Genomic DNA, 228,803 nt, shown 5'->3' on the forward strand with positions numbered 1-228,803 from the left:
CTACGAGATCGCGGTGACGCTGCTGCCGCTGATCGGGCGTTGCGTCGAGCTGTCAGCGGGCGAAATGGTGGCCCGTCACGGGAACCGCCTGGACAGTCCAGATGACCGGCGGCTGATCATCGCCGACATCGCCCGGCGTTGGGAACGGCTCGGTTACGTGGACCGCGGGAGCTTCGGGCGTGACTGGCGGGCGGCGGTCGCCGCGTTCACCGTTGACTACGTCGATGCCATCGAGGCGGAAGCGCCCGGATCGAGCGAGTACGAGCAATGGGGGCATGAGGCGACGATTGCGCTCGTCTGGCACCAGCATGCGGAGCGCCTGCGAGCGGAGTAGCTCTGCGACCCCGGCGACCCCGATCTCTGAGCATGCCGCTCGGGTCGGGGTCGCTCTGTTTGGCCCGTCCGACCGTGGGATGACAGGAGCGACCGACAAATATAAGCTCTTGACAAGCTATGTTGTCGTCTTGAGGTGAGCCGGTATGCCGATCGAGTACACGCCGCCGAAGTACGTGACGATCGTCAACGCGCTCCAAGCCCGTATCGAAGACGGCACCTACGCGTCGGGCGAGATGCTGCCCAGCGAGACCGTGCTGATGAAAGAGTTCGACACGTCTCGCCCCACCGTCGTGCGGTCGCTGGAGATCCTGCGGCAAGCCGGTTGGATCGATACTCAGCAAGGCAAGGGCAGGTTTGCGCGGTCAAAGCCGGTCGAGCCGAGGTCGTTGCCCGCACACGCGGCCGCCCTCCTGGCCGACGAGGTTGGCGGCAGTGTCCGAGTGGTCGACGTTGAAGAGGTTCCGGCCCCTCCGCGCGCCGCTTCGGCATTGGACATCAGCGAGGGCGCACCGATCGTGGTGCGTCGGCGGCTGGTCAGCGTTGACGAGGTCGGCCCCGTTGAGCTGGGCACGGTCTACATGCCCGCCGATCTCGCCTCCGGCACTGATGTTGGCTTGCCCGGTCCACTCGCCGAAGGGTTGCTGCGTCACGTCGCGACGCGCAAGGGCGTGCAGTTCGACCGGGCGACGGAGCGAATCTCGGCGCGGCCGGCCACCGAGGAAGAGTGCGAGCTGCTGGAGATCGAGCCTGGGGAGTGGGTGCTGACCGCTCTGTTCTCCGTCTTCACGCGGGCTGGTCAACCTGCCTTCGCGCTGGACGTGACCGTGCCACCTGCGCGGCAGGAGTTCGAGGACTCGTTCTCGATTGCTTAGGCGGCGCGTCGACGTTGCTCAATCTTGCTGACATCGCCGGATTTCTCTTTCTAACTACTTAACAAGCTAGGTCTGCTCGCTACACTTGGGTCACCTAACAAGTTAAGCGGTCAAATGGAGGAGCTAAGTGGCGCTCAAGGGTGGTACTCGGTTCTCGGTCCGGTTCGAGGACGTGTTCCCGGCGGGGTGTGCGCTGGTGCCGGACTCGATCGTCGAGGCGCAGGACTACAACGAGGTGACGAGGGCTCGCACGCCCGCGGTGGACAAGCTGACCGGGGTGCGGGTGTGGACGGTACGAGTGTCGGACCTGGACCCGGACCTCGCCGGCCGTTCGCGTGAGGTCGCGGTGAAGATCTCCGCTCCGGTTCAGCCGGTGCCGGAGAGCAGCGCGCCGTTCGCGCCGGTGGAGTTCGAGGGAATGACGGTCACGCCGTACGTCGGTCCGACCGGCCGGCTCGCGTACTCGTACCGGGCGACGGGGTTCCGCTCGTCTCAGCCGGCCCGCAAGGCCGCGTAAGCAACGCAAGCGCGGGGCGGTCTGTATGCCGTAGGAAGCCGGACCGCCCCGCTGCCAACCAAGCCCATCTATATGCGTGGAAGGCATAGCCATTATGCCAATTTCGGCATGGCGTATTCCTCCCTGCCACGGTCAGCTACTGCTGCTCATGCCTGTTGCGCGCGATGCGCGGGGCCGTTTCACCCGCTGGTTCACCGGGATGCCGCTGCAACTGCTGGCGGTCCGTCGTGACGCGCGGGGACGGTTCGCTGCGCTGGCGCTGTCGTAGGAGGGTCGTAAGTGAGGAACAACAACGTCCCGCTGGTCAACTTCCGGCGCTTGTCCATCCCGGCGCCGTGGTGGCTGGTCATGTGGATCGTCATCCCGTACCTGCTGTTCAAGGCCACGGTCCTGCTCGTCCGGCTGACGCCGGTGCTGTGGCGCAACCGCACCTCCGTCACCCTCGCCGTCCTCGCGGTGTGGCTGTGGCACCGCCACGGATGGGAGATCCTCGCCCTGTTCGCCGGTGCCGCTGGCGCGACGGTCGGGGTGTGGTGGTGGCGGTGGCGGTCATGGTGCGAACGGTTGGTCGTGCTGCCGGTGCTGTCGTGGTGGCAGCGGCTGTTCGTGTACCAACTGCACTGGCGCGAGGCGATGACCGTCTGCCGCCTCGCCGAACGGTTCGACCACCGGTTGAACGTCCCGAAGCTGCTCCGCGTCCGCTGCACGTACGCCACCGATGAAGTGCTGCTGCGGATGCCGCGCGGGCAGAACCCGGACGACTACCACGCGGCGGCAGCGAACCTGGCGTACTCGTTCAGCGCCCGCATCTGCCGCGTCTACTCGGGCCGGCGGGACACGCCCCCGACCCGGCGCGGCCGATGGGCGGGGCTGCTGCGGCTGGTCGATCGGTTCCGGTACCGGGACCGCCCGCGGCTGGTCTGGCTGGTCTTCGTTCGGCGTGACCCGCTGCGCCGCACGGTTCCCGCGTTCGACGTGCCCGAAGCGACCGACCTGGAGGCGCTACCGCTCGGCCTTCGTGAGGACTTCGTCCGGTACGTGCTGCGCCTCCTCGCAACCCACGTCCTGATCGTCGGCGCGACCCGGGCCGGCAAAGGCTCGGTGCAGTGGTCGCTCATCCGGGCGCTCGCCCCAGCGATCCGATCAGGGCTGGTGCGGCTGTGGGGCATCGACCCGAAGGGCGGCGTGGAACTGTCCCTCGGTCGGGAGCTGTTCAGCCGGTACGAGTACGCCACCGTCCCGCCGATGGTCGCGATGTTGGAAGAACTCGTCGAGGTCATGCGCGAGCGGCAGGCCCGCATGCAGGGCAAGACCCGCGCGCACACTCCGACCCTGGACGAGCCGCTGTACGTCCTGATGGTCGACGAGATCCTTGCCCTCGTCGCCCTTCTGCAGGACACCGAGTTGCGTGCCCGCGCCAAGGCCGCCCTCGCCATGCTCCTCACGCAGGGCGCTGGCCTCGGCGTGCTCGTCATCGGCGCGACACAGGATCCACGTAAAGAGGTCGTCGAGCTGCGCGACTTCTTCCCCACCCGGATCGCGTTGCGGCTCAACGAACCCAACCACGTCGACCTCGTTCTCGGCCAAGGCTCCCGCGCTCGGGGTGCGCTGTGCGACCAGCTGTCAGCGCGGCCGTCCATGCGCGGCATCGGCTATGTCGTCCTCGACGATCGCCCAGAGCCTGAGCGGGTCCGGTTCGCCTACGTCACCGACGACGAGATCCGCGACATGGCCGCCGCCTACGCCGCGCCGGACGTCGTCAAGCCGCCTGCGGCCGTACCGGCGCAACGGCGGGAACCCAGGCACGTCTACAAGCCCGGACGGCACGCGCAAGGCCCGCTGCTCCCGGACGCGCTGACGAACCTCCTCGACGGGGAGGCGGCATGACCCGCCGGTTCTACCGCCTTCGCGCACCACACGTGACAACCGGCTCGTCCGCGGTCACGGTCCGCGTCACCGACGACGAAGACCTCTACCTGGCCATCGGTGCGGGGCGCCGGCGGATGTACCTCACCCCCGCCGAGGCGTGGGCGCTGTGGCGGTGCCTGTCCGAAGCCGTCGCCTCGACCGGCGAACCGCCCGACTGGATCCGCGTCCCGATCACTCCGAAAGCCAAGTGAGGCAACGGATGCGCCGCATGCGGCACCACGTCGAAAGCGTCGTCCTGGTCGTCATCCTGCTCGTGGTCGGTGGCATGGCCGGGGCGGCGTCGTTCACCCACGTCCACGACTGGACGATGGCGAACTCACCGGCTGGGACGGCCGACTGGTTCGGCTGGGCGAATGCCGCGATCTCCGAACTTGTCCCGATCGCCTGCGCGCTCGTCATCCGGCGTCGCCGGCGGACGGGAGAGTCGGTGCGGTACCCGTTCGCAGTCCTCACGGCGGCCGTCGCGCTGTCCCTCGCGGCGCAGCTGGCGGTCGCCAAGCCGGGCATCTCCGGGGCGCTGATCGCCGCTGTACCGGCGCTCGCGTTCATGGCCCTCGTGAAGCTTGTCCTCTCGACAAAACCAGCGCCTGCACCGGTTCTCGACGCCGCGCCATCCGTCGACCTGGTCGAGGTGCCCGAACCTGCGCCGGTCGAGGTGCTTCCCGTGTTCCAGCGCGCCAACGGCGCGATCCCGTCCGGCATCGTGAAGTGAAGGGAACCCCATCCGTGAACGCCTTCCAACGGCTCGTTGAGGCCGTCGCCGACCGGGTCCACGCCTCCACCGACGCCCACGCCGAAGCGCAGGGCCTTGCCGTGCAACGCCTCCCGTGGGGTGGCCGGCGGATCGGACACCCCATGGTGGGCGCCTACGCCGCTGCTCGCCGTGCTCGTGTCCTGCGCGGCGATGGCGACGCGATCGACCGCATGTTCGTGGACGTCCGGCACCCGGCAGGCCGCCGATGACGGTCACCACTGAGGCGCTGCCCGGCCTGGAGCCGCAGGGAGGGCCGCGCCCCGGCTCCCGTGCCGCACGCATGCTGATGCCCCTTGCTGCCGACGTCGTCAAGGACATGGCGGCTGAGTACGGGGTCTGCCTCCGTCCGGTCGGGCTCCGCCGCACCGACCTGACGACCGGCCAGACCGAAATCATCGACGTCCCCTGCGGCGCGACCCGTGAGGACAAGTGCGTCTCGTGCGCGAAGCGGGCAAGGCGGCTGCGCAAGACGCAGATCCGGGAGGGCTGGCACCGCGTCGACGAACCTGCCCCGGCTCCGAACCCGGCGACGGAGGAACACCGGTCGCTGATCAGTCTCCGGGCGCACCTGGAGTACTTCCGGGATCAGGCGGTCCGGGAGTCGAAGTGGGATGAGGTCGGCGAGGTCGACGAGGCGATCGGCGAGGTGGAAGAGGCCATCGCAGCGGAAGGCTTGCGCGGCACGGTGGCGCCGGCGCACGACAAGCCGGAGGAACCGAAGCGGCAGCGCTCTACCCGTCGTCGCCAGGATGCTCCGGCGCTGCCGCGTCAGAAGGTCCAGCCGCGCACGGTCGGCCGGGTGTACACGGCTCCGGACGGCACCGAGCACCGGCCGTCGATGTGGCTGACGATGACCCTCGACTCGTACGGTCCCGTACGGGAGGACGGCTCACCGCTCGACCCGTCCCGCTACGACTACCGCCGCGCGGCGTGGGACGCGATCACGTTCCCGCGGCTGCTCGACCGGTTCTGGCAGAACCTGCGGCGGTGCGTCGGCTGGAACGTGCAGTACGCCGGGTGCGTCGAGCCGCAACGCCGACTCGCACCGCACGCGCACTTCGCCATCCGGGGCACCATCCCGCGCACGGTCCTGCGAGAGGTCGCGGCGGCCACCTACCACCAAGTGTGGTGGCCGCGCGTGGACGCGCCCACGTACCGGCCGCTCTGGGACGCCGACGCCGAGGTCTGGCGCGATGCGGACGGCCTGCCGCTGCAGACCTGGGATGAGGCGCTCGACGCGGTCGACGACGACCCGGACGCCGAACCGGCGCACGTGATTCGGTTCGGTAAGCACGTCGACGCCCGCGGGGTCTCGGCTGACAGCAAGGACATCGACCGTACGGTCGGGTACATCACGAAGTACATCACCAAGTCCGCGGCTGACTGCCACACCGTGACGACCGACCGGCAGCGGGCGCATCTCGAACGGCTCTGGCACGAGCTGCGGGTGACGCCGTGCTCGGAACGATGCGCGAACTGGCTGCTGTACGGCATCCAGCCGAAGAACGCCCACGGGAAGCTCCGTCCCGGCAACTGCAAAGGCAAGGTCCACCAGCGCGCCACGCTCGGCATCGGCGGCCGGCGCATCCTCGTCTCCCGCGACTGGTCGGGAAAGACCCTCGCCGACCACCGCCACGACGCCCGCGCCTGGGTCAAGGCACTCCTCGGCGTTTCGGGTGGCGTCGACCAGGTCCCGGTCACCGGATCCGACGACGGAACACCGGCGCCGGTCGCCTGGGAACTGGCGAAGCCGAACGATCCGGACCTGCCACCGATGCGGCATCGCCTCCTGCGGGCGCTGGCGCAACGGATGCAGTGGCGCAGCGCCATCAACGCCGCCAGAGATCGAGCGGCGCAGTACGAGCACGTAGTCAACGACAACGGGGAGGAACGCGACGGTGAGTGACCGGCTGTTGAAGGTCGCAGAGGTGGCCGAACGGCTCGGAGTGACGGAACGGTTCGTGCGCCGGCTGATCGCCGAACGCCGGATCGAGTACGTCAAGGCCGGTACACACGTCCGGATCAAGGAAGACGCACTGACCAACTACATCGACGAGTCCACTGTGGTGCCGATCCGCATGGGCTTGCACAGCAACGGATTGGTGGCTTGATGACCGACAAGAGGCGACGTCGATTCGGCGCCGTTCGGCAACTTCCGTCCGGCCAATGGCAGGCGCGCTACTCCGGCCCGGACGGCCAGATGCATCCCGCACCGCAGACGTACCCGACCAAGGCCCTCGCGGAGCGCTTTCTCAGCACGGCCGAAGGCGACATCGCGTCGGGCCGCTGGATCTCGCCCACGGCGGCCAAGACGCCGATCTCAGCGTGGGCGGATCAGTGGTTCGCGGCGACCCAGTCACGATGGAAGGTCAAAACGCAGGAGACCTATCGCTCGGTCATTGACCGGCTCATCGTGCCGCACCTGGGGAAGGTGAAGCTCGGCGCACTCCGCCCTCTCGCGGTGACCCGGTGGGTCGGCACCCTCGCCGAGACGGTAAGCGCGTCGCAGGTCCGGCAGGCGTACCGGCTTCTGTCCCAGGTAATGGCCTCGGCCGTCGACAACGGCATGATCCCGGTGACCCCTTGCCGGGGCGGTCGCGTCGCCGGCCTGCCTCGCCTGCCGCAGGCCAAGCCGACCGTCCTGACTCCCGCTGACGTCGCCCGCCTTTCGGCAAAGTGCGACCTGCCCGATCGGGTCCTGGTCCTGCTGCTCGCGTACGCCGGCCTCCGGATCGGCGAGGCGCTGCCGCTGCGTCGCCGGTCGTTCGACCTGCCGGGCCGGCGACTCCTCATCGCCGAAGCGGTGTCCCAGGTCCGCGGCGGCTCGGTGATCGGCACACCGAAGAACCACCAGCAACGTGAACTGGTCCTGCCTGAGTTCGTGTCGGACGCGGTGGCAGAACTGCTCGGCAACCTGCCCGACGGCGAGGACGTGTTCCTGTTCGGAGGTAGGCAGAAGCACACAAGTGGGCGACAGCAGAGCTACTACGGCTTCCGCAGCCGGTTCCGGGTAGCCGCCGAAGCGGCCGGCCTCGACGGGTTGAAGCCGCACGATCTCCGAGCCACGCACGCGTCCTGGGTCTCGGACTCGCACGGCATCCTTGTCGCCGCTGCCCGGCTCGGCCACGCCGACGCCAGCGTCACTACCAGGCATTACGCCCGTCCGCTCGGCGGCAAGGATGAAGAGGTCGCAGCTCACCTGGACAAGGTGGCCCGGAAGGCTAGTGGCACGCGAATGGCACGCAAGATCAAGAAAAACGTGCCATAGGCCTCTGACCTGGTGCCCCCGGCAGGATTCGAACCTGCGACACACGGTTTAGGAAACCGTTGCTCTATCCCCTGAGCTACGAGGGCGCGGAGCACAGTGTACCGACGCCCCCGTTGACCTGCGCCGGCATATCCTGCCCCGGCGTGACCTGGATTCGTTCGGGCTGGTGGGAGCGGGGGCCGATCACACAATCGGCGTTTGCGATGGGCGGAATCCGTCCGGTATGCCCGGTTGGTTCGCCGTGACCCTGGGTGGTTCGTTTCGCCGAGCACTCGTAGAGCCGTTGCTGCGTGATGGTGGGAGGCGTGGTACCACAGCGGCCCGCTTGCGGATACTTGGTTCGCCGACGATCTTGCGGCGCTGAAGAGGGAGGCCAGTCGTGACCGAGGCTTCGAACTGGCGGGCCGTGGAGGGCAAAGGCCCGCGCCGCCGCCCGACCTGGGACGGCGTCGAGCGGGTTGCTCGGCGCCAGGGCATGCGAGAGTAACTGCTGGCCTCGGTCAGTGGCGCTCAACTGGCCGAGATCCGCAACTCGGCATGACTCAGACCCGACTGGCCGAAGCCACCGGGCAGGTCGCTGGCGGCAATGACTTCTCGCAGACCGTCGCACGGGATGAGGCGCGGCGGTACCCCGGGCATCACGGCGTGGCGGCGACTGTCACAGATGGCGCATCGCTGGTCGGGTTCGAGGGTCCACGCGATGAAGCGCGCGACGCCGTCTGGCCGTCGCGGCGGCGCTCGGGGTCGCTCGTCAGGTGCGCCCACCAGGTCCCGTTGCGGCTCGACCAGCCCGGGCAGCCGGGAGTACAGCTGGGAAAGCTCCTTCCGAACCTCGGCGGGAACGGCGGTGCGCAGCGCGCCGGGCGCAGGCAGCACGCGCAGCGAGAACTCCCGGCGATCGGTGCGGATGGTGACGTTCTGTGAGGCCAGCCGTACCCGAAGCGCTGCCGTGTCGTCTGGTCTGGATCTTGGGCGTCACCTGGGCCGTTTCGGGCGGGATACCTTGGCGTGGTGGTGGCGTAGTAGGTCGCGGTGCCAGCGTAGAGACGGTGTCGGGGAGATGATCTACGCGGCAGCCTGTCTCATAGCCATCCACGCTGAACGGCACGCACTCCGGCCTGGAACCGGCTTTCCGCATCCAGGCGCTCCATGAGGCGAGCCACCAGCCGCCGAACCGTTCGCAGCGACACCCCGAGCCGGCGGGCTGAGGCCTCGTCCGTGTGTCCGGCGGCCAGCAACCGGACGAGCTCCACCTCCGACGGCTGCAGGCCGTGCTCTGCCGCGGACACCATCTCGGTGATGGCGGTGGCGGTCGACCACACCAGCTCAAACAGGGCGTACACGGCGGCGACGACGGCGGGACTGTGCACCTCAACCCCGCCGCGCCTGGTGTCGGCCGGGTCGAGTGGCAGGATCGCGGTTTCGCGATCCTGCACGATCATGAGCATCGGCACCGTAGGTGCCGTGCGCACCTCGCCGCCGAATGCGGACAGCCACCCGGCGTGCTCCACCATCACCGGCAAATTACGCACGCTGTCCTGATACACGCACCGGACCTGGACCCCGCGCCTGAGGACTCCCTCGTTGAGGGCCCGGCTGGCCGCCATGGCCTCCGCCGTCTGGGACAACCGAGGGTTCATGGACACGCATTCGAACCGCGCAGTGTGGGCCAGCTCCTCCAGCCGAGCACGCACCGCGTTGATTCCCTCAAGCCGGGTCACCGAGTCGCGGTACCCGTTCGATTCCTGCTCGGCGACCATCGTGGCCACCGCGGAACGGGTGGCGTCGAGCTGCCGCTGCCGTTCCATGATCTCACTCTCGACCCGACTCACGAGCGTCGCCAGGCCGACGGCTGGGTGGACGGCTTGCAGCTGCCCGCCGTCCTCGCCGGACCGGAGCAGGGCGAGGTCCGCCAGCTCGTCTAGAGCCCGACGAACGCGGACCTCCGGCACACCGAGCCGGCGAGCGATCTGCGCCACGCCCCACGTGGGATTGCCCAACATCGTTCTATAGACGGCCTCGGCCGCCTCCGAGAGGCCCAGTGGTCCGAGCATGCCTTCATCCCCGTAGAAGGTCGAATGCCGACGAGTATGCAGTCTTCACTGCGGATGAGCAATGCCGGTCAAACGAGCCGCCGCGTTGTCCGGAGTGCCCAGTTATATCCGTTTTAGTGGGGTGGCACCTCAGCGCCATGCAGCTTCGTGCCAGCCGTGATCTAGTGCCTTCCGTTCCGCGGTCATGAATTGTGAGTCCATCGGCGCAACGCGTCAGTTCGGATGACCGAAGGGAACTCTCACATGCCTGACAAGGTCGATGACAATGGTCTTTCACGAATCGTTGGCCGGCCGTCCGCTGGCGGATACGAATGGGGCTAGGCCGCCCCATGCAACTCGTGCGTGTAGTGCTCTCAACCCAAGGCCCGCAGGCCGGGATCTCGCCCGCCCGGGTGGCTGAGCTGGTTACTCGTACCGCTTGCGGCGGTGACGGCTTGGAGCACGTCCGGGTGGTTCTCCGGCCGCGCCGGCTGTTCATCACGGTCTTTCTGCTCAGCCCGTGCGCCGTCGAAGGCTGGGCAACGGCGTATGCGATATGCGTGCGGATGCTGGCTAAGAACGCTGAACTGAGGGACTGGGAACTCGATCCAGACCAATTTGCACGCTGACAATCAATCAACGGGGGAAATATGACTTCTTTCGTCGATACTCGCACGATAATGGAAGGTGCGACTCTACGGCGGCGAACGCCACTCGTAGACGTGCTGATCATCGGCGAGTACCGCGTCGAGCGGTTGGTGCGCTCGCTGCGCCACCTCGGTGCACGAGACATCGCCGTGTGCACTGCCGTCGACCTCAACGGCCATCTCGACGACGGCGTGCGGCAGGTTCCCCTTGCCCGTACGTCCGCCGGCCTCGCGGCCACGCTGAACGCGATCCAGCCTGAGCTCGTTCTCGCAAACCTGGAACCGACCAACGAGCAGCTCCTGCCAGAGTTGGCTGCCTGCGGCGGGTGGTGGCGAGGCACTGGCCGCCGGATGCCCGTCCACAGCCCGGACTTCGCAACGATCGCGTGCGACAAGGTCGCCTTCCATCGCGAGGCGCAGCGACACGGCTGGCCGGTGCCGCGCGGTGAGGCCTGCCTCGACGCCGACCAGCTGCTCGGGTCGGCGGTCCGTCTCGGTCTGCCGCTGGTGGTCAAGGAGGCCCGGAGCATGCCGGGCACGGGACGTCACTACGTGACCGCCGAGGTCGAGCTGCGTGATCTGGCGGCGTCGGTCCGGTATCCGGTACTCGCGCAGGCTGCTCTCCGTGGTGAGGAGTACGGCATCGAGTTGATGACTACGACTGGCGCCACGGTGACGTGGCCGGTTGCCGCGTTCGGTCCGCTCGATCCGGCCTGCCGACCGATGCGTCGAGGCCGGGTGATGCCGGCCGGGCTCCCGGCACACGTTCAGGCCGATCTCGCCGCCTTCATCTCCGAGGTCGTCGCGTCGGCCCAGCCGCAGGGACCGTGGCAGATCGACTTCGTCGTTGACGACAGCGAGACGCTGCAGGTCCTGGAAATCAATGGTCGGCTCAGCGGGATGACCAATCTGGGTCTTGCCGCGACCGGCGTGGACCCGCATGCCGTCCATGCCCTCAGCAGCGTCGTCGACGGACACCTACCCGCAGTCCGACCACGATGGATCGCGCTTGAGTTGCCGGCGCCGAGGAACGGGCCGATCATTGCGCCTCCCGGCATCGACCTCACGGTGAACGAAGGGTCGGAGACCGAGCGTGGTGTCCGGTACGCGGGCTACCGCCGGCTCGTGCTGTGCCTGGATCGCTCGGATATGGACATCTCGACGATCCAGATGTTGACACCGCTGGTCTCCCGGGCCGCGCTGGAGTCCCTTGTGGCGCGGGGAGCTGTCGGCCTGCGTGACTGGACGCCGCTCACGATTCGGGGGCGTCGCCGGTGAAGGTGCTGATCGCCGGTCTCGGCGCACACCGCGAGTTCGGACTCATGACGCTGCGCGATGCCGGCCACTATGTCGGTGTTCTCGATACCCCGGACCGGGTCCCGGTCGATCTCTGCGACTGGTGGGCCCCGGCAGACGTCACCGACCCGGCGTCGCTGACCGCGGCCGCCCTCGCGGCACCGGCGAGCTTCGACGCCATCGTCTGCTGGCAGGAACTCGCCGTTGACGCCGCCCGGCAGGTCGCGCTCACCCTCGGCGTGCCGTCCCCACGGGTGCCACCCGGCGTCTTCCGGGACAAAGCAGCCATGCATGCCCGACTCGCCGCGGCAGGGCTGCCGTCACCGCAGTTGGGTTGCGCGGACAGCCATGAGGACGCCCTTCGGTTGGCGTCCACATTAGACTTCCCAGTCGTCGTCAAGCCGGCCGACGGCGGGGCCAGTGGCGGAGTCGCGGTGGTCGACGACCCGACCGGTCTGGACGCCGCGATCGATGTCGCCCGGGCCCATTCCCTGACCGGACGTGCGGTCGTGGACCGGTACGTGTCCGGGCCAGAGTTCAGCGTCGAGGCCGTGACGTGGGCGCCGGGGGACACCACCATCGTCGCGGTGACGGAAAAGCAGACGACCGCGCCGCCGCACTGCGTCGAAGTGAGCCACGTCGTGCCGGCGGCGCTGCGCACGGACCAGCGCGACGCGATCGTGCGCACCGTGGCACTGACCGTGGACGCGCTCGGGCTCGGCGCGGGTGTGACCCACACCGAGGTCAAGCTGGAACCGTCCGGCGGTGTGGTCATCATCGAGACCGCAGCCAGACCGGCCGGCGGGAACATCGCAAAGCTCGTCCAGTTGGCCACCGGATGGAACCTCTACCTCGCCGAACTGGCCGCTGTCACGGGCGAACGGCTCCAGCCGCAGGTGCCTACCGCCCCGGCCGCGGCGATCCGGTTCTTCGGTGCCATGGACGGTGGCCTGGTCGTACGGCCGCGGTACCCGATAGCTCGCAGTCCCGAGCACGTGCGACGGTATCTGCACGAACTCAAGTATTGGGCGCCGAGCGGTGTGCGCGTGCCGCCACTGCGGGGCAACAGTGACCGGCTGGGCTACGCGATCTTCGCCGGCCCGGACGAGGACGTGCGGCGTGCCTCGGCCGACGCGCTGGGTCTGGGGCCAGAGGTGCGCCCATGACGTCCGGTCTTCTTCGAGGGCATCGCGACTTCCGGCTCCTCTGGGTCGGCGAGACGATCTCGGGTGTGGGAGGCCGGGTGAGCGCGGTGGCCTTCCCGCTCGTTGCCCTGGTGGTGCTCGATGCCAACCCGACCCAGATGGGGTTGCTGACTGCCACGCAATACGCCCCGGTGTTGCTCGCCCCGATGGTGGCCGGCGTCGTGGTCGAGCGGTACCGGTGCCGCCCGGTGATGCTGGTGGCGCACATGGGCCGGGCCGCCGCCTTGGCCCTGGCGTATCTGCTGTGGATCGCCGGTGAGCTGACGATGACGTGGCTGTACCTGGTCGCGTTCGTCATCGGCGCACTTACCGCCGCGTTCGACGTAGCCACGCAGACGTACCTGCCCAGGCTGATCGGACGTGACCGGCTCGTGGCAGGGAACGCGGCCATGCAGGCCAGCTACTCGTCCAGCCAGGCGGTAGGTCCCGGCATCGGCGGAGCGCTGGCCTCCGCGATCGGTTCGCCCGCCACCCTGATCCTCGACCTGGTGTCCTATGTGGTCGCCGCCACCGGGCTGATCCTCATCAGGCACCGGGAGGGTCGCGAGCGGCTTGCGGGCTCGGCGATCCACCGGGTTCCAGCCGCGTTCGGATTCGTCCTACGGCACCCGGTCACCGGACTTCTGCTGCGACACTCCATTGTGTACAACCTGTTCGAACAGGCGGTTGCCGTCGCGTTCGTGGTCTTCGCCGTCCGAACGCTCACCCTGAGCCCGACCTCGTTGGGTGCGGTCATGGGCATCGGGAGCCTCGGCGCGCTCGCCGGGGCGATCCTTGGCCGTCGGGCCGGTCAGCGGTGGGGCCTGCGGGCCGTGCTGATCGCCGGCAAGGGAGGAGCCTCGGTCGGCCTGGCCGCCCTGGTGCTCTGTCACGGCAACGGAGTCGTCGCGGTCGCTACGGCCGGCGCGGCCTTCGCGATCTACGGCTTCGGCCTGACACTGGTCAACGTCCACAGCGTGAGCTTGCGTCAGGCGATCACGCCGGACCACATCCAGTCGGGGGCGTTCGCCGCGTACCGCACCATGACCTTCGTCGCCGTACCTGTCGGGGCAGCGCTGGGCGGGTTCGCCGCCCAGCACTGGGGGCCTCGTACCGCCATCGCCGTCTGTGCCGGGGCGCTTGTCGTGGCCTGGCTGTGGTTCAGCGTGGTATCGACGCACCATCTCGCCTCTCGCCTCGCCGCGCTCAAGCTCGCCTCCGACCACGCCTGTGAAGGGAAGCACAGCCATGACCGTCATTGCCGAAACCCGCGCCTGCGGGGTGTCTCTCAAGCCCCTGTCGCGCTTCGGATCGCAACGCTGGAACACGCTCGCCCGTAGCCAGTCGCTGTTCTCGCAATGGGAGTGGCTCGAGGCGTACCAGCAACAGTCGGGCCGCCCGCAGTCAGCCATCATCCTTGACGAAGCCATAGGCCCGGAAGCAGCGATCCTCTGTGCCGGGTCGACCGCCGGCGACCGGTACGACCTTTCGCGCCTGTTCGGGCCCGACCTCGGGGTCGCCGACGGCGAACCACAGCTGATCCTGGGCGGGACGTCCGGCTACCGCGGCGGTGTCCTGCTGCCCCCGACGCCGTCGCGGCGGCTGGCCGCAGCCCTGGCGATCGGAGCGGCTGTCGAGGAGGTGGCGCGCGAGCAAGCTGTCGCCGGGTGGGGCATGCTCTACCTCGACCGGGCCACCGCCGCCGAGCTCGCCGTGCACCTCGACCACGGTGTCGCCCGCCTGTTGCAGGCGCCTGGCGCCGTTGTCGACGTCGAGTGGGAATCCTTCGACGAATATGTGGCCACCCGGCCGAAATCCCGACGGACAAACATTGTTCGCGACCTTCGCCGGACCACCGAGGCCGGGGTCGCGGTCACGGTCGAGACACCGCGGCCGTCGTTGATCGCCGAGGCGGCACCCCTGCTGAGCGCCCTCCAGCGCAGGCATGGCCATCCCTCCACCCCGGACGGCGCAGGCCGATACTTGACGTCGTTCTCGTCCGGCCCGCTCGAACGCCATGCTGTCTTCTTCGTCGCCCGGTTGCGCGGGCAGGTCATCGCGTTCGCGTTCGCGATCGCCTTCGACGGTACCCTCTACGTACGGTCCGCCGGATTTGACGACGCCCTCGCCCGCCAGACGGCCGCCTACTTCACCACGTGCTACTACGAACCGATCCGGTACGCCGTAGCCAACGGCCTGCACACGATCGACCTCGGCCCGTCGGCCTACGAGGCCAAACTCCTGCGCGGTGCCCGTCTGGCGCCCAGGTGGGCCTTGGTTCAGGCAAGGCCGGGCCGGTCGTCAACGTTCGTCGACCGCGAGTGGAACGCATTGCAACGGGCATACTGGCTCGATCTCGAGCAGCACTATGGATCTGGCCGTCGGAGTCCAGATTGGAGCGACATAGCGCCCAGTTGCTGACGCTACGGTGCCACCCAGCGGGGCTCACCACGATCTGGTGTTCCCAGCTGAATTACGTGAGCGACGACAGCGTCGGCATGGAGACTCGGGTGCCGGCCAGGGTGCGGTGTGACAGCGCTGCAGGCACTTCCGATCGTGACGCAGCTGGGCAGCGAGCGCGAGATCAGCTTGCTGCGCGAGTTGTTGCCGTTTTCCAACACCCATCGGCGACTATCGCCCTGGACGCCGGGGTCGACATCAAGGTCGTGTCCGAGCAACTCGGCCACTCGACCACCACACTGACCCGGGATACATACCAGAGCGTCACCAAGCAGATGCACCAGGACGCGGCCGGCAGCCGTCCCGCCGGAATCGGGGGCAGGGCTCACAAGTCTGCGGCCGATCTGGCGACGTAACCGCTGAAGGCAAGATTCAGGCAGGTCGCTGCTGCGCGACGTGGCTGCGCCTGCGGCGGACAAGCGCCTTTCTGCCCTTGCCGGTAATTTGTGACACTCGCTGCGGCGAAAGGTCGAACACGCGCCCGGCATCGCGGACGGTCATGCGGTCCGCGATCAGGCGACCCAGTGCCCTCCTCGTCGCTTCAGTCGCGCGTCGGTCGGCCTGCTGAGCTTCCTTCCGGGCGCGGAGCGCGTCGAGGACGTCCTCGGCGTCGGGGACTTCGGGTCACACGGTCACCGTGAAAGGAGTCTGGCTCGACGTCCAGAAACAGTGCGGTGGCCTCTCGAATCATCGTCTCGGCCTCGGCGAGCCGTCGCGCCTGGCTGTGGATGCCCTTTACCTCTGGCTAGGTGATCGCTCATCAGTCGCCAGAACGCCAGCAGACTGCGGTGTAGTTGTTCATCGCCACCAGTCCTCTCCGTTGATCTCATTGTGGCGCGGGATTACGACCCTCTGGCCTCCACACCGGTGGATGCTGTGGCTACCACCCTCTCGGACGAGTCCGAAGCCGACATCCTTGTCGGCCCGCGGGCGGTCGAATCAAGGTCGCGAATTCTCTGCCGGTCGACGTCGTCGCTAGGTGGGTGGACCGTCCAAGCGTTCAGAACGACCGTCCGTGATGCGTGAGCCGCCTACGAATCACGATGGTATGAGTTGTCCGGTCTGGTATGCCGGGTGTCGGAAGGCGTTGCGGATCACTCTTCGGTGCCGGTACAGCAGTCCCGCGACCCCCGATGCCGACCAGCAGGTTGGCGCTGCCCGCTACGACGAAGACGGTCGAGACGTCCCGCCGTGACCTTCGCTGGTCCGCTCCGCCGAGCACTCGTCGAGCGTCGGTCGAACGTATATACTGACCGCCTGGGTTGGATATATGGGGGCCGCTATGACCAAGAAGCTCATCGACATCGACTTGGACGCCCTAGCGGAGGCGACGGCCCTGCTCGGGACGAAGACGCAGAAGGACACCATCAACACCGCGCTCCGCGAGGTGGCCGCCGTCCAGCGTCGCGCGAAGGCTCTGGAGGAGCTGACCGAGATCGCCGCTACCGGCGCGTTCGATCATCTGCTTGACAAGGGGAACTACCGGCCGTGAGCACAGTTCGGTTTCTCGCCGACACGAGTGCCGTGGTGCGCCTGTTGCGTAACCAGCGGGTGCAGGAGCTGTGGCAGCCGCAGTTGCGGGCCGGCGTGATCGGCATCTGCACGCTCACTGAGCTCGAGTTCCTTCGCGGAGTGCAGTCCAAGGCCGACCACGACCGGTATGCGGCGTTGCTGGGATCGGTGTTCACGTGGGTGGTGACCCCGGACGACGTGTGGCATCGAGCCGCCGAGGTCCAGCAGATGCTCGTGGACGGTTCGGCGCACCAGGGACCCAGCGCGGTCGACCTGCTGGTCGCGGCGGCCGCCGAGCTGTCCGGCCTGTCACTGCTGCACTACGACCACGACTTCGAGACGATCGCGCGGACGACTCAGCAACAGACCACCTGGCTGGCGGCTCCCGGCTCGATCGACTGACCCGGACATCGGGTCGCCGCGTGTGCAGTCACGCGGCGGGCCGGGTCCTATTGACCGTGAGTGCGCTATTCACCCGGGCAGATCGCTGGCGGTGGCTGCCGCTCGCAGGCCGTCACACGGGATGAGGCGCGGCGGCACGCCGGGTATTGTCCGCGGCCAGTGAATACTCCCCGCAGGCGGCCATTTAGCGTGTACCGTGCCAAAACTGTGTTCAGGCTGTGAGCTGGGGATTTGTCGAGTGGATCAAGCGGCCCGGTGATACTCGTTGATCACGCCGCCCAGGACGCGGCGTCGCCGGATCGGCTTGTCGATCGCGACGACCACGCCGGGGTCGTGGTCGGGTGGATGCTGATCCAGGCTCTGGTGTGGCCGGTGCCGGTCGAAGTGGTCCTCGTAGTCGTGTAACACGGTGCGAGCGTGCTGTTCGTTGTAGATCAATACCCGGTCGGTGCACTCGGCCCGGACGCTGCGCACGAAGCGTTCCGCGAACGCGTTCGCCCGGGGTGTGCGCGGCGGCGTCTTCACCACCTCGATGCCTTCGGCGGCGAACACGGCGTCGAACGCCGGTGTGAACTTGGCGTCGCGGTCACGAACCAGGAACCGGAAGGCGGTGACCCGATCACCGACATCCATCACCAGGTTGCGGGCCTGCTGGGTGGTCCAGGCAGCGGTCGGGTGCGCGGTCACGCCGAGGATGTGCACCCGCCGGGTGTGATCTCCATGACGAACAGCACATACAGCCGTCGCTGCGTGATGGTGTCGAGGTGGAAGAAGTCGGTCGCCAGCAGTCCGGACGCCTGGGCCCGCAGGAACGTCCGCCAACTCGTGTCGATCTCACGCGGGGCGGGGCCGGTCCTCGATCGGGCGAGGATGCGGCGGATGGTGCCGGCGCCGACGCGGTGGCCGAGCCCGACGAGTTCGCCTTGGATGCGTCGGTGTCCCCAGCCGGGGTTTTCCCTGGCCAGGCGCAGGATCAGGGCACGGATGTCGTCGCTGATCGGTGGTCGTCCGAGCCGGTTCGGGTAGGTCCAGTGCCGGCGGACCAGTCGGCGGTGCCAGGCCAGCAGGGTGGCCGGGGTGACGATCCGATGCTTCCACAGTTCTCGCGGTAGAGCGCGGACCAGCGCGGACAGCACCGCTCGTTCCGGCCACGACAGCCGCGGCAGACCGACCTGGCGGCGCAACACGGCTACCTCGTGGCGCAGCACCAGCAGCTCGGCGACCATCGCGGACTCGCTCCGCGTGGCCTGCGGTAACCAGCCGAAAACCCGCACCGCACTCAGGTACAACAGCCGAACAAGCACGCACGCCATTCTGCGCCTTGGCAACGAATCAGCAGCTCACATCGTGTGCGACGAGTTTTGGCACGGTACAGGTCAGCCGTCTACGGCCGCAACCATCTCGACATCGACGCTCCGGCTGCAATGTGGGTCCACGTGTACAGCTCGTGGTTCGCCGCGACCAGCCGCCGGTCAAAGTCGAGGACCTCGGCGTCGGGCAGGCCGGCGAGAACATCGCGCAGCGCTTCGGCCTGCTCATCCGTGTCCTGGGCGGAGCGCTGCAGGGTCACGTCGATCGTCTGCCAGAACTGTTCATCGTCCATTGCGTTCTCCAATCGGGTCTAGAACCGGTGCCGGCGGCATCGCCGCCGGGGCGGCATACGGAGCGTGATGACGACGCAGCGAGCCGCAGCGCACGGTCGGCCGCAGTTCCGGACGTCCTGAGGTTCACCCCGGCCGAACTCGACGCCTGGCTCGACGGCGCCCGCCGCGGCGAGTTCGACCACCTCCTCGACGCCACTGACCGTTCGGTACGCAAACGTCGTATCCGCCGGAGACTTCAGCGGGCTGGCACCGGGGCTGGACGCCACTGCTCGGAGCCGAACACCTCGTAGCGGATCCGCTCGTCGGGGACGCCGCGGCGACGCAGACCGGTGCGGACTGCCTGCATGAACGGGACCGGGCCGCACAGGTACACCTCGGCGTCGGGGCGCACCGGGATGGCGTCCACGTCGACCAGACCGGTGAATGCGTCCGGGGTCGGCTGCTCGTACCAGACGAGGTAGTCGAAGGAGTGCAGCCGTGCGGCGCTGGCGTGCATGTGGGCGCGGAGCGGGTGCCGGTCGAGGCTGCGGTCGGCGTGGACGGCGGTGACGTGCCGGGCCGGCTGAGTGCGGGCCACGTGGTCCAGGATGGCGGCCATCGGCGTGACGCCGACCCCGCCACTGACCAGCAGCAGCGGCGTGTCGCCGGGAGTCAGGGCGAGGTCGCCGTATGGCTGGCTCAATCGCAGCCGGTCGCCGGGGGCCATGTGGTCGTGCAGGAAGCTGGAGACGACCCCGTCCGGCGCCCCGCCGTTGCCGCGCACCCGCCGCACAGTGATGCGCAAGGTCTGGTCGTCGGCGGCCTGCGACAGCGAGTACTGGCGGAGCTGGCGCGTGCCGTCGTGCAGATCGGCGGCGACGGTGACGTACTGCCCGGGCAGGAACCGGGGGGCCAGGCGGCCGTCGGCCGGTGTGAGGACGAACGAGACGGTGTCGTCCGCCTCGGCGGTCTTGCTGCCGATGACGTACTCGCGCCAGGGGTTTTCGCCGTCCGTTCCGGCCTCGGCGTAGATGCGCGTCTCGCGTCCGATCAGCCGGGTGGCGAACAGCCAGTAGACCTCGTCCCAGGCGGCCGCGATCTGCGGGGTCACAGCGTCGCCGAGCACTGTGCCGACCGCTCCGAGCAGGTATCGGCCGACAATGGTGTACTGCTCGGGGCGGATGCCCAGCGCACAGTGCCGATGCGCGATCCGGTTCACCAGGTGCTCGAACGTCACGGCGTCTGGGCCCGTGCCGACCAGGTGCGCCGCGAAGGCCGCCACCGCACCGGCCAGCGCCTGCCGCTGCTGACCGGTGGCCTGCGCGCTGCGGCTGAACAGGTTGAGCAGGTCGGGGTTCTCGTCCAGCATCGTGCGGTAGAAGACGTCCGAGATGGCGTCGAGGTGGTCGGCGACGACCGGGAGGGTCGCCTCGACGACCGGGAAATTCGTGGCTGACAGCATGGTTGTTCTCCAGATGAGGGGAATGGGTCGCGCGATCAGGAGCGGCCCAGGCTCAACAGCACCTGCCGCACGGGTGGCGCGGTGAGGTCATCGATCGTGATCGGGTCGAGGGTGGCGTAGAAGGCCTCCTGCGCGCGCCGCAGCGCTCCGCGCAGCCGGCAGCCCTGGCTCAGGGGACACGCCGGGTCGCCGGTGCACTCGACGACCTCCGTCTCGCCCTCGAGCTCACGCACCAGCCCGCCGACGGACGCCGTTCGGGCCGCGGTGGCCAGGCGCACCCCGCCGCTGCGTCCACGCACGGTCTCCAGCAGCCCGAGGTGCTGGAGGCGCTGCACGACCTTTGCCAGATGGTGCCGCGGTACGGCGACCGCGTCGGCCAGTTCGTCGATGGTGAGCAGGCCCTCCCGAGTGGCACCCAGCATCAGGATGCGCAGGCTGATGTCCGTGGAGCGGTTGAGGCGCACAGGCCGACACTATCCAAAGAAGACTCTCAGATTCCTGTTTTATGGGGTACATCACGGAGCATTCGCTCATCTGCACCGCCGCGGTCGGCATGGCCGCAGGCGCCGGGCTCGCGATGACGCCTCAGGCAGCGGCGCCCGCCCCCACCCGCACAGCTGCCGGCGTGGTTCTGACGGTCTCGCTCGGCCCCACCCGAACGGCCACGATCAACGCCTCCGAGGCGGGTATCGACCAGGTGCCGTGGATGATCAATCTTGACAAGATCGCAGCCTTGCCCGCTGTCACGAAGTATCGGCTTGCCGCTGCCTGCCGAACGGGCGAGGTCATCGCGATCGAGACCGTCCTCGATCCGGACGCCGCCGCCGTGTGCGACGGCGGCGGCCGCGTACCCGCCCCGATCGGTCCCGTGCACGGAGCAGCCGAGGTCGCCCCGCTGCTCTGTGCCCTGCTGCCCGGAACCGACCTGACGATCGAGAGCATCAACGGGCGCGCCGGCCTGGCGATCCGCCGGGCCGGCACCGCCGTGGCCGTGATCGCCGTCAGCTGCGACGAGGACCGGGCCACGACCCTCTGCGTCGTCCTGAACCCCGCGAAGCTGCGGGGCTGGCACCGCCGCTGAGCCTTGTACTGGCAAGACATGGTTGCGAACGAGCAGCGGCGTCAGCGTTGAGGCATGAAGAAGGTAACCATGCAGAACACCATTGATCTGACCGGACGGCTCGCCGTCGTGACCGGAGCGAGCAGCGGCCTCGGACTCGGTCTGGCGACCCGCCTGGCCGCGGCCGGTGCCGAGGTCCTCCTGCCGGTCCGCGATGAGGCCAAAGGCGAGGCCGCGCTGAGCCGCATCCGCGCCGAGGTACCCGGTGCCGACGTGTCGCTCCGCGAGCTCGACCTGGCCTCGCTGAAGTCGGTGGGCGCGCTGGGAGACACCCTGAACGCCGAGGGGCGGCCGGTCCACATCCTGGTCAACAATGCCGGGCTGATGACGCCGGCCACGCGGCACACCACCGCCGACGGCCTGGAGCTGCAGTTCGGGACCAACCACATCGGGCACTTCGCGCTCACCGGCCGGCTGCTGCCGCTGCTGAGCGCCGGCGAGGCCCGGGTGACGACCATGACCAGCAGCGCGGCGCGGCATGCCAAGCTGAACTGGGAGGACCTGCAGAGCGAGCGGGCGTACGCGCCGGTCCGCGCGTACAACCAGTCGAAGCTCGCGAACCTGATGTTCGCGCTCGAGCTCGACCGGCGTTCGCGAGCGGCCGGGTGGGGGATCGTCAGCAACGCCGCCCACCCGGGCACGGCCCTGACCGGCCTGTACGCCGCCGGCCCCAACATGGGCCGGGAGAAGCCCTCGCCGATCGAGGCCGTCATGAAGCGCCTGGCGAGCTGGGGCGTGCTGGTCCAGGGCGTCGACCGGGGCCTGCTCCCGGCCCTGTACGCGGCCACCAGCCCCGAGGCGGGGGGCGGCCATTTCTACGGCCCGGACGGGTTCGGCCAGTTCACCGGCGGTCCGGCCCAGCTGGACCCCTACCGACCGGCACGCGACGAGGCCGCGGCCGCCAGGCTGTGGGACGTCTCGCAGCGTTTCGCCGGCGTCGAGTTCATGGCGGTGTGAGCATGGACCGCGCCCGGCTGGCCGAGTACCTGCGTACCCGTCGTGAAGCCCTGCAACCGGAGGACGTCGGCCTGCCCCGCGGGCGGCGGAGGCGCACGCACGGCCTCCGCCGCGAGGAGGTCGCGGTGCTCTCTGACATGTCGATCGACTACTACAGCCGCCTCGAGCAGCCGCGCGGTCCCCATCCCTCCGAGCAGATCCTCGGCGCGCTCGCCCGCGGGCTGCGCCTGTCCATGGAGGAGCGTGACCATCTCTTCCGGCTCGCCGGGTACGCCACCCCGCGCCGCTCCACCGACGACCACGTCAACCCTGGGATGATGCGCATCTTCGACGGTCTGCGAGATGCCGCGGCGCAGGTGCTGAGCCCGCTCGGCGAGACATTGCTGCAGACCCAGCTGTCCGTCGCCCTGATCGGCGACGAGAGCGTCCACAAGGGTCTCACGCGCAGCCTGCACTATCGCTGGTTCACCGACCCGGCAACGCGGCTTCTCCGGCCCGCGGAGGGGCCGCTCATCGTCGCGGACCTGCACGAGTCCTACATCCGCGACGGCAAGGATTCCCGGGCGGGCGCGCTGGTCGGCGCGCTGCTCAAGCAAAGCCCGGAATTCGCCGCGCTCTGGCGCGAGCATCCGGTGGCGAGCCGCTACTGCGGCCCGGTCCAGCTCGTGCACCCGGAGGTCGGGCCGATCGACCTGCACTGCCAGCGGCTGATCGATCCGGACCAGTCGCAGCAACTGGTCGTCTACACCGCGCAACCCGGCAGCGAGAGCCACGAGAAACTGGAGCTCCTGAACGTGATCGGCGGCCAGCACCTCAACGAGGCGCCGGCCGCCGATCTCGGCGACTAGCGGGTCAGCCAGTCGCGGTAGGTGGTCTCCGCGAGGACTGCGCCCTCCGGGGCGATCAGGACATCGCCGGGCACCGCGCCGAACATGCCGGCGGCCGGGTCGACGACGACCGGGCGCTTGTCACCCTTGGCGGCCAGCGCGGCGCGGCCCCACTCGTCGAGCGTGAAGACCTCGGGGCCGGCCACGTTCCGGGTGCCCTGAAGCGGCGCGCCCACGGCGACCTCGGCCACCGCCTTCGCGACGTCGGCCGACGCCATCGGCTGCACCGGCGTGCTGGGCAGCCGCACCGTGTCGCCGTCGGTGGTCCAGGAGACGATCGCGTCGACGAACTCGAAGAACTGGGTGGCGCGGACGATCGAGTACGGCACCGGACCGGCCTTCAGGATCTCCTCCTGCAGCACCTTGGCGCGGTAGTAGGCGAGATCCGGCACCTGGTCGACGCCGACGATCGACAGGATCACGGCGTGGCCGACGCCCTCACGCTGCGCGGCCGCCAGCAGATTGTCCATCGTCGTCCGGAAGAAGTCGGCCGACGCCTCGTCGAAGGTCGGCGAGTTCGTCAGATTCAGCACGACGTCGGTGCCTTTGAGCCCGGTGTCGAGGCCCTCGCCTGTCAGCAGGTCCACCCCGTTCGACGGGGACAGCGGCACCGCCTCGTGCCCCTCCGCCTGAAGGATCTTGACGATCTGCGACCCGATGAGCCCGGTACCACCCGGCACGGCGATCTTCATTTCTCTCACACGTCTGTCCCGGTCAGGAGGCCGGGCGTTCACCCGGCTACGCCAGCTATGACCGGACAGCACCGCCAGTTGTGACTCGCGCGCATGTCACACACGGAGCGCATGCCGCTAAAGGGTGAGCAGGTCGGTCAGGCCGAAGCGCGCTCCGGCGGCGGGCAGGATCGGCTCCCAGTCCGGTTCCAGGCTCAGGTAGCTCGCCGGGTCGGCGCGGAGCAGTCCGATCAGGACCTCCGCCACGATCAGTCCGCCGACCGGGCCCAGCCGGTCGCCGCCGCCGCGGTGCTCGGCCTCCTTGAGGATGTAGAACCACAGCGGGGTGCCGTGCCGCCAGGCCTGCTCCAGTTCGTCGGAGGTCAGCGGCGCCGCGCCGACGAACTGGGCGACCGCCTCGCCGCTGGGCAGCCCGGTGGTTCCGCCGCGCAGCAGGTCGCGTACGGCCAACGAGCGGTGGGCGGCGGTGTCGACCGCGCCGGTGACCCGCTCGGGCAGCCCGATGAGGCTGGCGGCGAGCCGGCCGTCGATGCGTTTGGCGCGCTGGGCGGATGGGTGGCCGGGCACGTCGAAGACCTGTGTGAGGTCCAGGCGCCGGTCGGCGGGCAGCGGGCCGAACCCGACCAGGTCGGGGAACAGCGGCACCGCGGGGCCGCCATCGACGAGCCGGTAGGTGTGCCGGATCTGGCCGTGGCCGTAGCGGAAGGCCGCGTCGGCGAACTCCAGCGGGATGTACGCCTGTCCCGGCGGCGGCGCGAACCACCGGCCGCCCTCGGCGAGCACTTGCTCGACCAGGCTCGCCCCGACGAGCCGGGGCAGGAAGTCATGGACCACGATCCACTGGTAGTGCCAGGTGAGGGTGATCCGCGCCTGGTCGAAGACGTCGGCCTCGGGCACCCCGCGCTCGCGCAGCCGCTCGACGATGCGGTTGTGCGCGTGCAGCAGCGCGACGTGCAAGGTCAGCGAGAACATATGCACGTCGTTACGGGGGTCGCCGATCAGGGCCACGCCCTGCTGGTTGCGCGGCACGTCGCCGCCGTCGGGGCCGAGCAGGAACCTCGCCGGGTCGCCGAAGTCGAACAGGTATGGCGAGCCGATCGGGCCGTCCGAGTAGATGATCTCCAGGTTGAGCTTCGGGGCGCGGGCGTTGCGCAGTTCCTCGGGGTCGACACCGCCGGTGATGGGTGAGCGGTCGGCGGTGATGTCGTGGGCGATCAGCTGGCCGAAGAACGGCCACCCGGCGGCCTCGGTGGCGTCGTTGCCGTCGGGGCTCAGCCGGTCCAGGACCGCGGCGGCGTCGCACACTCCGCCGTTGCCGCCCGCTCGCATCAGCAGCCCGGGGTCGCTGCCCAGCGGGTCCAGGCCGGGGAACATGCGCCCGTAGCGGGCCGGCCCGGTGGGCCGGTCCACGGCGCGTACCAGGCTGAGGCAATGGTCGCGGGCGGCCATGTGGCTGCCGCTTTCAGGCATCTCGGTCTCCGTCTCGCTCGGCGAGCCGTGAGCCGTCTTCCAGGGCCTCGACCGCGCCGAGAAGGCTGCGGAGGCCCGCCTTCTCGCGCTGGGCATCCGCCGGGTCGAAGATCCACTCGTCGATCGGTACTGCGAGGGCGTCCTCGGTCCGGCCGGTCTCGACCTCCGTCAACTCTGCCCTGACGTTGCGCTCGAGCTTGTGCAGGAGGGCGTCATCGCTGGTCGGGAAGCTCATCTTCTCCTCCATATGGTACGCGGGTGAACACCAGCCAAGACAGGGCAGTCCGGCGACCTGTGACTCACTGGGCGAGGTGTCACAGGACACGTACGGGAGATGCGCTGTCGCAACCCACCGGCTGTCCGGCCTCACGGGTTGAGCGGACTCCCGCTCGGCGCCCACGTACGGGTCCGTGCTCGTGTCGACGGGCTCGGGCAGCCACGGTCCTCGGCCTGCCACCAGCTACCAGCAACAAGGACAGGACATGACATGACAGCGTCGAATAAAGGGATCACCAGAGGGCAAAGGTGGTAGGCCGGTGAGAACCAGTCGACTCGAGGCGTTCAGTGATGGGGTGCTCGCCATCATCATCACGATCATGGTGCTGGAGCTGAAGGTGCCGGAGGATCACGACCTCGCCGGCCTTCTCCACACGACCGGTGTCGGGCTGCTGACCTATCTCCTCAGCTTTGTCTATGTGGGCATCTACTGGAACAACCACCATCACATGTTCCATCTGGTACGGCAGGTCAGCGGCGGGGTGCTGTGGGCGAACCTGGCGCTGCTGTTCTGCCTGTCGCTGTTGCCGTTCACGACGGCCTGGATGGACGAGTCGAGGTTCGAGCCGACCCCGGTCGTCATGTACGGCCTGAACCTCCTTGCCGCGGCCATCACATACTTCGTGCTCCAGACGGTAATCATCCGGCGGCAGGGACCGGAATCGCCGCTGGGGCAGGCCGTCGGCAGTGACCTCAAGGGCAAACTCTCCCCCGCGTTCTACCTCGCCGGGATCCTCAGCGCCCTGGCGATCGACCGGAGCGGGCGCATCGGCGTCTGGATTGCCCTCGCGTGCTTCGTCGGCACGGCAATCATGTGGATCATCCCCGACCGCCGCATCGACCGGGTGGTCCGCCAGCACGGGACCACTGACTGAGACGAGAAATCGACCTCACCGCACGTGACCAGGACCGACGTCTTCCAATGCGCCAGAATGGAGCAATCTCATGACAGAACCTGCGCCCGACTTCGCCAACCTCCCCGCGCCCGCCGAGGGCATTCTGGTGACGCTGTTCATCACCGTGCGCGAGGTAACGCGGTCCCGCGACTTCTACTCGCGCATTCTGGGCGGCACCGTCGTGCTGGATGAGAACCCGTGCATCGTCAGGCTGTCCAATTCGTGGATCATCATGAACCCCGGTGGCCCGCCCACCCCCGACAAGCCAGGCATTTCAGTGGTCGATTACCAGCCTGGCGACACCACATCGACCTTCCTGAACCTGCGGGTCGCCGACATCCACGCCTACTACGAGGAGTGGAAGGCGAAGGGCGCGGAGTTCCTGACACCGCCGATCGACCGCCAGGCTGAGATCCGCTGCTACATGCGGGACCCGGACGGATACCTCATCGAGGTCGGCCAGTCCACCGGACTGCTGCAGGGCAAGCTTGCCGCAAAGCGTCCAGAGGACCTCCCCGGCTGACTCGGCCGTGGGTGTCAGCGGCCACGGCGGCGCGGTCGGCGAGTGGAGCGGATGCTTCAGCCATGATCACGTGCGCGCACATCGGCACGAGTGAGCTCCGGCCGAGGACCGGGCTGCAAACAGTGATCTACAGAGCGTGACGGTCGTTGGCGAGCCGCTGCGCCCGACCGGCGGCATGAGCCGACGTCAAGATTGGTCTTGTCTTGCCGTCCTCATCCGGTCCGCTTGAAGTCGTCCGGCCGTTCGGCGAGCTTGCGTTCCATCGCTTCCCACAGAATTTCGCGATCGTCCACCACGATCATGCTCATGTACTGGCGCAGCAGGACCGAGTACTCGATCACGAACGCCCGCGCTGGCAGCCGCCGGATCCAGGCGCCAAGGTGCGGCTGACGGTCGTGGCGGGAGACCGTGGCGGGGGCGCCGCGGACGATGACGCCGTCGCCGCGCTGGTTGAAGACCTGCGCGACGCTGGTCTCCAGGGTTGTGTTGTCGCGCACGACCCGAACCGGCCCATCGACGGCCGCAGCCGCAGTGTGGTGCGGAACTCGGCCGAGGTGTACTGGCCCCGCGGTCGCTGTGGTGGACGAGTTGCTGGTCTTGGACGTCGCGGGTCCAGATGCCGTACTCGAGGGCGCCGAGGATGAGGTCCGTGTCGCAGCGGTCGCCGGCCTTCCACCCCAGGACTCCGAGCCTGTATCTGCTCGCGCCGTTGTCGAAGTGCTTGTCCACGGTGGACTCGCTGAAGATCTCGATGACGCCCATGAAATCGTCTGGATTGAGAGGGCTGTCGTCATCCCAGAGCCGGAGTTCGGCGCCGACCGGTACACACTTGTCGACCTCGACCCGTTGGCCCTCGCCCATCGACACGTAGGCCGCGGTCACCGGCCAGATCTTTACGTCGTGCACGCCGTTCTCGTTCAGGATGTACCGTCGTCGCGCTCGCCCTCCTCGAGGACGTCGAGGGCCCTGATGCCGTCGAGCAGCACCCCGCCGCCGCAGGCGCCACGGGCGGTCGTTTCAGCGACCGTCCTCTCCTGGGCGGCCCGCCGTCGAGCCTCCGGTTGTCGCGAGACATCCTGCCGCTGCTGCTACGGTCACGAGCTTCGACAGTCTCATCCATGTCCGCATGTCGGTTCCCTTCTCCCGTTTGGCGTTCGCGTGTAACGCCCCCGGTACCGGCTTTCATCCCAGAATCCATGGTGGCCTTTGCGGGATGGCCCGCCGATCGATCAGGTGGCCGCGACGGACCTCAGGTGCGCGCGGATGGCCTCGGTGGTGGCTTCCTCGTCGTCGGTGCGGTCGATGCCGAGGCCGGTGAGGATCGTCAGGGCGCGTTGCCAGTGCTCGCGGGCTTGCTCGTGCCGGCCCCGGGCGTGGTGGGCGTTGGCGAGTCCGTCGTGGGCGCGGGCCTCATCGACCGGCTGGCCGAGCTCGTCGGCCAGGGTGAGCGCCGTGGCGTGGTGGGCGGCGGCCTTGTCCGGGTCGCCGGTGGCGTGTCGTACGCGGCCCAGGCCCTGCACGGCCTCGAACTCGTAGTTGCGGTCGCCGGTCCGGTGGGCCAGCTCAAGCAGCTTCTGAAAGCTGCTGGTGGCCTGCTCGAGCCGGCCCTGCAGCCGCTGGACCTGGCCGAGGCCGGTCAGCGCGTTGAGTTCACCGACGCGGTGGCCGGTGGTCCGGGCCAGACCAGTCGCCCCCTGGTAATGCTCGGCGGCTTGGGCGTACCGGGCCTGCATCCGGTGGATGTGGCCGAGGCCGGTCAGGGCATTGAGCTCGCCGACACGGTGGCCGGCGGCCCGGGCGATCCGCAGGACCTCCTCGAACTGCTCGGCAGCCTGGGTATGCCGGCCCTGCATCCAGTACACCCGGCCGAGGCCGGTCAACGCGTCCAGTTCCAGCACGCGGTGGCCGGCGGCCTGGGCGATTCGCAGGACCTCTTCGAAATGGTCGGCAGCCTGCTGATACCGGCCCTGCATCCAATGCACCCGGCCGAGGCCGGTCAGCGTGTCAAGTTCGCCGACGCGGTGGCCGGTGGCCCGGGCGATCTGCAGAGCCTGCTGGAGATGATCGGCGGCTTGCGAATACCGGCCTCGAAGCCGGTCGATGTGGCCGAGCGCGGCCAGCGCCTCCATCTCGCCGGCGCGATGGCCGGTGGCCCGGGCCGTGACCAGGGCCTGATGGTGCAGGGCTTCGGCGTCGTGGTAGCGGCCCCGGGCGCGTAGCGGCCGGGGCAGGATGGACGACAGGTGCAGGACGTGCTCGGGAAGGCCGTGCTCGGCGGCATACCCGGCGGCGTGCAGCAGGTTGGTCAGTTCGCTGTCCAGCCAGCCGAGCGCAGCTTCCGGATTCTTCATGTCGGGGCTTGGGGTGCTCGCGGGCGGTACGTCGGGCATGCCTTCGGGCTCGTAAGGGTGTGCGGCGTCGACCGCGAGCGCGGCGGTGTGCCGGTAGTGGTCGAGAAGCCGATGCAGCGCGGCGCGGCCGGTGGAGCCGGTCTGCTCGCGCGATGCGGTGTGCGCGGCGTGGTCGTGGACCAGGTCGTGGAAGCGGTGCCGGCCGGGTGTGGGTTCCTGCAGCAGGTGGGCGTCGAGGAGGTGCTCGAGCAGGCGCCCCGCCTGGTCAAGGGTGGAGTCGAGGAGGGCGGCCGCGGCGTACGGGTCGGTCTCGGCGCCGGGGTGCAGGCCGAGTAGCCGGTAGGCGCGTCGCTGCTCGGGGGTCAGGTGCTGGTAGGAGAGGTCCAGGGTAGCGGTGATGCTGCGTTGCCCGGCCTCCAGTTCGCCGAGCCGGTGCTGCTGGTCCCGCAGCCGCTGTACCAGGTGGGACAGGTCCCAGGTGGGGTGGGACCGCAGCCGGGCGGCCGCGATGCGGATGGCCAGAGGCAGCCGGCCGCACAGCTCGACGAGCTCCGCCACCAGGTCGGCCGGCTGATCGCCGAGGTGGCCCCGGCCGGAGGTCTGGACGAAGAGGCTGGCCGCGTCCGGGGCCGGCAGCGTGTCCAGGGAGAGTGTATGCGTGCGGTCGAGCCCGGACAGCCGGCGCCGGCTGGTGATCAGCACCAGACAGCCCGGGTTGCCAGGCAGCAGCGGTGTCACCTGGGTCTCGGTGGCGGCGTTGTCCAGCAGGATCAGCATCTTCTGGTTGGCCAGCCGAGTGCGGTACAGCGCGGCTCGCTCGTCGAGGGCGTCGGGGACCTGGGGCCCGGGAACGCCGAGGGTGCGCAGCAGGTGCTCGAGCGCGTCGGCGGGCTCGCGGGGCGCCATGCCCGGCGTGTGGCCGTGGAGGTCGATGAACAGCTGCCCGTGCGGGTACCGGTCGGCGATGCGGTGCGCCACGTGGACGGCGAGGGCGGTCTTGCCGACCCCGGCCATCCCGTCGATCGCGCCGATTACCACGGTGGACGCGTCCCGCGCCCGCTCCAGCGCGGCCAGCTCGCGGGTGCGGCCGGTGAACATCGGCGGCGGCGCTGGCAACTGCCGCACCGGCATCGCCGCATGCGGGCCGACCGGCGGTGCGAGGGCGGGGTCGGCGGCCAGGATTCGCTGGTGGAGCCGCTGCAGCGCTGGGCCGGGCCGAACCCCGAGCTCCTCGTCCAGCAGCCGGTAGACCTGCTGGTAGGCCTTGAGGGCGTCGGCCTGCCGCCCGGCGCGGTAGAGGGCGAGCATAAGGTGCCCCCAGAGCCGCTCGCGCAGCGGGTGCCGGGCGGTGAGCTCGGCCAGCTCGGCGGCGAGCATCGCCGGCTCAAGCAGGTCGAGCCGGGCCTGGATGCTGTCCTCCAGCACCGCGATCCGCAGCTGTTCGAGCCGTTCGACCTCCGGCTGGAGCGCGGCCGGCAGTGACAGGTCTTCCAGCACCGGTCCGCGCCATCGGGCGAGGGCCTGGGTCAGCTGCTCGGCGGCGGGTGCGTGGCGCCGCTCGGTCAACGCCTGCCGACCCTGGCCGGCCAGGGTCTCGAAGACGATGGCGTCCAGCTCCTGCGGCCCGGCCCGCAGCACGTACCCGCCGGGCTCGCGGTGCAGGCGGGGGGGTTCGTCCGGCTCGTGGGCGTGCAGCAACCGTCGCAGGTCGCTGACGTAGGACTGCAGGTTGGCCCGCGCCGAGGCCGGGGCAGCCTCGGGCCACAGCAGGTCGAGCAGTGTCTCGGTGGCCACTGGCGCGTTGGCGCGCAGCACCAGCACGGCCAGCAGGAGCCGCTGCTTGCGCCGGGGCGGCGAGAGCAGCCGCCCCGCATTGTCCCTGATCTCCAGGGTGCCCAGTATCCGAAACTCCATGATCCCCGTCTCCCGCTGAGGCCCCGACCGGGAAGCCCGCTCACCGGGCGCCACCGGGCGGGCCGGTGGAACGGGTGCCCGACGCGATCTACACATCAGTGTATGGCAGACCGTGTAGGGCGCGACGGCACTGTGGTCGGCGGACGTTCTCCTGCCGCACCGGCAGGCATCACGCGAGATCCCGATGACCGACGACGCAATGCTGTGGAGGTTCTATGACCACGGACCCAGACGGACCGCTGTCCCCCGTTCCCTTGATGCAACTGACGACCGGATTCTGGGCCTTCAAAACGGTCGCGGCGGCCCATGAGCTCGACCTGTTCTCCCGTCTGTCCAGCACGGCCGGCACCACGGCCGGCGAGCTCGCCGAGACGCTCGCGATCGAGGAGCGACCGGCGGGGATGCTGCTCACCGGATGCGCCGCGCTCGGGCTGCTCAGCAAGCACGACGGCCGCTATGTCAACAGCCCGCTCGCCGAGGAGTTCCTGGTCCGCGGCAAACCCTCCTACTTCGGCGGCTGGGTGCAGATGCTCGACCAGCGGCTGTACCCCGGCTGGGCCAAGCTGACCGACGCCATCCGCACGAACCGGCCGACCACGTGGCATCCGGACCGGCAGCGTTCGCTCTTCGACGGTGAGGATCCGGAACTGCTCGCGGTGTTCTGGGAGGCGATGCACTCACTGTCGACGTTCACCGCCCGCGCGCTGGGCGAGGCCGTCGATCTGCGCGGCGCCCGCCGGCTACTCGATGTCGGCGGCGGCTCCGGGGCATACGACATCGAACTGTGCCGCCTCTATCCCGACCTGACCGCGACCGTCTACGAGCTGCCGAAGGTCGCCGACATCGCAGCCGGCAAGGTCAGCGCAGCAGGTCTTGCCGACCGGATCGCGACGGTGGTCGGCGACTTCTTCGCCGATGCCGCGCTGCCCGGCGGGCACGACACGACCCTGTTGTCCATGATCATGCACGACTGGTCGGAGGTCCGCTGCCGCGCGCTCCTGCAGAAGTGCTGGACTGCGCTGCCCAGCGGCGGCCGGGTAATCATCTCCGAGCTACTCGTCAACGACGAGCACACCGGGCCTGCGCCCGCGGCGCTGATGAGCCTCAACATGCTCATCGAGACGGAGGGCCGCAATTACACACCGAGCGAATACACGCAGTGGCTGCACGACGCCGGTTTCCAGGACGTCCGCACCGTCTGGTTCGAGGCACCGGGGGCGAATGGTGCGGTCATCGGGACAAAGCCGTAGGTGCCACTATCGACAGGAAGGTACAGATCATGCTCAGCCGAATGCTCATCACCATCACGCTGGTCGTGGCGGCCCTTGCCGTGCCCGTCAGCGCGGCAAGCGCCGCACCGCCCGGGGCCAGGGCGACCACGACGACCGAAACGCAGGCGGCCGTGGCCGTCGAGCCGACGATGTATCCGCCGGCGGACAAGGTCCTATGGTCGACGATCGGCGTTCGCGGCCAGCGGTGCGAGACGGGGACGCTCTGCGTCGACGTCTGGGACCCGACCCGGAACATGTTCAAGGTGTTCATCATGCGCACCTGCAACACCCGCGCAGTGCACGACTTCCACCAGTACGACAAGCTGACGGAGTTCATCAACCACCAGACGCCGGGCACGGTGACGCGCTTCCTCGGCCGCCCGGGCAACGTCCTGGTCAAGTCCACGGCGCCGAGCTACACCATGCCGATCATCTGGGACAAGGTGTGGTACATCGACGTCTGCTGACGCCCGTCCTACGCCCGTCCTACGCCCGGCGCCCGTGGCGGGCGCCGGTCCGGCATGTGGAGGAACCGAAGATGAAGGTGCGCGCAGTGTCGTGGCTGCTCGCCGCAGCACTTGCCGTTGTCGCAGTGGACGCTGACGCCGCGGCCGCCACCGATGCGCGGCCCGAGGACCGCAGTGTGCTGCGGCAGGCGCTCGACGAGCTGGTGGCAGACGGGGCGGCCGGGGCGTTGGCGGAACTTCGCGACGACCACGGCACTTGGGGGGGCACCAGCGGTATCGCGGAGCTCGGCACCGCCCGCCCGGTCCCGGCCGCCGGACGGTTCCGGGCCGGCAGCATCGTGAAGACGTTCATGGCCACCGTCGTGCTGCAACTCGTCGGCGAGGGCCAGCTGCGGCTGGACGACACCGTCGAGCGGTGGCTGCCCGGCCTCGTGCCGGACGGCACCCGCATCACGGTCCGTCACCTGCTCAACCACACCAGCGGCCTGTACGACTATCTCGGCGACCTTCCACTGCACGATCCGGCGGCCCTGGTGAACATCCGCTGGCGCACCTGGGAACCGCGGGAGCTGGTGCGGCTCGCGACCGCGCACCGGCCGCTGTTCGAACCCGGCGCCGGGTGGTCGTACTCCAGCACCAACTACATCGTGATCGGCCTGCTCGTCCAGCAGGTCACCGGACAGCCGTACGGCACCGAGGTCCAACGGCGGATCATCCGGCCGCTGCAGTTGCGCGGCACCGCGATGCCGGGAACGTACCCGCGAATCCGCGGCCCACACCCGCACGGCTATCTTCTGGCCGTCGTGGACGGCCATCCGAACCCGGTCGACATCACGGCGTTCAACCCGTCCGTGGCGGGGGCCAGCGGTGAGCTGATCTCGACCGCAGCTGACCTGAATCGCTTCTTCGCCGCCCTGGCCGGTGGCCGGCTGCTCCGCGAGGCCCTGTGGCGGGAGATGATCACGCCGACCCCGCCGGCCGAGCAGTACGGGCTGGGTCTGATGCGGTGGGAACTGCCCTGCGGCGTCACGGCGTACGGGCACACCGGCGACTTCGTGGGGTACTCGAGCCTGTCGGCGGTCACGGCCGGCGCTCGCCGGAGCCTCACCGTCGCGGTCACCTGGGGTACCGCGGTCCCCGACGACCTCGACGCCGTGCTGACGAAGGCATTCTGCCCGCCCGCAGCACCGGCCGGCAGCGCCTGACGGTGCGTTACTGTGACCGGCCGCGCAGATCGTCGCGGTTGCCCTCGAGGGCGGCGACAAGGTCGCAGAGCCGGCATTCGATGCGGGCCGCGGCGATCGGCTGCAGCGAGTGCGGTTGATCACCTCCGTCGATGTTCGTCGGCATGAAGCTCCAGCCTTCGATGCCGCTCCACCCGGCCTGCACAACAGCCGTCCGGCCGTCCGGGCTCTCGACGCGCAGCCAGGCCGTGCACTGGTCGGCGAAGTCGAAGGGCAGCAGCGCCGCACCGCCGGCGCCCAGCCCGTGCAGCCGGTCGATCCACTGGTCCAACAGCCGGGCCAAGTTCTCCTCCACCGTCGCACCGGCCGTCGGCGAGTCGTCGATGGCCAGGTAGTACGAGTCCGCGGTGTGGCGATAGCGGCCCAGGCGCAGCTCCAGGTCGTTGTGCACGCCGCGGTCCGTCGCCACCCGGTCGAACCGGATCAGCTCATGGACCATCATCCGATGATGCCCCACCGGCGGCGCGGCCGGGCGGCGGGCAGCCGAGGGCGGCCAGCTCGCCGCGCCCGGCCGCTTCCTGCCCCGGCAGCAGAGCCAGGGTGCAGGCCCGCTCGAACCGCGCGTCCAGGCGGTCCCACTGCGCCAGGGCCCGCCGTATGAGGGCGGGATCACCGGTCAGTCGCCCCCGGGCACGGGTCAGCATCGCCGCGGCCCAACGATGTTCCGCCGCCGTCTGCGCGGCCCGGGCGAGCGTCTCGGCGGCGTCGGGTCGGCCGGCCAGGACGGCGAGCTCGGCCCCGGCGGCCCGGGCGTACCCTCCCACCAGCGCTCCGGGAATTCGGCGCTGCACTGCTCGACCAGGGCGACGGCCCGGCTGGTGTCGCCGGTGTGCACCGCGATCCGCGCGTCCGCGAAGGCGGTGACCGCCGCGAGGTCGCCCGAGCGGCGCGGGTCGGCGTGTCCGGCGACGGCGAGCGCCCGGGAGCGCCACAGGTCGTCCTGCTTATCGCCGCGCAGGCCGTGTACCAGCGCGACGACGGCCAGCGCCGAGGACATCCAGGCCATCACCGGGCGGCCGTCGCGCAGCCAGTTGTCCCACAGGATCTGCGCCGCTGCGACGGCCTCGTCGAACCGGCCGGAGAGGGCGAGCACGCGGATTCGGCGGGGCATCGCCAGGTACGGGTGGGAACCGACCGGGTCGTGGGTTTCGGCGCGCCGCACCGCAGTGCGCGCGGCCGGCAGGTCGCCCGCCGCCAGGGCGGCCGACACGGCGACGTGATGGGCGTCGGTGATCTCGGCGGCGCCGGCCGGGTCGTGGGGGGCCAGCTCGGACACGACCTTGATACGCAGCTGTGCAATGTGGTGCGCCCGCAGCGGACGGCCCAGCTGCACGGCGGCGGTGCCGAGGGCATCGAGGCACAGCGCCACGAGCGCCGGGTCGCCGGTGCGGCGGGCGGCCCGTACCGCGATGCGCGCGGCCGTCACCGATGCCGCGGCCGTCAGTGGCTCGCCCAGCTCGTCCCACGCCTTTGCGGCGGCCAGCAGCGCCGCGGTCGCCGGGTCGGTGCCGTCGGTCGCCGCGGCTGCCCGTCGCAGCAACTGGGCGCGGGCCGGCCGGGTCACCGGCTCGGTGAAGTCGGCTGCGTACCGGACGGCGACAATAACGGCGTGTGCCAGCGCGCCAGCGCGTGCCTCGCCGGTCGCGCTGGCCCGGTCCGCCGCCTCCAGCAGCAGCCGCAGCGCTTCCGGCCCATCCGACACCACGACCGCCGCGTCGGCGGCGTGGCGCAGATCGCCCACGGCACGGGTCGCGTCGTCGGCCCGCGCGGACGCCGCCCGGTAGTGCTGGGCGGCCTCAGCGAAGGATCCGCGGGCGAACGCCAGCCGGGCCAAACCCACTGCCAGCCGGTACGCGGTGTCGTCCGGCCCCGGATTGGTCCGCGCCAAAGCCGCGCGCAGGTCGTCGGCGACCTCGTCGAACCCGGCCGCCCAGGCACCCGAGGCGTTCGGCGCGAGCGCCTGCGCGGTCACCGCCGCCCAGTCCAAATGCCGGCGGCGGACCTCGGCGGCCTCGCCCGCCTCGACGAGTTGCCGCTCGCCGAACGCGCGGACCGTGTCCAGCAGCCGCCACCGGCTCCGGCCACCGAAGGCCACCCGGTGGATCAGGAGGCTCTTGTCCGCAAGACAGCCGATGAGATCGGTCAGCTCGCCGCGCGAGCGCTCCGGCACCACCGCCTCGGCCGCGGCCAGGTCGAAGCCACCGGCGAATACGGACAACCGCCGGAACATAGCCCGCTCCGGCTCGTCGAGCAGGTCGTGACTCCACTGCAGGACATCGTGCAGCGAGCGGTGCCGCGCGTCGGTCCGCCGTCCGCCAGTGAGCAACCGCAGTCGGTCGTCGAGTGCCGCGAGCAGGCCCTCGGCACCCAGCGACGCCGACCGCGCGGCGGCCAGCTCGATCGCCAACGGCAGGCCGTCCAGACGGGCGCAGATCTCGGCCAGCAGCGCCGGGTCGGCGGCAAAGTCCGGCGAGGCCGTCCGCGCCCGATCCAGAAAAAGCCGCTGGGCGTCCCCGCCCAGCGACAGCGGCGCCACCAGCACGAGATGCTCGCCGGTCACGCCGAGCCGTTGCCGGCTCGTGGCCAGGACGGTCGTGCCCGGGCAGTGGGCGAGCACCCGCGCCACCAGCGGGCCGACGTCGTCGACCAAATGCTCGCAGGTGTCCAGCACCAGCAACGGCCGCTCGCCCCGGAGTGTGTCGATCACCGCGTCGGCCAGGGAGCGCGGCGGACGCTCCGCCACACCCAACGACCCGGCGAGCGCCGGCAGCACAAAGCCGGCCCGGACCGCGACCAAATCGACGAACGTCACGCCGCCGGGACGGTCAGCCGCGACGGCCTCCGCCACTGCGGCCGCGAGCCGCGTCTTGCCAACCCCACCCGGCCCGAGCAGGGTGACCAGGCCACCCCGACCGATCCGATCCAGTACGGTCGCCACCTCGCGGGAGCGTCCCACGAACGTGGTCCAGTTGCCCGGAATGCCGCTCGGGCGGGGCGCGGCCCCGCCGGCCGCCGCCGGCTCGGCCATCCGCGCCAGCGTCCGCCGGTCGCCGGCCCCCAGCTTGCGCAACAGCGACGACACGTGACTCTCCACGGTCCGCACGGAAACCTGCATCCGGCGGGCGATCTGCGCGTTGGACAGGTGTTCGCGCAGGGCGGCGAGCACCTCGGCCTCTCGGGGCGAAATCTCCGGCCGATCCATTCCGCCATCGTCCCGCATCGCCCGGACCACCGCTGCGGCCTGGGCGGTGGCCACCACGCATCCGTAGCGGATCCGTGGTGGCCACGGATCCGCCACCGCGTCGGCCGCGGCACCGTAGACGGGTCAGGGCCGAACCGCCAACCACCGAAGGAGCAAAGTCATGGGCAAAGTCATTTTCGTCATCAGCATGTCGCTGGACGGCTACGTGACGGCAGCGAACCAGACGCCCGACAACCCGATGGGCGACGGCGGCCTGCGCCTGCAGGAGTGGGCCTTCAGCGCCGACGAGACGAACCAGCAGTACCTGGCCGCGGCCGTCGACGGGCTGGGCGCCGTCATCGCCGGGCGCCGCACCTACGACACGTCACTACGGTGGTGGGGTGCTGACGGCCCGAGCGGACCGGCCCGGCGACCGGTGTTCGTCGTGACCCATGAGGCGCCCGAGGAACAGCCGGAACATGGGGTCTACCAGTTCGTCACCGACGGCCTCGGCAGTGCCCTGGCGCAGGCACAGACCGCCGCCGGCGACAAGGACGTGACGGTCATGGGCGGCGCCGACCTCGGCCGGCAATACCTCGACGCCGGCCTGCTCGACGAGATGGAGATCCACCTGGTCCCGGTCCTGCTCGGCGGTGGCACACGCATGTTCGCCGGCCTGCCCGGCGGACCCGTGCAGCTCGAACCTGTTGACGTCCTGCCCACCCCGGCGGCGACGCACCTGCGCTACCGCATCCTCCGATAGCGGCGCGGCGTGACCGCCATACCGCCCGGCGACCTCGCCGGGCACACCCGCGAACTCCTCACCGCAAACCGGTACATGGTCCTGGGCACCGTCGATCCGGACGGCCACCCGTGGACCTCCCCGGTCTACTTCGCCGCCGCCGGCCACCGAGAGTTCTATTGGGTGTCCGCGACCGACGCCAGGCACTCGCGCAACATCGCCGACCGCCCGCAGGTGAGCATCGTCGTGTTCGACTCCACCGTGGCGCCGTACCACGGACGTGCGCTCTACGCGGCCGGCGACGCCGCCGAACTGACCGGAGACGCCCTGGAACGCGGGCTGCGACTGTATCCCGGCCACCCCGACCGGGGCGCCACCCCGGTGACATGGCAGGACGTGACAGCGCCGTCGCCCTACCGGCTCTTCCGGGCAACCGCATCCGACATGTGGGTGCTGTGCCCGCGAGGTCCACAGCAACCATGCCCGCTGCACGGGCTCGCCCGCGATCATCGGACGAGAATCACGTGAACGTCCACGCCGCGGCCCGCCACCGTCAGCGGCGGGCCGCCACCGGACCGATCGGCGATACGGCAGATACCAACACGTCAGCGGCGGGCCTGGGCGCTGCCAGCGACGAACGTCCAATCCAGACACGTGAACAAAGCCGCGACAACCCTGTGGTTCCCATCGCGTTAGACCTCGAGCAGCCGATCACACCGGACCCGGGCGAGTTCGCCGGCTGGGGCTGGTATCCCCGCACCGAAGCCACGGCCTGGCCCGTCGAGCGCACCGACCCGCACCTGAGCCGGTTCCTGACCAAGTTCAGCCGTCACACCGCGGCCGGGCGAACGCGGTGCGCATCGCGACGGGTAGCGCGCCGGGCGGCGCCGACACCGTGGGCCGGTCCGAGATGCCGGGGTCGCGTCCACGGAGGTGGTGTACGACTCGCCATTCGTCCGGTCATGCATGAATTGACCGGTTCGAGGCACAGGTCACTCGGCGTGGATCCCTCGTCCTCAAGGACCGGTGAGACGTCGACCGGCTAGCGCCAACCACACCCGCAGGCCGCCGTGGAACGATCTTCACAGTGGGTACGAATCCGAGCGCCGTCAGATGCCGACACGGCACTGCTCACGGCCAGTCCGATGGGGCAGAGCCGCGCCCAAGATCCAGACTGATCAACGCGGTCCAGCACGCACCGACGCGGACCGGTCTGGACCCTTCCGAAACAGTCGAACACGTTTGGAACACAACAGGTCCACAATGGACGAAAAACGAGAGGCGGTTGATCTACGTTTCCGCAGGTAAACCGCCTCTTGATCTTGCGCGTCCGAAGGGACTCGAACCCCTAACCTTCTGATCCGCAGTCCGCGAGCAGCCGAGTCCAGTTCACAGCCTTGATCAGAGTCGACGCGATAGCCAGAATTACTGCACAATCGCATAGATCGTCCATCCACTGTGGATCGACTCGCGGCTTGGCAGATCGGTACGCGCCGATCACGCCAGACATCCCATGTCTTGGGTCTCGAAGCGCCCTCAAAGCAGATCATCGTGTGGTGGCATCTCGTCGGCGAACACGCCGTACGCAGTGCCGCCGGAGGTGTAGCCAGCCACGAAGAACGGCCTGCCGTCCAACATGATCCACCACTCGTCGTGAACCGGAAGGGTGGCGCGCTCGACGGTACGGCAGGGGGTCGCTGGTGGGCGCTGCGCCCACTGCTGCGCCGAGTCGGGCAACGCGAACCCGAGCGCGATCAGGTCATCGTAGGCCGTGTACTCGTTGACGCCGTACCGCTGCACCGTGACCGCCGACCCGGAGCGGATCCACACCCGCGCCGAGTCCCCGCGTTGCCGCTGGCGCATCCGGTGCCGACGCGGATGCACACCCGGATGCTACCGGCGGCCGGTGCCCGTCCTACCGCACGCCGCAGGACACCGGATCGCATCTCCTGCTCGCCCCGATAGCCACCAACCGGCCGAACGCTATCGGCGGCACGAGCGCGCGTCGTGGAAGGGCGCTCATTGGGCGGTATCATGCGACAGCCGAACCCAGGTAGGCGGAGGCGAGTGGGTGGCGATGAGCTTCATGGTCAGGCCAGCCACAAGACGTGCCAACCTAGCGCCACTACTCGGCAGACCGTCGGCCACTCGCCACGGTGCGGGCGAACCGTCGGATGTGGGCGGCGATGATGTCGCCGTGGTCCTCGAGAGCGAAGTGGCCGGTGTCAAGCAGGTTGAAGTCGACGGTGTTCAGGTCTCTCCGGAACGGGTGGGCTCCGGCTTCGGGAAAGATCACGTCCTGCTTGCCCCAGACGATCAGGGTTGGCGGCTGGTGGTCGCGGAAGTACTGCTGCCACTGCGAGTAGAGCTCAGGGTTGGTGCGGTAGTCGTAGAGCAGGTCGAGTATCGCGTCCTTGCTGCCCGGGCGGCCGAGCAGCGCCTGCTGCAGTACCCAGCTGTCTGGGCTGATCAGCGTCGGATCAGCTGTGCCGTGGGTGTAGTTCCACCTCAGCGCTTCATCGGACATGCCCGCCTGGCGGATCATCTCCCTGTTCGCGGCGGACGGGTCGCGCCACAGTGTGCGGACCGGTGCCCAGAAGCTGTCGGGCAGTCCTTCTTCGTAGGCGTTGGCGTTCTGGACGATGAGGAAGGAGATCCGCTCGGGGCGCCAATGGGCGAGACGGAACCCGACGGGGCCGCCGAAGTCCTGCATGTACAGGGCGTAACTGTCGAGGCCGAGCTTGTCGGTGAACACTGCGATGACATCGGCGAGGTGGTCGAACGTGTAGTCGAACTTGTCAGGTTGGGGCGCGTCGCTGTGCCCGAAGCCCGGGTAGTCCGGTGCCACGATGTGGAGTTCCGAGGACAGCTTCTCGATCAGGTCCCGGAACATGAACGAGGACGCGGGGAATCCGTGCAGAAGTAGGAGTGTCGGGTTGCCGGGATCACCCGCCTCGCGGTAGAAGACGGAGAGGCCAGCGATATTGATGGTGCGGTAGTGCGTCATGATTTCCTCCTGGTGGTGTGGTGATCGTCCCGGTCGGATGCCAGGTGCCGGGTGGATGCCCAGAACAGCAGCGCGGTCGTGCTCACGGCCGCGCCGAGGATGCTGACCCCGTGCCAGCCCGCGTGCGCGTAGACGGTTGTGGACGTGATCGAGCCGGCAGCGGAGCCGATGGAATAGAAGACCATGTATGCGGCAGTCAGCCGGCTCTGGGCTTCGGGCCGCGTCCGGTAGATCAGGCTCTGGTTGGCGACGTGCACCGACTGAAGCCCGAAGTCGAAGGCGAAGACGGCGATGACCAGGGCCCACAGTGACCAGGGCAGCGCAGCGGACGCGATCCATGAGCAGGCCATGACGGCCAGGCCGACGCCGGTGATGCGCTGTGCAAGGCGCAGGTCCGACAGCCGCCCCGCGCGGGCTGCTCCCAACGCACCTGCGGCTCCGGCGAGCCCGAACAGTCCGATCTGGCTCGTTGACAGTGACAGTGGCGGCGCGCTCAGTTGCAGCACCATCGGCGTGAGCAGCACTGTCATCGCCATGAAGATCAGCATCGCGAGCAGTGCCCGCACGCGCAGGATCGACATCTGTGCGAACAGTGCGAACGTGGAGCCGATTAGCCGGGGGTAGGAGAGCTTTTCGCGATCGTCGTATTGGCGCGGCAGGTTGCGGACCAGCAGCGCTGCCATGGCGAGTGCCGCGGCCGCCGAAGCCAGATATACGGACCGCCAGCCTGCGAGGTCGCCCAGCGCCCCGGCGACAGTGCGCGCCAATGAGATCCCGATGACGATGCCGCTCGTGACGATGCCGACCACACGGCCACGATCCTTGGGGGCGGCCATGCTCGCGGCGTGCGCTACGAGTAACTGGGTCACCACGGCCAGCGCGCCCATGGCCGTCATGGCGGCGAGCAGTGCCGTGGCCGTCGGGGCAAGAGCCACGGCGAGCAGGGCGAGCGCTGACAGCATCGACTGGACCCCGATGAGGCGGCGGCGATCGACCAGATCACCGAGCGGCAGCAGAAGCAGCAGGCCCATGCCGTATCCGACTTGGGTGAACGTACCGACGAGGCCGATCGTCGCCTGGCTCATGCCGAACTCGCGGGCGATCACGTCGAGCAGTGGCTGCGCGTAGTAGACGTTGGCCACGGCCAGACCGCTGGCGACCGACAGCAGCAGTGCTGTTCCGCCGCTGACGGAACGTGCGAGCGGTGGCATGTGCACCTCGCCGGATCCGTGGACAGCACTGTCGTCGTGGGCTTCTTCGACGGTTTGCGCGGCGCTGGTGTGAGGACTCACGTGAACCTCTCGCACGCACTAGTGGTTTCAAGTTGCTACCACCGCAGCGTACAAGACCGTAGTTTTATCTTGCAACCGTCTCCTCGGCGCCCTTCGGCGATGTATGTTTCATGTTGAAACCGGTGGACTCGAGCCTCGGAGCAGGTCAGCGGAGGGGCCAAAGCATGGTCAGGCGCACAAGCCACGAAGGGGCCGAATGCCCCGTTGCGCGGCCATTGGACGCGCTCGGTGATAGCTGGTCACTTTTGATCATTCGTGATGCTTTTGACGGCCTGAGCCGTTTTGGCCAGTTCCAGAAGAGCCTCGGCCTCGCCCGCAACATCCTCACGAACCGGCTGAACACCCTCGTCGATCACGGCATCCTTCACACCGTCCCGGCAAAGGACGGAAGCCCCTACCGCGAGTACCTGTTGACAGGCAAAGGCCGTGACCTGTTCCCCGTCCTCGTGGCACTGCGCCAGTGGAGCGAGCAGCACTACTTCAAGCCGAGCGAAACCCGCGCCCGGCTGGTCGACCGGCAGCACCACCGGCCCGTGGCAACGCTCGAGATCCGCTCCGACGACGGACGAATCCTCACGCCGGAAGACACGATCATCGCGATGCTCCCTGGCGACCCCGACCAGAGAGCCGAATCCGCTGCCCGAGCCGGGTGAGGGGTCGGCGACAGGTGCCTCCGGTGAGGTCGCTGGTTCGCACGGCAATTGAGCAGGATGCCCGAGATCACGGTGCGACGGTCCCGCCACCGGCCGCCCTGCGGCGCGTTCGTAGGCAGGAGCGGAGCGAGGAGTTCCCACTCCGGATCAGTGAGTTCAAATCGAGCGGTCGTAGTGGCCCGGTAACTACACCGAACTGGCCCACGACGCGCTGAAGATGGCGATCTGGCGCCGCGAATACCAGGGCGGTGAACTGCGCCGACTGGTCCACGACTCGGACAGTGGACTCGAGCAGTATCGAGCGATCCGCTACACCCAGCGGCTCGCCGAGGCGGGCGCTGTCGCCTCGGTCGGCTCGAAGGCGACTCGTTCGACAACACGATGGCCGAGGCGTTCAACTCGATGTACAAGGCTGAGCTCGTCCGGAACAAGGGGCCGTCGCGCGGGCTCGACGACCTGGAGATGGCCACCGTCGAGTACATCGACTGGCACAACAACCGACGGCTGCACGGGGAACTCGGACACGTCCCACCCGCCGGACACGAAGCCCTACACGCGATGACCCACCCCGTCACCGCAACCCTGGAAACCAGATAATTCCGTCTCCATCAAAAGCCGAGGCTTGACACAGCGTCCCTGGAACCTGTCCCGTGTCCTGTGGGGCACCGGTCGATGCGGGGTGTTGCTCAGTGCCCAGTTCAGCTGCCAGATGTGGCGATCCGAGCCGATGGCGACGGCGAGATTCATGGCGGCGTGGAGGTTGGACGTCTCCGTTGTCAGCCATGCGGCGGCGGATGCGTTGTCGGTGAAGCTGTCCGGTGTTACGCCGGCGGTGGCCGTTTGGAGATCGAGGGGCGGGTGTGCGTCTTTGAGCATCATCTGGTCTGCGGCGTTCGAGGAGTGCAGGTAGTGGTCGAGTAGCCGGACGCACGCGGTGGTGCGTTCCTGCGGCGTCTCGTGCACTTGGGCCAGTTCCCGTGCGTACTCGCGGAGGAGATTGTGCAGGGCGTACCGGTCGGCTGATGGTTCACTGAGCAGGTGTGCTGCGGTCAGTTCGACGAGTGCGCGGCGGGCGCCGCCGGTGGCGACCCCTGCCAGGCTCGCCGCGGCGGTGACCGTGATCTGGTCGCCGGGGTGCAGCGCGATCAGCCGGAACATCCGCGCGGTCGGCGGGTTCAGTACCCGGTAGGACCAGGAGAACACGGCGCGGATGTGGGTGGCCTGGTCGTCGTCGTCGAGCGCGTCCAGCCGCTTGCCGGGTTCCTGCAACTCACGGGCGAGTGTCGCCAGGTCGATGTGCGTGTTGACGGCGATCCTGGTCGCGACCACGGCCAGCGCCAGTGGCAGCCGATCGCAGGCGGCGACGATGGCCTGTGCCGCCGGTCGGGCACGGTCGAGTCGGCCGCGTTCGATCCGGCGGGCGAGCAGTGCGTGGGCCTCGGCGTCGCTGAACAGGTCGAGGTGTAGTGGGCAGGCGCCGTCGACGACGAGGCCGGCGAGCCGGATCCGGCTGGTCACCACGACCGCGCAGCTTCCCGAACCCGGTAGTAGGGGACGGACCTGTTCAGCGCTCGCGGCGTTGTCGAGCACCAGCAACATGCGACGATCGGCGAGCGTGCTGCGGTACAGGCCGCCGAGCGCCCAGGTGTCGGCCGGTATCTGCTGTGCTGGTACGCCTAACGCGTTCAGGAATCCGCGCATCACGTCCAACGGATCCAGCGGTGGGCCGTCCGGGGCGAAACCGTGCAGGTTCACGTACAGCTGACCGTCGGGGAACTCGGTGGCGACCCGGTGGGCCCAGTGCACGGCCAGTGCCGTCTTGCCCACGCCGGGTGTACCCCAGATCGCAACCACGGCGGGTTGGTGGGTGAAGCTGTCCAGGACGGCGACCTCGGCTTGGCGACCGACGAATCCGGTGACGTCGAGGGGCAGCTGCGCCGGCCGCGGACGCACACTGACCTCGACTGGCGTCACCGCCGGCCGGTCGAACTCGTCACGCAGGATCGCCTGGTGGATACGGCGCAACTGTTCACCCGGATCGGTGCCCAACGCGTCGCGCAGCCGTTGTCGTGTCTGCGCGTAACAGGTCAGGGCCTCGGCGGCGCGCCCGCATCGGGCGAGCGCCTCCATCAGCAACGCGACGACCGGCTCGACCAATGGGCTGTTGGCCGTCAGCTCGTGCAGCGCGCCGGTGACCTCGTCGGGCCGATCGAGATCGAGCATTGCGCGCGCCCACAGCAGGAGCGCGTCGACCCGCTGGTGCTCCAACGACTGCCGGACCCGGTCGGCCCACAGACCCGCGACGTCGGCCAGCGCCGGCCCACGCCACAGCCCGAGTGCCTCGGCCAGCAATTCGACGCGCTGTTCCTCGCCCTGTTGTTGACGAGCGTCGTTGACCAGCCGGCGGAACCGGTGCAGATCCACCTGGTCGGTCGGCAACTGCGCCACGTACCCGGCTGGGCGGCGCACCGGCATCAACAGTCCGGCACCGGTGCCAGCCTCGGTGAGCGCACGCCGGAGCCTGGCGACGTAGCTGCGTACGCTGCTCCCGACGGCGGCCGGGGCGTCGGCGCCCCAAACCCGGTCGACGATCATGCTGACGTCGGTCGGGCGGCCGGCATCAACGAGTAATGCGGCAAGGACAGCGCGTTGTTTGGCCGGACCCAGGTCCAGTTGCCGCCCCGCGACGAAGATCTCGACCGGACCTAGCAGGTTCGCCTGCAGCATGCCCCTCCGCCCATCGTGAGCCCACCAGCCGGCTGCCCCGGGCGGTATTCGGGCTCGACGCCGGCCCGGATGGGTCGACACCGCCAACCGATCTCCCACGGATTCCCCTCACCAGCACAGGCGCGGTGTGCGAAACCCGGTCGGCGGTGCCCCTCCGCGATCGAAGTCAGTGCCGCCGGAGGCGGACGCACGCAGGTCACCAACTTTCTGAGTGGATCTGTTTCGGGGCCGGGCAAGGCCATCCCGGCGGCTCGGCAAATATCAAGGACTGTAGATGCGATCGATCCTGCGTCGGCGGCTGTCCGCAGCCGGGCGACCGCGACCCGCACCGCCGCGATGACGATGCTCGGTGTCGGGCAGTTGGTGAGGGCACTGGCCACGCGATCGCCGAGCGACGTGTGTCGCACAGTCTGCCCGGGGCCAGATGCCCAACCGAGGGTTCGCCTCGACGTCGTGCCCGGGATGGTTGGCAGGATCCAACAGTTCTGCAACGCAATCTTCACACCGGCCCGGCCATTGTCTCCGTGTGCGTGTACCGACTTTCCACAGGAGACTTTGGTGAAGGTATCGAAAGGCCTGCTCACCGCGGTGACCGCGGTCGTGGTGGTGCTAACGGGAACCAGCGTGGCGCTAGCCGCGCCCAGCCCCGAAATCCCCGCGCCCACCCAATTGGTCGGTGGTGACCCGGGTGTCCGCGGCGCGGCCGCGCTCGTGGCCGGACGGCCGGCGTTCCTGCAGGCCAGCGCGGACGACGCGTTCGTCCAGGGCTCGGTCATCACCTCGGAAGGGACGCGGTACGTCCCGTACGAGCGCACCTACGCGGGCTTGCCGGTCATCGGCGGCGACTTCGTCATCGCCGCCGACGCCGGCGGCAAGGTCATGGCCAACTCCGTCGCGATGAAGCGCCCGATCGGAAACCTGTCCAGGACCCCCACCCTCGCCCAGGCCGACGCCGAGAAGGTGGCCGGCAAGCAACTGAAGATTCTCGACAAGGTCGAGAGCACCCGGCTGGTCGTCTACGCCCTCGGTGAGGAGCCGCGGCTGGCCTGGGAGTCCACCGTGGCGGGCACCGGGGCCGACGGTGCGAACCTGCTCACGGTTGAGGTGGACGCGCTCACCGGGGCGGTCCTGGCCACCCAGGATCATGTGTCGGAAGGTACCGGCGACAGCGCGTTCAACGGGCCGAATCCGATTCCGTTGAACACCACGCGCAGTACCAGCGCGGGTGCCTGCGCCCCGGTGACCGCGCCCTGCTTCGCCCTCCAGGACCCGACGATCACCGGCCTGAAGTGCCACGCTTACAACATCAACGACCCCATCAACAGTCCCCTCATCAAGAGCACCGTCGACAGGTTCGGCAACGGCAACTCGTCATCCGTCGAGACCGGCTGCGCCGACGCCATGTTCGCCGCACAGACCCAGGACCGGATGCTGCGGCAGTGGCTGGGCCGCAACAGTTTCGACGGCAACGGCGGCGGGTTCCGCATCGAGGTCGGGCTCACCGTCCCAAACGCGTTCCACATGGGTGGCCGGGACCCCAAAGTCCAGATCGGCCGCAACGTCAACGGCCAGTTGCTCACTTCTCTCGACATCGTCGCGCACGAGTTCGGCCACGGCATCGACGACAAGACACCGGGCGGCAAGTCCAACAACAATACGGGGGAGTTCATCGCCGACGCGTTCGCCGCCTCCACCGAATTCTTCGCCAACGAGCCGGCCCCGTTCGACACCCCCGACTTCCTGTTCGGCGAGGTGGGCAAATTCGACGGGTACGGCCCGGACCGCAGCATGTTCGACCCGGCGTCGCTGGGGGGAGGCATCAACTGCTACTCCGCATCCGTCCCCAACGCAAGCACCGAGGTACACCGTGCCGCCGGCCCGGGCAACCACTGGTTCTACCTGCTCTCCCAGGGCAGCACCGCCTTCCCAGGCCCGGCCAGCCCGACCTGCGACGGCAGCGTGATCCTCAACGGCCTCGGCATCAAGGACTCCATCCGGATCCTCTACAACGCCATGCTGATGAAGACCACCGCCAGCTCCTACCTGCGCTACCGCGTGTGGACACTGCAGGCCGCGATCAACCTGTTCCCCGGCAACTGCAACCCGTACAACGCTGTGCGTAACGCCTGGAACGCCGTCAGCGTGCCGCAACAGACCGACGAGCCCACCTGCACCGGCACTGGCGCCGTCAGCGACTTCAACGGCGACGGCAAGACCGACTTCGCGGTGTTCCGGCCCACGACCGGACAGTGGTTCATCAAAGACATCGGCACCACGGCCTTTGGGCAGAGCGGAGACGTGCCGGTACCCGGTGACTACAACGGCGACGGTCAAACCGACCTCGCGGTGTTCCGGCCATCGACCGGACAGTGGTTCGTCTTCGGCAATGCCACCGTCAACTTCGGTGCCAGCGGAGACGTGCCGGTACCCGGTGACTACAACGGCGACGGCAAGACCGACCTCGCGGTGTTCCGGCCATCGACCGGACAGTGGTTCGTCTTCGGCAATGCCACCGTCAACTTCGGTGCCAGCGGAGACGTGCCGGTACCCGGTGACTACAACGGCGACGGCAAGACCGACCTCGCGGTGTTCCGGCCATCGACCGGACAGTGGTTCGTCTTCGGCAATGCCACCGTCAACTTCGGTGCCAGCGGAGACGTGCCGGTACCCGGTGACTACAACGGCGACGGCAAGACCGACCTCGCGGTGTTCCGGCCATCGACCGGACAGTGGTTCGTCTTCGGCAATGCCACCGTCAACTTCGGTGCCAGCGGAGACGTGCCGGTACCCGGTGACTACAACGGCGACGGCAAGACCGACCTCGCGGTGTTCCGGCCATCGACGGGACAGTGGTTCATCTTTGGCGGGGCGACGGTCGGCTGGGGTGCCAGAGACGACATTCCCACCAACCGCTGGCCCCTTGGCGTCAAGCGGGCCGTCAACGACGTCAACGGCGATGGTCGGACTGAGTTCGTCGTGTACCGCCCGTCGACGGGACAGTGGTTCGTCTTCGGTGGTCCCACAGTCAGCTGGGGCGCCAGCGGGGACGTGCCGGTACCGGGCGACTACAACGGCGATGGTCAGACCGAGTACGTGGTGTTCCGGCCGTCGACCGGGCAGTGGTTCTTCATTGGCGGGGCCACAGTCAGCTGGGGTGTCAGCGGGGATATACCGGTACCGGGTGACTACAACGGCGACGGCAAGACCGACGTCGCGGTGTTCCGGCCGTCGACGGGACAGTGGTTCGTCTTTGGCGGTGCCACAGTCAGCTGGGGTGTCAGCGGGGACGTGCCGGTACCGGGTGACTACAACGGCGATGGTCAGACCGAGTACGTGGTGTTCCGGGCGTCGACCGGGCAGTGGTTCTTCTTCGGCGGGGCCACAGTCGGCTGGGGTGTCAGCGGGGACGTACCAGCACCGGGCGACTACAACGGCGACCGCAAGACCGACCTCACAGTGTTCCGGCCCTCGACCGGGCAATGGTTCGTCCTTGGCGGGGCCACGGTCAACTTGGGCGCCAGCGGAGACGTGCCGGTACCCGGTGACTACAACGGCGACGGGACGACCGAGTTCGCGGTGTACCGGTCCTCAACGGGGCAATGGTTCGTCAATGGCGGGGCGACGGTCGGCTGGGGTAGCGGCAACGACATCCCTACCAACCGCTGGCCCCTCCCCAGTCAGTAGCCACCCAGCACCATAGATCGCGACCGACAGCTACCCGACAGCAGTGGCCCGGCGAGACCCCGCCGGGCCACTGTCGCGCTTGGCAAAGTGCTCCGATCCACAAACCTCGACTTCCACTACTTCGCAGACCACGTCGTGGCTGTGACAGTCATAGGTGGGTTCTGGCCCACTTTTGGGATGCTGTTGGTGATCTTGGGTTCAGTCGTCAGTCAGCGTGGAAGAGTTCTTGCAGGAGAGTTCGTGGTCGTCGGTGTTGGTCGGGCCGGTGTTGAGCGAGCCGGACGATGTTGGTGCCGGCGGCAGTGAGGACGTGTTGGACGTGGGACCGGGCCGCAGCGGAAACGCAGCCCAGCTGACGGTTACCGCTGCGATCACCTCCGGCGACTGGGCGTCTCAGGTCGATCGGAGCGCAGATGGACGCATGCGGCGTGACTGCCGGGGTGCGCTCCTCACGGTGACCGAGAACTGGCGGTCGCCGAGTCCGCCACGGCGCCGACCCAGCATGCGTCGCAATGTTGTGAGCCGGGCGGCTAGGCCGCCGTTGGCCTCCCGGATCGCCGCGACGTCAGCGTGACACCCGGCACGAGAACATTCGGCATCCTCGACGGGTTCCGGCGGGGGCGGCTTCCCGCGCCTGCCGACCTACGCTCTCGGGAGCGTTAGAAACCCGTGGACGTGATCAGTGGAAGGGTGCACTCGTGTCGGCTGAATTTGTTGTTTGCGACGGTCCCCGTGCAGGGCAGCGGATTCCGGTTCAGGGTACGCGGCTGACGATCGGGCGTGACCCCGACACACCTCGGCTGATGTGGCTGACACGCTCATTCCCGGTGGAGTGATCGAGCACAAGCCTCTCGGCGCCAGCGTTCAAGGAAGCCAACTGCGACCAGCGCACGGTGGGCTATCAACGGCTGCGGATTATGCTCGAGATGGACAAGGGAGGCCATGGTGAAGATCGTGCTGCGCGTCCGGCTCACCGGCGGCGATCACATGGACATCACACACGAGGACCCCGACGCCGTCGACGCAGACGAGCTCGTTGAGCGCATCGTCTCCACGCTTGCGCAGGACTCGGGTGTGCTTCGCAGCAGGCATGGTGACCGGCTGGTAGTGCTCTACGGCCGAGGCGTTGCCGCCATTGAGGTGGCGCCGCGCGGCGCTGTCCTGTGACAGACATCGGCGCTACGGCCTCGACACGACCGCGGCATCCCTCCGGCGGGATGCTCTCAAGCGGGCCGCGCACCACTTTCTGAATCCGCGGCCCACCTCCTCGGCCGGGGCGCGCCGACCCCGACTGGATACCCGGCTGGGAAGACCTGACGCCCCGGGACGCCGCGACGCGCAGCGACAGCGCCGACCTGGTCCACTGGCAACGCGGCTGCGTCAACGCTCACGCCGCCCCGACGCACCAGGGTGAACACGCCCACATCGCTGGTCTCCCGCCGCAACAACTCGCTCGGGGTCATTGGCGCTGAACACGACCCAGTGGACGCCGGCCGCCAATACACAACAACGCCGGACGGCACCAGCAGGCGCGCGCTACCGCCAAAATCGCGCTAGTCAGCGGGGGAGCGCAGGCGCTGGGAGTAGCCGAGGGAGACTCCCCCGAGTTCTCACCCCGCGCCGGCCGGGTTCCGGCGTAGCGTAGATATTGCCTGCGAGACGAGCGGGAGAGCGAAACTGGTAACCCAGTTGAGCTGAGAGGCTGAACGACTGAAAGGTCGGACGGCGATCCCGTACACCTGACCCGGGTAATGCCGGGGAAGGAAATCGCCTCGCAGGTTATTTGTGTGCACTGAAACACCGGCCACGCCGCCCCGGTGATGGTGTGCTTGACGTGCTTGACGGACGCGGAGTCCTCCCGGATGGCCGCCGATCGAGGCGTACCGCGCCGAACGGGCTACTACGTCTGTTGCGCCAGACTCGCGTCGTCGAACGCTGCTGCGGTCGGTTGCGTCTGCTCAGGCATGATGTTGAACTTCTCGGCGGTGCGGAACAGCAACGTGGCTCTCTGGAATTGTTGTGGATCGCCTTCGCAGTCGATGACCACGATCTGACCGGGGCACAGCTCGTTGAACAGGATCCGCTCCGACAGCGCGTCCTCGACCTCGCGCTGGATGGTCCGGCGCAGCGGCCGGGCGCCCAGCACCGGGTCATAGCCCTTGTTCGCCAGAAACTTCTTGGCGTTGTCGGTCAGCTTCAGACCCACGTCCTTGTTCCGCAACTGGGTCTCGATCCGGGCGATCATCAAGTCGACGATGTCAAGGATCTGCTCCTGCAGGAGCTGGTCGAACACGATCGTGTCGTCGATGCGGTTGAGGAACTCCGGGCGGAAGTGCTGTTTCAGCTCGTCGTTGACTTTCTGCTTCATCCGCACGCAGTTGGACTCGTTGTCCTCGCTGGCCTGGAAGCCGAACGAGACCGCCTTCGCCACATCCCGCGTGCCGAGGTTGGTGGTCAGGATGATCACCGTGTTCTTGAAGTCGACGGTACGTCCCTGACCGTCGGTCAAGCGGCCGTCCTCAAGAATTTGCAGCAGCGTGCTGAGCACATCCGGGTGGGCCTTCTCGATCTCGTCGAAGAGGACCACGGAGAACGGCCGCCGACGGACCTTCTCGGTCAGCTGGCCACCCTCGTCGTAACCGACGTATCCGGGCGGCGCGCCGACGAGGCGGGACACCGTGTACTGGTCGTTTGAATTCCGACATGTCGAGCTGGATCAGCGCGTCCTCGGACCCGAACAGGAACTCTGCCATGGCCTTGGACAACTCCGTCTTCCCGACGCCGGAGGGGCCGGCGAAGATGAACGAACCCGAGGGCCGCTTCGGGTCCTTCAACCCGGCCCGGGTCCGGCGGATCGCCCTGGACACCGCCTTGACCGCGTCGTCCTGGCCGACGAGGCGCTTGTGCAGCTCGTCCTCCATGCGCAGCAGCCGTGCGGTCTCCTCCTCGGTCAGCTTGTAGACCGGGATGCCCGTCCAGTTCGCCAGGATCTCGGCGATCTGCTCGTCGTCGACCTCGGACACCACCTTCGGGTCGCCAGCCCTCCAGTCCTTCCCTCGCTGCGCCTCCTGACCCGGCTCGTCGGTGACATCGGCGCTGTTGACCGGTTCCGCAGCGCTGCGCATTTCGCCTCGTGGAACGGCACCGCCCCGATCGAGGCATCCTCCGGTGACCAGAAGCGCCACCGGCTCTCCCGCGCCGGCAACCGGCGTATCAACCGGGTGCTGCACATCATGGCCGTCGTCCAACTCCGACGAGACACCCTCGGCCGCGCCTACTACCGGCGCCGCCTCGCCGAGGGCAAGACGACCATGGAGGCAATGCGGGCCCTCAAACGGCACCTCTCCGACGTGGTCTACCAGCGAATGGTCCAGGACGCCAAACGCGCCCGAACCGGTGCGACGGGCCCGGGAGGACACTCGGGAGCGACTCTGCAATCCAGCGCGGACGACCCAATCCCGACAGCCGCCTCTTCGGACAAGTCACAACCCGGACCCGCCACCGCCAAGCGTAGAACAAACGCCCTCGCCGCAACCCCTTGACTAGAGGGGATCCATGAGAGTGCGTCAGATCAGTTGTGACAGCTGCAAATGGAGGGGTCAACGGCGACCCCGGTTGAAACGGGCGGTGAATCGTGCGGTGAACAGGTCGGTGCCTTTGCGCTGGTGGACTGTCTCCGCGGTGGCCGCAGCGGGGCCGTCGGCGGTCGGGAGTTGGCCGACGCCCGCGTGGGTTCCCAGTGGCAGCAGAATCCGTCGGTCGGACGTCGGGATGTGGATGGCTTCGGGCATCTCGCCAGCGAGTTGCGCTTTGATGTTGGCGGCCACGATGACGGCGTGTTCCATGGCGTAGGAGGCCATTTTCGGATCGGGGAGGTCGGCGAGGTCACCGACGGCGTACACGCGGTCGTGGCCTCGGACGTTCAGGTGTTGGGTTACCGGGATCATTCCGTGGTCGGTCAGGGGGGTGAGGTGTCCGTCCACCAGATAGCTGGAATTGATCTGGAGGCCGAACGCGCGGAACCAGATGTCGGCGACGATCTCCTCGTCGTTGTCGGTGGTAACCGCGAAACGGGCGGTCTTGCCGGCCGGGACCGGGGGCAGAGCGGTCAAGCTGGTACCGAGCCGCAGATCGATGCCGCGTTCGTTCAGCTGGCGGTGCAGGTTGTCACGCACCTCGGGGAGGAAGCCGGCAAGCAGCTCAGCGGCCCAGTCGATGATGATCACGCTCTTGTCCGGCCAGACGTCCTTGATCTCGCCGGCCAGCTCCAGGCCGACGGGGCCTGCGCCGAGGATCAGCGCGCGGGCGGCGCCGGATAGCTCCTTGTGTGTCTCGCGGAGGTCGTCCAACTGCTCGGCTATCCCCGTTGTCTCCGGGTGAGGTTTGGCCGGATACGAGTAGTCGGAACCGGTGGCCAGAACGAGATAGTCGGCTCGAACCCGCTCGCCGGACGCGAGTGTCACGCCTTGCGGGTCCACAGAGACCGCCCGATCACGAATGATCCGTCCCCGCTCGAGCAGGGTTCCGTACGGGAAGAACGCGTTGGGTGCCCAGTCCGGGCGGGTCAGTGCCCGCAGCGACGCGGCCGCGTTGACGAAGCCTTCCCTCGGGTCGATGAGGATGACGTTCGCGTCGGCGTCGAGTTCCTTGGCCACCAGCGTTCCGCCGTAGCCTCCGCCGATGATCACGACTGTTCGTTCCATGCCGGACCCTTCTAGAGTTGACGCGACAACTATACCGGCCGGAGTTGTCGCGTCAACTCCGGCGCCGGTATGATTTAGGCCATGGCCGAACCTCGCACCCTGGCACCGGAGCAGTGGGAGCTGTGGCACACCTGGATGCAGGCACAACGCTTGCTCCACCGCGAACTCGACCGGGATCTGCAGCGGGACCACGGCATCTCCAAGGCCGAGTTCAGCGTGCTGGTGACCTTGTACGAGACCCGCGGGGAAGAGATGCGGGTCGGCGAACTGGCCGAATCACTCGGCTGGGAGAAGAGCCGCGTCGCACATCAGCTGACCCGGATGGAGAACCGTGAGCTGGTGGATCGGACCGACCACGAGTCCAACGGCCGCCGTGCCGGCATCCGCCTGACCGCGAAAGGCCGCAGCGCGGCCCAGACCGCCATCGTGGGCCACGGAAGCAATATTCGTCGCTACTTCTTCGAGGCACTGACCTCCGACCAGGCTACGGCCATCCACGCGTGGAGCCGCCAGACAATCGACCACATCGAAGCCCGCGACCCGAAGCTGACGAGCGGTACATAACACAGATGGCCGACGAGAACTGTGGTCCGCACAGCGCACTCTTCTCGGCAGGACGGGAAGCCTTGGCCTCGCCGTGCTGGTCACACGCTGTGACGTGCACGGGCCGGCTGCCGTGCACCAACGGCGGCATATGCGGACACGTGCTTGAGCGCTGCCGGCGGCATGGCCGCGCGATCACGGAGCCCGGGGTCGCGCGGCGGCTGCGGTCCGGGCATGTTACGACGGCGGCGGCGGGTCTGATGACCCCCGAACATGGCAAGATCACCGCGGCATGCAGCGGGAAACGATCTTCTCGTCGAGGTCTGAAATCCGGCCGAGGTCAGAAGCCCGGACAACCCTGCTGAAGAGCGGTTCGACGACCCGCGTCGCCGTCCAAGATCCAGACCAGTCGGCACGGGCCGGCGCTCACCGGCACGGGCCGGTCTGGACCGTTCCGAAACAGCCGATCACATTTGGAACACATCAGGTCCACAGTGGACAAGCAAACAGAAGCGGTTGATCTACGTTTCCGCAGATCAACCGCCTCTTGATGTTGCGCGCCCGAAGGGACTCGAACCCCTAACCTTCTGATCCGGAGTCCAGAAGGTCGGCGTTCCTGGTCAGAGCCTTGATCGGCTTCGCGTGGCCAGCCCAATTGCACCGGAAATCTAGTGAATTGTCCGTCCACAGTGGAGCTCTTCGCAATCACCTCCGGCGACAGGGCGTCTCAGGTCGATCGGAGTGCGGACGGGGACGCGTGTGGCGTGGCCGCTGGGGTGCGCTCCGCCCAGTGGCCGAGCACCGGCGGTTGCCGAGTCCGCCACACGTCGCCGGCCCAGCATGCGTCGATCATGTGGACTCGTCACGCCACGGCACCCCAGCCACGGGTGATGCGGTTGGAGATGCCACCGCCTGCTGCCAGGGCCACCGGCTGGGCAGGTACAGCACGAGGCGTCGGACTCGGCGGGCGAGCCGGGCGGGGATGTTGATCGGGTGCCGGCGAATGGTGGCGGCTCGGGCGGTGCCGTAGTGGGTCCGATGAGACAGCCAGCGGCGCGCAGGAGGTTGTGGGCTATCGCGGCGAGGGTGAGTCAGGCGGCGTTGGCGGCGAACCGGCCAGACGGTAGGTGGGCGAGGGTCCGTCGATGAGGTCGGCGAAGACCTGTTCGATAACGGCGTGTCCGCGGTGGATGAGATCGGCGTCCACTGTGGACTCGGTGGTGTCGGTGAGGAACGCGTGATACCGCCAGAGCTCGAAGAGTCCTCCTGACCTTCGGGTGCGGGATTGCGTTCCTTGACGCGGCGCACGACGAGCCGTGCGGTGACCTTGTGGCTGGTGGACTCGAACGCGGTGCAGACGGTTTCGGCGACCTGCGCGTCGGAGATCCAGCAGCCGGTCCGCTCGTCCTGGACGCCGCCGGGGTAGCGCACCGGGGTCCACGCGGTCTCGTCGATGCGGCCGGTTCCGCCACCCCCCAACTGCTCAGGTCCTGCCAGCTGCAGTCGCCGAGCCGGCCGCGCGGGTACCGAAGTTGATCTTGTTGTAGAAGCAGAACCATCCGGACGGGCAGTCCGCACCGGCAAGGCTCGTGGCGGGGCGGGCGACGGTGACGACGAACCTGCCGCCGCCGTAGCTGATGTCGGACGGTCCGGTCTGGACGCCGCCTGGGTGCTCGGCCAGATACGCATCGACGAGATGCTGGCTGGGACCATCGCCTGGAGCGGCGACAGCGGGCGTGGGTGCGGCGGCCGGCGCTACCCCGGTCAGCGCGAGGATGGCGGCGGTGGTACGCAGGACTCGGATCGTGAGACGTGACATGGGAACCCCTATTGTTGTCGACCCGCAGCGCACGTCGACTGGCCGCGAACAGGTGGCCGACCACGCTTCCTGCGACAGAACCGGAATCCGTGACCGGTAGCGGCCGTGTTGCGGTCAGACTGCCACCCGGCGCAGGTGACGTGGCTGGCGGGCTGGCCGGGAACGCTTGACTGGTACGTGCAACCGTCTGGTGTCATGCGCCGTCGAAGGTGCCGCGGCGTGTGGCCGGACCCGTCGACACGAGGGGTGTCCATGACCAGTTCCACCGCCGAACGTGGCCGGACAGAGACCAGCGAGCGGGAAGGCGAAGAAGGTCCGCTGCATCCGTTGCTGCTCGCCGCGTTGATGGCGCGCCGCGAGGACCGCGGCGACAGCATCATCGAACACCCGCTGCTGCTCGCCGCGCTGGCCCGGCGCCGCCGCGACGACGACAGCGAAGGCGGCATCGAACACCCGCTGCTGCTCGCGATGCTCGCCCGGCGCCGCCGCGACGACGACAGCGAAGGCGGCATCGAACACCCGCTGCTGCTCGCCATGCTCACCCGGCGCCGCCGCGACGACGACGAGGGTAGTATCTTCGAACACCCGCTGCTGCTCGCCGCGCTGGCCCGCCGTGGCCGCGACGACGACAGCGAGGGCGGCATCGAGCATCCGCTGCTGCTCGCGATGCTCGCCGGCCGCCGCAAGCGGCGCGGCGAGAACCTCGTCGAACACCCGCTGCTGCTCGCGGCCATGCTGGCCCGCCGGTAGCCGGCCGGTCGCCGGTCAGCCCCGCGCGACCCGACATCCGAACGCGATCCGCTCTCCGGCCCGCATGTCCTGGAGGGCGGGTCGCGCCATCCGTGCAACAGAAGGAGCCATCTGCCGTGGCGGCTGAATCGTCAGCATCCGACGACCCAGGACAGCATCAGCAGGTCGAGGCGTTGATCGACGAGCTCATCTCGGAGATCCTCAACAGCAGCGACGCCGGGCAGTCCACGAAGTCCGCTGGACGGGGCCGTTCCTCGTCGCCGGCGGGCCTGTTCGACACCGTTCGCTCCACCATGGCCCGTACCGCCTCCGGCGCATCCATGCTGGAACGGCTACTGCTCGCCGAAGCGATCGCCGGCATCCTCGCCGACGCGATCGCACCCGCCCTCGCCGACGTCCTCGCACCCAGGATCATGAAGGCCCTGGAACCGACCGGCGAGGCGGAGGCAAGGCCCCCGGCCGCCCGGTCCCATCCGACCGAGCGGACCCGCAAAACCGACGCAAAGTGACAACGAGCAAGGGCGGCGGGCCGGTACCGTGAACTGCTACCGGCCCGCCGCACCACCAACGTCACGGAGACATGCCAGCCGCAGCCCCGAACCACGCTGGGCGGCGAGGAGGTCCGGCAGCAGGTCCAGCGCCGTCGCCGCCTTGTCCACGCGGTAACCGGGGCTCTGCACCACCGCAGCGTAGGGGCACCGAACGAGGCCTTGTTGACGAACATCCGGTCGCCGGCCCAGCCGACGTCGACCCGGAGCTCGACCCGTCGGTGAGCGCCTCCAGCCCCCGTGCCGGGTCGGTGCGGGGCAGGCAGAGATCCATCGCGAAGTGGTTGCGCGTGCCGGCGGCGACGACCACGAACGGCAGACCGTGCTCGACCGCGACCCGTGCCACCGCAGCCTGGGTACCGTTGCCGCCCGCACTCCCAGCAGGTCCGCGCCGGACTGCACGGCCTGGCGGGGCCAGCGCGGCCGTGCTGACCTCCTGCCGCCCTTCATTGAAGCCCTCGCCGACAGCGCCCCGTTCGCCTGGCCTCTGGTCAATCTGCCGTCCGGCGCAGCGCCTCAGCGGCGGCGGCGCTGACCCACCCGGCTCAACTCGGCTCCTGCTGGCACTCGTCGCTGTCCAGAGACGACGAGTTGGCGCCCTTCCACTGCGGCCACCGACAGGCCGCGATGCCCAACCGTCGATCGTGCGGAGCAGCGCGGCGAGGGCGGACCCGACCAGGACCCGTGCCACCAGCCGGACGATCCATACTCTTGAGCACCGGACATGACCCGTACGGTCTACCGTCGTGACACCACGGACCGAGCCGGGGAAGCCACCACCATGAGCGAGCCCATCGACTACGACGCACCACGCCGAGCCGCGGTCGAGATTGAGGACGACAGCCTGGAGGCCCTCACGGCGCGCAGCACGGCGGTGCAGTCACCGAGAGTCGACCCCGACGAGACGGAGCCGACCGAAAACTTCGAGTTGCCCGGCGCCGACCTGTCCCGATCAGTCCGCTCGCCGCCGAGGCAGGAAGTTCCGTGAGCAACTCGGCCAGCCGCCGAAAACGCTGGCGGGGCTCGTGCGGTTCAGGTCCACGGTCCGCCGTGTCCGCGGGGAGCAGCGCTGGAAGCCCGCCGTGTTCGGGTCCGGCTACTACGACCAGGCCCACTTCTCCCGTGACATGCGGCAGTTCACCGGAGTCACACGACGTCTTTCTTGAGGTCAACGGACACACCGGCAGTTCCAGCGACTTCGGGCATACGCGCCCCTGTCGACGTCGACGACGGTCGATGCCCGGCCACCCGCCAGCTCGGCCGCGGGCCGTCCGTGGGCCGGCGCCCGCGAGCGGCCATGTTCAGCGACGCGCAGGCAGGGGAGCGCTGGGGTACTTGTCGCCGCCTCGGATGTCGTAGCGGCCCACCGCGCGGATCACCCCGTTGACCATGTCTCTGATCAGGTCGTGTGCGTCGGCATCGTCGTCGACCTGCCAGCAGAACTCCGGCACCTCGTCCACGAACACCAGCACCGGCCGCACGTATGGAGTGAGCCGGAACACCAGGCTCCAGGTCGGGCCGTGCACCCGCATCAGCAGCCCGCCTGGACCAGAGTCCAACCGCACCTCCCCGCGCCGCGCGTTCGCCACGACCGTCGGCGTCTCCCGCAGCGCCGTCAACGCCCCCGGTGCCTCCCCCACCGACGACGGCAGCGACGTGGACATCAGCAGGGCGCTGCCGCGATAGCCCCGGCCCAGCGGGGTGGCGAGCATGTCCGCGTACACCCGGTCCGCGAGCATCCGACGCCGCGGCGCCCGCTCGGTCGATCCTTCCGGTTGCGCGTCCATGTCCGGGGTGTCGTAGCCGGGCACGGCCGGGTCACCGCGCGGCAGCGTGACCAACGTCGACGGCGCACCACGCGCCCGCGTCTGCCACTGCGCATCACGCAACGTCGCTTGCCGCAGGTTCCAGTCGTCGTCGGCCCACGCCGCCCACGCCGCACGCGTCACCGGCTTCGGCAACCGCCACCCCAGCGGGGCCACCGAATATCGAAACAGCATGCGAGACCGCACACTGCGACGCGCCGGGAAACGCCACCGACGGCGACCACCCACCCACCCAGCTTGACACCTCCGACCGTTACCACACGAGCAGCCCGTTCCGGCCGGAAGCGCCCGTGGTCGCGCCGAGACCGTCGTCTTCGGCGGGCAGGTGGCCGGTAGCCGGGTCGGTACCGCCCCGGACGTGGTGGACACGATCACCGTCGACGCCGGGATCGCGGTGGGCGCAGTCCCGGATGCGGGCGAAGCGGCACCCGACGAGATCCCACACCGCGTCGGCGGGCGCCTCGATGGTGATCTGGCGAGTCAACATGGACATGACCCCAGGTCCGGCGGGCCGAACCGCGGTCCATTCCCGGGCAGGAAATCGTCGCCGGTCGTACCGGCTGAAATACTGTCGATCATGACAGGTTGGCCGGCGGAAACGGCGAGCCCCGTTCGGCGTCCGGCTGCGGCGGTGGCGCCGGCATCGGCGGATCAGCCAGCTGGCGTTGACGGGGCAGGTTGGCTCGACACCACAGCACATCTCGTTCCTGGAAACCGGCCGGTCAGGGCCGAGCCGGCAGACAGTGCTGCGCCTCTGGTCAGATCGGGATGGGCCGCGGAAACCGGGCGCGGCGGCGAGCTCATCATGGAGGCTGGCGCACAACGCCCACGCTGCTGGCCGTAGCTACCACAGAAATCGGCGAGTAGGACCATCGGCGCATCGAGTGATGCATGACCGGTCCGGCCGCAAGGGCACGCCGCAAGGGTCGCGCCGTCCGCAATGGACCTGATTCCGGCCTGCTGGTTGACCCCCACCCGACGTTGGATGCGTGGCGTTGCCACAGCCGTTTCAGCAAGAACCGAGGAGTGCTGGGCCACGCGAGGCCATGATCGTTCGCGAGCCGCAGGTCCTCCGGCGACTGATCTCGACGATCGCTCAATGCAACAGCGCCGCAGCGGTTGCTCGGCGGCCGCCGGCCTTCGACAGCACCGCTCAGCGGGCCTTCTTCGTCGCCCGCTTGCGGGGCGGCGTCAACAGGGCCGATCGCGCGATCGCGGACGGCACCAGACGGTAGTACGCCCAGACACCGCGCTTCTCACGCTCGAGCAGCGCCCCTACCGCGCGGTGTGAACCCGCGACAACTCGGGGGCGTACTCGCCCTGCGGCGGTTCGACGGTGGCCTGTGTCGATGCCGACCGCTCCAGGAAGCGCAGCAGCTCGACCGGGAACGGCAGCACCACCGTCGAGTTCTTCTCAGCCGCCACCTCGACCACCGTCTCCAGCAGCCGCAGTTGCAGCGCGGTCGGTGTCTGCGCCATCGTGGCCGCGGCGTCAGCGAGCTTGTGCGACGCCTGCAGCTCACCGTCAGCGGTGATGATCCGGGCGCGCCGCTCACGCTCCGCCTCGGCCTGCCGGGACATCGAGCGTTTCATCGATTCCGGCAGCGAGACATCCTTGATCTCCACTCGGTCGATGTGGACGCCCCAATCGATCGCCGGGCTGTCGATCATGACCTCCAGGCCCTGGTTGAGCCGCTCGCGATTGGTCAACAGCTCGTCGAGGTCGCTCTTGCCGATGATCGAGCGCAGCGACGTCTGTGCCACCTGGAGGACCGCGAACATGTAATCCTGCACGTTGACGATGGCGCGGACCGGGTCGATGACCCGGAAGTACACCACCGCGTCGACTTTGACGGTCACGTTGTCCCGGGTGATGCCGTCCTGTGCCGGCACCGGCATGGTGACGATCTGCAGGTTCACTTTCTGCAGCCGGTCCAGCACCGGCACGATCAGGGTCAGGCCCGGCCCACGGGTCACCTCGCGCAGACGCCCGAACCGGAAGATCAGACCGCGTTCATACTGCCGAACGATCCGGGCGCTGGCCAACAACCCGGCCACCGCCGTTATCAACACGACAATAAACATCAAAACCATGGCAGCACGCGCCATCCTTGCATCTCCACCCAGCTTAACGCGGTGTGCCAGCGCAACGCACCGCGGTGATGACTGACCAACCGCGCCGAGCAACGGCGTCGCCCTGAGCCACTGCCAAACCGGACTGAATTGACCAACGACTCGTCGTTGAAGCGATCTTCCCGCTTCCATGAGCAGGGCAAGGCAGCTGGGAACAGCACACAAGGACATAGCCTCGACCAGGCGATCGAGGCTATGTGCGCTTCATGGTTAACGCTGAGCTATTCGCCCGCCTCGCCTGAAGACTCACCACCTTCCGCCGCGGCTGCTGCTTCGGTGGGAGCCTGCTTCGCCTCCTCCTCTGTCGCCACTTCCTCAGCCTGGGCCTGCTCACCCGCGGGCTCGGGCTCCTCGGTAGTCGGCGCTGCGGACACTTCCTCAGCCTGGGCCTCCGGGGCCGGTTCTTCGACCGGCTCCTCCTCGGCGGGTGCCTCGGCCTGCTCGCCTTCCTCCGCGGCTTCCGCGGCGGCCGGCTCAGCCTGCACGGACTCTGCGCCCTGCTCCTCACCGCCACCTTCTGCGCTGTCGGAACCCTCCGTTTCCGCCGGCTCGGTCGAGGGCTGCTCGCCCTGACCGCCCAACTCGCCGGCCCGGGCCGGCTCAGCCTCGGGCGCCTGCATGACGTCGCTCATCTCATGTCACCTCTCCACCTGTTCGTGGTCGATAGGAAGTCTGGGGCGACGCTCACGAGGACGTGTTGCTGCATGCGTGACGGTCAGGCGTTGCACGCTTAAGCGGAGCCACTCCTGCGGCTCGGTCACCCGAGCCGGCACGTCCGCTCGTCGCGGGCCGCGGCCCGCAGCGGCATCGCGTACCGCGTATGGCGTATGGCGTTGCAATTCTGACGTTACTCCGTGTGATCCGAATGTGTTCAGTCAGCTCCGGCTGAGGCGCAGCGGCAGCAGGCAGCCGCACGGAAGCAAACCTGAGTAATCCTGGAACCGACATGGAAGGACAGCGAATGCGTTGCCGTGCCCGCAAACGGTGGGCGTTGGCGCCCGAGGGGGCCGCGGAGTGCTTCCTCGCGAAGGTGCTGTGGAGGGTGTCAACCCCCAACGCTCCGGTGCCGCCCATGGGTGGGCCGCTCCTCAAGCAACGGTGGGCATGGCGCCCGCTGCCCGACCAAGTCCAGCGGTCAGAGTGACGCTCACCTCGTACGTCCGCGAGTCGCCGCCCGCATCGACCACGTTCTCAACCAGTCGCCCTTCATCGCTCCCCCTTGTGTAACCCGCCATGGCCTACTACTGGCTGGGAGTAGACGAGGGAGATTCCCCGAGTTCTCCCGCGCTGGCCGGGTTCGGCGTAGCACAGCACGTGCCTGCGGGACGATCGAGGCGCACCGTGCCGGAACGGGCTACTACGGTCTGCTCCGCCAGAATCGCGTCGTCGAATGCTGCTGCGGTCGGTTGGGTCTGCTCAGGCATGCATGTTGAGCTTCTCGGCGGTGCGGAACAGCAACGTGGCTTTCGCGGATTGTTGTGGGTCGCCTTCGCAGTCGATGATCACGATCTGACCGGGCCGTAGCTCGTTGAACAGAATGCGCTCCGACAACGAGTCTTCGATCTCGCGTTGGATCGTCCGGCGCAGCGGCCGGGCGCCCAGCACGGGGTCATAACCCTTGTTCGCCAGGAACTTCTTGGCGGTGTCGGTGAGCTCTAGACCCATGTCCTTGTTCCGCAGTTGGGTCTCGATCCGGGCGATCATCAGATCGACGATGCCGAGGATCTGGCCCTGCAGCAGCTGATGGAACACGATGGTGTCGTCGATGCGGTTGAGGAACTCCGGCCGGAAGTGCTGCTTCAGCTCGTCGTTGACCTTCTGCCGCATCCGCTCGTAGTTGGACTCGGTGTCCTCGCTGGCCTGGAAGCCGAGCGAGACCGCCTTCGCCGCATCCCGGGTGCCCAGGTTGGTGGTCAGGATGATCACCGTGTTCTTGAAGTCCACGACGCGGCCCTGACCGTCGGTCAGGCGGCCGTCCTCGAGGATCTGCAGGAGTGTGTTGAACACGTCCGGGTGGGCCTTCTCGATCTCGTCGAAGAGGACCACGGAGAACGGTCGACGCCGGACCTTCTCGGTCAGCTGACCACCCTCGTCATAGCCGACGTACCCAGGCGGGGCACCCACCAGCCGCGACACCGTGTGCTGGTCATGGAACTCCGACATGTCCAGCTGGATCAACGCGTCCTCGCTACCGAACAGGAACTCCGCCAGGGCCTTGGACAGTTCGGTCTTGCCCACCCCGGACGGACCCGCGAAGATAAACGACCCGGACGGCCGTTTTGGGTCCTTCAACCCGGCCCGGGTCCGGCGGACCGCCCTGGATACCGCCTTGACCGCGTCGTCCTGACCGACCAGCCGCTTGTGCAGCTCGCCCTCCATCCGCAGCAGCCGAGCGGTTTCCTCCTCGGTCAGGTTGTACACCGGAATACCGGTCCAGTTCGCCAGGATCTCGGCGATCTGCTCATCGTCGACCTCCGACACCACATCCAGGCCGCCGTTCCACTCCTTCTCCCGCTGCGCCTGCTGACCCGGCAGGTCCGGCGGTGCGGTCATCCGCCGGATCCGCATTCGCGCACCAGCCTCGTCGATCAAATCGATCGCCTTGTCCGGCAGGAACCGATCCGAAATATACCGATCCGCCAGGGTCGCCGCGGCCACCAACGCCGCATCCGTGATCGACACCCGGTGATACGCCTCGTAGCGGTCCCGCAACCCCTTCAGGATCTCGATCGTTTCCGCCAACGACGGCTCACCCACCTGGATCGGCTGGAAGCGCCGTTCGAGGGCGGCGTCCTTCTCCAGGTGCTTGCGGTGTTCGTCGAGCGTGGTCGCGCCGATGGTCTGCAGCTCGCCACGGGCCAGCATCGGCTTGAGGATGGACGCGGCGTCGATCGCGCCCTCGACGGCGCCCGCTCCGACAAGGGTGTGGATCTCGTCGATGAGCAGAATGATGTCGCCGCGGGTGCGGATCTCCTTGAGGACCTTCTTGAGGCGCTCCTCGAAATCGCCCCGGTAACGGGAGCCCGCGACCAGGGCACCGAGGTCGAGCGTGTAGAGCTGCTTGTCCGTCAACGTCTCCGGGACCTCACCCTCGACGATCCGCTGGGCGAGCCCCTCCACGACGGCGGTCTTGCCCACGCCGGGCTCGCCGATGAGGACCGGGTTGTTCTTGGTCCGGCGGGACAGCACCTGCATGACCCGCTCGATTTCCTTCTCCCGGCCGATGACCGGGTCGAGCTTGCCCTCACGGGCGGCCTGCGTCAGGTTTCGACCGAACTGGTCGAGCATCAGGCTCGTCGAGGGTGCGGCCTTGCCCGGGGCATCGGCGCGGGCGGCGGCCGGCTCCTTGCCCTGATGTCCAGCGAGCTGGATGACCTGCTGACGGACCTGGGTGAGTTCAGCGCCCAGCTTGACCAGCACATGCGCGGCGATGCCCCCATCCTCGCGGACGAGACCCAGCAGGATGTGCTCCGTGCCGATGTGATTGCGCCCGAACTGCAGCGCCTCCCGCAACGAGAACTCCAACACGCGCTTGGAGCGTGGCGTGAACGGGATCTCCCTCGCAGGCTGCTGGTTGCCATGCCCGGCGATCTCCTCCACCTGGACGCGGACGGCCGCCAACGAGATACCGAGTCGGTCCAGAACCTTGCCCGCGACGCCCCCACCCTCAAACGCGCTCTCAGCCTCGTGGATGAGGCCGAGCAGGATGTGCTCGGTGCCGATGTAGTTATGGCCGAGCATCCGGGCCTCTTCCTGCGCCAGGACGACAACCCGTCGTGCTCGATCGTCAAACCGCTCAAACATGACCATCACGTCCCAGTGGCCCGCGGGCCCACACAGAGGCGTATACACGCGCCGAACAACGGACATCCGAACAGCAGTCCAAACAACGGAAATCCGAACAAACGGGAATCCGATGCGCACCGTCGCAGCGTTATCGAGGATGGCGTACAACGCCACCCAAGGGGCAAACGGGCGCTCTACACGATGCTATCTCGGTGACGCACGCGTCTGATGAACCAGCCGGTATGCCGCCCTCAGGTGTCCGGTTCAAGGTCTGATGACGCGAGACACACACGAGACACCTGCCAGAGCCCGATTCTGCCGTGCTCCTTGCTCCGCTGCACAGAGGGTAAGGGTCCGATTGAGGTCAGACCGAGGTACCGCCTGGACGCGTATGGTCCCTCACATCCGGCCGAGTAGGCCTTGATGTGCGTACCTGAGGACGCCAGGCGCCGGCGTTGGATGTCGGTAGCGATGGTGCCCGCCCGGCGGTGGTCACGTGGGCGCCCGGCCTTTACCTTGCCGGGGATTGGGTGCGCCGGCCGTTTCCGACCGCGCTGATGGAACGGGTGGCGTCTGGTGTGTTCGCCGCCAACCAGGTCCTCGACCGCGCCGGCGCGGCGTTCGAGCCCGTCCGGTACGACTCAGCGGCCTGCCTTGCCGGGTGATGGGGATGGACGCTCCTGCGCCATCGACGCTTGCTCGGCGGCGGTGCGCTCGGGTTCAAAGCGCCGTGCTGCTGGCAGCGGTGAGGGCGGCCAGTGCGGTCGGCACCGCCGCGGCGAGTCGGGGCAGGTCGGGCATCATCTGTGGGTCGACGCGCAGTCCGATGTGGATGCTTCCCTGGTACGCGGATATGGCGATGCCGAGTGCTTGGCCGTGCGCCAGCGGCGCGATCGGGTATACCTCCTGGAGTGGGGCGCCGGCCAGGGTCCAGGGCCGGGTCGGGATGGGCACGTTGGTGACGATGGTGTCGAAGAGCAGTGGGGCGCAGTGGCGGGTCAGCGGTGCGGTGAGGTGGTGCACTGCGGCGGGCAGCCGGTCGGCGAGGATCGGGAATGCGCCCGGGCCGTGGGTGAACCCGGCGGCCTTGTGCTGGTTCATGATGGTACGGATCTTGTGGAGTCTGGCGAGCGGGTTGGGTTCCCGGATCGGCAGGTCACACAAGTAGCCGGAGAGCAGGTTGCCGCGGTGTGGTCCGTGGGTGCGGCGGCTGACCGGGATGAGTGCCCGCACGTTGCGGCTCCCGACGCGGCAGTCTTTGCCGGTGAGCCATTCGCGCAGCGCGCCGGTGATCACGGTCAGCAGGATGTCGTTGTCGGTGCCGCCGTGACGTTTCCCGACCTGGCGAACCGTGTCGAGGTCGAGCTTGAGCAGGGCAAGGCGCTGGTTGGTGGATGGCGCGGTCGTGCTGATGCCCGGTGCCAGCAGTGTGCCGATCCGGACGTGGGACACCACGGATGCGGCGATGCTCGCGGTGCCGAACGCTTCGGCGACAGCGCCGGGAATGTTCGCGGCGTAGCGGGCGAGCCCGGCGACCGTCCGATCCGGGTGGATCGCCATGCCAACGACGGCTCGCCCGATGTCCAGCAGAGACGACGGCCCGGACGCCGCCCGGTTCGGCGGGGCAGCCCAGTGCGGCGGGGCAGCCGCGGTCGGCGGCGCGTCGGTGCATTGGTCCAGCAGGCGGATGCCCAACTGCACCGCCCGCAGGCCGTCGGCCATGGCGTGGTGGACTTTGACCAGCACCGCGAAGCGCCCGCGGGTGAGGCCGGTGATGAGGTGTAGTTGCCACAGTGGGCGGCGCTGGTTCAGTGGTACGGCCATTATGGTGCCGGCCAGGTCGGCCAACGCGCCTTCGCTGTGCTCATCGAGGGTGTGCTGGTGCAGGTGGTGTGCGAGATCGAACGACTCGTCCTGGACCCATCGCATCGCGCCGGGTGGCAGCCAGGTCATGCGGACCCGCTGGCGGAGCGACAGCACCCGCTCGACGCGGTCGCCGAGCAGCGCGGACAGCCTATCCGGCGCGATGTCGCGTTGCGGCCCGAAGATCGCCAGCGCCCCCAGATGCAGCGGTGCTTGCCGGGACTCCAGGCAGAGGAAGGCCGCGTCGAGCGCGCTGAGTTGTTCCTGCTCCATCAAATGCCCTGCCGCATGGCGCCTCGTCGTCCCTGCGTGGTGATCGCGCTCCAGCCACGGAACCGCCGTCTCACACTCGCGCTGACCCGTCGGGGTGCGTAGCGCCTGCCTGCGGGTCACGCGGCGGGCAGACTCTCCCGACCTCGCACCGATAAACCCGTATCGCGAAGAACTACCCGTTCAGGCACGAAGCTCCACTGTAGACAGCGCCACGGCCGACGCTGACTGATCGGCAGCCCTGCGCTGAAAGGCCGCGGTGCAACGACAGTAGCCGCGGCGTCGATGACGTCGTGCTCGCGCCCGCCCCACAGAGTGACAGCTTCCGGAATCAAGCGGGCGCGCCTGCGACGGCACGTCGCCTGTGCCCTCATCCGCGGGCCACCAGCAGCCGCCCGCAGCCTCGAAGGCCGACACTCCGTGCCATGTTGTCGGTAGTCCTGCCCTCCCCGATCGCAGGACTGAGCGCCGCGGGGCAGAGTGACCCGAATGCGGTATCCAATCATCCGTCCTTTCGCCGCCGCTCCGCAGCCGATTCGGATGCGGAGGTTCGGGCCCATGCATAGGCTCGTGGTGGCGGTGACGGGACCATCGGATCGGCCGGGGCCGGCCGCCCGATTTTCACGGGGGTACGTGTCACGTCGATCAGCACACTGACGGCGCCGCGATGCAGTCGCCGATGCAGTTCGGGCAGCAGCCGGGCCAGCAGCCCTCCGGGCAGCACACCTCACCGCCCTGGCCGCCCTCGTCCACCACGACGACTTCCGCCAGGTGTACCCGCAGCGGGGCCAGGCGGCAGTCGGCTGCCAACAGGCGTGGCCCGGGATACGTAGCCCTGTCGCGTGCTATGGAGGAAGAGACCACCAAGGGGGGACACATGAACCGGCTCAGCCTCGGAGTTCTCGGCACGTCGCGCAAGGAGCACGAGTACCGGCTACCCATCCATCCCCTGCACCTGGATCGGGTCGGCGCCGACCTACGGTCCCGGATCTTCCTGGAGCACGGTTACGGGCAACGCTTCGGCGTGCCCGACGAGCAGCTCGCGCCGCTGGTGGGCGGGATCGGCTCGCGGGACCAGCTGATCGCCGCGCGCGACGTGATCCTGCTGCCCAAACCGACGCACGAGGACATCGCCGAGCTGCGGCACGGGCAGGTGCTCTGGGGCTGGCCGCACTGCGTCCAGGACGAGGCGGTCACCCAGCTGGGCATCGACCGCCGACTGACCATGATCGCTTGGGAGGCGATGAACCACTGGACGGCGGAGGGCGCGTTCAGTGTTCATGTCTTCCACAAGAACAATGAGCTCGCCGGCTACTGCTCGGTGCTGCATGCGCTGCGGCTGCTGGGGAGCACAGGGGACTACGGCCGCCGACTGCGGGCCGCGGTGATCAGTTTCGGGGCGACGGCCAGGGGCGCGGTGATCGCGCTGAACGGGCTCGGAGTCTCCGACGTCACCGTCCTGACCCATCGCGAGGCGACCGCGGTGGCCTCACCTATTCCCTCGGTTCGGATGGGCCATTTTGAGCGAACCGAGCCCGGCTCGCCGCGGACCCTGGCGATGAAACGTGTCAGGCCGCTGCCGTTGGCGGAGTTCCTCGCCGAGTACGACATCGTCGTCAACTGCGTGCTGCAGGACACCGACGCGCCGTTGATGTTCGTCACGACCGACGAACTGGGCCTTTTCGCCCCAGGCACCTTGTTCGTCGACGTGTCGTGCGACGAGGGTATGGGCTTTGAATGGGCGCGGCCGACGTCCTTCGCGGACCCGATGTTCACGGTCGGGCACGGGATCCACTACTACGCGGTCGACCACAGCCCGTCCTACCTGTGGAACTCCGCGACCTGGGAGATCAGCGAGGCGTTGATCCCGTACCTGCGTACGGTGATGGACGGGTCGGACGCCTGGGACCAGGATGAGACGATCCGCCGGGCGATCGAGATCCGCGACGGTGTGATCCGGAACTCCAAGATCCTCTCGTTCCAGGGGCGCTCCGCCGACTACCCGCACGCTCATATTTGAGCGGCATCGCACACATCGAATGTCACCATGTCGCGCAGCCGCGCCCGGATGGAAATCCTGGCCTACCAGCATGCCGCGTGAGCTGCGCGGACGAGGTTTTCGGCAAGGGCAGGACTCTGTTGCCTAATTCTGTCTATGCAGCGAGGGTGAGATCGAGCCTGCTCAAGTGGGTTGTTCGGGTGCGTTGTGTGGGTGTGCCGGTCCACCATGCGTGGAGGCGGATGAGGTTGACCGCGGTCGCGGCGAAGGCGTGTTCAAGATCGACTTTGCCGAGGCCAACGTATTGGGCTTGGTGGATGCCGGTGGCTGCGGTGGCCTGGTGGATGGTGCCTTCGATCCCGGCGCGGGCGCGGTAGGTCTGTTTCCAGGCGTCGGTTTGCTGCTCGGCGCGGGCGTCGCGGAGGGCTTCGTGCAGGTGGCGGGGTCGTAGCGTCAACTGTCGTCGACGCTGCTGTGAACGGGTGCACTCGGTGCGGGCCGGGCAGGTGATGCAGGCGCTGAGGGGGAAGCTCACCACGATGACGTCCTGGCCGTCTTGGCGGGTGGGGTTCCAGGTGGCCGAGTGGTGGCCTTGTGGGCAGCTCGCACGCTGTTGGTCGAAGTCGATGGTGAACGCGGTTCGGGCGTAGGGGCTGTTGGTGCGGGCGTGGCGGGAGGAGTCGCTGCGCATCGGGGCGATCAGGCGGACCTGGTGCTGGGTGCGGCAGGCCAGCAGGTTCGCGGTGGACGGGTAGCCGGCGTCCATGAGGTGCTCGGCCGGTAGCAGGTCCCGGTCGGCGAGCATGTCGTGGATCGGCATCGTCATCGCCGAGTCGGCCACGGCGGCGTGGGTGGTGACCACATTGGTGATCAGGTTCGGTGGCTGGGTGGGATCGGTGCTGCCATCGTCAGCTGGGGTGTGGTCGCAGGTCTCACTGAAGTGGACCTTGTACCCCTCCCAGCTGCGGCCGCGTTTCTCGCTGTAGCGGGCATCGGTGTCGTACGGGGAGATGATCCTGGTTCTGCCTGGCGGGAGCCCGTGGGTGTCGGCGTCCCGCCAGATCACCCCCCACCCGGACTCGCCAACGGTGTACTGCTGGATCCACACCTGGCGCAGCACATCGACGGCGGGAACCTCATGCAGCCATTCAGGGGCCCGCCGGTCGGCGACCGCTTTGAGGAGCCGACGCTGGCGACGTCATGCGGCTCGCCGCGAACGCCGGTGTAGTGGACATCCTGGTCAACAACGCCGGGATCTACGCGTTCACCAGTACCCCGGACACCGGCGCGGACAGCTTCGACCGGCACATCGCCGTGAACACCCGCGCCCCGTACCTGCTGGTCGGTGCCCGCACCCCGGCACGTCCACATCAGGAGCCGCTGATCGCGGCCGTAGTACGACCTGGTCGAGGGGAATCCGCTGGCGGTGCAGGAAGAACTGCCCGCGCAGCGGGTGCCCGTCGGCGTTGGCCCGCGCGGAGCCGTGCCGGATCGCGGCGTCGAACGCGACCGCGTCCGCCCACTCCGCCGGGCTGTCCGCCTTCAACGCGGTCCAGAACCCGTCGTCGTGGAACGGACACCCCAGTTCCCTGTCAAGCCTGTTCGTGTTGGTGCAGGCTCCCGTCACTTCAGCGTCACACTCCGCCATATGCGCGATGCGGTGGCCGGATCTCTGGCGAGCGCTGGTCGCGGACGGTGGACTTGGACAGCAGCCCCGTCCCACCGGGCAGCATCCGGCCTCAAGGCCAAGGGCTACTGGCGCGCATGCCGGTCAATTACGCGAGAACGATGAAACACACGGTGGTCAGCAGCCTGACGAGGCTGCGACGGCTGTAGTAGGCGAACGGGTCGCGCCAAGGCCGACCGTCGAAGGTGGCGGCGATCGGCGTGTCCTTGCGGTGTCTGCCGCATCGGCGGCGTTGATGCGGCGGCGTTGATGCGGCGGCGTTCCTCGTGGGCGTTGAGGACTGACCCGCATCGAGGTCGCTATCGGCCGCTGGATCAATGGGCGGTGCGGCGCAGGGTTGCCGCCTCGCCTTCGAGTACCTCGGTCACGCGCGCGACGAAGTCGTCGATGGCTTCGAGCTGGCTGTCGTCGTAACGGTCCATGATCTGTTCGACGCGCTCGGCGAAGCCGGTGAAGGTGCGGAGCAACTCGCGCTGCACCGCACTGTTTTCCACCACGCGTATGACGGTGCGGCGCCGGTCGGCGGTATCGGGCTCCCGCTTGACCAGCCCAGCGCGCTCCAACCGGCCGACCACCTGAGCGATCGCCGCCGAGGACATGCCGGTCATCTCCGCCAGCCGGCCGGGATGGGTCGGTCCGATGCGCATGAGAATTTCGGCGCACTTGAAGTCGGTGACGTTGAGCCCGAGGCGTTCGGCGATGGCCGAATGGAAGAGCACGACCGCTGTACTGAACCGGCTGCCCAACTGGCGGCCCAACTGCTGCCGAGGCGAGGCCGCGGGGCGGGTCCGGCCGCCCTTCGCCGGGCGCGTTGTCCTGTCCGTCACGTGCGCTGTCCTCCGTCTCGTGGCACACCACAAATTCTCGGTCATCGGCCCAACGCCCGCGAGGACCACTGGACGGCACTCCAGTATTCATGATAGAAGTTGCCTAAGAATTTTAGCTAAAAATCTACCGTAATGCTACTGAGGAGACCTTGATGTCCAGCAACCACCTGCGCGTCCTCGTCGCGGGCGGCGGAATCGGCGGCCTGTGCCTGGCTCAGGCCCTGCACCGGGCCGGAGTCGACGTGACCGTGTTCGAACGCGCCGAGTCGCCGGACGCGTTCCGCGAGGGGTACCGCATCCACATCGACCCCGACGGCAGCCGGGCCCTGCACTCGTGCCTGCCCGAGGCTCGGTTCGCGCTGTTCGAGGCGGCCTGCGGCCGCGCGCCGCGCTCGTTCGCGTTCCTCACCGAGCAGCTCGATGAACTGATGCTCGTAGACGTGTCCAAGGTCGACCCTGCCGATCCGGTCGGTCGGCACCGGTCGATCAACCGGTTCACGCTGCGCCAGATCCTGCTCGACGGGCTCGACGGCCACGTCGAGTTCGGCAAGGAGCTTCATCGGTACGAGTGCGCCGCCGACGGGACGGTCACCGCCTTCTTCGCCGACGGCACCCGTGAGACCGGCGACGTCCTGGTCGGTGCGGAGGGCAGCGGCTCCCGCGTCCGCGCCCAACTTCTGCCGCAGGCCGACCGCCTCGACACCGGGGTGGTCAGCATCGGCGGGCGCCTCGCACTCGACGCGAGCGTCCGCGCCGCGCTGCCCCGTCAGCTCACGGACGGAGTCGCCATGGTGCTCGCCTCCGGCGGCGCCAACATGTTCCTCGCGCCGCACGAACACACCGACGACGGGGCCGCCCTCCCCCCGCACCTGCTGCCCCCGTCCCGAGCCGACTACCTGGTCTGGGCGGTCACGGCCCGGCGCCGAACGTTCCGGACCGATGCGGCACCGGAGGTAATGACACCGGAGGCGGCGCACGCGCTCACCACGTCGATCGTCGCCACCTGGCACGACCGGCTGCGACGACTGGTCTACGACACCAACCCGGCGACCATCACCGCGATGACCGTGCGTACCGCGGCACGGGTGGGTCCGTGGCCGGCGGGCAACGTCACCGTGCTCGGTGACGCCATCCACAGCATGCCGCCCTCCCGCGGAGTCGGCGCCAACACCGCGCTGCGCGACGCCGACCTACTGGGCCGCAACCTCGTCGCGGCCGCCGCCGACGGCGACGTGACAGCCGCGATCGCCGACTACGAACGCCGGATGCGCGGGTACGGCTTCGCCGCCGTGAAGGCATCAGAGCGCGCCCTGCGACAGTCGGTGATCACGAACCCGATCGCGTTCACCGCGACCAAGACAATGCTCCGGATGATCAACACCGCGTTGAAGCTGAAAAGCGGATCCCGGCCTGAGAGGAGACTTCCGTGAGGATCACTGTGTTCGGTTCCACCGGCCGCACCGGCCGGCACGTGCTCGCCGAAGGGCTGCGCCGCGGCCATGCGATCACCGCGTTCACCCGCCGGCCGCAAACACTGCTTGACCAGTCGAGCCTGGCCGCCGTCGTGACCGGTGACGGACGCGACCCGGACGCGGTACGGCGGGCGGTCACCGGCGCTGACGCCGTCCTCGCCATCGTGTCCGCCGAACGCCGTAAGGGTCCCCACCACACCGCCGCCGTTCTCGAAGTGATCATCGACGCCATGACCGACCTCGGCATCCGTCGCCTGGTCGCCACCAGCGCCTACCCCATCGTGGCCCGAACGCCCCAACTGCCCATGGCGCTGCTGCGCCGGCTGCTGGCCAGCGCCTACGCCGACCTCACTCGCATGGAACACCTCCTGACCAGCAGCGAGTTGGACTGGACCGTCGTGCGGCTCAACCGACTCACCGACGCGCCCGCCCGGGGCCGGACCCGCCTCAGCCGCGGCGAACTCGACAGACCCGCCGGCCTGACCCGCGCCGACGCCGCCGCCACGCTGCTGGACGTCATCGCCGACGACACGACCGCCAGGGCCGCTCTCAACGCCGCCGGTCCCCGACCGGGCGGCTCGTAGCGCTCCGCTCGACGTCACCGCAGGGTGATCCGAGCTCGGCAATACGTCACGTTGGGTAATCAATGGCAGTCGCGCGGCCACCGCCTCACCTGTCGGTACCGTGCGCGGACGAAGTCAGCGGTCATTGGCGGATGGTAGGGCCACCAGATGGCCGGTTCTGCCGGTGCCGGTGCGTAGTTGATGGTTCTCGAGTTCGAGGACGTTGATGATTCGGGCGAGCGCGTCGTTCTCTCCTTGAAGCTTGTTGGTCTCGGCAATGAGTTCCTTGATTCGGTCGAGTGCCTTGGCGAGGTCGTCGCGGAGCTTGCGTTCGTTGTCGGGGACGTGGCCGTGTGCGCGGACGCGGGGCGTAGAACTCGTCTTTGAGGTCGGTGTGCCGGTGAGTGAGCAGGTGCCGTTTGACGCCGGCCTCGTCGGCGAGCGCGACGATGGTGAGTGATCCGTTGGAGCGAAGGGGTGTTCCGGCTAGGAGCCGGTCGATCGCCGCTTTGATGGCGTCGCGGTCGGCGGTGCAGGGTCGAGCGTTCATGAGTTCTCCTGATCGACAGTGATGCGCGAAGTGCGGTGGTCAGCGGCGAGTTGAGCCAGGTGATCGGCCTTCTGTCGCAGCCGGTCGGCGAGCGGCTCGGGCAGCAACGGCGAGTAGGCTTGGGCGCGGAGCTCGGCTGCTGCGTTCTCGATCTGGCCGGCGTGCTCGTCGGTGCGGGCGATGTTGGCGCAGTTGCTGCGGCAGCGGTCGAGGCTTGGTGTGCTCTGGGCGCCGCGGCTGGGATGGCAGAGCGCCTTGGCGCGGTCGTAGTTGCAGAACAGGAACGCTTTGCTGTTGTGGAAGACATTGAGCGCGGGGTCAGCCAGCAGGCTGCGGGCCTGTCGCGTGGTGGTGACCAGTCCGCCGAACCGGCGGTGCTGCGTGCCGGCGGCGTTGACTAGGCGACGCGCGGCTGGTCCGGAGACGCCGTCGCCGTTATCGAGGGCTTCGTGGACGTCGGTCAGGTCCTGGGCGACCGCCCGGGCGGTCTCGAAGTCGAGGAGTTCGTGGATGCCGTTGCGGGATCGTGCTGCGTAGCCTTCGCTGATCAGGGTGCGGAGGTGGCCGTATTGCACTGCCAAGGCGACCAGCCCGCCAGGTCGCCGGGCAATGTGCCAGGCGAGCGTGCGCCGGAACCGGCCGAGGCTGATGGCGCCATGAGCGTCCGCCGGGATGGCCTCGGCTTCGCGGCCGCATGACCGGGCGTGCTGGTTGACCCACTCGATGAACGCCTTGACCCGGTTGTGGACCGTGACCGGCGAGAGCGAGCGCCCGGTGCGGACCTCGCTGGAGCGCCGGTCTTCGGCCATCGTGTCGAACAACAACCGGCTTCCTCGCCTGAGCCTTTCCATCACCCGGACGGCGGTGACCACGGGAGGAACTGCGACCCACGGGACTCGAACGGCGCCGACGGATTGATGGACACCGTTCTCGTCGAGGGCGTGCTTGAACTGCCGCCCGTGGATCAACCCGTGGGCGGGTGCGTCCTTGCCCGGGGCGGTGTCTTCGAGGGCCGTTACGTAGATCAGTTGTCGTCCCGAGTTGGTCACGGGTGGCTGCGGACAGCAGCCGGCTTCCAATGCCAGGACTACTGGTGGGAGGGTGTTATTCCGTCCATGCACTATTCCGCGGCGAAGTAGACGTCGACTCCGGTGTCCGCGGTCAGGGTGCTCGGAAGCTCGTCCATCCGTGCGAAAGCCTGCTGGAGCGGGGGAATGACCGTCTTGGTATGGCGGCTCGTCAGCGCCACCATGGTCAGGAACCGGGACTTGCGGTCAACCAGCGTGGCGACCTGGCTGTTCTTCGCTCCGATGATCAGGTCGCCCTCGAGGTGTCCAAACACTGAGCGCTGATCTGCTGCGTCCGGGCGGTCATCGATCGACCGCGCGCCGATAATCTGGGAACGCTACTGGCCCTTGACCGTGTTCCGCTTGTTCTTGCGGATAGGCCGGCCTGTCCGCAGCTTCTGGCAGAGCTCTCGAGGGATCACCTTCCACCGGCTGGTGTAGATCGCGCGGTAGATGCTCTCGTGACTGACCCGCATCAACGGGTCGTCGGCATGCCGGAGTCGCAGGCGTCCGACGATCTGCTCAGGGGACCACTCCCGCTCCAACAGGTCAATAACAACCTGGCGCAGGAGCGGATTGTGTTGCAGCGCCGAAGGTTTCGGACGACGCGCCGCATCGTGGGCTCGTTGCCCGGCAGCCACCGCCCGGTAGGCAACCCGGCCCCCGTTGCGGGCCACCTCACGGCTGACCGTCGATGCCGGCCGTCCGATCGACATGGCGATCGAGCGCAGCGACGCGCCGGCCTCAAGGCCACGAGAGATCGTCTCCCGATCGACCGCTGTCAGGTGACCGACCCGAGCCACAGGTACCGCAGGCGCGATACCACCGTGGTGCTTCAGCACCGTGAACGCAGACCCAGGGGGCTTGCCCAAAGCCCGGGAGATCACACTGATCGGCTCACCGGCCCGCCACCGTCGCCACAGATCCTGCTTGACCACATCCGACATTCCCGGCCGACCCATCCGAGCCAACGGTCCTCCATCTACCAGCACTGCTGCGTTGACCCCCTGAACTTAAGGCTGCGGACTTCAGGATCTGGTTCGCCCGCCGCAGCTCACGATTCTCTCGTTCCAGGGCGGCGATGCGTTCCGCGTCGCCGCTGGTGATGCCCGGCCGCTCGCCGGCGTCGGTCTCGGCCTTCTTCACCCACGTGCGCAACGCCTCCGGATGGATCCCGAGCTGATCGGCGATCCGCCGGATCGCACCCACCGCGCCGACGGGGTCCCGGCGGGCCTCGACCGCCAACCGGGTCGCACGCTCACGCAGGTCATCGGGGTACTTCTTCGGTGCGGGCATCGCTGTCGTTCCTCCCAGGTTTCGATGTCTCCATCAAACCCGGTACGGGACACATTTGACCTCAAGTGAGGTTGAGGCTGCAGAGTCTTCTCCAACGGTCTTGGCGGTTTCGGCCACCGGTCAGGCGTGGCCTGGAGCCGTGGTGGAAGTGGAGATGGTCATGAGCAAGGCGGCAGGGTTCTTCGAGCCGGGTGGTCCAGAGGTGCTGCGGTTGATCGACGTAGCGGAGCCGCAGGCCGGGCCGGGGCAGGTGCGGATTCAGGTGAAGGCAGCCGGGGTGCAGCCGTTTGACATCGCGGTGGTAGAGGGTGTCATTCATCGGGGGACGGACCCGGCGGTTCCACAGATCCCGGGCAACGAGTTCGCTGGTGTGGTCGATCAGGTTGGTGCCGGAGTGGTCGGGTTCGTGCCCGGTGACGAGGTCCTCGGCTTCGGCACGCTGAACAGCTACGCCGAGCATCTGGTAGTCGGGCCTGACCAGATCACCGCCAAACCGGCGAGTATGTCGTGGGAGGTGGCCGGTGGGTTCAGCGCGGCTGCTCAGACCGCCGATATCGGCCTGAAGGAGGTCGAGGTCGGTGCGGGTGACACGGTCCTGATCCATGGTGCGGCCGGTGCGGTGGGCGGCATCGCTGTGCAGCTGTGCCGGCTGTGGGGTGCCACGGTGATCGGTGCAGCCCGGGAAACCCAACACGACTACCTGCGCTCGCTCGGCGCGATCCCGATCGCCTACGGCGATGGGTTTGTTGACCGGGTGCGGGCACTGGCCCCGCAGGGTGTGGACGTCTGCCTGGACGGGGTTGGCGGCGCGGCGCTGGATGCTGCGTTGGAGCTGGTGAAGGACAGGAGTCGCATCCTGACGCTCGTTGATCACGCCAGGGCTTCGGAACTTGGGATTCGCACTACTCCGTTTACCCGTTCCGCGGCGCGGCTGGCCGTGCTCGCGGACCTGTACGCCCAGGGTGCATTGACCATGCACGTCCTCGCGACCTTCCCGCTGGCCCGCGCCGCGGACGCGCACCGCGCATACCGGGCCGGGAACATCCGCGGCAAGATCATCATAACCATTGATTGACCGGTGACCCATTTCCTACGCCCAGGAACGGCGAGATCACGATGATGACAGTGGACAACTGGACGAGTATCGCCCGCACACACGCTCAGCGGCACCTGGTGCGGATGCCGTGACACGTCTCAAGGTGGGAGTCGTCCTACCCTCACTGGCCGCCCAGCGGCGGGACGGCATCGATCTGCGGATCGCGGCCCGACATGCCGAGGATGTCGGCTTGAACAGCGTCTGGCACGGTGATCACCTCGCTACGGGGCAGCCTTCGCTGGACCTGGCAGTCGCCTTGGCCACGGTCGCGGCCGTGACGGAGCGGGTTTCGATCGGCGCCGGCGTGTTCGTTCCCGCGATGCGGCCACTCGCCTGGGCGGCCAAGCAGATCGCGAGCATGCAACACGTCTCCGGTGGACGGCTCATCCTCGGCGTGGGCTCCGGGGGCGGTCCGCAGCAGTGGGCCGCCGCCGAGGTCCCCTATGCCGAGCGCGGCAAACGCACCGATCTTGCCCTGGACCTGTTGCCCGCACTGCTAGCCGGCGTGCCGGTTCTGATCGGCGACCAGAACGTTGTGCTGACCCCGGCTGTGTCCCGACCCCCATTCTGGGTCGGCAACGCTTCGCCGGTCGCGATCCGGCGCGCCGCGCGGGTCGGCGACGGCTGGTTCCCCTCCCTCATCCCGGCTAGCGCGGTCACCGCCGGCGCGGCACGGCTTGCCCAGTTGACCGACAGGCCCTGTGAGATTGCGGTCGGTACGACGGGTGCCCTCGGTGATGGAGTGCTTTCCCAGGACGAGATCGCGGCGAGGGTAGGCGCGAGCCATGCCCGCCAACTACACGGGGTTCCCATTACCGGCGGTCCTGACGAAGCAGCCCGTCGAATGGCTGAGTTCCAGGACGCCGGGGCGACCCATCTCGTCATGGGCTTCGCCGACGGCGATTGGCGCGGCCAATGCGACCTCCTGGCCGAGGCCATGGGGCTGCTGCGAGTCTAGTGTCGAGAGCACCTACTTCAGGGCAAGGCGGAACCGTGGCCCGATCAGTCGGTGTCCACCTCAAACTCGGCAGGTCCGGACGCGATGTCGGCGACGTTTGCTCCGCTATGTCCTGCAGACACTCGACGGCCAGGCGTTTGGCCGATGCGATGCGGAGGACCACGTCGGGAGGAGACCGTGCGGCTCCGCGGCCGTTAGGCGACCGTTCGCACCGGTCATGTCCCACCGTTCGCGCTCGCTTGGTCCGCGGTTCGTGCGGCGAGGTAGTCGGCCCAGTCGCGTCGCGCGTAGATCACCCAGCGGACGGCGGTGGTGACGTGCATGCCGAGCAGGTCGGCCATGACGGCGGCGGGCAGGTCCGCGGCGAGAGCAGCGAGGGCTCCGTTGCGGGCCGCGCGGACTGTGATGCCGTGGCGGCCGAGTTTCTGGGTCATGGCGTGGGTCGAGATCGGCCGGCCTGGAATCAGCGCACCAGCGACAACCGAGGCTTGATCGTCGACTCCCACTTCAAGAACCGGGTCTGCTGCTGACGGGTCCAGCCCTCCAACATCGCCTCGAACACCGCCGGCGCAGGATCCAAATACACGACCCCGTCGACCAAGACCAGGTGCGCGGCACCCGGCAAATCCGCCGCTTGACCCACCCCAACCTCAGTTACATCAGATGCAACATTGTTGAGCCTAGTTCCCGGCGGCGCAAGCCCTGCTGGCAGACCCCTATACCGACCGCAATCCACTCGCATACCATGCCCGTGACCTGCGTGACCTCGTCGTTGCCCATCCGGCCGAATGTTGCATCAGATGCAACTCCGCGCGTTTTCACCGGGACGCATTCCGGTGAGGTACGCGATGACGATGAAGCAGGCGGTGGAGAGCATCCTGATCAGGTTGCGCCGCTCGTGGTAGAGGAACGGCTCGTGCCAGGGCTGCCCCTCGAGCTGGCCGGTGACCGGGGTGTCCAGCGGGGCTGACGCATGGTGATCTCGAAGGTATTCACGCCAGATCGGCCGCTGCAGGGTCGCCGCGACCGTGCGCGTCGGTGTGCCGGTCTTCGCGGCGAGGTAGATGATCGCCGCTCGGGCTGGCTGTCCTCCGGCGAAGATCACCGGGATCGGGTCGCCGGCCTGCTTGGTCGCGTGCAGGGAGCGCAGCAGCTGGTCGCTGCCCGTGGCCTCGGGGGCGGAGTCCGCCGTGGCAGCGGCCGCGATGATCTGTGCGCGTTCTTGGTGCGCGTTGAGGATGTCGTCGGCGAACTGCTCGACGAACCGCAGGGACCACACCAGCAGCAGTCCCATCGTCTGCGGCGTGATGGGCTCGGTGAGGTTCTCGCCTCGGGACGACGCGGCGGGTAGGTAGTCGTCGTGGCCGTCGCGCAGCCAGGGCGGCTCGGTGAGCCTGTTCGCGGCCGGCAGGTAGGCGGTGCCGTAGAAGTGCAGCCGGGTCAGCGTGATCAGGTGGCTGCAGGCGGTGTTGCGGGCCATGCCGCGCTGTTTGTCGAGGTGGTCGGCGAACGCGGTCAGGTCGTCTGCGGTCACGGCCGCGAGGGTGGGGATGCCGCGTGCGACGAGCCAGTGCGCGAATACGGCCCACTGCTGGATGGTTTTAAAGGTCCGATCGGCGCTGAGCCGGGCTCGCATCGGCGCCCCGCCGTGGGACAGGGCGACCGTGCGGGGAAGCGGCAGTGTGATGAGCGCCCAGGCCGCGTGCCGGAACGCCTCGCGGTAGGCATCAGGGAAACCGTTGCTCTTTCCCCTGAGCTACGAGGGCGCGATGAGCAGTGTACCGACGCGGGTGTTGACCTGCGTCGGCATATCCCGGCCTACGGTGACCCAGGCGTGTTCGGGCTGGTGAGACCGGCCACCGATCACCCAATCGGCGTTTGCGACCAGCGCGGTCCGCCCCGTGTGCCGGGTTCGCCCGCCGTGACCTTCGCTGGTCCGCTCCGCCGATCACTCGTCGAGCCGTGGCGCTGGCGGTGCCGACGGGCTAATCTGTTAGCTAACCTGGAGGTGTTGGTATGTCGGCGGAGGCCGTGCACTTCAACATGCATGACGCGAAGACGAACCTGTCAAGGATCATCGAGCGTGTGGAGCGTGGGGAGGAGATCATCATCGACCGGGCGGGCACGCCCGTGGCAAAGGTCGTGCCCTTGGTGCGTCGGGTCAACCGCACCGCCATCGGCTCGCTCGCAGGGCACCTGGACCTCAGCGGTGACTGGGACTCGCCCGAGACCAACGCGGAGATCGCGGCTGACTTCGGGATCGGCGGATGAGCCTGCTGCTGGACACCCATGTCGCATTGTGGGCAATCACGGGTGACCCCACGTTGGGCCAGGACTTCCTGGATCGCCTGCGCCACGATCCGGACATCTACTTGTCTCCGGTCAGCCTGTGGGAGATCACCATCAAGCAGTCCACCGGAAAGCTGGCCGGGCCGCCCGACCTGGCGGAGCGGGTCCGTGACATGGGATTCCGTGAACTGCCTGTCACGCACGTGCATGGCATTGCCGCCGGCCGTCTCCCACCGCATCACCGCGACCCGTTCGACCGCATGCTAGTGGCTCAGGCAGCCACCGAAGGGCTGACGTTGGCCTCCCGGGACGCGTCCGTGGCGCTGTACGACGTGGAGATCCTCAAGGTCTGACCTGCTCGCGGCGCCGGTGCCCGTTAGCGAGCGGCGGACACACTCGTGTCAGCGCTGCGGCTGGCGTTCGAACGTAGGAGGAGGGAGGACTCATGACCGAATTTCACAACTGGGACGACATCCGCGCCGAGATCGACGGTGACAGCGATGCACTGAATGCCGAGCGGGCGCGGACGGAGGCGTGGGTCAGCGCCTTCCACCTCGCCGAGGAACGCAAGCGACTCGGACTCACGCAGCGGCAGGTCGCGGACCTCATGGCCGTCACGCCCGGTCGGGTCAGCCAGATCGAGAACGGCGACCTGGACGTCAACGAAGTCGCCACTCTGAGCCGATACGCGCAGGCGCTGGGTGCCCGGCTCCGCATCATCTTCGACCAAGGCGACGATCTGCGGCAGATCGCTTAACAGGGTGGAGGGTGCGGCAGTAGCAGCTCGGCGTGACGCGGGCAGATAGTTGATGCCGGTTCACCTGCGGACGAGTCCGCGCCTGGTTGCTGCCGCGCCTGAGCGCTCATCGAGCCACACTGTGCCGGAAGGCGTTTCTTGGAGTGGTGTGGGTGCGGTACAGCGGGCTGCATGGCGTGGCGGCCAGCCGGGCCTCCAGGTCGTCGAGTTCCCGTCCTCTGCCGCGTTCGGCGAGGAACGTGAACTCGGTCATGATCCCGACGACGCTGCGGTTGGCGGTCGGGGCGATCCGGCGGGTGCTCATCTGCTCGACCTCGGCAGCGATCATCTCGTCGTCGGCACCGTACGCGGCCATGGTCGCGGCGATGCGGTCGACGGCACGGGACAGTGCGGTGGCGGCGGGTGCGAGCGGCAGCAGGACCGGCAGCAGGGTCGCCTCGTTGACCAGCAGCAACACGTCCGGTCGCCATGCGAACCGAGTTGCGTACCACTCGCCGAGTGCGGTGGTCGACTGCTCACCCGCGCGCAGGTCCGGCGTGCCGATCCGGTCACGGAGCTTCTTGGTCGCACGCAGGATCATCACGGCAAAATCATGGCAGTGGCGTAGCTGTTTCCCTGATTGAGCACCTGTCGCGTCGCTGCCCCGCACCCGTCGACCGGGACGGCACTCAACTCACTGTGTTCACATGTAGGCCGGCGCGTTCCAGGCGGTCCAGCAGGCTCTGCTTGCGGATGTGCTCCTGACACAGCTGGTGGATCCGCCCGCGGAACGTCTTGCGTTGGCCGTCGCGCTCGCCGAGTGCCTTCAGGTCGGCCAGCAGCGCGACAGCGGCATCGTATTCCTTGGGTTTCTTGGTCGCGATCAGCTCTGCCACCCGCTGCCACGCCTGTTCCGGGTCGGCGGCCAGTTCGTCAAGGCGCTGCTCGCGGGCCGCTGCGGCCGCCGTCTCCCGGCGTGCCTGTTCGGCCGCCTTGCGTTCCTGTGTCTGCCGCTCCCGTGCTGCCCAGCGACGCTCCGCGCCGGCCAGCAACTCGCCCACGGTGCGGCCGCCGCCTGCGGTTTCGATGGGCGCGCCGCCGCCGTACCGGCGCAGCAGCTCGGCACGAAGGTGCACGCCGTCACCTCGGAGCAGCCGCACGATGGCCTCGTCCTTGTCGGCCGCCGGCAGGTGCTTCACCCATTTGGTCAACGCCGCCGCGGAGGGCGCCTTCGTGGTCAGCGGCGTGCTGGCCTCGGCCGCCGTTTCGAGGAGGTCCTCGTCCAAGCGGAGGAAGCCGGCGAGGCTACGCAGCGGCCCCGACAGCGTGGCCAGGCCGGGCGGTACCGCCGGCTCCAGCGAATCCTCGTCCAGCTCCTGGTTCTGCACGCACAGCAGCCACGCCAGGTAGAGCGGCCGGGTGTCTCCGGCGGCCAGTTCCGCCCGGACAGGGACGATCGATGCGAGGGCGGCCTCGTCCTCCCACCACTCCTCGTCGCCGTCCCCGTCCTCGCTGTGCAGGTCGAGGATCACATGCTCACCCGTGCTCAGCGACGATGCGGCGTGACCCACGCAGTACGTCGCCGCGAGTGCCGGGTCCAGCAGCGATGCCGGCAGCCGCAGCGCGATCCGGCGGGTGCCCCAGTTCGCCAGGTACAGGTGGGCGTCGAAGTATCGCTTCATCCAGTCGCGAGGATCGGCCTTCAGGTCGCCCCACTGATAGTCGTTGACGAAGCTCGACGCGCTGATCCGGCCACGGGTCGACACCGCCCGCAGCTCGCGCTGCTCAGCGGCGGTCAGCGGCCGGTCGATCGCCACGAACTCGTAGTACTGGTACTCGCTCACGGGTCAGCCGCCCCAGTGCCGGTAGGCGTCGATCCACTCCGAACCGTCCGGCGGCGGATCGGGCAACGGGAGGTCCAGGATCGCGATCGCCTGCCGCTCCCGACCCCGGTGGCAGATCGCCACGATCCGCTGGCCCCTCAGGTCCACCTTCCGGACCGTGACCTCGACGCCGAGGACCTGTGTCGCGAACGGCAGCGCGAGGTTGTCCTCGATCATGGTGTACAGGCCGGTCAGCTGCTCGTCCTCGTTGTAGCAGTCGACGGTCGCGTCTTCGACCAAGGCATCGAGTTGTGCCCGGCTCAGTGAACTCACCGCGGCAGGATAGCGGGTGCTATCAATGGTGTGACGCTCGGCGGCGGGCGCGACGACCGAGCCACGACCGCGTGCGACGATCCTGTCATGGGCACCGACGTGACGGTGGAGAGTGACCTTGCTCGGCTGCGTCGTGAACTGGAGCGCTTGAGGGTGGAGAACGTCCGCCTGTCGCGTCTGCTGGACCTGCGAGGTCAGGACACCGCTCCGCCGCCGGAGCAGCCGGCCGCAGCCATCACACCGCCCGGCCTGGTCCACATGGCGTCTCCGGTGGCGGACAAACTGGCCCTGTACGCCGACCGGTTCCGGGCCCGGACGGACGTGTACGCGGTGCGTTGGGAGAACAACCGGACCGGCACGAGCGGGTGGATGCCCGCGGTCGCCGGCGGCTGGCGCAAAGGAGCCGACCGGAGAGCTGCCACGTATCTCCCGCTCACCGCCGAGGTCGTCTCGGCGCACCTGGTGGGTGACGTCTTCATCGGGCTGTACCCGCTGCTCAGCGACAACTCATGTCACTTTCTCGTAGCGGACTTCGACGGCCCGGCCGCGATGCTCGACGCGCTCGCCTACACCAAGGCGGCACGCGCCAGCGGGGTACCGGCGGCGCTCGAGATTTCCCAGTCCGGGCGTGGCGCACACGTGTGGGTGTTTCCATCGAAACGATCTCCGCCGCCGTGGCCCGCTGCGTCGGCACCGCGCTGATCCACGAGGCAACGGGGCTGCGCGGCACGATGGACCTGCGCTCCTACGACCGGCTGTTCCCGAACCAGGACGTGCTGCCCGAGGGTGGCTTCGGCAACCTGATCGCCGCGCCGTTGCAGGGCCGCCGCCGCAGGGACGGGCTGACGGCGTTCCTCGACCTGGCGACGCTGGAGCCGCACGAGGACCAGTGGGCGTACTTGTCGACCCTGGACCGGCTCAGCCCGGGCCACGCGGCCAGGGTCGCCCGGCGCGCGAAACAGGCGGTCGTTGGCGCCGACGTCGGCATGCTGAGCAGATCCGATGCCACGAAGGTGCATCCGCCGCTGCCCGCCGTGGTGCACGCTGAGCTCGGCGCCGGGCTGAGCATGGGCGCGGCCCAGCTGACGCCTGCGGCGTTGTCGACGTTCAAGCATGCGGCCTCCATGGCCAACCCGAAATTCTACGAACTGCAGCGCCTGCGGAAATCCACCTGGGACACGCCGCGGTTCGTCCGGGGGTACGACCTCACCGTCGACGACCTCCTGGTCCTGCCACGCGGACTGCGCCACACCGTCGAAGCGATCGTCGAGCGCGCCGGATCACGCCTCGCCATCACGGACGTGCGAAATCCTGGCCGCGAGATCGACGTCGCCTGCACAGCACAACTCGACACCAGACAGAGCGCGGCGGTCGGCGCGTTGCTCGCGCATGACGACGGCGTCCTCGTCGCGCCGCCGGGGTCGGGCAAGACAGTCATGGCCTGCGCGGTGATCGCCGAGCGGGGCACGGCGACCCTCGTGCTCGTCGACCGGAAGGCACTGGCCGAGCAAGTGGCGAGCCCGGATCGAGCAGTTCCTGGGCATCAAGCCGGGGCAGGTCGGTGGCGGCCGGCGCAAGCTCAGCGGGGTGGTGGACATCGCCATGCTGCCCTCCCTGGCCAGGCGCGACGACGTCGCCGAACTCACCAACGGCTACGGGCACGTCATCGTCGACGAGTGCCACCATCTCGCGGCCGCCTCGTACGACCACTCGGTCAAACGCATGGCCGCGCAGTTCTGGCTCGGCCTCACCGCCACCCCGGCGCGGCGTGACGGACTCGGTGAACTCGTCCTCTGGCAACTCGGACCCGTCCGGCACACCATCACGCATGAGCCGCCCGGCAACGATCAGGGCACACTGCTGGACGCCTGGGAGGCTGATGCGGGACCACGGCGGCTGCTGTACCTGCACGAGACCGCCTTCGAGCTCCGCTCCGGTGGCGCCGAGCCGTCCGCTGCGATCGCCGAAGCGCACCGCGCCATCGCCGTCGACCAGGCACGCAACGCACAACTCGTCGCCGATGTGACCGCCGCCCTGCAGCGCGGGCGCAACTGCCTGGTGCTCACCAGGCGAGTCGCACATGTGGAAGCGCTGAACTCCGCGCTCGCTTCGCGGGGCCGCCAGGCGCTCGTGCTGCAGGGCGGCATGTCGACCAGCGACCGGCGCGCCACCGTGAGGCGGCTCGCCGACGTCAAGGCGGGAGACGGCGTACTGGTCATCGGCACAACGCCGTTCATCGGTGAAGGCTTCGACGCACCGGCCCTCGACACGCTGTTCCTGGCCGCGCCGGTCTCCTACGACGGGCTGCTCGTCCAATGCGCCGGCCGGGTGATCCGTGCCGCGCCCGGCAAGGACGTCGCCGAGGTCCACGACTACCACGACCGCGCCACGCCGGTCCTCGCCGCCTCGCTGCAACGCCGCATGCCCGGGTACCGCGCGCTCGGGTTCACCAGCGCATAAGAATGTTGATAAACGACAGCGAGAGCGTGTTGATGTCGTTCTATCGACGATTGGGACGCAGTGTCTAAGCCCTGATCCACCGATGAGATTGATGTGGCGGGGACGTCTCGGACGCGACAATGCCCCCGCGAGCTGGAAAGATAGAGGTTCTTGAGGCATCTATCGTTCAGTTCGAGAGGGCACCGTCCGGGTGAGAATATCGCACGGCGCGGCACGGCTGCGCGCATCGTTTGATGATCCGAATCTGGTGTCGTGTGCCGGGCTGGCGCCGGTCAACCCCGCCAAGCGACCCCGAGCGCACCGGCAAACCGGCCGGCCACCGCTGCACGCCCTGACCAACACCCAAGATCACGGAACCAGCCCCACCGAACACCGAAACCTCATCGGTGGATCAGGGCTAAGAGGTCCTAACAAAGTCGTACGACGTGCCGGTAGGTAATGATGCAGGTGGCGAGGCTGAGGAAGGCTTCGTGGATGTCATCGCGGCGTTCCAGCGGGTGCGGAGCCGTTCATGCCGTGGTCCCAGGCGATGGTTCGTTCGATCACCCACCGGTAGACGCGAGTCCAGAGCCGTGTGGTGTACCGCGCCGCGCGATGCGCGGACGGATGCCTTGCGGCGGACGACCCTGCGGTACGTGTCGTGGTCGTAGGCGCGGTCGGCGAAGATTTCCTTGGGTCGCTGCCGTGGCCGGCCGCGTCGGCCCCGCACGGGTGGGATCTTGTCGATCAGTGGCAGGAGGTCGGTGAGTCGTTGCGGTTGCCGCCGGTCAACGAGACGGCGAGAGGGATGCCGGCGCCCTCGGTCAGGACGTGGTGCCGCTAGCACGTCATCCCGGACCCGAACCCCAGTTCCTGAGCAGGAACTCCCATTGGATGCCCGTGTGCAGCACGAACAGGATCCCGGACAGCACCTGCCGGTCAGAGATCCGTTTGCGTCCTGGACGCCGGGGATCGCGGGGCACGGGCTTGGGCAGCAACGGCTCAATACGCTCCTGAGCTACGAGGGCGCGATGATCAGTGCGCCGACGCCCGTGTTGACCTGCGTCAGTACATGCCCGCCCGGTGTGCCCCAGGCGCGTTCGGGCCAGGACTGACCGCCGATCATACGGCTGGAGTTGTGACCGGCCCACACTCCGTTCGGCGCACCGGGGTTTGTCCGTCGTGGTGAGGGCGGCTCCTCCGCCGAACACTGGTCGAGCCCGGGCCATGGGGCTGCCGCACGTGCGGGCTGCCGCATGCAGCCTCTGACTACACCGACGTCGTGGTGCGGGGTGGGTCGGCGGTCAGCACGGACAGGGCGTGCTCCACGACGGTGATCAGGGCCTGTTTCACGGAGTCGCGGGAACGGGCGTCGATGAGGACCAGGGGCACGTGATCGGCGATGGCGAGGGCCTCGCGGAGTTCGTCGACGTCGTACTGCGGGGCGCCGTCGAAGCAGTTGACCGCGGTCAGGTACGGCAGGTCGCGGTGCTCGAAGAAGTCGATGGGGACGAAGCTGTCCTGGATGCGGCGGGTGTCGACGATGACCACCGCGCCCAGTGCGCCGCGCATCAGCTCGTCCCACATGAACCAGAAGCGGGTCTGGCCGGGGGTGCCGAACAGGTACAGGATCAGGTCGCGGGCGATCGTGATGCGGCCGAAGTCCATGGCGACCGTGGTGGTGCTCTTCGCCGGGACGGCGCTGGTGTCGTCGACGTGGGTGCCGGCGGCGGTCATGACGGCCTCGGTGGTCAGGGGCGTGATCTCGGAGATCGAGCCGACGAGGGTGGTCTTGCCGGCGCCGAAGCCGCCGGCGATGACGATCTTCGCGGCGGTGACCCGGCTCGCGTTCGGGTGGAGCCGGTCAGAGGCTGCGGAGTCCAACGAGAACCCTTTCCAATATGTTGATCCGCTCCTCCGTGTCGCTCGCGTCGAGCGGCTCGTAGAGGGTCAGGATCCCTTCGGTGATCATGTCGGCGACGAGGACGCGGGCGATGCCGAGTGGCACTCGCATGTGCACGGCGATCTCGGCGAGGGACTGGGCGCGGCCGTTGCAGAGGGTGGCGATGAGGTGCCGGTCGCGTCCGGCGTAGCGGCTCTCCTCGACGCCCCGCTGCATGGTCAGCATCACCGCCTCGATGGCGATCTCCCGGGTGGGCTCGGTCCGGCCTCGGGTCATCGCGTACGGGCGGACGAGATTCCCGCGCGGGTCCTCCTCGCCGTACGGATTCATTGCCGCCTCCGCCCTCAGCCGTCCTCCCGCCTGCCTTCCTTACCGGGCCGCCGCTTCGCGGGGAGGTGTCGACAGTGACTTGCCGACGCGTTCGACGAGCAGGGCCATCTCGTAGCCGACGTGGCCGACGTCGCACTGCCGGGCCGCGAGTACCACGAGCGAGGAGCCGTCGCTGATCGACATGAGGATGAGGTAGCCGGCCTCCATGTGCACGATGGTCTGCTGCACGGTGCCGCCGTCGAAGTGCCGTGCCGTGCCGTAGGTGAGGCTGACCAGCCCGGCCGTGATCGAGGCGAGCTGCTCGGCCCGCTCCGGCGGGAGGTCGCCCGTGGCGGCCAGCAGCAGCCCGTCGGACGACACCACGATGACGTGGGCGATCCCGTTGAGTTGCTGGGCGAAGCTGTCGAGCAGCCAGCCCATGCTTTCCAACGCGCCGGATCGGGTCATCAGCGATTCTCCTCGGTTGCCGGTGCCGCCTGGTTCGGATTCGACCCGCCCGCCTGCCGTCCACGTTGGACACCCCGCTGGTACGAGGAGAGCAGACCGCGCAGTTCCTCAGCGCTGGGCCGGTTGAGCTTGGTCGGCCGGGTGGGCACGCCGCCCGGCACGAGCTGGGCCTGCGGTGCGCGTTTGGGCAGGCCGGACCGGGTACTGCCGGCGAGCGGCGGATGCTGCGCCGCGGACGCGGCCCGCCAGCCGTCGTCGGCCACGCTGCGCCAGTCAGCGCGCACCGGAGCCCCGGCCTGCGACGCGGAAGGAACCGCGGAAGGAGCCCCCGCATGGGCCGAGGAAGGCACCACGGAAGGAGCCCCCGCATGGGGCGAGGAAGGCACCACGGAAGGCGGCGGCGACGAAGGCACCCCGGAAGGCGGCGCCACAGGTCTGGCAGGAGCCGGCGGCCCCTGCATCACGCTGTGGCCGCGCTCATGGAACCACGCCGTTTCGATCTCGCGGAATATCGGCAGCTCCGTGGTGTCCTCGCCGGCCATGACCGCGTTCCAGACCGGCTGCGGGGGCGGGCTCACCAGGTCGGCCCACCGGCTCGGCGCCGGCTCGGTCGCCGGCATGGGCAACGGCCACGCGGGTGGCTGACCCCGCCCGGGCTCCACCATCGTCGCGGTACCGCCAGGCGCCGCGCCGAAGGCGACCGGCTGGGTCTGGGTCGGCAGCGCGGCGGTCCGCCGCCGGACCGGTATCGCGGGCGCCCGCCTGTCCCGCGGCAGGACAAGGACGCCGTGCGGCAGCACGATCTCCGCGACGGTACCGCCGCCGGCGTTGTTGCGCAGCTGCACGATGATCCGGTGCCGGAAGGCGAGCCGGCCGACGACGGCGATGCCCATCAGCCGGAAGGCGCCGATGTCGACCGGTGGTGGCTGGGCGAGCCGGCCGTTGTAGGCGGCCAGCGACTCCGGGTCGATGCCGAGCCCGCGGTCCTCGATCTGCAGGATCGCGCGGTCGCCGAGGCGCCGGCCGGTGAGCAGGACCGGCGCGTTCGGCGGCGAGAACCGGGTCGCGTTGTCCAGCAGCTCGGCGAGCAGCCGGACGGTGTCGTTGACGGCGGGGGCCGCCACGAAGATGTCGTCGTCGACCGCGGGGAACTCGATCCGCTCGTACAGCTCGATCTCGGACTGGGCGGCGCGCATCACGTCGATGAGCGGCGCGTTCTGGCGGCGCGGCGGTGTGGTGTCGGCGCCGGCGAGCACCAGCACGTTCTCGTCGTTGCGCCGCATCCGGGTGGCGAGGTGGTCCAGCTGGAAGAGATCGGCCAGCCGTTTGGGATCCTCCTCGCCGCGCTCGATCCGGTCGAGCTGGCCGATCATCCGGTCGACCAGGGTCTGACTGCGGCGCGCCAGGTTGAGGAACATGGCCGAGACGCTGTTGCGCAGCACGGCCTGCTCGGCCGCGACCCGGACCGCTTCGCGGTGCACGATGTTGAAGGCCCGCGCCACCTCGCCGATCTCGTCCTTGCTGTGGAACCCGATCGGGTCGCGGACCTGATCGGCGAGTTCCTGGGGTGAGCGCTCCTGCAGCGTCTGGACGTCGCGGAACTGGCTGACCGCGGCGGGCAGGTCGTGCTCGGCCACGGCGAGCGCACTCTGCCGCAGCCGCCGCAGGGACACGACCATGGAGCGGGCGGTCACCAGGGCCAGGCCGAGCACGACCGCCAGGACGAGCACCACGATGGCCGACTCGACGATCACCTGGCGGCGCACGGCGGAGCTGATCCCGGCGGCGTCGGCGATGAGCCCGTCGTCGAGCCGCTCCTCGGTCCAGCGCATGAGGTCGTTGACCGCGCCGAAGACGGACACCGCGTCATCGGCGGTGACCGGGGACGGCTGGCCGACCGAGCGCTGCAGCGTGCTCGTCATGTCGTCGGCCATCTGGGTCGCGTCGCCGGCGATCGTGGCCTCCACGATCCGGCGCTGCTCCACGTTGGCCGAGAGCGAGAAGGCGACGAACGCCTCCTGCTGGCCGGTGAGCGTGGCCAGCAGCGCTGAGAACTGATGGGCGTCGAGCGGGCCGGCCTTCAGCGCGGCGTAGACGATCGCCTCCTGCTCCGCCAGGCGCGCCTTCGCCTTGGAGAACGCCGCCGCCGCCCGCAGCCCGTCGGCGAGGTCCGGGTCGGTGCTCACCTGCCCGAGTGCCTCCCGGTAGGAGACGAGGTCCTCGACGATCACGCCGTACCGCAGCAGGACCTCGGCGACCGATACCCCCTGCCGGCTGCTGACCTCAGCGCGGATCGTCGCGACGGCCTCGAGCTGGTCGTCGATGCGCTGCAGCCGGTCCCGGATCGCGGTGGGCACGTCGCCGAGCGAGTCGCGGCGCTTCGCGTAGGCGGCGATGGCCTGGTCGGTCCGCAGGATCTGCCGGTTGAACGCCTCCAGCGCCGGGGTGGGGGAGGACAGCAGCACCGCAGCGGCCATCCGTTCCAGATGGATCTGCTGGGAGAGGGCCGACACGCCGGCCGACAGCCGGGTGAGGGCACCCACCCGGACGGCGTCGCTCGCGCGGTCGGCGGCGCTGTCCAGCCGGAACGCGGCCAGCGTCACGATCGCCACGATGGGAATCAGCAGGATGAGCCCGAGTTTGGCGCGGATCCTGGTGTTGGCCAGTCGGGGCCGACCGATGCGCAACCTACTACCTGCAGGCTTCTTCGATGCGGGCATGCAAGGTCTCCGCGTGCTCGTGGTCGCCTAGGACGGTCCGGCGGATCGACGGTCGCGCGGGATTGTGACCCGGCGGCCCCCGGGGCGCAGGACAGCGCATTCCACCATGTCCGACATTCCTGAGGAAACCCCGTGCGCCGCCGGACGGTCCGGCGTTTCCGGCCGGTTCCAAGATCTCCCGTCCTACATTTCCTGGTCGTCGGCGTTCGCAACCAGGGCGTTCGCGGAAGTCAGTAAGTACTCTCATGGTCATCAATTGAGTATGATCACAAACTCTTTCAGTAATGGTGTCGGAACGCGTATTTCGAGCCTCTTGACCGTCCTGGTACGAGTTGGCAAGGTGTTGGCGGTCATCGCCGTCCAGATGGACAGGGAATCGAGCGAGGAGAATCGACTTGCGACGCTGGCGATCGTTTGCGGCGATGCTTGCGGTGATCCTGGTGCCCGCAGCTGGATGTACTGGCGTCAATTCGAGTGACAAAACCGATGTGGTTGTCGCGGCCAGCCTGGAACTTTCCGGCAGCGCGGCCGACCTCGGCACGGCGTACAAGCGCGCCCTGGACCTGCGGGTGGCCCAGATCAACTCCGGCGGTCTGCTGGGCCGGCGCCGGATCGCCTTGCGGGTGCGCGACAACCGCAGCGACCCGGCGATCGCGCTGACTCAGATCACGGAGTTCGCCGGCGACCCCGCCGTCACCGCGATCATCACCGGTGCCTGCGCCGAGTGTGTGACCGGGGCCGCGAAGGTGATCAACGACGGGCACCTGCCGACGATCGCGCTGTCGCCGGTGGCCGAGGTGAGCGCCCCGCTGGCCGATCGCAGGTACATCTTCCGGCTGGCGCCCAACGTGGACGACGACGCCGGCGTCCTGGCCGGTGAGTTGGCCCGGGCCGGGCGGCGCAAGGTCGCCTTCGTCTCCAGCGACGACGCGTACGGCCGGGGTGGCGCGGAGGCGCTGGCGCGCGAGGTCGCCAAGATCGGTGCCAAGGTGGTCGCCCACGGGCAGTACGCCCCCACCGACGCCGACCTCGGCCGGGCGGCCCGGGCGGCGGTCGCCGGCAACCCGGACGCGATCGTGGTCTGGGGCTATCCACCGCAGGCCGCGACGGCCATCGGGGCCGTCCGTGACGCCGGCTACCGCGGCCAGGTGTACCTGGACGCCGGCGCCGCGGGGGAGCTCTTTCTCGGCGGGACGTCCGCGACCACCGACGGCACGGCGCTCGTCTTCACCCAGACGCTCGCCATCGACGACGTCATCGCGACCACCCCCGCGAAGGCGGCCCGCCGGCAATGGTTCCAGGACTACATGTCCCGCTACGGCACGTACCACGGGCACGCGTCATTCGCCGCGGACGCCCTGCAGCTCATTGTGAATGCGGTCGTCAAATCCGGATCGGTCGACGGGGAGACGCTGCGCGCGGTGCTGGAAACCTCGCAGATCGACGGTCTCAGCGGTCAGATCAGATTGACACCTGGCAATCACTCCGGCTTCATGCCGCAGTCGCTGACGATGCTCGAGGCGCGCGGCGGCCGCTGGCGTCTGCTCGGTTAGCACATTCGTTCGGAACTTTCGAAACATCTTGCCTTGAAATGTGTCGGGCGTGCCTGGACCGCGAAGGGTCCGCCCCGGAAAAGAAGTGGGGAATCCGCGATGAGGCGTTACCGTGCATTGCTGGTATCGGTGCTGGCCACGGCATTGATCGGCGCGGCGGGGGGCTGCACGACTCCGAAGTCCGAACCCGCCGCCTCGGAGAAGCAGCTCGACAAGGTCACCTACCTGACGGCGTTCGGCGCGGTCGGCCGTGACGCCTTCGCCTGGGTGGCACAGGAGAAGGGCTACTTCAAGGAGTCCGGGCTCGACGTCACCATCCAGCTCGGCGCGGCCACGGGCGAGAACCTGAAAGGTCTCGCCGCCGGACAGGCGCAGTTCGCCAACCTGGACCTGATCGGGGCCTGGATCCTCGCCGGCAAGGGCGACTACAAGGACTTCCGGACCATCGCCGCGATCCACCAGCAGTCGCTGGTCTCGATCGTGACACTGGAAGGGTCGGGCATCACCTCGCCCAAGGACCTCGAGGGCAAGAAGGTCGGCGCCGCGACCGGCTCGGTCAACCAGCTGCTGTTCCCGGCCTACGCCAAGCTGGCCGGCATCGACGCGACCAAGGTCCAGTGGGTCAACGCCCAGCCCCCGCAGCTGCCCGCGCTGCTGGCCGGCGGTCAGGTCCAGGCGTTGAGCACGTTCCTCATCGGCTCCAAGGGCATCGAAAAGGCGGCCGGCGGCAAGAAGGCCGTGATCCTGCCCTACAGCAAGTACCTCGGAGACCTGTACGGCAACGGCATCATCACCACCGCGAAGATCGCCAAGGAGAACCCGGACCTTGCCCGGCGGTTCCGCGACGCGTCGCTCAAGGCCGTCAAGTACTCCATCGAGCACCCGGACGAGGCCGCGCAGATCCTGAAGAAGGCGCAGCCCGCCGCCGACATCACCGCCGCCGTCGGCGAGATCACGCTGATGACGCCGTACGTCAGCTCCGGCGCCGCGATCGGTGCCATGGACCAGGAGCGCGTCGCCCGCGCCATCGCCACCCTGCAGGCCGGCGGCCTCATCCCGGCCGGCCTGACCCCGGACGCCGTCGTCGACTTCGGCATCACCCCGAAGGCCTGACCCCGAAGGCCTGACCCCGAAGGCCTGACCCCGAAGGCCTGACCCCGAAGGCCTGACGCCGAAGGCCTGACGCCGAAGGCCTGACGCCGAAGGCCTGACGCCGAAGGCCCGACGCCGAAGGCCCGACACCGAAGAAGGCGTGACGCCGAAAGCCGGGAGGAGCCGCACCATGACCACATCCATCGACCCCAGCAGGTCGCGGTACTCATTCGACAACGACGACCCCGAGTCCGTGGGGCGGCACAACCACCTGTCCGCCATGCTCGACGACTTCACCTTCAGCCGGCTCGGCACGCTCGGCGACCTGACCGGCCGGCGCTGCCTGGAGGTCGGCGCCGGCGGCGGCAGCGTCGCCCGCTGGCTCGCCGCCCGGACCGGCCAGAACGCCCAGGCCGGCCAGAACGCCCAGGCCGGCCAGAACGCCCAGGCCGGCCAGAAGGGCCGGGTGCTGGCCACCGACCTCAACATCCGGCACATCCCGGCCGATGACGGGTACGCCGTGCTCCAGCACGACCTGGTCACCGAGCCCGTGCCGGAAGGCCCCTGGGACCTCATCCACGCGCGGCTGGTGCTGCTGCACATCCCCCAGCGCGCGGAGATCCTCGCGCGACTGGCGGCGGCCCTCGCCCCGGGCGGGGCGCTCGTGCTGGAGGAGTGGGCGACGGAGTTCGGCAACCTGTGCCTCTCGGCGCCGGACCGCGAAACCGCCGGGCTCATCGACCACTACCAGGACGTCCTGGTCAACCAGGTGCTGCCCGCCCGGGGCAACGATCCGACCTGGGCCGCACGGGTGCACGCCACGATGTTGGCCGAAGGGCTGGTCGACGTCGACACGGCCATCCACGCGGAGTCCTGGCCCGGGGGTACCCCGGGCGCGTTGCTCATCGCCGTCAACGTGGCCCAGCTCCGCAAGGAGTTCATCGCCGCCGGCTTCACCGCCGAGCGGATCGAGCGGCTCAACGCGGCGGTGCAGGACCCGCGCCTGGTCGTCCGGGGGCACTTCACCTACTCGACCATCGGCCGCCGTGCCTGAGAAAGCCGTGCCTGAGAAAGCCGTGCCGGAGAAGGCCGTGTTCGAGGAACGAGCGTCGTCGCCGTGGTACGTGGTGGCCCTGCCGGCCGCCGGTGCCACGGCGGCGATCGGCCTCTGGTGGGGTGCGACCGTGGTCTTCGGCATCCGGTCGTTCTTCCTGCCGGCACCGCCGGACATCGTCGCGTCGTTCCGCGCGCAGCCCGCCTACCTGCTCCGGGAGACCTGGGCCACGCTGTCGGAGACGCTGTTCGGCTTCGTGATCGGGGTGGTCGCCGGCCTGGCCATCGCCATGCTGCTCACCGCGTCGAGGGCGGTCGAACGGGCCACGCTGCCGCTGCTCGTCGCGCTCAACTCGATCCCGAAGGTCGCGATCGCGCCGCTGCTGATCGTGTGGCTGGGCTACGGGCCGAAGCCGAAGATCGTGCTGGTGGTGCTGATCTGCTTCTTCCCGATCGTCGTGTCGACGGTCGCCGGGCTGACCTCCACCCCGGCCGACCTCGGCGAGCTGGCCCGCTCCCTGTCCGCCTCCTGGTGGCAGGGCTACTGGAAGGTCCGGCTGCCGTGGGCGCTGCCGCAGGTCTTCGTCGGGCTGAAACTGGGCATCTCGCTGGCCGTCATCGGCGCCGTGGTCGCCGAGATCAGCAGCCCGAACGAGGGGCTCGGCGCCGTCATCGTGCTGTCGGGCAGCTCGCTGGACACCCCGCTCGCGTTCGCCGCCATCGTGCTGCTGGCGTTGCTGAGCATCGTGCTCTTCTACCTCATCGTCGCCCTGGAGCGGCTGCTGCTGCCGTGGGCGCGGGCGATCTCCGCGTAACCCTCCAGGAGGGGCCATGATCGAGCTTGCCGGGGTGTCCCGGACCTTCCGCACCCGCTCCGGCGACGTCGAGGCGCTGCACGGCATCGACCTGACGGTCGCCGAGGGTGAGTTCCTCGCCGTCATCGGCCGCTCCGGCTGCGGCAAGTCCACCCTGCTGCGGCTGGTGGCCGGGCTGCTGCCGCCGACGCGCGGCAAGGTGCTCATCGGCGGCGCCCCCGTCACCCGCCCCCGCCGCGACGTCGCCCTGATGTTTCAGCGGCCGGCCCTGCTGCCGTGGCGGTCCGTGCTCGCCAACGTGCTCCTGCCGGTGGAGATGCACGGCGGCCCGCGCGCGCTGCACCGGGAGCGGGCCCGCCAGCTGCTCGACGCGGTCGGCCTGGCCGGCTTCCACAAGCGGCTGCCCCACGAACTGTCCGGCGGCATGCAGCAACGCGTCGCGCTGTGCCGCGCCCTCATCCAGCGGCCGAAGGTCCTGCTCATGGACGAGCCGTTCTCCGCCCTCGACGCGCTGACCCGCGAGGAGCTGGCGGGGCAGCTCCAACAGGTGCACATGGACCTGCGGCCCACGACCGTCTTCGTCACCCATTCCATTCAGGAAGCGGTACTGCTGGCCGACCGCGTCGCCGTCCTCAGCGAGCGCCCGGGACGCGTCCGGCGCGTCCTCACCGTCGACATCCCCCGCCCCCGCTCGTTCGGCCGCAACGCACACCTCGCGGACGTGGCGACGTGCGTGGCCGAGCTGACCGATCTCCTGCACGCCACCGACGCGCCCGCACCCATCCACATCACCTGACCCTGGTCAGCGGCGGTTCGGCGCCGCCTCCTGCTGCTCCTGCACCAGCGAGTCCACGGCCTTCTGGGTCGACCGGAGCGCCTCCATGGTGGTGTTGATCTCCTGGATGCTCTTCACCGCCTCGCCGGTCTGAATCCGGATCTGCTTGATCTGGACCTCGATCTGTTCGGTCGCCTGCCCGGTCTCGGTCGACAGCTCCTTGACCTCGCCCGCGACGACGGCGAAGCCCTTGCCCGCGTCGCCGGCCCGGGCCGCCTCGATCGTGGCGTTGAGCGCCAGCAGGTTGGTCTGGGCCGCGATCGTGGTGATCAGGTTGCCCACGTTGCCGATCTCGACGCTGCTGGCGTCGAGCTTGCTGATCGTCGCCGCGGCCTGGTCCGCCCTGGTGGCGGCCGCCGTCACGGCGTCGCCGAGGTCGCGGCTGACCTGGCCGAGCTTCGCCGCGGAGGCGGTCAGCTGCTCCAGCTGGTACTCCGCGGTGGCCATCAGCGTCTTCTCGTTGTCGATGTCGAAGAGGGCGCCCGCGACCCGGAGCGGCACGCCGGTGCGGTCCCGTTTCGTCGCCCCGGTGGCACGGAACCACCGGTAGGTGCCGTCCTTCAGCGCGAGCCGGTACTCGATGTCGTACGGGATCCGCCCGGTCCGGTCGTTGAGGTGGTTCATGAACGCGGTGACCACCCGGTCGACGTCGTCGGCGTGCAGCCGCGAGGCCCAGCTGGACAGGATGTTCGGAAAGTCGCGCTCGTCGGTGAAGCCCAGCATGTGCCGGAACTCCTGCGACCAGTTGAACGTGTTGTTCGGGTTCACCGGGTCGTCCGCGACCACGTCCATGTCCCACAGGCCGATCCCGGCCGCGTCGGTCATCAGCTCGAACCGCTCGACCGCGGCCGACTGCTTGCCGCGCAGCAACTCGATCTCGGCCCTGAGCGCGTCACGCTCCGCGGTCACCGACGCCAGTTGCGAGTGCTCCGCCCCTGAGGCAACGCTGCCGACCGGGTGTTTCGGTTCCCGCCACCAAGCCATGCGCCAACTCCCGTCCCGCTCCTGTCCTGCTCTCCTGCTTATCGGCCTCTCACCGCCGAGCTGAGCTTTCTGCTGCACCGGGTGTACGGACCGCGGCGATCGTGAACAGGTCGCGTTCGGGGCCGGTCAGCTGCATGCCCGCCGGCCAGATCGCCCGCAGCTCACGGCGCAGGTCCACGCCCGTGACCGGAATCATGGCCAGGGTGCCGGCGGCGAGGTCGGCGGTCACCGCGAGGGAACTGAGCACCGCGGGGGTGTCGCCGTACGCCACCGCGTGCTTGATCGCGGTCGTCGAGGACAGCTCCAGCAGCGCGACGGTGGACGAGCCCAGCGCCTGCTCCAGCGCGCGGCGGGTGCCGGAGCCGGCCTCGCGGGTGACCAGCGGCGTCGCGGCGAGCTCGGCAGCCGTGACACCCCGGCGGCGGCGGGTCCAGGGGTGCCCCGGGGCGACGACGACGGTGAGGCTGTCGGTGGCGACGGTCGCGGCGTGCAGCCCCGACGGCAGGTCAGGGCCCTCGATGAAGCCGAGCGCGGTCTCGCCGGCCAGGACGCGGGCGGCGACGTCGGCGGAGTTGGCGGCCTGCAGCACGACGCTGAGGTCCGGGTGCGCGGCGCGCAGCGCGACGAGCCACGCGGGGAGCAGATACTCCGCGACCGTCTGGCTGGCGGCGACCGCGAGGCGGCGGGTGTGGGTGTCGCGGAGCGCCGCCACGCCGAGGGCCAGCGCGGATGCGGCGTCGACGGCGGCACGGGCCCAGTCCGCCACGAGCGCACCGGTCGGCGTGAGGGTCGAGCCGCGCGTGGTGCGGTGCAGCAGCGTGAGCCCGAGCCGGCGCTCCAGCTGGCGGAGGCGGGCGCTGGCGGCCGGCTGGGAGACACGGTGCTCCGCGGCCGCGCGCCCGACGCTGCCGAGGCGGGCCACGGACAGCAGCAGGTCGAAGCTGGTGAGGTCGGCGACCTGCGGCGGCAGCGGCATAACCGCAGCCTATGGCTGCATCACGTGCGGACCGCTACCGGGACACCCCGCGACGATCAACGCTGAACGGCGTGAAAGCCAATCGGTTCGCCGCGGTCATGGGCACGGGCATCGTCGCGAACGCCGGCGTGACGCTGCCCGTACACCTGGAATGGCAGCGACAGGCGGCCGCTGTCGTCTGGGCGGCGGCGGCAGCGCTCATGCTGCTCCTGGCGATGCGCCCGAAGCGGTCGGACACGCGAAACGGTGCCCTGCCGATGGCGATCATGACGGTGGGCGCCGGGGCGCTGCTGGCCGGCGGCGGGTGGATCGGCGACACCACGGCGGTCGCGCTGGACGCCGTCCTGTGGAGCGTCGGCACGGCGATCGGCCTCACCACGGCCGGCGTGGCGCTGTACCGGCGGAACAACGACGGACCGCCGAACCCGGCGTGGCTGCTGCCGGTGGTGCCCCCGCTGGTGTCGGCGTCCACCGGCGCGCTGCTGCTCCCGCACGTGCCCGACGCCGTCCGGCCGGGCCTGCTCGGTGCCTGCCTGGCGCTGTTCGCCGCGGGAGTGCCCGTCGCGGCGTTCATGCTGGCCAGGGTGTGCCGTGCGCCGCGGACCGCCCCTGCGGTGTGGATCGTCCTCGGGCCGCTCGGCCAGTCCGCGACCGCGGCGCTGCTGCTGGGCGAGGCCACCGGCCACGCGACCGCGGCGCTGCTGTTCGCGCTGCCGGTCCTCGGCGCCGCCCTGGCGTGGGCCTGCGGCGCTGCCATGGTCACAGCCGCCGCGGTACGACGAAGCCTCCCGTTCTCGATCGCCTGGTGGAGTTTCACGTTCCCGCTCGGGACCGTCGTCACCGGGGTCTCGGGCGTCGCGGCGCAGACGGGCTCGCCGGCGGCCGGATGGCTGGCCGCCGCGCTCTACGTCCTGCTGGTCGCGGCATGGGTCACCGTGGTTGCCCGCAGCGTGCCGCGTCCTCCCCCGCGCGGGGGACCCGGATTTAGCTCGCTGTCGGGATGGCCCGCGGCGGGGACGGGCCTAGGTTCACAACCATGACGATTCAGGCCCGCGACCTCCGCAAACGCTACGGCCCGGTGGTGGCCGTCGACGGGCTGAGCTTCGTCGCGCGGGCCGGCGAGGTCACCGGGTTCGTCGGGCCCAACGGGGCTGGCAAGTCGACCACGATGCGCATGCTGCTCGGCCTGGACGCGACCGACGGCGGCGAGGCCCTGATCGCAGGCCGCCGATATCAGACGCTGCGCGAGCCCGCGCGGGCGGTCGGCGCCCTGCTCGACGCCGAGGCGGTCCACCCCGGCCGCAGCGGCTATCACCACCTGCTGTGGATGGCGCAGTACAACGGCATCGGCCGGCGACGGGTCCGCGAGGTGCTCGACCTCGTCGGCCTCGCAGCGGTCGGCGGGCAGCGGGTCGGCGGCTACTCGATGGGGATGCGGCAGCGGCTCGGGATCGCGGGCGCCCTCCTCGGCGACCCGCCCGTGCTGATCCTCGACGAGCCGGTCAACGGCCTGGACCCCGAGGGCATCCGCTGGATCCGCGGGTTCCTGCGGTCCCTGGCCGGGGAGGGCCGCACCGTGCTGGTCTCCAGCCACCTCATGAGCGAGCTCGAGGACACCGCCGACCATCTCCTGGTCGTCGGCCGCGGGCGGCTCCTCGCCGACGCACCCGTCGAGCAGCTCCTCACCGACGCGTCCGGCGGGCAGGTGACCGTGCGGACCACGGCCCGCGCCGAAGCGGTCGAGGCCCTGGCGAATGCCGGCGCCACGGTCGCCGTCGGGCGGCCGGGGACGCTCACGGTCGGCGGGCTGGAGGCGGAGCGGATCGCCGCCGTGCTCACCGCGGCCGGGCTGCCGTTCTCCGAGATCGGCCGGCACCGGGCCACGCTCGAGGAGGTCTATCTGGACCTCACCCGGTTCGACGGGCTGGAGTCCGAATGAGCATCCTCCGCGCGGTGCGGGCCGAGTGGACGAAGTTCCGCTCGGTCCGGGGCACCACCGCCGCCCTGCTCGCGATGGTCCTGCTGACCCTCGGGTTCGGCACCCTCGGCGCGTGGCAGGCGACCAGCGACGCCAACGAGCACCCGCTGACCTACGACCAGTTCCACTTCGTGCACCGCCCGCTCGACGGCGACGGCACGCTCACCGCGCGGGTGGTCTCCCAGTCCGCCACGGCACCCTGGGCGAAGGCCGGCATCATGCTCAAGGCCTCCACCACCCCCGGCGCGCCCTATGCGGCGGCCATGGTCACGCCGGCGCACGGCGTCAGGGTCTCGGCCGACTTCATGACCGAGCTCGCCGGCACCCCCACCGGCGGCCCGCGCTGGCTGCGGCTGACCCGCACCGGCCCGGCGGTCACCGCCGCCGACTCCGCCGACGGCGTCACCTGGCACACGATCGTCACCGTCACCGTGCCCGGCCTGGCGGACAGGGTCGAGGCCGGGCTGTTCGTCGCCTCCCCACCGACGGATGTCACCTTCCGGTCGGGTTCCGTCAGCCGCTACCTCCGGCTGGGCGAGGCAACGTTCGATCAGATCAGCCTGGCACCCGCCACCGGCGCGGCGCCCGCCGACGCCTGGCAGGACACCGACGTCAGCCCGCCGCCCTCGGCGCACCGCCGGGGCGATCCGGAGCCCGGCCCGACCGGCATCGTCGACACCGAGCCGCTCCCCGGCGGCAGCACCAGCACCGCCGGCGGCACGGTCACGGTCCGCGGCAGCGGCGACATCGGCTACGCCAACCGCGGCGGCATCGTGTTCGGCGGCGACAGCGGCGAGCTCGTCACCGCCGGCCTCCTCGGCGCCCGGTTCGGCCTGATCGGCGCCGTCATCCTCGGCGTGCTGTTCATGACCGCCGAGTTCAGGACCGGCACGGTGCGCACCACGTTCACCGTCGCACCCCGCCGCGGCCACGTCCTCGCCGCGAAGTCCATCGTCCTGACCACGGCCACGTTCACCACGGCGCTGCTCCCGTGCGTGGCCGGGATGTTCATCGCCCCGCCACTGCAACGGCGTGCGGGATACGGCCCACCGGCCTACACGCCGCCGTCGTTCGACTCCCCGCACGCGATCCGCGCGGTCGTCGGCTCTGCCGCGTTCCTCGCCCTGATCGCCCTGCTGAGCATGGCCGTCGGCACGCTGCTGCGCCGCACGTCCGCGGTCATGGTGCTGCTCGCCGCCTTCGTCGTCGCGCCGACCGTCCTCGCCGGCCTGTCGGACACCATCGACGAGTGGCTCGGCCGCTTCACCCCCATCGCGGGCCTCGCCATCCAGCAGACGACCTACCTACCGGGCCGCACGTTCATCGGCCCGTGGGCAGGCCTGGGCGTCCTGTGCGCCTACACGGCCGTCCTCCTCGCCACCGCCCACTGGCGCCTCCGAAGCCGTGACGCATGAGCCACCCCGTGCCAGCCGCCCTGCTGGCCGAGTGGACCAAGCTCCGCTCCGTGCGATCCGACCTGGCGACCCTGGTCGCGATCGCCCTCCTGATGATCACCGGCACGCTCCTGGTCGTCGCCGGCATCGACCTGCCCACCTGCCCGAACACCTGCCGCAACCACCCCACGCCCACCGCCCTCCCCACCACCGCAGCGCCTGACGGCACCCTCGCGCTGGTTGGCGTGCACTTCGCGCAGCTTGCGGTCATCGTGCTGGCGGTGGCCGTCATGGCGGGGGAGTTTCAGCCGCGGTTGCTGCGGTTGACGTTCGCGATGCGGCCCGGGCGGTTGGGCGTGTTCGGGGCGAAGGCCGCCGTCGTCGCCGGCGCGGTGGCCGTCAGTGCCGCGGTCGGGGTGCCGCTGGCGGTGTTCGCGGGGCGGATGCTGCTGGAGCACCGCACCGGAGTCCCCGCGACCGGACCGTCGGTGCGGGCGATCGCCGGCACGGTGGCATACCTGGCCCTCATCGGCCTGCTCAGCCTCGGCGTCGCCGCCGCGGCCCGGAGCGGACCGGTGGCGTCGGGCGTGGTGGTCGCCGCGCTGTACGGCCCCTACCTGCTGACACTCCTCGTGCCCCTCCCCGCCGGCACGCTGCACGCCATCCAGGACGCGTCGCCGATGACAGCAGGTCTCGCCGTCCAGGCCGCGGCCGCAGGCTCGGGCACCGCACCGATCGGGCCGTGGGCGGGCCTGGCCGTGCTGGGCGCGTACACCTGCGGATGCCTCCTGCTCGGCGCCGCGCTGCTGCACCGCCGAGACGCCTGAGCGGGGAGCCCGCGGGAAAAAGAAGTGCTGGTGCGGTCAACAGGTGGGGTGCCGAACGGCCTCTGTGTGGTGACATGGTCCTACAGAGGGGACGAGGCGTGGTGACCCTGCAACCGTCCGAGGTCCGCGTCGTGGGGTTCGAGGCGTTCGTCGCGGCCCGCGGGGCGGCGCTGGTGCGCTTCGGGATCCTGCTCACCGGTGACGACCACAGGGCCGAGGATCTCGTGCAGGAGGCGCTGGCGAAGGCGTACCTGCGGTGGTCGCGGATTCGGCGGGCGGACGACCCCGAGGTGTACGTGCGCAGGCTCATCCTCAACGGCTCGCGGTCGTGGTGGCGGCGCAGGGCCAACCGGGAGGTGCCCGTCGAGCGGGCGCCCGACGCCACCGCGCCCGGGGACCTCGGCCGGGAGGCCGCGGACCGGGACGAGCTGTGGCGGCTGGTTGCGGCGCTGCCGTTGAAGCAGCGGGCCGTCGTCGTTCTGCGGTACTACGAGGACCTTGACGACGCGGCGATCGCGCAGGTTCTGGAGTGCTCGCAGACGACCGTCCGTACCCACGCCATGCGCGCCCTGCACCGGCTGCGTGGCCACCTCGACACGGAGGGCCGGGCATGACCGACATCGAGCGCAGGCTCACGCGGAGCCTCACGGCGCGGGCCGACCGGCAGGTCGAGACCGGGGAACTCGCCCGGGCCGCGGTGAGCAGGGCGGGGCGGATGCGGGCCCGGCGCCGGGCGGTGGGGACCGCCGCGTTGACAGCGCTGCTGGTGGCCGGGTTCTTCGGGGTACGGGTGCTGCTGCCGGAGCCGAAGGACACCACGCTGCCCGTGGCGCTGGGCGTCGCGCCCGCGGCGAGCCGGGGCGAGGGGATCGGCACGGACCCGGCGTTGCTGCACTTCGACGTGGATCTGCGGGCGTTCGGCGAGTTGGCCGGCGGTAAGCAGCCGGCGTTCACGGACTGGCTGTCGGCCGAGGGACACGAGTCGGTGAGCGTCTACGGGTCCGACAACAGCCTGCTCGCCGCGGTGTACCTGGCGCCGAGCGCGTCCGACCTGAAGCGGGCCCTGCGCCCGCTGACCTCCGCCGCCGTCGACACCAGTGTCCGGGGGCGGCCGGCCAAGGCCGACACGTTCGACATCGGGGTCGCCGGGTTGCAGTACACGGATCTGCGGTGGGAGCCGCGGGCCGGCGTCTTCGCCGCGGTATGGGCGCCCGATCCGGTGACCGCGGCGAAGGTGTTCGACGCGGTGCGGCTCGACCGGGCCCAGCGGTGCGTGACGCCGATGCGGCTGCTGGCGCTGCCGGGCGGGGGGCGCTGGACCGAGTGCCAGACGGCGGTGCGGGCCGGGCAGGTGCAGGGAGGGCACGTGTGGCGCTGGTCCGGCCTGACCGTCCAGCAGGTCGACGGCGTACGGGTGCGCCTGTGGGCCGCGGCCGAGCATGACGTCGCGGAGTTCAAGCCGGACAGGGTCGTCGCCGGGCGCCCGGCGCAGTGGGTCACCGAAGGCATGCGCGGGATATGGGTTCCCGGGTTCGGGCCGGTGAGCCTCTTCGTGGGGGAGCGGGACGCGTTCCACGCGGACCTGCTCAGCGAGCAGCAGGCGGTCTGGTACGTCGAGCACCTCCAGGTCTACGACGACCTCACCAACCCGGCGGCCTGGCCGACCTCCGCCGTCCGCTGAAGCCGTCCGCTGGAGCCGTCCGTCAGAGCAGCGCTGCCAACGGTGCGGCGGCGGCGATCAGGCAGTGGGCGGCGATGGTGACCCGCACGCTGCCGAGCCGCACCGTCACCGCGGCCAGCATCAGTTGCACGACGAACATGAACACGGCCGGCTGCGGATGCCAGGCGAACTGGACGGTGGACAACGCGGCCGACGTGAGGACCGCGAGACCGCCGCCGACCGGCAGCCGGGGCAGCAGGTACGCACGGAAGTACACCTCCTGCGCCACCGGACGGAGCAGGCCGTCGACGACCAGGGTCGCGGCGAGGACGCCGGTGCCGGCGCCGGCGGGCACGAGGTCCGGGTCGAGCAGGATGGCGACGCCGAGCGCGATGGCGGCCAGGCTCGGCAGCAGCATCAGGTACAGCCGCGGCGGCAGCCGGCGTTGGAAGGACAGCACGGACGGCAGCGCGACCAGCGACCAGCGGCCGGTGACCCGGTGCGCGGCGTGCAGCAGCAACCCCAGCTGGATCGGGGTGAGCACGAACGCGAACGCGAGCGTCAACGCGAACTGCGGCGGCAGGTCCAGGGCGCGCACCGGCGCTCTGAGGGCGAACGCCGCCGCGAACGTCGCGGCGACCGGCAGGAGGTGCAGGGCGAGGGTCGCGGGCCAGTCGAACCGCTGGGCCGGGTGCCGCGCGACGCGGGTCCCGGCGCTCCGAGTCATCGTCACGGTCATGGATGTGACGGTATGGAAGCCGGGCGGGCGGTCCCAGCCCGCTGTCTACCGTGTCGGGGGTAGTGCCAGCCCTACCAAGAAATATCTTGGGAGGCGTGTCGGATCGGGCCCGGCCCGTTCGAGGTACCGGTGAAGGCACCTGCTGACAGGAGATGGACATGCGCTACCTCGTGCTGCTGAAGGGGACGACCCCCGGCACCCCGCCCCCGCCCGAGCTGATGGCCGCGATCATGCAGCTCGGCGAGGACGCCACCGCCGCCGGTGCGCTGCTCGACACCGCCGGGCTCGCCCCGAGCGCCGACAGCGCCAGGGTGACCGTGACCGGGGGTGCGCTGGACGTGCTCGACGGGCCGTTCGCCGAGACCAAGGAGATGATCAGCTACGCGCTCTACCAGGTGCGGACCAAGGCCGAGGCCACGGAGTGGACGACCCGGTTCATGAAGCTGCACCGCGACCTGTGGCCCGGCTGGGAGGGCGAGGCCGAGGTGCACCGCGTGTTCGGCCCCGAGGACTTCAGTCCGGCAGGGTGACCCCGGCCGGGACGGGCGCCAGGAACTCCGCGGACGGCGGGGCCGACACCGTGACCCGCTCCCCGTCCAGGTCGAACGACAGCCGCCACGCGTGCAGATGCGTCCGCCCCGTGGCGGCCTTGTCGAACAGCGGATCGTTCAGGATCGGGTGCCCGATCCAGGCCAGGTGCACCCTGATCTGGTGGCGCCGGCCCGTCAGCGGGTCGGCGACCACCAGGGCGTGGCGCTCGTCCTGCCACGGCACCCGCAGCCGCGTCACCGACGGATACGTCGTGACCTGGTCGAACACGGCCTCGGCCGGCACCGACCAGGTCCCGGCGACCGGGTCCGCGGCGATGCTCTCCCGGGCGGCGGCGATCCTGACCCGGTTCTTGCGCCCGACGCTCAGCGGCAGGTCGATCGTCCCGGACGAAGGCAGCCCGCCAGGGGTCACCACCGCCAGGTACGCCTTCGACACGGTCCGCTTGTTGAACTGCCGGGTGAGCGCGCCGTGCGCGGCGAGGTCCTTCGCGAACAGGATCACGCCGGAGGTGACCTTGTCGATGCGGTGCACCGGGTACAGGGTCTCGCCGGCGTCGGCGGCCATCCGCACCAGGTCCGTCTCGTGCCGCTCGCCCATGACGGACACCCCGACCGGCTTGTCCAGGACCAGCACCGCGTCGTCCTCGAAGAGCGCGTGCTTCCGGTAGTCCGCCCACATCGCCCTAACATACGGTGGTGGAGGAGTACCGCCGCGAGCTGGAGGTCCACTGCTACCGGATGCTCGGCTCGCTGCACGAGGCCGAGGACCTGGTGCAGGAGACGTATCTCAAGGCCTGGCGCGCCCGCGACGGCTTCGACCACCGCTCGTCGGTGCGGACGTGGCTCTACCGGATCGCCACCAACGCGTGCCTCGACGCGCTCAAGGCCCGCCCCCGCCGCGCCCTCCCGGTCGATCTTGCGCCGGGGGAGGCCGAGCACTGGCTGGAGCCGATCCCTGACAGCGTCCTGGACGCCGCCGACCCCGAGGCGGCGCTGGTCGCGAAGGAGGGCGTGGAGCTGGCGTTCCTCGCCGCCCTGCAGCACCTGCCGCCCCGCCAGCGGGCCGTGCTCATCCTCCGCGACGTGCTGGAGTGGCCGGCCGCGCAGACCGCGACCCTGCTGGACATGACCGTCCCCGCCGTCAACAGCGCCCTGCAGCGGGCCAAGGCGCGCATGCCCGCACCGGCGAAACCGGCCACGGCCGCCGAGCACGAAATCGCCCGGCGCTATGCCGACGCGTTCCAGCGGGCCGACATCCCCGCGATGATCAGCCTCCTGGCCGAGGACGCCAGGGCCTCCATGCCGCCATGGCGCATCTGGTACCAGGGGAAGGAGGCCATCGAACAGTCCCTTCGGGACGGCCGCCCCGGCCTCGGCGAGATCCGGGTCCGTTGCACCGGCGCGAACCGGATGCCCGCCGTGGTCGCTCACGTCCGTCCCCCGGGCGCATCGGACTGGCAGCCGTTCGCGGTGTCGGTGCTGCACGTCGTCGCCGGCAGGATCACGGACATGGTCGCGTTCCACGACCCCGCCGTCGTCGCCCTTTTCGAGCGGATCGCACCATCGGGTGTCGCGAAACGGCGCAACGGGCACCGTTGAGGTGTGCAATGGGCCTACGTCGTGATCTTCGTGCTGCTGGTGCTGGACTGCCTGCTGCCGGTCCTGCCCGCGGAGACCAGCGTCATCGCCGGCGGTGCCCTGGCCGCCGGTGGGCAGCTGCGGCTGCCGGTGGTGCTGGTCGCGACGGTGACCGCGGTCGCGGCCGGTGACCTGCTCACCCATGAGGCCGCCCGGCGGGGAGGGCGCAGGCTGTTCGGCCGGTGGACCCGCCAGGGGCGGCCGCGGCGGGTGCTGGCGAGGACCACCTCGGCGCTGCACCGGTGGGGCGGCGCGATCGTGGCGACGGGCCGGTTCGTGCCGATGGGCCGCACCGCGGTCGCCGTGGCCAGCGGGTACGCGAGGTTCCCGCGCCGGCGGTTCCTGCCCGCGCTGCTGCTCGGCGCGGTGCTGTGGAGCTGCTACATGGTGGCGCTCGGCTACGTCGGGGGGCGCGTCTTCGACCAGCCGTTCGCGGCCGCCGGGGTGGGCAGTGTGGTGTCCATCGCAGTGACGGCGGTGTTTGCGGGATGGCAAATACGGGCACCCCGGAGAGTGCAAGACGGGACCAAACGGAAGGATCAGCGATGAGCTTCACGGACAAGGTCGAGCACAAGGCTGAAGAGCTCAAGGGTGCCGCCAAGGAGAAGTTCGGCGACGCCACCGACAACGAGCGGTTGCAGGCCGAAGGCGCTGCCGAGCGTGCCGCCGCCAAGGCGAAGCAGGCCGGCGACCATGTCAAGGACGCCGGCGCTGACGTGAAGGACGCGTTCACGAGCTGACCGCACCTGACACCATCGGGCCCGCCCCCAGCACCACCGGGGACGGGCCCGAAGTCTGTCAGGACGACGCGGACAGTCCCGTGCAGATCAGCATGACCAGCCCGACGGCGAGGTCGTTGGCGGTCGGGGCGCTCCAGCCGTACTGCAGGACCAGCGGCGCGACCAGCAGCCAGCCGGCGAGACCGGCGGTGACCCAGGCCAGGGCCGGGGTGGGGCGCAGCAGCCGGACCATGGTGACGATCGCGACGGCGATGCCGACGACCGTGTCGCCCCAGAAGACGTCGTAGCGGGCGGCGCCGATGTAGCCGATCGGCACCGCGGACACCACCAGCCAGACCGCGGCCAGGAACACCACGGCGAGGAACGGCGCCGGTGAGGCCGCGCGGCGTTCGGTGCGCTCCTCGGAGTCGGCGGTGACCCGGGCATGCGCCGGGGTCGTGAAGTCCTGGTCGGAGATGAAGCTGGTCATCGCCCGAACCTTGCGCGGATCGGGATGAGCCGTGCTCACCTCGCCGGAGTGCTCTCATTCCACGAGCGGTCCAGCGCCGTCACGCAGTAGGTGCCGGCGGCGTCCGGCACGGTCAGTGCGCCGTCGCCGCCGCGGCGCACCGCCAGCAGCGTGGCCTTGTCGCCCTGGACGCGGTACACGGCGGAGCTGGTGCCCTTGCCCTTCCAGGTGAGCTTCGTGCCGGAGACGCTCACCTGCGGCGGGGCGGGGATGTCGGCGGGCAGCTGCTGCATGATCGGCGGCAGCGCGGGCGTGCCGTAGAAGCTCGCCGCGTACTTCGTCACCGAACCCAGCGCGTCGCTGCGCATGCTCTTCGCGCTGAAGTGGACACTGCCGGTGACCTGCGGATACTTGCGGTTCAGGGCGAGCTGACGGTCCAGCTCGCCGGCGTCGGACCAGGCGCCGGACTGCCCGACGCGGTAGTCGGCCTGCCCGATCCACAGCTGCACGTCGGTGCCCTTGACGACGCCGGCCCACCAGGGCAGCAGCTTGGCGTAGTCGGCGACGTCGAAGCCGATGTTCCAGTACAGCTGCGGCACGATGTAGTCCAGCCACTCCCGCTGGACCCACAGGCGGGTGTCGGCGTAGATCTCGTCGTAGGACTGCAGGCCGCGGGTCGGGGAGCCGGCCGGGTCGGTCCGGTCGTTGCGCCAGATGCCGAACGGGCTGATGCCGAACTTCACCCACGGCTTCAGTTTGCGGATCTTGTCGTGCATCTCCTGGACGAGCTTGTTGACATTGTCGCGGCGCCAGTCGGCGCGGCTCATCCCGCCGCCGTACTGGGCGTACGCGGGGCCGTCCGGGTAGTCCTGCTTGTTGACCGGGTACTGGTAGAAGAAGTCGTCGAAGTGCACGCCGTCGATGTCGTAGTTCTTGACGGCCTCCAGCATCGAGTCCTCGACGAACTCGCGGGCCGCCGGGATGCCCGGGTTGAAGTGCAGGCGGCTGCCGCCGGTGCCGGCCGCCGGGTAGACGACCGCCCACTCGGGGTGCTTGCGCAGCGGGTGGTCCGGGGCGAGCGCGTTGATGTCGGGGCCGGCGCCGTTCGGCGCGGGCTGGCTGCCCCGGTACGGGTTGAACCAGGCGTGGAACTCCAGGCCACGGGCGTGGGTCTCGTCGATCATCCAGCGCATGAGGTCGAAGCCGGGCGCCTTGCCCCGGACCCCGGTGATCCACTCCGACCATGGCGCGTAGTTCGACGGCCACAGGGCGTCGCCGCTGGGTCGCACGTGGACGAAGACCGCGTTGAGGTTGCGCTTCCCGGCGAGGTCCAGCCAGCCCAGGTACTCCGACTTGATCTGCTCGTCGGGCAGGCCGGGGCGGCTCGGCCAGTCGATGTTCTCGACCGTGGTGATCCAGATCCCGCGCAGCTCCCGGGGCGCGCTGAGCGGCTTGCCGTCGCAGCGCAGGTCACCGCGGGGGCGGGACCGGTCGGCGCGCTCCTCGCCGCGCCCCGACGGCGCGGAGGTGGAGGAGTCGGAGCTCACCCAGACCGCGCGGACGGCGCCGACCCCGGCGACCACGGCCAGGACGATGCCGATCACGATCGGCAGCACCGGGGGGCGGCGGGGCAGGCTGTGACGCACGTCGACCAGTTTGCCCGGACCCGAAGGCCCCATTGCAAGCGATTCAGGAACTTCTGGACGAAGAGGGGAGGGACTGGTCCTCCAGTTCCTGCAGGAGCCGGGCGGTCGCCTGCTCGACGGCGGCGTCGACGAGGCGCCGCTCCGCCACGACGGTGTCCAGGCCGTCGCCGGCGACCTCCGTGGCCGCCTCGGCGACGCGGAGCTCCTGCTCGTGGCGTTTCGTCGCGGTCAGCTCCTGGCGGCGGGCGGCCCGGGCCTCGGTGCGCTCGTACGCGTTGCCGTGCGAGACCAGCTTCAGCCACACGGCCGCGCAGTCCAGGCACACCAGCAGCGCGGCGACGCCGAGGTAGAAGAAGCCGAAGCCCCAGAAGTCGCTCTTGACCAGGTGCCACATGGCCGTGGTGCGGGCGCCGAACCCGGCGCCGGCCTCGACCGAGCGGCGGTTGTCGGTGCGCTGCTCGGCGATCTGCGCGTTCAGGGCCGCCATCTGCCCGGCCCGGTCCGCCCGGGCGCTCTCCTGCGTCCGCTGCAGCGCGGTGGCCTCGTCGTCGAGGCGGGTGGCCTCCGCGCTCAGCGCCCGCGACTGCTGCACGAGGGTGTCGCAGAACCCGCCCGGCGGGCAGCCGGCCCGGCGGGTCACGCCGTCGGCGCGCGAGTCCGCGAGGGCCCGGTCGTACACCTCGGCCGCCTCCTTCCGCTTGGCGGCGGCGAGTTTGTGCAGGTCGGCGACGGCGGCATCATCGGCGGCATCCTGCCGGCGCAGCGCGTCGACCTGCTCGGTGAAGGTGGCGATCGCGCCGGACTGCTCCAGCTGGATGAGCTGCTGGTTGTGCACCGTGCCGAGGTACGCGTCGATCTCCCCCTTGTACCGGGCGAGCATCAGCGGCTCGGTGATCACGACCGCGAACAGCAGGGCGAGCAGCAGCCGGCCCGCGTACAGCCCGACGGTGTGCCGGCGCAGCAGCAGCCGCGGGTCGGGGGAGTCGAGGCTGTCGTAGCTGACCGCGACCCGGCCGACGACGGCCCGGTCGTAGGCGATCACGGCGGCCGCGACGGGCGGCCCGACCAGCCACTGCCACCAGGGGTGGGCGTAGTTGGTGCTCGCGTCGATGAACGTCGCGGCGCCGACGATCGCGTAGATGCCGTACAGCAGGATGAAGACCCCGATCGAGCGGTACAGCGCCCGGTCGGTGTGCGTCCGCACGCTCGCGGGGTTCACGTTGGCGACCCTGAGGAGGAAGGTGCGGCCGGCCATGCCCTGACGGTACGCGAGCATAAGTCACATTTGTGGCTTTTCTCTTGCAAGCGTCACCCTGCTGGCCCTCAGCGCCTGCTCCGAGTCTGCCGCAGCCGGTCACCGACATGGCCGAGATCACGAACCTGGCAATCCGACGACTTGACCGACTCGGCGGCATCCTCTCGAGTGACCTTCTGGGATGTCAGAAGTGCGCCATGCTCGTCAAGCCATCGCTGGCTGTGGCAGTACTTTGACATCGTCATTCCACGAGTTTCCACGTATTTGCAGGGCTATTGGACTTCAGTCTGGCCCGTGGTTACAGAGTTGGAACGGTCAAGAAATGTCAGAGTAATGACTCACGGTCAGCCTGCTCTCACCTGCACAAGTCGGCTGCACCTGGCCGGCGACACGGGGTGGGGCCGCTCGGGACGCCGGCGGTTCGCCCTGGACATGCGTATCCGCACGATCCGCCGTGCCGCGACCTAGGCGTCACGCCCTCATTCACCAGGAACGGAGTGGTCACATATGTCCACCACCAGCAAGCGGCTGCGCGCGCTTGTGGCCGCGGGCGCCATCGGGACGACCGTGGCCCTCGTGCTCGCCGGCTGTGGCGCCAAAGCCGGCGACGAGGAGAAGCCCGGCGGGGCGGCTTCGGCGGCCAGCTGCATCGACACCTCCGGCGACACCATCAAGCTCGGCTTCCTCAACTCCCTCACCGGCGGCATGGCGATCTCCGAGAAGACCGTCTCCAACGTGCTGCACATGGCCGCCGACGAGATCAACGCCGGCGGCGGCATTCTCAAGAAGAAGATCAAGTACGTCCAGGAGGACGGCGCCACCGACTGGCCCACGTTCGCGGAGAAGACCGAGAAGCTGCTCACCCAGGACTGCGTCGCCGCGATCTTCGGCGGCTGGACGTCGTCCTCCCGCAAGGCCGTCAAGCCGGTCGTCGAGAAGAACAACGGCCTGTTCTTCTACCCGGTGCAGTACGAGGGCCTTGAGGCGTCGCCGAACATCTACTACACCGGTGCGACCACGAACCAGCAGATCATTCCCGCGATGGACTTCCTCGCCTCCAAGGGCGTTAAGAACCTGTTCCTCGCCGGCAGCGACTACGTCTTCCCGCGCACCGCGAACGCGATCATCAAGCTCTACGCGGCCAAGCTCGGCATCAAGATCGTCGGTGAGGAGTACGTGCCCCTCGACAAGGACGACTGGACCACCCAGGTGGCAAAGATCAAGGCGGCCAAGCCCGACTTCATCTTCAACACCATCAACGGCTCGTCCAACGTCGGCTTCATCAAGGCCTACTACGACGCCGGCCTCACCGCGGAGACGACGCCGATCATCTCGGTGTCGATCGCCGAGGAGGAGGCGCCGGCCATGGGCCACGCGGTAACCGGCCACTTCGCGTCGTGGAACTACTTCCAGTCGCTCAAGACCGACACCAACCAGAAGTTCATCGACAGCTGGAAGGCATACCCCAACAGCAGCGGCGTCACCTCCGACCCGATGGAGGCCGCCTACATCTCGCTGTACCTGTACAAGGCCCTCGTCGAGGCGGCCGGCTCGTTCGACGTCAACGCGGTGAACGCCGCAGCGAAGAAGGGCGGCATCACGTTCGCCGCGCCGGAGGGCACCGTCACGCTCGACGGCGAGAACCACCACATCTCGAAGCCGGGTCACATCGGCAAGATCAACGCCAGCAACCAGTTCGACATCGTCTGGTCCTCCGACGCGTTCATCAAGCCCGACCCGTTCCTCAAGGGCTACGACTGGTTCCCGGCAACCGTCCGCGACCAGCTCGTGAAGTCCGCCGGCTGATCGTTCCACCCGGACGCGGGGTTGCGTCAGGCAACCCCGCGTACCCCGGTTCCCCGCACATCACTCCAGCACAGAGAGCGAGAGCACGTGGACGCATTGATCCCACCGCTGCTGAACGGCAGCGCACAGGGTGCGCTGCTCCTGCTCGCCGCGCTCGGCCTCTCGCTCACGTTCGGTCAGATGGGCGTGATCAACATGGCCCACGGCGAGTTCCTCATGATCGGCGCCTTCACCGCCTACCTCGTCCAGCAGGTCATCGACTCCAGCAACCTGTCGATCCCGGTCGCGCTGCCGGTCGCGTTCGTTGTCGCCGGACTGTTCGGCCTCCTGCTGGAGGTCAGCATCATCCAATGGATGTACCGCAGGCCGCTGGACACCCTGCTCGTCACGGTCGGGGTCAGCCTGATCCTGCAACAGGCGGCGCTGCAGATCTTCCCGTCCCAGGGCGTCCCGGTGGAGAAGCCAGGCTGGCTCGATGGGCAGTTGACCGTCCTTGGTTACGACTGGCCGCTGCGGCAGGTGTTCACCATCCTGCTCGCGGCCGTCTGCGTCGCCGCGCTGGCGGCCTGGCTCAAGTACACCTCGTTCGGCCGCCGCATCCGGGCGACCGTGCACAACCGGGACCTCGCCGAGACCGCGGGGATCTCCACCCGCACCGTCGACCGCCTGACCTTCTTCGTGGGGTCGGGGCTGGCCGGGGTCGCCGGAGTGGCCGCGTCGCTCATCGGCGGCACGAACTCCACAATGGGTACGCAGTACATCATCCCGGCCTTCCTCGTCGTCGCCGCCGGTGGCATCGGCCAGCTCAAGGGCACCATCGTCGCCGCGTGGGCGGTGGGCGTCGTCCTCTCGTGCTTCGCCTACTGGACGACCGGCAGCCTCGCGCAGGTGCTTGCCTTCATCCTCGTGATCGTCTTCCTGCAGGTGCGCCCGCAGGGCATGTTCACGGTGCGAACCAGGAGTCTGGTATGACCAAACTGAAGCCCTGGCTTTCCCTCTCCGGCATCGGGGTGTTCGCCGTCCTGCTCCTCGCGGTCGCCCCCCTCGTGCTCACCGATCACTGGCTCAGCAACCTCGGCAAGTACTGCTGCTGGGCGATAGCCGCCGTCGGCATCGGCCTGGCGTGGGGCCGTGGCGGGATGCTCGTGATGGGGCAGGGGGTGTTCTTCGCCCTCGGTGCCTACTCGATGGCCATGCACCTCACGCTGGAGAGCGCCGGTGACGGGGTGCCGGGGTTCATGGTGCTCTATGACCCGCTCGCGCCGCTCCCGGCGTTCTGGGAGCCGTTCCGCAGCACGGCGTTCACCCTGCTGGCGATTGTGCTGCTCCCGGTGGTCGCGGCCGGCATCCTCGGCTACGCGCTGTTCAAGCGCCGCGTGAAGGGCGCGTACTTCGCGATCCTGACGCAGGCGCTCGCCGTCGCGCTCGCGACCCTGATCAGCTCCACGATCCGCGAGACCGGCGGCGACACCGGACTCAGCGACTTCAAGTATTTCTTCGGTTTCGTGCTGAATGACCCGGCGAACAGGAACATGGTGTACCTCATCACGGCCGGGCTGCTCGTCGTGTGCCTGCTCGTGGTGTGGCAGCTCTACCGCAGCCGCTTCGGTGAGCTCCTCGTCGCCACCCGGGACGCCGAGGAGCGCGTGCGCTTCCTCGGCTACGACCCGGCCAACGTCAAGCTCGTCGCCTTCGTCGGCGCAGCGCTGATGGCCAGCATCGGCGGAGCGATGTTCGTGCCCATCGTCGGCATCATCACCCCGGCCGAGATCGGTGCCGCCGCCTCGATCCTCATGATCGCGGGCGTCGCCTTCGGCGGCCGCGCCTCGCTCTTCGGCCCCGCGCTCGGCGCGATGGCGGTCGGCTGGGGGCAGTCGAGCCTCGGCTCCACCTGGCCCGACGGCTGGACCTACATCATCGGCCTGCTGTTCATCGTCGTCATCCTCTTCCTGCCGAAAGGACTGTCATCGTTGCCGGCCAGGTTCACGGCGGCGCGACGGGGCCCGGACGAACAGCCCGCAGCGCCGACCGCCACCCTGCAGCTCGAGGAGGCGAAGTCGTGACCGACTCGCTCGTCGTCACCGACCTCCACGTCGAGTTCTCGGGCTTCGTCGCGGTCGGCGGCGTCTCCTTCGACGCGCACCCCGGCGAGGTCCGGTTCCTCATCGGCCCGAACGGTGCCGGCAAGACGACCTGCATCGACGCCATCACCGGGCTCTCCGCAGCCACCGGGTCGGCGAGGCTCGGCGAACAGGAGCTGCTCGGCAAGGCGGTACACAAGATTGTCCGGCTCGGGGTCGGCCGTACATTCCAGACCGCGAGCGTCTTCGACGAGCTCTCGGTGCTGCAGAATCTCGATATCGCCGCCGGACGTCACCGCCACTGGGCCTCGCTGCTGCGGACCCGGCGTGGCGTCGACCCGTCGATCGTGCATGCGCTTGAGGAGACAGGACTCGCCGGCGAGCTCGCCACGCCGGCCGGCATCCTGTCGCACGGCCAGAAGCAGTGGCTGGAGATCGCGATGCTGCTCGTGCAGGACGCGAGGGTGCTGCTGCTCGACGAACCCGTCGCCGGTATGAGCCACGACGAGCGCACCGCGACCGGCGAGCTCCTGCAGCGCGTCGCGGCGAAGCGCATCGTGCTGGTGGTCGAGCACGACATGGACTTCATGCGCCGCTTTGCCACCCGCGTGACGGTGCTGCACCAGGGCAAGGTGCTCTCGACCGGCTCGGTGGCCGAGGTGCAGGCCGACCCCAAGGTGCAGGAGGTGTACCTCGGCACCGCGGGCGCCGCGACCACGGCCGCCATGGCGGTCGTGCCCGAGGCTGCAGCCGACGCGCTCGCAAGCTCGCAGCAGGAGGAGGACTCACATGCTTGAGCTCACCGACATCGAGGCCGGCTACGGGCGCACGCGGGTGCTGCACGGGGTGACGGTGCCGGCCGGAAAGATCGTGGCCGTGCTCGGCCACAACGGCGCCGGCAAGACGACGCTGTTGCGTGTCGCGATCGGGCTCATCAAGCCGACCAAGGGCCGCGTGTTCTTCGACGGCGAAGACATCGCGTCGTTGGCCCCCAACAAGCGCGTCGCCCGCGGCATGGCATACGTGCCGCAGGGGCAGCAGGCGTTCGGCCAGCTCACCACACTCGAGAATCTGCAGCTCGTCGCCGACGGGCGCCGGGGCGGCAAGGCCCTCATCGACGCGCAACTGGCTCGCTTCCCCGCGCTGGAGCAGTTCGCAGCCCGCAAGGCCGGCCTGCTCTCGGGCGGGCAGCGCCAGCAGCTCGCGATCGCCCGCGCCTTGATCACCGAGCCGAAGCTGCTCATCCTCGACGAGCCGACCGAGGGCATCCAGCCCACGATCGTCGCCGAGATCGAGCACACCATCGTGCAGCTGGCCAGTGAGGGCATCAACGTGCTGCTCGTCGAGCAGCACATCGGCTTCGCCCTCGAGGCCGCTGAGCGTTACGTCGTGCTCGCCTCGGGCTTCGTCACACAGACCGATGAGGGGGGATCGGCAGCCATCTCCACCGTGCGGGCCGCCATGGCGATCTGAGCCGACATTGCCGTTTTCCTGGCCTGCAACGCCGTCGTAACAACGGACACGGATCATGCCCCACGCGTAGCGCGTGAGGGGATGCCATTGTGAGCAGAACAGGCAACGCGCGTGCGGCCGCGGAGGACAGCCTCGAGGACTATGCCTTCCGATATGTGCCGCGCACCTTCCGGCGCTGGAGCGCGGCCTCCGTCGGCGCGACCGCCCTCGGGTCCATCGCGTTCCTCGCCGACTTCTCGATCGGCGCGAGCGTCGGCATCGACCACGGCACCGCCAACGCCGTGCTCGGCATCCTGTTCGCGTCGGTCATCATCATCATCGTGGGTGTGCCCGTCGCCTACTACGCCGCCCGCTACAACCTCGACCTCGACCTCATCGCCCGCGGCTCGGGATTCGGCTACTACGGCTCGATCATCACCACAGTGGTCTTCGCGGGTTTCACCTGCATCTTCTTCGCCCTGGAGGGCGCCATCATGGCGCAGGGGCTGCAGGTGGCGACGGGGACGCCGCCGTGGCTCGGCTATCTCATCTCGACGGTGGTCGTGATCCCGATCGTCATCTACGGCATGCGTGCACTGGAGCGCCTGCACTTCTGGACCACGCCCATGTGGCTCGCCCTCGCCCTGCTGCCGCTGCTGTGGATCCTCGTCTCCGACCCCGAGTCGGTGCGCGCCTTCACCTCGTTCAGCGGCAACTCCGACGGCACGATCAGTTTCGGCGCCGTCGTCTCGAGCGCGGCCGTGTGCTTCGCCCTCACCCCGCAGCTGGCGGAGCAGATCGACTACATCCGCGCCATGCCGCCGCGCACGCCGGCGAACGCCCGCTCGTGGTGGACGTCGTTCGCGTTGTCCGGCCCCGGCTGGGTCATCTTCAGCGGTATCAAGCAGGTGATCGGGGTGTTCCTCGCCGTCTACGTCCTCGTGAAGGTGGATCCCACTCTCGGGCACAGCGCGACCGAACCGGTCAAGCAGTTCGTCGGCATGTACCAGACCCTGTTCCCCGACTGGCTCGCCGTCGTCCTCGCCCTCGTGCTCATCGTGGTCGCGCAGGTGAAGATCAACGTGACGAACGCGTACTCGGGCTCGCTCGCCTGGTCGAACGTCTTCACCCGGGTGGCGAAGCACTACCCGGGTCGCACGATCTTCGTGCTGCTCAACCTTGTGATCGCATACGCGCTCATGATGATGGACGTCTTCACCCTCATCTCCTTCGTGCTGAGCCTCTACGCGAACGTCGTCATGGCGTGGCTCGTGACGATCGCCACCGATATCGCGATCAACAAGTGGGTGCTGCGCATCTCGCCGCGCTTCCCAGAATTCCGCCGCGGCATGCTGCACGACTGGAACCCGGTGGGGCTCGTGTCGGTGGGACTCGCCTCGGTGCTTTCGCTGCTCGCGTTCGCCGGGCTGCTCGGCACCGCCGTCAAGCCGTTCTCGGTGCTCATCGCGATCGGCGTCGCGTTCGTCGCCACGCCGGTCATGGCCCTCGCCACGCGGGGGCGCTACTACCTCCGCCGCCGCTCCGACGGCATCGACTCCCCCCGGTTCGACGAGCACGGCAACCCCTCGGGTGAGCGGTTCCGCTGCCATGTCACCGGATATATGTTCGAGCGGCCGGATATGCTGGCCTCGGCACAGCGAGGGTCGCACGGCCAGTTGCAGTACGTCTCTTCGCTGGCGCTCACGCTCGACAGTTCCGATCGCTACGTGCTTCCGCCGGAAGTCACCGGCCCCCCGCACCGGGCGACCGATCGAGGCAGGGGAACGTGATGGAGGAGCCGGTCGACACCGCGACCGCGATTCTGGCGAGCGCTGCGGCCCTGCTGCGTGAGCACACGTTCGACGACATCTCCTATCGTGCCCTCGCCGACGAGGTCGGCATCTCGGAGCGCACGGTCTACCGCCAGTACCCCACGCGTGCGCACCTGCTCGCCGCACTTTCGAACTGGATCGAGCAGACCCATTTCCCGCTGCCGCCGTTCGTGACCGTGGCCGATTTCCGCGCCGCCGTGCACGACCGCTTCCGCGCTTTCGACGCGTCGCCCGCGTACGCATACGTCGGCGCACGGGCGTCCGCGATCTCGCTGACGCTCGACGGCGAGCCTGCCTACATCACGCGTGCGATCGAGGCGATGCTCGACGTGTCGGCTTCGACGCTCAACCGACGGGATCGGCGGCGGGTCGCGGCATCCCTGCGGTACTTCTCGTCGGCGATGTTCTGGGCGCGACTGCGCACGGGCTTCGACATGGATGCCGGCGAGATCTGCGACGCGTTCGATCGCGCCGTGGGCGCCGTGCTCGCGAGGGTGCTCGACGCGACGTGGGCGAAGCCGTGACCGGGGCCGTGACCGGATCCAGGGCCGTCCCGGCGCTGAGCGGCACGCAAGTGGCGATCCTCGCCGCCTATGTCGAGCTGATCGAGGAAATCGGCAGCGACGACGTGTCGTTCCGGCTCGTCGCGCGCCGCGCCGGCATCGCCGAGCGCACGGTGTTCCGCAACTTTCCCACGCGGGTCGATCTGCTGCTGGCGACCGCGACGTGGATCGAGGCGACGGTGTTCGTCCGCGAGGAGTCGCACTCGATCTTCGACATCCCCCTCGCGATCCGCGACGCGATGCAGCGGTACGACGAACGGCCCGAGCTCGCGCACGTCGTCGCCGAGACGGCAATGCGCGGCGTGAGCGGCGCGGCGCCGTCGCTCGGCCGGCCGCACCTCGAGCGGCTGCTGGATGCCGAGGTGCCATCCCTCGACGCGGCGCAGCGCAGGGCGGTCATCGCGGCGCTGTCCCACCTCGACTCCGCCGCGACCTGGGTGACGTTTCGCCGCGAGTTCGGCATGGACCGGCGTGACATCGCCGACGCCGCCGCGTGGGCGGCGGAGGCGGTGCTCGACAGCATCCGCGACCGCGTCGCCCCGTAGGGCCGCGTCGTGGAAGATGCACGATCGTCACGTCAGCCCGCCGACGCCGGTCCACATCCCGGCAGCAGCCATGTGCAGCGTGTCGCTGGGCGCCTGACGACCGGCCGCTGCACCGTCGTCGTAGCCGCCTCGGTGAACCTGCCGTGTACATCGAGTTCGTCGTGGTCAGCAGCCACGGCAAGTTCGGCAAGGAGCTGCTCCACAGACAACGGGCAAGCCGTGCGGGAGGCCCTCCAATGGTTGTGGATCATCCACCGCCTAACGACGCCAAACGACGCCTCACCTGCAGGACCCCGCCCTCCGCCAGCTGCTGACCGTCTAGATCGGCCGAGGCAGCGCTGCGCTGCCTCGGCCTCAAGCCGCACGTCGCCCGGGCCGTTCAGCACCGCCACGTCACGGCGCGGGTCTGGACGCCGTTGAACCGCATGACGGCGGTGACGGTCCTGCCGCCGCCGTGGGTGATGCGCGTCGACTCGGCCTGCGCCGGTGACGGCAGCGGCTCAGCGGTGCCGGCGTGCCAGATCGCCGGGCGGCCGGGGTCCCTGCCGCCGTCGATCTCGCCGGCGAGCCGGCCCTCGCCCAACGCCACCCACGGCATGAACGTGCCGAGATCCTCTGTGCTGCCGGTGCGGATGTTGTACCGGCCACCGCCTCCCGCCTGCATGAAACCGAACGCCCAGTCGCCGGAGATGCCGGTCAGGTTCGAGAATTCCGCCAGCCGCACGAACGTCCCGTCCGGCCGCCGGACCGTGGGCGTGCCGTTCGCCGAGCCGGCCACGCTGCCGTCGTCGGTGATCCAGCCCGGCTCGAAGTACTCGCCGCGGCCCGAGAGCATCTGCACCGTGCCGGGTGGCGACGCCGGCCACAGCACGGCCCCCATCGGCGGACCGAGGGCAGTAATCCCGCCCACATCCGTGGTCGACCCGTCGTACGCCAGGCCCACGATGTCGCCCCGGGCGTTGATCGCGCGCGGCTCGACCCAGCTCGCCTGCTCCGGCAGCCGCAGGTGCTCGGTGCCGCCGTCGCGGTGCACCCACCCGATCCGCTCGCGGCTGAGCGGCTCGCGGCTGGACGAGCCGATCACGACCCCCGACGGGTTCACCTCGTTCGGCAGCGGGTCGACGCCGGGCAGCCCGGTCATCTCCCGCGGCGCGGCACCGTCGGCCGACAGCAGCGGCGGCCTGCCCGAGCTGTGGACCGGCCACGTGACAGTGAACCGCCCGGTCGGGTCGATGGCGTCGATCTGGAACTCCACCGGTTCGACCGCGCAGACCCACGGCGGCATCGACACCGACGGCGACGGCGACGGCGCGACCGGCCGCGGCGCAGGGCGTCGGTCCGCTGCCAGCGCCACCCCCGCGGCGACGACCAGCACCGCGGCGGCGACCGCCGTGACCTGCAGCACGCGGTTGCGACGCTCCCGCGCCCGGCCGGTCCGCACCGCGGCGTCCAGATCCACGGTCGACCGGGGAAGTTCCTCGAAGTCGGCCATCTTCAGCAGATCATTCATGTCGCGCTCCCCGTGGAGACGTCGGTGCTGAGGTGGCGGCGCAGGGCCGCCAGGCCGTCGGAGGTCTGGCTCTTGACCGTGCCCTCCGCGATGCCCAGCGTCGCCGCCACCTCGGCGACGGGAAGGTCACACAGGAACCGCAGGACCAGTACCGCCCGCTGACGGGCCGGCAACCTGCGCAACGCGGCCCGCACGACCACCGCCTCCTCGACGGCCGGCCCCGTGACCGGCCGTTCCGGAAGCGTCGCCGTGAGCCGCACCCGCGACCACGGTTTGCGTTCCTCCCGCAGGAACGTGCGGAGCAGCATCTTGCGCACGTACGCGTCGACATGCTCAACGCCCCCGACGTGCTTCCACCGGGTGTACAGGTCCGCCGCCATGCTCTGCACGATGTCGTCCCCGCGATGGAAGTCGCCGGTCAGCAACGCCGCCAACCGGCGCAACTGCGGCATCCGTGCCCGCAGGTACTCCACGTACTCGCGTTCCAGGTCCTCACGCACGTGACCTCCTCAGTATCTGCAAGGCGTCCGGGGGCGCGTCAGGTTGGGACGGAGGAGTAAAAAGCTGCTTCCCGTGGTATGCCAGAGGCACGGCTCCGGCGGAGGTGGGACATCCATGGGCAAGGACGTCGAAACGACCGAGTTCAGCCGTGAGGACCGTATGCGCTACCGCGACAAGGTGCGGCAGTGCCTCGACGCCTTCGCCAGGATGCTGGCCGACGCGCACTTCGAGGACGGCGACGGCATGAGCGGCCTGGAGATCGAGCTCAACCTCGTCGACGAGCAGCACGACCCGGCGCTGCGCAACCAGCGCGTCCTCGACGCGCTCGCCGACCCCGCGTTCGTCACGGAGCTCGGCCAGTTCAACATCGAGATCAACGTGCCGCCGAGGCGGCTCGCCGGCGACGGGCTCGCAGGGTTCGAGGAGCAGGTCCGGGCCAGCCTCAACGCCGCCGAGGAGCACGCGGCCGGCGTCGACACCCGGCTGGCGATGATCGGCATCCTGCCGACGCTGCGCCGCGACCAGCTCACCCCCGACGTGTTGTCGGCGAATCCGCGGTACGCGCTGCTCAACGAACAGATCTTCGCGGCCCGCGGCGAGGACCTCCTGATCGCGATCGACGGGGTCGAACGGCTGCACGTGCGGTGCGACTCGATCGCGCCCGAGGCGGCGTGCACCAGCGTCCAGTTCCACCTGCAGGTCAGCCCGCAGCAGTTCGCCGCGCACTGGAACGCCGCCCAGGCGATCGCCGGCGTCCAGGTGGCGCTCGGCGCCAACGCCCCGTTCCTGTTCGGCCGCGAACTGTGGCGCGAGACCCGCATCCCGCTGTTCGAGCAGGCCACCGACACCCGCGCCGAGGAGCTGAAGTCGCAGGGCGTGCGCCCCCGGGTCTGGTTCGGGGAGCGGTGGATCACCTCGATCTTCGACCTGTTCGAGGAGAACGTCCGGTACTTCCCGTCGCTGCTGCCGATCTGCGAGGACGAGGACCCGATCGCCCTCCTCGACGGCGGGGGCGTGCCGAAGCTCGGCGAGCTCCGGCTGCACAACGGCACCGTGTACCGCTGGAACCGCCCGATCTACGACGTCGTCGACGGCAAGCCACACGTCCGGGTCGAGAACCGGGTCCTGCCCGCCGGGCCGACCGTCGTGGACAGCATGGCCAACGCCGCCTTCTACTTCGGGCTCGTGCGCCGCCTCGCCGAGCAGGACCGGCCGGTCTGGACGCAGATGTCCTTCGGCGCCGCCGAGGAGAACTTCCACACCGCCGCCCGGCACGGCATCGACGCCTCCGTCTTCTGGCCCGGCCTCGGCGCCATCCCCGTGACGGAGCTGGTGCTGCGCCGCCTGCTCCCCCTCGCGCACGAGGGCCTCGACGGGTGGGGCGTCGACCCCGCACACCGCGACCGCCTGCTCCGCGTCATCGAGCAGCGCTGCCTCACCGCCCGCAACGGCGCCACCTGGCAGGTCGAGACCGTCCACCGCATCGCCGGCGCGGGCGAGATCGACCGCGACGACACCATGCGCAAACTGGTTTCGGAGTACCTTCCGAGAATGCATTCGAACGTGCCCGTCCACGAGTGGTGACCGGCGGCGAGATCCGCGTCGACCACGACGGCGCGGTGGCGACACTGCTCATCGACAACCCCGGCAAACGCAACGCGCTGACCGCCGCCATGTGGCGCGCCGTGCCCCACCTCCTGTCCGACCTGGCCGCCGACCCTGCCGTCAAGGTCGTGGTCGTCGCCGGGGCGGGCGGCACGTTCTGTGCCGGCGCCGACCTGGGCGACGCGACGGCCATCGCGGCCGACGGCGAGGACAGCGTCGCCGTGCACGCCGAGCAGGCCCTGGCCGCGTTCCCCAAGCCGACCATCGCCCGCATCGACGGGTTCTGCGTCGGCGGCGGCTGCCAGCTCGCGGTCGCCTGCGACCTGCGGTTCGCCGCCTCCGACAGCCGCTTCGGCATCACCCCGGCGAAGCTCGGCATCGTGTATCCGCGCTCGACGACCCGCCGCCTGGTCGCACTGGTCGGCCCCGCCCGGGCGAAACTGCTGCTCTTCACCGGCGACCTGATCGACGCGCCTTCCGCCGAACGGATCGGCCTCGTCGACACCGTCGTCGACCCTGACACGCTGGCGGCGTCGGTGCGTGCCACCGCCGCCACGATCGCCGGCCGGTCACAGGTCAGCGTGCGCGCGGCGAAGGCCATCGTCGACGGCTGGGACGGCCCGGTCCGCCAGGATCTCACCGAGGTGGCGGAGGGGATCGCCGCGTTCAAGGCCCGCCGCGCTCCGGCCTGGCCGTCCGGCTGACTCGACGCTCCGCACCGCTCGCCTCGGCGTTCGCACCTGGTGTGTGGCACCCCTCAGCCCACTCCCCATGATCACGGAATTTCACTGTGCTCAGGGCGCCACCGAAGAGCGACCGGCAATTGGTCAAGATCGCCATGCGTGACACATCTCTGGGTGCATGGGGTGCATACCCAGGCCGTGCGCTGCGACGGCGCACGCGGTCCGTCTGCTGATGCCCGATGGGCCCCTTGAGTCGGTGCCGCGTCCCTCGGGGTGGATCTTGCGGTTGATCGAAGTCGTCCCGTGGTCGTCCGGGCGACCGGCGTGCGGCGTTGATCACGGCGCGGCGGCGAGGTGGCGGGGTGGCGGCCCGCGCGCGGGAGTTTTCCTGGCGGGACCGTGGTTCGGCGTCCGACGGACGATCTTGCGGGCGTGATCAAAGGACGGCAGTGGCCGCGCCGGTGACCACGGGCGTCCTTCGATCAAGTGGGTGGGCTGAAGATCGCCGCCTGGAGCGTGGTACTCCCCGGTCCAGTCATCGATGGCCACGACTTCCTTGCGATGCGGAGACGCCATCCGGCCGGGACCACCGAACCCTGCACAGATCGAAGTCGCCCTGTGGCCGCGCGGACGACTGCCACGCAGCGTTGATCACGGCGCGGCGGCGAGGTGGTGGGGTGGCGGCCCGCGCACGGGAGTTTCCTGGCGGCGGCCGTGGTTCGGCGCCCAGCGGACGATCTTGCGAGCGTGATCGAAGTTGCGCGGGGGTCGCTCGGACGACCGTGGGGCGACTTCGATCACGACGACAAGATCAAGCCGGGTGTACACGCGGGTAAGGGCGGGTGGTCGCATGCCCGGTCCGGCCCGGACTCCCGCGCGGCGACGGGCGTGCGCCGCGGCAGCGCTCGGCCAGGCCCGCGTCCGGCGATGACGCTGCGAGCACTGCTCTGTGATCACGGAGTTTCACGGGGTGGCTGGCAGGATGACCCGGCGGGGGCGGGTGGCAGTCGCGGCGAGCAGCGTGCCGACCACGCCGATCAGGCAGTAGCCGGACAGGATCAGCGCCGAGCGGCCCACGCCGACGCCGTCGAAGTAGACGATGCCGCGGATCGCCTCGGTGCCCAGGCCCGGTGGCAGCCAGGGTCCGACGGCCCGCCAGAACGGTGGGAGCAGCGGGGCCGGGTACGCGCCGCCGGCGCTCGGGTTGCCCAGGACGACGAACAGCAGCACGGCGAGGCCCGTACCCACGAAGCCGAACGCGGCCTGCAACGCCATCGTGAAGGCGCCCGAGGCGAGGACCAGCAGCGCGCCGAACCAGGTCAGCTGGACGAGATGGCCGTCGATGGCGCCGTAGATCGCGCCGCTGACGAGGGCGCCGCCGAGGCCGGAGAGGACCGCGTAGACCAGCAGCGACAGCAGGCGGATCACGGCGCGGTGCGGGTTGGCGGGGCGGGAGCCCTTGCTGGTGCTCAGGGCGATGGCGACGAGGTACCCGCCGACGACCCAGCCGAGCGCGAGGTAGAAGCCGGACAGGCCGCGGGCGTCGCCGAGCAGTGCCGGCTTGGCGTCCTCGACGGTGAGCGCGCGGTCCTGGGCGTCCTCGAGCGGTGTGACGATCTGTTCGAGGACCTGGCCGACGCCGGCGCCCGCGCCGCTGGCGATGATCAGCCGGTCGGTGGCGTCGGTCGTGGAGACGACGAACGCGCCGTAGACCTCCCGGCGGTCGATCATCCGGCGGGCCGAGGCCTCGTCGGGCACGGCCCGTGCGTCCAGCGGTGAGCCGGGCAGCGCGTCGAGCTGCCGTACCAGCTCGCCGACCTGCTGCGCGGGCGCGGCGACGGCGATCGGGATCCGGTGCGGGGTCGGCTCGTGGAAGGCGCCGATGTAGCTGGCGATGAACGCCAGTTGCACGGCCAGGACCGCGAGGACCAGCGCACCGGCGCGCGGGGTGACCCCGTCGCGCACTTCATGAAGAAAACCCGCTTTCACCGCATTTGACGGTATCAGGCATTTCGGAACACCCATGCCCGCATCAGCACGAAGCGCAGCACGGTCGCGGTCAGGTTGGCGATCACGAGGACCGTCAGCTCCAGCAGGTGGGGGTGTACCGGCGCGGCGGCGTCCAGCAGCACCAGCGAGCCGGACGTCAGCGCCAGCCCCAGCGCGAACAGCAGCAGGCCCTGCGCCTGGTGCCGGCCGGCGTTCGCGGCGCCCCGCACGGCGAACGTCAGCCGCCGGTTGAGCGCGGTGTTGCCGACCGCCGTGACGAGCAGGGCCGCGAAGTTCGCCGCCTGCGCGCCGGTCGCCGGCCGCAGCAGCGCGAACAGCAGCAGGTACGCCACCGTCGACAGCACCCCGACCGCGGCGAAGCGCAGCAGCTGCGACGGCATCGCCGCCGGTACGCCGGCCGCCACGAGCGGCTCCCGCCCGAACTTCGAGCGCAGCGACTGCAGCGGCAGCGACCCGTTGAGCAGTCCACGGCCGAGCCGGGCGATGCCGCGAAGGTCCGCGAAGGCCGTGGAGACGATGTCGACGCGGCTGTCCGGGTCGTCGACCCAGTCGACCGGCACCTCATGGATGCGCAGCCCGGCCCGCTGGGCGAGCACCAGCAGCTCCGTGTCGAAGAACCAGCCGGTGTCCTCAACCAGCGGCAGCAGTTGCTCCGCGACGTCCTTGCGGATCGCCTTGAAGCCGCACTGCGCGTCGGAGAAGCCGACCTGCAGCGTCCCGCGCAGCAGGAGGTTGTACGACCGGGAGATGAACTGCCGCTTCGCGCCCCGCACCACCCGGGAGCTGCGGGCGAGCCTGGTGCCGATCGACACGTCGGAGTGCCCGGACAGCAGCGGCGCCACGAGGGGCAGCAGCGCGTTGAGGTCGGTGCTGAGGTCCACGTCCATGTACGCGAGCACCGGCGCGTCGGAGCCGTCCCATGCGGCCCGCAGCGCCCGCCCGCGCCCCTTCTCCGTCAGGTGCAGCACCTCGACCCCGGGCAGCTCCCCCGCCAGGCCGGTGGCGACCGCGAGGGTCCCGTCGGTGCTGGCGTTGTCGGCGACGGTGATCCGAAAGGGATACGGGAACGTCGCGGTGAGGTGGGCGTGCAGCCGGCGCACGCACGGGCCGAGGTCGCGCTCCTCGTTGTGGACGGGGACGACGACGTCGAGGACCGCCGTGGCGGCGGTCGGGTCGGCGGTGGCTGCTGCGCGGGGGAGCGTCGTTGCGGTCATGTCACCAAGGTCGGTTCCGCAGCTTCCGGCACCTTGTGGCGATCCTGTGCCCCACCTGTGAAAAGGGGCCGCCTCGCAATGAGGCGGCCCCCGATCCGGAGTGCGGGCGGCTACGACAGGTCGTACACCGTGACGCCACCGACCGTCTGCGCGGTGTAGCTGGCCGCCACCCACGCGGCGATCTCGGCGCTGACGCTGCTGCCGCCGTTGCTGCGACCGCCGACACCGGCACCGCCGATGAAGTAGTGGACCTTCCCGTCCGCGACGTATTGCTGGAACTGCTCGAGACTCGGCGCCGGGTCGCTGCCGTTGAAGCCGCCGATGGCCATCACGGGCAGTTCGGTGGCCAGTTGGTACCCCGATGCGCTGTTGGACCCGACGGCCGCGCCGACCCAGGTGTACTGCGCCGCGTTCTCCCGCAGCAGCGCGACGAGCTCCGCGCTCGGGGTCGTGGCGTTGAGCAGACCGCCCATGCCACCGCCGCCACCCATCCCGCCACGCTGCCCGCCGGCCGCGCCGGTCCCAGTGCCGGCTCCGGGAAACGCGCCGCCGCCAGGAGCCGTGCCGGCTCCGGGAAACGCGCCGCCAGGAGCCATACCGCCGCCGTTGCGGAAGCCGCCCATGCCGCCGCGACCGCCGCCGAAGCCGGAGCCGGAGCCCGCCACCGCCGGCCCAGCCGTGACGATCGAGCCGCTGTGCGGCGTGGCGACGGTGTTCATCGAGTACGCGACGGGCCCGGCGAGCAGCGCGAACAGCGCGGCGGCCGCGGCGGCGAGCCCGACCCGCCGCTCGGCCACCCGGCCGAACTGCTGGCTGACCAGCAGTCCCGCCGCACCGGCCGCGCCGGCGAGCAGGACCGCGACGCGCAGCCACGGGTGGAAGTCGGTGGCGCGGGCCAGCAGGACGTACGACCAGATCGCGCTGACCGCGACCGTCGCCGCCAGGGTCAGCAGCGCGAACAGGTTGTCGCGCCGCCGCCACAGGGTCGCCGAGCCCATCGCGACCAGCGCGCCGATCGCGGGTGCCAGGGCCACCGTGTAGTAGTCGTGGAAGATGCCCTGCATCGCGCTGAACACGACGGTGGTCACCACCAGCCAGCCGCCCCACAGGACGTAGGCGGCCTTGCGCGTCGACCAGACCAGGCCCGCGACCAGGAAGATCAGCGCCGCCGGCAGCAGCCACGACGCCTGCCCGCCGGTCTGCCCGTCGAACAGCCGCGACCAGCCGGTCGCACCCCACCCGCCGGCGTTGCCGCCCCCGCCGCCGCCTCCGCCGACGCTGCCGGTCTCGTTGCCGGTGATGCGGCCGAGGCCGTTGTAGCCGAGCGTGAGCTCCAGGATCGAGTTGGTCTGCGAACCGCCGACGTACGGCCGCCACGACGCCGGCGTCAGCTCGACGACCGCGACCCACCAGCCGGCCGAGGCGACCAGCGCCGCCCCGGCGATCAGCAGCTGCACGACCCGCCGGCCCCATCCGGTCGGCGCGAACAGCAGGTACGCCAGTGCGAACGCCGGCACCACCAGCAGCGCCTGCAGCATCTTGGTGAGGAACCCGAAGCCGACGCTGCTCCCGGCGAACACCAGCCACCAGGTGCTGCCCTGCTCCAAGGCCCGCACCATGCCGTAGACGCCGGCGACGAGCAGCAGCATGAGCAGCGCGTCAGGGTTGTTGAACCGGAACATCAGCGTGGCGATCGGCGTCGTCGCGAGCACCGCACCGGCGAGCAGCCCGGCCACCGCCCCGTGCCAGCGGCGGACCGTCAGGTACAGCAGACCGACCGTCGCCACCCCGATCAGCGCCTGCGGGGCGAGGACGCTCCACGAGCTGAGCCCGAAGATCCGCACCGACAACCCGGTCACCCACAACGCCGCCGGCGTCTTGTCCACGGTGATGAAGTTGGACGCGTCGGACGACCCGAAGAACCACGCCTTCCAGCTCTCGGAGCCCGCCTGCGCCGCCGCCGCGTAGAACGCGTTGCCCCACCCCGAGGCGCTGAGATTCCACACGTACGCCACGAGCGTGCCGACGAGCAGCACCCCCAACGCCGGCCGGACCCAGACCGGGTCACGGGGCGGCATGTCCGCGGGTGCGTGGGGGCTGGCAGCGGGGCGGGTCAGCGTCGTCGTCATGCTGCCGAGACTGCGGCCCGCCCCTGCCAGTACCTTGGGCCCCGCCTGTGGGCCACCTGTGAGTCCACCTCCGGCACGGCTGGCGCCGCAGGGAGCCGTCTAGCGCGCCGCGGGGAGCGGGATCTCGTGCCAGGCGGCGGTGGGGCCGGGGGTGGTGGCGAAGTCGTAGCGGGTGGTGCCGTGGCCCAGGGCGACCAGGCTGGCGGAGCCGGAGCCGTACTCCAGGCCGTCGACCGAGTGGTGCACGAGCAGCGGGCGCGGGGCGGCGCCGCTGAAGGTGCCGCCCGCCAGCAGGGGGACCCAGTCGCCCCAGGCGGCGGCGGTGGGCTGGCCGGGGGCCGGGTCGGGGGTTGCGGCGTCGCGCAGCGGGGCGAAGGTGTTGACGTCGACGCCCTGGTTGACGATGACGTGGTCGCCGGGGGGCAGGGTCTGTTCGGTGAGGTCGGTGCCGTTCCAGGACAGGACGGAGACTTCGGCCGGCGTTGCGCGTACCAGGTGGAAGGCGTCGAATCCGGAGAAGTCGGCGGGCAGGGGTGCCAGCGGGAGGGTGCCCCGGGTCGGGCGGTCGCCGAGGGGTGGCAGCGGGGGGAAGCCGTTGAGCAGCGCGGTCACGGCGGGGGTGGCCGGGTCGACGGCGAGCCAGGTGCCGCCGCCGGTGCTGTCCCGGCCTCCCCAGCGGCCCGGCCAGTGCTCGGCGGGCGGCTCCCAGGGGCGGGCCAGGTACTCGTCGCGGACCGCGGCCAGCAGGACGGGCCAGGTGGCGGCGGGGTCGAAGCGGAGGAGCACGGTGCACATGCGGGAAAAGGTTATGCCTGTCCGAGTTGCGGCACCCGTGCGGCCAGCCAGTCGGCGAACTCGTCGGCGGGCAGAGGCTTGGAGATGAAGTAGCCCTGGACCAGGTTGCAGCCCTCCAGGCGCAGGTGGTCGAGGGTCTGTTCGTCCTCGACGCCCTCGGCGACGACCTCGAGGTCCAGGGCGTGTCCGAGTTGTACGGCGGAGCGCACGACCGCGCGGTCGCGGTGGTCGACGGCGATCCGCTGGACGAACGACTTGTCGATCTTCATTTCGTGGATGGGCAGTTCGCGGAGGCGGCCGAGGGAGGAATAGCCGGTGCCGAAGTCGTCGATGGCGAGCTTGACCCCGAGGGCGTGGAGGCGGTCGAGGGTGACGAGGCTGCCGGCCGGGTCGTCCATGATGCTGCTCTCGGTGATCTCCAGGGTCAGGGCGCTTGCCGGTACACCGGCCTGACCGAGGAGGCGGGCGACGATGTCGGGCAGGTCGGCCTCCTGCAGGCTGTTGGGCGACAGGTTGACCGCGACGTGCATGTCGTGGCCCATGCGGCGCCAGGACGCGCAGCGGCGCAGGGCGACCTCCAGCACGTGCAGGGTCAGCGGCCGGATCAGCCCGGAGGTCTCGGCGAGGGGGATGAACTCGTCCGGCGGGACGAAGCCGTGCGCGGGATGGTGCCAGCGGGCGAGGGCCTCGGCGCCGCGGACGATGCCGGTGGCGGTCTCGAGCTTGGGCTGGAAGACCACGACGAGGTCGTGGCGCTGGATGGCCTCGCGCAGGTCGGCGACCATGGCGAGCCGGCGGGGGCTGTTGCGGTCGTCGTCGGGCTGGTAGACCCGCACGCCGGTGCGGGTGGTCTTGGCCACGTACATGGCGACGTCGGCGCGCTGGATGAGGGTCTTCGCGTCGTGGCCGTGCTCGGGTGCGAGGGCGATGCCGATGCTGACCCGGGCGTTGAGGCGCAGGTGGCCGATGGCGATCGGCTGCTCCATGGCGGCGGCGAGGTCGTCGCCGACGGCCACGGCGACCTCGCGGGTGCGGATGCCGGGCAGGAGCACGGCGAACTCGTCGCCGCCGAAGCGGGCGACGGTGCCGCGGTCGCCGAGGCGGCCCTGGAGCCGGTCGCCGACCTGCCGCAGGAGCGTGTCGCCGATGTCGTGGCCGAGGGCGTCGTTGACGTCCTTGAACCGGTCGAGGTCCATGAGCAGCACCGCGGCCGGCATGCCCTGCGCCCGCAACTCGTCGGTGAGGGCCTGGAAGCGCTGCCGGTTGGGCAGGCCGGTGAGCGGGTCGTACAGCGCCAGGTGTTCCTTCTGCGCCACCTCCTGCCGCAGCTCGTCCAGCAGCCGGGCCTTGGTGAGGGAGAGGCTGGCGTGGTTGGCCAGGGCCTGGAACAGCCGGACGTGCTGCTCGCCGAACGTCGGGATGTCGGGGAGGCTGTCGGCGACGAACAGCACGCCGGTGGCGCCGTCGCTGAGCGGCACGGGGACCGCGATGCCGTCGATGATGGATCCCACGACGCGGCTGCCCTTGGCGACCAGGACGGGGGTACCGCCGCGCGCGGGCTGCCACCAGGCGGTCTCGGGCAAGGTGTCCAGGACGGTGGTGTCGACCTGGTGCCGGCCGTGCATGCGGATCCGGACCTGGGTGCCGTCCGCGCCGGGCATGATCAGCTCGGCGCGTTCGGCGCGCAGCTGGTCGCGGGCCTGTTCGAGCACGATGCGGGCGACGCCGCCGGTGTCCAGGACGCCGTCGAGGGCACGGGTGAAGGCGTAGAGCTCCTCGACCTGCTCGTGGCCCTGGCTCTGGCTGACGTAGGAGCGGTACGCCTTGTACGTGACCGCCGAGACGATCGCGAGCAGGGCGATGGCCCGCGGGTCGCGGTCGATGGCGAGGGTGCTGATCAGGCCGATGCTGGTGGTGATCGCGACGAGCGGCATGCCCTGCAGCGCGCTGGGCAGGCGTTTCCACTCGCTCGGGTCGTCGTGCAGCGCGATGACGGCGGTGACGAGGACCGCGGCGATGATGTCGGAGACGAGCATGACGAGCAGGACGTAGAGCCACTCGACCGGGCCGGCGTCGTCGGGGCTGGTGCCCGCCAGGGTCCGCAGCATGACGGACGAGGCGGTGGTCTGCACGCCGAGCAGGGCGACGTTGAAGCCGAGCTTGACGCCGCGCTGGCCGCGCAGGACGACGAGGCCGAGGCCGCCGCCGAGGAGCCGCACGACCAGCAGGAGGGTCGGGTCGACGGAGAGCAGGCCGAGGACCATCGGGATCTCGCTGAGGCTCATCGCGTGCCCGCCGCGGCGGACCCGGATGTGCACGGCGAAGCCCTCGGTCACGGCGAACGCGACGCCGAGCAGGATCAGCGGCAGCGCGTCGGGGCTGGCGGGCAGGCCACCGTGCTGGATGCGCAGCCCGTGCGCCGCGACGGTGGCGACGCACAGCCAGAGGCTGAGCGCTGCCACCCGGGCGTCCGGGCGATTCCACGCACGTGCTTTCTTCATGACCGTCCCGGAATCGCCTTCTGAGTGCGGTTACTGCCAGATGGAGGCGGACCAGTAGCTTCCACTCCAAGTTCGGCCGCTCCAGGTGCTACCTGACCAAGTTCGACCACTCCATGTGCGGCCGTCCCAGACGGCACTGCTCCACGTGCGTCCGCTCCAGGTGCGTCCTGCCCAGCTGCTGCCGCTCCAGCCGACCGCGACCCAGCTGCGGCCGGTGGTGGTGGTGCCGCTCAGCGCCGTGCCGGTCCAGGTGGCGCCGTTCCAGGTGCCGCCGGTCCACGCGGTGCCGGTAGCGGCCGCCTTGGCCCAGGTGGTGCCGGTCCAGGGGCGGCCCATGATGTCCTTCTCGCCGGTCAGTTCGGCGCCGGTGACGGGGTCCGAGACGTGCGCGGAGCCGCGGGAGGACTCCAGCAGGCCGGTGCCGGTCGACGCCGCCCAGGTCTGGGTGGTCGTGGGGGTCGGCGCCTCGATCGCCTTCTTGATGTTGAGCTGGCCGGAGCCGCGGCCCAGGACGTCGCCGGCGGTCATCGCGTCGGTGGTGCTGACGAGCAGCTTCTTGACCTGATCCGGAGTGAGGCCGGGACGCTGCTGCAGCAGCAGCGCCGCGGCGCCGGAGGTGATGGCGGCGGCCTGCGAGCTGCCGCTGCCGCGGAAGTACCGGCCGGTCGCGTCGCCGGGCACGAGCCCGGTCGGGTAGTTGACGTCGACGTAGGAGCCCGGGTCGCGGAGGCCGACGATCGAGCGTCCGGGTGCGGTCAGGTCGGCTGACCGGGTGGTGTTGCCGCGGGTACTGAAGTCGGCCAGGACGTCGTCCGAGCGCGAATCGGTGCCCTTGGAGTCGGCGGCGCCGACCGCGATGACGTACGGGTTGACCGCCGGCATCGACAGTGCGGTGCGGGTCTTGCCGTCGTTGCCGGCGGAGACCACGACCGTGATGCCCTTCTTCCAGGCCGCCTCGACCGCGTGGGAGAGCGGGTCGAGCTTCTCGTCCTGGTACGTGTCGGTGCCGAACGACAGGTTCAGCACCTTGATGTTGAGCCCGGCGTCGTTGCGGTGCGTGACGACCCAGTCGATGCCGGCGATGACCTGGGAGACGTCGGTGGCGCCGTCGGCGGTGGCGACCTTGACGCTGATCAGCGTCGAGGCGGGGGCCATGCCGGTGAAGTTGGTCGGCGAGTTGACGGTGAACAGGTTCGTGCCGGGGTCACGCCCGGCGATCAGGCCCGCCATGTGGGTGCCGTGGCCGAACGTGTCGACGTACCGCAGGTTCGCCGACTGCGACTCGAACGACAGGTCCGGGCCGTTGATGATCCGGCTCGGGTCGTTGAGCCCGGTGACCTGCGAGACGCCCGAGTCGATCAGGGCGATGCCGACGCCGGTCCCGCCGATCGGCCTGCCGCCGGCGTCGGTCTTCTTCCACACGTCCAGTGCGCCGGTCGCGCGCACGACGCTGAACATGGAGTTGGCGTCGCCGTCGGCGCGCCATCGTTCGGCCTGGAGTGCCACCTCACCGTCGAGGGTCACGGAGCGCACGCCGGGTGCGGTCCTCAGGGCGGACAGTTGCGTGTCCGGTACCTCAGCCGTGAAGCTCTCCACGATCGCCAGCGGCCGGCCGACCTTCCCGCCGGCGCGGCCGACCGCGCGGGCGGCCGCGCCGGCGTCGTCATAGGCGACGATGACGCGGGTCAGATGGTCGGTGGCCGACGCTGTCGGTGGTGCCGCGGCTGCCGGCACGCTCGGGACGGCCACGCCGGCGATCGAAATGATCGCTGCCGCGGCGGCACCCACTGCGCTCCGGTGTCTGCTTGGCATTCGGTCCCCTTCCATGGGTCGACGACTCGCCGTGATCCATGGTTGGGCAGCGCGTTGCGCAGCGTTGTCACCAGATTGGCCACTCTTCGCTGGTCAGCGCCTACGCAACGTGGTGTCCGTCACGCTGTGAGGTCGAACAGCATGCAGCTGGAGGTGGCGTGCGCGACCATCCCGCCGCGGGCGTCGGTGATCACCGCCTGCGCCAGTGCCGTGCGCCGGCCCTTGGACAGCACCGTGCCCTCGCAGGTCAGCGTGCCGGACGCGAGCGACGCCGGGCGCAGGAACTTGGTGGTGAGGTCGAGCGAGGTGTACCCGACGCCGGCCGGCAGCGTGGAGTGCACCGCGCAGGCGGCGGCGGTGTCCAGCAGCGTGGCGAGGACCCCGCCGTGCACGCTGCCGAGGGGGTTGTAGTGGAACTCCTGCGGCTCCAGGGTCACCACGACCCGGCCCAGCTCCGCCTCGATCCGCCCGGCGCCTATGAGGTGCGTGATCGGCGGGGCGGGCAGCTCGCCCCGCGCCATCGCCTGGAGCAGCTCGAGGCCACTGCGGCGGCCCAGCTCGGCCGCGTTGAGCATCGGGTCGGACCAGGTGAACGTGCGGCTGCGTACCCCATCCTGAGTCTGCGTCATGGATGCAGCCTGACCGTCCCCAGCTGGATCTGTCAATCAGACTCAGGTGCGGGTTAGCCTTTCAGGATGAGACCTGCGGCACTGGATTGGTCGGTTGACAACTGCACCATCGGCGCGGCGATGGCGATCCTCGGCGAGAAGTGGACCGTCGTCGTGCTGCGCGAGGTCTTCAACGGCATCCGCCGCTTCGACGACATGCGCGAGCGCACCGGCATCCCCCGCCAGGTGCTCACCAACCGGCTCGGCATGCTCGTCGACAACGGCGTCCTGCATCGCGTGCCCTACCGGGAGCCCGGCTCGCGGGCCCGCGACGAGTACCGGATCACCGAGAAGGGCTTCGACCTGTACCCGCTGCTGGTCGCCGTCCGCGAGTGGGGCGACCGCTACCTGGCCGGCCCGGAGGGTCCGCCGCTGGACACGATCCACCGCGACTGCGGCGCGCCCGTGCACGCGGTGCTGATCTGCGAGTCCGGCCACGACGAGATCGCACCGCGCGACGTCGTGCCGGTGCCCGGCCGCGGCGCCCGCCGCCGGCAGCAGCCGGAGGTCAGGACCGGCTGACCGCCGCGAGGGAGGACTCCCAGAGGCGGGCGGCACGGGCGGCCGACGTGGCGCGGGGCGTCGCGGCGAAGGGCTGCCGCAGGAAGTAGTAGCCGCCGGGGGCCACCTCCCGCGCCGGGGCGTCGGCGAGCCACAGCAGCGTGTCCGTGGCGCGCCGCGGCGAGGCGAACAGCACCGGGATCAGCTTGCCGAGCATGAACAGCGGGCTGGTGCCGGCGAACCGGCTGCGGACCAGGCCCGGGAAGAACGCCGTGGGCAGGATGCCCAGTGGGGTCCAGCGGCGGGCCGCCTCCAGGGTGAACAGGATGTTGGCCTGCTTCGACGACCCGTACGCGAGCCAGCGGCTGCGATGCCACAGCGACTCGCGCAGCGGTCGGTCCACGTCCAGGACCCCCCATGCCTCGGCGAGCGAGGCGGTCGTGATCAGGCGGGCCGGGTGCCCCGGGCGCGCGGCGGCCTTGAGGTGCTCCAGCAGCAGCTGCGCCAGCTCGAACCCGGCCAGGTGGTTGACCTGCACGCAGGCCGCGCCGCGGAACAGCCCTCCGGCGTTGTTGACGAGCACGTCGATGCGGTCGCAGGCGGCGGCGACCTGAGCGGCGGCCGCGCGGACCTGGGCCGGGTCGGCGAAGTCGGCCCGGATCGCGAGAGGATCGGCGGCGCCGGCGGCGCGGACCGCCTCCAGCGCGGCGGCCAGGCGGCCCTCATGGCGGCCGAGAAGGATCACCCGGTCGCCGGCGGCGGCGAAACGCCCGGCCGCGGCGAGACCGATCCCGGCGCTGCCGCCGGTGACGACGACCGTCCTCGTCACGGTTTGGCGCGCAGGTGCACGGCGGCGGTGTGCACCAGCCATGCGGAGACGGCGGCGAGGGCGGCGCGCTCCATCAGGCCGGTGAACAGGCCGCGGCCGAGGAGCAGGATGCCGATCGCCGACAGGATCAGCGGCGGGAAGGCCAGGAGCACGCCGAGACGCCCCGCCCGGCGCAGGGTCGTGGCATCGGGCTGGGTGGCGTACACCAGGATCGCCAGCGCGCACAGCAGCAGCGCGCCGATCGCCCCGGTGGCGTGGACCAGGTCCCGCGGCTGCGGCGACTCGTACGGCGGCAGTGGGCAGCCGGGGGAGCAGGTGACGGCGCCGGCCAGGGCGGCCAGGGGAGCGGCGAGCGCGAGCGCGGCGGCGGCCAGCCCGGCCGGCACCGCGAGGGCGAGCCTGCCGGGCACGAGCAGCCGTGCCGCGCCGGTGTGCCGGGCCGGCACGGCGAGCAGCGCGAGGGACGCCGCCAGGAGCACCATGCTGACCCGGTACAGCGTCGGGTGCGGTGCTCCGGCGACGCCTGACTCGCTCACGTAGCGCCACGGCGCCGAGCCGGCCACGGACACGGCCAGCCCGATCGCGCCGGTCGTCGCGGTCGCGGTGGCGGCACCGGCGCACCAGCGGCGGGGGGAGGGCACCCACCCAGCCTACGGCTCAGTGGTGCACCGGGTGGTCGTGGTGCTGGTGGACGACCGCGTGGCCGCGGCCGCGCGCGATCAGGAACCGGTTGACCGGGACGGTCACCACGAACGCCACCGCGAGGGAGAACGCCAGCGTGGCCCAGAACAGGACGCTGGCCAGGCCGGCCTCCATGGCGCCGGGGACGGCGAGGATGACGGCGTTGTCGACGAGCTCCATCGTGGCGATCGAGGCGGTGTCGGCGGCCAGCGTGACCGGGATCGCGGCGCCGAGCGCCAGCCCGGCGGCCAGGACGGAGCGCAGCGTGAACGCGTAGCCGAACACGAACGCGAGGGCGACCGACAGCACGACGGTGGCCAGGTTGCCCCAGCCGAACGCGGTGCCGAGCACCATGCCCAGGACCTCGCCGATCGCGCAGCCGGTGAGGCAGTGCAGCGTCGCGGTGATCGCCTGCCGCGTCAGGGACGGTGTTTCCATAGCAGGACCATATACCCCCTGGGGGTATTGAGCAAACGACAGACGTGTTTCGATGATGTGTCGATCTGCGAAAACGGTGAGTCTCGATGGCTCCGGGGTCTTCTCCCCATCCGGTCGACGTCCTACCGTCTGCATATGGATCTGGAGCTGCGGCACCTGCGAGTCGTGTGCGCGATCGCGGATGCCGGCAGTGTCACCAAGGCCGCCTCGGTGCTGGGGCTCGCCCAGCCGGCGTTGACCGCCCAGTTGCAGCGCATCGAGCGCGCACTCGGCGGGCTGCTGTTCGAGCGGGACCGGCGCGGGGCCCGCGCGACGCCGCTGGGTGAGCTGGTGCTCGCCCGGGCGAGAGTGCTGCTGCCGGCGGTGAAAGGCCTGCAGGACGAGGCGACCCGGCTGGCCAGCACGAAGGACCCCGCCGGGCGGTACCGGATCGGCGCGGTCAACGGCCCGATCCTCGGCGGCCTGGTCCACCGCATCAGCAGCAACCACCCGGGCGCCCAGGTGAGCACGCACGCGTCGTGGTCGGCGTCCGAGCTGGGTGACCAGGTCCTCGCAGGCAAGCTCGACTTCGTCCTCGTGGGCGCCTGCGGCGACGCGCCGCCGGCCACGGACAACGGCCTGGCCTGGCGGGTCGTGGCCGCCGACCCGGTGTTCCTGCTGCTGCCGGAGGGCCATCCCCTCGCCGATCGCGACGAGGTCGACCTGTCCGAGCTCGCCGACGCCCAGTGGGTCGCGGCGCCGGGTGACGGCTGCTTCTCCTCCTGCCACGCGGCCGCCTGCGCCAGGGCCGGGTTCACGCCGAAGGTGCTCTTCGAGACGGAGGTCCGCGGCGCGATCGACCTGATCGAGTCCGGCGACGCGGTCGGGCTGTGCCAGGCAACGCTGCGCCCGATGGCGGGACTGGCCGCGGTGCCGATCGTGGGCGCGCCGCTGCACTGGCGGCAGATGCTCGGCTGGCTGCCCGACGGGCCGGCCGCCGACGTCGCGGGGCAGGTGTGGGCGTATGCGATCGAGGCGTACGCCGACGCGGTGCGCAAGAACGACCGCTACACGGCATGGCTGGGGCGGCACCCCGACAGAAGGGGGCTGGCCCTGTAGGGCCAGCCCCCTTGTGCGAAACAGTCGCGCTTATCCGGTGAACGTGGCCGTGATCTGCGTGAACTGCCAGTTGTTCTGGGCGATGCCGCTGCAGTTGGACACGACGCCGCCGCCGGGGCAGGGGCGGTCCCGGTTGACGGACCAGAAGGCGAGGCGGGCGAGGTGGTGTGACTGTGCCCAGTCGCGGATCTGTTGCCAGTAGGCGACGGAGGTGAGTTCCTGCTGGTCGGACAGGCCGTTCATGCCGGAGATGCCCATGTGCCGGTAGGCGGTGTCGTCGTTCCAGCCGAATGCGGTCTTGAGCATGGTCTTGAGGCCTTCGGAGGCGCTGACGGTGCTGTTGTACATGTTGGCGCCGCCGCCGAAGTCGAACGGCATGATGGTGAAGACGTCGATGTTGGCGCCGGTGGATGCGGCGCGGTTGATGAGCTGCTGGGCGTAGTAGCCGGGGCCGGTCGTTGCGGTGCCGAACGTGATGATGGTCTTGAGGGTCGGGTTGTTCTGCTTGACGATCTTCAGGGCGTCGACGATGCGGTTGCGGACGGTGTCGTTTTCGAACTCGTCGGTGTTTTCGATGTCGATGTCGATGGCCTTGAGGTTGTACGTGTTGATGACTGTCTGGTAGGCGTTGGCGAGGGCCTGGGGTGTGGAGCAGTTGGGGCCGAGTTTGTTGCCGCTCCAGCCGCCGAAGGAGGGGATGACGTCGCCGCCGCCGGCGCGGACCTGGTTGATGACGGTCTGGTCGACGCCGCCGGTCAGGGGGCGGGTGCCGTCCCAGGCGGGGGTGCAGCCGCCGCCGGACAGGACGAACGCGAGGGTGAACCAGCGGATCCCGGTCGCGGACTGGATGGTCTGCGGGTTGGGCGGGTCGCCCCACTGGTAGAGGTACGGCGCTGCGGCGAACCCGCTCGGGGTGGTGGTGCCGCCGGTGGTGGTGGCGGTGATGCTGTTGGACGCGGCGGACTCGCCGACGTTGTTGTAGGCCTTGACGGTGTAGGTGTGGGTGGAGCCGGCGGTGAGCCCGGACACGGTGGCGGTGGTGCCGGTGACGGTGGCCCGTACGGTGCTGCCCTCGTAGACGCGGTAGCCGGTGACGGTGCCCGTCGAGGCGTTCCAGGCCAGGGCGAAGCTGGTGTTGGTGGTCGCGGTGACCCGGAAGTTGCCCGGGACCCCCGGCGTGCCCGCCGGCGTGGTCGGGGTGGTGCCGCCACCGCAGGAGGCGCCGTTGAGCGTGCAGTTGGAGGGGATGCCGCTGCCGGCGGCGATGAACCCGAAGCTGGCCGTGCCACCGGGGGCGATCGTGCCGTTCCAGGTGCTGGCGAAGCTCACGTGCCCGGAGTTGCCTGTGCGGGCCGCGTCCCACGACGAGCTGATCGAGGTGCCGCTGGGCAGGTCGAACGCGACCGTCCAGCCGTTGATCGTGCTGGTCGTGCCGTTGGTGATCGTGTACTTGGCCTCGTAGCCGGAACCCCAGGTGGAGGTTTGGACGAAGGCCGCGGTGGCGGGCGCGGCCAGAGCCGGCGTCGCAGCGACGATGACGGTGGCCGCGGCTGTTGCCAGGGCAGCCACGATCACCCCGATTCGCAGTCTCATTGCAGACCTGCCTCGGACTCGAGCGAGATGGGGGATGTAGGGCGCCCTAGCGCTGGACATTACGCGAAGGTTTGTTAACAGTAAAGATGCTGATCGATTCACGGCTTTCGGCGGAGTTGTTGATCAGTGCGGAGTGTCGTACCTGGCCGTTACGCTCGGGCCGTGAATGGACAGACGCGGGCGCAGCTCGTGCAGGAAGCCTCGCGACGGTGGCGGTCGCAGCTCATCGACCTGGGTGGGCGCAACACGCTGCTGTATTACAAGGACCTGCGCTCGGGCACGCTCGACCTGTCCGCGGCCGACCCTGTCGCCGTGGCGGCGCTGCTGGGCGGGCGCACCATGTCACTCACCCAGCTGTTCACCCGGTCTGCGGCCGGGAAGCGTGCGGCGGCGGTCGAGGAGCCGGTGCCGGCACCTGACGACACCGTCGTTGACCTGGGTTCTGAGCCGGCCGGCCAGCCACCGGACGTTGCCGGGCCGGATCCGACTGCTTCACGCCTGGTCGACTCTGGGCGGCCTGCCATCGGCCGGGCGAGTGTGCCTTCCGCGCCGCCGAAGCCCGCTGATCCCCTCGCCGATGCCGACCCGCCAGCCACTGACCCGCCAGCCACTGACCCGCCGGCCACTGACCCGCCGGCCGCTGACCCGTCGGCCGACTCGTTGGACGCCGACTCCGCCGCCGAGGACGTGGCCGCGGTGGCTGACGAGGGGCCGGTGCTCACGCACGCCGCCGCCGTCAAGCGCGCCCGCACGATCAGGAACAAGGCCCGCGAGCTGGCCGAGGAGCGTGGCATCGAGACCTGCTTCGTGGCGATCGGCAGCGCGACCTGGACCCCGCCCGCCGGCAGCGGCGTGCCCGCCGCACCGGTCCTGCTGCGCTCCGCCCAGCTGCGCGCCCGCGGCGCCGCCGAGGACGACTTCGAGCTCAGCGTCCACGGCGACACCGAGGTCAACCCGACCCTGCTGCAGCTGCTCGAGGAGGAGTTCGGCGTCCAGGTCGACGCCGACGAGCTCGAGGAGCTGATCAGCTACACCGCCGGCTTCGACCCGCAGCCGCTCTACGAGCGCCTGGTCAAGGAGGCCTCCGGCCGGGTCCGCGGCTTCACGATCGGCGCGCGGTGCGTGCTCGGCACGTTCTCCTATGCCAAGCTGCCGATGGTCAACGACCTGCGGGTCGCCGCCACCGCCCTGGAAGGCCACGAGATCATCGCCGCGATCGCCGGCGACGGCGAGGCCCAGCGGCGGCTGCACGCGACCGGCGCGGTCCAGCCCGACGATCCCGACCTGATCGCGCCCGGCGACGAGTTCCTGGTGCTGGACGCCGACTCCTCGCAGAACTATGCGATCAACGCCGTCCTGTCGGGCCAGCACAGTGTGATCAAGGGGCCGCCCGGCACCGGCAAGAGCCAGACCATCGCCAACCTCATCGCCTCGCTGGTCGCCCGCGGCAAGCGGGTCCTGTTCGTGGCGGAGAAGCGGGCCGCGATCACCGCCGTCACCGACCGGCTCGCCCGGCGCGGGCTCGGCAGCCTGGTCATGGACGTCCACGACGGCACCACGTCGCGCCGCAGGGTCGCCGCCGACCTCAAGGCCGCGTTCGACTCCGCCGCCAGGATCGCCCAGCCCGACCTCAGCGTCCTGCACGAGACACTGACCACGAAGCGGGCCCAGCTCAACGGGCACGACGAGGCGCTGCACCAGGTGCGTGAGCCGTGGGGCGTCAGTGCGTATCAGTCGCAGAACGCCCTCGTCGCGCTGTCCGGCGTGGTGCGGCCGATGACGTCGGTGCGGCTGCGCGGGCAGACCCTCGCCGCCCTCGACGCCGGCACCGCCCGCCGGGTCCGTGAGCAGGTGCGTGACTTCGCCGCGCTCGGCGGGTTCACCCTGACCGGGCAGCAGGCAGGATGGGTCGGCGCCGCCGTGCACACCCCGGCCGACGCCGAGGCCGCGTTCGACCTGGCCGAGCGGCTCGCCGAGCGGACCCTGCCGGCGGCCCGCCCTGGGCTGCGCCACGTCCAGGAGCAGACCGGTCTGCGCCCGCCCGCCGACCTGGCCGGCTGGCGGCAGCTGTTCGCGTTCCTCGACGGCGTCGCCACGACCCTCACCCAGTTCCGTGAGGACGTGTTCCGGGTCGACCTCGCCACCCACATCGCGTCCGCCGCCGACGCCGCATGGCGCCGCGAGCACGCCGGGCAGCCCGGCACCGACGCCGGCTGGCTCACCCGCCGCCGCATGCGCAAGCAGGCCGCCCAGCTGTGGCGCGGCCCGGGCCGCCCCAGCCGGCAGCAGCTGTTCACCGGGCTGACGACCGCGCTCGCCCAGCGGGCCCAGTGGACCAGGGCCACCGCCGACGGCGGCCCGCCGCGCCTGCCGGCCGAGCTCGCGCGGGCCAGGGCGGCGTTCGAGCAGCTCGACGTCCAGGCCGCGCAGCTGCAGCGTTACGTGCCGCACGTCAACCTCGCCGGGATGGACCTCGACCGGCTGGCCACGGTCCTGTCGGGGCTCGCCGCCGACGAGCGCACGCTGCGCAGGATCCCGCGGCTCAACGAGCTCGGCGCCGCGTTCACCGGCCTCGGCCTCGACCAGCTCGTCGCCGACCTCGCCGGCCGCCGGCCCGACGCCGACCTGGCCGCGGCCGTCTTCGACGCCTGCTGGCACGCCTCGATCCTGCAGCACCTCAACTTCACCGACCCCCGCGTCGGCGCGTTCGACGGCCCGCTGCACACCCGCACCGTCGAGGAGTTCCGCGCCTCCGACCGCGCGCACATCGACGCGACCGCCAGCCGCGTCCTGCGGGCCGTCGCCGAGCACATCACCCGCACCCGGGATCAGTACCCCGACGAGAGCCGCCTCGTCGAGCACCAGGCCAACCTCAAGCGCCGGCACCTGCCGATCCGCCAGCTCTTCGCGACCGCCCCGCACATGCTGACCGCGCTGCGGCCCTGCTGGGCGATGAGCCCGCTGATCGTGTCGCAGCTGCTGCCCGCCGAGGCGGACCTGTTCGACGTCGTCGTCTTCGACGAGGCCAGCCAGGTCACCCCCGCCGACGCGGTCCCGGCGCTGCTGCGGGCCAGGCAGGTCGTCGTCGCCGGCGACGAGCACCAGCTACCGCCGACGTCGTTCTTCACCGCCGCGGAGGACGGCGGCGCCGACCCGCTCGGCGTCAGGGCCGACGGCTCGATCGACCTGTCGCTCACCTCCGGCTACGAGTCGGTCCTGGACGTGCTGACGGCGCTGCTCCCGGCGTACCTGCTGCGCTGGCACTACCGCAGCCAGGACGACCGGCTCATCGGCTTCTCCAACGCCCACATCTACGAGCGCGCGCTCGTGACGTTCCCCGGCACGGCCGGCGCCGGCTCCGTGCAGCACGTGCATGTCGCTTTCGATGCTGCGAACACCGACACGGACAGCGTGACCGCCGAGGTCGACCGGGTCGTCGAGCTGGCGCTGCAGCACGCCCAGCTGCGCCCGAGCGAGTCCCTGGGCGTCATCACCATGGGCATCGTGCACGCCGACCGCATCGACCTTGCCCTGCGCAAGGCCCTGTCCGCCCGCCCCGAGTTGCACGCGTTCTTCTCCGAGTCCGCCGCCGAGCCGTTCTTCGTCAAGAACCTCGAACGCGTCCAGGGCGACGAGCGCGACGCCATCATCCTGTCCATCGGCTACGGCAAGAACGCCGCAGGTCAGCTGCCCTACCGCTTCGGCCCGCTCCTGCTGCCCGGCGGCGAGCGACGGCTCAACGTGGCCGTCACCCGGGCCCGCCGCCGGATGACCCTCGTCAGCTCGTTCACCGCAGCCGACATGGACCCCGCCCGCAGCACCTCCGAGGGCGTGCGCCTGCTGCGCGCCTACCTCGAATACACCGAGTCCGGCGGCACCTCACTGCGCGGCGCCGCCGCCGAGCACGTCCAGCCCGACGCCTTCGAGGCCGACGTCCTCGCCCGCCTCATCGCCGCCGGCATCCCGGTCACGGCCCGCTTCGGCGTCGCGGGCGCCTTCATCGACTTCGCCTGCGCCCACCCGTCCAACCCCGACGAGCTCGTCCTCGCCATCGAGACCGACGGCGCCACCTACCACTCCGCCAGCACCGCCCGCGACCGCGACCGCCTGCGGCAGGAGCAGCTCGAACGGCTCGGCTGGCGCTACCACCGCATCTGGTCCACCGACTGGTTCGCCGACCCGGCCGCCGAGACCGCCCGCACCCGCGCCGCATACGACGAGGCGGTCGCCGCCTCCGACGCCCGCCGCACCGACGAGCCGACGGTCGTGCTGCACCTGCCGCCACCGTCCCCGCAGGCCGCCTCCTCCGACCGCACCCTGCCCAGGCCCGACTTCACCCCTGGCCGCCCGATCGGCGAATACCCTGCCGAGGTCCTGGTCGCCCTGGTCCGCTGGATCGAGTCCGACACGCTGCTGCGGACCGAGGAGCAGGTCCTGGAGGAGGCCCGTCGGGAGCTCGGCTTCAAGCGCGGCGGCACCCGGATCAACGCCGCACTGGCCGGCGCCCTCCGCTCATCCCGCGCCTCCGCTGCCGCCGCTCCCGCCGCTTCGTCCGCGTCCGTGGACCCTGACCGGACGATGCTCCTGGATCTGCCTGCGGACGACGAGACCCGCCTTTTGCCGCAACGCCCCGAGACCGATTGAGGCCGGCCGCCCTTTCGTTGCGGTTCGCGTGCGGGTCTGGCATGCCCGTAATAGAAAATCCATCACGGCTGCGGCCTTTGTGGTTCCGTGCAGCCTGGCGGCGGCGCGACGGGTAGCGCGGTCACCGTCGGTGCCGTGCCCGGGGTGATGCCGAGCCAGGTCCGAACTCACATGATCCAGCGCCGTCGAGCGCGTCATTCGGTCCTACAACACCGTCGCTGGTTTCAAGAAAAGAACAAATCACCTATATGTGGCGCTGGCTTCGCTCGCGCCAAGATCTACCCGGTTCTCCGCATGATCGAAGGACCGGGTTGGCCGTCCGGACGACCACGGCCGTCCTTCGATCATGTGCCGAGGTGGGAGATCGCGGCCTGTCGCGCGGTACTCCCCAGTCCAGTCATCGACCCTGACCACGGCCGGCCGCCGGGCCGCCGGGGGCCCTCACCCCGACGGCGCCGTCAAGTTCCCGGCCTCTGACCTGGCCCGGAATGCATCTGAGGACACCCGCGCCCGCACTGCCCGATACACCAGGCCGGGTCGCCCCGGACCGGACAACGCGTGGTTCGAATGGTTCAGGATTACCTGCCGCCCACACACCCGCCCATTGATCCTGACTCGGGCGCTGCTGGGCCTGGGGTGCCACCGGAGTTCGGTGATCGCGGGGACGGGCGCGCGTGATCGGAGGACGGATCCGGCCGGCTGCAGCTGGAACCGTCCTCCGGACGGACGCGGGTGTTACACGGGGGCCGTGAAGGTGTACGAGCCCGCCGGCAGCAGGAACGTTCCCGAGCCTGACGGCACGGCTTGCCCCGGTGCCAGGATCGAGCCGGGTTGTGAGGTCGGGACGCGGACCGTGGCCGAGGCGCCGGCCGGGACCGTGACGCGCAGGGTCAGGGCGCCGGCGGAGATCGACCAGTCGCTGACCGCGAGGCCGTACGGGGTCTCGTACGACGACTTGGCAGAGGTCAGGCCGCCGCCGGGTTGTGGGGCGATGAGCAGTGACGCGTAGCCGGGGGAGGCCGGGCCCAGGCCGCCGACCTGGCGGTACAGGAAGTCGCCGACGGAGCCGAGACCGTAGTGGTTGAAGGAGTTCATGCCGGGGTCCTGGAAGGAGCCGTCGGTGCGGATGCCGTCCCAGCGCTCCCAGATCGTTGTGGCGCCGCGGCTGTTCATGTAGCCCCAGCCGGGGTAGCCGGGCTGGAGCAGGATCTGGTAGGCCGTGTCCGCGTGGCCCGTGTTGGCGAGGACCGGCAGGAGGTTCTCGACGCCGAGGAAGCCGACGGACAGGTGCCCGCTGGTGGCGGCGACCTTGGCGACGAGCTTGTCGGCCAGTTGCGCGTTCCGGGACGCCGGGACCAGGCCGAAGGCCAGGGCCAGGACGTAGCCGGTCTGGGTGTTGCCGGACACGGTGCCGTCGGCGGCCACGAAGCGGGACGTGAACGCGGCGCCGACCTGGTCGGCGAGGGCGCCGTAGGAGGCGGCCTGCGCGGTGCGGCCCGTCGCGGCGGCCATGCGCGACACCAGGCGGGCGGACCAGGCGAAGAACGCCGTGGATATGACGTCCTGCGCGGTGTTGTCGTTGACGTTGAGCCAGTCGCCGTAGGTGGGCTGGTTGCGGATGAGGTCGCTGCCCGAGGTGGCGCGCAGGTAGTCGACCCAGCGGGCCATGGCGTCGAAGTGCTCGTCGACGACGCGGATGTCGCTGTGGCGCTGCCAGAGGGTGTAGGGGACGATGACGCCCGCGTCGCCCCAGCCGGCGGTGCCGGCGCCGCAGCAGACGGCGGGTGCGACGTCGGTGAAGGCGCCGTCGCTGCGTTGGGCGTCGACGAGGTCGTCGGCGAACTTGTCGAGGAAGCCCTGGACGTCGACGTTGAAGGTGGAGGTGCCGGCGAAGATCGCGATGTCGCCGGTCCAGCCGAGCCGCTCGTCGCGTTGCGGGCAGTCGGTGGGGATCGACAGCATGTTGGAGCGCTCGCCCCACAGGATGTTGTGCTGGAGCTGGTTGACCAGGGCGTTCGAGGTGGTGAGGGTGCCGAGCTGGGCGCCGGAGGTCCACGCGGCGCGGCCGGTGACGGTGTCCGCGGTGGGGGTGAACCCGGCCGGGAGGCCGGTCAGCTCGACGTAGCGGTAGCCGTGGACGGTGAAGCGTGGTTCATAGACCTCTGCGCCGCCGGTACCGGCGAGCGTGAAGCGATCGGTGGCCTGCGCGGCGCGCAGGTTGGTGGTGTAGAGCTGGCCGCCGGTCAGGACCTCGGCGTGGCGGATCTGGACGGTGGTGCCTGCGGGGCCGGTGACCGAGATGCGGTTCCAGCCGGTGAAGTTCTGGCCCATGTCGAAGATCCAGACGCCGGGTGAGGGCTGGGTGACGGCGACGGGGCGGAACTGCTGCTGCACGGACACGCCGTTGTCGACCTGGGAGACCAGGTTGGGCTTGGTGCCCGGCCGCAAGGCCACCGGCGCCCAGGAGGAGTCGTCGAAGCCGGAACCGTCCCAGTTCGCAATGGCGAGACGGGCGTCGTAGGTCTCGCCGTGGTACAGGTCGTCGGCGCGGATCGGGCCGCTGGTCACCTTCCACGTGTTGTCGGTGCGCACGGTCGACGTGGTGCCGTCGGTGTAGACGAGCACCAGCTGCGCGGAGTACCACGGCTGCGTGCCGTACTTCTGGCTGCCGGCGAACCCGAGGCTGCCGGAGTACCAGCCGTTGCCCAGCCAGGCACCCAGCGCGTTGGCGCCCTGGCGGATCTGGCCGGTGACGTCGTACACCTTGTACTGGACGCGCTTGTTGTAGTCGGTCCAGCCGGGCGCGAGGACATCGGTGCCGACGCGGGCGCCGTTGAGCCGGGTCTCGTGCAGGCCGAGCGCGGTGGTCAGCAGGCGCGCGGACGCGACCGGCTTGCTCACCGTGAAGCCCTTGCGCACCAGCGGCGCGGCCTTCGCGATGACGACGTTCGCGCCCCAGGGGCCGGTGCCGTAGGTGGCCACCGCGCGCGCCGCGGGCCAGGCGCTGTCGTTGAACCCGCCCTGGTTCCAACCCGCGGGGGCGGTGGTGGAGGACTTCCACGACGTGTCGGTCACCAGGGAGGCGCCGGTCAGCTTGGCGATCATGCCGGCGGGTGACTGGGTGGTGTTCTCCGAGGAGATGGCGATGGTGTTGGTACCGGCGACGAGCCGGCTCCTGATGTCGATCGCGCTGGCCTGCTGCCACGACTGGTACACCCGTGGCGAGGTGCTGACCTGGGTGCCGTTGACCCACACGTCGGCGGTGTCGTCGCCGGTGACGACCAGGGTCGCGGCGGCCGGCACCGAGGCGAGGGTGAACGTGCGGCGGAAGTACCGGGTCGCCGCGGGCACCCCGGCGGCGGGGTCGCCCTCCGGGTACCAGATCCACGTCGCGCCGGACAGGTCGGCGGTGACGGCGGCCTGCCCGATGAAGTCGCCGGTCCACTCGGTCGCGGGGGCGCGCAGCCCGGTCTCGAAGGACCAGGTGGGGCTCCACGCGCTGACCCGGCCCTGGGTGTCCCAGACGCGGACCCTCCAGGTGTAGCGCTGCATCGACTGCAGCGCCGGGCCGGTGTAGACGACGTCGACCTGCTGGCCGGATGCGACCCGGCCGCTGTTCCAGACGCCGTCGACGGACAGCTCGTAGGCGGCCTGCCGCTGCTGCAGGGCGGTCGAGGCGAGCTTCCAGCCGAAGCGGGGCTGGGCCGCGTCGACGCCCAGCGGGCCGGCGCGGTGCTCGACGGTGCCGCTCGCCACGCTCAGCGGCGACGGCGCGTTCGGGTCGGGCAGAACCACGTCGGAGTTCCACGGGCCGACGCCGTAGGCGCCGAGGTCACCCGCGGCGGGCCAGCCGCCGTCGGCGAAGCCGGGCTGCTCCCAGCCGGACGGCACCGTCTGGAACGCCTTCCAGCTGCCGTCGGTGACGAGGTCCGTGGTGCCGCCGGCCGTGACGACGTGCACCTTGCCGATCATGCCGGCCGGGCCGGTGGTGGTGTTGCGTGCCGCGATGGCGAGGGTGTTGGTACCGCTGACGAGCGCCGACTGCAGGTCGACGTAGACCGCGGTGTGCCAGGAGTCCACGACCCGCGGGGACGCGGCGACGGGCTTGCCGTTGAGCCACACGTCGACGGTGTCGTCGCCGGTGACGACCAGCTGCGCCTCGGTGACCGCGCCGGCGGCGACGGTGAAGGTCTTCCGGAAGTAGCGGTACGCGGCGGGTGCGCTGCTGGCCGGGTTGCCCTCCGGGTACCAGACCCAGTGCGCGCCGGCGAGGCTGACGGGCGTCGCGGCGGCGGCCGGTGCCGACGGCGCGGCGAGGAGTGCGGCAAGCAGAACGAGCGCGGTGGCGCCCGCGCGGCGTCTCTTCAGGCGCATGGCGGTGCTCCTGTCGGTATGGTGAAACGTTTCATTAAAACGTTTCATATAGTGGTGATGCACTGACTGTACGTAGACCCTGGTCAATAAGCAACGCCCTGCCTCGCGACGAACCGCAAGATGAAGGGAGTGTGGAGGTGGGATGCCGGGAAAGCTGCTCGTCATCGGTGGTGCGGAGAGCCACGACGCCGGTGATGACGCCATTCTTGAACGGTTCGTGCTGCTCGCCGGTGGTCCCGAGGCGCACCTCGTGGTGATCGCGACCGCGAGCGAGAGCCCCGAGCAGCGCGAGAAGGAATACGCCGAGGTTTTCCATCGCCTCGGCGCGCAGCGTGTCACCCCGCTGCGCCTGGACGACCGCGAGGACAGCAACAGCCCCCGCGCCGTCGCCACCATCGAACGCGCCACCGGCGTCTTCTTCACCGGCGGCGACCAGCTGCGCATCACCACCGTCGTCGGCGGCTCCAAGGTCGACACCGCGCTGCACGCCCGGCTCGCCGACGGCATGATCCTCGCCGGCACCAGCGCCGGCGCCGCGATGATGTCGAGCACGATGATCCTGGGCGGCAGCATCGCGTCGGTGTCCACCGGCAGCGTCCGCACCGGCCCCGGCATGGAGTTCCTGCCCGGCGTGCTCATCGACATGCACTTCGCCCAGCGCGGGCGGCTCAACCGGCTGCTCAGCGCCATCGCGATGTTCCCGCACGAGCTCGGTCTCGGCATCGACGAGAACACCGCCATCCTCGTCGAGGGTGACGTGTTCGAGGTCCTCGGCTCGGGCTCCGTCACCGTCATCGACGCCGGCCAGGCCCGCACGATCAGCGCCACCCTGTCCGACGACGGCGGGCCGATCGCCCTGTGCGGCGCCCAGCTGCACGTGCTGCCGGCGGGCTGGCGGTTCAACCTCACCGAGCGGGCGGCCATCAAGAGATCGGAACAAGATCATGCGCATTGAGAGCAGCCGCCGGTTGCGCGGACCCAACCGGTACGTCGCGCGCCCCGTCCAGGTCACCCGGGTACTGCTCGACGGGCTGACCGGGCGCGAGAGCAGCGACTACCCCGGCTTCACCGACCGGCTCCTGGCCGCGTTCCCCGGCCTGGCCGAGCACCACTGCGCCTTCGGCGAGCCCGGCGGCTTCGTCAAGCGGCTCGTCGGCGGCACCTACTTCGGCCACACCGCCGAGCACGTCGCGATCGAGCTGTCCCAGCGCATCGGCCGCCAGGTCAACTTCGGCCGCACCGAGGGCACCGGCGTGCCCGGCGAATACGACGTCGTCACCGAGTGCCCGCTCGACGAGCCACCCGGCTCCCGCCTCGCCGAGGCGCTGCTGTCCCTCGCCATCGCGGGTGTACTGGCGGCGCTGCGCGGCGAACCCGTGCAGATCGACGACGAACTGGCGCAGCTGCACCGCACGTACGAGCGGGAGAAGAGCGGGCCGAGCACCACCGCCATCGCCGACGCCGCCCGGGACCGCGGCATCCCGGTCGAGCGGGTCGGCGAGCTGAGCCTGCTGCGGCTCGGCTACGGCCGGCACCGCCGGCTGGTGTGGGCCGCGCTCACCGACCAGACCTCCGCCATCGGCGTCGACATCGCCTCCGACAAGGAGCTCACCCGGCGGCTGCTCGACGAGGCCGGCGTCCCCGTCCCCCGCGGCGGCGCCGCGGCATCCCTCGCCGAGGCCCTGGACCTCTTCGCCGAGCTCGGCCCGCCCGTCGTCGTCAAACCCCGGCAGGGCCGCCAGGGGATGCATGTGTTCCTCGGCGTCGACACGCCCGACGCGCTGCGTGCCGCATACGAGGCGGCCACCGCCGGCGGTGACGACGCTGTCGTCGAACGCGAGCTGACCGGCCGTGACTACCGCGTGCTGACCGTCGGCGGCCAGGTCGTCGCCGCCGCCGAGCGGGTCGCCGCGCACGTCGTCGGCGACGGCGCCACCGACGTGGCCGGCCTGATCGCCCGCGCCAACGAGGACCCGCGCCGCGGCGTCGGCCACGCCAGGGCACTGACCCGGCTCACGGTCGACGACGTCGCGCGCACCCTGCTGCTGCGCCAGGGCCTCGACGTCGACGCGGTCCCCGCCGACGGGCAGGTCGTGCGGCTGCGTGAGAACGCCAACCTCTCCACCGGCGGCACCAGCGTCGACGTCACCGACCTCGTCCACTCCTCCGTCGCCGACCTGTGCCGCCGGGTCGCCGCGATCGTCGGCCTCGACATCGCCGGGCTCGACCTGCGCCTGCCGTCGATCGCCGCGCCGCTGCCACCGACCGGGGTCGCGACCGGCGGCGGCGTCATCGAGGTCAACGCCGCACCCGGGCTGCGCATGCACCTCGACCCCAGCGACGGCACCGCCCGCGACGTCGGCGCCGCGGTCGTGGAGGCGCTGTACCCGGCCGGCTCACCGTCGCGGATCCCGATCGTCGCGATCACCGGCACGAACGGCAAGACCACCGTCGCCCGCCTCACCGCGCACCTGCTCGACGGCGCCGGCCTGCGCGTCGGCGTCACCACCACCGACGGCATCGCGATCGGCGGCCGGCTGGTCCAGCGCGCCGACGCCACCGGCCCGCGCTCCGCCCGCGTCGTGCTCAGCGACCCCACCGTCGACGCCGCGGTGCTCGAGACCGCTCGCGGCGGCCTGCTGCGCCAGGGCCTCGGCTACGACTGGAGCGACGTCGGCGTCATCACCAACCTGACCGGCGACCATCTCGGCCAGGACGGCATCGAGAGCGTCGAGGACCTCGTCGCCCTCAAGTGCCTCGTCGGCGAACGCGTCCGCGAGGGCGGCGCCGTCGTGCTCAACGCCGACGACGCGCGCAGCCGCGGCCTCGCCGCCTACCCGGACGGCCGGTTCGCCAAGCGCGAGATCATCTGGTGCAGCCTCGACGCGCGCAACCCGCTCATCCGGCGGCACTGGGACACCGGCGGCCGGGCGTACCTGCTCGCCGACGGCTGGCTCGTCGAGCTCGCCGACCGCCGCTGGATCCCGCTGCTCGCCGTGCACGAGCTCGGCGGCGGCTTCGGCGGCGCCGCCCGCCATCTGGTCGCCAACGCCCTCGCCGCGACCGCCGCCGCCCGGGTCCTCGGCGTCGCCACCGCCCGCGTCGCGGAACGCCTCCGCAGCTTCACCGACGACCCCGCCGACAACCCTGGCCGGGGCATGCTGCTGCGGCTCGGCGGGACCGACGTCCTCGTCGACTACGCGCACAACCCCGCCGCCATCCGCGCCGTCGGCGACCTCGTCGAACGCATCTGGGGCACCTCCCGTGCCGTCGCCGCCGTCACCCTGCCCGGCGACCGCCGCGACGACCTGCTGCGCGAGTCGGCCCGGGAGATCGGCGTCCGCTTCGACCGGGTCGTCCTCTACGAGGACAGCGACCGCAGGGGCCGCTCACCCGGCGAGGTCCCGGCCCTGCTGCACGACGAGCTGATCGCCACCTCGCCGTCGGCGCAGTGCACCGTCGTGCGCACCGTCGACGAGGCCGTCCCCGCCGCCCTGGCCATGGCCCGCCCCGGCGACGTGGTGCTGCTGCTGTACGAGAAGATCGAACCCGTCCTCTCGCTGCTGCACACCCTTGGCGCCGAGGCCGTCCCCGATCCACACGTGTCGTTCCCGCTCATCGGGGCATCTGTATGAGGTGGAGCGTTACCGGCTGATCGAGCAACTGGGTGCCGGCGGCATGTCCGTCGTGTGGCGCGCCCACGACGAGGTGCTGGGCCGGCCCGTCGCCGTCAAGCAGCTCACGGACGCCGCCGACCCGGCGTCCCACCGCCGCATCCAGGCCGAGGCCCGCGCCGCCGCCGTGCTCAGCCACCCCAACATCGCCGCCGTGTACGACTTCGGCCACACCGCCGGCGGCACGCCGTACGTGGTCATGGAACTCATCGACGGCGAGTCCCTCGAAGCGCTGCTGCACCGTACCGGCGGACCGCTGCAGGTCACGGCGGCGCTGCGGACCGCGGCCCAGCTCGCCTCCGCCCTCGCCGCCGTGCACGCCCGCGGCCTCGTCCACCACGACGTCAAACCCGCCAACGTCGTGCTCACCGACGCCGGGGCGAAGCTCGTCGACTTCGGCGTGTCCGCGGTCGCCGGCGACGACACCGGCCAGTTGCTCGGCACGCCCGCGTACCTGGCGCCGGAACGCCTCCGCGGCATCCCGCCGTCGCCCGCCACCGACGTGTATGCCCTCGGCGTCGTCCTGCACCGGATGCTCACCGGCGCGCTGCCCTGGCCGGTCACCACCACCGAGGAGATGCTGCACGCGCACCGCAAGCTGGCACCGGCGCCGCTGCCCGCCTCGCTGGCCCTGCCCGACGGCGTGGCCGACGCGCTGCTGCGCTGCCTCGCGAAGGCGCCCGGCAACCGGCCCGCGGCCGCGGACCTGGCCACGCTGTTCGCCGCGCCGCCGGCCACCCGGCGGATCACCGTGCGGCTGCGGTCGTCGGCCGACCTGCTGCGCGCCCTGCGGAGCGGGGTCACTCCGGGCGGGTCGGCCAAGCGGCGGGGAGCCGTCGCCGCCGCGGCCGTGCTGCTGCTCGGACTGGGCGCCGCCGGCGCCGCCGCGCAGGGCCCCGACCCGGTCGCGGCCTGGACCCCGGCATCCTCGACGCCGTCGCCGGACGGCTCCGCCACCCGCAGCCGGCCGAACCGCCGGCCGCCGACGACCCGGCCACGCAGGCCGTCACCGCACCGGCCACGGACCCCGCCGCCGGCGCCGCCACCGACGGGAAGGCCGGAGGCCCGAAAAAGGGCAAGGGTAAAGGCAAGAGCAAGAAAAGTGGTGGCTGAACCTTTTCATTGCTTATGGCGTGCAACCTTCCCGACTGGTACACAAGTCTGATCTCGGTGATGCCCTATGGTGTCCGGGTCGAGGGATAGGGAGGGGCCCCGTGCGCTTCGAAGTCAGCCGGGTCATGGACACCATCGAGCAACGGCTGACCACCGACGTCACGCTCGCCCAGGCCGTCGTCGACCTCGCCGACGTCGCCCGGTTCGTGGCCCTCGACGGTGGCCGCCCGATCAACCTCCTGCGCCTCGGCATGGTCGTGGACGCGCTCAGCCGGTACCTCATCGACGCCGGCGCGATGCTCTACCCGGTGGTCGGCCGTGAGGCGCTGTCCGAGGCCGCGCTCACGTCGAAGGAGCGCATGGTGCTCGGCCGGTGGGCCGACGACGGCCTCATCGAGGTCACGCCCGTCGTCGCGGACCGGCCCGTCGAGATCGCCGACTTCACCGGCCTGCCGCTGATCGTGGTGCGGGACCAGCCGCAGTTCGCCGCCCGCTTCCCGTGGCTGGTCGACAGCCCCGAGCGGGTCCTGCGACTCACGCCCCGCGCGGGCGGCGCCGTCCTCACCCCGGGCGGCGAGCCGACCCCGCCCAAGGACGGCAAGGAACGCCTGGTCGTGAAGGGCACCGCGACCCTGCCGATCATCCCGCTCGAACCGGCCGACGACGCCGTACCCGAGTCGCCGGCGGCCGCCGCTGGGTCCGCCGCTGGGTCCGCGGACGCAGCCTCGGGCGCCGCCGCAGCCGCGACCGCCGCCGCAGCCGCTCCTGATTCGGGCGCTGCCAGTTCGGATGCCGCCAGTTCGGATGCCGCCAGTTCGGATGCCGCCGGTTCGGGCGCTGCAGGTGCCGCTGCCGGCTCGGGCGCCGTCGCCGGTTCCGGGGCCTCCTCGGACTCCGCGGACATTTCCGATACTTCGGATCCGTCGGGAAGCGCCGCCGCCGTGCCCTCGAAGCCGTCCCCGCGGCCGTCCGGCGCGGCGCCGAAGCCCGCCGCCGCGGCCCAGCAGGGCGGGCGGCCCGACGGGCTGCAGACGTTCACCGCCCGCGGCTCGCAGCGGGCCGGTCGCACCCGCGTGATGCGCCGCCGGTTCACCCGCGCCGACCCCAGCGGCGTCGGCTCCGCCCTGATGGCCCGCGAGTGGCGCTGCAACGAGCCCGACTGCCCCGCCTTCGGCCGCTTCCGCCGCATCGGCCAGCCCGTCCCGCGCATGCGCGCCGGCGTCCCCGCCTGCCCCCGCCACGGCGAGGCCGTCAAGGACATCGGCCCGCGTCCGGCCGCGTTCGCCGTGTCCGTGGTCGTCGAGGACCTCGCCCGGCGCCGGTTCGTGGTCGGCGCCGACCATCCCGTGATCGTCGGCCGCGAGCCCGCCGACCCCGAGGACATCGCCGTCGGCCAGTGGCTGCACGAGGCCGCGGCCGCCTGGATCGCCAAGGAGCACCTCAAGCTGGAGGTCCGCGACGGCCGCCCCGTCGTCACCGACACCAGCGAGAACGGCACCCTCATCTGGAAACGTCCGGCCCCCGAGATCAAGGAGGAGACCGAACGGATCTACCGCAAGTCCTACCAGCTGACCGGATGGGACTCCGTCGAGCTGTACACCGGCGTCGAGCTGATCGTCGGCGACCACCGGCTGCAGACCATCGTCGGTTCCGAGCCCGCCTCGGTGCTGCTCGACGCCCCGACCGTCGCGCTGCGACTGGTCGATTAGTCACCTGGCGTATCGACAGATCCGTTGAGAGGATCTCGCGATGGTGCCGGGTCCGTATATTGGCGCTGTGGACGCGCGAGGTTACCGGCTTGGCATCGACTTCGGCACCTCGAACACCGCGGCGATGCTGGCGTGGCCTGACGGCCACGTCCGGCCACTGCTCTTCGATGGTTCGCCGACGCTCCCCTCGGCGGTCTACGCCGACCCGCAGACGGGTCTGCTCGTCGGGCGCGACGCGGTGCACGCCGCCAGGGTCAGCCCGGAGCGGTTCGAGCCCAACCCCAAGCGCCGCATCGACGAGTCCTCCGTGCTGCTCGGTGACCACGAGGTGGCGACCGTCGACCTGTTCGCGGCCGTGCTGGCCCGGGTCAACGGCGAGGCGCAACGGGTCGCCGGCGGGCAGATCGGGCAGGTCACCATCACCTGCCCGGCGGCCTGGGCGCACACCCGGCGCGGGGTGCTCCTCGCCGCCGCCGAACGCGCCGGCCTCGGGACCGTGACGCTCGTGCCCGAGCCTGTCGCCGCGGCCGAGGTGTTCCGGACACTGGACGGCACCGACGTCCGCCCCGGTTCGGCCTTCGTGGTGTACGACCTGGGCGCCGGCACCTTCGACGCATCCGTCGTGCGGCACGGACCGGGCACGTTCGAGGTCCTCGCCGCGGAGGGGCTCAGCACCAGCGGCGGCCTCGACATCGACGCCGCGATCGTCGGCTACCTCGGCGCGAGCCAGTCCACCCGCGACCCCGCCTCCTGGAACCGGCTCGTCCACCCGACCACCAGCGCCGAACGCCGTGCCAACCGGCTGCTCTGGGACGACGTCCGGGCCGCCAAGGAGATGCTGTCCCGCACGTCGTCGACGATGATCCACATCCCGATGTACGACGAGGACGTCCCCCTCGGCCGCGACCAGTTCGAGCAGCTGGCCCGCCCGATCCTGGCCGCGACGGTCACCGCGACCAGGGCGGCCATCGCCGCGGCCCGGCTGACCCCGGCCGACGTCGCCGGGGTGTTCCTCGTCGGCGGCGGCAGCCGGATCCCGCTCGTCGCGACGCTGCTGCATCAGGCCCTCGGCAAGGCCCCGACCGCGGTCGAGCAGCCCGAGATGGTCGTGGCGCAGGGCAGCCTCGGCGTGCCCGCCCAGGCCGGCCCCGCCGGCCAGGCGCCGCCGGCCTCCGGGTTCCCGGTCTCGGCCCCGCCGGTCTCCAGCGCACCCGTGTCCAGCTCGCCCGTGTCCGGTCCGGGCTTCCCGGCGTCGGCTCCTCCGGCGTCGGCGCCGACCTCGGTCTCCGGGTCGGTCTCCATGCCGGTCTCGGGAGTGCCGATGTCGGCGGCCCCCGTGTCACCGGGGTTCTCCGCGTCGCCGGTCTCGTCGCAGCCGTCGTCGCAGTTCGCCCAGGACGCCGGCTACACTCCGCCGTCGGGCTACGCCGCCCCGCCCGGGCCGGCGCAGCCGTCACCCGCGCACCCGTCGCCGGCGCACCCGTCGACGGCGCAGCAGTCGCCGGCCCAGCCGTTCCCGGCCGCGCAGCAGTCGCCGGGCTACCCGCCGCCTGCGGCACACCAGTCGCCCACGCCGTCGTTCGCGCCCGCGCCGTCGTCGCCCGCGCAGCCGCCGACACAGCCGCCCGCGCCGGGCCGTGCGTCCGTGCCGCCCACCGGGTACGGCGCCGCGTCCCAGGCAGCGCCCCCGCCGCCGCCCCGACCGGCCGCCCAGCCGGCGCCGGCCGCCGGGGGAGGGCAGCGCCGCACCGGGGTCCTCGCCGCGGTCGCCGTGGTGGTGCTCCTGGTGGTCGGCCTGGGCATCTACGGCCTGACCAAGCTCGGCGGCGACGACGGCGGCAAGGACAACACCTCGAGCCAGACCGAGGGGCCGGACGGCGGTGGCGGCGAGACCGGCGAGACCACCGAGCCGCCCGCCCAGGTCGACGCCGAGCGCGACGACAGCAACTGGAGCACCACCGCCAAGGAGTACGAGGGCTACGAGGGCAAGCTGATCAGGTACACGTGCCCGAAGAACGGCAAACCGGGCGACGTCTGGGGCAACGGGCCCTACACGACGGATTCCTCGGTCTGCACGGCCGCCGTGCACGCGGGCTACCTCCAGCTGGACGAAGGCGGCACGACCATCATCCAGATCCGCAAGGGCTCCGAGTCCTACGAGGGCAGCACCCAGTTCAACATCACGACCAAGAGCTGGGACGCCTACGACTGGGAGTTCACGATCGCGGGTTAGCGCAGGGCCCTGATCGCCGTCAGGGTCGTGTGCACGTTGAACTGCACGCCGTCGTCGCTCTCCCAGCCGCCGTCGCTGCGCTGCGTCTCGTTGAGGCGCTTGCGGGCGGCGCTGAGCAGCCAGTCCTCCGGCGACATGCCGACCCGCCGCAGCGCCGCATACAGCGACGCGGTGTCCGCGGCGGTCATCTGCGGCACCCGGTCGGCGAGCGCGACCTGGATCTGCGCCGACTCGTAGAACCAGCCCAGGTGATACAGCACGGCGCAGCCGAGCCAGCCCGCGACCAGGAACGACGGCCAGCTGCCGTCGGGGCGCAGCGACGCCCGGAACGCCTCCGCGGCGCGGGCGACCCTGGTGGCGTGCTGGTCGTCGCCGTTGTTGGGGCCGCCGACGACCAGCCAGTAGGCGGCGTTGGTGGTCAGGTACAGCTTCGCCTCGTCGTCGCCGGGTTGCGCCCATGGCGGGGCGATCCCCGCCAGGGAGGCGTCCTCTTCCCACATGCCGTCGGGCCGCTGGCTGCCGCCGAGCCACGCGAGGGCCCGGCGGGCCGCGGGCCGGTCGATCGCACCGAGGTCGTCGAGCTCGCCGAGCCGGAAACAGGTCGCGTCGACGGAGGCGATGTCGGCGCCCCACAGCGCCGGCCAGCCGCCGTCGGGCGACTGGCCGATCTCGGCCTTCTCCAGCACATCTGCCGGTGGGAACTGGCCGGTGCGCAGCCAGGCGAGGCGGGCGCGATCAACGGCGTCGCCGTGTGCGACGACGTAGCCGATCGCGGCATCAAGGTCGACCATGGGCCGTACGCTACCGCCCGCCCGCTCCCTGCGTGTGGGTGACTAGTACACCGGCAGTGACGGATCGACGGTCTTCACCCACGACACGACACCACCCTGCACGTGGACGGCGTCCTTGAAGCCGGCCGCCTTGACGGCCGCCAATGCCTCGGCGGAGCGGACGCCGCTCTTGCAGTACAGGACGATCTGGCGGTCCTGCGGCAGGTCGGCGAGGGCGTTGCCGTTGAGGATCTCGCCCTTCGGCACCAGCCGCGCTCCGGGCACCCGCACGATCTCCCACTCGGCGGGCTCACGCACGTCGATCAGCTCGATCGGCTTGCCCGAGTCCTGCCAGTCCTTGAGCTCGGTCGCGGTGATCGTCGAGCCGAGCGCCGCGGCCTGGGCCTCGTCGGAGACGGCGCCGCAGAAGTCGTCGTAGTCGATCAGCGCGGTCACCGTCGGGTTCTCGCCGCAGATGGCGCAGTTCGGGTCCTTGCGGAGCCTGATCTTGCGGTAGCTCATCTCCAGCGCGTCGTAGACCATGAGGCTGCCCAGCAGCGAGTCGCCGACGCCGGTCAGCAGCTTGATCGCCTCGGTCACCTGGATGGCGCCGATCGAGGCGCACAGCACGCCGAGGACGCCGCCCTCAGCGCAGGAGGGGACCATCCCGGGCGGCGGCGGCTCCGGGTAGAGGCAGCGGTAGCAGGGGCCGTGCTCGGCCCAGAAGACGGACGCCTGACCGTCGAAGCGGTAGATCGAGCCCCAGATGTACGGCTTGCCGAGCAGCACCGCCGCGTCGTTGACCATGTATCGCGTGGCGAAGTTGTCGGTGCCGTCGACGATCAGGTCATACTGCGCGAAGATCTCCATCACGTTGTCGTTGTCGAGGGCCTCGTTGTGCACCACGACGTTGACATACGGGTTGATCTCGCGGACCGAGTCGCGCGCCGACTCCGCCTTCGGCCGGCCGATGTCGGACTGGCCGTGGATGATCTGGCGCTGCAGGTTGGACTCGTCGACGGTGTCGAACTCGACGATGCCGAGCGTGCCGACACCGGCCGCGGCCAGATACATCAGCGCCGGCGAGCCGAGGCCACCCGCACCCACACACAGCACGCGCGCGTTCTTCAGGCGCTTCTGCCCGGCGGTGGCCACATCCGGGATGATCAGGTGCCGGGAGTAGCGGCGGACCTCATCGATTGTGAGGTCGGCGGCGGGCTCGACCAGTGGAGGCAACGACATGGTTCTCATTCTGCCGCGCCGGCACGGCAAACCCACGTGACCTACGGCACTTTGGCTCCGGAGTACCGCTGACCGTCCACGAACGGCCACGCGTTGGCGACGCAGCCCTTCAGCCCGTAGGTCTGCTGCTGCATGACCGGGGCGGGCTTTCCGGGGCCGGGGCAGGCCTCGTGGCCGTTGCCGAGCTCGTGGCCGACCTCGTGGTTGATGACGTAGCTCTGGTAGTCCGCGACCGGCGCGCCGTAGTCGGGTACCCCGGTCAGCCAGCGCGCCAGGTTGATGACGACCTTGCCGGTGATCCGGCACGAGCTGTAGCCCGCGGTGTGCAGGCCCGCCGACGCGCAGATCTGCTCCGACGTGACCGGCGTGGCGAGGAAGATGGTGAAGTCGGCGGTGCCCTGCCCGGCGACCCGCTGCAGGCGCACCTGGCCGGTCGCGGTCCAGCCGCGCGGGTCGGCGAACACCTGCTCGACCGCCGTGGCGAACGCGTCGGCCTGCTGGCCGCTGCCGTTCTCCACCGCGATCCGGTACTTCTTGACCGCACCGGCCCCACCGGCGACGGGCCCGGCGCTGCTGGCGTAGGCGAACGTGCCGGCGGCGCTTGCCGGCCCCGCCTCGGGCGGCTGGCTCGCGGGCATGCTCGGCGGGTCGAGCATCGGCGCCGGCCCACGGGTCGCGGCGACCGTCACCGGCGTGTCGTCGGGGTCGCCGGTGAAGAACAGCTGCCGGCCCAGCCCGGCGGCGGCGATCACGAAGGCGGTGAGCATCACGCCCGCGACGATGTACCGCCGCCGGCGGATCTGCTCACGCCGGCGGCGCTGCTCGGCCCGGACCACCTCACGGGCCTGCCGCGGGTCACTCGGCAGCGGCACCGGCAGCCGCCGGCGGTCGCTGCTCAGCCGGCTCGCCATCGATTGGTCAGCTTGCCATGCGCACCTGCGGCGCGCGCTGGCGCACCCCGTCCCGCACCTGAGTTGCAACCTGCTGGGTGGCCTGTTGGGCGGGTGCGCCCTGCAGCTCGTCGAGGAGGCCGAGCACGGCGCGGGCCACGGTGCGTGGCACCTCCATCTGCGCCACGTGACCGACGCCCTCGAGCATCATCAGCCTGCTGTCCGGCACCAGCCGGGCGACCTGCGGCGCGGTGCGGATGTCCACCAGCTTGTCCTGCCGCCCGGCGATCACCAGCGTCGGCGCCTGGATCCTGGCGGCCATCCGCCACATCGAGCCCTCACCCGGCAGGTACGCCCGCAGGAAGCTGCTCACCAGCCCGCGGAGGCTGCCCACGTACGCCTCGGCGTACCACGGCACCAAGTGCCGGCGGCGCGCCTCCTCGATCGCCTCCAGGCGTCGCTGCTCCGGGTAGCGGGTCGGGTCGGCGTAGCAGGACTCGATCACCATCGCGGCGAGGGCCTCGGGATCCATCGACGACATCCGCCGCGCCGCCAGCTTCGCCGCGTTGGGCAGCAGCAGCAGCGGCACGATCGGCCCCTGCAGCGAGCGGCGCGGGTCGAGGAACGGCATCGCCGGCGAGATCAGCGTCAGGCTGCGCACCAGGTCCGGGCGCAGCGCCGCGGTGACGACCACGGCCGCGCCGCCCATCGAGTTGCCGAACAGGTGGACCGGGCCGCGGTCGCTGTGCTCGATCCACCGGATGATGTGCGCGGCCATCGCGGTCAGCGAATAGCTGCGGGCCGGATCGCTGTGCCCGAATCCGGGCAGGTCGATCGCCTGGCCGTCCAGGCGCCCGGCGAGCACGCCGGCCAGGTCGGTCCAGTTGGTCGACGAACCGCCGAGGCCGTGCACGTAGCACGCCGGCTCCGCGCCGGGTGCCGTGGCCGGCGTGTCCCGCACATAGGACCTCAGCCCATCGAGCTCCACCTCTCGCCCCGGCCACCGCTCCGGCAGCCGCTCAGGTGACGGGACGGTGAACTCCGGGACAAGGGAAGCTCGCTTCATGCTTACCAGTGTGCCTCAACGGCACTACGGCAGCAGGGCCTCCAGGCGCCGGTTGACGGCCGCGAGGGTGGCGCGGACCACAGCCTGACGTGGATCGCCGGAGTTCACCGACGAGCCCGTCAGCTGCTCGACCCACCCGTCGTACAGCAGCAACAGGACCACCACGGCGACCTCGCACCCGCCGAGCTGCACCACCGCGGCGTGCTCGATGTAGCACCGGGCCCGCGCGGTCGCGTCCACGTCGACCAGCAGCTGGTCCACGGCGGAGGCCGCGGCGGCGGCGGAGAGCCGCAGGATGTACCCGTCGACCGCCGGCCCGCTGGCCACACCGACCGCGGGGTGCCCGTCGGCGATCAGCCGCACCTCCACGACCGCGTCGACGCCCTGCGTGCTGACCTCGACCTGGTCGATGATGACGCGCGGCGACACGATGGAGCTGGACTGCGGCACCAGGGCCGGCGGCGCGTCCCGGTTGACCGGGATCGGCGGCTGCGGGCCGAGGACCGGGCTGGACGACGGCGCCGACGGGTGCCCGGCCAGCTGGCCCGTCACCGTGCCGGTCAGCCGGCCGCCCGGCGGCTTCGGACCCGTCGCGGGCTCGGGCTCGGTGCCCGGCTCGGTGGCGGGCTCGACCGGCGGTGCGATCGAGGGCACCTGCGTCAGGGCCTCCTGCCCGGGCCGGGCGACCAGGCCCGGCGGGCTCGGCGGCGGCCGGAGCTCGTCGAGGTCGGGGCGGGGCGCCTCGGCCGGGCGGCGCACGCCGCTGACCGGGCGCCGCCTGCGGGCCTCACGACCGTAGCCGGGCAGCGCGCTGTGCGGCGCGTTGCCCCTGACCGGCGCGCCCGCCAGGCGCTGGGCCGGCGGGGTCGGGTCGGACAGGTCCGGCGGGTTGGGCTCGGCGGCCAGGCCCATCCGCTCGTTGAGCAGCCGCGCCACCGCCCGGCTGACCCGGCCCGGGTCGGCCTCGTCGAGCAGCTCGAGCCGCAGCGTGTGCAGGCCGTCGGCGTTCTTGCGCAGGGTCGCCTCACGGACACCGGCGACGCCCTGCACCGCGCGCAGCACGGCCGGGATGTCGAACCCGTCGGGGCGGTCGTCGAGGCTGGGCTCGTCGTCCTCGTCCTCGCGCTCCTCGCGCAGGAACGTGGCGATCCTGGCCAGCTCCGCCCCACCGGCCGGCGTGGCCTCGGCGACGAGCGGCTCGACCTCCACCTCCGGCACCTGTGGCACGTCGGGATGCGACGGTACGCGCTGCGGCAGCTCGGGACCGTTGTAGTCGGCCTCGCCGGCCGCCGTGAGGTCGCCGGGATGCTGCGGGTAGGCGGGCGCGGCGTAGGCCGGCTCGGCGTAGCCGGGGCCGCCGTAGGCGGACCCGGCCGGCACGTCCTGCGCATATGGCGGCTCCGACGCGAACGTCGGCATCGTCGGCTCGGCCGCCGACAGCGGCGTGGCGTTGCCGAGCAGCTCCGGGGGCAGCGGGCCGACGAGCGGGTCGTCCTCTGGCATCCGCTGGGCGGGCACGGCCGGGGCGGCCTGCGCCTGCGCCGGGTCGTGCTGCGGCGCGGCCCAGTCGAACTCGGGACCGGCCGGCTGCTGCTCGTAGGGCTGGTAGCCGTTCTCGGGCTGGGCGTACGCCGCGTAGCCGTCCGGGCGGTAGCCGGTCTGGCCCTGGTACGCGTCCTGCTGCTGATACCCCTGCTGCGGATACTCCGGCTGCGGCTGCTGCTGCGCGTACTGCTGCTGGGGGTATTCCTGCGACGGGTACTGCTGCTGCGGATACTCCTGCGACGGGTACTGCTGCGCCTGGTAGCCCTGCGGCGGGTACTGCTCCTGGGCGCCGTACTGCTCCTGGGGTTGGTACTGCTCCTGCGGTTGGTACTGCTCCTGGGGTGCGTACTGCTCCGGGGCCGCGTACTGCTCCTGCGGTGCGTACTGCTCCTGGTTGCCGTCGGCGGGCGCGTCGGGGCGGGCCGCGCCGTTGGCGGTGTGCGCCTGCTCCTGATACGCGCCGTTGCGCGGCCGGGTGTCATAGCCCCAGGCCGGATCCGGATAGGCACCGTAGGGCGGCTGGCCGCTGTCGCCGTGCACCCGGACGCGGGGGTCGACGGGCGCGGGCTGGCCGGTGAGACGGTCCAGTGCGGAGGGCGGCGGGCCGTAGCCGCCGGATGTGGGCTGGACGGCCTCGTCGCGCGCCTGCGCGGACGGTGACGCGGCGGCGCCGTAGACCGTGCCGCCGGAGGGCGTCGCCGGCTGGGCGCCGGTGAGGCCGCCCGGGTGCGCGCCGTTGACCTGGCCGCCGTCCTGCTGCGCCTGGAGCCCGCCGACGGGGATGCTCCCGGTCGCGGGGAAGGACTGGCTGGTCTCGGGCTGGCTGACGGAGCTCGGCCAGCCCTGGCCGTCGGGCCCGTAGTGCCCGTAGTGCAGCGACGTGGTCTGCTGCGCCGGCGGCGGGACGGAGACCGGGGGACTCATCGGGGCGAGCATGTCGGAATAGGCGCTGCGGACCTCGGCGCGACCGCGCGGGCCGGCGGTGCCGTTGACCGATGCGCGACCGGCAACCGCGCCGGTGGCAGGCTCGCGCCACGCGGAGACGATCGCCTCGAGCGCGTCATCGCTCGGCGTCGAACCGTCGTGGGTGCCGTCCGGTGTCCTCTGCGGATCCGTGTGTCCTCCTCCGCGATATGGGCCTGCCCCGTGCGGGCTTCCGGCTTGCCCCGTTTCGTCCACCGCGCGCTCCTCCGTCGCCCCTAGGTGAGGCTACCGTGTGGGCGGAAAGGGGGTAAGTTGCAATCCCGACCCAAATCCGGATGGTGAACATGACCTCGGCGATGAGCGGCACCCAGTCGGCCGGACGGCCGGTGCGGCTGCCCCGGTCGGCGCGCCGCAAGCAGCTGCTCGCCGCGGCGCAGCAGGTTTTCGTGGCACAGGGTTATCACGCCGCCGCGATGGACGACATCGCCGAGCGGGCCGGCGTCTCCAAGCCTGTGCTCTACCAGCACTTTCCGGGCAAACTGGAGCTCTATCTGGCGCTGCTGGACACGCATTGTGACGCGATGGTGTCCCGGATGCGTGCCGCGATGGAGGCGACGACGGACAACAAGGAGCGGGTCCGCGGCGCGATCCAGGCGTATTTCGACTTCATCGACCACGAGAGCGAAGCGTTCCGCCTGGTGTTCGAGTCGGACCTGCGCAACGACCCCGCGGTCCGCGAGCGGGTGGACCGGGTCGAGAGCGGCTGCATCGCCGCGATCACCGACACGATCATGTCCGACACCGACCTGAGCCTGGAGCGCGCGGAGCTGCTCGCCTCCGGTCTGGTCGGCGCGGCGGAGGTCGCGGCCCGCTTCTGGGTCGCCGGTGGCCGCAAGGTCGCGAAGCCCGAAGCGGAGGCGCTGCTGACCGCGCTGTCGTGGCGCGGCATCGCAAGCTTCCCCCTGCACGGGGAACACGCCTGATCGCGTTAGTCTTCAACCACACTGGGTGTGCGCGCCGAGGCACGGACGCGCCGCAGCCCGATCAAGGAGGAAGACGTGGAGGTCAAGATCGGCGTGCAGTATGCGCCTCGGGAGCTGGTGCTGGAGAGCAACCAGTCATCCGCCGAGGTTGAAGCTGCGGTCACCGACGCGATCGACGGTGGCGACAAGGGTGTGCTGTCTCTCGTCGACGAGAAGGGCCGCCGGGTGATCGTCCCGGTCGGCAAGATCGCCTACGTGGAGATCGCCGAGTCGTCGCCGCGTCCGGTTGGATTCTCTTCCGCGCGTTGACGAAAAGCGTTGACGATAACGCTCAGGCCCTGCCCCGGACCGGGTCAGGGCCTGAGTCAGTTGTTCAGCCCGACGACGCCCATGCGGGCGGTGTGCGCCGAGGTCAGCCGCTTGAGCATCGCCTGGAAGTCGGTGCCGCCGACGGCGAGCAGCTCGGCGAGCGACGGCCGCTCGGCCGCGACCCGCAGCGCCTGCGAGATGCCCTCGCCGACCAGCCGGCGCGACCACATCGACAGCCGGTTGGCGATCTTCGGGTCGGCGGCGATCGCGGCCCGCAGCTCGTCGGCGGCGAAGTCGGCGTGCCGGGAGTCGTGCAGGACCTCCACGATCAGGTCCCGGTCCGGCCCGGTGAGCACCGCCGCGACCTCCCGGGTGAAGTCGTCGGCGATGCCGTCGCCGACATAGGCCTTGGCCAGCCCCTCCAGCCAGTCGGCGGGCTCGGTCTGCGCGTGGTAGTCCGACACCGCCCGCACGTAGGGCCGCATGGCCTCCTCCGGGTCCGCGCCCAGCTCCGTGAGGCGGTCGGCGAAGCGGCAGTAGTTGCTGATCTCGCGGCCGGCCATCTCGCTGAGCACCGCCCGGCGGCGCAGGTCGGGGGCGAGCCGCGCGTCGGCCGCCATGCGGTCGAAGGCGACCAGCTCGCCATACGCCAGCATGCCGAGCAGGTCGACCACTGCCGAGGCGGGCGGAGTGAGATCGGACACGACGGCACACTACATCGCCGGTCCACCTGGCGCGCCCCGGTGTCACACCGCGGTGCGGTGAGCGCAACTGCCCGCTAGCCGGTACAATGGCTCCAATAGCCGTGGACGGACCCTAGTCCTGGCACCCGGCGCTTGTAGCCCGCGACCTTGATCATTTCGGTTGCGTGTGGCCCGCGCCCTACCCATTTGAGCGCACCCGGCTTCACCAGGGGCGCTCCCGCGAGAGAGACACCCTGAGCACAACATGACAATCGACAACACTGAGGCCGCCGAAGCAGTGGCCCCGCGCGCCCCCGTGCGCCCAGACGCACCCACCTTCGCCGACCTGGGCGCCCGCCCGGAGACCGTGGCAGCCCTTGCCGCCGTCGGCATCGTCCACGCGTTCGCCATCCAGGAATACGCCGTGCCGATCGCGCTGCGCGGCACCGACCTCATCGGCCAGGCGCCGACCGGCACCGGCAAGACGCTGGGCTTCGGCGTCCCGCTGCTGGACCGGGTCACCGCACCCGCCGAGGGCGCCGACGGCCTGCCGCAGGCACTCGTCGTGGTCCCGACCCGCGAGCTGGGTCTGCAGGTGGCCCGTGACATCGCCGCCGCCGGCAAGACCCGCGGCATCCGGGTCCTCCCGCTCTACGGCGGCGTCGCCTACGAGCCGCAGGTCGACGCCCTGCAGAAGGGTGTCGAGATCGTCGTGGGCACCCCGGGCCGGCTGCTGGACATGGCCAAGAGCAAGCACCTGCGCCTGCACGCCGTGCGGGCCCTGGTGCTCGACGAGGCCGACCGCATGCTGGACCTCGGCTTCCTCGACGACGTCGAGCGGATCCTGACCCTGCTGCCGGAGGACCGGCAGACGATGCTGTTCTCCGCCACCATGCCCGACCCGATCGTGACCCTGGCGCGGCGGTTCCTGCGCCACCCGATGACGATCCACGCGCACCACGACGCCAGCACCGGCGCGTCTCCGCTGACCAAGCAGGTCATCTACCGCACGCACCCGATGAACAAGATCGAGATCGTGGCGCGGATCCTGCAGTCGACCGACCGCGGCCTGACCATGATCTTCACGCGGACCAAGCGGGCCGCCGACCGGGTCGCCGAGGACCTCGACTTCCGTGGCTTCGCCGCCGCCGCCGTCCACGGCGACCTCGGCCAGGGCGCGCGGGAGCGGGCGCTGCGCGCGTTCCGGGCCGGCAAGATCGACGTGCTGGTCGCCACCGACGTCGCGGCCCGCGGGCTGGACGTCTCCGGCGTCACGCACGTCATCAACTACGACTGCCCCGAGGACCCGGACACCTACACCCACCGCATCGGCCGCACCGGCCGCGCGGGCGCGACGGGCGTCGCCGTGACGTTCGTCGACTGGGAGGACATGCCCCGCTGGCGGATCATCGACAAGACGCTGGGCATGGAGCTGCCGGAGCCGCCGGAGACCTACCACACCTCCGCGCACCTGCTGACCGACATCGGCATCCCCGACGGCATCACCGGGTCCCTGCCGACCGCCGACCGCAAGCGCGCCGGCCTCGCCGCCGAGCAGCTCGAGGACATCGAGGGCAAGCCCCGCGGCCGGGGCGCCCGCACCCCACGGGGTCGCGGCCGCAGCGAGTCGGCGGCACCCGCCGCACCCGCCTCCTCGGAGGCGACCGACGAAGCGCGCCGTCCGCGGCGCCGTCGGCGGCGCGGTGAGGTCGACCCGTCCGAGCTGGTCGTGGCGGAGACCACCGAGGCCGCCGAGCCGCGCCGCCGCCGCAGCCGCGGCCGGGGCGAGTCCGACGCCGTCGAGCTGGTCGCCGACGGCGACGCCGGGCAGAGCGGTCCGGTCGTCACCGCGGCCGGCGAGGAGGGCGAGGCCCGCACGGCCCGCGCCCGCACCCGCCGGCGCCGCCGGGGTGGCCGTGGCCGGGGCGGCAGCGACGCCGCCGAGCCGAGCGCGACCGAGGACGCCTGATTTTCAGCGCACGTCGACGGTGAATTCAGCGCGGTGGACCTGTCCACCGCGCTGAAACTCGAAATAGAGCCGGTAGCGGCCGACGCTGGGCGCCGACAGCCAGAACTTGACGGCCCCGCCGACGAGCTGGTCCTCGGGGTGGACGTGCAGGTAGCCCATGTCGCCGTCGCGCAGGACGACCAGGTGCCCGTAGGCGCCGAGGTAGCGCTGCAGGTCCGTCACCGGGGTGCCGGACGCCAGGACCCGCAGTGACAGCGGCTGGGTGGCGTTGACCGCGGGCGTGCCTTCGAGGGCCACCGTCATCCCGCCGGTCTCCGCGGTCCGCACCGGGTCGGGCAGCGCGACCGGGCGGTAGTCACCGGCGACCGTGGCGTCGACCGCGAGCGTCACCGGCGCCTGCGCGCCCGTCGGGTCGAAGGTGACGAAGTCCGTGTAGATCCGCCAGATGCCGGGCGACGGCAGGCTCAGCGGCACCGACCAGGTGCCGTCCGGCGCCATCTCCGGGTGCAGGTGCTGGAAGCCGGACAGGTCGTGCCGCGCCACCACCAGGTGCATGAGCTTCTCGTGGTTGAGCACGAAGCGGGTGACCGCCTTGCCGTCCGGGCCGAGCACCCGGAACGTGAAGGGCTGCGCCGCCGTGCCCGCGCCGAACGTCGTCGTCGCGGGGGCGAGGGTGAAGCCGCCGGCGCTGAGCGACAGGCCGCCGAGGTCGCCCGAGGTGGCGCCGCCGTGCGAGTGCGACGGGATGGCGGTCGGGGTGCTCGCGGCCGGAGGGGCCGAGGGGTCCGCGGTCGACCTGGCGATCACGAAGCCCAGGAGCAGCGCCAACACGAGTCCACCAGCGATGACCGGGCCCTTCATGCCAAGACCGTATCCGTCGCACCGTCCTACCACTCCACCGGGGGACATTTGGTGACGTTTGTCCAAAATCTGTCGTTAGTGAAACGTGGGGTCAATCCGGAACTCGCGCAGCGCGGCCGTACTCGTCGCCGCGGCACTCGTCGCAGGGCTCGCCGTCGGCGCGCTCGCCACGCCGGGCGCCGGGTTCGCGGACCCGGTCACCGACCGGCAGCGCCAGCTGGCGACCGCGTGGCAGGAGCTCGAAGGCGTCATCGAACGGTTCAACGCCGTCCGGGACGATCTGCGCGCCACCGATGCCCAGCTCGAACGGGTGAACTCCCGCACCGGCCCGCTCCAGGCCCGCGTGGACGCCGCCCAGCGCGACACCGACGAGGTCGCCGCCGCGCTGTACCGCAGCGGCGCCGTCACCAGCACCGCCGTGCTGATCAGCTCGCCGTCGCCCGCGTCGTTCATGGACCAGCTCGCCACGCTCGATCACCTGCAGCGGCGCCGTACCGACGCGCTGCGCCGGTTCAAGGCGGACAAGGACGCCCTCGCGAAGGAGCACGACGAGCTCAGCGGGCTCAAGGCCCGGCAGCGCGCGCAGCAGCAGGAGCTGGGTCAGCGCAAGGCGACGATCGAGGCACAGGTCAAGCGGCTCGGCGGCGACCGGGCCGCGCGCAGCGCCCGCACCCCCTCCGGCGCGCTGCACGACGGCTACGTGCCCGTCTTCACCGACGACGCCGCGGGTCGCGCGGTCCGCTACGCCTTCTCCCAGCTCGGCAAGGTGTACCGGTGGGGCGCCGACGGCCCGGACACGTTCGACTGCTCCGGGCTGACGATGGCGGCCTGGAAGGCGGCCGGCGTGGTCCTGCCGCACAACGCGGCGCGGCAGAAGAAGACGGTCACGCCGATCAGGCGCGAGGACCTGCGCCCGGGCGATCTCGTCTTCTACTACAAGGACGTCAGTCACGTCGGCATGTACATCGGGGACGGACGGGTCGTCGAGGCGCCACGCGCCGGCGAGCGGATCTCGATGCGGCTGCTCGACTACGCCCCGATCGTGGGCTACGGCCGCCCGGACTACGCCGCGGGATGAGCCCGGCGGGGGCTTTCGGCACGGGAAGTAATGAGCCGATCGCGAACTGCTGATCAACTCCGTGCGGACCGGCTACGACGGTCTTGTTTGTGTCCTAACGGACGAGGCGCGCCAGTCGGCTTGGCGACAGCATCGACCAGACAGTGGACATCTACTGACTGTTCCCCCAGCGCGTCCGCATCCAGGAGTGCTCACATGAGGCGTCGCCGCCGCTCCCGTTTAACTTTGGGCCTCGTGCTCGCGCTCTGCGTCCCCGCCTCCGCGGCCTTCACCGCACCACAGGCGGCCGGCGCGGCGACGACGCTGCCGAACGGCTTCTCCGAGCAGATCGTGCTGTCCGGGCTGACGCACCCGACCAAGCTCGTGTTCTCTCCTGACGGACGGGTCTTCGTCGCGGAGAAGGGCGGCACGATCCAGGTCTACGACAGCCTGTCCGACCCGACGCCCACCCTGTTCGCCGACCTCAGCGCGCGGGTGCACGACAACGAGGACAAAGGCCTGCTCGGCCTGGCGCTGCCGCCGAACTTCCCGTCGAACCCGTCCGTGTACGTCACGTACACCGCCACCACGCCGATCGGCGGCGGCCTCGACCTCGGCGACACCTGCCCGACCCCCGGCACCGGTTGCATCGTCAGCGGCCGGCTGTCGAAGCTCACCGCGAGCGGCAACACGTGGACCGGCACCGAGCAGGTGCTCATCAACGACTGGTGCCAGCAGTTCGAGACCCACTCGATGGGCGACGTGCGCTTCGGCCCCGACGGCGCGCTCTATGTCAGCGGCGGCGAGGGCGCCAGCCCCGTCTTCACCGACTGGGGTCAGCAGGGCAACCCGGTCAACCCTTGCGGCGACCCGCCCGGCGGTGTCGGCGCGGCGCTGAGCCCGCCCAACTCCGAGGGCGGCGCCCTGCGCTCCCAGGACGTGCGGACGCTGGGCGACCCGACCGGGCTGAACGGCACCATCATCCGCGTCGACCCCGTGACCGGCGCGGCGAAGACCGACAACCCGCTCTACAACGCGACGACCGACCCGAATGCCCGGCGGATCGTGGCGTATGGCCTGCGCAACCCCTTCCGCTGGACCTTCAAGCCGGGCACCAGCGAGATCTGGATCGGTGACGTCGGCTGGCGGACCTGGGAGGAGATCAACCGGCTGCCCAACCCCCTCGCCACGCCCGTCACCAACTTCGGCTGGCCGTGCATGGAGGGCAACGCGCAGCAGCCCGGTTACCGCGACGCGAACCTGAGCCTGTGCACCACGCTGTACAACACCAACATCGCGACCGGTCCGGTCTACACGTACGGGCACCACCAGCAGGTCAACGACAACGACGGCTGCCCGACCGGCGGCTCCAGCCCGACCGGCGTCGCGTTCTACCCGACGTCCGGCGGCGCCTACCCCGCCCAGTACCAGGGCGCGCTCTTCTGGGGTGACTACGCGCGCCGCTGCATCTATGCGATGCTCCCGACGAACGGCACCCCCGACCCGAGCAAGATCCAGACGTTCGCGCCCGGCGCGGCGGGCCCCGTGGACCTGGAGATCGGCCCCGGCGGCGACCTGTACTACGTCGACATCGACGGCGGCACGGTGCGGCGGATCAACTACAGCGCCGGCAACCAGCCCCCGGCTGCGGTGATCGGCGCCGACAAGACCTCGGGCGCGCCGCCGCTCGCGGTGCAGTTCAGCTCCGCCGGCACCAGCGACCCGAACGCCGGCGACGTCCTCACGTACCAGTGGGACTTCACCAATGACGGCACCTATGACGCGACCGGGCCGACGGCGGGCTACACGTACACCACGGCCGGAAACTACGCAGCCAAGCTGCGGGTCACCGACGCGGGCGGGCTGTCCGACACCAAGACATTGCAGATCCTCGTCGGATCCGACGCGCCCGTGCCGGTGATCGACACCCCGGCCACCGGATTCACCTGGGCAACGAACGACACGGTCAGCTTCACAGGCCACGCCACCGACGCGCAGGACGGCACCGTCCCGGCGGCGAACCTGCACTGGCAGCTGATCCTGCAGCACTGCGCCGCGACCGACAACTGCCACCAGCACTACATCAGCGAGGTCGACGGCGCATCCGGCTCCTTCATCGGACCCGACCACGAGTACCCGTCCTACGTGGAGCTGCGGCTCACGGCGACCGACAGCAGCGGGCTCAGCACCACGGTCAGCCGGCGGCTGGACCCGAAGACCGTGAACATGACGTTCAACTCCGTGCCGAGCGGGCTCAACGTGACCGTCGGCTCGGTCTCCGGCGTCACCCCGTTCGTCGCGACGGTCATCCAGAAGTCGACGCAGACCGTCTCCGCGCCGACGCCGCAGACGCTCAACGGCACCCAGTACACGTTCGGGTCGTGGAGCCAGGGCGGCGCGGCCACGCAGGTGATCACCGCGCCGACGTCGGCCGCGACCTACACGGCCACGTACGCGGCGACCGGCGGGGGGACGTGCTCCGACAGCTTCGGCTACGTCTGCACCACCGCGACCAGGGCGTTCGTCAACGCCGACACCACCGTGCTGGCCCTGACCGGCGACGACGCCGTGCAGCAGGTGTCCCTGCCCTTCCCGGTGAAGCTGTACGGACAGACCTACTCCACCGCGTGGATCGACACGAACGGGCTCGTCAGCCTGGTCAACCCCAACGGGTACAAGTGGGACAACACCACGCTGCCGAACCCGGCGCTGGCCAACGCGGCCGTCTACGCCTTCCACGACGACCTCGTCATGGACGGCAGCGCGTCGGTGCGCACCACCACGATCGGCAGCGCACCCAACCGCCAGTTCGTCGTCGAGTGGCGCAACGGCTACATCTACGGCAGCACCAGCCGGCGGATCACGTTCGAGGCGATCCTGTCCGAGAACGGCGACGTGATCACCAACTACGCGAGCCTCGACAGCGACATCGAGAAGGGCAACGCGGCGACCGTCGGCATCGAGAACGCCGACGGCACGGTGGGCCTCGCCTACTCCGTGAACACCCCGAAGCTCCTGTCCGGCCGGGCGGTCGTCTTCACCGCCCCGGGTGGGACGGCCCCGCCGCCTCCGCCGCCGCCGTCCACCGGGACGGTCGGCGGCACGGTGACGGTCGCCGGCGGCGGCGCCGTGGCCGGGGCCACCGTGACCCTCACGGCCGGCACGACGACGACCACGAACGCATCGGGTGGTTACAGCTTCTCGGACGTGGCCTTCGGCTCGTACACCGTGAGCGCCACCGCGAACGGGCAGTCGGTGTCCGCCGCGGTCACCGTCGACGGCGCCGAGACGCTCAACCTCACGCTGCCCGCGCCCCCGCCGCCGCCCGGCAACTACGGGGTCACGACGCTCGCCACGCCGTTCGTCGCCGCCGACGCCACGGTGCTCACGCTCACCGGGGACGACAACATCCAGCAGGTCACGCTGCCGGGGCCGGTCACCCTGTACGGGCAGACCTACACGACCGCGTGGATCGACACCAACGGCAAGGTCTCGTTCGTCAACCCGGGCGGGGCCTACGTGGAGCACTCCGCGCTGCCGTCGACCGCGGCGCCGAACGCGACCGTCTACCCCTTCTGGGACGACCTCGTCGTCGACGGCTCCGCGTCCGTGCGCACCGCGCTCGTCAACGGCTCGGTCGTGATCGAGTGGCGCAACCCGTACATCTACGGCAACGGCGTGCACAACCGGGTGACGTTCTCGGTCGCGTTCGCCGCCGACGGTGTCGTCACCTTCTCCTACTCCGGGCTGGACAACGACGTGGAGAAGGGCAACGGCGCCACCGTCGGCGTCGAGAACGCGGCCGGCACGGCGGCGGCGCAGTACCTGTTCAACCAGCCGCTGCTGACGTCCGGCACGGCGGTTCGCTTCACGCCGTGAGTTTGTGTCATACCTGGTTGCTAGGTTCGTGGGGTGCGATCTGAGGCGTCCCAGGTTCTGAAGAAGCTCGCTGGTCCTTCCGCCGAACTGCGGGAGGACCAGTGGGTGGCCATCTCCGCCCTCGTCGCCGAGCACCGGCGGGTGCTGTGCGTGCAGCGCACCGGGTGGGGCAAGTCGGCGGTGTATTTCGTCGCCACCGCCCTGCTGCGTGCCCGTGGGGCCGGCCCGACGGTCATCGTGTCGCCGCTGCTCGCCCTGATGCGCAATCAGGTCGACGCCGCCGCCCGCGCAGGCATCACCGCCCGCACGATCAACTCTGCCAACCTGGAGGAGTGGGACCAGATCACCGCGGAGATCGCCTCCGGCGGCGTCGACGTCCTGCTGGTCTCGCCCGAGCGGCTCAACAACCCCGACTTCCGCGACAACGTGCTGCCCAAGCTCGCCGCGACCACCGGCCTGCTCGTCGTCGACGAGGCGCACTGCGTCTCCGACTGGGGCCACGACTTCCGCCCCGACTACCGGCGGCTGCGCACCCTCCTGCTCGACCTCGCCCCCGACACCCCGGTCCTGGCGACCACCGCCACCGCCAACGCCCGCGTCACCGCCGACGTCGCCGAGCAGCTCGGCGACGCCCTGGTCCTGCGCGGCTCCCTGGACCGCGAGTCGCTGCGCCTGGGCTCCCTGACCCTGCCGTCGGCGCCGCACCGGCTCGCCTGGCTCGGCGAGCACCTCGCCTCGTTCACCGGCTCCGGGATCATCTACACGCTGACCGTCGCCGCCGCCCACGAGACCGCCGCCTATCTGCGCGCCTGCGGCTACGAGGTCGCCGCCTACACCGGCCAGACCGAGGGCGCCGACCGTCTCGCCGCCGAGGAGGACCTCCTCGCCAACCGGATCAAGGCCCTCGTCGCCACGTCCGCGCTCGGCATGGGCTTCGACAAGCCCGACCTCGGCTTCGTCATCCACCTCGGCGCGCCATCCTCCCCGATCGCCTATTACCAGCAGGTCGGCCGCGCCGGCCGCGCCGTCGACAAGGCCGACGTCCTGCTCCTGCCCGGCACCGAGGACCAGGCCATCTGGCGCTACTTCGCGTCCCTGGCCTTCCCGCCCGAGCCGCAGGTCCGCGAGGTCCTCGCCGTCCTCGCCGCGGCCGGCCGCCCCCTGTCCACCGCCGCCATCGAGCCCCGCGTCGAGCTGCGCCACACCCGCCTGGAGCTGATGCTCAAGGTCCTCGACGTCGACGGCGCCGTCCACCGCGTCAAGGGCGGCTGGGAGTCCACCGGCGCCCCCTGGCACCACGACACCGAGCGCTACGACCGCATCGCCGCCGCCCGCGCCGCCGAGCAGGACTCGATGCGCGACTATGCCGCCCTGACCACGTGCCGCCTCGAGTTCCTCCGCGCGACCCTCGACGACCCGGGCGCCGCCCCCTGCGGCCGCTGCGACACCTGCACCGCCCCCTGGTATCCCGCCGACATCTCCCCGGACGCCCTCGCCTCGGCCCGCGCCCACCTCGGCCGCACCGGCGTCGAGATCGCCCCCCGCAAGCGCTGGCCCACCGGCCTCGCCGCCATCGGCGTCCCCCTCACCGGCAACATCCCACCCGCCGAGCAGACCCTCCCCGGCCGCGCCATCGGCCGCCTCAGCGACCTCGGCTGGGGCGACAAGCTCCGCAAGCTGCTCGCCGCCCCCGACGCCCCCCTGCCCGACGACATCTTCACCGGCGTCGTCGCCACCCTCACCGAATGGGCCAAGGGCGACGACCCCTGGCCCACCCGCCCCTCCGGCGTCGTCATCCTCGGCTCCCAGAGCACCCCCACCCTCCTGCACTCCCTCGGCACCCGCATCGCCGCCGTCGGCCACCTGCCCCTGCTCGGCACCATCGAGCCCGCCCACACCGCCGACGCCGCCTCCCGCACCAACAGCGCCCAGCGGGTCCGCGCCCTGCACGACGCCTTCACCGTCCCGCCCGCCCTCGCCGCCCAACTCCCCACCCTCCCCGGCCCCGTCCTCCTCGTCGACGACCTGGTCGACAGCGGCTGGACCATGGCCATCGCCGCCCGCCTCCTCCGCCGCGCCGGCGCCCCAGGCGTCCTGCCGTTCGCCCTCGCCCTGTCCGCCTGACTTCCCCCACCCCAACCCTCCTGGCGCCGCCCCCTCGCGGGGCGCCCGGCCTTCGCGTGTCTGGCCTTCGTGTGTCTGGCCTTCGTGTGTCTGGCCTTCGTGTGTCTGGCCTTCGCGTGTCTGGCCTTCGCGTGTCCGGTCCTCGCGGGTGTCTGGCCTTCGTGTGTCTGGCCTTCGCGTGTCCGGTCCTCGCGGGTGTCCGGGCTCCGCCTGGACCTGGACCAGTTGGCCTGGACCAGTGGCCTGGACCCGTTTGGCCCTGGCCCCATCGGCATCCTGGCCTCGTCGGCCGGTGCTCCGGGCCCTGCCGGGCAGCGCACCGGACGCGAGTGCCGGTGGCCGGTTCGGCCGATGCGCAGCGGTCTCGCGTTGGCCGGGGCGCTGCTGGGGTGGCTGGCGGAGCGATGCGTCCACCGTTCCGCACACGTCACACCTATGCCCGGCTCCGTCTGGGCCCTGCCTCGGTCTGTGCCCCGGCTCCGTCTGCGTCCTGGACTCGTCGGCCGGTGGCCCGCCCCTACAAGGACACCGGGCGCGGGTTCCGGTGGCTGCTTCGCCGCTGCACAGTGGCCGGATCGGCGCGTCCATCGTTCCCCGCATGTCGCACCTTTTGTTCCACCCCGGACCGTGCCCCGTCATGACCTGTGCCCTGCCCCGGTCCGCGCCTCGGCTTCGTCGGTGTCCTGGCCTCGTCGGCCGATGCCCCAGCCCTGCCAGGCAGCGCACGGGACGCGAGTGCCGGTGGCCGGTTCGCCGATGCGCAGCGGCCGGAGCGGCGCGTCCGCGGTTCCGCATACGTCGCACCTGCGGGCTCGGTTGTCTGGACGGCCCGCCGACGAGACACACCCACGCGCGGACCGTCGAGCCTCCTCGATCATGCTCTGTTGGCAGGGTCGGGTGCCGTCTCGACGTCGGTTGCGAGCCACTCGGTGATCGAAGTCGTCGGCGGGCCGTGCGGATGGCCGTTCGTATCCTTCGATCAGCAAGGCGCGACCGTGCCGACCCTCCCGGCGAGGCTGGCCCGGCCCGGGGACAGATCGAAGTCGTCTTGCGGCCGTGCGAGCGACCAACGCGCGCTGTTGATCATAGCAAGGCAGCGTGCGGCGGCGGCGCGCTCCGGAGCGTCCTTGCCGGTGGTCGTGCGTTCGGCCGCCGGCGAGCACCTGTCGCGGGTCCGACCCGCCCATGAATGGTGTTTGCCGTCCTCGGGTGTCGCCGCCGCTGGCGGGTAGCCGCCGGACGATCTTGCGACCGTGATCGAAGGACGGCGGTGGTCGTCCCAGTGGCCAGGGGCATCCTTCGATCAAGCGGGGCGGGGGAAGGTCGCCGTCTGGAGCGTGGCGCTCACCAGTCCATTCACCGATGCCGCGAACTTCGCAGCGATCCGGGAGGCACCGGCACCCACCCGGTCCGGCGCAGCGGCCAGGGTGGCTGGGCGGCCCGCGCACGACAGTGTTCCTGCCGGCGGCCGCGGTTCGGTGCCGACCGACGATCTTGCGACCGTGATCGAAGGACGGCGGCGGTCGTCCCGGTGGCCAGGGGCGTCCTTCGATCAAGCGGGGCCGGGAAGATCGCCGCTTGGAGCGTGGTACCCACCGGTCCAGTCATCGATGGTCACGACTTTCCTGCGATTCGGAGACCTTCACGGATCGAAGTCGCTGGCTGGTCGTCCGGGTGGCCGGCGGTCGGCGACCGGTGCGCCGCTCGCGAGGACGTCCACGGCGTGGGCCGGCTGCGGACCCCGAGTCCGGTGCGCGAGATGGGCGCCATCAGCGGCGAAGATCGTTGTCCGGTGCGTGGCCTCGCTTGAGCGAAGTCGTCGGCGGGGCGCTACTCGGGGGTGGTGGGGTCGTCTTCGGGCCACCAGGCGGCGCGGCGCATGTCGACCTTGTCGGACTTGAGGGGAGTGCCCTCCAGGGCGTGGCGGCGGAGGGCTTCCTGCTCGTGGCCAGGGACCAGGCGGCCGTTGGCGGCCACGACGCGGTGCCAGGGGACGCCGCCGCCGTAGTGGGACATCACGGCGCCGACCTGGCGGGGGCCGCCGCGGCCCAGGTACTCGGCGATCGCGCCGTAGGACATGACGCGCCCCGGAGGGATGCGTTCGACCACGGTGAGGACCAGTTCGGCATAGTCGTCGTCGGCCACGATATGGGAACCTACCGTGAGTGTCGGGGGGCGACGCGGCAAGATAGGCGGCGTGCGGGAACAGGTCACCGAGGCTCGACGGATCGTGGTCAAGGTCGGGTCGTCGTCGTTGACCACCGCGGCCGGCGGGCTGGACGGCAAGCGGGTCGATGCGCTCGTCGAGGCGCTGGCGGGCAGTCCGGCGGAGGTCGTGCTCGTGTCGTCGGGGGCGATCGCGGCGGGGCTGGCGCCGCTGGGGTTGTTGCGGCGGCCGCGGGATCTCGCGACGCAGCAGGCCGCGGCGAGTGTCGGGCAGGGGCTGCTGATGCGGGCGTACAACGACGCGTTCGCCAGGCACGGCAGGGTGGTCGGGCAGGTGCTGCTGACCGTCGACGACGTGACGCGGCGGGTGCACTACCGCAATGCGTACAGGACGCTGCGGCGGCTGCTGGATCTGCGGGCCATCCCGATCGTCAACGAGAACGACACGGTCGCCACGCAGGAGATCCGGTTCGGCGACAACGACCGGCTCGCCGCGCTGGTCGCCTCGCTGGTGCACGCCGACCTGCTGGTGCTGCTGTCGGACGTCGACGGTCTGTACACCGGTGACCCGTCGCTGCCGGATTCGACGGCCGTGACAGATGTGCGCTCGCCGGAGGACCTGGCGGCGATCGACGTGAGGCGGCCCGGCAAGGCCGGGGTCGGCACCGGGGGCATGGTGACGAAGGTCGAGGCGGCGAGGATCGCGACGACCAGCGGCATCCCGGTGGTGCTGACGTCGGCGCCCAACGCCGCGGCGGTGCTGGCGGGTGAGCACGTCGGCACGCTGTTCCACCGGCTGCGGGAGCGGCCGCAGGCGCGGCTGTTCTGGCTCGCGCACGCGACCAGCCCGCGCGGGCGGCTGCACCTGGACCCGGGTGCGGTGCAGGCGGTCATCCAGCGGCACGCGTCGCTGCTGCCGGCCGGGATCACCGCGGTGGACGGGAGGTTCGCGGCCGGGGACCCTGTGGACCTGGTGGACGTGGGCGGGGTGGCGGTCGCCCGCGGCCTGGTCAACTACGACGCGACGGAGCTGCCGCCGCTGCTGGGCCGGTCGACCGGGGAGCTTGCCAGGGCGCTGGGTCCGGCGTACGAGCGGGAGGTCGTCCACCGCGACGACCTAGTGCTGCTGTAGGAGCCTGCCCACGCCGCCGCGGCGCGGGTCGCCGGCCGCGCCTGCCAGGCCGACGGCGCTGACCCCGCCGAAGTAGTGATCGAGCCGGTCCCAGCGCTGGACCGCATAGCCCGCGTCGGCGAAGGGCGTGGGGTCGCAGCCGGGCTCGACGTGCACGCGCCGGGTGCCGTCGGCCGACACCGGGTGGAAGCGGGGGCGGCGGATCGCGGTCGTCATGTCGTCGCCGTGCACCAGGACGTTGGTGAGGGTCTGGATCAGCGCGGTGCGGATGCGGGTCGCGCCGGCGGAGCCGATCGCCATCACGAGACCGCCGGCGGCGTCCAGGACCACGGTCGGGCACATGCACGACGCCATCCGCTCGCCGGGCAGCGTGCCGGGGCGGATGAGGTCGCCCTCGCCGAGCATCGAGTTGAGGTGGACGCCGAGGCCGGGCAGCCACACCCCGGCGCCGATGCCGAGCGTCATCGTGATCACGCAGGCGTTGCCCGTGGCGTCGACGACCGAGATGTTCGTCGTGTCGCCCAGCCGCTGCGATCCGTACACCAGGAGCGCGTCGGCAAGCTCGAGCGGGGTGAAGCCGGACGGCAACGCGACGATGGTCCGGATCGTCTCGTTGAGGTCGGAGCGGGCCAGGACGCGGTAGGGCCCGAACGGCGCGGCGGTCACGGGCACCTGCAGGACCCGGTAGGAGGCGAGGTCCCGCGGGCTCAGCACGCCGCCGCCGGCGCGGACCTGGGCGAGCATCAGCTGCCCGATCCGTCCGGTGTAGAAGGCGGACGGGCCTTCCTCCGACAGGATCCCGAACGTGGCGTCCAGCCCGGGGTGGTGCAGCAGGTCGCCGCCCTCCAACAGGCGGCCCTCCGGCGCGTACACCGCCGAACCGAACCCGGGCAGCATCGCCGGTGCCAGCGACACCAGGGTGCGGGCGTGCGGGCCGGGCAGGAGCACGCCGCTGTGGGCCAGGTTGAGCGCCGGCGCGACGACCCGCTGCCACGGCAGGCGGCCCCAGCGGCGGTGGATCTCGCCCGCGCCGGCGGGGATGCCGGGCACGCCCACGCTGGAGGCACCGATCTCGTAGCGCTGCGGTACACCACCGAATGAGATCTTGATCGGCACCATGGGTGCGGCGGGGGCGGTGCTGTCCAGGCCCGGGACCGAGCAGAAGAAGTCGAGGCAGGAGGTGGCGCCGGTGGCGGCGTCGAAGTACGTGGCGAACCCGCCACCGGCCAGGCCGGTCAGGACGCTCTCCGCGGCGCACCCGGCGAGCATCGCGGCCACGGCCGCGTCGGCGGCGGACCCTCCGGCCGCGAGGACCCGCAGCCCGACCTCGGTCGTGGCCGGGTGCCCGGCGGCGACTCCCGCCGGGACCGTTGCCCGGGGGCGTGACTGGGCCTGCAGCAGGGCGGTCGACAGCGGAGGTTCCTTTCCGAGATGGTGATCGCTAGCATTCGTGGACCATGGCCCCAGTCGAGCAAACCCAGGTCCTGCCCGGAGGCGTGCGGGCGGGCTACGCGCTCGGCTCGCTGGTCACCGGCGCGTTCGGCACGGTCCCTGGCCTGCTCCTGCTGCCCTATCTGACGGACACGCTCGGCGTCGCCGCCGGGATCGCCGGGCTGCTGGTGCTGGCGCCGAAGGCCTGGGACGTGCTGATCAATCCGGTTGCCGGGAGGATTTCCGATCGTACTCGCACTTCGATGGGTGCCAGGCGGCCATTTCTGCTCTTCGGCGGCCTGGCGCTCGCGGTGCTGTTCGCCGGCATCTTCGCCGCGCCGTTCGACCGCAATGCCGCCTACGCGGCCGTGATGTTTCTGCTCGCGGCGACCGCGTTCGCGTTCTACCAGGTGCCGTACGTCGCGATGCCCGCCGAGATGACCGACGACTACGCCGAGCGGACCCGGCTGATGAGCTGGCGGGTCGCCATCCTCGCGGTCGCGATCCTGGTCTCCGGCGCGCTGTCGCCGATGGTGACGAAACAGTTCGGCGGCGGCATCCCCGGGCACCGGGCGATGGGGGTCTTCGTCGCCCTGCTGATCCTGGTCGGCACGCTCGGCTCGTTCTTCGGCACGCGCGGCGCCCCGGTCGGCAAGGTCCTGCCGAGCGAGCCGTCGTTCGCCGCGCAGCTGCGGGTCGTGCGGGCCAGCCGCCCGTTCCGGCTGCTGCTGATCTGTTTCGTCGTGCAGGCCGCGGGCATCGCCACGATGCTGGCCGGGGTCAGCTGCTTCGCCACGCAGATCCTCGAGTCCCCGGACACGGGCGCGACACTGCTGTTCGCGTGCTTCGTCGGCCCGGCGCTGCTGGTCATGCCGCTGTGGACGCGGGTCGGTGAGCGCGTCGGGAAGCTCAAGGCCTATGTGCTCGCGTCGGTGCTGTTCGCGGCCGCCGCCGCGCTGCTGGCCCTCGCCCCGTTCCTGCCGGCCGCCGCCGTGTACGTCCTGACCGGGCTGGTCGGCAGCGGGTACGCGGGCCAGCAGGTCTTCGGCATGGCCATGCTGCCGGACTGCATCGCGTTCGACGCGCAGCGCACCGGGCGCCGCCAGGCGGGCGTCTTCACCGGCCTGTGGACGGCGGGCGAGACGTTCGGCATGGCGCTGGGCCCCGGCGTGTTCGCGGTGCTGCTCGCCGTCTTCGGCTACGTGTCCAGCTCGTCCGGGGAGGCCGCCGCCCAGTCGGGCACCGCGAAGCTCGGCGTGCTCATCGGATTCACCCTGGTACCGGCCGTCGTCGTGGCATCGGCACTCATCGGTCTGCGAGGCTACGACCTGGACGAGCGGCGTCTGACCGAGGGGGTCACGTGAAGGGTGTTCCGGCCGAGCAGGTGCTCAAGGAGCTCGCGGAGCTGCGTGAGGGGGACCTGCCGACGCACGGCGGGCGGCTGTTCGCCTACGTCTACGACCCCGCGGTGGCCGGGCTCGACGAGCTCGCCGCGGCCGCGTACGCGTCGTCCGCGCACGTCAACGGGCTTGACCCGACCGCGTTCCCGTCGCTGCTGCGGATGGAGAACGACCTCGTCGGCATGGCCGCGGCGGTCCTGGGCGGCGGGCCGCAGACGGTCGGCAGCGTCACCAGCGGCGGCACCGAGTCGCTGATCCTGGCCGTGAAGGCGGCCCGGGACGGCGCGCCCCACATCGCCGAGCCGCGCCTGGTGATGCCGGTGACCGCGCACGCGGCCCTCGCGAAGGCCGCGGCCTATCTTCGGGTGGCGTTGGATGTGGTACCGGTGGGCGCCGACCTCCGCGTCGACCCTGCCGCTGTCGCGGCGGCGATCGGGCCGGACACGGTGCTCGTGGCGTGCTCGGCGCCGTCGTACGCCCACGGCCTGATCGACCCGGTCGAGCCGATCGCGGCCGCGGCCGCCGCCGCCGGGGTCCGCTGCCACGTCGACGCCTGCTTCGGCGGGTGGACGCTGCCGTTCCTGCGGCGGCTCGGCGAGCCGGTCGCGGCGTTCGACCTGTCCGTCCCGGGCGTCACCAGCATCTCCGTCGACCTGCACAAGTACGCGTACACGCCGAAGGGCGTCTCGGTCCTGCTGCACCGCGACGAGGCGCTGCGGCTGCCGCAGTACTTCGGCTACGCCGACTGGCCCGGCTACACGATGGTCAACCCCGTTATCTCCTCCACCCGCTCCGGCGGGCCGATCGCGGCCGCCTGGGCGACGCTGCGGCACCTCGGCGACGACGGCTACCTCGCGCTGGCCGACACCACCCGGACCGCGGTGCGTGGCCTGGCCGCCGCGGTGTCGGCCGTCGACGGGCTGGTCCTGCTGCCGGTCGAGTCGACGGTGGTCGCGTTCCAGTCGGCCGGTGTCGATCTGTTCGTGCTCGCCGACGAGCTGGCCGCCAGGGGCTGGCACACGCAGCCGCAGTTCCAGCACGGGGACATCGCGCCGTCGGTACACCTGACGGTGACCGCGTCCGTCGCGCCGCGGGTGTCGGAGTTCGCCGCCGACCTCGCCGCGTCCGTGGACGCCGCCCGCGCGCTCGGGCCGGTCGAGCTGCCCGACGGGATCTTCTCGCTGGTCGGCGACGTCTCGTCGCTGGCATCGGCGCTCGGGGTCGGGTCCGGTTCGTCGGTGCTGCCGTCACGCATGGCCGTGATCAACACGTTGCTCAACGCGGCGCCACCGGCCGTGCGCGAGCAGTTACTGGTCGCTTTCCTCAGCCTGCTGCAGCGGCCGACGAGCGTAGGCTGACACGCATGTCGAGTGTCCTGGGCGACCCGATCAAGTTCGTGCTCAACTGGGGGCGCCGCTATTCGCTGTGGGTGTTCAACTTCGGTCTCGCCTGTTGCGCGATCGAGTTCATCGCCACGTCGATGGGGCGGCACGACTTCATGCGCCTGGGCGTCATCCCGTTCGCGCACGGGCCGCGCCAGGCCGACCTCATGGTCGTCTCGGGCACCGTCACCGACAAGATGGCGCCTGCCGTCAAACGGCTCTATGACCAGATGCCCGAGCCGAAATACGTGATCAGCTTCGGCGCGTGCAGCAACTGCGGCGGGCCCTACTGGGACTCCTACTCGGTGACCAAGGGCGTCGACCAGCTCATCCCCGTCGACGTCTACGTCCCCGGCTGCCCGCCCCGGCCCGAGGCGCTCCTGCACGGCATCATGAAACTCCAGGACAAGATCGCGGGGGAGCAGTCGGGGCTCGGCGGTGTCAACCGGACCGACGTCAAAGCGCTGACCGCCCCGCCGGTGCGGAGGCCTTGACGTGAAGGTTGAGGAGCTCGGCGCGCTGTTCGGCGACGGCGCCACCGTCGGCGAGTCCGCCGGTGGTGGCCGTTTCAGCCGGCCGACCGTCGACGTGCCGCCGGATCGCTGGGTCGATGCGCTGCTGACCGCCCGCGACGAGCTGGCCTGCGACTTCTTCGACTGGCTGTCCGCGGTCGACGAACTGCCCGACGGTTTTGCCGTGGTCGCCCACGTCTACTCGACGTCGTTGCTGCACGGGCTGCTGCTGCGTGTGGTGCTGCCGCGGCTCTCGCCGGCTGTGTCCACGGTCGTTGCCGTCTATCCGGGCGCGGCCTGGCACGAGCGCGAGACGCACGAGATGTTCGGCATCGACTTCACCGGCAACGACGCACTGACGCCGCTGCTGCTCCCGCCGGAGTTCGAGGGGCACCCGCTGCGCAAGGAGTTCGTCCTCGCCTCCCGGGTCGCGAAGCCGTGGCCGGGCGCGAAGGAGCCGGGGGAGAGCGAGCATGCCGTCAGCAAGCGCGCCCCGATGCGCCCTCCGGGCGTGCCCGACCCCAGCGAGTGGCCGGGAGGCCGGATCTGATGCCGACCTGGTTGGAGCTGATCCTGCGGGTCCTCGTCGTCGTCGGCGCGTTCCTCACCCTGCCGCTCATCGTCGGCCAGGCCGAGCACAAGGTGATGGCGCACATGCAGGGCCGCCTCGGTCCCATGTATGCCGGCGCGTTCCACGGCTGGGCCCAGCTCGTCGCCGACGGGGTCAAGTTCGTGCAGAAGGAGGACATCACCCCGCGCGCCGCGGACCGGCAGGTCTTCCGGCTCGCCCCGGTCGTCGCGCTGCTGCCCTACCTGGCCGTCCTGCTGGTCATCCCGCTCGGGCCGCACGGTCTGGTCGCCCAGCCACTCGACGTCGGGCTGTTCTTCGTCCTCGCGGTCGTCGGCATCGGCGTGATCGCCGTGCTGATGGCCGCCTGGTCCTCGGCCAACAAGTATTCGCTGCTCGGCGGCCTGCGAGCGGCCGCGCAGCTGCTCGGCTACGAGCTGCCCTTCGTGCTGTCGGCGGCGTCGGTCGCCATGGCCGCCGGCACGCTGTCGCTGTCCGGCATCGTCGAGGCGTGGCGCCCCTGGTGGCTGCTGTGGCAGCTCCCGGCGATGCTGATCTTCTTCACCGCTGGGCTCGCCGAGATCCGCCGCCCGCCGTTCGACATGCCGATCGCCGACTCCGAGCTGGTCTTCGGCTACCTCACCGAATACACCGGCCTGCGCTTCGCGTTCTTCCTGCTGGCGGAGTACGTCGGCATCGTCGTCATCGCCGCCCTCACCACCGTGCTGTTCCTCGGCGGGTGGAAGGGACCGTTCGACGACCAGGTCGGCTGGCTGTGGACGCTGGTGAAGGTCTTCGCCGTCGCGTTCGTGGTGATCTGGCTGCGCGTGGCGTATCCCCGCCTGCGCGAGGACCAGCTGCAGCGCCTGTGCTGGCTGGTCCTCGTCCCCCTCGCCCTGTTGCAGCTGGTCGTCACCGCCGCGGTCAAGGTCGCACTGTGAGATTGGACGGGACCCATGGAACTTCCCGGTAAGGGGCTCGTCAAAGGCCTCGCCGTGACGCTCGGCACGCTGACCCAGCGCTCCGGCACCCAGCAGTATCCGGACGTCGAGCCCGACCTGCCGCCCCGCACCCGCGGCGTCATCGCGCTCATCGAGGAGAACTGCACGGTCTGCATGCTGTGCGCCAGGGAATGCCCCGACTGGTGCATCTACATCGACTCCCACAAGGAGGAGGTCGTCGTCCCCGGCGCGGCAAGGGCGCGGCAGCGCAACGTGCTCGACCGGTTCGCGATCGACTTCTCGCTGTGCATGTACTGCGGGATCTGCATCGAGGTGTGCCCCTTCGACGCGCTGCACTGGACGCCGGAGTTCGAGTACGCCGAGCACGACATCCGCGACCTGCTGCACGAGAAGGACCGGCTCGAGGAGTGGGTCGCCACCGTGCCCGCCCCGCCGGCCCACGACCATCGGGGCGAACCGGCCAAAGAGCAGACCGCCGCCGCAAAACGCTCAGGTCAGAGTGTTGTCTGACCGATCCGAGAGATGAGTCGCGCCCACGGCGCGGCCGACTGCTCGGAGGTGGCGGCATGTCCCGGCTGGGGATCTCGCAGAAGCTCTTCATCAGCTTCCTGCTCGTCTCGGTGGTGACGGTGGTGGTCGGCGGCTACGGCATCACCCGGTTGCGGGTGCTCAACCAGGCCACCGACGACGTCTACGCCACCGCCGGGGCACCGGGCGCCGCCGCGCAGAAGATGCAGAACCACTGGACCGAGACGCAGCTGCTGATGTACGCCGCCGTCGTCAGCCCGCCGGCGAACATCGAGCAGGTCGTCAACGGGTACATGAAACCGGTCGACGCCAGCTTCGACCGGGCCTACGCCGACTACCTTGCCAGCCGCCACACCGCCAAGGGCAAGGCCGTCGCCGACGAGCTGGCCACGCAGATGGCCGCGATGCGCAGGATCCGCGACGAGAAGATCCTGCCCGCGGCGCGGCAGGGCAACATGCCGGGCGCCCTGCAGGCCCTCTTCGATCCCGAGATCAGCGCGATCCTGGAGGCGCAGCAGGACGCCGGGAGCAGCATCGCCGAGATCGAACAGGCCAACGCCAAACAGATCTCCGACGACGCCACCGGCACCTACAACGCGGCCCGGACCAGCCTGATCGTGATGCTGATCCTCGGCGTGCTGCTGTCGCTGGGCCTGGCCACCCTGGTCGCCCGGTCGATCGTGCGCTCGGTCCGCGGGGCGAAGGCGGTCCTGGACCAGGTCGCGGACGGTGACCTGACCGCCCGCATGGACGTGACCGGCGGCGACGAGGTCGGGCAGATGGGCCGGGCGCTCAACGAGAGCCTCGACCGGATCGCCGAGATGGTCCGTCTCGTCGGCACGTCGGCCACCTCCCTGGCCGGCTCGTCGGCCCGCCTCACCGGGGTGGCCCGCACCATCGCCTCAGGCGTCGACGCCGCCGCCGAGCAGGCCACCGCCGTCAGCGGTGCGGCCGGCGAGGTGTCCCGCAACGTGCAGACCGTCGCCGTCGGCACCGACGAGATGAACGAGAGCATCCGGGAGATCGCGCAGAACGCCACGGAAGCGGTACGGGTGGCGAACGAGGCCATGGACGCCGCCAACGAGACGACCCGGACGATGGCGAAACTGGGCGAGTCCAGCGCCGAGATCGGCAACGTCATCAACGTGATCACCGGCATCGCCGCGCAGACCAACCTGCTCGCGTTGAACGCGACGATCGAGGCCGCCCGCGCCGGCGAGTCCGGCAAGGGCTTCGCGGTCGTCGCCAACGAGGTGAAGGACCTCGCGCAGGAGACCGCGAAGGCCACCGAGGACATCAGCAAGCGGATCTCGGCGATCCAGGCCGACGCGGCGAGCGCCGTGGCCGCGATCAGTCGCATCAGCGAGGTCATCGAGAGCGTCAACGGGTACCAGACGACGATCGCCTCGGCCGTCGAGGAGCAGACCGCGACGACGAACGAGATGGGTCGCAACGCGGCGAACGCGGCCAGTGGCAGCACCGAGATCGCCGCCAGCATCGACCGGGTGGCGCGGGCGGCGCAGTCCACGAGCGTCGGCGTGCAGGACACCGAGTCGGCGGCGGCGGAGCTGGCCGGGATGTCGCAGGAGCTGAGCCGGGTCGTCGCGCGGTTCCGCGCGTAGCTTTTTCTGCGTCTTGTCGCCCCGCCGGTCGAATCCTGTCGGACCCTGATGGCAGGATGTCGGCCATGAGGGTGGCATCGCGATGACATCGGCGGACGTGCTGCTCGCCGCGCTCGGCGCCGTCGCGCTGGGCGCGGGCCTGCTGGTCGTGACGACCCGGCACGTGGTCCGCGCCGGGCTGTGGCTCGTCGTCACGCTGGGCGCGGTCGCCGGGCTCTATCTCGTCTTGTCCGCGGAGCTGCTCGCCTGGATTCAGGTGCTGCTCTATGTCGGCGCCGTCGTGGTGCTGCTGCTGTTCGCCGTGATGCTGACCCGCGCGCCCATCGGCGCCAGCGACGACCTCGACCGGGTCCGCTGGCCCGGCGCGCTCGTCGGCGCCGGCGCGGGCCTCGTGGCGCTCTTCGCCGACGCGTTCCACTGGAGCCGGGTCGGGCTGCCCGCGCCCGGCACCGCCGAGGCGATCGGCGGCGCGGTGTTCCGCACCTGGGTGCTGCCGTTCGAGCTGGTGTCGGTGCTGCTGCTGGCCGCGCTGGTCGGCGCGATCGTGGTGTCCCGCCCCGACGTCAGCGCCGGCCCCCGCACCGGCTCCCGGCCCGACCCGCGGGGGCGCTGATGCATCCGGTCCTGCCGTTCACGATCGCGGCGCTGCTGTTCGGCATCGGCGTCTACGGCGTCATCGTCCGGCGCAACGCCGTGCTGCTGCTGATGGCGGTCGAGCTGCTGCTCAACGCGGTGAATCTGGTCTTTGTCACCGCCGACGCGACGATCCGGTCGCTGGTGCCGCACAGCGGCCAGTCGTTCACCCTGTTCATCATCGTGCTCGCCGCCGCCGAGATCGGTGTGGGGCTCGCCCTGATCCTCCAGCTGTATCGGCTGCGCCGCTCCGTCGACGTCGAGGAGCTGCCGCTCACCGAGGACGCCCAGGAGGTGGCCCGGTGAGGGTCGACCTCCTCGGACTGGCCCTGCCGGCGGTGCCGCTGGCCGCCGGCCTCGCCGGGCTGCTGCTGCGGCATCAGCGCCGCGGGGTCGCCGCCGCGCTCGGCACCGGCGCCGCGGCCGCCGCCCTGATCTGCGCGGTCGCCGTCGCCCTGCGCGGGGGGCGGGAGCCCGACGCCGGGATCGTCGTCGCCGACTTCGGCCGGCTGGCCGTCAGGTTCGGCACCTGGCTCGACGGCCCCGCCGGGCTCGTCGCCGTCGCCGTCGGCGTCGTCGCGCTGTGCGTCCAGATCTACTCCGTGGCCTATCTGCACGACGACGACCGCTACGCGCCCTATGCCGCGCAGGTCAGCCTGTTCACCGGCGCGATGCTGCTGGTGGTGGTCTCCGGCGACCTGATCGCCCTGCTGGTCGGCTGGGAGGTCATGGGCATCTGCTCCTATCTGCTGATCGGTCACGACCGGCGGCTGCCGGAGGCGCCCCGGGCCGCGGTCAAGGCGTTCCTGGTGACCCGCGTCGGCGACGTCGGCTTCCTGCTCGGCATCGTGCTGCTCGGGCTGCACGCCGGCAGCTTCCGCATCGCCGACGTGTTCACCGCCGACCTGTCCGCGGGCACCGTCACCGCCGCCTGCGTGCTGCTGCTCGCCGGCGTCGCGGGCAAGAGCGCCCAGTTCCCGCTGCACACCTGGCTGCCCGACGCGATGGCCGGCCCGACCCCGATCTCCGCCCTGATCCACGCCGCGACGATGGTCGCCGCCGGGGTCTATGTCGTGGCCCGGCTCTATCCGCTGTTCGAGCGCTCCGGCGCCGCGCTCACCGTGCTCGCCGTCATGGCGTCGATCACGATGCTGCTGGGCGCCCTCGCCGCCCTCGGCCAGGACGACATCAAACGGGTCCTGGCCTGGTCGACGGTCAGCCAGCTGGGCTACATGACCGGTGGCCTCGCCGTCGGCGCACCCGACGCCGCGCTGTTCCACCTGCTCACCCACGCCGCGTTCAAGGCGCTGCTGTTCCTCGCCGCCGGTGCGGTGATCCACGCCGTCGGCACCAACCTGATGGCCGCCATGGGCGGGCTGCGCACCCGCATGCCGGTGACGTTCTGGACGATGACGGCGGGCCTGGCCGCCCTCGCCGGTCTCCCGCCCCTGGCCGGCTTCTTCAGCAAGGACTCGATCGTCGAGGCCGCCTGGCACGCCACGTCGTCGGCGGAGGGCCCGCTGCCGCGGTCCGTGGCGGTGCTCGTGTTCGCGGCCGCGGCGCTGACGGTGCTGCTCACCGCGGCCTATGTGGTCCGCCTGTGGCGCCGCACGTTCCTCGGCGAGCCCCGCACCGCCGCCGCCCGCACCGGGCACGAGCCACCGTGGGCGATGCGCGGGCCGCTGCTGGTCCTCGCGGTGCCGACCGTCCTGCTCGGGTTCGCCAGCCTGTCGGCCGCCTTCGGCCGGCGGCTCGGCGGCGAGCACGCCATCGCCGAGATCGGTGTCTTCGCGCTGGTGCCGCTCGCGCTGCTGCTCGCCGGTGCCGCGCTCGCCTGGCGCCGCGACCCGGCCGCAGACCTGCCCGACACCGCCCTCACCCGGCTCCTCGCCAACGCGTTCTACCTCGACGCCGTCCAGGACGCGCTGGTCACCCGCCCGGTGACCGCCCTGGCCCGGCTCGCCCGGCGCACCGACGAGACCGTCGTCGACGGCGCCGTCGACGCGACCGGCACCGGGGCCACCGGCGCGGGCGCGCTCCTCGTCGGGCCCACACCGCCGGGCTGCCCCGCGCCACCGGCGCCGTCCTCGGCGGCGCGGTCATCCTCGCCGCCGCCATCGCCCTGGTTGTGGGGGTGTCCTGGTGAGCACCGGTCAGACCCTGCTCCTCGCGCTGCTGATCCTGCCCGCGATCGGCGCGCTGCTGGCCGCCGGCATGCCGGCCCGGCTCGACCGCGCCGGCCGCGTCGGCGGCACCGCGTTCGCCGCCGCGACCTTCGGCGCCACCCTGTTCTTCCTTCCCGGCAGCACCACTCCCGGCAGCACCACGCCCGGCAAGGGCGCCATCGTCCCGTGGGCCGAGCTCGACGTGCCCTGGGCGCCCGACCTCAGCCTGCGCTTCCACCTCGGCGTCGACGGCATCTCCTATCCGCTCGTCGTGCTCACCGCCGCGCTGACCATGCTCTGCTGCGCCTACTGCCTCTGGCGGGTCCCGGACCCGGGCCGCGGCCGGCTCCTGGTGGCGCTGCTGCTCGTCCTGGAGCTCGGCATCATCGGCGTGTTCCTCGCCCTCGACCTGGTGCTGTTCTTCGTCTTCTTCGAGATCGTCCTGCTGCCGATGTATGCGGTGATCGCCGTCTGGGGCGGCCCCGACCGCCGCCGCGCGGCCCGCAAGTTCGTCCTCTACACGCTCTTCGGCTCCGTGCTGCTCCTCGTCGGCGTCTTCACCGTCGTCTCCGCCGCGGGCACCGCCGACCTCGTCGCGCTCACCGACCCGGCGACCCGCCCGATGAGCAGCGGCCTGCAGCTGCTCGCGTTCGTGCTGCTCGCCGTCGCGTTCGCGGTGAAGAGCCCGCTCTGGCCGCTGCACACCTGGCTGCCCGCCGCGCACACGGAGGCCCCGACCGTCGGCTCGGTCATCCTCGCCGGCGTCCTGCTGAAGATGGGCACCTATGGCCTGCTCCGGGTTGCCGTCGGCGTCGCGCCCGACGCCGCCGCCCGCAGCGCACCGGTCCTCGGGATCCTCGCCACCGCCGCCATCATCGTCGGCGGCCTGGTCTGCCTCGCCCAGACCGAGCTCAAGCGCCTCATCGCCTACTCGTCCGTCGGCCACATGGGCTTCGTCCTGCTCGGCGTCGCCACCCTCACCACCACCGGCTTCCAGGCCGCCCTCATCGGCAACATCGCCCACGGCATCGTCACCGGCCTGCTGTTCTTCGTGGCCGGCGGCATCAAGGACCGCGCACACACCGGCGAGCTCGCCCAGCTCGGCGGCCTCCGCGAGACCGCACCCGCCCTCAGCGGCGTCCTCGCCTTCGCCGCCATCGCCTCCCTCGGCCTGCCCGGCCTCGCCGGCTTCTGGGGCGAGGCCTTCGCCGTCGTCGCCGCCTTCGAACGCGGCGGCCCGCTCTGGACCACGCTCGGCGTCCTGGCCGCCGCCGGCGCCGCCCTCGCCGCCGCCTACTTCCTGCGCCTCCTGCGCCGCGTCACCCACGGCGCCGCCACCCCGCCGGTCACCGCCCTCACCACCACCGGCCGCCTCCGCCCGGGCGAGCTGGTCGCGTGGTCCCCGCTGATCGCGCTGACCCTCGCGGTCGGCGTCGTCCCGGCCCTGGTCCTCGCCTACTCCGCCGACCCGGTCGCCGCCCTGGCAGAAGTGATCACCCGATGACCCCCACCCCGCCCCCGCCGGCCTCCCACTCCCCGGCACCCACCCACCGGGCTCCGGGCTTCCACACGGACTGCGGGCCGTCGTTCGTCGGTCCAGCCGTCGGTCTGTCCGCTCGTTCGGCAGGCGGCCTGGCTGTGCGCCTGGTGGCCGCACGTCCTGAGTCCGTCCCGTCGGCGCGTCCGGCGGGGGCGCCGCACGCGGCAGCTCCGTTCCCTGCCACGGACGCCACCCGGCGATCTGCGTCGACGGTCCGGGTCGGGTCACTGCTGATGCACCGCCTGACCACGACCATCCCCGGCGTTGAGGCCGCTGCGGGTCCGTCCGCCCGGCCGCCGGACCGCTCGTTCATGCGGGCTTCTGGCCAGTTGGTCGGCTGCGAGCCGGCCGGGGAGGTCGGGCGATGAGGATCGATCAGGTCGCGCTCCTGCCGACGTACGTTGCCGTCGCCACCGCCGTCCTCGCCCTGCTCGTCGACCTGCTCGTGCCCGGCAGGCGCGGCGCCGTCGTCGGGGCGACCGCGTTCGGCATGGTCGCGACCGCGGCCACCGCCGTCGGCGTGGGGCTGGGGCTCGGCGACGCCGGGCGGCGCACCGCGTTCTGCATCGGGCCCGACCAGTGTTCGCTGGTCTCGGACCCGGCGGCCGCCGCGGTCGGTGCCGCCTTCGCGGTCCTCGCGCTCGGCGCCGTCGCGCTGTCGTTGCCGCTGCTGCGGACCGGCGAGGTGCCCGTCGGGGAGTACTGCTTCCTGCTCGCCTGCTCGCTGACCGGCGCGGTCGTCCTCGGCGGCGCCCGCGACCTGATCACGCTGATCGTGGCGCTCGAGACGCTGACCCTGCCGCTGTATCTGCTCGTCGGCATCAGGCGCGGCGCGGCCACCGGCGCGTCCGCGGCGGTCACGTTCTTCGTGGTCAGCGTGGTGTCGACGGCGGTGGCACTGCTCGGCGCGGCGCTCGTGTACACCGCGACCGGCGGCGTGCACCTCGCCGACATCGCCCGCTCCGGCGCGAGCGCGCCGCAGCTGCAACCGCTGCTCAAGGTCGGCATGGTCCTGCTGCTGGCGGGTCTGGCGTTCAAGGTCGCCGCGGTGCCGGCGCACGCCTGGGCACCGGCAACCTACGACGGCGCCCCGCTGCCGGTCGCCGCGTACCTGTCGACCACCTCGAAACTCGGCGGCGTCGTCGCGTTGCTGCTCGTCGGCGTGGTCGCCGGTGGCCCGGTCCTCGCCACGTCGGGCCTGACCCTCGCGGTCCTCGCCGTGCTCAGCATGACCGTCGGCAACCTCGTCGCCCTCCGGCAGCGGCGCATGGTCCGCCTGCTCGCCTGGTCGTCGGTCGCCCAGGCCGGTTATCTGCTCGCCCCGCTCGGCGCGCTCCTCGCCTCCGGTGGCCGCACGCCCGACGCGATCGCGCTCGTGGTCGCGGCGACCGTGGCGTACGCCCTGTTCTACGTCGTCCTCGAGTTCTCCGCCTTCGCCGCCGTGGTCGCCGTCCGGGGCAGCGCCGACGGCGGTGACGTCGCCGACTACCGCGGCCTGGCCCGCCGTTCGCCGTGGCTGGCGGCAGTCCTGGTGATCGCGCTGACAGGCCTCGCCGGTCTGCCACCGGGGCTGGCGGGCCTGTTCGCCAAGGTGGCCGTGGTCCGCGCCCTGCTCGGCGGCGACGCCGCCTGGCTGGCGGTGGTCGTGGCACTCAACGCGGTCATCGGCCTCGCGTACTACGTCCGCGCCGTCGCCACCCTGTTCGCTGCCCCAGCCGCACCAGCCGCACCTCCGGTGTCAGCGCCTGAGCCGGTGCCGGCGACCGTCTCGGTGCCGGCGACCGTCTCGGTCGCCGAGGGGGCGTCGGTTTCTGCGCCGTCGCAGGTCGAAGCAGTGGTCCAGGTTGCCGACGGTGACCCGGCAGACGCTCGGGTGCGAGTCGGCTGGCCGGTCGCGGCGGCCGTCGGCGTGGCCGCGGTCCTCGCGGTGCTGCTCGGATTCGCCCCGCAGGGCGTGCTCGAGCTCGCCGCGTTCTTCCGCTGACAGGGCAAGAGGCCCAGGCCGCCGGCAAGGATGAAAGCCGCAAATCACCCACAGTGCAGGCGTGGTGTTCAGCCAGCTCACAGCCGGCGCAGGGAAGGGTCACAGCGGGCCGCGGTGTTGTAGGAGGTATGCAGCACAGGCATCTCAACGGTCTCAAGACGGCGGCCCTGCTCGGGCTGCTGACCTCGCTGATCCTGCTTGTCGGCTACTGGCTCGGCGGTAGCACCGGTCTGGTCGTCGCCGTGTTCCTGTCGCTCGGCATGAACGCGTTCAGCTACTTCTACTCCGACAAGCTCGCCCTGCGCGCGATGAACGCCCAGCCGGTCACCGAGGCGCAGGCGCCCGACCTGTACGCAATGGTCCGGGAGCTGTCCACGTCCGCCGGGCAGCCCATGCCCAGGCTGTACGTCAGCCCGACCATGCAACCCAATGCCTTCGCCACCGGCCGGAGCCCGAAACACGCCGCCGTCGCCGTCACGCAGGGCATCCTCGGCATCCTGACCCCCCGCGAGCTGCGCGGCGTCGTCGGCCACGAGCTGTCCCACGTGTACAACCGCGACATCCTCATCTCCAGTGTCGCCGGCGCACTCGGCGGCATGATCACGATGCTCGCCCAGCTGGCGATCTTCCTGCCACTCGGTGGCTCCTCCGATGACGACGACGGTCCCGGCCTCGGCGGCATGCTGCTGATGCTCATCCTGGGCCCGCTCGCCGCGACGGTGATCCAGCTCGCCATCAGCCGCAGCCGCGAATACCAGGCCGACGAGTCCGGCGCGAGGCTGACGGCCGACCCGCTCGCCCTGGCAAGTGCGTTGCGCAAGATTCATCGCGGTACCCAGGCGCTGCCGCTGCCGGCCAACGGTCAGCTCGCCAGCCAAGCACACCTCATGATCGACAATCCGCTCCGGGGCGGCGGGATCGCGTCGCTGTTCTCGACCCACCCGCCGATGGAGCAGCGGGTCGCCAGGCTGGAGGAGATGGCGGGCGTCACGTACCGCTGACGCGAAAAACCCGATCGGGTGACCGGAGCCTGCCGTTAGGATCGGCAGGCTCTTCACCCGTTACCGAGTTTGAGATGAGGCACGGCGTTGCGGCAGTACGCGGCGGTATGGCGGCTTCCCGGCGCGCCCGTTCTGCTGATCGTCGGGGTGCTCGCCCGGCTCGGTATCGGCATGGTCTCGCTGTCACTGCTGCTGCTCCTGCAGCAGACGACCGGCCGGTACGCGCAGGCCGCCGCCGCGTGTGCCGTCTATGCGCTCGCCGGCGCGGCCGCCAGCCCTGTAGCCGGGCGACTCGCCGACCGGGTCGGCCCCGCACCGGTGCTGCTCGTCACCGGCGTCGCCCACCCCTTGGCGCTCGCGTTGCTGATCTTCGTCGCGCTCCGGCAGGCACCGCTGCCCGTGATCGTCGGGGCGGCCGTCGTGGCCGGTGCCACGTTCCCGCCGCTGACCGCCGCCGTGCGCGGCACCTGGAACGCGCTGACCGCAGACCTGCCGCACGTGCGGGTCACCGCCCTCGCGGCCGAGACGGCACTGTTCGAGGTCGTCTTCGTGGCCGGCCCGATGCTGGTCGCGCTGTGCGTCGTGCTGTGGCAGCCCGCGGTCGCGCTCGGCGCCGCCGCCGGCGTGACCCTGCTCGGCACCCTGGTCGTCGCCCGTGGCCAGGCCATCCGGTCGTGGCGCCGCCACGCGGACCACACCGACGCCAAGGGCCTCGGCCCCCTGCGGGTCGCCGGGTTCGTGCCACTGCTGGTGACCGCGTTCGGCCTCGGATTCGCGTTCGGCGGTGTCGGAGTCGCCGTTCCCGCGTACGCCACCGCGTATGTCGAACACGACCCGGAAGGCGTCGGCGGCCTGCTGCTCGGCGTGTGGGGCATCGGCAGCGCCGTCAGCGGCTTCTACTTCGGTACGCGGCCGCCGGGGCGCCTCGGCTGGCTGCTCGGCGGGGTGGCCGCCAGCATCCTGGTCCTCGCCGCGATGCCCAGCGCGCTGGCGCTCGGCATCGCCCTCGTCCTCGGCGGCGCCACCATCGCACCCGCGCTCACCGTGCAGAACTCGCTCGTCGGGCAGATCGTGCCCGGCTCGATGCTCAACGAGGCGTACACCTGGCTCGTGACCGTCTCGGTGGCCTCCAGCGCGGCCGGCGTCGCCGTCATGGGGCTCGTCGTGGACCACCCCGGCGGCGTCGTCTGGGCGTTCCTGCTGGCGGGCACCGCCGTCGCGCTCGGCGCGCTGGTGGCGGGCAACCCGCGCGGCGCGATCGCGCGGGCCACCACGCAGGCGTCACTCACATGAGTGATGCCCGGCGCACGTCCGTGTATGGTCACGCCTCATGGCATTGCCGATCCACGCCGTGCTGGCAGACCCCGATCACCGGGAAGAGCCCGACACCGAGATCTGTGACACCGACAGTTTCGTGCTGATCCGCGCCGAGGAGACCCCCGAGCGTCCCGAGCGGCGCCCACCGGCCCGCCGGGACTGAAGGCTCACCGGTAGTTGGTGAACTGCAGCGCGATCCCGAAGTCCTCACCCTTGAGCAGCGTGATGACCGCCTGCAGGTCGTCCTTCTTCTTGCCGGTCACACGCAGCTGATCCCCCTGGATCTGCGCCTGGATGCCCTTCGGCCCCTCGTCGCGGATCTTCTTGGAGATCTCCTTCGCCTTGTCCGACTCGATGCCCTGGACGATCTTGGCATCGATCTTGTACGTCTTGCCGGACGCGCGCGGCTCGCCCGCGTCGAGCGACTTGAGCGAGATGTTGCGCTTGACCAGCTTCTCCTTGAAGACCTCGAGGGCCGCGACCACGCGCTCCTCGGTCTCCGCCTGGAGGCTGACCGTCTCCTCCCCGGCCCACTTGATCTCAGCGCCGGTGCCGCGGAAGTCAAACCGCTGCCCCAACTCCTTGTCGGCCTGGTTGAGCGCGTTGTCGACCTCCTGCCGGTCGACCTTGCTGACGATGTCGAACGAGGGTGCCGAAGCCATGGCAGATGCTCCTGTGGTGCGATCGTTGGCGGATACGGGCGTGCCGAGGGTACCCGTTTGCGTTGCCCCCGGGGCGTACCGCTATTCTTGCTTCCGCCAGGCGGGTTGCCCGAGCGGCCAATGGGAGCGGACTGTAAATCCGTCGCGAAAGCTACAGAGGTTCGAATCCTCTACCCGCCACTGGCAGGACAGTAAGGCCCCCGAGCAGGGGAAACTCTGCTCGGGGGCCTTACTCGTCGGTCCCACTGCGTCTCACCCGGTGCCGCTGGATCTCACCCGTCGCGCCAAATGCGTGCCAAAGTTCGCGCCGCGATCACCCTGCTGAGCGCGGTGGTTCGAGCCCCAGCGCCAGGGCGATGCGGTGGAGCGCGGCGGCTGTCCCTCCGTCGAGGCACTTGGCGTAGACGTCGAGAAGCACCTTGACGCTGTTGCCCGCCCACTCCGCTACCTGCGTCGGTGGCACGCCAGCGTTGAGCCACGTCGACAGGCAGGCGTGGCGTAGGTCATACGGTCGCTTCGCGAGCGGCGAGCGCATCTGGGCGGCCGTGAGCGCCTCCTTGCGCGCTTTGCGCCATGCCGTCGTGTATGCGTTGTTCGGGATCGGTTGTCCTGCCGTAGGCACGTACCGCCCGCCCGGCCCTCTGCGCGTGACGAACAGTCGGCCATTGTCCGCCGGGGCGTACTTCGCGACGTGCCGCGCGAGCAGCTCGGCGAGCGGTGGCGCGACAGGCACCGATCGGGTGGCGGTCTTGGCGCGGTGCTTGAGCCCGCGGTCCTCGGTGACCTTGGCGCCGTTGCTCCATCCTTGACCGACAGCGACCGTCGCGCCGGTCAGATGCAGCCAGCCCCACGCTCCCGGTGCTGACGGCCGTTCGTACTCGTCATCGGCGAGGTGCAGCACCTCCTCCGGCCGCAACCCGGCGAAGTACATGCAGCCGAAGAACGCCACCAGCTCGGGACTGTCGGCAGCGACGGCGGCGAGCAGCGCGTCGGCCTGCTTCGGATTGGCGACCACCGCCCGGTCGACGCCCTCGTCCTTCTTCGGCGCGGTCCAGCTCACCAGCGACAGCGGATGGACGTCGAGCAGCCGCAGCTCCACGGCGTACCGCAGGGCGTTGGACAACACCGCACGCTTTCGTGTCACGGTCGCGGCACCGGCTGGCTTGCCGTCGATGCGGAGCGCGAGCGTGTCGAGCACCTTCCGTACCAGGGCAGCGTCGTTGAGCGCCGACAGGTTGACGGTGTTCGCCTCCACCCACGAGACCGCGCCAGCCAGTTTGGCCGGCGGCGGCCCGGCTGTGCGTGCTGTGGTGTTGAAGACGTAGCCGTACAGCGCGGCGCGCATGGTCTCCGCATCGGGCGCCCCTCGATCGCTGGACAGCAATACGGGCGTGACGGTGGCGAGGGACTCGGCGATGCCCTTGCGATGGTTCGGCGAAGCATGCGGCCACTTCATGTCCACGTAGGCCGTGGCGTGCTGGAACCATGACCGCGTCCGCAGCTCTCGCGCCATCGGCTCGGGCAGGCCGCACGCCTCGTCAAAGGCCACGCCCTCGCGCTGGGCGACGATCAACCGCGAGCGGAAGCTCTCCGCCAATGCCCGCGTCTGGAACGACTCGCCGAACCTCTGGCCAGCGACCAGCCACCGCAGCCGCCAAGTGCTGCGCGGCTTGCCGGTCTTCCGATCCTTGCCCTTGTGCTCCGAGATTCCCCAGATGCGAACGTCGAAGGTCGTCATGCGGCCTGCGGCTCCTCTCGGCTGGCGATCCAGGCGTTGAAGTCGGCTCGACGGATGCGGAGTTGGCCGTTGGGGAGCTTGTAGGTGCGCGGCGCTTCGCCGATCGCCTTCCAGCGGAAGAACGTCGACTTCGGGACGTCCAGCTCGGCGAGGAACTCAGCGAGGGTCAAGAACTCCCGGGACACCATCGGCCGTGCCTCCTGATTGGTGCGTGAGGGGCGGTGACGTCGACGCTGAGCGCCTGTCGAGTGTTTGGGTGCCTCTGCGCTGTGCGGTGGCAACGAAGCGTCAGCGGGCGTTTGGAGGCCGGTCTGAGGCGGTCGCAGAGGCAAGATCTTATGAACGTCGATGTAATTGCCTACGTCGGTTCCTTCCAGGGGCACTGAGGCGGTCGGTCGGCAGCGCGCGCCGCCGTCCGGCGAGATGTCCGTGACAGAACTGACAGAACTGACAGAACCTCGGGCTGAAGGGGGTTGTGTCAGTTGTGTCAGTTCTGTCGGGCGCCTCACGCCGTTCTCCGCGCGGCGCCGATGGCGTGGACGGTCGCGACCGGCCGGTGCACCTCGGGGTGAACGAGGTAGCTCGGCGACGGCGGCCGTCCGCCCTTCGCGGAGCGCGCCGGTTGGTCGAGCTGGCGCACGTAGCCGTGGGCGTCGAGGACATCAAGGGCCGGGTCAAGGTCGGCGACGGTGGCGAGCTGGCTGCTCTTGACCGCCCGGAACAGCTCGCGCTTGGTGAACGCGGTCGAGCCGGTGCGCTCGATCCAGCCGAGGACGGTCCGAGCGTTGCGGGTGGCGTGGTCGGCGCCCATGTCGTCGAACGCGGCCAGGGCGTGCACGGCGAAGTAGTCGCCGAGGAACGCGGCCCGCTCGATCGTGTCGGCCTCGATCGGCTTGCCCCACCCGTCGCGGAGGTGTTCGCCGAGGTGCAGCAACCCGGCGAGGCGAACGACGGCGCCGGTGTACTTGCTGCCCCAATCCACGATGTGCCCCCACGCGCCGCCCGGCGCGAGCCGCGGCTCCACGGCCCGCTCGATGTCCAGCACCCGCTCGTTCGCGTCGGGCGTGAGCGGCAGCACCGCCGGGTCGGTCCACTCCGCGAGGGTCAGGACCAGCGCCGAGAGGTTCGCCGTGTACGCGGCGGCCACCTCGGCGGGCACCGGGTCAGCGCCGATGCGGCGCCGGCCAACGGTGTTCTCCGGCAGGGAGAACAGGATCCGCGCGAGCAGCCCGAGGCCACGGAATCCCGGCATGCTGGCGATGTCGCGCAGCACGTCAGGCTGCACGGCCAGGCCGAGGGTCAGCGCGGGCTTCTCGACGTGCTCGGCGTCGCGGCTCTGCCGGCCGATCCGCATCATGTCCCCGGCGTGGCCCTTGAGGAACACCTCCAGGTTCGGGGTGCCGGAGTACCGCCCGGCGATGGTGGCGAAGATGCCACCCTCCGGCGACAGCACGGCGAGGCGTCCGCCCTGTGCGGCGAGCAGCGACGCGGCCGCTTCGCTGGTGACGTCGTCGGCGACCAACTGCGGCAGCACCGGCACGCTGACCGCGTCGGCCTGCATGGCGGCGGCGGTCGCGTCGGCGAGCAGCGTGTCACGGCCCGACGCGTCGGCGTTGGCGGCGGCGTTCGCCGCGCGTTCGGCGGCCTTCCCGGCGACCTTCGCCGCGAGCTCCGCCTCCACGATCGCCGGTTTCGTCCGCTCGACCAGCGCCCGCTCGGCGCCGAGGAGCGGCCCGATCATCGCGGCGAACACCGCCGACTTGCGGGAGCCCGGCGGCAGTACCACGACGGTGTAGAGGTTCGTCGGCTCCCGCCACGAGCCGCGTACCTCCACCTCGGCGCGGCCACCGGCGGCGGTCGACAGCGCCGCGAGGGCGATGCTGCCCGCGAGGTCGAGCGGCGTTTGGGTGAACTCCGCGACGGCGTACACCATCTCGGCGACCCAGCCGGGCAGCACCTCGGCGGGGAACGCGGGGAGGTGCCGCCCGGCGCCGATCGGGATCAGCGTTGGCCAACCGCCCGCGGTTGCGGTGTCGAGCATCGCGCGCCCGGCGGCGACCAGGTCGGTGACGTCGGCGCCGGTCGTCGCGAGGTGCGTCAGTTGCTCGCCGAGGTCGACCACGTGACGTCGGCGAGCGTGGTCAGCCACGATGCCGGCGTAGTGTCCGGCGTTCGCGGCGGTGGGCGTGGCCTGCATCAGCGTGTGCAGGTACGGCGCGCCGCCGACGCGGCCCAGCTCGCCAGTCTCGGCGAGGTGCGCGGCGAGGGCGACGGGGTCTGTCGGCTTCCCGGCGGCGTGCAGGTGCAGCAGCGCTTCCCACAGCGCCGCGTGTGCGGGCCGGTAGAAGTCGCCTGGCGCGAGCGTGGCGGCCAGGTCGCCGATCACGTGCGGCGCCAGCAGCGCGGCACCGACGACGGCCTGCTCGGCGGCTTCGTCATGCGTGGAACGAGTCACGATGCGTCTCCCCTGTGGACGATCACGTCAGGCGATTCGGCGGCGGGTGTGCAGGTCGATGACCGGTGCGGTCGGCAGGGCGATGACCACGGCGAGCGCGTCGCCCTGGTCGTCGTCGCCGGGCGCCCGGTCGGCCTCGGCGTGGGCGCACGTCATGTGGCACGGCCGGTTCCGCTCGTCGCGCAGGATCGCCGGGGTGCCGCACAGACGGCACGGGAGCGGCCGACCGGCGCTGTGTTCGCTCCAGTCCAGGAACGCCATCACGCGGCCCTCCGGACGCTGGCGCGGGTGGCGCGGCCGATGACGGCGCCGAGGTCGCGGGCGAGGCCGAGCAACTGCGCGCGGGCGACCGGCTCGGCGGCGGCGAGCGCCACCGTGAGGGTCACCTCGGCGTGCTCCCGACCATCGGCGGCGCGCACGCGGGTGAGCAGCGCGCGGCCGAGGCCCTCGACGTTGACCACGAGCGGGTCGGCGCGGTGCTCGCCGAGGCCGCACCGGTGCCCTCCGGCGCACCAATCGGGGTGCCGCCGGTTCATCGGGTGCCCTTGCGGCGCTCGTTGTTGAGGTACGTGTAGATGCGGCGGCCGATGCGGACGCGGCGGCCCGTGCCGTCGCAGCGCGGGCAGAGCCGGAACATGCGGCGGGAGAACGGGTTGCGGAGCTTGCCGTCGCCCTTGCAGCGGCGGCAGGCACCGAACGGGAACACCGCGCAGGCGAGCAGGTAGTACAGGCTGTAACCGAGGGTGGCGAGGCTAGCTAGCATGACGAGGGACCCCACGGAATGCCTCCTGAAGGCGTTTTGAGGGCGCAAAGGGCTGGCGCTGCTAGTGGCTAGCGCGCTGATCAGGTGTGGGATGTGGTGCTAGCGGGGCTGCTAGGTCTAGCAGGGGATGCTGCTAGACCTAGCAGCCCGTTCGGGGCGGTCAGGCGGCGCTGTCGCCCCCGCGTCGGTTACGCTCCGCGACCGCATCGGCGATGGTCTGCCGGTCGATGCCGCGCCGGTTGGCGCCCTTGCCGGTGACCGGGTCGGTGCCCCACACCTGCGACGTGGTGATCCCGTACGGCTTGAGCGCGGCGCCGAGCTGGTCGCGCGTGAGGTCGGCGTAGACGTCCGGCCGCAGCGCGGTGAGGCGCTCCACGAGGGTCTCCGCCCACAGCTTCGGCTCGTCGGCGCGGAACACGCCGAGCAGGTCCTCCAGCAGCGTCTCCCGCCGCGTCGAGGGCGTCTCGGCGGTCCGGCCGGCGGCGTAGCCGGTGAGGGTCCCCGCGGCTTCCCGAGCGGCGTGGGCGCGGGCGGCGAGCACCTCGACGGTCGGACCGTCGAGGTAGTACGTCCGCACGATCTGTGCCTCATCGGCGGCGCCGACCAGGTAACCGACGCCCAGGTCGCGCTTGGTGAACATGGTTGCCCGCAGGCCGTTGCGGTAGCTGGACGTGCCGAGCACCATGTCGTTCTCCAGCTGGCCCATGACCCGCAGGCAGAACCGGGTACCGACGTTCGCCGACACTCCCGTGGGCAGGCTCTTGGCGTCCGGGCGCTGCGTGGCCAGGACGAGGATCACGCCCAGGGCGCGGCCGAGCTTCACGATCTTCTCCGCCAGCTCTCCGGCTTCCTTGCCGAACTCCGCGTGCGCGAACAGGTCCTGACATTCGTCGAACACCGCGACCAGCCAGTGCAGGCCCTTGATCCGGCGCGCGAGGTCGCCGGTGACCTTGTTGTCTGGGCAGACGTCCTTCGGCAGCTTCTTGATGATGGCCGCGCGACGCTGGCACTCCTCGCGTAGCTCCCGCAGCGCGATCAGCCCAGCCTCGGCGGTGTCGTCGTCCATCCCGGACGCGTACCGCGCACAGATCTTCGCGAGGGGGTCGAGGCCGCCGGTGCCCTTGAAGTCGTAGCCCCACACCTCGGCGTGCGGGTCCAGCGCGGCGACGAGCATCGGCAGCTGCACGGCGGCGGTCTTGCCGTAGCCGGGGATCGAGCCGATCAGGACGTTGGTGTACGGCATCTCCATGAACACCTGCCGACCGCGGGGGTCGGTCCCGAACGGGAACGGCTTGGCCACGTCGACGGTCGCGGCCTTGAGCAGCGGCCAGACCGGCGGCGCGGATGCGGCCATCGGCTGGTCACCGACCCACAGCACGAGCCGGGACGGGCTGATGTCGGCGTTGCCCTCCGGCCACACGCAGCCGAGCGGGCGGCCGAGGCCGGACGCGAGCTTGTCGCGGCGGTCCATCACCTCGCCGATCGTCACGCCGGGCGGCAGGTCGACGTCGGCGCGCCAGCCGGGACCGTCGCGGGTGATCGGCGCCGGGAACCCGATGGCGCGGTCGCCCTGCTTGGCGATGGCCTGGTTGATCCCGGCGACGCCGAGCACGGACAGCGCCCGGACCACGATGTCCGACGTCAGCTTCGCCACCCGCGTACCGACCACGGCCCGGTCGAGCAGCGGCCGGTCAGCCGGAGCACCCGCAAGCCCGAACACCAGCACCGCCACGCCGAGGGCGGCCCACGGCACCCACGACGGCGCCAGAGCGAGCGTGACCGCGCCGACGATGGCCGCGACGATGACGGCCAGGGCGACGATGCCCCGCCACCGGACACGTCGGTCACGCTGCCGCGACAGGTGCAGGTACTGCTCTGCGTTCTCGGTGCGGACGGTGGCCTGCCGGACCGGCGCGGCCTCCAGGTCGAACAGCCACCGGCGCGCCGCGCCCAGAGCGCGGAACAGGCCGACCGGCGCGCGGAGCGCCAGCTTCGCCGCGTACTTCGGCAACCGAAGCAGGTGGTAGGCGGTGACGTGGCCGACGTACCCGGCCGCCCAGACCGTCACGTCGTGCAGCTCGGCGCGGGAGCGCAGCCACGGCGGCAGCAGCGGCCGGCGCTCGGCGCCACGCCGGTCGAGCTTCGCGACGCGCTGCGCCTGCGGCGAGTCGACCAACACCGGGCCACCGTCGAGGTCGTCGCCCAGGTCCACGCCGTCCTCGACGCGGTTGCGGCGGTCACGCTCGGCGCCGAGGTCGACCACGTTGGTCACGTCGGCGACTTCGGTCTCGTACTTGGACCAGTCGAACCCGTTCGGGTGCTCGCGGTCCGGTTCGTTGCTCGTCATGCTGAGGGTCTCCTGACTCACTTGCTGGGGATGGGAGACCGGTGCGCGGCCGGGTTCCTAGGCCTTGAGGCCGCGCACCGGGCGGAGCTATTCGTGGTCGGCGTGGATGAGGTGCGCGAGGGCGGCGCCCATGCCGAGCACGGCGACGGGCAGGCAAGCAACGGCGGTGGTGATCCACCACGGCGCGGAGGTGACTCCGGCGGCGGTGAGCAGGTGGTAGGCGACCTGTCCGGCCGCACCGAAGATCAGCGACCCGATGGCGGACCAGCGGGCGAACCGGCGGACCGACGTGCCGTAGGCGCTGGACAGCCACACCGCGAGGGCGTACGCGGCGTAGGTCTCCACGCCGATCGGGAGCGTGATCGCGGTGTTGATGCTGAACCCGTCGGCGATGCCGGGCAGCGGGTGGATGACGCCGAACCCGGTCAGTTCGCCGAGGCCGACCCACCCGGACCAGATGGCCACGAACGCGGGCAGCGCCAGCACCCACACCGGCCACGAGCGCGGCTTGCGCCGGATCGGCTTCTCGGCCGGCGGCGCGGTCGGGAGGACCGGCGGGGTGATGTTGGTGTCCGGGTGTCCGTCACCCGTGGCCAGCGGCGGCGCCTCGACCGCGTCGGCGACCGGCCCCGCCTCGATCGCCGGAGCGGACTCGGGGGTGTCGGTGTCCGGCTCCAGGTCCGGCACGACGTGCAGCGTGCGCGGCGCGGGAGCCTCGGCGCGTTCCTCGGTGAGCGCCTCGCGGACGGCGTTGGCCTTCGGCGCGCCGATCCGGAACTCCTTCATCAGCACGTTCCGGGAGGGGATCTCGCCGAGCTTGTCGGCGAGGGTGCGGGCCTGCGGCATCAGCGCTTCGACCGGGGCCGGGTAGGCGCTGGAGGCGGTAGCGGTGGTCATCGGTGCTGCTCCTTCGAGTTGGCGACTCACGCAGCCGGACGCTGCGCGTTGAAACGGCGGCAGTACCAGGCCAGCGACTCGCGAACGACCATGTCGCGGGCGTTGCGCAGGCGCTGGGCCTCCAGGTCGTCAACCCGGCCGTGACCGGCCAGGATCGACACCTGCACGTCGAGCAGGTCCATCTCCGCCTCGATCAGCGGCCACTCGTCTTCGATCGCGGCCAGCTCGGCGGGGGTCGGGTCGTCACGTTCGTAGATCACGGTCTCTCCTATGCGATCGGAAATGACTGCCTGCGATCACTCACTAGCAGCTCTACTGCGAAGGTAGTCGCAGTGTTTCTGCGAGTCAAGAATTTCTGCGAGTGGCAGTGTGACTGCGAGTCTGGCAAGCTGAGTGCGACTACTACGAGAGGCAGCAATGAGCAGGGGATTCGCACTCGTCGTCCACTTCCACCTCCACGACGAAAAAGCCGCGGAGGGGTTCGATGAACTGGTGTCGCGGACGACGCCCGAGATCGAGCGGCACGAGCCGGACACGCTGGCGTATGTGGTGCACACCGTGCCGGACCAGCCATTGACACGCGTGTTCTACGAGCTGTACGCCGACCGCGCAGCGTTCGACTTCCACGAGCAGCAGCCGCACACCAAGCACTTCCTGGCCGAGCGGGTGCAGTACACGAGCGGTCTCGACGTCACGTTCATGCAGGCCGAATCCGGAAAGGGGCCGACGCGTCAGTGATCACCGAGGAGCAACGCGCGTTCGGAGCGCTGGTCGCCGACCTGCGCAAACAGCGCGGCATGACCCAGGGCGAGCTAGCCGCCGAACTCGGACGTACATCGAGCTGGCTCTCGCAGGTGGAACGGGGAGTGCAGCCGGTCGCAAGGCTGGACGTGCTCCGCCGCCTGGCCGACGGCCTCGGCGTGTCTGTCCAGGCTCTGCAACCGGACTCGCCCATCGCGCCGGAGACTCCGGTTCGTGATGAGGCCGTGTCCCCGTCCAACGATCTGGATCAGGCTCGGCTCGTCATCTCCGGGCATCCGGTGCCGGAGGTCCTGCTCGCCGGGGAATCCGTTGCCGCGCCGGTGAGCCTGGCCGAGCTGCGTGCCGCCGTTGACGAGATCTGGGCTTTGACGCACGCGAACCAGTTCGCGGAGCTGAGTGCTTCCATCGGTCCGCTGGTCCCGCGGTTGGAGCGGGCGGCCCGTACGGCACCGGACGACGAACGGCCGGCGCTCTGGTCGCTGCTCAGTCGCACCTACCAGGCGCTGTCGGCGGCGTTCGTGCGGCAGGACGAGCCGGACGCGGCATGGATCGCGGCGGACCGGGCGATCAACGCTGCCGAGCGATCCGGTGAGGCGCTGCACGTGTTCGCGGGTGTGTTTCGGCTCGCGCAGGCGTTCGTCCGCCTCAAGCGCGTCGATCAGGCCGAGCACGCGGCAACAACCGCCGTGAACGCGCTGCACCAGCACACGCCGGACGACGCCGATGCGGCCGAGGCGCTTTCGGTGATGGGGTCGCTGCATCTCGTGCTGGCGCTCGTGCACGCACGGGCCGGGAACCGTGCTGAGGCGCGGCGCGAGATCGACCGTGCGCGGCAGGTGGCGCTCCGCCTGGGGAGCGACCGGAACGACTTCAACCTTGAGTTCGGTCCTACGAACGTGGAGATCCAGGCCGTCTCCATCGCCGTCGAACTCGGGGACGCTGGCGAAGCGATCGACATCGGGCAGCAGATCGATGCCGAAGCGCTGTCCATCGAACGGCGCGCCCGCCTGGCCCTGGACATGGGACGCGCCTACGCCCAACGCAGACAAACCGGCGAAGCGCTCGCCTGCCTACTACAGGCCGAAGAACTCGCCCCCGAACTGATCCACACGCACGTAGCAGCACGGAGCGCCATCAGGGAACTGATCCTGATCGCCGGTCGCGCGACGTCACCGGAGCTGAGGGCGCTTGCCGAGCGCGCCGACGCTCAGCCCTAGGAGGTGAGGTCCGAGTGATTCGGCCGGAAGTCCGTGAGTTCATCAGCCTCGGAAGACTGCCATCGGAAGATCTTGAGCCTGATGACGTTCTAGAGGTGCTTGTCAGGCGCGCCGGAGAACTTCTGGACCGTATTGAGCGCCCCGTGACGGACGAGGAGGCGCTCGCATTGGCCGAGTGTTTCGGTGACGACGAGTGTTTCGGGTTAGCCCACACCCTGCGCCACACCATCGAGACTGCTCCGGTTGAGGGATCGGAGGGTGTGCGGCGGTGGCGTGAACGAGCGTTCGGGATCTTCGAATGACGCCCATCGGCGGCCGGATGCTGATCGGTGAGCAGCGCGGCCTGCGGCAGGCAACGATGTTGCCGGTGGGTAGGTCAGTGGTCGGGACCAGGGTTCCAGGACGATCTTGCCGGTGATCTTCGGCGCTCCGGCGGCCGCGTCGTCGCTGGCGGACCTGGCGAGGCAGGATCAGGAGCGTCGGGACGAGATGCTGCGATCGTTGTCGGCGGCGCGTCTGACTGCTAGCAAGAGATCCGAGCAGGTCGGATTTCACGGTGTCGCGTCAAGGGTGTGCCAACCGGCGACTCGGATTCGGCGTTTGTCCAGCTAGAGGCATGTGTGGCGCGCGGACTGTAAATCCGTCGCGAAAGCTACAGAGGTTCGAATCCTCTACCCGCCACTGGCAGGACAGATCGGCCCCGGACCAGGGAAAACTCTGGTCCGGGGCCGATCTCGTTGGTCCACTGGGTCTCACCCGGTGCCGCTCGATCTCACCCGTCACGGCAAATACGCGGCAAAGCTTCGCCACGCACTGGTCCCCGGCGTCGCCGCCCGGCGCGTGAAGCGGCGGAACGGTCTGCCGGCCTGACGACTAAGGAACGGTGTAGCCGTCCACTGGCGCCGGGTCGCCCGCAGGTCGTGGATCGGCCGCCGTCCAGGGCTGCCAACCCTGATACGGGGGGCGGCTGGCCGGTCGCAGGAACCGCTCGCTGCGCGGGTCGGCCAGCCCGGCGAACCCGCCGAGGGTCGCCGTGATGCCGGCCACGACGGTCACGAGCATCAGCGTGCCGATCAGCTCGAGGTCGCTGTCGAGGAAGGAGCTGTCGCGCACGCCGACGGCGGTGGTGCGGGTGGCCCAGTACAGGGACAACACCTGCAGGAGCAGCAGCAGCACGCCAGCGATTCGGGCGATGTGCGCCCCGTTCGGCCAGCCGCGCCCGGCGACCCACGCCGCGAAGCACGCGCCGGCGGCCGCGACAGGGATCGCGCCGGCGCCGGCCAGCAAGATGAGGCCGACAGCGTTGGCGAAGTACACCAGGAGGCCGTCCATGACACGGTCGCCGATGATGAAGACGGGCCCGACAAGACCGAGCACGCCGCCCACCGCGAACCGTGGTACCGCCGCCCGCAACGGTGCCGGCGGCCCGGTCCGGCCCGCCTGCTCGATGCCGGCCTGGTCGGTGCCGGTCGACGCGAACGCCTGGCGGGCGGCCGGGACGCCGAGGCTGACCGCCGCCCCGGCCAGGCCGATCATGGCCACCAGCACGCCGAGCACACCGACCCACGCCGGTAGGCCGATCCGCACGACGAAGTCCCACCTGCCCAGCAGGCGCCCGCGATTGGCGTACAGCACCAGGGTCACGACGGACCCGACGCCGCACAGCCACACCAGCGCGGCGCGCCCGGCGTCCCGGCCCGCCAGCACCAGCCCCGCGCACACCAGCAACCCCGCCACCAGCAGGGTCGCCGGCAGCATGGCCTCGAGCACCGCGGCGGTGAACAGGGCCTCGCGCGCGTCGGCGGGGAGGGGGTTGAAGTCCTGGAGGAGCACGTGAGTGTGCCGGACTCCGATGTAGGTGCCGTAGAGCAGGACCGCCAGGCCGAGGACGGCGACCCCCACCGCGGTCAGCCCGAGGGCGACGGGGGCGCGCGATGTCTGGGACATCCGCGCACGGTACGACCCGCGAGAGGCGCGGCCGCTGAGGTCGCACCCCAGAAGCCCAAAATTGTCGTACACCCGTTCTAAGATGTACCCATGAATGAGCGGCAGTGGTGGAACGGGCGGTGGTCCCGGCTGGTGCGCCGGGACGTCTTCGTGCGCAACGCGGCCGACGGCCGGTGGCAGGTGGAGCTCCGACGCGGAGGACCCGACGGGCGGCTGCGGGTGCGGACGTTCGACTCCGAAGGAGCCGCGGTCGACTGGGTCCGCTCGGCGGTCCTGGATCCCGCCGAGGACTGGCGCGAGATGCGGCACGCCAAGGTCCTGTCCGTCAGTAAGCGCAAGAGGGTCAAGTCCGACTCCTCAAGTCGCGGAAAAGTTGCGCCGAATCTGGATCGGGCGGGTTGATATAGCCGTACCTCCACTGCCGGAATCGGCCGAAAGGTCGATTCTTCCGCGCGGACGCGTCATCCTGGGCTGCGCACTGTTGGTTCTACCGTTAGCTGTGGCACGATCGTGGGTATCCAAGCCACACCTGGTGTCACTGTGATCGCATGGGAGCGACAGATGCGTGAGACGACGCTCGGCCTGTGGATGGTTCGTCTGGCGGTCACGATCGGAGCTGGGGCTGTGGCCCTTGGTTTATCGACGACGGCCGCGCAAGCCAGCGTCAGCAATCACGCCAGCGGACTCACCTCATTGCCCGGATCGGTGCAGATGGTCAGCTCGGTGGACGCCGTCAAGGCGCAGCCTGAGCCCATCTTCGTCACCGAGGACTTCGACTGGGGTTAGGCCGGCCCGATCACTCCCTGCGCGGCGGGCGTGTTGACGTGGGCTGCGGCTCGCCGCGATTGGGGAATGGGTGCCAGCTCCGAAGGCTCCGGTCAGCCGACCTGACAGCTACTCCTGGCTGATCACAGCGCCTCTGCTGTTACTGGGTGCTCTGCTCTCTCTGCCACCACTGCTTGCGCCGCATCCGCGGCCGTTCGACCACCACCTCGAATACGCTCCGGTCCTGCTGCTGCTCTCCCTGGCCGCCACGCACATGGTGCTGCGGTTCGACGTGCGGCGGCAGGGCCTGAACATCCGCATGAACGACGTCCCGGTGCTCCTGGCGTTGTTCTACCTCTCGCCGCTGATGACCATCGCGGTGCGCCTCATCGCGGGCCTGATCTGGAACATCTTCAGCGGCAAACTCGGCCCGCACAAAGCCGCCTTCAGCGCCGCCGGTCATATCGCGGGTGTGGCGACGGCCAATCTCATCGTGTTCGAGCTGGGCATCGGCAAGGCGGGTTCGCCCGGCACATGGCTGGTGCTCGGCATTGCGGTGCTCGCCGGCAACCTCGTGTCGTGGGCGGCAATCGCCGGCGTCATGGTCCTGTTGCAGGGCGTGGCGCACCTCCCGCAGTTCCTGCGCTCCTCGGTGCCGGGCTTCGCGGTCATCGGCGTCAACATCGTCCTCGGCCTCGTCATGCTGCTGACGCTGCAGGCGAGCACCTGGGGGAGCCTCCTGCTGGTCGTCATGGCAGCGGTGCTCGGCATGCTGTACCGCTCCTATTCGCAGTTCTTCCGCCAGCACCGCAATCTCACCGAGATGTACGCGCTGACCCGCGACATCGCCGCCACCAACCACGACGGCACCCTGCCGGACGTGCTGCTCGTGCGGGTCCGGGCGCTGCTCGCGGCCGACTCGGCCACCCTCTGGCTACCCGCGCAGGGCCGGCACCCCGAGGTGCTGCTCTCCGCCCGGTTCGACTACCGCGGCCTGCTCGACAACGCGCCCACCCCGGACCTGTTCCGTCAGCAGGCGATGCGCACCGGCAAGACCGTCGCCGCCGGACCCAAGATCGGTGAGCCGGAGCTCCGCTCGGCGCTGCAGCAGGCCGACGTTAAGGACGTCATCGTGGTGCCGCTGCGCTCCAGCGGCGTGCCGATCGGCACGCTCGAGGTCGCGGGCCGGCTCGGCGCGGGCACCGCGTTCGGCAAGGAGGACGTGCAGCTGCTCGAGACGCTGTCGGCACACGCCGGCATCGCGGTCGAGAACAGCCGGCTCGTCGACCGCCTCCAGTTCGACGCCAATCACGACGTGCTGACCGGCCTCGCCAACCGGCGCAGGATGCTCGAAGCACTCGGCGAGGCGATGACCGGCCGCGGCCCGCGCGAGGTCGTCGCGGTCCTGCTGTTCGACGTCGTCGTATTGCGCCAGGTCAACGAGTCGCTCGGGCACGACGCCGGCGACGAGGTCCTCGTCCAGGTCGCCCGGCGGCTGCGTGACCTGGCGCCGCAGGGAGCCCTGGTCGCGCGGGTCGGCGGCGACGAGTTCGCCGTCGAGCTGCGCACCGTCAGTGCCGAGGCGGCCGTGGCCGTCGCGGACACGCTGCGGGCCGGCCTGCGCGACCGCATGACCATCGACGCCCTGACGGTCGACGTCGACACCAATGTCGGCGTGTCGATCTACCCGGACCACGGCACCGAGCCCGAGGCGCTGCTCCAGCAGGCCGCCGTGGCCACCTCCGTGGCGAAGTCCCGCGGGATCGTCCAGCTGTTCAACGCGGGCCTGCAGTCACGTTCCGTCCGCCGCGTCGGGCTCGCCGCCGACCTCGAAGCCGCGCTCAACACCGGCGAGCTCGAGGTGTACTTCCAGCCCAAGGTCGCCCTCAAGGACCGCCGGCTCGTCGGCGTCGAGTGCCTGGCGCGCTGGGAGCATCCCGTGCACGGCCAGGTCGCCCCGCCGGACTTCGTCTCGGTCGCCGAGCACACCGGCCAGCTCACCCGGCTCAACGGCGTGGTGCTCCGCGAAGGCATCCGCAGGGCCCGCGAATGGTCCGACGCCGGCCGTTCGCTCACCGTCGCGGTCAACATCTCGGCCCGCACACTCAACGACGCCGACTTCCCGCTGCAGGTGTCGGAGCTGCTCGAGGAGCACGGCGTGCCGGCCGACCGGATCATCCTGGAGCTCTCCGAGGAGGAGCTGGGCGGCAGCGGCCGCAGCATCCCCGTCCTCAGGCGCCTGCGTGACCTCGGCGTCCAGCTCTCCGTCGACGACTTCGGCGCCGGCCGCTCCTCGTTCGCCGACCTCAGCCGCTTCCCCGTCCAAGAGGTCAAGATCGACCGCACCTTCGTCCAGGGCATGGCCACCGGCGCCAGCGATCTCGCGATCGTGCGCACCGTCGTCGACATGGCCCGGCACTTCGGCCTCGCCGTCGTCGCCGAGGGCGTTGAGAGCGAGCTCACACTGGGCCTGCTCGAGGACATGCACTGCGACATGGGCCAGGGCTTCCTGTTCAGCCGCGCGCTGCCATACGAGCGCTTCGAGTCCTGGCTCCAGGTCCAGGCCGACGCCGACCCCACAGCCGCCCCCGCCGTCGAGGTCCGCTGGCTGCGCGCCGTGCCGTAAAGCCGCTCCAGGCTGCGTTTTCCTGCTCCGGTCCGCGGTGGGCACGCTCCGTCGCTCCCGTCAGCCACCGGGCCGGGGCCCAGCTTCGCTGGCCCTGGCCCTGCCACCTCCGCGGACACTTGCGCAGCCGCGACCTCCGGCCGCGAAGAGCCGCGACCTCCGGCCGCGAAGAGCCGCGACCTCCGGCCGCGAAGAGCCGCAGCCGTAGCCGGCAGCGACGCGACCTGCCGGCCGCGACAACCCCACAACCGCGACATGGGGGAAGCCACTCCGCTGCCGCTCGCTGTCGTGCCTGCCACTCGCCGCGCCCGCCGCCGCAGCCCTGCCGTGCCTCTGCGCCTGCCGTGCCTCTGTGCCTGCGGTGCCTCGGTGCCTCCGGTGCTGCCGTCTCGGCCACTCGCCGCGCCCGCGGTGCCCCACACCGCGGCCCACGATCGAAGTCGCACTCCAGCCGCCCGGACGGCTGTCCAGTCACCCCGCCTCGTACGAATCTCCGGATCCGCACGTCCTGACCAAGGGCGCGCCAATCGAAGTCGTCCCGCGGTCATCCAGAGCGACCAACAGCCGCTCCCACATCCACGACCGCCACACCCACTTGATCGAAGGCGCGTCCGGGCCGCGCGGACGACCAGATCCCTTCTTCGATCACCCCGAGGTCGGGAACGGGGTCAAGAAACGAAGCCGGCACCCCATGCAGAGAAGGCCCGACCCTCGGGGCCACCCGCGGAGCAGGACCGCGAGAACCCGTGCCGGCACACCGAAGCAGGCCTCACAAGCTGCGCGGACACCAGTTCGGGGAAGTCGATTTCGTGCCACGGCGAGGGCCGTGTACGCTTAGCGAGCGCATGTGCGGGATCGCACGTGATGCGCCCCCTTAGCTCAGTCGGCAGAGCGTCTCCATGGTAAGGAGAAGGTCTACGGTTCGATTCCGTAAGGGGGCTCGAGAGACCGGGCTTGAGTCATCGAGTCCGCCGCGGCGGTGTAGCTCAGATGGTAGAGCAAGCGGCTCATAATCGCTGTGTCGCCGGTTCAAGTCCGGCCACCGCTACAGACGCACCACAGAGGTCGCCGATTCGGCGACTGCCAGTGTGAGCCGCTATGCTCGTTCGCTGGACCTGAACCCCGCTCTGAAGGAAGGCACTTCGCCATGGCCAAGGCGACCGACGTTCGTCCGAAGATCACGCTGGCATGCACGGAGTGTAAAGAGCGGAACTACATCACGAAGAAGAACCGCCGCAACGACCCGGACCGCATCGAGCTGAAGAAGTTCTGCCCCCGGGACGGCAAGCACACCGTGCACCGCGAGACGCGGTAACCGCACCCACAGCTGACGACGAAGCCCCGGCCCAGCGGCCGGGGCTTCGGCATGCGGCGGTAAGTTGCTCATCATGCCGTTGGATCAGTCGTTCATGGGTCGGGTGTATCCGCCGACCCCGCCCTATGAGGTCGGCCGGGAGAAGATCCGGGAGTTCGCCGACGCGGTCAGCGCCAGTGATCCCGTGCACCGGGACCTCGCCGAGGCGCGCGCCAAGGGCTACAAGGACGTGATCGCCCCGCCGACGTTCGCGATCATCCTGAGTCAGAACGCCGGGCAGCAGCTGGTCGAGGACCAGTCGTTCGGGCTGGACTACAGCCGGGTGGTGCACGGCGGGCAGACGTTCCGCTACGTGCGGCCGATCGTCGCCGGCGACCACCTGGTCACCGTGATGGCGGTGGAGGAGATCAGCAGCCGCGCCGGGCACGCGTTCCTGACGACGCGGCACGAGGTGTCGACCGTCGAAGGTGAGCTCGTCGTGACGATCTGGACCCGGCTCGTGGTCCGTGGGGAGGGCTGACATGCAGGTCGGCACCGTGTTCCCGCCGCAGACGTTCCAGGTGACCCGCGCCGATCTGGTGCGGTATGCGGGAGCGTCCGGCGACTTCAACCCGATCCACTGGAGCGACCGCGTCGCGACGTCGGTCGGTCTGCCGGGTGTCATTGCGCACGGCATGCTGACGATGGCCCTGGCGGGGCAGGCGGTTGCCTGTTGGGTGGGTGGCACCGCGGCGATCGTCGAGTACTCCACCAGGTTCGCCAATCCGGTCGTGGTGCCGGACGACGACAAAGGCACCGAGATCGTGGTGAGCGGGGTCGTGAAGCGGGTAGGCGAAGACGGTGTCACGCAGATCGACATCACCGCCACGTGTAACGGCGACAAGATTCTCGGCGCCGCAAAAGCCCTGGTCAGGGCGTAAGGCGCGACCCGGTGGAGGGGGGTGGTTGGGATATCCCACCCGAACCCGTACACTGGTCGCCCGTGGGGTGAGCAACCTCTCGGCGCCCTCTGAAGGGGGTTCCGGGAGGCGCGATCACCACGAAGGGGTGTGGCTCAATTGGCAGAGCAGCGGTCTCCAAAACCGCAGGTTGCAGGTTCAAGTCCTGTCACCCCTGCGCCGAAGGCCTGACCTGGGTCTGGGGTGCCCGATCCGCCGATCGGGTCGCAACCTCCAGCGGTCACGGGTTGGTCCCGCCGAGTGCCGCCGGCTTCTCGCCGGTGGCCTGGTAGGGCGGATCCGCGGGCCACTCATCGGACCGAGCACTCGCGAGATCACGGAAGAGGGCGAAAGTGGCCGAACGCAGGCGACGCGGGACCGACCCCGCCGACGATCGCCGTGACGAGGAGCTCACCGCCGAGGACGCGGCCATCGAGGAAGAGTTCGCCGACGAGCTCGATGAGCTCGACGACGACCTCGACGGTGACGTGGACACCGATGACGACGAGGACGAGGACGAGGACGGCAAGCCGGTCCTGACGAAGTCCAAGGACGCGAAGTCGAAGTCCAAGGACGTCAAGGACGCGGACAAGAAGAAGACCAAGGTCAAAGAGGGTAGCTCGAACAACATCTTCGCGCGGCTCATCAACTTCGTCCGCGAGGTTGTGGCCGAGCTGCGTAAGGTGATCTGGCCGACCCGCAAGGAGCTGACCACCTACACGGTCGTCGTCGTCGTGTTCGTGATCGTGATGCTTTCGATCGTGGGCGGCCTCGACTACCTGTTCGCCAAGGGCGTCCTCTGGGCCTTCGGCAACAAAGCGGAGTAGTCCACAGCGGACCGGCCGCAGACGCGAAGACTTGACAGACGGAAGTGAGCAGCGTGCAGGAATTCGACGAGACCGCCGGGACCGACGACGAGCAGCGCGAAGAAACGTCGACGGTGATGACGGCCGCCACGCCGAGCACGGCCCCCGAGCCGGCGGCGACGGCGACCGACGTCGAGGACCCCGTCGCCGAGCTGCGTGCCGCACTGCGCTTCGCGCCGGGTGACTGGTATGTGGTGCACTCCTACGCCGGCTACGAGAACAAGGTCAAGACGAATCTCGAGACCCGTATCACGAGCCTCGACATGGAAGAGTTCATCTACCAGGTCGAGGTCCCGACTCGTGAAGAGGTCGAGATCAAGAACGGCAAGCGCACCCAGGTGCAGAACAAGGTCTTCCCCGGCTACATCCTCGTGCGGATGGAGCTGACGGCGGAGTCCTACTCGTGTGTGCGCAACACGCCGGGCGTGACCGGCTTCGTCGGCGCGACCGACCGGGCGGACCGCCCGGCCCCGCTGTCGCTGGACGAGGTCCTCAAGTGGCTCGCGCCGGTGGTGCAGCAGGAGGGCAAGAAGGCCGGCAAGCCCGAGGTCAAGGTGCTCGACTTCGAGGTCGGCGACTCCGTCACCGTCACCGACGGCGCCTTCGCCTCGCTGCAGGCGACCATCAGCGAGATCAACGCCGACCAGCAGAAGCTCAAGGTGCTCGTCTCGATCTTCGGTCGCGAGACCCCGGTGGAGCTCAACTTCAACCAGGTCACGAAGATCTAATTCACCTGCGGTACGCTTGAGCGTCCGGCCAAGTGCCGGGCGCTCAGTCGTGCGCAGCGGCAATATGCCACCCCGGGCATCGACATGCCCGGGCAGCACGAATCATTCCAGCCCAGGAAGACGAAAGCAGCCATGCCTCCGAAGAAGAAGCTCGTCAAGACCTTCACGCTTCAGTTGCCGGGCGGCCAGGCCACTCCGGCGCCGCCGGTCGGCCCCGCGCTCGGTCAGCACGGTGTGAACATCATGGAGTTCGTCAAGGCGTACAACGCCCAGACGGAGTCCCAGCGCGGCGACATCATCCCCGCGCAGATCAGCGTCTACGAGGACCGGACGTTCACGTTCATCCTCAAGACCCCGCCCGCCGCCCGTCTGCTGCTCAAGGCCGCCGGCGTGCCGAAGGGCTCCGGCGTCCCGCAGAAGGACAAGGTGGGCTCGATCACCAAGGCCCAGCTGCGTGAGGTCGCCGAGAAGAAGATGTCGGACCTGAACGCCAACGACATCGAGCAGGCCGAGAAGATCATCGCCGGCACCGCCCGTTCCATGGGCATCGTCGTCAAGGACTGACAAACCCCGATCACACGTGGGAGGGCGTCCAAGCGAGGCGCCCGCACGATCACCACAGGAGTAAAGCGACATGTCGCAGCACGGCAAGAACTACCGCAAGGTCTCGGACCTTGTCGACCGCAACGCGCTGTACAGCCCCATCGCCGCGGTGAAGCTGGCGAAGCAGACCACCACCGTCAAGTTCGACCCCACCGTCGAGGTGGCCATGCGGCTGGGTGTCGACCCCCGCAAGGCCGACCAGATGGTCCGTGGCACGGTCAACCTGCCGCACGGCACCGGTAAGACCGCCCGCGTCATCGTCTTCGCGCAGGGCGCGAAGGCCGCCGAGGCCGAGGCCGCCGGCGCCGACGCGGTGGGCACGGACGAGCTCGTCGCCCGGATCCAGGAAGGCTGGCTGGACTTCGACGCGGCGATCGCGACCCCCGACCAGATGGCCAAGATCGGCCGGATCGCGCGGATCCTGGGCCCGCGCGGCCTGATGCCGAACCCGAAGACGGGCACGGTCACGATGGACGTCACCAAGGCGGTCAACGAGATCAAGGGTGGCAAGATCACCTACCGCGTCGACAAGCACTCCAACCTGCACCTGATCATCGGCAAGGCGAGCTTCTCCGAGCAGCAGCTGGTGGAGAACTACGCGGCGGTCCTCGACGAGGTCAACCGGGCCAAGCCGAGCGCGGCCAAGGGCAAGTACCTGAAGAAGATCTTCATCACCACCACCATGGGCCCCGGCATCCCGGTCGACCCGAACCGCACGCGCAACCTCCTCGAGGACGACGCGAACGCGGAGCAGTAACCCCAGCGGCACGACGAAGGCGGGCACCCACGAGGGTGCCCGCCTTCGTCTATGAGCGGCTATGTTCGGGGGCGTGCAGCTGCAGGACGTCTCGTTCCGGTACGCCCGCAAGGCCGCGTGGACCCTCCAGCACGTCGACCTGGATCTCGGACCCGGCGAGACCGCGGTCGTGCTCGGCCCCAACGGCTCTGGCAAGTCGACCCTGCTCCAGCTCGCCGCCGGCGTGCTGCGCCCGGCAAGAGGCACCGTGACGGGCCGTGCGGCGATCGTGGGCTGGGTACCGGAGCGGTTCCCCGCCGACCAGCCGTTCACCGCCCGCGCCTACCTGAGCCACATGGCGGCCATCCGCAACGCCGCGGGCCACACCATCGACGAATGGGCCGAGCGGCTCGATTTCACGGGTTTCCTCGATGTACGCCTGAGCCGCCTCTCCAAGGGCTCCGCCCAGAAGGTCGGCCTCGTCCAGGCACTGCTGGACCCGCCGGGGCTGCTGGTGCTGGACGAGCCGTGGGAGGGCCTGGACGCCAGGACCCGCGAGCAGGTGCCGGCCATCGTCGCCGAGGTCGTGGAGCGTGGCGGCTCCGTGCTCATCAGCGACCATCTCGGTGAGGTGTCCCGGCTGCCGCGCGCCCGTCGCTGGCACGTCCGCGACGGGCGGGTGACCGAGGGGGAACGGCCCGCCGCCAGGCGGATCATCGAGCTCGCGGTGCCCCCGGCGCACACGGACCGCGCGGTGGCGAAGCTGCGCGCCGACGGGTTCGACGTCCTCGGTGTCCGGGAGGAGCGATGACGGCCCTGATCAGGATGCGGCTCGCGGGGTTCCTGCAGACCGGCCGGGCCGCCGCCCCGCTCCTGGCCGCGCTGGTCGTCCTCTCCATCCTGTACGGCGGAGGTCAGGCCCAGGCCGGCGAGGCGTACGGGGTGTCGGCCGCCATCCTCTTCGCGGTCCTGGCCTGGCAGACCAAGATCCTGCTGGACGTGGAGCCCGACGTGCAGCGGCGCCTCGGCCGGGTGGCCGTCGGCGCGGCCCGGGAGAGCGCCGCCGGCATCGTCGCGGCGCTGGTCGCCGGCCTGCCCGTCATCCTGGTCGCGCTGGTCCTGCCGTGGCTGGTCGGCGGCGTGACCACGCCGGGCGAGGGCGACCCGCCCTCGCCGAGGGCGTCGCGCTCGGCGTCTGGGCCCACGTGCTGCTGCTCCTGCCCGCGGTCGCCCTCGGCGCCCTGTCCAGCCGCGCGGTGTCGGCGCAGGCGGCCCGGGGCCTGGCGATCCTCGTCGGCGGCGTGGTGGCGGCGATCGTGCTGGGCCTGAAGAGCTCGCCGGCGCCGTGGCTGGCCCCGCCGCTGATGACCGCGGCCCGCGACACCGTCGGCGGCGCGGACCTCGCCGCGGTCCTCGTCACCACCGGCTGGGGCGTCGCATGGGCGGTGCTCGCGACCGCCGGGTACGCCCGGCTGCGCCGCGAACGGCCGTGATTTGGTCACACACGACGTGTCAAGTACAGTTCTGATCGAAACCCGAAGACCGCTGGTCATATCCGCGTGAGCGGATGTCGAAGGCCCTGCGTCAACGCAGGCGACCCGCGCAGGGCCGGACAAGCGCTGCCGACATGATGTCGCTCCGCCCCGTGCGCCCCTGCGCCGGGGCGTTTTTCGTTGCTGCCAGCAGGCCCGAGAGCGTGGCCGGCACCGTAGCAAGAGAGAGGAGGGACATGGCGGACAAGCCGGTTCGAGACGACAAGGCCACCGCAGTCGCGGAGCTTACCGAGAACTTCCGGGGTTCGACGGCCACCGTGCTGACCGAGTACCGCGGCCTGACCGTGGCGCAGCTCAAGACCCTGCGTCGCAACCTGGGCCGCGAGACCACGTACGCCGTCGCGAAGAACACGCTCGCGAAGCGTGCCGCGACGGACGCGGGCATCAGCGGGCTCGACGATTTGTTCACCGGTCCTACCGCGCTCGCTTTCGTCTCCGGCGACCCTGTCGAGGCGGCGAAGAGCCTCCGCGAGTTCGCGAAGGCCCACCCGCTGCTCGTCATCAAGGGCGGCGTTTTCGAGGGCAAGGCCATCAGCGCGGACGAGGTCCGCCGCCTGGCCGACCTGGAGTCCCGCGAGGTGCTGCTGGCCAAGCTGGCCGGCGCGATGAAGGGCACCATGTCCAAGGCCGCAGCGCTGTTCCAGGCGCCGCTGTCGAAGGCTGCCCGCACCGTCCAGGCCCTGGCCGACAAGCGCGAACAGGAATCCGGCAGCGTCCAGGAATCCGGCAGCGCGGCCGAATAGGCCCGTGCTCCACATCACTTTTTCGAAAGGAACGCCAACATGGCGAAGCTGAGCACCACCGAACTCCTGGACGCGTTCAAGGAGATGACCCTGATCGAGCTCTCCGAGTTCGTGAAGGAGTTCGAGACCACCTTCGACGTCACCGCCGCTGTCGCGGTCGCCGCCGGCCCGGCCGGTCCGGCCGCCCCGGTCGAGGAGAAGGAGGAGCAGTCGGAGTTCGACCTCGTCCTCGAGGGTGACGGTGGCAAGAAGATCCAGGTCATCAAGGTCGTGCGCGAGCTGACCGGCCTGGGCCTCAAGGAGGCGAAGGACCTCGTCGAGGCCGCGCCGAAGGCCGTCCTCGAGAAGGTCAACAAGGAGACCGCCGAGAAGGGCAAGGCCAAGCTCGAGGCCGAGGGCGCCAAGGTCGTCCTCAAGTAGTTCTGCGTCGAAGCTGAGGGGGCGGCCGCCGGATTCCGGCGGTCGCCCTTTGCCGTGCGGCGGATGTAAGGACCCAAGATCTAGGGGTGGCCACCACAACACCTTGTGATCGGAGTGCGAGATATCCGTCACGGTTGCCCGACGCGCGTGGGAACCCTTGACGCGATGACCAGCGGGCAGGCACGCTAATCAGGCACTGCCTTTCCGCGGACGCGGCGGCCGGTGGCCCGACAGATGTGCCCCGACCCTTCTTGGGTCTGGTTCAGCGCACATCAACCGGTGAGCCACAGGCCACGACCGACGCGAGCGGCTCGGCCGGTGGAGAAACGATCTTCAAAAAAGATCGTTGAAACATCGTGCACGGGGCCGCTCGACAGCGGTTAGCCTTTCGGCTACACTGCTAGTTTGCGCTGTCTTCTGACTTCACCTCTGGCGTGGAGTGCCTCTTCGTGGGCACTTTGCATCGGGGGTCGTCAGGCTGCACGCGAAACGGCCTGTCTGCAACACCGGTCCTCGGAAGGACGCATCTTGGCAGCTTCCCGCCCTGCGAAGACCAGTTCGAGCGCATACGCTCCCCGCCGGGTCTCCTTCGGCAGGATCACCGAACACCTTGAGGTTCCCAACCTCCTTGCCATCCAAACCGACTCGTTCGACTGGTTGGTTGGCAACGAGAAGTGGCAGAGCCGCTCGGCCGGTGATCAGCACGCCCGTTCCGGGCTTGCGGAGATCCTTGATGAGATCAGTCCCATTGAGGACTTTTCCGGCACGATGTCCCTGTCGTTCTCCGCGCCCCGTTTCGACGAGGTCAAGGCTCCCATGGAGGAGTGCAAGGAGAAGGACCTCACCTACTGCGCGCCGCTGTTCGTGACGGCGGAGTTCACCAACCACACCACTGGCGAGATCAAGAGCCAGACGGTGTTCATGGGTGACTTCCCGATGATGACGCCGAAGGGCACCTTCATCATCAACGGCACCGAGCGCGTCGTGGTGAGTCAGCTCGTCCGGTCCCCGGGCGTGTATTTCGACAAGCAGCCGGACAAGACCTCCGACCGCGACCTCACCAGCGTGAAGGTCATCCCGAGCCGGGGTGCCTGGCTGGAGTTCGACATCGACAAGCGCGACACCGTCGGTGTCCGCATCGACCGCAAGCGCCGGCAGGCGGTCTCCGTCCTGCTCAAGGCCATCGGCTGGTCCGCCGAGCGCATCCGTGAGAAGTTCGGCTGGTCCGAGCTCATGATGACGACGCTCGAGAAGGACCACATCGCCGGCCAGGACGAGGCGCTGTTGGACATCTACCGCAAGCTCCGCCCTGGCGAGCCGCCGACGCGTGAGAATGCGCAGACCCTGCTCGACAACCTCTTCTTCAACCCGAAGCGATACGACGTCGCCAAGGTCGGTCGATACAAGTTCAACAAGAAGCTCGAGTTGGACCTCCCGATCAACCAGGGTGTGCTGACCGAAGAGGACGTCGTCGCCACGGTCGAGTATCTCTGCCGCCTGCACACGGGCGAAGAGGGCTACGAGGCCGACGACATCGACCACTTCGGCAACCGGCGCCTGCGCACGGTCGGCGAGCTCATCCAGAACCAGGTCCGCGTCGGCCTGTCCCGGATGGAGCGCGTCGTCCGCGAGCGGATGACCACCCAGGACGTCGAGGCGATCACGCCGCAGACCCTGATCAACATCCGTCCCGTCGTGGCGGCGATCAAGGAGTTCTTCGGCACGTCGCAGCTGTCCCAGTTCATGGACCAGACCAACCCGCTGGCGGGCCTGACCCACCGGCGCCGGCTGAGCGCGCTCGGCCCGGGTGGTCTGTCGCGTGAGCGGGCCGGCTTCGAGGTCCGCGACGTGCACCCGTCGCACTACGGCCGCATGTGCCCGATCGAGACCCCCGAGGGTCCCAACATCGGTCTCATCGGCGCGCTGTCGACGTTCGCGCGGGTCAACCCGTTCGGCTTCGTCGAGACGCCCTACCGCAAGGTCGTCGACGGCCGGGTCACCGACCAGATCGACTACCTGACCGCTGACGAAGAGGACCGCTACGTCAAGGCGCAGGCCAACGCTCCGCTCAAGAGCGACGGCAACTTCGCCGAGGACCGCATCCTCGTCCGACGCAAGGGCGGTGAGGTCGACAACGTCCCCGCGGACCAGGTCGACTACATGGACGTGTCGCCGCGGCAGATGACCTCGGTCGCCACCGCGATGATCCCGTTCCTCGAGCACGACGACGCCAACCGTGCACTCATGGGCGCCAACATGCAGCGCCAGGCGGTGCCGCTGGTCAAGGCCGAGGCTCCGCTCGTCGGCACCGGCATGGAATACCGTGCCGCCGTCGACGCCGGTGACGTGGTCGTGGCCGAGGTCGCCGGCGTGGTCGAGGACATGTGCGCCGACTACATCACGATCCACCAGGACGACGGCCACCGCCGCACGTACCTGCTGCACAAGTTCCGCCGCTCCAACTCCGGCTCCTGCGTCAACCAGAAGCCGGTGATCTTCGAGGGCGACCGGGTCGAGGCGGGGCAGGTCATCGCCGACGGTCCGTGCACCGACGAGGGCGAGATGGCACTCGGGCGAAACCTGCTCGTGGCCTTCATGCCCTGGGAGGGTCACAACTACGAAGACGCCATCATCCTGTCCCAGAAGCTGGTGCAGAACGACGTCCTCACCTCGATCCACATCGAGGAGCACGAGGTCGACGCCCGCGACACCAAGCTGGGGCCGGAGGAGATCACCCGCGACATCCCGAACGTCAGCGAGGAGATGCTCGCCGACCTCGACGAGCGGGGGATCATCCGGATCGGCGCCGAGGTCGTGACCGGCGACATCCTGGTCGGCAAGGTCACCCCCAAGGGTGAGACCGAGCTGACCCCGGAGGAGCGTCTGCTCCGCGCGATCTTCGGTGAGAAGGCCCGCGAGGTGCGCGACACCAGCCTCAAGGTGCCGCACGGCGAGACCGGCACGGTCATCGGCGTGCGCACGTTCAGCCGGGAGGACGGCGACGAGCTGTCCCCGGGCGTCAACGAGCTGGTGCGCGTCTACGTGGCCCAGAAGCGGAAGATCCAGGACGGCGACAAGCTCGCCGGCCGCCACGGCAACAAGGGCGTCATCTCGAAGATCCTCCCGGTCGAGGACATGCCGTTCCTCGAGGACGGCACCCCGGTCGACATCGTGCTCAACCCGCTCGGCGTGCCGAGCCGGATGAACATCGGCCAGGTCCTGGAGACCCACCTCGGGTGGGTGGCCAAGACCGGCTGGAAGATCGACGGTGACGACACCGAGTGGAAGCGGGCGCTGAAGGCCATCAACGCGGGGGAGTCCGAGCCGGACACCAACGTGGCGACCCCGGTCTTCGACGGCGCCAAGGAGGAAGAGATCGCGGGTCTGATGAGCAGCACGCTGCCCAACCGGGACGGCAACCAGCTCATCGGCGCCAGCGGCAAGGCGCGGCTGTTCGACGGCCGCTCCGGTGAGCCGCTGCCGGACCCGATCGCGGTCGGCTACATCTACATCCTCAAGCTCAACCACCTGGTCGACGACAAGATCCACGCCCGCTCCACCGGTCCGTACTCGATGATCACGCAGCAGCCGCTGGGTGGTAAGGCGCAGTTCGGTGGTCAGCGCTTCGGTGAGATGGAGTGCTGGGCGATGCAGGCCTACGGCGCGGCTTACGCGCTGCAGGAGCTGCTGACGATCAAGTCCGACGACGTCCTCGGACGCGTCAAGGTCTACGAGGCGATCGTCAAGGGCGAGAACATCCCGGAGCCGGGCATCCCGGAGTCCTTCAAGGTGCTGCTCAAGGAGCTGCAGTCGCTGTGCCTGAACGTCGAGGTGCTCTCCAGCGACGGTGTGGCCCTGGAGATGCGCGAGACGGACGACGAGGTGTTCCGCGCCGCCGAGGAACTCGGCATCGACCTCTCCCGGCGTGAGCCGAGCAGCGTCGAGGAAGTTTGATTTCGTGGCGGGCACCCGATGAAGGTGCCCGCCCACGACCTAGCAATTACCCGAGCAACTGAATCGTGAGGACATAGACGAAGTGCTCGACGTCAACTACTTCGACGAACTGCGCATCGGTCTGGCCACTGCCGACGACATCCGCCAGTGGTCGCACGGCGAGGTCAAGAAGCCCGAGACGATCAACTACCGCACCCTGAAGCCGGAGAAGGACGGGCTCTTCTGCGAGAAGATCTTCGGTCCGACCCGGGACTGGGAGTGCTACTGCGGCAAGTACAAGCGGGTCCGGTTCAAGGGCATCATCTGTGAGCGCTGCGGCGTCGAGGTGACCCGGGCCAAGGTCCGCCGTGAGCGCATGGGCCACATCGAGCTCGCCGCCCCGGTCACGCACATCTGGTACTTCAAGGGTGTGCCCAGCCGGCTCGGCTACCTGCTCGACCTGGCGCCCAAGGACCTCGAGAAGATCATCTACTTCGCGTCGTACGTGATCACCAGCGTCGACAAGGAGGCCCGCCACCGCGACCTCGCCACCCTCGAGAACGAGGTCTCGGCGGAGAAGCGCCAGGCGGAGAACGCCCGCGACTCGGAGATCGAGAAGCGCGCCGCGAAGCTGGAGCAGGACCTCGCCGAGCTTGAGGCCGAGGGCGCGAAGGCCGACGTGCGCCGCAAGGTCAAGGAGTCCGGCGAGCGCGAGATGCGCCAGATGCGCGACCGCGCGCAGCGTGAGATCGACCGTCTCGACGAGGTCATGGACACGTTCCGCAAGCTGGACCGCAAGAACCTCATCACCGACGAGCTGCTCTACCGCGAGCTGCGCGACCGGTTCGGTGAGTACTTCACCGGCGCCATGGGTGCCGAGGCGATCAAGGCGCTGCTGGAGAACCTGGACCTCGACGACGAGGCCGAGTCGCTGCGCGAGACCATCCGCAGCGGCAAGGGCCAGCGCAAGATCCGGGCGCTCAAGCGGCTGAAGGTCGTCGCGGCGTTCCTCAACACCGCCAACTCGCCGCTGGGCATGGTTCTGGACTGCGTCCCGGTCATCCCGCCGGACCTGCGTCCGATGGTGCAGCTCGACGGTGGCCGGTTCGCCACCAGCGACCTCAACGACCTGTACCGGCGCGTGATCAACCGCAACAACCGGCTCAAGCGCCTGATCGACCTGGGTGCCCCGGAGATCATTGTCAACAACGAGAAGCGGATGCTGCAGGAGGCCGTCGACGCGCTGTTCGACAACGGCCGCCGCGGTCGTCCCGTCACCGGCCCGGGCAACCGGCCGCTGAAGTCGCTGTCCGACATGCTCAAGGGCAAGCAGGGCCGCTTCCGGCAGAACCTGCTCGGCAAGCGCGTCGACTACTCCGGCCGTTCGGTCATCGTCGTCGGCCCGCAGCTCAAGCTGCACCAGTGCGGCCTGCCGAAGCAGATGGCGCTGGAGCTGTTCAAGCCGTTCGTGATGAAGCGCCTGGTCGACCTCAACCACGCGCAGAACATCAAGTCGGCCAAGCGCATGGTCGAGCGTCAGCGGCCGGTCGTGTGGGACGTGCTGGAGGAGGTCATCGCGGAGCACCCGGTGCTGCTCAACCGCGCGCCGACCCTGCACCGCCTGGGCATCCAGGCCTTCGAGCCGCAGCTGGTCGAGGGCAAGGCCATCCAGATCCACCCGCTCGTCTGCACCGCCTTCAACGCCGACTTCGACGGCGACCAGATGGCCGTGCACGTGCCGCTGTCCGCGGAGGCGCAGGCCGAGGCCCGCATCCTCATGCTGTCCAGCAACAACATCCTCAAGCCGGCCGACGGCAAGCCGGTCACCATGCCCACCCAGGACATGGTCATCGGCCTGTACCACCTGACGCACATCCAGAAGAACCTGCTCGGCGAGGGGCGCACCTTCAGCTCCGACGCCGAGGCCCGGATGGCGTTCGACAACGGCGAGCTGCACCTGCAGGCCCTGGTGAAGATCCGGCTCAAGGACATCATCGGCGTCGACAACGGTGCCGCGGGTCCGCAGTGGGAGGCCCCCGAGGGCTGGCAGTCCGGCGACACCGTCACGGTCGAGACCACCCTGGGCCGGGTCCTGTTCAACGAGACCCTCCCGGTGGGCTACCGCTTCGTCAACTACGAGATCCGCAAGGGTCAGCTGTCGGCGATCGTCAACGACCTGGCCGAGCGCTTCCCGAAGGTCTCCCTCGCGGCGACCCTGGACGCGCTGAAGCTGGCCGGCTTCCATTGGGCCACCTGGTCCGGCGTCACCATCGGCATGGAGGACGTCATCCAGCCGCCTCGCAAGCGCGAGATCCTCGAGCGCTACGAAAAGGAGGCCGAGCGGATCGACAAGCAGTACCAGCGCGGTCTCATGACGGCCGAGGAGCGCCGCGGCGAGCTCATCGAGATCTGGACCAAGGCGACCGGTGAGGTCGCCAAGGAGATGGAAAGCGCGCTGCCGCAGGAGAACCCGCTGTGGAAAATGATCAACTCGGGTGCCCGCGGTAACCTGCTCCAGCTCCGCCAGATCGCCGCGATCCGTGGCCTGGTGGCCAACCCGAAGGGCGAGATCATCCCGCGGCCGATCAAGGCCAGCTACCGGGAGGGTCTGTCCGTGCTGGAGTACTTCATCTCCACGCACGGCGCGCGCAAGGGTCTGGCCGACACCGCGCTGCGGACCGCCGACTCGGGTTACCTGACCCGTCGTCTGGTGGACGTGTCGCAGGACGTCATCATCCGCGAGGAGGACTGCGGCACCGACCGCGCCATCCCGATGACGGTCGGCGAGCTGCACGACGGTGCCATGCGCATCCACCAGCACGCGGAGACGGGCGTGCACGCCCGTACCCTCGCCGACGACGTCCGTGACAAGGACGGCAAGATCGTCGCCGAGCGCGGCACGGACATCAACTCGATCACGGTCGACCAGCTGGTCGCGGCCGGGACCGAGATCGTCCGGGTCCGCAGCGTGCTCACCTGCG

At 70.3% G+C, this 228,803-nt stretch carries 206 protein-coding genes, 6 tRNA genes and 8 pseudogenes (2 of these 220 only partly in view); 129 read left to right on the plus strand and 91 right to left on the minus strand.

Annotated elements, in window-relative coordinates; translation table 11 throughout:
* The 10 genes from OHA72_RS12130 to OHA72_RS12175 form a co-directional block, all read left to right on the plus strand.
* Window positions 1-334, plus strand: partial view of a hypothetical protein gene (locus OHA72_RS12130; RefSeq protein ID WP_327007944.1) — the 3' portion only. The gene continues 56 nt to the left of window position 1, outside the view; only the last 334 of its 390 coding nucleotides appear in the window; the start codon falls outside the window, past its left edge; its stop codon occupies window positions 332-334.
* A gap of 145 nt (window positions 335-479) precedes the next feature.
* Window positions 480-1,208 carry a GntR family transcriptional regulator gene (locus OHA72_RS12135; RefSeq protein WP_327007945.1) on the plus strand — a complete coding sequence of 243 codons (729 nt, stop codon included), beginning with the start codon at window positions 480-482 and terminating at the stop codon, window positions 1,206-1,208.
* A 127-nt stretch (window positions 1,209-1,335) separates the two neighbouring features.
* Window positions 1,336-1,725 carry a transcriptional regulator gene (locus tag OHA72_RS12140; RefSeq protein WP_327007946.1) on the plus strand — a complete coding sequence of 130 codons (390 nt, stop codon included), beginning with the start codon at window positions 1,336-1,338 and terminating at the stop codon, window positions 1,723-1,725.
* Between the two features lie 279 nt (window positions 1,726-2,004).
* Window positions 2,005-3,612, plus strand: a complete 1,608-nt coding sequence (locus OHA72_RS12145) for an FtsK/SpoIIIE domain-containing protein (RefSeq protein ID WP_327007947.1) — start codon at window positions 2,005-2,007, stop codon at window positions 3,610-3,612.
* A complete protein-coding gene (locus OHA72_RS12150) occupies window positions 3,609-3,845 on the plus strand; it encodes a spread protein (RefSeq protein WP_327007948.1) in 237 nt (78 codons plus the stop codon). The genes OHA72_RS12145 and OHA72_RS12150 overlap by 4 nt, the downstream gene beginning before the upstream one ends.
* 8 nt (window positions 3,846-3,853) lie before the next feature.
* Window positions 3,854-4,366, plus strand: coding sequence for a DUF2637 domain-containing protein (locus tag OHA72_RS12155; protein ID WP_442788566.1), 513 nt, complete (start codon window positions 3,854-3,856; stop codon window positions 4,364-4,366).
* Window positions 4,367-4,380: 14 nt separating this feature from the next.
* Window positions 4,381-4,617, plus strand: coding sequence for a hypothetical protein (locus OHA72_RS12160; RefSeq protein WP_327007950.1), 237 nt, complete (start codon window positions 4,381-4,383; stop codon window positions 4,615-4,617).
* Window positions 4,614-6,314 (plus strand): replication initiator, encoded by a 1,701-nt coding sequence (locus tag OHA72_RS12165; RefSeq protein WP_327007951.1) that lies wholly within the window; start codon window positions 4,614-4,616, stop codon window positions 6,312-6,314. The genes OHA72_RS12160 and OHA72_RS12165 overlap by 4 nt, the downstream gene beginning before the upstream one ends.
* On the plus strand, window positions 6,307-6,519 hold the full coding sequence (locus tag OHA72_RS12170) for a helix-turn-helix domain-containing protein (RefSeq protein ID WP_327007952.1): 213 nt from the start codon (window positions 6,307-6,309) through the stop codon (window positions 6,517-6,519). Before OHA72_RS12165 ends, OHA72_RS12170 begins: the two co-directional genes overlap by 8 nt.
* The gene (locus tag OHA72_RS12175) at window positions 6,519-7,676 is read left to right on the plus strand and encodes a tyrosine-type recombinase/integrase (protein WP_327007953.1); all 1,158 of its coding nucleotides are present in this window, start codon (window positions 6,519-6,521) and stop codon (window positions 7,674-7,676) included. The genes OHA72_RS12170 and OHA72_RS12175 overlap by 1 nt, the downstream gene beginning before the upstream one ends.
* A gap of 10 nt (window positions 7,677-7,686) precedes the next feature.
* Here the strand turns inward: OHA72_RS12175 and OHA72_RS12180 are convergent.
* From OHA72_RS12180 to OHA72_RS12190, 3 genes are all read right to left on the minus strand, one after another.
* Window positions 7,687-7,762 (minus strand) — tRNA-Arg (locus OHA72_RS12180).
* 424 nt (window positions 7,763-8,186) lie between these two features.
* A complete protein-coding gene (locus tag OHA72_RS12185; protein ID WP_327007954.1) occupies window positions 8,187-8,552 on the minus strand; it encodes a hypothetical protein in 366 nt (121 codons plus the stop codon).
* Window positions 8,553-8,758: 206 nt separating this feature from the next.
* On the minus strand, window positions 8,759-9,730 hold the full coding sequence (locus OHA72_RS12190; protein ID WP_327007955.1) for a helix-turn-helix transcriptional regulator: 972 nt from the start codon (window positions 9,728-9,730) through the stop codon (window positions 8,759-8,761).
* Between the two features lie 701 nt (window positions 9,731-10,431).
* Here OHA72_RS12190 and OHA72_RS12195 point away from each other — a divergent pair.
* The 6 genes from OHA72_RS12195 to OHA72_RS12220 all read left to right on the plus strand — a co-directional run bounded on the left by OHA72_RS12195 (window position 10,432) and on the right by OHA72_RS12220 (window position 17,210).
* Entirely contained in the window at window positions 10,432-11,634 is a 1,203-nt protein-coding gene (locus tag OHA72_RS12195; RefSeq protein ID WP_327007956.1) for an ATP-binding protein, read from the plus strand.
* Complete coding sequence (locus tag OHA72_RS12200) at window positions 11,631-12,818, plus strand: ATP-grasp domain-containing protein (protein ID WP_327007957.1); 1,188 nt, start codon at window positions 11,631-11,633, stop codon at window positions 12,816-12,818. Before OHA72_RS12195 ends, OHA72_RS12200 begins: the two co-directional genes overlap by 4 nt.
* Window positions 12,815-14,176, plus strand: coding sequence for an MFS transporter (locus OHA72_RS12205; RefSeq protein ID WP_327007958.1), 1,362 nt, complete (start codon window positions 12,815-12,817; stop codon window positions 14,174-14,176). The genes OHA72_RS12200 and OHA72_RS12205 overlap by 4 nt, the downstream gene beginning before the upstream one ends.
* Window positions 14,085-15,257 (plus strand): GNAT family N-acetyltransferase, encoded by a 1,173-nt coding sequence (locus OHA72_RS12210; protein WP_327007959.1) that lies wholly within the window; start codon window positions 14,085-14,087, stop codon window positions 15,255-15,257. The genes OHA72_RS12205 and OHA72_RS12210 overlap by 92 nt, the downstream gene beginning before the upstream one ends.
* Window positions 15,258-16,578: 1,321 nt before the next feature.
* A complete protein-coding gene (locus tag OHA72_RS12215; protein ID WP_327007960.1) occupies window positions 16,579-16,788 on the plus strand; it encodes a type II toxin-antitoxin system VapB family antitoxin in 210 nt (69 codons plus the stop codon).
* Window positions 16,785-17,210 carry a PIN domain-containing protein gene (locus OHA72_RS12220; protein WP_327007961.1) on the plus strand — a complete coding sequence of 142 codons (426 nt, stop codon included), beginning with the start codon at window positions 16,785-16,787 and terminating at the stop codon, window positions 17,208-17,210. Before OHA72_RS12215 ends, OHA72_RS12220 begins: the two co-directional genes overlap by 4 nt.
* Before the next feature lie 243 nt (window positions 17,211-17,453).
* Here the strand turns inward: OHA72_RS12220 and OHA72_RS12225 are convergent, their stop codons facing one another.
* From OHA72_RS12225 to OHA72_RS12245, 5 genes are all read right to left on the minus strand, one after another.
* Entirely contained in the window at window positions 17,454-17,912 is a 459-nt protein-coding gene (locus tag OHA72_RS12225; RefSeq protein WP_327007962.1) for an integrase core domain-containing protein, read from the minus strand.
* Window positions 17,894-18,514: a hypothetical protein gene (locus tag OHA72_RS12230; RefSeq protein ID WP_327007963.1), complete on the minus strand. Its 621-nt coding sequence runs from the start codon at window positions 18,512-18,514 to the stop codon at window positions 17,894-17,896. Before OHA72_RS12230 ends, OHA72_RS12225 begins: the two co-directional genes overlap by 19 nt.
* Before the next feature lie 80 nt (window positions 18,515-18,594).
* On the minus strand, window positions 18,595-18,813 hold the full coding sequence (locus tag OHA72_RS12235) for a DUF4240 domain-containing protein (RefSeq protein WP_327007964.1): 219 nt from the start codon (window positions 18,811-18,813) through the stop codon (window positions 18,595-18,597).
* A 236-nt stretch (window positions 18,814-19,049) separates the two neighbouring features.
* On the minus strand, window positions 19,050-20,255 hold the full coding sequence (locus OHA72_RS12240) for a globin domain-containing protein (RefSeq protein WP_327007965.1): 1,206 nt from the start codon (window positions 20,253-20,255) through the stop codon (window positions 19,050-19,052).
* Window positions 20,256-20,290: 35 nt separating this feature from the next.
* The gene (locus OHA72_RS12245; RefSeq protein WP_327007966.1) at window positions 20,291-20,719 is read right to left on the minus strand and encodes an RrF2 family transcriptional regulator; all 429 of its coding nucleotides are present in this window, start codon (window positions 20,717-20,719) and stop codon (window positions 20,291-20,293) included.
* An 89-nt stretch (window positions 20,720-20,808) separates the two neighbouring features.
* On the opposite strand from OHA72_RS12245, the gene OHA72_RS12250 reads away from it, so the two are divergent.
* The 3 genes from OHA72_RS12250 to OHA72_RS12260 are packed head-to-tail and all read left to right on the plus strand — an operon-like array spanning window position 20,809 to window position 23,180.
* Window positions 20,809-21,336, plus strand: coding sequence for a sigma-70 family RNA polymerase sigma factor family protein (locus tag OHA72_RS12250; RefSeq protein ID WP_327007967.1), 528 nt, complete (start codon window positions 20,809-20,811; stop codon window positions 21,334-21,336).
* Window positions 21,337-21,390: 54 nt separating this feature from the next.
* Window positions 21,391-22,332 carry an SDR family oxidoreductase gene (locus tag OHA72_RS12255; RefSeq protein ID WP_327007968.1) on the plus strand — a complete coding sequence of 314 codons (942 nt, stop codon included), beginning with the start codon at window positions 21,391-21,393 and terminating at the stop codon, window positions 22,330-22,332.
* 2 nt (window positions 22,333-22,334) lie between these two features.
* Entirely contained in the window at window positions 22,335-23,180 is an 846-nt protein-coding gene (locus tag OHA72_RS12260) for a helix-turn-helix transcriptional regulator (protein ID WP_327007969.1), read from the plus strand.
* On the opposite strand, the gene OHA72_RS12265 is transcribed toward OHA72_RS12260, so the two are convergent.
* The 3 genes from OHA72_RS12265 to OHA72_RS12275 form a co-directional block, all read right to left on the minus strand.
* Window positions 23,177-23,911, minus strand: a complete 735-nt coding sequence (locus tag OHA72_RS12265) for an SDR family oxidoreductase (protein ID WP_327007970.1) — start codon at window positions 23,909-23,911, stop codon at window positions 23,177-23,179. The two genes, OHA72_RS12260 and OHA72_RS12265, sit on opposite strands and share 4 nt — an antisense overlap.
* 117 nt (window positions 23,912-24,028) lie before the next feature.
* Entirely contained in the window at window positions 24,029-25,381 is a 1,353-nt protein-coding gene (locus tag OHA72_RS12270; protein WP_327007971.1) for a peroxidase family protein, read from the minus strand.
* Complete coding sequence (locus OHA72_RS12275; protein ID WP_327007972.1) at window positions 25,374-25,616, minus strand: hypothetical protein; 243 nt, start codon at window positions 25,614-25,616, stop codon at window positions 25,374-25,376. Before OHA72_RS12275 ends, OHA72_RS12270 begins: the two co-directional genes overlap by 8 nt.
* A gap of 337 nt (window positions 25,617-25,953) precedes the next feature.
* Between OHA72_RS12275 and OHA72_RS12280 the strand changes: the two genes are divergently transcribed.
* Window positions 25,954-26,532, plus strand: a complete 579-nt coding sequence (locus tag OHA72_RS12280) for a TMEM175 family protein (RefSeq protein WP_327007973.1) — start codon at window positions 25,954-25,956, stop codon at window positions 26,530-26,532.
* Between the two features lie 70 nt (window positions 26,533-26,602).
* Window positions 26,603-27,076 carry a VOC family protein gene (locus tag OHA72_RS12285; RefSeq protein ID WP_327007974.1) on the plus strand — a complete coding sequence of 158 codons (474 nt, stop codon included), beginning with the start codon at window positions 26,603-26,605 and terminating at the stop codon, window positions 27,074-27,076.
* A gap of 212 nt (window positions 27,077-27,288) precedes the next feature.
* Here OHA72_RS12285 and OHA72_RS12290 read toward each other — a convergent pair whose 3' ends face one another.
* Both OHA72_RS12290 and OHA72_RS12295 read right to left on the minus strand, forming a co-directional pair.
* Window positions 27,289-27,573 carry a hypothetical protein gene (locus OHA72_RS12290; protein ID WP_327007975.1) on the minus strand — a complete coding sequence of 95 codons (285 nt, stop codon included), beginning with the start codon at window positions 27,571-27,573 and terminating at the stop codon, window positions 27,289-27,291.
* A gap of 732 nt (window positions 27,574-28,305) precedes the next feature.
* Window positions 28,306-31,341, minus strand: coding sequence for an AfsR/SARP family transcriptional regulator (locus OHA72_RS12295; protein WP_327007976.1), 3,036 nt, complete (start codon window positions 31,339-31,341; stop codon window positions 28,306-28,308).
* A gap of 257 nt (window positions 31,342-31,598) precedes the next feature.
* Between OHA72_RS12295 and OHA72_RS12300 the strand changes: the two genes are divergently transcribed.
* From OHA72_RS12300 to OHA72_RS12310, 3 genes are all read left to right on the plus strand, one after another.
* On the plus strand, window positions 31,599-32,591 hold the full coding sequence (locus OHA72_RS12300; protein WP_327007977.1) for a methyltransferase: 993 nt from the start codon (window positions 31,599-31,601) through the stop codon (window positions 32,589-32,591).
* A gap of 29 nt (window positions 32,592-32,620) precedes the next feature.
* The gene (locus tag OHA72_RS12305) at window positions 32,621-33,079 is read left to right on the plus strand and encodes a hypothetical protein (RefSeq protein ID WP_327007978.1); all 459 of its coding nucleotides are present in this window, start codon (window positions 32,621-32,623) and stop codon (window positions 33,077-33,079) included.
* A 71-nt stretch (window positions 33,080-33,150) separates the two neighbouring features.
* Window positions 33,151-34,284, plus strand: a complete 1,134-nt coding sequence (locus OHA72_RS12310; RefSeq protein WP_327007979.1) for a serine hydrolase domain-containing protein — start codon at window positions 33,151-33,153, stop codon at window positions 34,282-34,284.
* 7 nt (window positions 34,285-34,291) lie between these two features.
* Here OHA72_RS12310 and OHA72_RS12315 read toward each other — a convergent pair whose 3' ends face one another.
* From OHA72_RS12315 to OHA72_RS12325, 3 genes are read right to left on the minus strand one after another with little or no spacing between them, the layout of a single operon-like run.
* Window positions 34,292-34,762 carry a hypothetical protein gene (locus OHA72_RS12315; RefSeq protein ID WP_327007980.1) on the minus strand — a complete coding sequence of 157 codons (471 nt, stop codon included), beginning with the start codon at window positions 34,760-34,762 and terminating at the stop codon, window positions 34,292-34,294.
* Window positions 34,752-34,967, minus strand: a complete 216-nt coding sequence (locus OHA72_RS12320; RefSeq protein ID WP_327007981.1) for a hypothetical protein — start codon at window positions 34,965-34,967, stop codon at window positions 34,752-34,754. Before OHA72_RS12320 ends, OHA72_RS12315 begins: the two co-directional genes overlap by 11 nt.
* Window positions 34,961-37,525, minus strand: a complete 2,565-nt coding sequence (locus OHA72_RS12325) for an ATP-binding protein (RefSeq protein WP_327007982.1) — start codon at window positions 37,523-37,525, stop codon at window positions 34,961-34,963. Before OHA72_RS12325 ends, OHA72_RS12320 begins: the two co-directional genes overlap by 7 nt.
* A 160-nt stretch (window positions 37,526-37,685) precedes the next feature.
* Here OHA72_RS12325 and OHA72_RS12330 point away from each other — a divergent pair, with 160 nt between their 5' ends.
* Together OHA72_RS12330 and OHA72_RS12335 are read left to right on the plus strand one after the other, a co-directional pair.
* Window positions 37,686-38,267 carry a dihydrofolate reductase family protein gene (locus OHA72_RS12330; protein WP_327007983.1) on the plus strand — a complete coding sequence of 194 codons (582 nt, stop codon included), beginning with the start codon at window positions 37,686-37,688 and terminating at the stop codon, window positions 38,265-38,267.
* Between the two features lie 9 nt (window positions 38,268-38,276).
* Window positions 38,277-38,774 carry a pyridoxamine 5'-phosphate oxidase family protein gene (locus OHA72_RS12335; protein WP_327007984.1) on the plus strand — a complete coding sequence of 166 codons (498 nt, stop codon included), beginning with the start codon at window positions 38,277-38,279 and terminating at the stop codon, window positions 38,772-38,774.
* A gap of 1,008 nt (window positions 38,775-39,782) precedes the next feature.
* On the opposite strand, the gene OHA72_RS12340 is transcribed toward OHA72_RS12335, so the two are convergent.
* From OHA72_RS12340 to OHA72_RS12350, 3 genes are all read right to left on the minus strand, one after another.
* Window positions 39,783-40,130, minus strand: coding sequence for a hypothetical protein (locus OHA72_RS12340; protein ID WP_327007985.1), 348 nt, complete (start codon window positions 40,128-40,130; stop codon window positions 39,783-39,785).
* 241 nt (window positions 40,131-40,371) lie between these two features.
* Window positions 40,372-41,253: an alpha/beta fold hydrolase gene (locus OHA72_RS12345; RefSeq protein WP_327007986.1), complete on the minus strand. Its 882-nt coding sequence runs from the start codon at window positions 41,251-41,253 to the stop codon at window positions 40,372-40,374.
* Window positions 41,250-42,545: an MFS transporter gene (locus tag OHA72_RS12350; RefSeq protein WP_327007987.1), complete on the minus strand. Its 1,296-nt coding sequence runs from the start codon at window positions 42,543-42,545 to the stop codon at window positions 41,250-41,252. Before OHA72_RS12350 ends, OHA72_RS12345 begins: the two co-directional genes overlap by 4 nt.
* Before the next feature lie 164 nt (window positions 42,546-42,709).
* Between OHA72_RS12350 and OHA72_RS12355 the strand changes: the two genes are divergently transcribed.
* Together OHA72_RS12355 and OHA72_RS64620 are read left to right on the plus strand one after the other, a co-directional pair.
* A complete protein-coding gene (locus OHA72_RS12355) occupies window positions 42,710-43,198 on the plus strand; it encodes a winged helix-turn-helix transcriptional regulator (protein WP_327007988.1) in 489 nt (162 codons plus the stop codon).
* A 402-nt stretch (window positions 43,199-43,600) separates the two neighbouring features.
* On the plus strand, window positions 43,601-43,795 hold the full coding sequence (locus OHA72_RS64620) for an IS3 family transposase (RefSeq protein ID WP_442788713.1): 195 nt from the start codon (window positions 43,601-43,603) through the stop codon (window positions 43,793-43,795).
* On the opposite strand, the gene OHA72_RS12365 is transcribed toward OHA72_RS64620, so the two are convergent.
* Window positions 43,748-45,925 (minus strand): AfsR/SARP family transcriptional regulator, encoded by a 2,178-nt coding sequence (locus OHA72_RS12365; RefSeq protein WP_327007989.1) that lies wholly within the window; start codon window positions 45,923-45,925, stop codon window positions 43,748-43,750. The two genes, OHA72_RS64620 and OHA72_RS12365, sit on opposite strands and share 48 nt — an antisense overlap.
* Before the next feature lie 558 nt (window positions 45,926-46,483).
* Here OHA72_RS12365 and OHA72_RS12370 point away from each other — a divergent pair.
* Both OHA72_RS12370 and OHA72_RS12375 read left to right on the plus strand, forming a co-directional pair.
* Window positions 46,484-49,609, plus strand: coding sequence for an FG-GAP-like repeat-containing protein (locus tag OHA72_RS12370; RefSeq protein WP_327007990.1), 3,126 nt, complete (start codon window positions 46,484-46,486; stop codon window positions 49,607-49,609).
* Window positions 49,610-50,551: 942 nt separating this feature from the next.
* Window positions 50,552-50,776: a hypothetical protein gene (locus OHA72_RS12375; RefSeq protein ID WP_327007991.1), complete on the plus strand. Its 225-nt coding sequence runs from the start codon at window positions 50,552-50,554 to the stop codon at window positions 50,774-50,776.
* A 733-nt stretch (window positions 50,777-51,509) separates the two neighbouring features.
* Here OHA72_RS12375 and OHA72_RS12380 read toward each other — a convergent pair.
* A pseudogene (locus OHA72_RS12380) lies at window positions 51,510-52,683 on the minus strand (AAA family ATPase); the annotation flags it as partial.
* A 15-nt stretch (window positions 52,684-52,698) separates the two neighbouring features.
* Here OHA72_RS12380 and OHA72_RS64625 point away from each other — a divergent pair.
* Entirely contained in the window at window positions 52,699-53,151 is a 453-nt protein-coding gene (locus OHA72_RS64625) for a transposase (protein ID WP_442788714.1), read from the plus strand.
* Between the two features lie 57 nt (window positions 53,152-53,208).
* Here OHA72_RS64625 and OHA72_RS12385 read toward each other — a convergent pair whose 3' ends face one another.
* The gene (locus OHA72_RS12385; RefSeq protein WP_327007992.1) at window positions 53,209-54,312 is read right to left on the minus strand and encodes an NAD(P)/FAD-dependent oxidoreductase; all 1,104 of its coding nucleotides are present in this window, start codon (window positions 54,310-54,312) and stop codon (window positions 53,209-53,211) included.
* A gap of 81 nt (window positions 54,313-54,393) precedes the next feature.
* Here OHA72_RS12385 and OHA72_RS12390 point away from each other — a divergent pair, with 81 nt between their 5' ends.
* The gene (locus OHA72_RS12390) at window positions 54,394-54,876 is read left to right on the plus strand and encodes a MarR family winged helix-turn-helix transcriptional regulator (protein WP_327007993.1); all 483 of its coding nucleotides are present in this window, start codon (window positions 54,394-54,396) and stop codon (window positions 54,874-54,876) included.
* 828 nt (window positions 54,877-55,704) lie between these two features.
* Here OHA72_RS12390 and OHA72_RS12395 read toward each other — a convergent pair.
* Together OHA72_RS12395 and OHA72_RS12400 are read right to left on the minus strand one after the other, a co-directional pair.
* Window positions 55,705-56,310 (minus strand): annotated as a pseudogene (locus OHA72_RS12395) (IS1380-like element ISGosp1 family transposase); the annotation flags it as partial.
* Between the two features lie 28 nt (window positions 56,311-56,338).
* Window positions 56,339-56,674, minus strand: coding sequence for a hypothetical protein (locus OHA72_RS12400; protein WP_327007994.1), 336 nt, complete (start codon window positions 56,672-56,674; stop codon window positions 56,339-56,341).
* Between the two features lie 252 nt (window positions 56,675-56,926).
* Here OHA72_RS12400 and OHA72_RS12405 point away from each other — a divergent pair, with 252 nt between their 5' ends.
* Window positions 56,927-57,424: a hypothetical protein gene (locus OHA72_RS12405; RefSeq protein WP_327007995.1), complete on the plus strand. Its 498-nt coding sequence runs from the start codon at window positions 56,927-56,929 to the stop codon at window positions 57,422-57,424.
* A gap of 116 nt (window positions 57,425-57,540) precedes the next feature.
* Complete coding sequence (locus tag OHA72_RS12410; RefSeq protein WP_327007996.1) at window positions 57,541-57,933, plus strand: hypothetical protein; 393 nt, start codon at window positions 57,541-57,543, stop codon at window positions 57,931-57,933.
* A 36-nt stretch (window positions 57,934-57,969) separates the two neighbouring features.
* Here the strand turns inward: OHA72_RS12410 and OHA72_RS12415 are convergent, their stop codons facing one another.
* Together OHA72_RS12415 and OHA72_RS12420 are read right to left on the minus strand one after the other, a co-directional pair.
* Window positions 57,970-58,104, minus strand: coding sequence for a hypothetical protein (locus tag OHA72_RS12415; protein WP_327011991.1), 135 nt, complete (start codon window positions 58,102-58,104; stop codon window positions 57,970-57,972).
* 136 nt (window positions 58,105-58,240) lie between these two features.
* A pseudogene (locus OHA72_RS12420) lies at window positions 58,241-58,663 on the minus strand (hypothetical protein); the annotation flags it as partial.
* Window positions 58,664-58,753: 90 nt separating this feature from the next.
* Between OHA72_RS12420 and OHA72_RS12425 the strand changes: the two are divergent.
* Window positions 58,754-58,960 carry a DUF4193 family protein gene (locus OHA72_RS12425; RefSeq protein WP_327007997.1) on the plus strand — a complete coding sequence of 69 codons (207 nt, stop codon included), beginning with the start codon at window positions 58,754-58,756 and terminating at the stop codon, window positions 58,958-58,960.
* Window positions 58,961-59,273: 313 nt separating this feature from the next.
* On the opposite strand, the gene OHA72_RS12430 is transcribed toward OHA72_RS12425, so the two are convergent.
* Both OHA72_RS12430 and OHA72_RS12435 read right to left on the minus strand, forming a co-directional pair.
* Complete coding sequence (locus OHA72_RS12430; RefSeq protein ID WP_327007998.1) at window positions 59,274-59,972, minus strand: hypothetical protein; 699 nt, start codon at window positions 59,970-59,972, stop codon at window positions 59,274-59,276.
* Window positions 59,973-60,051: 79 nt separating this feature from the next.
* Window positions 60,052-60,285 (minus strand): hypothetical protein, encoded by a 234-nt coding sequence (locus OHA72_RS12435; RefSeq protein ID WP_327007999.1) that lies wholly within the window; start codon window positions 60,283-60,285, stop codon window positions 60,052-60,054.
* A 178-nt stretch (window positions 60,286-60,463) separates the two neighbouring features.
* Between OHA72_RS12435 and OHA72_RS64630 the strand changes: the two genes are divergently transcribed.
* Window positions 60,464-60,748 carry a hypothetical protein gene (locus tag OHA72_RS64630; RefSeq protein WP_442788567.1) on the plus strand — a complete coding sequence of 95 codons (285 nt, stop codon included), beginning with the start codon at window positions 60,464-60,466 and terminating at the stop codon, window positions 60,746-60,748.
* Between the two features lie 203 nt (window positions 60,749-60,951).
* Here OHA72_RS64630 and OHA72_RS12445 read toward each other — a convergent pair.
* The 5 genes and pseudogenes from OHA72_RS12445 to OHA72_RS12465 form a co-directional block, all read right to left on the minus strand.
* Window positions 60,952-61,068, minus strand: a pseudogene (locus OHA72_RS12445) (transcriptional regulator); the annotation flags it as partial.
* 5 nt (window positions 61,069-61,073) lie between these two features.
* Window positions 61,074-61,907 (minus strand): slipin family protein, encoded by an 834-nt coding sequence (locus tag OHA72_RS12450; protein ID WP_327008000.1) that lies wholly within the window; start codon window positions 61,905-61,907, stop codon window positions 61,074-61,076.
* Window positions 61,908-62,152: 245 nt separating this feature from the next.
* A complete protein-coding gene (locus OHA72_RS12455) occupies window positions 62,153-62,563 on the minus strand; it encodes a hypothetical protein (protein ID WP_327008001.1) in 411 nt (136 codons plus the stop codon).
* Window positions 62,564-63,347: 784 nt separating this feature from the next.
* Window positions 63,348-65,735 carry an ATP-dependent Clp protease ATP-binding subunit gene (locus tag OHA72_RS12460; protein WP_327008002.1) on the minus strand — a complete coding sequence of 796 codons (2,388 nt, stop codon included), beginning with the start codon at window positions 65,733-65,735 and terminating at the stop codon, window positions 63,348-63,350.
* Between the two features lie 702 nt (window positions 65,736-66,437).
* Window positions 66,438-67,853: a wax ester/triacylglycerol synthase family O-acyltransferase gene (locus OHA72_RS12465; RefSeq protein WP_327008003.1), complete on the minus strand. Its 1,416-nt coding sequence runs from the start codon at window positions 67,851-67,853 to the stop codon at window positions 66,438-66,440.
* An 874-nt stretch (window positions 67,854-68,727) separates the two neighbouring features.
* Here OHA72_RS12465 and OHA72_RS12470 point away from each other — a divergent pair.
* Window positions 68,728-69,870 (plus strand): N(5)-(carboxyethyl)ornithine synthase, encoded by a 1,143-nt coding sequence (locus OHA72_RS12470; protein ID WP_327008004.1) that lies wholly within the window; start codon window positions 68,728-68,730, stop codon window positions 69,868-69,870.
* A 133-nt stretch (window positions 69,871-70,003) separates the two neighbouring features.
* On the opposite strand, the gene OHA72_RS12475 is transcribed toward OHA72_RS12470, so the two are convergent.
* Window positions 70,004-70,957 (minus strand): transposase, encoded by a 954-nt coding sequence (locus OHA72_RS12475; protein WP_327008005.1) that lies wholly within the window; start codon window positions 70,955-70,957, stop codon window positions 70,004-70,006.
* A gap of 893 nt (window positions 70,958-71,850) precedes the next feature.
* Window positions 71,851-72,363 carry a MarR family winged helix-turn-helix transcriptional regulator gene (locus tag OHA72_RS12480; protein ID WP_327008006.1) on the minus strand — a complete coding sequence of 171 codons (513 nt, stop codon included), beginning with the start codon at window positions 72,361-72,363 and terminating at the stop codon, window positions 71,851-71,853.
* Window positions 72,364-72,515: 152 nt separating this feature from the next.
* Between OHA72_RS12480 and OHA72_RS12485 the strand changes: the two genes are divergently transcribed.
* The 3 genes from OHA72_RS12485 (at window position 72,516) to OHA72_RS12495 (ending at window position 74,785) form a co-directional block, all read left to right on the plus strand.
* Window positions 72,516-73,793: an FAD-dependent oxidoreductase gene (locus OHA72_RS12485; protein ID WP_327008007.1), complete on the plus strand. Its 1,278-nt coding sequence runs from the start codon at window positions 72,516-72,518 to the stop codon at window positions 73,791-73,793.
* Window positions 73,790-74,419, plus strand: a complete 630-nt coding sequence (locus OHA72_RS12490; RefSeq protein WP_327008008.1) for an NAD(P)-dependent oxidoreductase — start codon at window positions 73,790-73,792, stop codon at window positions 74,417-74,419. Before OHA72_RS12485 ends, OHA72_RS12490 begins: the two co-directional genes overlap by 4 nt.
* A gap of 180 nt (window positions 74,420-74,599) precedes the next feature.
* A complete protein-coding gene (locus tag OHA72_RS12495; RefSeq protein ID WP_327008009.1) occupies window positions 74,600-74,785 on the plus strand; it encodes a hypothetical protein in 186 nt (61 codons plus the stop codon).
* Between the two features lie 159 nt (window positions 74,786-74,944).
* Here the strand turns inward: OHA72_RS12495 and OHA72_RS12500 are convergent, their stop codons facing one another.
* From OHA72_RS12500 to OHA72_RS12515, 4 genes are all read right to left on the minus strand, one after another.
* Window positions 74,945-75,997: a hypothetical protein gene (locus tag OHA72_RS12500; protein WP_327008010.1), complete on the minus strand. Its 1,053-nt coding sequence runs from the start codon at window positions 75,995-75,997 to the stop codon at window positions 74,945-74,947.
* A gap of 71 nt (window positions 75,998-76,068) precedes the next feature.
* The gene (locus OHA72_RS12505) at window positions 76,069-76,290 is read right to left on the minus strand and encodes a hypothetical protein (RefSeq protein ID WP_327008011.1); all 222 of its coding nucleotides are present in this window, start codon (window positions 76,288-76,290) and stop codon (window positions 76,069-76,071) included.
* 63 nt (window positions 76,291-76,353) lie between these two features.
* Complete coding sequence (locus tag OHA72_RS12510) at window positions 76,354-76,953, minus strand: helix-turn-helix domain-containing protein (protein WP_327008012.1); 600 nt, start codon at window positions 76,951-76,953, stop codon at window positions 76,354-76,356.
* Window positions 76,913-77,311: a transposase gene (locus OHA72_RS12515; RefSeq protein ID WP_327008013.1), complete on the minus strand. Its 399-nt coding sequence runs from the start codon at window positions 77,309-77,311 to the stop codon at window positions 76,913-76,915. The genes OHA72_RS12510 and OHA72_RS12515 overlap by 41 nt, the downstream gene beginning before the upstream one ends.
* 160 nt (window positions 77,312-77,471) lie before the next feature.
* Between OHA72_RS12515 and OHA72_RS12520 the strand changes: the two genes are divergently transcribed.
* Together OHA72_RS12520 and OHA72_RS12525 are read left to right on the plus strand one after the other, a co-directional pair.
* On the plus strand, window positions 77,472-78,386 hold the full coding sequence (locus OHA72_RS12520) for an NADP-dependent oxidoreductase (RefSeq protein WP_327011540.1): 915 nt from the start codon (window positions 77,472-77,474) through the stop codon (window positions 78,384-78,386).
* Between the two features lie 109 nt (window positions 78,387-78,495).
* Window positions 78,496-79,365, plus strand: a complete 870-nt coding sequence (locus OHA72_RS12525) for an LLM class flavin-dependent oxidoreductase (protein WP_327008014.1) — start codon at window positions 78,496-78,498, stop codon at window positions 79,363-79,365.
* A 215-nt stretch (window positions 79,366-79,580) separates the two neighbouring features.
* Here OHA72_RS12525 and OHA72_RS12530 read toward each other — a convergent pair whose 3' ends face one another.
* The 3 genes from OHA72_RS12530 to OHA72_RS12540 form a co-directional block, all read right to left on the minus strand.
* Window positions 79,581-79,799 (minus strand): hypothetical protein, encoded by a 219-nt coding sequence (locus OHA72_RS12530; protein ID WP_327008015.1) that lies wholly within the window; start codon window positions 79,797-79,799, stop codon window positions 79,581-79,583.
* 29 nt (window positions 79,800-79,828) lie between these two features.
* Window positions 79,829-80,008: a hypothetical protein gene (locus OHA72_RS12535; RefSeq protein WP_327008016.1), complete on the minus strand. Its 180-nt coding sequence runs from the start codon at window positions 80,006-80,008 to the stop codon at window positions 79,829-79,831.
* 153 nt (window positions 80,009-80,161) lie between these two features.
* A complete protein-coding gene (locus OHA72_RS12540; RefSeq protein WP_327008017.1) occupies window positions 80,162-81,001 on the minus strand; it encodes a site-specific integrase in 840 nt (279 codons plus the stop codon).
* A gap of 380 nt (window positions 81,002-81,381) precedes the next feature.
* On the opposite strand from OHA72_RS12540, the gene OHA72_RS12545 reads away from it, so the two are divergent.
* From OHA72_RS12545 to OHA72_RS12555, 3 genes are all read left to right on the plus strand, one after another.
* Window positions 81,382-81,636, plus strand: a complete 255-nt coding sequence (locus OHA72_RS12545; protein WP_327008018.1) for a type II toxin-antitoxin system Phd/YefM family antitoxin — start codon at window positions 81,382-81,384, stop codon at window positions 81,634-81,636.
* Window positions 81,633-82,007: a type II toxin-antitoxin system VapC family toxin gene (locus tag OHA72_RS12550; RefSeq protein ID WP_327008019.1), complete on the plus strand. Its 375-nt coding sequence runs from the start codon at window positions 81,633-81,635 to the stop codon at window positions 82,005-82,007. Before OHA72_RS12545 ends, OHA72_RS12550 begins: the two co-directional genes overlap by 4 nt.
* A gap of 92 nt (window positions 82,008-82,099) precedes the next feature.
* Window positions 82,100-82,411 carry a helix-turn-helix domain-containing protein gene (locus tag OHA72_RS12555; protein ID WP_327008020.1) on the plus strand — a complete coding sequence of 104 codons (312 nt, stop codon included), beginning with the start codon at window positions 82,100-82,102 and terminating at the stop codon, window positions 82,409-82,411.
* Window positions 82,412-82,517: 106 nt separating this feature from the next.
* Here the strand turns inward: OHA72_RS12555 and OHA72_RS12560 are convergent, their stop codons facing one another.
* The 3 genes from OHA72_RS12560 to OHA72_RS12570 form a co-directional block, all read right to left on the minus strand.
* Window positions 82,518-82,991: a DUF6933 domain-containing protein gene (locus OHA72_RS12560; RefSeq protein WP_442788715.1), complete on the minus strand. Its 474-nt coding sequence runs from the start codon at window positions 82,989-82,991 to the stop codon at window positions 82,518-82,520.
* Window positions 82,992-83,079: 88 nt separating this feature from the next.
* Window positions 83,080-84,234 (minus strand): hypothetical protein, encoded by a 1,155-nt coding sequence (locus OHA72_RS12565; protein ID WP_327008022.1) that lies wholly within the window; start codon window positions 84,232-84,234, stop codon window positions 83,080-83,082.
* A gap of 3 nt (window positions 84,235-84,237) precedes the next feature.
* Window positions 84,238-84,546 (minus strand): calcium-binding protein, encoded by a 309-nt coding sequence (locus OHA72_RS12570; protein ID WP_327008023.1) that lies wholly within the window; start codon window positions 84,544-84,546, stop codon window positions 84,238-84,240.
* A 258-nt stretch (window positions 84,547-84,804) separates the two neighbouring features.
* Between OHA72_RS12570 and OHA72_RS64635 the strand changes: the two are divergent.
* The 3 genes and pseudogenes from OHA72_RS64635 to OHA72_RS12590 all read left to right on the plus strand — a co-directional run.
* Window positions 84,805-86,003 (plus strand): annotated as a pseudogene (locus OHA72_RS64635) (TOTE conflict system archaeo-eukaryotic primase domain-containing protein); the annotation flags it as partial.
* Between the two features lie 145 nt (window positions 86,004-86,148).
* Window positions 86,149-86,253: pseudogene (locus OHA72_RS12585) on the plus strand (hypothetical protein); the annotation flags it as partial.
* A gap of 15 nt (window positions 86,254-86,268) precedes the next feature.
* Complete coding sequence (locus OHA72_RS12590) at window positions 86,269-87,006, plus strand: DEAD/DEAH box helicase (RefSeq protein ID WP_327011541.1); 738 nt, start codon at window positions 86,269-86,271, stop codon at window positions 87,004-87,006.
* Window positions 87,007-87,413: 407 nt separating this feature from the next.
* Here the strand turns inward: OHA72_RS12590 and OHA72_RS12595 are convergent.
* The 5 genes and pseudogenes from OHA72_RS12595 to OHA72_RS12615 form a co-directional block, all read right to left on the minus strand.
* A pseudogene (locus OHA72_RS12595) lies at window positions 87,414-87,992 on the minus strand (transposase).
* Between the two features lie 262 nt (window positions 87,993-88,254).
* Entirely contained in the window at window positions 88,255-88,869 is a 615-nt protein-coding gene (locus OHA72_RS12600) for a GTP-binding protein (protein ID WP_327008025.1), read from the minus strand.
* The gene (locus OHA72_RS12605) at window positions 88,850-89,218 is read right to left on the minus strand and encodes a DUF742 domain-containing protein (protein WP_327008026.1); all 369 of its coding nucleotides are present in this window, start codon (window positions 89,216-89,218) and stop codon (window positions 88,850-88,852) included. The genes OHA72_RS12600 and OHA72_RS12605 overlap by 20 nt, the downstream gene beginning before the upstream one ends.
* Window positions 89,219-89,257: 39 nt before the next feature.
* Window positions 89,258-89,665, minus strand: a complete 408-nt coding sequence (locus OHA72_RS12610) for a roadblock/LC7 domain-containing protein (RefSeq protein WP_327008027.1) — start codon at window positions 89,663-89,665, stop codon at window positions 89,258-89,260.
* A complete protein-coding gene (locus OHA72_RS12615; protein ID WP_327008028.1) occupies window positions 89,665-92,385 on the minus strand; it encodes a sensor histidine kinase in 2,721 nt (906 codons plus the stop codon). Before OHA72_RS12615 ends, OHA72_RS12610 begins: the two co-directional genes overlap by 1 nt.
* Before the next feature lie 106 nt (window positions 92,386-92,491).
* Here OHA72_RS12615 and OHA72_RS12620 point away from each other — a divergent pair, with 106 nt between their 5' ends.
* The 6 genes from OHA72_RS12620 to OHA72_RS12645 all read left to right on the plus strand — a co-directional run bounded on the left by OHA72_RS12620 (window position 92,492) and on the right by OHA72_RS12645 (window position 97,694).
* On the plus strand, window positions 92,492-92,863 hold the full coding sequence (locus OHA72_RS12620; protein WP_327008029.1) for a hypothetical protein: 372 nt from the start codon (window positions 92,492-92,494) through the stop codon (window positions 92,861-92,863).
* Window positions 92,781-93,938: an ABC transporter substrate-binding protein gene (locus OHA72_RS12625; RefSeq protein WP_442788569.1), complete on the plus strand. Its 1,158-nt coding sequence runs from the start codon at window positions 92,781-92,783 to the stop codon at window positions 93,936-93,938. Before OHA72_RS12620 ends, OHA72_RS12625 begins: the two co-directional genes overlap by 83 nt.
* Before the next feature lie 99 nt (window positions 93,939-94,037).
* Entirely contained in the window at window positions 94,038-95,051 is a 1,014-nt protein-coding gene (locus OHA72_RS12630; protein WP_327008031.1) for an ABC transporter substrate-binding protein, read from the plus strand.
* A 169-nt stretch (window positions 95,052-95,220) separates the two neighbouring features.
* Complete coding sequence (locus OHA72_RS12635) at window positions 95,221-96,084, plus strand: class I SAM-dependent methyltransferase (RefSeq protein ID WP_327008032.1); 864 nt, start codon at window positions 95,221-95,223, stop codon at window positions 96,082-96,084.
* Window positions 96,085-96,091: 7 nt separating this feature from the next.
* Complete coding sequence (locus tag OHA72_RS12640; protein ID WP_327008033.1) at window positions 96,092-96,898, plus strand: ABC transporter permease; 807 nt, start codon at window positions 96,092-96,094, stop codon at window positions 96,896-96,898.
* A gap of 16 nt (window positions 96,899-96,914) precedes the next feature.
* A complete protein-coding gene (locus OHA72_RS12645) occupies window positions 96,915-97,694 on the plus strand; it encodes an ABC transporter ATP-binding protein (RefSeq protein WP_327008034.1) in 780 nt (259 codons plus the stop codon).
* 6 nt (window positions 97,695-97,700) lie between these two features.
* Here OHA72_RS12645 and OHA72_RS12650 read toward each other — a convergent pair whose 3' ends face one another.
* Both OHA72_RS12650 and OHA72_RS12655 read right to left on the minus strand, forming a co-directional pair.
* Window positions 97,701-98,642 (minus strand): methyl-accepting chemotaxis protein, encoded by a 942-nt coding sequence (locus OHA72_RS12650; protein ID WP_327008035.1) that lies wholly within the window; start codon window positions 98,640-98,642, stop codon window positions 97,701-97,703.
* A 124-nt stretch (window positions 98,643-98,766) separates the two neighbouring features.
* A complete protein-coding gene (locus tag OHA72_RS12655; protein ID WP_327008036.1) occupies window positions 98,767-99,693 on the minus strand; it encodes a LysR family transcriptional regulator in 927 nt (308 codons plus the stop codon).
* A 71-nt stretch (window positions 99,694-99,764) separates the two neighbouring features.
* Between OHA72_RS12655 and OHA72_RS12660 the strand changes: the two genes are divergently transcribed.
* The 6 genes from OHA72_RS12660 (at window position 99,765) to OHA72_RS12685 (ending at window position 105,573) form a co-directional block, all read left to right on the plus strand.
* Entirely contained in the window at window positions 99,765-100,733 is a 969-nt protein-coding gene (locus tag OHA72_RS12660) for an SLAC1 family transporter (RefSeq protein WP_327008037.1), read from the plus strand.
* Window positions 100,730-101,632, plus strand: a complete 903-nt coding sequence (locus OHA72_RS12665) for an ABC transporter ATP-binding protein (protein WP_327008038.1) — start codon at window positions 100,730-100,732, stop codon at window positions 101,630-101,632. The genes OHA72_RS12660 and OHA72_RS12665 overlap by 4 nt, the downstream gene beginning before the upstream one ends.
* Window positions 101,629-103,086, plus strand: coding sequence for a DUF1349 domain-containing protein (locus OHA72_RS12670; protein WP_327008039.1), 1,458 nt, complete (start codon window positions 101,629-101,631; stop codon window positions 103,084-103,086). Before OHA72_RS12665 ends, OHA72_RS12670 begins: the two co-directional genes overlap by 4 nt.
* Window positions 103,083-103,892, plus strand: a complete 810-nt coding sequence (locus OHA72_RS12675; RefSeq protein WP_327008040.1) for an ABC transporter permease — start codon at window positions 103,083-103,085, stop codon at window positions 103,890-103,892. Before OHA72_RS12670 ends, OHA72_RS12675 begins: the two co-directional genes overlap by 4 nt.
* A 131-nt stretch (window positions 103,893-104,023) precedes the next feature.
* A complete protein-coding gene (locus OHA72_RS12680; protein WP_327011542.1) occupies window positions 104,024-104,506 on the plus strand; it encodes a SigE family RNA polymerase sigma factor in 483 nt (160 codons plus the stop codon).
* Window positions 104,503-105,573 carry a hypothetical protein gene (locus OHA72_RS12685; protein ID WP_327008041.1) on the plus strand — a complete coding sequence of 357 codons (1,071 nt, stop codon included), beginning with the start codon at window positions 104,503-104,505 and terminating at the stop codon, window positions 105,571-105,573. Before OHA72_RS12680 ends, OHA72_RS12685 begins: the two co-directional genes overlap by 4 nt.
* A 22-nt stretch (window positions 105,574-105,595) precedes the next feature.
* On the opposite strand, the gene OHA72_RS12690 is transcribed toward OHA72_RS12685, so the two are convergent.
* A complete protein-coding gene (locus OHA72_RS12690; protein ID WP_327008042.1) occupies window positions 105,596-106,291 on the minus strand; it encodes a CPBP family glutamic-type intramembrane protease in 696 nt (231 codons plus the stop codon).
* Between the two features lie 158 nt (window positions 106,292-106,449).
* On the opposite strand from OHA72_RS12690, the gene OHA72_RS12695 reads away from it, so the two are divergent.
* Window positions 106,450-106,821 (plus strand): YciI family protein, encoded by a 372-nt coding sequence (locus OHA72_RS12695; RefSeq protein ID WP_327008043.1) that lies wholly within the window; start codon window positions 106,450-106,452, stop codon window positions 106,819-106,821.
* Here OHA72_RS12695 and OHA72_RS12700 read toward each other — a convergent pair.
* Complete coding sequence (locus OHA72_RS12700) at window positions 106,805-107,521, minus strand: RluA family pseudouridine synthase (RefSeq protein ID WP_327008044.1); 717 nt, start codon at window positions 107,519-107,521, stop codon at window positions 106,805-106,807. The two genes, OHA72_RS12695 and OHA72_RS12700, sit on opposite strands and share 17 nt — an antisense overlap.
* A gap of 17 nt (window positions 107,522-107,538) precedes the next feature.
* Here OHA72_RS12700 and OHA72_RS12705 point away from each other — a divergent pair, with 17 nt between their 5' ends.
* Genes OHA72_RS12705 through OHA72_RS12715 form a run of 3 tightly spaced genes read left to right on the plus strand, consistent with a single transcriptional unit; the run spans window position 107,539 to window position 109,220 of the window.
* Window positions 107,539-108,441 carry an RNA polymerase subunit sigma-70 gene (locus OHA72_RS12705; RefSeq protein WP_327008045.1) on the plus strand — a complete coding sequence of 301 codons (903 nt, stop codon included), beginning with the start codon at window positions 107,539-107,541 and terminating at the stop codon, window positions 108,439-108,441.
* A gap of 3 nt (window positions 108,442-108,444) precedes the next feature.
* Window positions 108,445-109,029, plus strand: a complete 585-nt coding sequence (locus OHA72_RS12710; RefSeq protein ID WP_327008046.1) for a DedA family protein — start codon at window positions 108,445-108,447, stop codon at window positions 109,027-109,029.
* Window positions 109,026-109,220 carry a CsbD family protein gene (locus tag OHA72_RS12715; protein WP_327008047.1) on the plus strand — a complete coding sequence of 65 codons (195 nt, stop codon included), beginning with the start codon at window positions 109,026-109,028 and terminating at the stop codon, window positions 109,218-109,220. Before OHA72_RS12710 ends, OHA72_RS12715 begins: the two co-directional genes overlap by 4 nt.
* Window positions 109,221-109,278: 58 nt before the next feature.
* Here the strand turns inward: OHA72_RS12715 and OHA72_RS12720 are convergent, their stop codons facing one another.
* From OHA72_RS12720 to OHA72_RS12730, 3 genes are read right to left on the minus strand one after another with little or no spacing between them, the layout of a single operon-like run.
* Entirely contained in the window at window positions 109,279-109,689 is a 411-nt protein-coding gene (locus OHA72_RS12720) for an SPW repeat domain-containing protein (RefSeq protein WP_327008048.1), read from the minus strand.
* 35 nt (window positions 109,690-109,724) lie between these two features.
* Window positions 109,725-111,314, minus strand: a complete 1,590-nt coding sequence (locus OHA72_RS12725; protein ID WP_327008049.1) for a glycoside hydrolase family 10-like protein — start codon at window positions 111,312-111,314, stop codon at window positions 109,725-109,727.
* 43 nt (window positions 111,315-111,357) lie between these two features.
* Complete coding sequence (locus OHA72_RS12730; RefSeq protein WP_327008050.1) at window positions 111,358-112,569, minus strand: DUF4407 domain-containing protein; 1,212 nt, start codon at window positions 112,567-112,569, stop codon at window positions 111,358-111,360.
* A 507-nt stretch (window positions 112,570-113,076) separates the two neighbouring features.
* On the opposite strand from OHA72_RS12730, the gene urtA reads away from it, so the two are divergent.
* The 8 genes from urtA (at window position 113,077) to OHA72_RS12770 (ending at window position 120,848) form a co-directional block, all read left to right on the plus strand.
* A complete protein-coding gene (gene urtA / locus OHA72_RS12735) occupies window positions 113,077-114,375 on the plus strand; it encodes an urea ABC transporter substrate-binding protein (protein ID WP_327008051.1) in 1,299 nt (432 codons plus the stop codon).
* Window positions 114,376-114,462: 87 nt separating this feature from the next.
* Window positions 114,463-115,347, plus strand: a complete 885-nt coding sequence (gene urtB / locus OHA72_RS12740; protein WP_327008052.1) for an urea ABC transporter permease subunit UrtB — start codon at window positions 114,463-114,465, stop codon at window positions 115,345-115,347.
* The gene (gene urtC, locus OHA72_RS12745) at window positions 115,344-116,438 is read left to right on the plus strand and encodes an urea ABC transporter permease subunit UrtC (RefSeq protein WP_327008053.1); all 1,095 of its coding nucleotides are present in this window, start codon (window positions 115,344-115,346) and stop codon (window positions 116,436-116,438) included. The genes urtB and urtC overlap by 4 nt, the downstream gene beginning before the upstream one ends.
* Window positions 116,435-117,253 (plus strand): urea ABC transporter ATP-binding protein UrtD, encoded by an 819-nt coding sequence (gene urtD / locus OHA72_RS12750; RefSeq protein WP_327008054.1) that lies wholly within the window; start codon window positions 116,435-116,437, stop codon window positions 117,251-117,253. Before urtC ends, urtD begins: the two co-directional genes overlap by 4 nt.
* Entirely contained in the window at window positions 117,246-117,929 is a 684-nt protein-coding gene (locus OHA72_RS12755; RefSeq protein WP_327008055.1) for an ATP-binding cassette domain-containing protein, read from the plus strand. The genes urtD and OHA72_RS12755 overlap by 8 nt, the downstream gene beginning before the upstream one ends.
* 89 nt (window positions 117,930-118,018) lie before the next feature.
* Complete coding sequence (locus tag OHA72_RS12760; RefSeq protein WP_327008056.1) at window positions 118,019-119,698, plus strand: purine-cytosine permease family protein; 1,680 nt, start codon at window positions 118,019-118,021, stop codon at window positions 119,696-119,698.
* Complete coding sequence (locus OHA72_RS12765) at window positions 119,698-120,264, plus strand: TetR family transcriptional regulator (protein ID WP_327011543.1); 567 nt, start codon at window positions 119,698-119,700, stop codon at window positions 120,262-120,264. Before OHA72_RS12760 ends, OHA72_RS12765 begins: the two co-directional genes overlap by 1 nt.
* Entirely contained in the window at window positions 120,249-120,848 is a 600-nt protein-coding gene (locus tag OHA72_RS12770; RefSeq protein ID WP_327008057.1) for a TetR/AcrR family transcriptional regulator, read from the plus strand. Before OHA72_RS12765 ends, OHA72_RS12770 begins: the two co-directional genes overlap by 16 nt.
* 379 nt (window positions 120,849-121,227) lie before the next feature.
* On the opposite strand, the gene OHA72_RS12775 is transcribed toward OHA72_RS12770, so the two are convergent.
* Window positions 121,228-122,358: a hypothetical protein gene (locus OHA72_RS12775; protein WP_327008058.1), complete on the minus strand. Its 1,131-nt coding sequence runs from the start codon at window positions 122,356-122,358 to the stop codon at window positions 121,228-121,230.
* The gene (locus OHA72_RS12780; RefSeq protein WP_327008059.1) at window positions 122,355-122,858 is read right to left on the minus strand and encodes a SigE family RNA polymerase sigma factor; all 504 of its coding nucleotides are present in this window, start codon (window positions 122,856-122,858) and stop codon (window positions 122,355-122,357) included. The genes OHA72_RS12775 and OHA72_RS12780 overlap by 4 nt, the downstream gene beginning before the upstream one ends.
* Before the next feature lie 115 nt (window positions 122,859-122,973).
* Between OHA72_RS12780 and OHA72_RS12785 the strand changes: the two genes are divergently transcribed.
* Both OHA72_RS12785 and OHA72_RS12790 read left to right on the plus strand, forming a co-directional pair.
* A complete protein-coding gene (locus tag OHA72_RS12785) occupies window positions 122,974-124,443 on the plus strand; it encodes a glutamate-cysteine ligase family protein (RefSeq protein ID WP_327008060.1) in 1,470 nt (489 codons plus the stop codon).
* On the plus strand, window positions 124,440-125,168 hold the full coding sequence (locus OHA72_RS12790) for an enoyl-CoA hydratase/isomerase family protein (protein ID WP_327008061.1): 729 nt from the start codon (window positions 124,440-124,442) through the stop codon (window positions 125,166-125,168). The genes OHA72_RS12785 and OHA72_RS12790 overlap by 4 nt, the downstream gene beginning before the upstream one ends.
* 942 nt (window positions 125,169-126,110) lie before the next feature.
* On the opposite strand, the gene OHA72_RS12795 is transcribed toward OHA72_RS12790, so the two are convergent.
* From OHA72_RS12795 to OHA72_RS12825, 7 genes are all read right to left on the minus strand, one after another.
* The gene (locus OHA72_RS12795) at window positions 126,111-127,112 is read right to left on the minus strand and encodes a hypothetical protein (protein WP_327008062.1); all 1,002 of its coding nucleotides are present in this window, start codon (window positions 127,110-127,112) and stop codon (window positions 126,111-126,113) included.
* Window positions 127,113-127,150: 38 nt separating this feature from the next.
* Complete coding sequence (locus OHA72_RS12800; protein ID WP_327008063.1) at window positions 127,151-128,371, minus strand: bifunctional glycosyltransferase family 2/GtrA family protein; 1,221 nt, start codon at window positions 128,369-128,371, stop codon at window positions 127,151-127,153.
* A 110-nt stretch (window positions 128,372-128,481) separates the two neighbouring features.
* On the minus strand, window positions 128,482-130,500 hold the full coding sequence (locus tag OHA72_RS12805; RefSeq protein WP_442788570.1) for an ArnT family glycosyltransferase: 2,019 nt from the start codon (window positions 130,498-130,500) through the stop codon (window positions 128,482-128,484).
* 99 nt (window positions 130,501-130,599) lie between these two features.
* Window positions 130,600-131,295: an NRDE family protein gene (locus OHA72_RS12810; protein WP_327008064.1), complete on the minus strand. Its 696-nt coding sequence runs from the start codon at window positions 131,293-131,295 to the stop codon at window positions 130,600-130,602.
* Window positions 131,296-131,306: 11 nt separating this feature from the next.
* Window positions 131,307-133,757 (minus strand): putative bifunctional diguanylate cyclase/phosphodiesterase, encoded by a 2,451-nt coding sequence (locus OHA72_RS12815; RefSeq protein WP_327008065.1) that lies wholly within the window; start codon window positions 133,755-133,757, stop codon window positions 131,307-131,309.
* Between the two features lie 69 nt (window positions 133,758-133,826).
* Window positions 133,827-135,545 (minus strand): S8 family serine peptidase, encoded by a 1,719-nt coding sequence (locus OHA72_RS12820; RefSeq protein ID WP_327008066.1) that lies wholly within the window; start codon window positions 135,543-135,545, stop codon window positions 133,827-133,829.
* Window positions 135,546-135,727: 182 nt separating this feature from the next.
* Complete coding sequence (locus OHA72_RS12825; protein WP_327008067.1) at window positions 135,728-136,237, minus strand: PaaI family thioesterase; 510 nt, start codon at window positions 136,235-136,237, stop codon at window positions 135,728-135,730.
* A 66-nt stretch (window positions 136,238-136,303) separates the two neighbouring features.
* Here OHA72_RS12825 and OHA72_RS12830 point away from each other — a divergent pair, with 66 nt between their 5' ends.
* Complete coding sequence (locus tag OHA72_RS12830) at window positions 136,304-136,798, plus strand: winged helix-turn-helix transcriptional regulator (RefSeq protein ID WP_327008068.1); 495 nt, start codon at window positions 136,304-136,306, stop codon at window positions 136,796-136,798.
* Here the strand turns inward: OHA72_RS12830 and OHA72_RS12835 are convergent.
* From OHA72_RS12835 to OHA72_RS12845, 3 genes are read right to left on the minus strand one after another with little or no spacing between them, the layout of a single operon-like run.
* Complete coding sequence (locus tag OHA72_RS12835) at window positions 136,785-137,606, minus strand: SDR family NAD(P)-dependent oxidoreductase (protein ID WP_327008069.1); 822 nt, start codon at window positions 137,604-137,606, stop codon at window positions 136,785-136,787. The genes OHA72_RS12830 and OHA72_RS12835 overlap by 14 nt on opposite strands.
* Window positions 137,603-138,247, minus strand: a complete 645-nt coding sequence (locus tag OHA72_RS12840; RefSeq protein WP_327008070.1) for a DUF998 domain-containing protein — start codon at window positions 138,245-138,247, stop codon at window positions 137,603-137,605. The genes OHA72_RS12835 and OHA72_RS12840 overlap by 4 nt, the downstream gene beginning before the upstream one ends.
* Window positions 138,248-138,263: 16 nt before the next feature.
* Window positions 138,264-138,725, minus strand: coding sequence for a DUF4396 domain-containing protein (locus tag OHA72_RS12845; protein WP_327008071.1), 462 nt, complete (start codon window positions 138,723-138,725; stop codon window positions 138,264-138,266).
* Window positions 138,726-138,860: 135 nt separating this feature from the next.
* On the opposite strand from OHA72_RS12845, the gene OHA72_RS12850 reads away from it, so the two are divergent.
* Entirely contained in the window at window positions 138,861-139,823 is a 963-nt protein-coding gene (locus OHA72_RS12850) for a LysR family transcriptional regulator (protein ID WP_327008072.1), read from the plus strand.
* 30 nt (window positions 139,824-139,853) lie between these two features.
* Here the strand turns inward: OHA72_RS12850 and OHA72_RS12855 are convergent, their stop codons facing one another.
* Entirely contained in the window at window positions 139,854-141,416 is a 1,563-nt protein-coding gene (locus OHA72_RS12855; protein ID WP_327008073.1) for a cellulose binding domain-containing protein, read from the minus strand.
* Window positions 141,417-141,578: 162 nt separating this feature from the next.
* Here OHA72_RS12855 and OHA72_RS12860 point away from each other — a divergent pair, with 162 nt between their 5' ends.
* Entirely contained in the window at window positions 141,579-146,060 is a 4,482-nt protein-coding gene (locus OHA72_RS12860; RefSeq protein ID WP_327008074.1) for a PDDEXK-like endonuclease domain-containing protein, read from the plus strand.
* 735 nt (window positions 146,061-146,795) lie between these two features.
* Here the strand turns inward: OHA72_RS12860 and OHA72_RS12865 are convergent.
* Window positions 146,796-150,434: a family 78 glycoside hydrolase catalytic domain gene (locus OHA72_RS12865; protein WP_327008075.1), complete on the minus strand. Its 3,639-nt coding sequence runs from the start codon at window positions 150,432-150,434 to the stop codon at window positions 146,796-146,798.
* Window positions 150,435-150,576: 142 nt separating this feature from the next.
* Between OHA72_RS12865 and OHA72_RS12870 the strand changes: the two genes are divergently transcribed.
* From OHA72_RS12870 to OHA72_RS12890, 5 genes are all read left to right on the plus strand, one after another.
* Window positions 150,577-151,389, plus strand: a complete 813-nt coding sequence (locus tag OHA72_RS12870; RefSeq protein ID WP_327008076.1) for a cyanophycinase — start codon at window positions 150,577-150,579, stop codon at window positions 151,387-151,389.
* A complete protein-coding gene (gene cphA / locus OHA72_RS12875; protein ID WP_327008077.1) occupies window positions 151,379-154,069 on the plus strand; it encodes a cyanophycin synthetase in 2,691 nt (896 codons plus the stop codon). Before OHA72_RS12870 ends, cphA begins: the two co-directional genes overlap by 11 nt.
* Window position 154,070: 1 nt before the next feature.
* Window positions 154,071-155,273, plus strand: a complete 1,203-nt coding sequence (locus OHA72_RS12880) for a serine/threonine-protein kinase (RefSeq protein ID WP_327008078.1) — start codon at window positions 154,071-154,073, stop codon at window positions 155,271-155,273.
* Window positions 155,274-155,322: 49 nt separating this feature from the next.
* Window positions 155,323-156,930: an FHA domain-containing protein gene (locus OHA72_RS12885; RefSeq protein WP_327008079.1), complete on the plus strand. Its 1,608-nt coding sequence runs from the start codon at window positions 155,323-155,325 to the stop codon at window positions 156,928-156,930.
* A 67-nt stretch (window positions 156,931-156,997) separates the two neighbouring features.
* Entirely contained in the window at window positions 156,998-159,163 is a 2,166-nt protein-coding gene (locus tag OHA72_RS12890) for an Hsp70 family protein (RefSeq protein WP_327008080.1), read from the plus strand.
* Here OHA72_RS12890 and OHA72_RS12895 read toward each other — a convergent pair.
* The 5 genes from OHA72_RS12895 to OHA72_RS12915 are packed head-to-tail and all read right to left on the minus strand — an operon-like array spanning window position 159,160 to window position 165,600.
* On the minus strand, window positions 159,160-159,954 hold the full coding sequence (locus OHA72_RS12895) for a prenyltransferase/squalene oxidase repeat-containing protein (protein ID WP_327008081.1): 795 nt from the start codon (window positions 159,952-159,954) through the stop codon (window positions 159,160-159,162). The two genes, OHA72_RS12890 and OHA72_RS12895, sit on opposite strands and share 4 nt — an antisense overlap.
* Before the next feature lie 42 nt (window positions 159,955-159,996).
* Window positions 159,997-161,175 (minus strand): adenylyltransferase/sulfurtransferase MoeZ, encoded by a 1,179-nt coding sequence (gene moeZ, locus OHA72_RS12900; protein ID WP_327008082.1) that lies wholly within the window; start codon window positions 161,173-161,175, stop codon window positions 159,997-159,999.
* Window positions 161,176-161,216: 41 nt separating this feature from the next.
* A complete protein-coding gene (locus tag OHA72_RS12905; protein ID WP_327008083.1) occupies window positions 161,217-162,086 on the minus strand; it encodes a DUF3152 domain-containing protein in 870 nt (289 codons plus the stop codon).
* 7 nt (window positions 162,087-162,093) lie between these two features.
* Window positions 162,094-163,131: an alpha/beta fold hydrolase gene (locus OHA72_RS12910; protein WP_327008084.1), complete on the minus strand. Its 1,038-nt coding sequence runs from the start codon at window positions 163,129-163,131 to the stop codon at window positions 162,094-162,096.
* A gap of 24 nt (window positions 163,132-163,155) precedes the next feature.
* Window positions 163,156-165,600, minus strand: coding sequence for a hypothetical protein (locus tag OHA72_RS12915; RefSeq protein ID WP_327008085.1), 2,445 nt, complete (start codon window positions 165,598-165,600; stop codon window positions 163,156-163,158).
* A gap of 344 nt (window positions 165,601-165,944) precedes the next feature.
* Here OHA72_RS12915 and OHA72_RS12920 point away from each other — a divergent pair, with 344 nt between their 5' ends.
* Together OHA72_RS12920 and OHA72_RS12925 are read left to right on the plus strand one after the other, a co-directional pair.
* A complete protein-coding gene (locus OHA72_RS12920; RefSeq protein WP_327011545.1) occupies window positions 165,945-166,583 on the plus strand; it encodes a TetR/AcrR family transcriptional regulator in 639 nt (212 codons plus the stop codon).
* 75 nt (window positions 166,584-166,658) lie between these two features.
* Complete coding sequence (locus OHA72_RS12925) at window positions 166,659-166,892, plus strand: DUF3107 domain-containing protein (RefSeq protein ID WP_203845037.1); 234 nt, start codon at window positions 166,659-166,661, stop codon at window positions 166,890-166,892.
* Between the two features lie 56 nt (window positions 166,893-166,948).
* Here the strand turns inward: OHA72_RS12925 and OHA72_RS12930 are convergent, their stop codons facing one another.
* Window positions 166,949-167,596 (minus strand): ferritin-like fold-containing protein, encoded by a 648-nt coding sequence (locus OHA72_RS12930; protein WP_327008086.1) that lies wholly within the window; start codon window positions 167,594-167,596, stop codon window positions 166,949-166,951.
* A gap of 244 nt (window positions 167,597-167,840) precedes the next feature.
* Here OHA72_RS12930 and OHA72_RS12935 point away from each other — a divergent pair, with 244 nt between their 5' ends.
* Window positions 167,841-169,544: a DEAD/DEAH box helicase gene (locus tag OHA72_RS12935; RefSeq protein ID WP_327008087.1), complete on the plus strand. Its 1,704-nt coding sequence runs from the start codon at window positions 167,841-167,843 to the stop codon at window positions 169,542-169,544.
* A gap of 3 nt (window positions 169,545-169,547) precedes the next feature.
* Here the strand turns inward: OHA72_RS12935 and OHA72_RS12940 are convergent, their stop codons facing one another.
* Window positions 169,548-170,405 (minus strand): DUF8832 domain-containing protein, encoded by an 858-nt coding sequence (locus tag OHA72_RS12940; RefSeq protein ID WP_327008088.1) that lies wholly within the window; start codon window positions 170,403-170,405, stop codon window positions 169,548-169,550.
* Window positions 170,406-170,490: 85 nt separating this feature from the next.
* Between OHA72_RS12940 and OHA72_RS12945 the strand changes: the two genes are divergently transcribed.
* The 3 genes from OHA72_RS12945 (at window position 170,491) to OHA72_RS12955 (ending at window position 177,465) form a co-directional block, all read left to right on the plus strand.
* Window positions 170,491-171,483, plus strand: a complete 993-nt coding sequence (locus OHA72_RS12945; RefSeq protein ID WP_327008089.1) for a C40 family peptidase — start codon at window positions 170,491-170,493, stop codon at window positions 171,481-171,483.
* Window positions 171,484-171,717: 234 nt separating this feature from the next.
* Window positions 171,718-175,341, plus strand: coding sequence for a PQQ-dependent sugar dehydrogenase (locus tag OHA72_RS12950; RefSeq protein ID WP_327011546.1), 3,624 nt, complete (start codon window positions 171,718-171,720; stop codon window positions 175,339-175,341).
* 33 nt (window positions 175,342-175,374) lie between these two features.
* On the plus strand, window positions 175,375-177,465 hold the full coding sequence (locus OHA72_RS12955; protein WP_327008090.1) for a RecQ family ATP-dependent DNA helicase: 2,091 nt from the start codon (window positions 175,375-175,377) through the stop codon (window positions 177,463-177,465).
* A gap of 1,830 nt (window positions 177,466-179,295) precedes the next feature.
* On the opposite strand, the gene OHA72_RS12960 is transcribed toward OHA72_RS12955, so the two are convergent.
* Window positions 179,296-179,610: an MGMT family protein gene (locus OHA72_RS12960; RefSeq protein ID WP_327008091.1), complete on the minus strand. Its 315-nt coding sequence runs from the start codon at window positions 179,608-179,610 to the stop codon at window positions 179,296-179,298.
* Window positions 179,611-179,662: 52 nt separating this feature from the next.
* On the opposite strand from OHA72_RS12960, the gene proB reads away from it, so the two are divergent.
* Window positions 179,663-180,763, plus strand: a complete 1,101-nt coding sequence (gene proB, locus OHA72_RS12965; RefSeq protein WP_327008092.1) for a glutamate 5-kinase — start codon at window positions 179,663-179,665, stop codon at window positions 180,761-180,763.
* Here proB and OHA72_RS12970 read toward each other — a convergent pair.
* Entirely contained in the window at window positions 180,749-182,032 is a 1,284-nt protein-coding gene (locus tag OHA72_RS12970; RefSeq protein ID WP_327011547.1) for a gamma-glutamyltransferase, read from the minus strand. The genes proB and OHA72_RS12970 overlap by 15 nt on opposite strands.
* Before the next feature lie 188 nt (window positions 182,033-182,220).
* Here OHA72_RS12970 and OHA72_RS12975 point away from each other — a divergent pair, with 188 nt between their 5' ends.
* The 15 genes and pseudogenes from OHA72_RS12975 (at window position 182,221) to OHA72_RS13045 (ending at window position 197,971) form a co-directional block, all read left to right on the plus strand.
* Entirely contained in the window at window positions 182,221-183,558 is a 1,338-nt protein-coding gene (locus OHA72_RS12975) for an MFS transporter (protein ID WP_327008093.1), read from the plus strand.
* Entirely contained in the window at window positions 183,555-184,952 is a 1,398-nt protein-coding gene (locus OHA72_RS12980) for a pyridoxal phosphate-dependent decarboxylase family protein (RefSeq protein WP_327008094.1), read from the plus strand. Before OHA72_RS12975 ends, OHA72_RS12980 begins: the two co-directional genes overlap by 4 nt.
* Window positions 184,953-184,957: 5 nt before the next feature.
* Entirely contained in the window at window positions 184,958-185,470 is a 513-nt protein-coding gene (locus OHA72_RS12985; RefSeq protein WP_327008095.1) for an NADH-quinone oxidoreductase subunit B, read from the plus strand.
* 1 nt (window position 185,471) lies between these two features.
* Window positions 185,472-186,038 carry an NADH-quinone oxidoreductase subunit C gene (locus tag OHA72_RS12990; protein ID WP_327008096.1) on the plus strand — a complete coding sequence of 189 codons (567 nt, stop codon included), beginning with the start codon at window positions 185,472-185,474 and terminating at the stop codon, window positions 186,036-186,038.
* A complete protein-coding gene (gene nuoH / locus OHA72_RS12995) occupies window positions 186,038-186,997 on the plus strand; it encodes an NADH-quinone oxidoreductase subunit NuoH (protein ID WP_327008097.1) in 960 nt (319 codons plus the stop codon). Before OHA72_RS12990 ends, nuoH begins: the two co-directional genes overlap by 1 nt.
* 15 nt (window positions 186,998-187,012) lie before the next feature.
* A complete protein-coding gene (locus OHA72_RS13000; RefSeq protein WP_327008098.1) occupies window positions 187,013-187,528 on the plus strand; it encodes a NuoI/complex I 23 kDa subunit family protein in 516 nt (171 codons plus the stop codon).
* A 56-nt stretch (window positions 187,529-187,584) separates the two neighbouring features.
* Window positions 187,585-189,168 carry a methyl-accepting chemotaxis protein gene (locus OHA72_RS13005; protein WP_327008099.1) on the plus strand — a complete coding sequence of 528 codons (1,584 nt, stop codon included), beginning with the start codon at window positions 187,585-187,587 and terminating at the stop codon, window positions 189,166-189,168.
* Between the two features lie 82 nt (window positions 189,169-189,250).
* Window positions 189,251-189,781 carry an NADH-quinone oxidoreductase subunit J family protein gene (locus tag OHA72_RS13010; protein WP_327008100.1) on the plus strand — a complete coding sequence of 177 codons (531 nt, stop codon included), beginning with the start codon at window positions 189,251-189,253 and terminating at the stop codon, window positions 189,779-189,781.
* Window positions 189,781-190,107 carry an NADH-quinone oxidoreductase subunit NuoK gene (gene nuoK / locus OHA72_RS13015; RefSeq protein ID WP_327008101.1) on the plus strand — a complete coding sequence of 109 codons (327 nt, stop codon included), beginning with the start codon at window positions 189,781-189,783 and terminating at the stop codon, window positions 190,105-190,107. Before OHA72_RS13010 ends, nuoK begins: the two co-directional genes overlap by 1 nt.
* A pseudogene (locus OHA72_RS13020) lies at window positions 190,104-191,947 on the plus strand (NADH-quinone oxidoreductase subunit 5 family protein). Before nuoK ends, OHA72_RS13020 begins: the two are co-directional and overlap by 4 nt.
* Window positions 191,944-193,470 carry a complex I subunit 4 family protein gene (locus OHA72_RS13025; protein ID WP_327008102.1) on the plus strand — a complete coding sequence of 509 codons (1,527 nt, stop codon included), beginning with the start codon at window positions 191,944-191,946 and terminating at the stop codon, window positions 193,468-193,470. The pseudogene OHA72_RS13020 and the gene OHA72_RS13025 overlap by 4 nt, the downstream one beginning before the upstream one ends.
* 400 nt (window positions 193,471-193,870) lie before the next feature.
* Window positions 193,871-195,490: an NADH-quinone oxidoreductase subunit N gene (locus OHA72_RS13030; protein ID WP_327008103.1), complete on the plus strand. Its 1,620-nt coding sequence runs from the start codon at window positions 193,871-193,873 to the stop codon at window positions 195,488-195,490.
* A 128-nt stretch (window positions 195,491-195,618) separates the two neighbouring features.
* Entirely contained in the window at window positions 195,619-196,491 is an 873-nt protein-coding gene (gene htpX / locus OHA72_RS13035) for a zinc metalloprotease HtpX (RefSeq protein ID WP_327008104.1), read from the plus strand.
* Window positions 196,492-196,578: 87 nt separating this feature from the next.
* Complete coding sequence (locus OHA72_RS13040) at window positions 196,579-197,784, plus strand: MFS transporter (RefSeq protein ID WP_327008105.1); 1,206 nt, start codon at window positions 196,579-196,581, stop codon at window positions 197,782-197,784.
* A gap of 37 nt (window positions 197,785-197,821) precedes the next feature.
* Window positions 197,822-197,971 carry a hypothetical protein gene (locus OHA72_RS13045; RefSeq protein ID WP_327008106.1) on the plus strand — a complete coding sequence of 50 codons (150 nt, stop codon included), beginning with the start codon at window positions 197,822-197,824 and terminating at the stop codon, window positions 197,969-197,971.
* Window positions 197,972-197,975: 4 nt separating this feature from the next.
* Here OHA72_RS13045 and OHA72_RS13050 read toward each other — a convergent pair whose 3' ends face one another.
* Window positions 197,976-198,470 (minus strand): YajQ family cyclic di-GMP-binding protein, encoded by a 495-nt coding sequence (locus OHA72_RS13050; protein WP_203845059.1) that lies wholly within the window; start codon window positions 198,468-198,470, stop codon window positions 197,976-197,978.
* A gap of 99 nt (window positions 198,471-198,569) precedes the next feature.
* On the opposite strand from OHA72_RS13050, the gene OHA72_RS13055 reads away from it, so the two are divergent.
* Window positions 198,570-198,650 (plus strand) — tRNA-Tyr (locus tag OHA72_RS13055).
* Between the two features lie 133 nt (window positions 198,651-198,783).
* Here the strand turns inward: OHA72_RS13055 and OHA72_RS13060 are convergent.
* From OHA72_RS13060 to OHA72_RS13100, 9 genes are all read right to left on the minus strand, one after another.
* Entirely contained in the window at window positions 198,784-200,208 is a 1,425-nt protein-coding gene (locus OHA72_RS13060) for a tyrosine-type recombinase/integrase (protein WP_327008107.1), read from the minus strand.
* The gene (locus tag OHA72_RS13065) at window positions 200,205-200,378 is read right to left on the minus strand and encodes a helix-turn-helix transcriptional regulator (protein ID WP_442788572.1); all 174 of its coding nucleotides are present in this window, start codon (window positions 200,376-200,378) and stop codon (window positions 200,205-200,207) included. The genes OHA72_RS13060 and OHA72_RS13065 overlap by 4 nt, the downstream gene beginning before the upstream one ends.
* A gap of 335 nt (window positions 200,379-200,713) precedes the next feature.
* The gene (locus OHA72_RS13070; RefSeq protein ID WP_327008109.1) at window positions 200,714-202,663 is read right to left on the minus strand and encodes a DUF3987 domain-containing protein; all 1,950 of its coding nucleotides are present in this window, start codon (window positions 202,661-202,663) and stop codon (window positions 200,714-200,716) included.
* A gap of 27 nt (window positions 202,664-202,690) precedes the next feature.
* Window positions 202,691-202,927 (minus strand): hypothetical protein, encoded by a 237-nt coding sequence (locus OHA72_RS13075; RefSeq protein ID WP_327008110.1) that lies wholly within the window; start codon window positions 202,925-202,927, stop codon window positions 202,691-202,693.
* On the minus strand, window positions 202,924-203,199 hold the full coding sequence (locus tag OHA72_RS13080) for a hypothetical protein (RefSeq protein WP_327008111.1): 276 nt from the start codon (window positions 203,197-203,199) through the stop codon (window positions 202,924-202,926). The genes OHA72_RS13075 and OHA72_RS13080 overlap by 4 nt, the downstream gene beginning before the upstream one ends.
* A complete protein-coding gene (locus tag OHA72_RS13085; protein ID WP_327008112.1) occupies window positions 203,196-203,426 on the minus strand; it encodes a hypothetical protein in 231 nt (76 codons plus the stop codon). The genes OHA72_RS13080 and OHA72_RS13085 overlap by 4 nt, the downstream gene beginning before the upstream one ends.
* A gap of 160 nt (window positions 203,427-203,586) precedes the next feature.
* Window positions 203,587-205,773: a P-loop NTPase family protein gene (locus OHA72_RS13090; RefSeq protein WP_327008113.1), complete on the minus strand. Its 2,187-nt coding sequence runs from the start codon at window positions 205,771-205,773 to the stop codon at window positions 203,587-203,589.
* A gap of 87 nt (window positions 205,774-205,860) precedes the next feature.
* Complete coding sequence (locus OHA72_RS13095; protein WP_327008114.1) at window positions 205,861-206,670, minus strand: ABC transporter permease; 810 nt, start codon at window positions 206,668-206,670, stop codon at window positions 205,861-205,863.
* A 26-nt stretch (window positions 206,671-206,696) separates the two neighbouring features.
* Window positions 206,697-206,930 (minus strand): DUF6284 family protein, encoded by a 234-nt coding sequence (locus tag OHA72_RS13100; RefSeq protein WP_327008115.1) that lies wholly within the window; start codon window positions 206,928-206,930, stop codon window positions 206,697-206,699.
* 157 nt (window positions 206,931-207,087) lie between these two features.
* Here OHA72_RS13100 and OHA72_RS13105 point away from each other — a divergent pair, with 157 nt between their 5' ends.
* The 4 genes from OHA72_RS13105 (at window position 207,088) to OHA72_RS13120 (ending at window position 209,330) form a co-directional block, all read left to right on the plus strand.
* Entirely contained in the window at window positions 207,088-207,408 is a 321-nt protein-coding gene (locus OHA72_RS13105) for a putative quinol monooxygenase (protein ID WP_327008116.1), read from the plus strand.
* A complete protein-coding gene (locus tag OHA72_RS13110; protein WP_327008117.1) occupies window positions 207,405-208,649 on the plus strand; it encodes a helix-turn-helix domain-containing protein in 1,245 nt (414 codons plus the stop codon). Before OHA72_RS13105 ends, OHA72_RS13110 begins: the two co-directional genes overlap by 4 nt.
* Window positions 208,650-208,663: 14 nt before the next feature.
* On the plus strand, window positions 208,664-208,951 hold the full coding sequence (locus OHA72_RS13115) for a hypothetical protein (RefSeq protein ID WP_327008118.1): 288 nt from the start codon (window positions 208,664-208,666) through the stop codon (window positions 208,949-208,951).
* Window positions 208,952-209,244: 293 nt separating this feature from the next.
* Window positions 209,245-209,330 (plus strand) — tRNA-Tyr (locus tag OHA72_RS13120).
* Between the two features lie 192 nt (window positions 209,331-209,522).
* On the opposite strand, the gene OHA72_RS13125 is transcribed toward OHA72_RS13120, so the two are convergent.
* Window positions 209,523-210,596 (minus strand): hypothetical protein, encoded by a 1,074-nt coding sequence (locus tag OHA72_RS13125; protein WP_327008119.1) that lies wholly within the window; start codon window positions 210,594-210,596, stop codon window positions 209,523-209,525.
* 90 nt (window positions 210,597-210,686) lie between these two features.
* On the opposite strand from OHA72_RS13125, the gene OHA72_RS13130 reads away from it, so the two are divergent.
* The 20 genes from OHA72_RS13130 to OHA72_RS13225 all read left to right on the plus strand — a co-directional run.
* On the plus strand, window positions 210,687-210,998 hold the full coding sequence (locus tag OHA72_RS13130) for a hypothetical protein (RefSeq protein WP_327008120.1): 312 nt from the start codon (window positions 210,687-210,689) through the stop codon (window positions 210,996-210,998).
* Between the two features lie 159 nt (window positions 210,999-211,157).
* Window positions 211,158-211,382, plus strand: coding sequence for a hypothetical protein (locus OHA72_RS13135; protein WP_327008121.1), 225 nt, complete (start codon window positions 211,158-211,160; stop codon window positions 211,380-211,382).
* 70 nt (window positions 211,383-211,452) lie between these two features.
* Window positions 211,453-213,987, plus strand: coding sequence for a putative bifunctional diguanylate cyclase/phosphodiesterase (locus tag OHA72_RS13140; protein ID WP_327008122.1), 2,535 nt, complete (start codon window positions 211,453-211,455; stop codon window positions 213,985-213,987).
* An 868-nt stretch (window positions 213,988-214,855) separates the two neighbouring features.
* A tRNA-Thr gene (locus OHA72_RS13145) sits at window positions 214,856-214,928 on the plus strand.
* Between the two features lie 34 nt (window positions 214,929-214,962).
* A tRNA-Met gene (locus OHA72_RS13150) sits at window positions 214,963-215,035 on the plus strand.
* A gap of 99 nt (window positions 215,036-215,134) precedes the next feature.
* Window positions 215,135-215,302, plus strand: a complete 168-nt coding sequence (gene rpmG, locus OHA72_RS13155; protein ID WP_033357682.1) for a 50S ribosomal protein L33 — start codon at window positions 215,135-215,137, stop codon at window positions 215,300-215,302.
* Between the two features lie 73 nt (window positions 215,303-215,375).
* On the plus strand, window positions 215,376-215,822 hold the full coding sequence (locus OHA72_RS13160) for an FAS1-like dehydratase domain-containing protein (protein ID WP_327008123.1): 447 nt from the start codon (window positions 215,376-215,378) through the stop codon (window positions 215,820-215,822).
* Window position 215,823: 1 nt separating this feature from the next.
* On the plus strand, window positions 215,824-216,222 hold the full coding sequence (locus OHA72_RS13165) for a MaoC family dehydratase (protein ID WP_327008124.1): 399 nt from the start codon (window positions 215,824-215,826) through the stop codon (window positions 216,220-216,222).
* A gap of 123 nt (window positions 216,223-216,345) precedes the next feature.
* A tRNA-Trp gene (locus OHA72_RS13170) sits at window positions 216,346-216,418 on the plus strand.
* Window positions 216,419-216,593: 175 nt separating this feature from the next.
* Entirely contained in the window at window positions 216,594-217,067 is a 474-nt protein-coding gene (gene secE, locus OHA72_RS13175; protein WP_327008125.1) for a preprotein translocase subunit SecE, read from the plus strand.
* 116 nt (window positions 217,068-217,183) lie between these two features.
* Window positions 217,184-217,834, plus strand: a complete 651-nt coding sequence (gene nusG / locus OHA72_RS13180; protein WP_442788716.1) for a transcription termination/antitermination protein NusG — start codon at window positions 217,184-217,186, stop codon at window positions 217,832-217,834.
* 132 nt (window positions 217,835-217,966) lie between these two features.
* The gene (gene rplK / locus OHA72_RS13185; protein ID WP_203845065.1) at window positions 217,967-218,398 is read left to right on the plus strand and encodes a 50S ribosomal protein L11; all 432 of its coding nucleotides are present in this window, start codon (window positions 217,967-217,969) and stop codon (window positions 218,396-218,398) included.
* Window positions 218,399-218,468: 70 nt separating this feature from the next.
* Window positions 218,469-219,194, plus strand: a complete 726-nt coding sequence (rplA, locus tag OHA72_RS13190; RefSeq protein ID WP_327008127.1) for a 50S ribosomal protein L1 — start codon at window positions 218,469-218,471, stop codon at window positions 219,192-219,194.
* Window positions 219,195-219,267: 73 nt separating this feature from the next.
* A complete protein-coding gene (locus OHA72_RS13195) occupies window positions 219,268-219,984 on the plus strand; it encodes an ATP-binding cassette domain-containing protein (RefSeq protein WP_327008128.1) in 717 nt (238 codons plus the stop codon).
* Window positions 219,981-220,502, plus strand: coding sequence for a hypothetical protein (locus OHA72_RS13200; protein ID WP_327008129.1), 522 nt, complete (start codon window positions 219,981-219,983; stop codon window positions 220,500-220,502). Before OHA72_RS13195 ends, OHA72_RS13200 begins: the two co-directional genes overlap by 4 nt.
* Window positions 220,475-220,666, plus strand: a complete 192-nt coding sequence (locus OHA72_RS13205; RefSeq protein ID WP_327008130.1) for a hypothetical protein — start codon at window positions 220,475-220,477, stop codon at window positions 220,664-220,666. The genes OHA72_RS13200 and OHA72_RS13205 overlap by 28 nt, the downstream gene beginning before the upstream one ends.
* A gap of 236 nt (window positions 220,667-220,902) precedes the next feature.
* A complete protein-coding gene (gene rplJ, locus OHA72_RS13210; RefSeq protein WP_327008131.1) occupies window positions 220,903-221,469 on the plus strand; it encodes a 50S ribosomal protein L10 in 567 nt (188 codons plus the stop codon).
* A gap of 39 nt (window positions 221,470-221,508) precedes the next feature.
* A complete protein-coding gene (gene rplL, locus OHA72_RS13215) occupies window positions 221,509-221,889 on the plus strand; it encodes a 50S ribosomal protein L7/L12 (protein ID WP_327008132.1) in 381 nt (126 codons plus the stop codon).
* Window positions 221,890-222,417: 528 nt separating this feature from the next.
* Entirely contained in the window at window positions 222,418-225,843 is a 3,426-nt protein-coding gene (gene rpoB, locus OHA72_RS13220) for a DNA-directed RNA polymerase subunit beta (RefSeq protein ID WP_327008133.1), read from the plus strand.
* A gap of 82 nt (window positions 225,844-225,925) precedes the next feature.
* On the plus strand, window positions 225,926-228,803 hold the 5' portion of the coding sequence (locus OHA72_RS13225; protein ID WP_327008134.1) for a DNA-directed RNA polymerase subunit beta'. It continues 1,010 nt past the right edge of the window; 2,878 of the gene's 3,888 nt are visible here — the first part of the coding sequence; it begins with the start codon at window positions 225,926-225,928; the stop codon falls past the right edge of the window.

Origin of the sequence: Dactylosporangium sp. NBC_01737, assembly GCF_035963215.1 — a bacterium.
In the GTDB taxonomy this organism is placed as follows: domain Bacteria; phylum Actinomycetota; class Actinomycetes; order Mycobacteriales; family Micromonosporaceae; genus Dactylosporangium.

What these genes read in the sequence shown, in the direction of transcription:
- OHA72_RS12135 (WP_327007945.1), top strand. Translation starts at nt 480, where the DNA reads ATGCCGATCGAGTACACGCCGCCGAAGTACGTGACGATCGTCAACGCG.
- OHA72_RS12150 (WP_327007948.1), top strand. Translation starts at nt 3,609, where the DNA reads ATGACCCGCCGGTTCTACCGCCTTCGCGCACCACACGTGACAACCGGC.
- OHA72_RS12155 (WP_442788566.1), top strand. Translation starts at nt 3,854, where the DNA reads ATGCGCCGCATGCGGCACCACGTCGAAAGCGTCGTCCTGGTCGTCATC.
- OHA72_RS12165 (WP_327007951.1), top strand. Translation starts at nt 4,614, where the DNA reads ATGACGGTCACCACTGAGGCGCTGCCCGGCCTGGAGCCGCAGGGAGGG.
- OHA72_RS12175 (WP_327007953.1), top strand. Translation starts at nt 6,519, where the DNA reads ATGACCGACAAGAGGCGACGTCGATTCGGCGCCGTTCGGCAACTTCCG.
- OHA72_RS12190 (WP_327007955.1), bottom strand. Translation starts at nt 9,730, where the DNA reads ATGCTCGGACCACTGGGCCTCTCGGAGGCGGCCGAGGCCGTCTATAGA.
- OHA72_RS12205 (WP_327007958.1), top strand. Translation starts at nt 12,815, where the DNA reads ATGACGTCCGGTCTTCTTCGAGGGCATCGCGACTTCCGGCTCCTCTGG.
- OHA72_RS12210 (WP_327007959.1), top strand. Translation starts at nt 14,085, where the DNA reads ATGACCGTCATTGCCGAAACCCGCGCCTGCGGGGTGTCTCTCAAGCCC.
- OHA72_RS12215 (WP_327007960.1), top strand. Translation starts at nt 16,579, where the DNA reads ATGACCAAGAAGCTCATCGACATCGACTTGGACGCCCTAGCGGAGGCG.
- OHA72_RS12235 (WP_327007964.1), bottom strand. Translation starts at nt 18,813, where the DNA reads ATGGACGATGAACAGTTCTGGCAGACGATCGACGTGACCCTGCAGCGC.
- OHA72_RS12240 (WP_327007965.1), bottom strand. Translation starts at nt 20,255, where the DNA reads ATGCTGTCAGCCACGAATTTCCCGGTCGTCGAGGCGACCCTCCCGGTC.
- OHA72_RS12250 (WP_327007967.1), top strand. Translation starts at nt 20,809, where the DNA reads ATGGCCGCAGGCGCCGGGCTCGCGATGACGCCTCAGGCAGCGGCGCCC.
- OHA72_RS12255 (WP_327007968.1), top strand. Translation starts at nt 21,391, where the DNA reads ATGAAGAAGGTAACCATGCAGAACACCATTGATCTGACCGGACGGCTC.
- OHA72_RS12260 (WP_327007969.1), top strand. Translation starts at nt 22,335, where the DNA reads ATGGACCGCGCCCGGCTGGCCGAGTACCTGCGTACCCGTCGTGAAGCC.
- OHA72_RS12265 (WP_327007970.1), bottom strand. Translation starts at nt 23,911, where the DNA reads ATGAAGATCGCCGTGCCGGGTGGTACCGGGCTCATCGGGTCGCAGATC.
- OHA72_RS12270 (WP_327007971.1), bottom strand. Translation starts at nt 25,381, where the DNA reads ATGCCTGAAAGCGGCAGCCACATGGCCGCCCGCGACCATTGCCTCAGC.
- OHA72_RS12275 (WP_327007972.1), bottom strand. Translation starts at nt 25,616, where the DNA reads ATGAGCTTCCCGACCAGCGATGACGCCCTCCTGCACAAGCTCGAGCGC.
- OHA72_RS12285 (WP_327007974.1), top strand. Translation starts at nt 26,603, where the DNA reads ATGACAGAACCTGCGCCCGACTTCGCCAACCTCCCCGCGCCCGCCGAG.
- OHA72_RS12295 (WP_327007976.1), bottom strand. Translation starts at nt 31,341, where the DNA reads ATGGAGTTTCGGATACTGGGCACCCTGGAGATCAGGGACAATGCGGGG.
- OHA72_RS12300 (WP_327007977.1), top strand. Translation starts at nt 31,599, where the DNA reads ATGCAACTGACGACCGGATTCTGGGCCTTCAAAACGGTCGCGGCGGCC.
- OHA72_RS12305 (WP_327007978.1), top strand. Translation starts at nt 32,621, where the DNA reads ATGCTCAGCCGAATGCTCATCACCATCACGCTGGTCGTGGCGGCCCTT.
- OHA72_RS12310 (WP_327007979.1), top strand. Translation starts at nt 33,151, where the DNA reads ATGAAGGTGCGCGCAGTGTCGTGGCTGCTCGCCGCAGCACTTGCCGTT.
- OHA72_RS12315 (WP_327007980.1), bottom strand. Translation starts at nt 34,762, where the DNA reads ATGGTCCATGAGCTGATCCGGTTCGACCGGGTGGCGACGGACCGCGGC.
- OHA72_RS12320 (WP_327007981.1), bottom strand. Translation starts at nt 34,967, where the DNA reads ATGCTGACCCGTGCCCGGGGGCGACTGACCGGTGATCCCGCCCTCATA.
- OHA72_RS12325 (WP_327007982.1), bottom strand. Translation starts at nt 37,525, where the DNA reads ATGGATCGGCCGGAGATTTCGCCCCGAGAGGCCGAGGTGCTCGCCGCC.
- OHA72_RS12330 (WP_327007983.1), top strand. Translation starts at nt 37,686, where the DNA reads ATGGGCAAAGTCATTTTCGTCATCAGCATGTCGCTGGACGGCTACGTG.
- OHA72_RS12345 (WP_327007986.1), bottom strand. Translation starts at nt 41,253, where the DNA reads ATGACGCACTACCGCACCATCAATATCGCTGGCCTCTCCGTCTTCTAC.
- OHA72_RS12355 (WP_327007988.1), top strand. Translation starts at nt 42,710, where the DNA reads ATGGTCAGGCGCACAAGCCACGAAGGGGCCGAATGCCCCGTTGCGCGG.
- OHA72_RS64620 (WP_442788713.1), top strand. Translation starts at nt 43,601, where the DNA reads ATGTACAAGGCTGAGCTCGTCCGGAACAAGGGGCCGTCGCGCGGGCTC.
- OHA72_RS12365 (WP_327007989.1), bottom strand. Translation starts at nt 45,925, where the DNA reads ATGCTGCAGGCGAACCTGCTAGGTCCGGTCGAGATCTTCGTCGCGGGG.
- OHA72_RS12375 (WP_327007991.1), top strand. Translation starts at nt 50,552, where the DNA reads ATGGTGAAGATCGTGCTGCGCGTCCGGCTCACCGGCGGCGATCACATG.
- OHA72_RS12385 (WP_327007992.1), bottom strand. Translation starts at nt 54,312, where the DNA reads ATGGAACGAACAGTCGTGATCATCGGCGGAGGCTACGGCGGAACGCTG.
- OHA72_RS12390 (WP_327007993.1), top strand. Translation starts at nt 54,394, where the DNA reads ATGGCCGAACCTCGCACCCTGGCACCGGAGCAGTGGGAGCTGTGGCAC.
- OHA72_RS12400 (WP_327007994.1), bottom strand. Translation starts at nt 56,674, where the DNA reads ATGTCACGTCTCACGATCCGAGTCCTGCGTACCACCGCCGCCATCCTC.
- OHA72_RS12405 (WP_327007995.1), top strand. Translation starts at nt 56,927, where the DNA reads ATGACCAGTTCCACCGCCGAACGTGGCCGGACAGAGACCAGCGAGCGG.
- OHA72_RS12425 (WP_327007997.1), top strand. Translation starts at nt 58,754, where the DNA reads ATGAGCGAGCCCATCGACTACGACGCACCACGCCGAGCCGCGGTCGAG.
- OHA72_RS12430 (WP_327007998.1), bottom strand. Translation starts at nt 59,972, where the DNA reads ATGCTGTTTCGATATTCGGTGGCCCCGCTGGGGTGGCGGTTGCCGAAG.
- OHA72_RS12435 (WP_327007999.1), bottom strand. Translation starts at nt 60,285, where the DNA reads ATGTTGACTCGCCAGATCACCATCGAGGCGCCCGCCGACGCGGTGTGG.
- OHA72_RS12450 (WP_327008000.1), bottom strand. Translation starts at nt 61,907, where the DNA reads ATGGCGCGTGCTGCCATGGTTTTGATGTTTATTGTCGTGTTGATAACG.
- OHA72_RS12455 (WP_327008001.1), bottom strand. Translation starts at nt 62,563, where the DNA reads ATGAGCGACGTCATGCAGGCGCCCGAGGCTGAGCCGGCCCGGGCCGGC.
- OHA72_RS12460 (WP_327008002.1), bottom strand. Translation starts at nt 65,735, where the DNA reads ATGTTTGAGCGGTTTGACGATCGAGCACGACGGGTTGTCGTCCTGGCG.
- OHA72_RS12465 (WP_327008003.1), bottom strand. Translation starts at nt 67,853, where the DNA reads ATGGAGCAGGAACAACTCAGCGCGCTCGACGCGGCCTTCCTCTGCCTG.
- OHA72_RS12470 (WP_327008004.1), top strand. Translation starts at nt 68,728, where the DNA reads ATGAACCGGCTCAGCCTCGGAGTTCTCGGCACGTCGCGCAAGGAGCAC.
- OHA72_RS12485 (WP_327008007.1), top strand. Translation starts at nt 72,516, where the DNA reads ATGTCCAGCAACCACCTGCGCGTCCTCGTCGCGGGCGGCGGAATCGGC.
- OHA72_RS12495 (WP_327008009.1), top strand. Translation starts at nt 74,600, where the DNA reads ATGGTTCTCGAGTTCGAGGACGTTGATGATTCGGGCGAGCGCGTCGTT.
- OHA72_RS12515 (WP_327008013.1), bottom strand. Translation starts at nt 77,311, where the DNA reads ATGCCCGCACCGAAGAAGTACCCCGATGACCTGCGTGAGCGTGCGACC.
- OHA72_RS12520 (WP_327011540.1), top strand. Translation starts at nt 77,472, where the DNA reads ATGAGCAAGGCGGCAGGGTTCTTCGAGCCGGGTGGTCCAGAGGTGCTG.
- OHA72_RS12530 (WP_327008015.1), bottom strand. Translation starts at nt 79,799, where the DNA reads ATGACCCAGAAACTCGGCCGCCACGGCATCACAGTCCGCGCGGCCCGC.
- OHA72_RS12540 (WP_327008017.1), bottom strand. Translation starts at nt 81,001, where the DNA reads ATGCGAGCCCGGCTCAGCGCCGATCGGACCTTTAAAACCATCCAGCAG.
- OHA72_RS12545 (WP_327008018.1), top strand. Translation starts at nt 81,382, where the DNA reads ATGTCGGCGGAGGCCGTGCACTTCAACATGCATGACGCGAAGACGAAC.
- OHA72_RS12550 (WP_327008019.1), top strand. Translation starts at nt 81,633, where the DNA reads ATGAGCCTGCTGCTGGACACCCATGTCGCATTGTGGGCAATCACGGGT.
- OHA72_RS12555 (WP_327008020.1), top strand. Translation starts at nt 82,100, where the DNA reads ATGACCGAATTTCACAACTGGGACGACATCCGCGCCGAGATCGACGGT.
- OHA72_RS12560 (WP_442788715.1), bottom strand. Translation starts at nt 82,991, where the DNA reads ATGATCCTGCGTGCGACCAAGAAGCTCCGTGACCGGATCGGCACGCCG.
- OHA72_RS12590 (WP_327011541.1), top strand. Translation starts at nt 86,269, where the DNA reads ATGGCCGCGCAGTTCTGGCTCGGCCTCACCGCCACCCCGGCGCGGCGT.
- OHA72_RS12605 (WP_327008026.1), bottom strand. Translation starts at nt 89,218, where the DNA reads ATGAATCCGTACGGCGAGGAGGACCCGCGCGGGAATCTCGTCCGCCCG.
- OHA72_RS12610 (WP_327008027.1), bottom strand. Translation starts at nt 89,665, where the DNA reads ATGACCCGATCCGGCGCGTTGGAAAGCATGGGCTGGCTGCTCGACAGC.
- OHA72_RS12615 (WP_327008028.1), bottom strand. Translation starts at nt 92,385, where the DNA reads ATGCCCGCATCGAAGAAGCCTGCAGGTAGTAGGTTGCGCATCGGTCGG.
- OHA72_RS12620 (WP_327008029.1), top strand. Translation starts at nt 92,492, where the DNA reads ATGTCCGACATTCCTGAGGAAACCCCGTGCGCCGCCGGACGGTCCGGC.
- OHA72_RS12630 (WP_327008031.1), top strand. Translation starts at nt 94,038, where the DNA reads ATGAGGCGTTACCGTGCATTGCTGGTATCGGTGCTGGCCACGGCATTG.
- OHA72_RS12635 (WP_327008032.1), top strand. Translation starts at nt 95,221, where the DNA reads ATGACCACATCCATCGACCCCAGCAGGTCGCGGTACTCATTCGACAAC.
- OHA72_RS12645 (WP_327008034.1), top strand. Translation starts at nt 96,915, where the DNA reads ATGATCGAGCTTGCCGGGGTGTCCCGGACCTTCCGCACCCGCTCCGGC.
- OHA72_RS12655 (WP_327008036.1), bottom strand. Translation starts at nt 99,693, where the DNA reads ATGCCGCTGCCGCCGCAGGTCGCCGACCTCACCAGCTTCGACCTGCTG.
- OHA72_RS12665 (WP_327008038.1), top strand. Translation starts at nt 100,730, where the DNA reads ATGACGATTCAGGCCCGCGACCTCCGCAAACGCTACGGCCCGGTGGTG.
- OHA72_RS12670 (WP_327008039.1), top strand. Translation starts at nt 101,629, where the DNA reads ATGAGCATCCTCCGCGCGGTGCGGGCCGAGTGGACGAAGTTCCGCTCG.
- OHA72_RS12675 (WP_327008040.1), top strand. Translation starts at nt 103,083, where the DNA reads ATGAGCCACCCCGTGCCAGCCGCCCTGCTGGCCGAGTGGACCAAGCTC.
- OHA72_RS12685 (WP_327008041.1), top strand. Translation starts at nt 104,503, where the DNA reads ATGACCGACATCGAGCGCAGGCTCACGCGGAGCCTCACGGCGCGGGCC.
- OHA72_RS12690 (WP_327008042.1), bottom strand. Translation starts at nt 106,291, where the DNA reads ATGACCGTGACGATGACTCGGAGCGCCGGGACCCGCGTCGCGCGGCAC.
- OHA72_RS12695 (WP_327008043.1), top strand. Translation starts at nt 106,450, where the DNA reads ATGCGCTACCTCGTGCTGCTGAAGGGGACGACCCCCGGCACCCCGCCC.
- OHA72_RS12700 (WP_327008044.1), bottom strand. Translation starts at nt 107,521, where the DNA reads ATGTGGGCGGACTACCGGAAGCACGCGCTCTTCGAGGACGACGCGGTG.
- OHA72_RS12715 (WP_327008047.1), top strand. Translation starts at nt 109,026, where the DNA reads ATGAGCTTCACGGACAAGGTCGAGCACAAGGCTGAAGAGCTCAAGGGT.
- OHA72_RS12720 (WP_327008048.1), bottom strand. Translation starts at nt 109,689, where the DNA reads ATGACCAGCTTCATCTCCGACCAGGACTTCACGACCCCGGCGCATGCC.
- OHA72_RS12730 (WP_327008050.1), bottom strand. Translation starts at nt 112,569, where the DNA reads ATGGCCGGCCGCACCTTCCTCCTCAGGGTCGCCAACGTGAACCCCGCG.
- urtA (WP_327008051.1), top strand. Translation starts at nt 113,077, where the DNA reads ATGTCCACCACCAGCAAGCGGCTGCGCGCGCTTGTGGCCGCGGGCGCC.
- urtC (WP_327008053.1), top strand. Translation starts at nt 115,344, where the DNA reads ATGACCAAACTGAAGCCCTGGCTTTCCCTCTCCGGCATCGGGGTGTTC.
- OHA72_RS12755 (WP_327008055.1), top strand. Translation starts at nt 117,246, where the DNA reads ATGCTTGAGCTCACCGACATCGAGGCCGGCTACGGGCGCACGCGGGTG.
- OHA72_RS12765 (WP_327011543.1), top strand. Translation starts at nt 119,698, where the DNA reads ATGGAGGAGCCGGTCGACACCGCGACCGCGATTCTGGCGAGCGCTGCG.
- OHA72_RS12775 (WP_327008058.1), bottom strand. Translation starts at nt 122,358, where the DNA reads ATGAATGATCTGCTGAAGATGGCCGACTTCGAGGAACTTCCCCGGTCG.
- OHA72_RS12785 (WP_327008060.1), top strand. Translation starts at nt 122,974, where the DNA reads ATGGGCAAGGACGTCGAAACGACCGAGTTCAGCCGTGAGGACCGTATG.
- OHA72_RS12800 (WP_327008063.1), bottom strand. Translation starts at nt 128,371, where the DNA reads ATGACCGCAACGACGCTCCCCCGCGCAGCAGCCACCGCCGACCCGACC.
- OHA72_RS12805 (WP_442788570.1), bottom strand. Translation starts at nt 130,500, where the DNA reads ATGACGACGACGCTGACCCGCCCCGCTGCCAGCCCCCACGCACCCGCG.
- OHA72_RS12810 (WP_327008064.1), bottom strand. Translation starts at nt 131,295, where the DNA reads ATGTGCACCGTGCTCCTCCGCTTCGACCCCGCCGCCACCTGGCCCGTC.
- OHA72_RS12825 (WP_327008067.1), bottom strand. Translation starts at nt 136,237, where the DNA reads ATGACGCAGACTCAGGATGGGGTACGCAGCCGCACGTTCACCTGGTCC.
- OHA72_RS12830 (WP_327008068.1), top strand. Translation starts at nt 136,304, where the DNA reads ATGAGACCTGCGGCACTGGATTGGTCGGTTGACAACTGCACCATCGGC.
- OHA72_RS12845 (WP_327008071.1), bottom strand. Translation starts at nt 138,725, where the DNA reads ATGGAAACACCGTCCCTGACGCGGCAGGCGATCACCGCGACGCTGCAC.
- OHA72_RS12850 (WP_327008072.1), top strand. Translation starts at nt 138,861, where the DNA reads ATGGATCTGGAGCTGCGGCACCTGCGAGTCGTGTGCGCGATCGCGGAT.
- OHA72_RS12855 (WP_327008073.1), bottom strand. Translation starts at nt 141,416, where the DNA reads ATGAGACTGCGAATCGGGGTGATCGTGGCTGCCCTGGCAACAGCCGCG.
- OHA72_RS12865 (WP_327008075.1), bottom strand. Translation starts at nt 150,434, where the DNA reads ATGCGCCTGAAGAGACGCCGCGCGGGCGCCACCGCGCTCGTTCTGCTT.
- OHA72_RS12870 (WP_327008076.1), top strand. Translation starts at nt 150,577, where the DNA reads ATGCCGGGAAAGCTGCTCGTCATCGGTGGTGCGGAGAGCCACGACGCC.
- cphA (WP_327008077.1), top strand. Translation starts at nt 151,379, where the DNA reads ATGCGCATTGAGAGCAGCCGCCGGTTGCGCGGACCCAACCGGTACGTC.
- OHA72_RS12895 (WP_327008081.1), bottom strand. Translation starts at nt 159,954, where the DNA reads ATGGTCGACCTTGATGCCGCGATCGGCTACGTCGTCGCACACGGCGAC.
- moeZ (WP_327008082.1), bottom strand. Translation starts at nt 161,175, where the DNA reads ATGTCGTTGCCTCCACTGGTCGAGCCCGCCGCCGACCTCACAATCGAT.
- OHA72_RS12905 (WP_327008083.1), bottom strand. Translation starts at nt 162,086, where the DNA reads ATGGCGAGCCGGCTGAGCAGCGACCGCCGGCGGCTGCCGGTGCCGCTG.
- OHA72_RS12910 (WP_327008084.1), bottom strand. Translation starts at nt 163,131, where the DNA reads ATGAAGCGAGCTTCCCTTGTCCCGGAGTTCACCGTCCCGTCACCTGAG.
- OHA72_RS12915 (WP_327008085.1), bottom strand. Translation starts at nt 165,600, where the DNA reads ATGAGTCCCCCGGTCTCCGTCCCGCCGCCGGCGCAGCAGACCACGTCG.
- OHA72_RS12920 (WP_327011545.1), top strand. Translation starts at nt 165,945, where the DNA reads ATGACCTCGGCGATGAGCGGCACCCAGTCGGCCGGACGGCCGGTGCGG.
- OHA72_RS12935 (WP_327008087.1), top strand. Translation starts at nt 167,841, where the DNA reads ATGACAATCGACAACACTGAGGCCGCCGAAGCAGTGGCCCCGCGCGCC.
- OHA72_RS12940 (WP_327008088.1), bottom strand. Translation starts at nt 170,405, where the DNA reads ATGAAGGGCCCGGTCATCGCTGGTGGACTCGTGTTGGCGCTGCTCCTG.
- OHA72_RS12970 (WP_327011547.1), bottom strand. Translation starts at nt 182,032, where the DNA reads ATGCTCGCCGGGTGCGCCGCGGAGAGCGTCCTGACCGGCCTGGCCGGT.
- OHA72_RS12975 (WP_327008093.1), top strand. Translation starts at nt 182,221, where the DNA reads ATGGCCCCAGTCGAGCAAACCCAGGTCCTGCCCGGAGGCGTGCGGGCG.
- OHA72_RS12985 (WP_327008095.1), top strand. Translation starts at nt 184,958, where the DNA reads ATGTCGAGTGTCCTGGGCGACCCGATCAAGTTCGTGCTCAACTGGGGG.
- nuoH (WP_327008097.1), top strand. Translation starts at nt 186,038, where the DNA reads ATGCCGACCTGGTTGGAGCTGATCCTGCGGGTCCTCGTCGTCGTCGGC.
- OHA72_RS13000 (WP_327008098.1), top strand. Translation starts at nt 187,013, where the DNA reads ATGGAACTTCCCGGTAAGGGGCTCGTCAAAGGCCTCGCCGTGACGCTC.
- OHA72_RS13005 (WP_327008099.1), top strand. Translation starts at nt 187,585, where the DNA reads ATGTCCCGGCTGGGGATCTCGCAGAAGCTCTTCATCAGCTTCCTGCTC.
- OHA72_RS13010 (WP_327008100.1), top strand. Translation starts at nt 189,251, where the DNA reads ATGACATCGGCGGACGTGCTGCTCGCCGCGCTCGGCGCCGTCGCGCTG.
- nuoK (WP_327008101.1), top strand. Translation starts at nt 189,781, where the DNA reads ATGCATCCGGTCCTGCCGTTCACGATCGCGGCGCTGCTGTTCGGCATC.
- OHA72_RS13030 (WP_327008103.1), top strand. Translation starts at nt 193,871, where the DNA reads ATGAGGATCGATCAGGTCGCGCTCCTGCCGACGTACGTTGCCGTCGCC.
- htpX (WP_327008104.1), top strand. Translation starts at nt 195,619, where the DNA reads ATGCAGCACAGGCATCTCAACGGTCTCAAGACGGCGGCCCTGCTCGGG.
- OHA72_RS13045 (WP_327008106.1), top strand. Translation starts at nt 197,822, where the DNA reads ATGGCATTGCCGATCCACGCCGTGCTGGCAGACCCCGATCACCGGGAA.
- OHA72_RS13050 (WP_203845059.1), bottom strand. Translation starts at nt 198,470, where the DNA reads ATGGCTTCGGCACCCTCGTTCGACATCGTCAGCAAGGTCGACCGGCAG.
- OHA72_RS13060 (WP_327008107.1), bottom strand. Translation starts at nt 200,208, where the DNA reads ATGACGACCTTCGACGTTCGCATCTGGGGAATCTCGGAGCACAAGGGC.
- OHA72_RS13080 (WP_327008111.1), bottom strand. Translation starts at nt 203,199, where the DNA reads ATGAACCGGCGGCACCCCGATTGGTGCGCCGGAGGGCACCGGTGCGGC.
- OHA72_RS13085 (WP_327008112.1), bottom strand. Translation starts at nt 203,426, where the DNA reads ATGCTAGCTAGCCTCGCCACCCTCGGTTACAGCCTGTACTACCTGCTC.
- OHA72_RS13090 (WP_327008113.1), bottom strand. Translation starts at nt 205,773, where the DNA reads ATGACGAGCAACGAACCGGACCGCGAGCACCCGAACGGGTTCGACTGG.
- OHA72_RS13095 (WP_327008114.1), bottom strand. Translation starts at nt 206,670, where the DNA reads ATGACCACCGCTACCGCCTCCAGCGCCTACCCGGCCCCGGTCGAAGCG.
- OHA72_RS13105 (WP_327008116.1), top strand. Translation starts at nt 207,088, where the DNA reads ATGAGCAGGGGATTCGCACTCGTCGTCCACTTCCACCTCCACGACGAA.
- OHA72_RS13125 (WP_327008119.1), bottom strand. Translation starts at nt 210,596, where the DNA reads ATGTCCCAGACATCGCGCGCCCCCGTCGCCCTCGGGCTGACCGCGGTG.
- OHA72_RS13130 (WP_327008120.1), top strand. Translation starts at nt 210,687, where the DNA reads ATGAATGAGCGGCAGTGGTGGAACGGGCGGTGGTCCCGGCTGGTGCGC.
- OHA72_RS13135 (WP_327008121.1), top strand. Translation starts at nt 211,158, where the DNA reads ATGCGTGAGACGACGCTCGGCCTGTGGATGGTTCGTCTGGCGGTCACG.
- rpmG (WP_033357682.1), top strand. Translation starts at nt 215,135, where the DNA reads ATGGCCAAGGCGACCGACGTTCGTCCGAAGATCACGCTGGCATGCACG.
- OHA72_RS13160 (WP_327008123.1), top strand. Translation starts at nt 215,376, where the DNA reads ATGCCGTTGGATCAGTCGTTCATGGGTCGGGTGTATCCGCCGACCCCG.
- OHA72_RS13165 (WP_327008124.1), top strand. Translation starts at nt 215,824, where the DNA reads ATGCAGGTCGGCACCGTGTTCCCGCCGCAGACGTTCCAGGTGACCCGC.
- nusG (WP_442788716.1), top strand. Translation starts at nt 217,184, where the DNA reads ATGACGGCCGCCACGCCGAGCACGGCCCCCGAGCCGGCGGCGACGGCG.
- rplK (WP_203845065.1), top strand. Translation starts at nt 217,967, where the DNA reads ATGCCTCCGAAGAAGAAGCTCGTCAAGACCTTCACGCTTCAGTTGCCG.
- rplA (WP_327008127.1), top strand. Translation starts at nt 218,469, where the DNA reads ATGTCGCAGCACGGCAAGAACTACCGCAAGGTCTCGGACCTTGTCGAC.
- OHA72_RS13200 (WP_327008129.1), top strand. Translation starts at nt 219,981, where the DNA reads ATGACGGCCCTGATCAGGATGCGGCTCGCGGGGTTCCTGCAGACCGGC.
- rplJ (WP_327008131.1), top strand. Translation starts at nt 220,903, where the DNA reads ATGGCGGACAAGCCGGTTCGAGACGACAAGGCCACCGCAGTCGCGGAG.
- rplL (WP_327008132.1), top strand. Translation starts at nt 221,509, where the DNA reads ATGGCGAAGCTGAGCACCACCGAACTCCTGGACGCGTTCAAGGAGATG.